The 230,686-nt window shown below is 58.6% G+C and carries 200 protein-coding genes, 1 tRNA gene and 11 pseudogenes (1 of these 212 cut by a window edge); 81 read left to right on the top strand and 131 right to left on the bottom strand.

Annotated elements, in window-relative coordinates:
* The 5 genes in view from FHT76_RS26390 to FHT76_RS26370 are tightly spaced (at most 11 nt apart) and all read left to right on the top strand, a layout consistent with a single transcriptional unit that may run on beyond the window.
* A protein-coding gene (locus FHT76_RS26390) for an amidase (RefSeq protein WP_259129512.1) crosses the window boundary here: on the top strand, window positions 1-576 show its 3' portion. It extends 849 nt beyond the left edge of the window; only the last 576 of its 1,425 coding nucleotides appear in the window; its start codon lies beyond the left edge, outside the window; it ends in the stop codon at window positions 574-576.
* Window positions 573-2,099, top strand: coding sequence for an ABC transporter ATP-binding protein (locus tag FHT76_RS26385; protein ID WP_259185991.1), 1,527 nt, complete (start codon window positions 573-575; stop codon window positions 2,097-2,099). The genes FHT76_RS26390 and FHT76_RS26385 overlap by 4 nt, the downstream gene beginning before the upstream one ends.
* Window positions 2,089-3,138, top strand: coding sequence for an ABC transporter permease (locus tag FHT76_RS26380; protein ID WP_259185990.1), 1,050 nt, complete (start codon window positions 2,089-2,091; stop codon window positions 3,136-3,138). The genes FHT76_RS26385 and FHT76_RS26380 overlap by 11 nt, the downstream gene beginning before the upstream one ends.
* Window positions 3,135-4,076 carry an ABC transporter permease gene (locus tag FHT76_RS26375; RefSeq protein WP_183864664.1) on the top strand — a complete coding sequence of 314 codons (942 nt, stop codon included), beginning with the start codon at window positions 3,135-3,137 and terminating at the stop codon, window positions 4,074-4,076. Before FHT76_RS26380 ends, FHT76_RS26375 begins: the two co-directional genes overlap by 4 nt.
* Window positions 4,077-4,087: 11 nt before the next feature.
* The gene (locus FHT76_RS26370; RefSeq protein WP_259129515.1) at window positions 4,088-5,383 is read left to right on the top strand and encodes an amidohydrolase family protein; all 1,296 of its coding nucleotides are present in this window, start codon (window positions 4,088-4,090) and stop codon (window positions 5,381-5,383) included.
* 830 nt (window positions 5,384-6,213) lie between these two features.
* Here FHT76_RS26370 and FHT76_RS26365 read toward each other — a convergent pair.
* The 5 genes and pseudogenes from FHT76_RS26365 to FHT76_RS26345 form a co-directional block, all read right to left on the bottom strand.
* Window positions 6,214-6,357: pseudogene (locus FHT76_RS26365) on the bottom strand (IS3 family transposase); the annotation flags it as partial.
* 501 nt (window positions 6,358-6,858) lie between these two features.
* Entirely contained in the window at window positions 6,859-8,139 is a 1,281-nt protein-coding gene (locus tag FHT76_RS26360) for an alpha/beta hydrolase (RefSeq protein ID WP_259129516.1), read from the bottom strand.
* Window position 8,140: 1 nt separating this feature from the next.
* Window positions 8,141-11,194, bottom strand: coding sequence for an efflux RND transporter permease subunit (locus tag FHT76_RS26355; RefSeq protein WP_259129517.1), 3,054 nt, complete (start codon window positions 11,192-11,194; stop codon window positions 8,141-8,143).
* Window positions 11,191-12,282: an efflux RND transporter periplasmic adaptor subunit gene (locus FHT76_RS26350; RefSeq protein WP_259185988.1), complete on the bottom strand. Its 1,092-nt coding sequence runs from the start codon at window positions 12,280-12,282 to the stop codon at window positions 11,191-11,193. The genes FHT76_RS26355 and FHT76_RS26350 overlap by 4 nt, the downstream gene beginning before the upstream one ends.
* Before the next feature lies 1 nt (window position 12,283).
* Window positions 12,284-13,348 carry an efflux RND transporter periplasmic adaptor subunit gene (locus FHT76_RS26345; protein WP_259129519.1) on the bottom strand — a complete coding sequence of 355 codons (1,065 nt, stop codon included), beginning with the start codon at window positions 13,346-13,348 and terminating at the stop codon, window positions 12,284-12,286.
* A gap of 434 nt (window positions 13,349-13,782) precedes the next feature.
* On the opposite strand from FHT76_RS26345, the gene FHT76_RS26340 reads away from it, so the two are divergent.
* The 4 genes from FHT76_RS26340 to FHT76_RS26325 all read left to right on the top strand — a co-directional run bounded on the left by FHT76_RS26340 (window position 13,783) and on the right by FHT76_RS26325 (window position 17,439).
* On the top strand, window positions 13,783-14,445 hold the full coding sequence (locus tag FHT76_RS26340; protein ID WP_259129520.1) for a DUF2092 domain-containing protein: 663 nt from the start codon (window positions 13,783-13,785) through the stop codon (window positions 14,443-14,445).
* On the top strand, window positions 14,445-15,641 hold the full coding sequence (locus FHT76_RS26335; protein WP_259129521.1) for a hypothetical protein: 1,197 nt from the start codon (window positions 14,445-14,447) through the stop codon (window positions 15,639-15,641). The genes FHT76_RS26340 and FHT76_RS26335 overlap by 1 nt, the downstream gene beginning before the upstream one ends.
* 118 nt (window positions 15,642-15,759) lie before the next feature.
* Window positions 15,760-16,422: a TetR/AcrR family transcriptional regulator gene (locus FHT76_RS26330; protein ID WP_259129523.1), complete on the top strand. Its 663-nt coding sequence runs from the start codon at window positions 15,760-15,762 to the stop codon at window positions 16,420-16,422.
* Between the two features lie 744 nt (window positions 16,423-17,166).
* Entirely contained in the window at window positions 17,167-17,439 is a 273-nt protein-coding gene (locus tag FHT76_RS26325) for a hypothetical protein (protein WP_259185985.1), read from the top strand.
* Between the two features lie 266 nt (window positions 17,440-17,705).
* Here the strand turns inward: FHT76_RS26325 and FHT76_RS26320 are convergent, their stop codons facing one another.
* The 5 genes from FHT76_RS26320 to FHT76_RS26300 form a co-directional block, all read right to left on the bottom strand.
* A complete protein-coding gene (locus tag FHT76_RS26320; RefSeq protein ID WP_259129528.1) occupies window positions 17,706-18,143 on the bottom strand; it encodes a potassium channel family protein in 438 nt (145 codons plus the stop codon).
* 187 nt (window positions 18,144-18,330) lie between these two features.
* On the bottom strand, window positions 18,331-18,777 hold the full coding sequence (locus FHT76_RS26315) for a hypothetical protein (RefSeq protein ID WP_259129625.1): 447 nt from the start codon (window positions 18,775-18,777) through the stop codon (window positions 18,331-18,333).
* A 170-nt stretch (window positions 18,778-18,947) separates the two neighbouring features.
* The gene (locus FHT76_RS26310; RefSeq protein WP_259129531.1) at window positions 18,948-19,730 is read right to left on the bottom strand and encodes a 3-hydroxybutyrate dehydrogenase; all 783 of its coding nucleotides are present in this window, start codon (window positions 19,728-19,730) and stop codon (window positions 18,948-18,950) included.
* 26 nt (window positions 19,731-19,756) lie between these two features.
* Window positions 19,757-20,515, bottom strand: coding sequence for an acetoacetate decarboxylase (locus tag FHT76_RS26305; RefSeq protein ID WP_259129533.1), 759 nt, complete (start codon window positions 20,513-20,515; stop codon window positions 19,757-19,759).
* 27 nt (window positions 20,516-20,542) lie between these two features.
* The gene (locus FHT76_RS26300; RefSeq protein ID WP_259129536.1) at window positions 20,543-21,721 is read right to left on the bottom strand and encodes a patatin-like phospholipase family protein; all 1,179 of its coding nucleotides are present in this window, start codon (window positions 21,719-21,721) and stop codon (window positions 20,543-20,545) included.
* Window positions 21,722-21,874: 153 nt separating this feature from the next.
* On the opposite strand from FHT76_RS26300, the gene FHT76_RS26295 reads away from it, so the two are divergent.
* Complete coding sequence (locus FHT76_RS26295; RefSeq protein ID WP_259129537.1) at window positions 21,875-22,561, top strand: TetR/AcrR family transcriptional regulator; 687 nt, start codon at window positions 21,875-21,877, stop codon at window positions 22,559-22,561.
* A 114-nt stretch (window positions 22,562-22,675) separates the two neighbouring features.
* Here the strand turns inward: FHT76_RS26295 and FHT76_RS26290 are convergent, their stop codons facing one another.
* A complete protein-coding gene (locus FHT76_RS26290) occupies window positions 22,676-22,834 on the bottom strand; it encodes a hypothetical protein (RefSeq protein WP_259129541.1) in 159 nt (52 codons plus the stop codon).
* Between the two features lie 195 nt (window positions 22,835-23,029).
* Here FHT76_RS26290 and FHT76_RS26285 point away from each other — a divergent pair.
* A pseudogene (locus FHT76_RS26285) lies at window positions 23,030-23,540 on the top strand (methyl-accepting chemotaxis protein); the annotation flags it as partial.
* Between the two features lie 392 nt (window positions 23,541-23,932).
* On the opposite strand, the gene FHT76_RS26280 reads toward FHT76_RS26285, so the two are convergent.
* The 5 genes and pseudogenes from FHT76_RS26280 to FHT76_RS26260 all read right to left on the bottom strand — a co-directional run bounded on the left by FHT76_RS26280 (window position 23,933) and on the right by FHT76_RS26260 (window position 25,653).
* Window positions 23,933-24,160, bottom strand: a complete 228-nt coding sequence (locus tag FHT76_RS26280; protein WP_310503133.1) for a helix-turn-helix transcriptional regulator — start codon at window positions 24,158-24,160, stop codon at window positions 23,933-23,935.
* Between the two features lie 74 nt (window positions 24,161-24,234).
* Window positions 24,235-24,526: pseudogene (locus FHT76_RS26275) on the bottom strand (SMC-Scp complex subunit ScpB); the annotation flags it as partial.
* Window positions 24,507-24,749: a hypothetical protein gene (locus FHT76_RS26270; RefSeq protein WP_183756176.1), complete on the bottom strand. Its 243-nt coding sequence runs from the start codon at window positions 24,747-24,749 to the stop codon at window positions 24,507-24,509. The pseudogene FHT76_RS26275 and the gene FHT76_RS26270, both read right to left, overlap by 20 nt.
* Before the next feature lie 251 nt (window positions 24,750-25,000).
* Window positions 25,001-25,462, bottom strand: coding sequence for a pyridoxamine 5'-phosphate oxidase family protein (locus FHT76_RS26265; protein ID WP_259129543.1), 462 nt, complete (start codon window positions 25,460-25,462; stop codon window positions 25,001-25,003).
* 11 nt (window positions 25,463-25,473) lie between these two features.
* Entirely contained in the window at window positions 25,474-25,653 is a 180-nt protein-coding gene (locus tag FHT76_RS26260) for a hypothetical protein (RefSeq protein WP_259129544.1), read from the bottom strand.
* A 337-nt stretch (window positions 25,654-25,990) separates the two neighbouring features.
* On the opposite strand from FHT76_RS26260, the gene FHT76_RS26255 reads away from it, so the two are divergent.
* Window positions 25,991-26,509 (top strand): Hsp20/alpha crystallin family protein, encoded by a 519-nt coding sequence (locus tag FHT76_RS26255; protein WP_259129626.1) that lies wholly within the window; start codon window positions 25,991-25,993, stop codon window positions 26,507-26,509.
* Between the two features lie 275 nt (window positions 26,510-26,784).
* Window positions 26,785-27,540 (top strand): DUF5335 domain-containing protein, encoded by a 756-nt coding sequence (locus FHT76_RS26250; RefSeq protein ID WP_259185983.1) that lies wholly within the window; start codon window positions 26,785-26,787, stop codon window positions 27,538-27,540.
* 759 nt (window positions 27,541-28,299) lie between these two features.
* Here the strand turns inward: FHT76_RS26250 and FHT76_RS26245 are convergent.
* From FHT76_RS26245 to FHT76_RS26235, 3 genes are all read right to left on the bottom strand, one after another.
* Window positions 28,300-28,653: a hypothetical protein gene (locus tag FHT76_RS26245; protein ID WP_259185982.1), complete on the bottom strand. Its 354-nt coding sequence runs from the start codon at window positions 28,651-28,653 to the stop codon at window positions 28,300-28,302.
* A gap of 69 nt (window positions 28,654-28,722) precedes the next feature.
* Window positions 28,723-29,154, bottom strand: a complete 432-nt coding sequence (locus FHT76_RS26240; protein ID WP_259129547.1) for a universal stress protein — start codon at window positions 29,152-29,154, stop codon at window positions 28,723-28,725.
* 535 nt (window positions 29,155-29,689) lie between these two features.
* Entirely contained in the window at window positions 29,690-29,902 is a 213-nt protein-coding gene (locus tag FHT76_RS26235; RefSeq protein WP_183864666.1) for a hypothetical protein, read from the bottom strand.
* Between the two features lie 518 nt (window positions 29,903-30,420).
* Between FHT76_RS26235 and FHT76_RS26230 the strand changes: the two genes are divergently transcribed.
* From FHT76_RS26230 to FHT76_RS26210, 4 genes are all read left to right on the top strand, one after another.
* The gene (locus tag FHT76_RS26230) at window positions 30,421-30,606 is read left to right on the top strand and encodes a hypothetical protein (protein ID WP_183756169.1); all 186 of its coding nucleotides are present in this window, start codon (window positions 30,421-30,423) and stop codon (window positions 30,604-30,606) included.
* A 1,997-nt stretch (window positions 30,607-32,603) separates the two neighbouring features.
* Entirely contained in the window at window positions 32,604-33,101 is a 498-nt protein-coding gene (locus tag FHT76_RS26220) for a DUF1269 domain-containing protein (RefSeq protein WP_183756167.1), read from the top strand.
* A gap of 131 nt (window positions 33,102-33,232) precedes the next feature.
* Complete coding sequence (locus FHT76_RS26215) at window positions 33,233-33,400, top strand: hypothetical protein (RefSeq protein WP_183756166.1); 168 nt, start codon at window positions 33,233-33,235, stop codon at window positions 33,398-33,400.
* 718 nt (window positions 33,401-34,118) lie between these two features.
* On the top strand, window positions 34,119-34,898 hold the full coding sequence (locus tag FHT76_RS26210) for a helix-turn-helix domain-containing protein (protein WP_259185981.1): 780 nt from the start codon (window positions 34,119-34,121) through the stop codon (window positions 34,896-34,898).
* Between the two features lie 830 nt (window positions 34,899-35,728).
* Here the strand turns inward: FHT76_RS26210 and FHT76_RS41445 are convergent.
* From FHT76_RS41445 to ligD, 5 genes and pseudogenes are all read right to left on the bottom strand, one after another.
* Window positions 35,729-35,871: pseudogene (locus FHT76_RS41445) on the bottom strand (IS630 family transposase); the annotation flags it as partial.
* A 95-nt stretch (window positions 35,872-35,966) separates the two neighbouring features.
* Complete coding sequence (locus FHT76_RS26205; RefSeq protein WP_259129549.1) at window positions 35,967-36,401, bottom strand: hypothetical protein; 435 nt, start codon at window positions 36,399-36,401, stop codon at window positions 35,967-35,969.
* Between the two features lie 225 nt (window positions 36,402-36,626).
* On the bottom strand, window positions 36,627-36,806 hold the full coding sequence (locus tag FHT76_RS26200) for a hypothetical protein (RefSeq protein ID WP_259129550.1): 180 nt from the start codon (window positions 36,804-36,806) through the stop codon (window positions 36,627-36,629).
* Between the two features lie 121 nt (window positions 36,807-36,927).
* Window positions 36,928-38,145 carry an MFS transporter gene (locus FHT76_RS26195; RefSeq protein WP_259129551.1) on the bottom strand — a complete coding sequence of 406 codons (1,218 nt, stop codon included), beginning with the start codon at window positions 38,143-38,145 and terminating at the stop codon, window positions 36,928-36,930.
* A 203-nt stretch (window positions 38,146-38,348) separates the two neighbouring features.
* Window positions 38,349-40,985 carry a DNA ligase D gene (gene ligD / locus FHT76_RS26190; protein ID WP_259129552.1) on the bottom strand — a complete coding sequence of 879 codons (2,637 nt, stop codon included), beginning with the start codon at window positions 40,983-40,985 and terminating at the stop codon, window positions 38,349-38,351.
* Window positions 40,986-41,339: 354 nt separating this feature from the next.
* On the opposite strand from ligD, the gene FHT76_RS26185 reads away from it, so the two are divergent.
* Complete coding sequence (locus FHT76_RS26185; protein WP_183756160.1) at window positions 41,340-41,717, top strand: GFA family protein; 378 nt, start codon at window positions 41,340-41,342, stop codon at window positions 41,715-41,717.
* 449 nt (window positions 41,718-42,166) lie between these two features.
* Here the strand turns inward: FHT76_RS26185 and FHT76_RS26180 are convergent, their stop codons facing one another.
* The 6 genes from FHT76_RS26180 to FHT76_RS26155 all read right to left on the bottom strand — a co-directional run bounded on the left by FHT76_RS26180 (window position 42,167) and on the right by FHT76_RS26155 (window position 49,630).
* Window positions 42,167-42,529, bottom strand: a complete 363-nt coding sequence (locus FHT76_RS26180; protein ID WP_183756159.1) for a hypothetical protein — start codon at window positions 42,527-42,529, stop codon at window positions 42,167-42,169.
* Window positions 42,530-42,656: 127 nt separating this feature from the next.
* A complete protein-coding gene (locus FHT76_RS26175; RefSeq protein ID WP_259185979.1) occupies window positions 42,657-45,923 on the bottom strand; it encodes a DEAD/DEAH box helicase in 3,267 nt (1,088 codons plus the stop codon).
* Between the two features lie 174 nt (window positions 45,924-46,097).
* On the bottom strand, window positions 46,098-46,379 hold the full coding sequence (locus tag FHT76_RS26170) for a hypothetical protein (protein ID WP_183756157.1): 282 nt from the start codon (window positions 46,377-46,379) through the stop codon (window positions 46,098-46,100).
* 9 nt (window positions 46,380-46,388) lie between these two features.
* Complete coding sequence (locus FHT76_RS26165) at window positions 46,389-47,477, bottom strand: DNA topoisomerase IB (RefSeq protein ID WP_183756156.1); 1,089 nt, start codon at window positions 47,475-47,477, stop codon at window positions 46,389-46,391.
* A 415-nt stretch (window positions 47,478-47,892) separates the two neighbouring features.
* Complete coding sequence (locus FHT76_RS26160; RefSeq protein WP_259129553.1) at window positions 47,893-48,240, bottom strand: hypothetical protein; 348 nt, start codon at window positions 48,238-48,240, stop codon at window positions 47,893-47,895.
* A gap of 1,207 nt (window positions 48,241-49,447) precedes the next feature.
* Window positions 49,448-49,630, bottom strand: coding sequence for a hypothetical protein (locus tag FHT76_RS26155; RefSeq protein WP_183756154.1), 183 nt, complete (start codon window positions 49,628-49,630; stop codon window positions 49,448-49,450).
* A gap of 104 nt (window positions 49,631-49,734) precedes the next feature.
* Here FHT76_RS26155 and FHT76_RS26150 point away from each other — a divergent pair, with 104 nt between their 5' ends.
* Window positions 49,735-50,127, top strand: coding sequence for a hypothetical protein (locus tag FHT76_RS26150; protein WP_183756153.1), 393 nt, complete (start codon window positions 49,735-49,737; stop codon window positions 50,125-50,127).
* A 497-nt stretch (window positions 50,128-50,624) separates the two neighbouring features.
* On the opposite strand, the gene FHT76_RS26145 is transcribed toward FHT76_RS26150, so the two are convergent.
* The 4 genes from FHT76_RS26145 to FHT76_RS26130 all read right to left on the bottom strand — a co-directional run bounded on the left by FHT76_RS26145 (window position 50,625) and on the right by FHT76_RS26130 (window position 56,110).
* Entirely contained in the window at window positions 50,625-52,679 is a 2,055-nt protein-coding gene (locus tag FHT76_RS26145) for a response regulator (RefSeq protein WP_259129555.1), read from the bottom strand.
* Window positions 52,672-54,168 carry an ATPase domain-containing protein gene (locus FHT76_RS26140; RefSeq protein ID WP_259129557.1) on the bottom strand — a complete coding sequence of 499 codons (1,497 nt, stop codon included), beginning with the start codon at window positions 54,166-54,168 and terminating at the stop codon, window positions 52,672-52,674. The genes FHT76_RS26145 and FHT76_RS26140 overlap by 8 nt, the downstream gene beginning before the upstream one ends.
* Before the next feature lie 143 nt (window positions 54,169-54,311).
* Complete coding sequence (locus FHT76_RS26135) at window positions 54,312-54,692, bottom strand: response regulator (protein WP_183756150.1); 381 nt, start codon at window positions 54,690-54,692, stop codon at window positions 54,312-54,314.
* Window positions 54,692-56,110 carry a sensor histidine kinase gene (locus FHT76_RS26130; RefSeq protein ID WP_259129561.1) on the bottom strand — a complete coding sequence of 473 codons (1,419 nt, stop codon included), beginning with the start codon at window positions 56,108-56,110 and terminating at the stop codon, window positions 54,692-54,694. The genes FHT76_RS26135 and FHT76_RS26130 overlap by 1 nt, the downstream gene beginning before the upstream one ends.
* Before the next feature lie 555 nt (window positions 56,111-56,665).
* On the opposite strand from FHT76_RS26130, the gene FHT76_RS26125 reads away from it, so the two are divergent.
* Window positions 56,666-56,911, top strand: coding sequence for a DUF982 domain-containing protein (locus tag FHT76_RS26125; RefSeq protein WP_259129563.1), 246 nt, complete (start codon window positions 56,666-56,668; stop codon window positions 56,909-56,911).
* Window positions 56,912-56,949: 38 nt separating this feature from the next.
* Here the strand turns inward: FHT76_RS26125 and FHT76_RS26120 are convergent, their stop codons facing one another.
* The 3 genes from FHT76_RS26120 to FHT76_RS26110 are packed head-to-tail and all read right to left on the bottom strand — an operon-like array spanning window position 56,950 to window position 60,696.
* A complete protein-coding gene (locus FHT76_RS26120) occupies window positions 56,950-57,993 on the bottom strand; it encodes a glutathione synthetase (protein WP_183756147.1) in 1,044 nt (347 codons plus the stop codon).
* A gap of 1 nt (window position 57,994) precedes the next feature.
* Complete coding sequence (locus FHT76_RS26115; protein WP_259129565.1) at window positions 57,995-59,878, bottom strand: flavohemoglobin expression-modulating QEGLA motif protein; 1,884 nt, start codon at window positions 59,876-59,878, stop codon at window positions 57,995-57,997.
* Window positions 59,875-60,696, bottom strand: coding sequence for an N-formylglutamate amidohydrolase (locus FHT76_RS26110; RefSeq protein ID WP_183756145.1), 822 nt, complete (start codon window positions 60,694-60,696; stop codon window positions 59,875-59,877). Before FHT76_RS26110 ends, FHT76_RS26115 begins: the two co-directional genes overlap by 4 nt.
* Before the next feature lie 613 nt (window positions 60,697-61,309).
* Between FHT76_RS26110 and FHT76_RS26105 the strand changes: the two are divergent.
* Window positions 61,310-62,015 (top strand): annotated as a pseudogene (locus FHT76_RS26105) (efflux RND transporter permease subunit); the annotation flags it as partial.
* Window positions 62,016-62,202: 187 nt separating this feature from the next.
* On the opposite strand, the gene FHT76_RS26100 reads toward FHT76_RS26105, so the two are convergent.
* Together FHT76_RS26100 and FHT76_RS26095 are read right to left on the bottom strand one after the other, a co-directional pair.
* Window positions 62,203-63,450 (bottom strand): ATP-binding protein, encoded by a 1,248-nt coding sequence (locus tag FHT76_RS26100; RefSeq protein ID WP_259129566.1) that lies wholly within the window; start codon window positions 63,448-63,450, stop codon window positions 62,203-62,205.
* A 630-nt stretch (window positions 63,451-64,080) separates the two neighbouring features.
* Entirely contained in the window at window positions 64,081-64,299 is a 219-nt protein-coding gene (locus FHT76_RS26095; RefSeq protein ID WP_259129567.1) for a DUF982 domain-containing protein, read from the bottom strand.
* Between the two features lie 123 nt (window positions 64,300-64,422).
* Here FHT76_RS26095 and FHT76_RS26090 point away from each other — a divergent pair, with 123 nt between their 5' ends.
* A complete protein-coding gene (locus tag FHT76_RS26090) occupies window positions 64,423-64,653 on the top strand; it encodes a hypothetical protein (protein WP_259129570.1) in 231 nt (76 codons plus the stop codon).
* A 32-nt stretch (window positions 64,654-64,685) separates the two neighbouring features.
* Window positions 64,686-65,174, top strand: a complete 489-nt coding sequence (locus tag FHT76_RS26085; RefSeq protein WP_183864001.1) for an Rrf2 family transcriptional regulator — start codon at window positions 64,686-64,688, stop codon at window positions 65,172-65,174.
* Here FHT76_RS26085 and FHT76_RS26080 read toward each other — a convergent pair.
* The 4 genes from FHT76_RS26080 to FHT76_RS26065 form a co-directional block, all read right to left on the bottom strand.
* Window positions 65,157-66,134: a mechanosensitive ion channel family protein gene (locus FHT76_RS26080; RefSeq protein WP_259129573.1), complete on the bottom strand. Its 978-nt coding sequence runs from the start codon at window positions 66,132-66,134 to the stop codon at window positions 65,157-65,159. The two genes, FHT76_RS26085 and FHT76_RS26080, sit on opposite strands and share 18 nt — an antisense overlap.
* Window positions 66,135-66,225: 91 nt before the next feature.
* On the bottom strand, window positions 66,226-66,648 hold the full coding sequence (locus FHT76_RS26075; RefSeq protein WP_259129575.1) for a cupin domain-containing protein: 423 nt from the start codon (window positions 66,646-66,648) through the stop codon (window positions 66,226-66,228).
* Window positions 66,649-66,703: 55 nt separating this feature from the next.
* Window positions 66,704-67,456 (bottom strand): SDR family oxidoreductase, encoded by a 753-nt coding sequence (locus FHT76_RS26070; RefSeq protein ID WP_183756139.1) that lies wholly within the window; start codon window positions 67,454-67,456, stop codon window positions 66,704-66,706.
* A gap of 58 nt (window positions 67,457-67,514) precedes the next feature.
* Window positions 67,515-67,994: a carboxymuconolactone decarboxylase family protein gene (locus FHT76_RS26065; protein WP_183756138.1), complete on the bottom strand. Its 480-nt coding sequence runs from the start codon at window positions 67,992-67,994 to the stop codon at window positions 67,515-67,517.
* 130 nt (window positions 67,995-68,124) lie between these two features.
* Between FHT76_RS26065 and FHT76_RS26060 the strand changes: the two genes are divergently transcribed.
* Window positions 68,125-69,024, top strand: a complete 900-nt coding sequence (locus FHT76_RS26060; protein ID WP_183863999.1) for a LysR family transcriptional regulator — start codon at window positions 68,125-68,127, stop codon at window positions 69,022-69,024.
* 199 nt (window positions 69,025-69,223) lie between these two features.
* Here FHT76_RS26060 and FHT76_RS26055 read toward each other — a convergent pair whose 3' ends face one another.
* The 3 genes from FHT76_RS26055 to FHT76_RS26045 form a co-directional block, all read right to left on the bottom strand.
* Window positions 69,224-69,418, bottom strand: a complete 195-nt coding sequence (locus FHT76_RS26055; protein ID WP_183756136.1) for a hypothetical protein — start codon at window positions 69,416-69,418, stop codon at window positions 69,224-69,226.
* Between the two features lie 146 nt (window positions 69,419-69,564).
* A complete protein-coding gene (locus FHT76_RS26050; RefSeq protein WP_183756135.1) occupies window positions 69,565-69,762 on the bottom strand; it encodes a hypothetical protein in 198 nt (65 codons plus the stop codon).
* A gap of 526 nt (window positions 69,763-70,288) precedes the next feature.
* Window positions 70,289-70,750: a YbhB/YbcL family Raf kinase inhibitor-like protein gene (locus FHT76_RS26045; RefSeq protein WP_259185977.1), complete on the bottom strand. Its 462-nt coding sequence runs from the start codon at window positions 70,748-70,750 to the stop codon at window positions 70,289-70,291.
* A gap of 231 nt (window positions 70,751-70,981) precedes the next feature.
* Between FHT76_RS26045 and FHT76_RS26040 the strand changes: the two genes are divergently transcribed.
* From FHT76_RS26040 to FHT76_RS26030, 3 genes and pseudogenes are all read left to right on the top strand, one after another.
* Window positions 70,982-71,398 (top strand): hypothetical protein, encoded by a 417-nt coding sequence (locus FHT76_RS26040; protein WP_259185976.1) that lies wholly within the window; start codon window positions 70,982-70,984, stop codon window positions 71,396-71,398.
* A gap of 620 nt (window positions 71,399-72,018) precedes the next feature.
* On the top strand, window positions 72,019-72,696 hold the full coding sequence (locus tag FHT76_RS26035; RefSeq protein ID WP_246712692.1) for a Crp/Fnr family transcriptional regulator: 678 nt from the start codon (window positions 72,019-72,021) through the stop codon (window positions 72,694-72,696).
* Between the two features lie 117 nt (window positions 72,697-72,813).
* Window positions 72,814-73,102: pseudogene (locus tag FHT76_RS26030) on the top strand (PRC-barrel domain-containing protein).
* A 217-nt stretch (window positions 73,103-73,319) separates the two neighbouring features.
* On the opposite strand, the gene FHT76_RS26025 reads toward FHT76_RS26030, so the two are convergent.
* From FHT76_RS26025 to FHT76_RS26015, 3 genes are read right to left on the bottom strand one after another with little or no spacing between them, the layout of a single operon-like run.
* Complete coding sequence (locus FHT76_RS26025) at window positions 73,320-76,583, bottom strand: error-prone DNA polymerase (RefSeq protein WP_183756130.1); 3,264 nt, start codon at window positions 76,581-76,583, stop codon at window positions 73,320-73,322.
* Window positions 76,580-78,091 (bottom strand): DNA polymerase Y family protein, encoded by a 1,512-nt coding sequence (locus tag FHT76_RS26020; RefSeq protein WP_183863995.1) that lies wholly within the window; start codon window positions 78,089-78,091, stop codon window positions 76,580-76,582. The genes FHT76_RS26025 and FHT76_RS26020 overlap by 4 nt, the downstream gene beginning before the upstream one ends.
* A complete protein-coding gene (locus FHT76_RS26015; RefSeq protein WP_183756128.1) occupies window positions 78,012-78,764 on the bottom strand; it encodes an ImuA family protein in 753 nt (250 codons plus the stop codon). Before FHT76_RS26015 ends, FHT76_RS26020 begins: the two co-directional genes overlap by 80 nt.
* A 1,069-nt stretch (window positions 78,765-79,833) precedes the next feature.
* Here FHT76_RS26015 and FHT76_RS26010 point away from each other — a divergent pair.
* Together FHT76_RS26010 and FHT76_RS26005 are read left to right on the top strand one after the other, a co-directional pair.
* The gene (locus FHT76_RS26010) at window positions 79,834-81,222 is read left to right on the top strand and encodes a sensor histidine kinase (protein ID WP_183756127.1); all 1,389 of its coding nucleotides are present in this window, start codon (window positions 79,834-79,836) and stop codon (window positions 81,220-81,222) included.
* 1 nt (window position 81,223) lies between these two features.
* Entirely contained in the window at window positions 81,224-81,850 is a 627-nt protein-coding gene (locus tag FHT76_RS26005; RefSeq protein WP_183756126.1) for a response regulator transcription factor, read from the top strand.
* Here FHT76_RS26005 and FHT76_RS26000 read toward each other — a convergent pair.
* On the bottom strand, window positions 81,842-82,339 hold the full coding sequence (locus tag FHT76_RS26000; RefSeq protein ID WP_183756125.1) for a hypothetical protein: 498 nt from the start codon (window positions 82,337-82,339) through the stop codon (window positions 81,842-81,844). The two genes, FHT76_RS26005 and FHT76_RS26000, sit on opposite strands and share 9 nt — an antisense overlap.
* 712 nt (window positions 82,340-83,051) lie before the next feature.
* On the opposite strand from FHT76_RS26000, the gene FHT76_RS25995 reads away from it, so the two are divergent.
* From FHT76_RS25995 to FHT76_RS25980, 4 genes are all read left to right on the top strand, one after another.
* A complete protein-coding gene (locus tag FHT76_RS25995; protein WP_183756124.1) occupies window positions 83,052-84,242 on the top strand; it encodes an MFS transporter in 1,191 nt (396 codons plus the stop codon).
* A gap of 99 nt (window positions 84,243-84,341) precedes the next feature.
* Window positions 84,342-86,420, top strand: a complete 2,079-nt coding sequence (gene glgX / locus FHT76_RS25990; RefSeq protein WP_259129586.1) for a glycogen debranching protein GlgX — start codon at window positions 84,342-84,344, stop codon at window positions 86,418-86,420.
* Between the two features lie 147 nt (window positions 86,421-86,567).
* Complete coding sequence (locus FHT76_RS25985; protein WP_405049292.1) at window positions 86,568-87,395, top strand: hypothetical protein; 828 nt, start codon at window positions 86,568-86,570, stop codon at window positions 87,393-87,395.
* Window positions 87,385-88,107 carry a metallophosphoesterase gene (locus FHT76_RS25980; protein WP_183756122.1) on the top strand — a complete coding sequence of 241 codons (723 nt, stop codon included), beginning with the start codon at window positions 87,385-87,387 and terminating at the stop codon, window positions 88,105-88,107. Before FHT76_RS25985 ends, FHT76_RS25980 begins: the two co-directional genes overlap by 11 nt.
* 48 nt (window positions 88,108-88,155) lie before the next feature.
* On the opposite strand, the gene FHT76_RS25975 is transcribed toward FHT76_RS25980, so the two are convergent.
* Window positions 88,156-89,484 carry a sorbosone dehydrogenase family protein gene (locus FHT76_RS25975; RefSeq protein ID WP_183756121.1) on the bottom strand — a complete coding sequence of 443 codons (1,329 nt, stop codon included), beginning with the start codon at window positions 89,482-89,484 and terminating at the stop codon, window positions 88,156-88,158.
* Window positions 89,481-89,933, bottom strand: coding sequence for a DUF2231 domain-containing protein (locus FHT76_RS25970; protein ID WP_259129590.1), 453 nt, complete (start codon window positions 89,931-89,933; stop codon window positions 89,481-89,483). Before FHT76_RS25970 ends, FHT76_RS25975 begins: the two co-directional genes overlap by 4 nt.
* A gap of 166 nt (window positions 89,934-90,099) precedes the next feature.
* Here FHT76_RS25970 and FHT76_RS25965 point away from each other — a divergent pair, with 166 nt between their 5' ends.
* Window positions 90,100-91,617: a phospholipase D-like domain-containing protein gene (locus FHT76_RS25965; protein WP_259129591.1), complete on the top strand. Its 1,518-nt coding sequence runs from the start codon at window positions 90,100-90,102 to the stop codon at window positions 91,615-91,617.
* On the opposite strand, the gene FHT76_RS25960 is transcribed toward FHT76_RS25965, so the two are convergent.
* A complete protein-coding gene (locus FHT76_RS25960) occupies window positions 91,567-92,538 on the bottom strand; it encodes a lysylphosphatidylglycerol synthase domain-containing protein (protein ID WP_259129593.1) in 972 nt (323 codons plus the stop codon). The two genes, FHT76_RS25965 and FHT76_RS25960, sit on opposite strands and share 51 nt — an antisense overlap.
* A gap of 63 nt (window positions 92,539-92,601) precedes the next feature.
* Here FHT76_RS25960 and FHT76_RS25955 point away from each other — a divergent pair, with 63 nt between their 5' ends.
* The 5 genes from FHT76_RS25955 (at window position 92,602) to FHT76_RS25935 (ending at window position 95,820) form a co-directional block, all read left to right on the top strand.
* Window positions 92,602-93,366 (top strand): endonuclease/exonuclease/phosphatase family protein, encoded by a 765-nt coding sequence (locus FHT76_RS25955; protein WP_259129595.1) that lies wholly within the window; start codon window positions 92,602-92,604, stop codon window positions 93,364-93,366.
* A 358-nt stretch (window positions 93,367-93,724) separates the two neighbouring features.
* Window positions 93,725-94,081 carry a response regulator gene (locus tag FHT76_RS25950; RefSeq protein WP_246712690.1) on the top strand — a complete coding sequence of 119 codons (357 nt, stop codon included), beginning with the start codon at window positions 93,725-93,727 and terminating at the stop codon, window positions 94,079-94,081.
* Window positions 94,082-94,187: 106 nt separating this feature from the next.
* Complete coding sequence (locus tag FHT76_RS25945) at window positions 94,188-94,673, top strand: sigma-70 family RNA polymerase sigma factor (protein ID WP_310503134.1); 486 nt, start codon at window positions 94,188-94,190, stop codon at window positions 94,671-94,673.
* Window positions 94,674-94,866: 193 nt separating this feature from the next.
* The gene (locus FHT76_RS25940) at window positions 94,867-95,190 is read left to right on the top strand and encodes a helix-turn-helix domain-containing protein (protein WP_183863986.1); all 324 of its coding nucleotides are present in this window, start codon (window positions 94,867-94,869) and stop codon (window positions 95,188-95,190) included.
* 159 nt (window positions 95,191-95,349) lie between these two features.
* A complete protein-coding gene (locus FHT76_RS25935) occupies window positions 95,350-95,820 on the top strand; it encodes a ProQ/FINO family protein (protein ID WP_183863985.1) in 471 nt (156 codons plus the stop codon).
* Window positions 95,821-96,121: 301 nt separating this feature from the next.
* Here FHT76_RS25935 and repC read toward each other — a convergent pair whose 3' ends face one another.
* The 5 genes from repC to FHT76_RS25910 all read right to left on the bottom strand — a co-directional run bounded on the left by repC (window position 96,122) and on the right by FHT76_RS25910 (window position 101,365).
* Window positions 96,122-97,354 (bottom strand): plasmid replication protein RepC, encoded by a 1,233-nt coding sequence (repC, locus tag FHT76_RS25930; RefSeq protein ID WP_259129597.1) that lies wholly within the window; start codon window positions 97,352-97,354, stop codon window positions 96,122-96,124.
* A gap of 155 nt (window positions 97,355-97,509) precedes the next feature.
* A complete protein-coding gene (repB, locus tag FHT76_RS25925; protein ID WP_259129599.1) occupies window positions 97,510-98,523 on the bottom strand; it encodes a plasmid partitioning protein RepB in 1,014 nt (337 codons plus the stop codon).
* A gap of 75 nt (window positions 98,524-98,598) precedes the next feature.
* The gene (gene repA / locus FHT76_RS25920; RefSeq protein WP_183863982.1) at window positions 98,599-99,804 is read right to left on the bottom strand and encodes a plasmid partitioning protein RepA; all 1,206 of its coding nucleotides are present in this window, start codon (window positions 99,802-99,804) and stop codon (window positions 98,599-98,601) included.
* A gap of 445 nt (window positions 99,805-100,249) precedes the next feature.
* Window positions 100,250-100,546 (bottom strand): hypothetical protein, encoded by a 297-nt coding sequence (locus FHT76_RS25915; RefSeq protein WP_183756097.1) that lies wholly within the window; start codon window positions 100,544-100,546, stop codon window positions 100,250-100,252.
* A 597-nt stretch (window positions 100,547-101,143) separates the two neighbouring features.
* The gene (locus FHT76_RS25910; protein WP_183756096.1) at window positions 101,144-101,365 is read right to left on the bottom strand and encodes a hypothetical protein; all 222 of its coding nucleotides are present in this window, start codon (window positions 101,363-101,365) and stop codon (window positions 101,144-101,146) included.
* A gap of 916 nt (window positions 101,366-102,281) precedes the next feature.
* Here FHT76_RS25910 and FHT76_RS25905 point away from each other — a divergent pair.
* Window positions 102,282-102,650, top strand: a complete 369-nt coding sequence (locus FHT76_RS25905) for a hypothetical protein (RefSeq protein ID WP_183863981.1) — start codon at window positions 102,282-102,284, stop codon at window positions 102,648-102,650.
* Between the two features lie 544 nt (window positions 102,651-103,194).
* Here FHT76_RS25905 and FHT76_RS25900 read toward each other — a convergent pair.
* Window positions 103,195-104,208 carry a methyltransferase gene (locus FHT76_RS25900; RefSeq protein WP_183863980.1) on the bottom strand — a complete coding sequence of 338 codons (1,014 nt, stop codon included), beginning with the start codon at window positions 104,206-104,208 and terminating at the stop codon, window positions 103,195-103,197.
* Window positions 104,209-105,216: 1,008 nt separating this feature from the next.
* Between FHT76_RS25900 and FHT76_RS25895 the strand changes: the two genes are divergently transcribed.
* Both FHT76_RS25895 and FHT76_RS25890 read left to right on the top strand, forming a co-directional pair.
* Window positions 105,217-106,197: a L,D-transpeptidase gene (locus FHT76_RS25895; protein WP_183756094.1), complete on the top strand. Its 981-nt coding sequence runs from the start codon at window positions 105,217-105,219 to the stop codon at window positions 106,195-106,197.
* Window positions 106,198-106,679: 482 nt separating this feature from the next.
* Entirely contained in the window at window positions 106,680-107,093 is a 414-nt protein-coding gene (locus tag FHT76_RS25890) for a response regulator (RefSeq protein WP_183756093.1), read from the top strand.
* A gap of 499 nt (window positions 107,094-107,592) precedes the next feature.
* On the opposite strand, the gene FHT76_RS25885 is transcribed toward FHT76_RS25890, so the two are convergent.
* Complete coding sequence (locus FHT76_RS25885; protein ID WP_183756092.1) at window positions 107,593-107,922, bottom strand: helix-turn-helix domain-containing protein; 330 nt, start codon at window positions 107,920-107,922, stop codon at window positions 107,593-107,595.
* 511 nt (window positions 107,923-108,433) lie between these two features.
* Between FHT76_RS25885 and FHT76_RS25880 the strand changes: the two are divergent.
* The 3 genes and pseudogenes from FHT76_RS25880 to FHT76_RS25870 all read left to right on the top strand — a co-directional run.
* Window positions 108,434-108,679 (top strand): annotated as a pseudogene (locus FHT76_RS25880) (amidohydrolase); the annotation flags it as partial.
* 236 nt (window positions 108,680-108,915) lie between these two features.
* Window positions 108,916-109,887: an alpha/beta fold hydrolase gene (locus FHT76_RS25875; protein WP_405049514.1), complete on the top strand. Its 972-nt coding sequence runs from the start codon at window positions 108,916-108,918 to the stop codon at window positions 109,885-109,887.
* Between the two features lie 76 nt (window positions 109,888-109,963).
* Window positions 109,964-110,641, top strand: a complete 678-nt coding sequence (locus FHT76_RS25870; RefSeq protein WP_183756090.1) for a YoaK family protein — start codon at window positions 109,964-109,966, stop codon at window positions 110,639-110,641.
* A gap of 87 nt (window positions 110,642-110,728) precedes the next feature.
* Here FHT76_RS25870 and FHT76_RS25865 read toward each other — a convergent pair whose 3' ends face one another.
* Both FHT76_RS25865 and FHT76_RS25860 read right to left on the bottom strand, forming a co-directional pair.
* Window positions 110,729-111,034 (bottom strand): BA14K family protein, encoded by a 306-nt coding sequence (locus FHT76_RS25865; RefSeq protein ID WP_183863978.1) that lies wholly within the window; start codon window positions 111,032-111,034, stop codon window positions 110,729-110,731.
* 1,360 nt (window positions 111,035-112,394) lie between these two features.
* Window positions 112,395-112,931, bottom strand: a complete 537-nt coding sequence (locus tag FHT76_RS25860; RefSeq protein WP_183863977.1) for a response regulator — start codon at window positions 112,929-112,931, stop codon at window positions 112,395-112,397.
* Window positions 112,932-113,197: 266 nt separating this feature from the next.
* Between FHT76_RS25860 and treZ the strand changes: the two genes are divergently transcribed.
* The 10 genes from treZ (at window position 113,198) to FHT76_RS25810 (ending at window position 124,596) form a co-directional block, all read left to right on the top strand.
* A complete protein-coding gene (gene treZ, locus FHT76_RS25855; RefSeq protein WP_183863976.1) occupies window positions 113,198-114,973 on the top strand; it encodes a malto-oligosyltrehalose trehalohydrolase in 1,776 nt (591 codons plus the stop codon).
* Window positions 114,970-117,420 (top strand): malto-oligosyltrehalose synthase, encoded by a 2,451-nt coding sequence (gene treY / locus FHT76_RS25850; RefSeq protein WP_183863975.1) that lies wholly within the window; start codon window positions 114,970-114,972, stop codon window positions 117,418-117,420. Before treZ ends, treY begins: the two co-directional genes overlap by 4 nt.
* Window positions 117,421-117,633: 213 nt before the next feature.
* Window positions 117,634-117,780: a DUF1127 domain-containing protein gene (locus FHT76_RS25845; RefSeq protein WP_183756085.1), complete on the top strand. Its 147-nt coding sequence runs from the start codon at window positions 117,634-117,636 to the stop codon at window positions 117,778-117,780.
* Between the two features lie 272 nt (window positions 117,781-118,052).
* Entirely contained in the window at window positions 118,053-119,051 is a 999-nt protein-coding gene (locus tag FHT76_RS25840; protein ID WP_183863974.1) for a PHB depolymerase family esterase, read from the top strand.
* A 165-nt stretch (window positions 119,052-119,216) separates the two neighbouring features.
* Complete coding sequence (gene msrB, locus FHT76_RS25835) at window positions 119,217-119,699, top strand: peptide-methionine (R)-S-oxide reductase MsrB (protein WP_183756083.1); 483 nt, start codon at window positions 119,217-119,219, stop codon at window positions 119,697-119,699.
* Window positions 119,700-119,924: 225 nt separating this feature from the next.
* Window positions 119,925-120,590, top strand: coding sequence for a peptide-methionine (S)-S-oxide reductase MsrA (gene msrA / locus FHT76_RS25830; protein ID WP_183864009.1), 666 nt, complete (start codon window positions 119,925-119,927; stop codon window positions 120,588-120,590).
* A 209-nt stretch (window positions 120,591-120,799) separates the two neighbouring features.
* Window positions 120,800-122,440 carry a phosphoethanolamine transferase gene (locus tag FHT76_RS25825; RefSeq protein WP_259129607.1) on the top strand — a complete coding sequence of 547 codons (1,641 nt, stop codon included), beginning with the start codon at window positions 120,800-120,802 and terminating at the stop codon, window positions 122,438-122,440.
* Between the two features lie 46 nt (window positions 122,441-122,486).
* On the top strand, window positions 122,487-122,840 hold the full coding sequence (locus FHT76_RS25820; RefSeq protein WP_183863972.1) for a response regulator: 354 nt from the start codon (window positions 122,487-122,489) through the stop codon (window positions 122,838-122,840).
* 232 nt (window positions 122,841-123,072) lie between these two features.
* Window positions 123,073-123,834 (top strand): carboxy-S-adenosyl-L-methionine synthase CmoA, encoded by a 762-nt coding sequence (cmoA, locus tag FHT76_RS25815; RefSeq protein ID WP_259185974.1) that lies wholly within the window; start codon window positions 123,073-123,075, stop codon window positions 123,832-123,834.
* Window positions 123,835-123,846: 12 nt separating this feature from the next.
* On the top strand, window positions 123,847-124,596 hold the full coding sequence (locus tag FHT76_RS25810; RefSeq protein ID WP_183756079.1) for an isoprenylcysteine carboxylmethyltransferase family protein: 750 nt from the start codon (window positions 123,847-123,849) through the stop codon (window positions 124,594-124,596).
* A gap of 70 nt (window positions 124,597-124,666) precedes the next feature.
* Here the strand turns inward: FHT76_RS25810 and FHT76_RS25805 are convergent, their stop codons facing one another.
* From FHT76_RS25805 to FHT76_RS25795, 3 genes are all read right to left on the bottom strand, one after another.
* The gene (locus FHT76_RS25805; protein WP_259185969.1) at window positions 124,667-125,233 is read right to left on the bottom strand and encodes a dual specificity protein phosphatase family protein; all 567 of its coding nucleotides are present in this window, start codon (window positions 125,231-125,233) and stop codon (window positions 124,667-124,669) included.
* 63 nt (window positions 125,234-125,296) lie between these two features.
* Entirely contained in the window at window positions 125,297-126,649 is a 1,353-nt protein-coding gene (locus FHT76_RS25800; RefSeq protein WP_259185968.1) for a HAMP domain-containing sensor histidine kinase, read from the bottom strand.
* Window positions 126,636-127,313, bottom strand: a complete 678-nt coding sequence (locus tag FHT76_RS25795; protein WP_259185966.1) for a winged helix-turn-helix domain-containing protein — start codon at window positions 127,311-127,313, stop codon at window positions 126,636-126,638. Before FHT76_RS25795 ends, FHT76_RS25800 begins: the two co-directional genes overlap by 14 nt.
* 209 nt (window positions 127,314-127,522) lie before the next feature.
* Between FHT76_RS25795 and FHT76_RS25790 the strand changes: the two genes are divergently transcribed.
* The 4 genes from FHT76_RS25790 to FHT76_RS41440 all read left to right on the top strand — a co-directional run bounded on the left by FHT76_RS25790 (window position 127,523) and on the right by FHT76_RS41440 (window position 130,408).
* On the top strand, window positions 127,523-127,786 hold the full coding sequence (locus FHT76_RS25790; RefSeq protein WP_259185964.1) for a hypothetical protein: 264 nt from the start codon (window positions 127,523-127,525) through the stop codon (window positions 127,784-127,786).
* An 11-nt stretch (window positions 127,787-127,797) separates the two neighbouring features.
* Entirely contained in the window at window positions 127,798-128,574 is a 777-nt protein-coding gene (locus FHT76_RS25785; protein WP_259185962.1) for a hypothetical protein, read from the top strand.
* Window positions 128,575-128,677: 103 nt separating this feature from the next.
* The gene (locus FHT76_RS25780; RefSeq protein WP_259185958.1) at window positions 128,678-129,430 is read left to right on the top strand and encodes a phosphatase PAP2 family protein; all 753 of its coding nucleotides are present in this window, start codon (window positions 128,678-128,680) and stop codon (window positions 129,428-129,430) included.
* 264 nt (window positions 129,431-129,694) lie between these two features.
* Entirely contained in the window at window positions 129,695-130,408 is a 714-nt protein-coding gene (locus FHT76_RS41440) for an ATP-binding protein (protein WP_405049513.1), read from the top strand.
* Between the two features lie 93 nt (window positions 130,409-130,501).
* On the opposite strand, the gene FHT76_RS41275 is transcribed toward FHT76_RS41440, so the two are convergent.
* From FHT76_RS41275 to FHT76_RS25765, 3 genes are all read right to left on the bottom strand, one after another.
* Window positions 130,502-130,597, bottom strand: a complete 96-nt coding sequence (locus FHT76_RS41275; RefSeq protein WP_310503290.1) for a hypothetical protein — start codon at window positions 130,595-130,597, stop codon at window positions 130,502-130,504.
* A 20-nt stretch (window positions 130,598-130,617) separates the two neighbouring features.
* Window positions 130,618-130,905 (bottom strand): hypothetical protein, encoded by a 288-nt coding sequence (locus FHT76_RS25770; protein WP_310503289.1) that lies wholly within the window; start codon window positions 130,903-130,905, stop codon window positions 130,618-130,620.
* Window positions 130,906-131,220: 315 nt separating this feature from the next.
* Window positions 131,221-131,547, bottom strand: a complete 327-nt coding sequence (locus tag FHT76_RS25765; protein WP_259185957.1) for a hypothetical protein — start codon at window positions 131,545-131,547, stop codon at window positions 131,221-131,223.
* Between the two features lie 340 nt (window positions 131,548-131,887).
* Between FHT76_RS25765 and FHT76_RS25760 the strand changes: the two genes are divergently transcribed.
* Window positions 131,888-132,685, top strand: coding sequence for a glycosyltransferase family 25 protein (locus FHT76_RS25760; RefSeq protein ID WP_259185955.1), 798 nt, complete (start codon window positions 131,888-131,890; stop codon window positions 132,683-132,685).
* Window positions 132,686-134,062: 1,377 nt separating this feature from the next.
* On the opposite strand, the gene FHT76_RS25750 is transcribed toward FHT76_RS25760, so the two are convergent.
* The gene (locus FHT76_RS25750; protein ID WP_259185954.1) at window positions 134,063-135,778 is read right to left on the bottom strand and encodes a PAS domain-containing methyl-accepting chemotaxis protein; all 1,716 of its coding nucleotides are present in this window, start codon (window positions 135,776-135,778) and stop codon (window positions 134,063-134,065) included.
* Between the two features lie 183 nt (window positions 135,779-135,961).
* Between FHT76_RS25750 and FHT76_RS25745 the strand changes: the two are divergent.
* Both FHT76_RS25745 and FHT76_RS25740 read left to right on the top strand, forming a co-directional pair.
* Window positions 135,962-136,220, top strand: a pseudogene (locus FHT76_RS25745) (L-idonate 5-dehydrogenase); the annotation flags it as partial.
* Window positions 136,221-136,304: 84 nt separating this feature from the next.
* Window positions 136,305-136,528: pseudogene (locus FHT76_RS25740) on the top strand (NAD(P)-binding domain-containing protein); the annotation flags it as partial.
* Between the two features lie 15 nt (window positions 136,529-136,543).
* Here the strand turns inward: FHT76_RS25740 and FHT76_RS25735 are convergent.
* From FHT76_RS25735 to ugpB, 7 genes are all read right to left on the bottom strand, one after another.
* Window positions 136,544-137,329, bottom strand: a complete 786-nt coding sequence (locus tag FHT76_RS25735; RefSeq protein ID WP_259185953.1) for an HAD-IIB family hydrolase — start codon at window positions 137,327-137,329, stop codon at window positions 136,544-136,546.
* Window positions 137,326-138,099 carry a DeoR/GlpR family DNA-binding transcription regulator gene (locus FHT76_RS25730; protein ID WP_183756076.1) on the bottom strand — a complete coding sequence of 258 codons (774 nt, stop codon included), beginning with the start codon at window positions 138,097-138,099 and terminating at the stop codon, window positions 137,326-137,328. Before FHT76_RS25730 ends, FHT76_RS25735 begins: the two co-directional genes overlap by 4 nt.
* A gap of 19 nt (window positions 138,100-138,118) precedes the next feature.
* Window positions 138,119-138,868, bottom strand: coding sequence for a glycerophosphodiester phosphodiesterase family protein (locus tag FHT76_RS25725; RefSeq protein WP_183863970.1), 750 nt, complete (start codon window positions 138,866-138,868; stop codon window positions 138,119-138,121).
* Window positions 138,869-138,900: 32 nt separating this feature from the next.
* Window positions 138,901-139,962: a sn-glycerol-3-phosphate ABC transporter ATP-binding protein UgpC gene (gene ugpC, locus FHT76_RS25720; RefSeq protein WP_259185952.1), complete on the bottom strand. Its 1,062-nt coding sequence runs from the start codon at window positions 139,960-139,962 to the stop codon at window positions 138,901-138,903.
* Window positions 139,963-139,964: 2 nt separating this feature from the next.
* Window positions 139,965-140,813: a sn-glycerol-3-phosphate ABC transporter permease UgpE gene (gene ugpE, locus FHT76_RS25715; RefSeq protein ID WP_183756073.1), complete on the bottom strand. Its 849-nt coding sequence runs from the start codon at window positions 140,811-140,813 to the stop codon at window positions 139,965-139,967.
* 13 nt (window positions 140,814-140,826) lie between these two features.
* On the bottom strand, window positions 140,827-141,711 hold the full coding sequence (ugpA, locus tag FHT76_RS25710; RefSeq protein WP_183756072.1) for a sn-glycerol-3-phosphate ABC transporter permease UgpA: 885 nt from the start codon (window positions 141,709-141,711) through the stop codon (window positions 140,827-140,829).
* A gap of 65 nt (window positions 141,712-141,776) precedes the next feature.
* Complete coding sequence (gene ugpB / locus FHT76_RS25705; protein ID WP_183756071.1) at window positions 141,777-143,105, bottom strand: sn-glycerol-3-phosphate ABC transporter substrate-binding protein UgpB; 1,329 nt, start codon at window positions 143,103-143,105, stop codon at window positions 141,777-141,779.
* Between the two features lie 305 nt (window positions 143,106-143,410).
* On the opposite strand from ugpB, the gene FHT76_RS25700 reads away from it, so the two are divergent.
* Entirely contained in the window at window positions 143,411-143,869 is a 459-nt protein-coding gene (locus tag FHT76_RS25700) for a hypothetical protein (protein ID WP_259185950.1), read from the top strand.
* 72 nt (window positions 143,870-143,941) lie between these two features.
* Here the strand turns inward: FHT76_RS25700 and FHT76_RS25695 are convergent, their stop codons facing one another.
* From FHT76_RS25695 to FHT76_RS25675, 5 genes are all read right to left on the bottom strand, one after another.
* A complete protein-coding gene (locus FHT76_RS25695) occupies window positions 143,942-145,576 on the bottom strand; it encodes an FGGY-family carbohydrate kinase (protein WP_183756069.1) in 1,635 nt (544 codons plus the stop codon).
* Window positions 145,577-145,635: 59 nt separating this feature from the next.
* Window positions 145,636-146,364 carry an SDR family oxidoreductase gene (locus FHT76_RS25690; RefSeq protein WP_183863966.1) on the bottom strand — a complete coding sequence of 243 codons (729 nt, stop codon included), beginning with the start codon at window positions 146,362-146,364 and terminating at the stop codon, window positions 145,636-145,638.
* Between the two features lie 18 nt (window positions 146,365-146,382).
* Window positions 146,383-147,645 (bottom strand): sugar ABC transporter permease, encoded by a 1,263-nt coding sequence (locus tag FHT76_RS25685; protein ID WP_183863965.1) that lies wholly within the window; start codon window positions 147,643-147,645, stop codon window positions 146,383-146,385.
* On the bottom strand, window positions 147,642-148,463 hold the full coding sequence (locus tag FHT76_RS25680) for an ATP-binding cassette domain-containing protein (RefSeq protein ID WP_210280939.1): 822 nt from the start codon (window positions 148,461-148,463) through the stop codon (window positions 147,642-147,644). The genes FHT76_RS25685 and FHT76_RS25680 overlap by 4 nt, the downstream gene beginning before the upstream one ends.
* A 69-nt stretch (window positions 148,464-148,532) precedes the next feature.
* Window positions 148,533-149,579: a sugar ABC transporter substrate-binding protein gene (locus FHT76_RS25675; RefSeq protein WP_183756066.1), complete on the bottom strand. Its 1,047-nt coding sequence runs from the start codon at window positions 149,577-149,579 to the stop codon at window positions 148,533-148,535.
* A 261-nt stretch (window positions 149,580-149,840) separates the two neighbouring features.
* Here FHT76_RS25675 and FHT76_RS25670 point away from each other — a divergent pair, with 261 nt between their 5' ends.
* Together FHT76_RS25670 and FHT76_RS25665 are read left to right on the top strand one after the other, a co-directional pair.
* On the top strand, window positions 149,841-150,920 hold the full coding sequence (locus FHT76_RS25670; RefSeq protein WP_183863964.1) for a LacI family DNA-binding transcriptional regulator: 1,080 nt from the start codon (window positions 149,841-149,843) through the stop codon (window positions 150,918-150,920).
* Between the two features lie 187 nt (window positions 150,921-151,107).
* Window positions 151,108-151,329, top strand: a pseudogene (locus FHT76_RS25665) (AIR synthase related protein); the annotation flags it as partial.
* A gap of 330 nt (window positions 151,330-151,659) precedes the next feature.
* On the opposite strand, the gene FHT76_RS25660 reads toward FHT76_RS25665, so the two are convergent.
* Together FHT76_RS25660 and FHT76_RS25655 are read right to left on the bottom strand one after the other, a co-directional pair.
* Window positions 151,660-153,573: a hypothetical protein gene (locus tag FHT76_RS25660; RefSeq protein WP_183864008.1), complete on the bottom strand. Its 1,914-nt coding sequence runs from the start codon at window positions 153,571-153,573 to the stop codon at window positions 151,660-151,662.
* A 125-nt stretch (window positions 153,574-153,698) separates the two neighbouring features.
* Window positions 153,699-153,793 (bottom strand) — tRNA-Sec (locus FHT76_RS25655).
* A gap of 238 nt (window positions 153,794-154,031) precedes the next feature.
* Here FHT76_RS25655 and FHT76_RS25650 point away from each other — a divergent pair.
* On the top strand, window positions 154,032-154,298 hold the full coding sequence (locus tag FHT76_RS25650) for a hypothetical protein (protein WP_183863963.1): 267 nt from the start codon (window positions 154,032-154,034) through the stop codon (window positions 154,296-154,298).
* Between the two features lie 709 nt (window positions 154,299-155,007).
* Here FHT76_RS25650 and FHT76_RS25645 read toward each other — a convergent pair.
* The 8 genes from FHT76_RS25645 to FHT76_RS25610 all read right to left on the bottom strand — a co-directional run bounded on the left by FHT76_RS25645 (window position 155,008) and on the right by FHT76_RS25610 (window position 167,014).
* The gene (locus tag FHT76_RS25645; protein ID WP_183863962.1) at window positions 155,008-157,113 is read right to left on the bottom strand and encodes a beta-galactosidase; all 2,106 of its coding nucleotides are present in this window, start codon (window positions 157,111-157,113) and stop codon (window positions 155,008-155,010) included.
* Window positions 157,114-157,213: 100 nt separating this feature from the next.
* Window positions 157,214-158,089, bottom strand: coding sequence for a 2-hydroxy-3-oxopropionate reductase (locus FHT76_RS25640; protein ID WP_259185949.1), 876 nt, complete (start codon window positions 158,087-158,089; stop codon window positions 157,214-157,216).
* Between the two features lie 7 nt (window positions 158,090-158,096).
* Window positions 158,097-158,876: a 2-oxo-tetronate isomerase gene (gene otnI, locus FHT76_RS25635; protein ID WP_183863960.1), complete on the bottom strand. Its 780-nt coding sequence runs from the start codon at window positions 158,874-158,876 to the stop codon at window positions 158,097-158,099.
* 28 nt (window positions 158,877-158,904) lie between these two features.
* A complete protein-coding gene (locus FHT76_RS25630) occupies window positions 158,905-160,614 on the bottom strand; it encodes an ABC transporter ATP-binding protein (RefSeq protein WP_183863959.1) in 1,710 nt (569 codons plus the stop codon).
* 10 nt (window positions 160,615-160,624) lie between these two features.
* Window positions 160,625-161,815: an ABC transporter permease gene (locus FHT76_RS25625; RefSeq protein ID WP_183863958.1), complete on the bottom strand. Its 1,191-nt coding sequence runs from the start codon at window positions 161,813-161,815 to the stop codon at window positions 160,625-160,627.
* Between the two features lie 10 nt (window positions 161,816-161,825).
* Window positions 161,826-162,812, bottom strand: a complete 987-nt coding sequence (locus tag FHT76_RS25620) for an ABC transporter permease (RefSeq protein ID WP_183756058.1) — start codon at window positions 162,810-162,812, stop codon at window positions 161,826-161,828.
* A 104-nt stretch (window positions 162,813-162,916) separates the two neighbouring features.
* Complete coding sequence (locus FHT76_RS25615; protein WP_183756057.1) at window positions 162,917-165,025, bottom strand: family 10 glycosylhydrolase; 2,109 nt, start codon at window positions 165,023-165,025, stop codon at window positions 162,917-162,919.
* A gap of 84 nt (window positions 165,026-165,109) precedes the next feature.
* Window positions 165,110-167,014, bottom strand: a complete 1,905-nt coding sequence (locus FHT76_RS25610; RefSeq protein WP_259185948.1) for an ABC transporter substrate-binding protein — start codon at window positions 167,012-167,014, stop codon at window positions 165,110-165,112.
* 144 nt (window positions 167,015-167,158) lie between these two features.
* Here FHT76_RS25610 and FHT76_RS25605 point away from each other — a divergent pair, with 144 nt between their 5' ends.
* On the top strand, window positions 167,159-168,163 hold the full coding sequence (locus tag FHT76_RS25605; RefSeq protein ID WP_183756055.1) for a LacI family DNA-binding transcriptional regulator: 1,005 nt from the start codon (window positions 167,159-167,161) through the stop codon (window positions 168,161-168,163).
* A gap of 970 nt (window positions 168,164-169,133) precedes the next feature.
* On the opposite strand, the gene FHT76_RS25600 is transcribed toward FHT76_RS25605, so the two are convergent.
* From FHT76_RS25600 to FHT76_RS25500, 21 genes are all read right to left on the bottom strand, one after another.
* Window positions 169,134-169,451: a hypothetical protein gene (locus FHT76_RS25600; protein WP_183756054.1), complete on the bottom strand. Its 318-nt coding sequence runs from the start codon at window positions 169,449-169,451 to the stop codon at window positions 169,134-169,136.
* A 10-nt stretch (window positions 169,452-169,461) separates the two neighbouring features.
* A complete protein-coding gene (locus tag FHT76_RS25595; RefSeq protein ID WP_183863956.1) occupies window positions 169,462-172,701 on the bottom strand; it encodes a DUF6519 domain-containing protein in 3,240 nt (1,079 codons plus the stop codon).
* 12 nt (window positions 172,702-172,713) lie between these two features.
* Complete coding sequence (locus FHT76_RS25590) at window positions 172,714-174,954, bottom strand: hypothetical protein (RefSeq protein WP_183863955.1); 2,241 nt, start codon at window positions 174,952-174,954, stop codon at window positions 172,714-172,716.
* Window positions 174,954-178,448, bottom strand: coding sequence for a baseplate J/gp47 family protein (locus tag FHT76_RS25585; RefSeq protein ID WP_183863954.1), 3,495 nt, complete (start codon window positions 178,446-178,448; stop codon window positions 174,954-174,956). Before FHT76_RS25585 ends, FHT76_RS25590 begins: the two co-directional genes overlap by 1 nt.
* Complete coding sequence (locus tag FHT76_RS25580) at window positions 178,445-180,868, bottom strand: hypothetical protein (RefSeq protein WP_183863953.1); 2,424 nt, start codon at window positions 180,866-180,868, stop codon at window positions 178,445-178,447. The genes FHT76_RS25585 and FHT76_RS25580 overlap by 4 nt, the downstream gene beginning before the upstream one ends.
* Window positions 180,869-180,878: 10 nt before the next feature.
* Window positions 180,879-181,253, bottom strand: coding sequence for a GPW/gp25 family protein (locus tag FHT76_RS25575; protein ID WP_183756049.1), 375 nt, complete (start codon window positions 181,251-181,253; stop codon window positions 180,879-180,881).
* Window positions 181,250-181,543: a hypothetical protein gene (locus tag FHT76_RS25570; RefSeq protein WP_183863952.1), complete on the bottom strand. Its 294-nt coding sequence runs from the start codon at window positions 181,541-181,543 to the stop codon at window positions 181,250-181,252. Before FHT76_RS25570 ends, FHT76_RS25575 begins: the two co-directional genes overlap by 4 nt.
* A gap of 9 nt (window positions 181,544-181,552) precedes the next feature.
* Window positions 181,553-182,266, bottom strand: coding sequence for a phage baseplate assembly protein V (locus tag FHT76_RS25565; protein WP_183863951.1), 714 nt, complete (start codon window positions 182,264-182,266; stop codon window positions 181,553-181,555).
* A 12-nt stretch (window positions 182,267-182,278) separates the two neighbouring features.
* Entirely contained in the window at window positions 182,279-183,412 is a 1,134-nt protein-coding gene (locus FHT76_RS25560; RefSeq protein ID WP_183863950.1) for a hypothetical protein, read from the bottom strand.
* Window positions 183,409-183,696: a hypothetical protein gene (locus tag FHT76_RS25555; RefSeq protein WP_183756045.1), complete on the bottom strand. Its 288-nt coding sequence runs from the start codon at window positions 183,694-183,696 to the stop codon at window positions 183,409-183,411. The genes FHT76_RS25560 and FHT76_RS25555 overlap by 4 nt, the downstream gene beginning before the upstream one ends.
* A gap of 9 nt (window positions 183,697-183,705) precedes the next feature.
* The gene (locus FHT76_RS25550; RefSeq protein WP_183756044.1) at window positions 183,706-184,353 is read right to left on the bottom strand and encodes a hypothetical protein; all 648 of its coding nucleotides are present in this window, start codon (window positions 184,351-184,353) and stop codon (window positions 183,706-183,708) included.
* 10 nt (window positions 184,354-184,363) lie between these two features.
* Entirely contained in the window at window positions 184,364-185,950 is a 1,587-nt protein-coding gene (locus FHT76_RS25545) for a DUF4157 domain-containing protein (RefSeq protein WP_183863949.1), read from the bottom strand.
* Between the two features lie 43 nt (window positions 185,951-185,993).
* On the bottom strand, window positions 185,994-187,823 hold the full coding sequence (locus FHT76_RS25540; protein WP_183863948.1) for a DUF4157 domain-containing protein: 1,830 nt from the start codon (window positions 187,821-187,823) through the stop codon (window positions 185,994-185,996).
* The gene (locus FHT76_RS25535; RefSeq protein WP_183756041.1) at window positions 187,820-188,068 is read right to left on the bottom strand and encodes a hypothetical protein; all 249 of its coding nucleotides are present in this window, start codon (window positions 188,066-188,068) and stop codon (window positions 187,820-187,822) included. The genes FHT76_RS25540 and FHT76_RS25535 overlap by 4 nt, the downstream gene beginning before the upstream one ends.
* Window positions 188,065-189,972, bottom strand: a complete 1,908-nt coding sequence (locus tag FHT76_RS25530; protein WP_183863947.1) for an ATP-binding protein — start codon at window positions 189,970-189,972, stop codon at window positions 188,065-188,067. Before FHT76_RS25530 ends, FHT76_RS25535 begins: the two co-directional genes overlap by 4 nt.
* 8 nt (window positions 189,973-189,980) lie before the next feature.
* Window positions 189,981-191,237: a DUF4255 domain-containing protein gene (locus FHT76_RS25525; RefSeq protein WP_183756039.1), complete on the bottom strand. Its 1,257-nt coding sequence runs from the start codon at window positions 191,235-191,237 to the stop codon at window positions 189,981-189,983.
* A gap of 2 nt (window positions 191,238-191,239) precedes the next feature.
* Entirely contained in the window at window positions 191,240-191,959 is a 720-nt protein-coding gene (locus FHT76_RS25520; protein ID WP_183863946.1) for a hypothetical protein, read from the bottom strand.
* The gene (locus tag FHT76_RS25515) at window positions 191,956-192,804 is read right to left on the bottom strand and encodes a hypothetical protein (RefSeq protein WP_183863945.1); all 849 of its coding nucleotides are present in this window, start codon (window positions 192,802-192,804) and stop codon (window positions 191,956-191,958) included. Before FHT76_RS25515 ends, FHT76_RS25520 begins: the two co-directional genes overlap by 4 nt.
* Before the next feature lie 28 nt (window positions 192,805-192,832).
* Window positions 192,833-193,360, bottom strand: coding sequence for a phage tail protein (locus tag FHT76_RS25510; protein ID WP_183756036.1), 528 nt, complete (start codon window positions 193,358-193,360; stop codon window positions 192,833-192,835).
* An 11-nt stretch (window positions 193,361-193,371) separates the two neighbouring features.
* Entirely contained in the window at window positions 193,372-195,423 is a 2,052-nt protein-coding gene (locus tag FHT76_RS25505; protein WP_183756035.1) for a phage tail sheath C-terminal domain-containing protein, read from the bottom strand.
* A gap of 397 nt (window positions 195,424-195,820) precedes the next feature.
* Window positions 195,821-196,015: a hypothetical protein gene (locus FHT76_RS25500; protein WP_183863944.1), complete on the bottom strand. Its 195-nt coding sequence runs from the start codon at window positions 196,013-196,015 to the stop codon at window positions 195,821-195,823.
* Window positions 196,016-196,635: 620 nt separating this feature from the next.
* Between FHT76_RS25500 and FHT76_RS25495 the strand changes: the two genes are divergently transcribed.
* Complete coding sequence (locus FHT76_RS25495) at window positions 196,636-197,928, top strand: NCS2 family permease (RefSeq protein ID WP_183863943.1); 1,293 nt, start codon at window positions 196,636-196,638, stop codon at window positions 197,926-197,928.
* Between the two features lie 466 nt (window positions 197,929-198,394).
* On the opposite strand, the gene FHT76_RS25490 is transcribed toward FHT76_RS25495, so the two are convergent.
* The 6 genes from FHT76_RS25490 to FHT76_RS25465 form a co-directional block, all read right to left on the bottom strand.
* On the bottom strand, window positions 198,395-198,727 hold the full coding sequence (locus FHT76_RS25490) for a hypothetical protein (RefSeq protein ID WP_183756033.1): 333 nt from the start codon (window positions 198,725-198,727) through the stop codon (window positions 198,395-198,397).
* 556 nt (window positions 198,728-199,283) lie between these two features.
* A complete protein-coding gene (locus FHT76_RS25485) occupies window positions 199,284-200,045 on the bottom strand; it encodes an SDR family NAD(P)-dependent oxidoreductase (protein WP_183863942.1) in 762 nt (253 codons plus the stop codon).
* A gap of 19 nt (window positions 200,046-200,064) precedes the next feature.
* The gene (locus FHT76_RS25480) at window positions 200,065-200,871 is read right to left on the bottom strand and encodes an ABC transporter permease (RefSeq protein ID WP_183756031.1); all 807 of its coding nucleotides are present in this window, start codon (window positions 200,869-200,871) and stop codon (window positions 200,065-200,067) included.
* Window positions 200,871-201,737: an ABC transporter permease gene (locus FHT76_RS25475; RefSeq protein WP_183756030.1), complete on the bottom strand. Its 867-nt coding sequence runs from the start codon at window positions 201,735-201,737 to the stop codon at window positions 200,871-200,873. The genes FHT76_RS25480 and FHT76_RS25475 overlap by 1 nt, the downstream gene beginning before the upstream one ends.
* Before the next feature lie 75 nt (window positions 201,738-201,812).
* Window positions 201,813-202,976: a spermidine/putrescine ABC transporter substrate-binding protein gene (locus tag FHT76_RS25470; RefSeq protein ID WP_183863941.1), complete on the bottom strand. Its 1,164-nt coding sequence runs from the start codon at window positions 202,974-202,976 to the stop codon at window positions 201,813-201,815.
* A gap of 22 nt (window positions 202,977-202,998) precedes the next feature.
* Window positions 202,999-204,090: an ABC transporter ATP-binding protein gene (locus tag FHT76_RS25465; protein ID WP_183756028.1), complete on the bottom strand. Its 1,092-nt coding sequence runs from the start codon at window positions 204,088-204,090 to the stop codon at window positions 202,999-203,001.
* A 191-nt stretch (window positions 204,091-204,281) separates the two neighbouring features.
* Here FHT76_RS25465 and FHT76_RS25460 point away from each other — a divergent pair, with 191 nt between their 5' ends.
* Complete coding sequence (locus FHT76_RS25460; RefSeq protein WP_183756027.1) at window positions 204,282-205,094, top strand: LuxR C-terminal-related transcriptional regulator; 813 nt, start codon at window positions 204,282-204,284, stop codon at window positions 205,092-205,094.
* 85 nt (window positions 205,095-205,179) lie between these two features.
* On the opposite strand, the gene FHT76_RS25455 is transcribed toward FHT76_RS25460, so the two are convergent.
* The gene (locus tag FHT76_RS25455; RefSeq protein WP_183863940.1) at window positions 205,180-205,665 is read right to left on the bottom strand and encodes an ureidoglycolate lyase; all 486 of its coding nucleotides are present in this window, start codon (window positions 205,663-205,665) and stop codon (window positions 205,180-205,182) included.
* 263 nt (window positions 205,666-205,928) lie between these two features.
* Here FHT76_RS25455 and uraH point away from each other — a divergent pair, with 263 nt between their 5' ends.
* Genes uraH through xdhC form a run of 4 tightly spaced genes read left to right on the top strand, consistent with a single transcriptional unit; the run spans window position 205,929 to window position 211,028 of the window.
* Complete coding sequence (gene uraH, locus FHT76_RS25450) at window positions 205,929-206,294, top strand: hydroxyisourate hydrolase (protein WP_183756025.1); 366 nt, start codon at window positions 205,929-205,931, stop codon at window positions 206,292-206,294.
* Window positions 206,295-206,297: 3 nt separating this feature from the next.
* Window positions 206,298-207,782 (top strand): xanthine dehydrogenase small subunit, encoded by a 1,485-nt coding sequence (gene xdhA, locus FHT76_RS25445; protein WP_183863939.1) that lies wholly within the window; start codon window positions 206,298-206,300, stop codon window positions 207,780-207,782.
* A gap of 4 nt (window positions 207,783-207,786) precedes the next feature.
* Window positions 207,787-210,141, top strand: a complete 2,355-nt coding sequence (gene xdhB / locus FHT76_RS25440) for a xanthine dehydrogenase molybdopterin binding subunit (protein ID WP_183863938.1) — start codon at window positions 207,787-207,789, stop codon at window positions 210,139-210,141.
* Window positions 210,142-210,146: 5 nt separating this feature from the next.
* Window positions 210,147-211,028, top strand: coding sequence for a xanthine dehydrogenase accessory protein XdhC (xdhC, locus tag FHT76_RS25435; protein ID WP_259129618.1), 882 nt, complete (start codon window positions 210,147-210,149; stop codon window positions 211,026-211,028).
* Here xdhC and FHT76_RS25430 read toward each other — a convergent pair.
* On the bottom strand, window positions 210,968-211,912 hold the full coding sequence (locus tag FHT76_RS25430) for a LysR family transcriptional regulator (protein ID WP_183756021.1): 945 nt from the start codon (window positions 211,910-211,912) through the stop codon (window positions 210,968-210,970). The genes xdhC and FHT76_RS25430 overlap by 61 nt on opposite strands.
* Window positions 211,913-212,049: 137 nt before the next feature.
* Between FHT76_RS25430 and FHT76_RS25425 the strand changes: the two genes are divergently transcribed.
* On the top strand, window positions 212,050-213,291 hold the full coding sequence (locus FHT76_RS25425) for a urate hydroxylase PuuD (protein ID WP_183863936.1): 1,242 nt from the start codon (window positions 212,050-212,052) through the stop codon (window positions 213,289-213,291).
* A complete protein-coding gene (gene guaD / locus FHT76_RS25420; RefSeq protein ID WP_183863935.1) occupies window positions 213,288-214,634 on the top strand; it encodes a guanine deaminase in 1,347 nt (448 codons plus the stop codon). Before FHT76_RS25425 ends, guaD begins: the two co-directional genes overlap by 4 nt.
* A gap of 15 nt (window positions 214,635-214,649) precedes the next feature.
* Here the strand turns inward: guaD and bhcR are convergent, their stop codons facing one another.
* The 3 genes and pseudogenes from bhcR to FHT76_RS41435 form a co-directional block, all read right to left on the bottom strand.
* The gene (gene bhcR / locus FHT76_RS25415) at window positions 214,650-215,504 is read right to left on the bottom strand and encodes an HTH-type transcriptional regulator BhcR (protein ID WP_183756018.1); all 855 of its coding nucleotides are present in this window, start codon (window positions 215,502-215,504) and stop codon (window positions 214,650-214,652) included.
* Between the two features lie 271 nt (window positions 215,505-215,775).
* Window positions 215,776-215,991 (bottom strand): hypothetical protein, encoded by a 216-nt coding sequence (locus FHT76_RS25410; protein WP_183756017.1) that lies wholly within the window; start codon window positions 215,989-215,991, stop codon window positions 215,776-215,778.
* A gap of 194 nt (window positions 215,992-216,185) precedes the next feature.
* A pseudogene (locus FHT76_RS41435) lies at window positions 216,186-217,225 on the bottom strand (DUF4105 domain-containing protein).
* Window positions 217,226-217,455: 230 nt separating this feature from the next.
* Here FHT76_RS41435 and FHT76_RS25390 point away from each other — a divergent pair.
* Entirely contained in the window at window positions 217,456-218,118 is a 663-nt protein-coding gene (locus tag FHT76_RS25390; RefSeq protein WP_183863934.1) for a hypothetical protein, read from the top strand.
* A 105-nt stretch (window positions 218,119-218,223) separates the two neighbouring features.
* On the opposite strand, the gene FHT76_RS25385 is transcribed toward FHT76_RS25390, so the two are convergent.
* From FHT76_RS25385 to FHT76_RS25365, 6 genes are all read right to left on the bottom strand, one after another.
* Window positions 218,224-219,981, bottom strand: coding sequence for an adenylate/guanylate cyclase domain-containing protein (locus FHT76_RS25385; protein WP_183863933.1), 1,758 nt, complete (start codon window positions 219,979-219,981; stop codon window positions 218,224-218,226).
* A 247-nt stretch (window positions 219,982-220,228) separates the two neighbouring features.
* The gene (locus FHT76_RS25380; RefSeq protein WP_183756014.1) at window positions 220,229-220,540 is read right to left on the bottom strand and encodes a hypothetical protein; all 312 of its coding nucleotides are present in this window, start codon (window positions 220,538-220,540) and stop codon (window positions 220,229-220,231) included.
* 170 nt (window positions 220,541-220,710) lie between these two features.
* Window positions 220,711-220,956, bottom strand: coding sequence for a hypothetical protein (locus FHT76_RS25375; RefSeq protein WP_183756202.1), 246 nt, complete (start codon window positions 220,954-220,956; stop codon window positions 220,711-220,713).
* A complete protein-coding gene (locus tag FHT76_RS41430) occupies window positions 220,881-221,066 on the bottom strand; it encodes a hypothetical protein (protein WP_405049512.1) in 186 nt (61 codons plus the stop codon). Before FHT76_RS41430 ends, FHT76_RS25375 begins: the two co-directional genes overlap by 76 nt.
* A gap of 300 nt (window positions 221,067-221,366) precedes the next feature.
* Entirely contained in the window at window positions 221,367-222,593 is a 1,227-nt protein-coding gene (locus FHT76_RS25370; protein WP_183863931.1) for an HlyD family secretion protein, read from the bottom strand.
* Window positions 222,586-223,059: a hypothetical protein gene (locus tag FHT76_RS25365; RefSeq protein ID WP_183863929.1), complete on the bottom strand. Its 474-nt coding sequence runs from the start codon at window positions 223,057-223,059 to the stop codon at window positions 222,586-222,588. Before FHT76_RS25365 ends, FHT76_RS25370 begins: the two co-directional genes overlap by 8 nt.
* A gap of 224 nt (window positions 223,060-223,283) precedes the next feature.
* Here FHT76_RS25365 and FHT76_RS25360 point away from each other — a divergent pair, with 224 nt between their 5' ends.
* Together FHT76_RS25360 and FHT76_RS25355 are read left to right on the top strand one after the other, a co-directional pair.
* Window positions 223,284-223,607 (top strand): hypothetical protein, encoded by a 324-nt coding sequence (locus FHT76_RS25360; RefSeq protein WP_183863928.1) that lies wholly within the window; start codon window positions 223,284-223,286, stop codon window positions 223,605-223,607.
* Between the two features lie 680 nt (window positions 223,608-224,287).
* Window positions 224,288-224,542 (top strand): hypothetical protein, encoded by a 255-nt coding sequence (locus FHT76_RS25355; protein ID WP_183756009.1) that lies wholly within the window; start codon window positions 224,288-224,290, stop codon window positions 224,540-224,542.
* Window positions 224,543-224,884: 342 nt separating this feature from the next.
* Here the strand turns inward: FHT76_RS25355 and FHT76_RS25350 are convergent, their stop codons facing one another.
* Window positions 224,885-225,265 (bottom strand): hypothetical protein, encoded by a 381-nt coding sequence (locus FHT76_RS25350; RefSeq protein ID WP_183863926.1) that lies wholly within the window; start codon window positions 225,263-225,265, stop codon window positions 224,885-224,887.
* Window positions 225,266-225,478: 213 nt separating this feature from the next.
* Between FHT76_RS25350 and FHT76_RS25345 the strand changes: the two genes are divergently transcribed.
* The 3 genes from FHT76_RS25345 to FHT76_RS25335 all read left to right on the top strand — a co-directional run bounded on the left by FHT76_RS25345 (window position 225,479) and on the right by FHT76_RS25335 (window position 228,956).
* Complete coding sequence (locus FHT76_RS25345; protein ID WP_183863925.1) at window positions 225,479-225,970, top strand: ferritin-like domain-containing protein; 492 nt, start codon at window positions 225,479-225,481, stop codon at window positions 225,968-225,970.
* A gap of 734 nt (window positions 225,971-226,704) precedes the next feature.
* Complete coding sequence (locus FHT76_RS25340; RefSeq protein WP_183756006.1) at window positions 226,705-227,181, top strand: Crp/Fnr family transcriptional regulator; 477 nt, start codon at window positions 226,705-226,707, stop codon at window positions 227,179-227,181.
* 587 nt (window positions 227,182-227,768) lie between these two features.
* A complete protein-coding gene (locus FHT76_RS25335; RefSeq protein ID WP_183756005.1) occupies window positions 227,769-228,956 on the top strand; it encodes an ATP-binding protein in 1,188 nt (395 codons plus the stop codon).
* Between the two features lie 617 nt (window positions 228,957-229,573).
* On the opposite strand, the gene FHT76_RS25330 is transcribed toward FHT76_RS25335, so the two are convergent.
* Window positions 229,574-230,686: multicopper oxidase domain-containing protein (locus FHT76_RS25330; protein WP_259129624.1), on the bottom strand; the 1,113-nt coding region annotated here is incomplete at its 5' end.

Below are 230,686 nucleotides of genomic sequence, written 5' to 3'. Positions count from 1 at the left end.
GCGCTCGAACGAGACGGCCACGAGATCGTCCGACTTGAGTGGAGCGATTTTGAAACCGCCGTAGGATATAGCGCGCGCGTTTTCGAGGACATTGTCGCCGTCAACCTGTTCAATCTGGCAGAGGACCTTGAGCTCGACCTGGCAATGGCCGAGCGCCTCACACAGGCAGTCGCCGAACAGGGCTGCGCGATGCCTGCCGCCGCCCTTTGGGCATCGCTGAACAAGGCTGTTCTCGTTAGCCATCATATGTGGGGTCTCTTCGACAGGGTTGATTGCGTTCTGTCCCCAATGCTGTCGTCGGCACCCCTTGCCGTCGGCTCGTTCCCATCCGATCATGCCGACACCGAGCTGCATTTCGATCGCATGGCTGCCTTCGCGCCGCTCGCGCCACTCGCCAATGTCTCGGGAGTTCCTGCCTTGACGTTTCCTTTCGGATCAGATGCTGCCGGCTTGCCGCTGCCGATCCAGCTGATGGCACCAATCGGCCGCGATCTGCAGCTCCTGTCGCTCGCCTTGCGACTGGAAGCCGAAGGCCGTTGGCAACATCCCTTCGAAATCGCGGGCGCGCCCGCATGACCACCGTGCTCGATATTTCCCGTGTCTCGAAGCGGTTCGGCGACAACCTTGCCAACGATGATATTTCGCTGTCACTCAAGGAAGGAGAGATTATCGCACTCCTTGGCGAAAACGGCGCCGGCAAGACAACGTTGATGAGCATCCTCTTCGGTCACTATGTGCCTGACTCCGGTCGCATAATGATCCATGGCCGCGAGCTGTCGCCGGGCAGGCCCCGCGAGGCAATCCGGGCTGGCGTTGGCATGGTGCACCAGCATTTCTCGCTCGCGCCAAATCTCACGGTCATCGAGAACATCATGACCGGGACGCAAAAACTCTGGGCGTTGCGCTCGAACACAAATGCCGCGCGCAGGAAGCTCCTTTCGATTTCGGATCGTTTCGGGCTCAAGGTCGACCCTGACGCACGTCTCGGTGATCTGTCGGTCGGGGAGCAACAACGCGTCGAGCTTCTCAAGGCGCTCTTCAACGACGCTCGAATCCTGATCCTCGACGAGCCAACCGCCGTTCTCACCAATATCGAGGCCGAACGGCTGTTCTCGACGTTGAAGGAGATGGCCCGCCAGGGATTGTCGGTGATCTTTATCTCCCACAAGCTGGATGAGGTCATGGCCGCCGCCAACAGGATTGTCGTGCTGCGCGGCGGCAGGATGGTCGCCGAGCGTCTTCAGTCGGAAACCAGCAAGGCCGAACTCGCTGAACTGATGGTCGGTCACCGGGTCAGCCGCCCCGTACGCGAACCGTCGACACCCGGCGCCGTTGTCCTGGAAGGCGTTGGGATCACCGCCAGGATTGGCGGGGTCGACAGGCTGAAGAGCATCAACTTCCACCTTAGTGAAGGCGAGGTGCTCGGTATCATCGGCGTTTCCGGAAACGGCCAGGCGCCCTTGGCAGCCTTGTTGTCCGGCATGCTGTCGCGCACGGCGGGTGATCTCGTCCTGTTCGGAAAAAATGTCGGCAATCTCGACGTGGCGGACGTCGTCGCAGCTGACATCGGTCGCATTCCCGAAGACCGAAACAAGGAAGGGGCGATCGGCGAAATGGCAATATGGGAAAACGTCGTGCTCGAGCGTCTTCCCGCCTTCTCCCGGGCCGGAATGGTCGACCGCAAGGCAGGCATGACGTTTGCCCGGGAGATCATTGATGCCTTCGACGTGAGAGGTGGTGCGCCGCGCAGCCGTACCCGCCTCCTGTCCGGTGGGAACATGCAAAAGCTTATCCTCGGCAGGAATCTGCAGCAGCGCCCCCGTATTCTGATCGCCGCGCAGCCGGCACGCGGTCTCGACGAGGGCGCAGTGGCCGCCGTCCACGCCCGGATCCTGGACGCCCGCAGGCAGGGCACGGCGGTTTTGTTGATCTCCGAGGATCTTGATGAAGTGATCGCGCTTGCGGACCGCATCCAGGCGATCGTCGGTGGCAGCCTGTCGCCGCCTGTCGACTCGGGAGACATCGATGCACGCCGGCTTGGCCTGATGATGGCGGGCGACTGGAGTGAGACCCCTACGGAGATCAGACATGCGCCTTGAACGCCGCGAGCATCGGCCGGTCTATCTCCTGGTCGGGTCGCCGATCGCTGCCGTCTTCTCAGCACTTCTGCTTGCCGGCATTCTGATCGCAATCGCCGGCGCGCCAGTCCTGGAAGCCTATCGCCGCATCCTGATTGGCGCCTTCGGCTCACGTCTCTCGGCGACCGAGACCTTGACCCGGGCGACGCCCCTTATCCTGACCGGTCTTGCAGCCGCGACGGCCTTTAGGGCAAGGCTCTGGAATATCGGCGCCGAAGGCCAGTTCTACGTCGGCGCTATCGCAGTCGCCGCCTGCGGCTCCAAACTGCTGGCTGGCCTGCCGGGCCCGATCCTCATTCCAGCCTTGCTATTGATCGGTGCTGTCGCGGGCATGGTGCTGATCCTCGTCCCGCTGTGGCTCAGATTGCGCTTCTCTGTTGACGAGGTGGTGACCAGTCTCCTGGTCAACTTCATCGCGCTGCTTTTTGTCTCCATGCTGATCAACGGTGTGCTGAAGGATCCAATGGCCTTTGGGTGGCCGCAGTCGCAGTCCGTGGTCGACGATGCCATGCTGCCGAAGGTGGTTGCCCGCTCGCGCCTCCATATCGGCCTCCTGATTGCGATCGTCCTTGCGGTCATCATTCATTTCCTGCAGACGAGGACGGTCTTTGGCATGCAGTCACGCGCTGCTGGCCTCAGTCCGCAGGGCGCGGCGTTTGCCGGCGTGCCTCTGACGCGGACCCTGGTCAAGGTTGCCTGTCTTTCCGGAGGACTTGCGGGACTTGCCGGCGCGATCGAAGTCCTCGGCGTCAAGGGCTATGTCACCACGGATCTGTCCCCTGGCTTCGGCTATTCCGGTATCGTCGTCGCGATGCTCGCCAACCTGAACCCGCTCGGTGTCGTGCTTGCGGCGCTGTTCACGGCAACCATGTTCGTCGGTGCCGACGGCATGAGCCGCAGCCTGGCCATACCGACCTACATCGCTGACGTAACCGTAGCGCTGTCGCTCCTGACGATGCTCGTTGCCCTGTTCTTCACCCAATACAGGATCCGGCGATGAACATTATTGTCGACATCATCTCATCGGCCGGCCTGTGGGCGGCAATCCTTCGCATTGCCACACCCCTGATCTTTGGCACCCTTGGCGCCCTTCTGTCAGAACGCGCCGGCGTTCTCAACCTCGGCATCGAGGGCATCATGACCTTCGGCGCGATGATCGGGTGGCTTGCGGTCTATCACGGCGCCGACCTTTGGACCGGTCTCTTCGTGGCCGCACTGGCAGGCATGGTGTTCGGTTTCCTGCACGCCGTGATGACTGTTACGCTCGGCCTGTCCCAGCATGTCTCCGGTCTTGGCGTGACGCTGTTTGCCTCAAGCTTCAGTTACTATATTTTCCGTCTGATCGTACCTGTGGCCGGCACACCGCCAACGATCGTCCCCTTCCAGCCAATCAGTATCCCTGGCCTTTCCACCATGCCATTTGTTGGACCGGCCTTTTTCACGCAAACAGCGCCGACCTATCTCGCCATCCTCACCGCGCTCCTTCTTGCCTACGTCGTCTTTCACACGCCGCTTGGTCTTGCGCTTCGCATGACCGGTGAAAACCCGCATGCGGCGGAAGCCCAGGGCGTCGATCCGATCCGGATACGCTATGGTGCGGTGATCGTCGGCAGCGCGTTAATGGGCATGGGCGGCGCGTTCCTGACGCTGTCAGCCTTCAACAGCTTCTTCCCGACCATGGTCCAGGGTCGTGGGTGGATCTGCATTGCGCTTGTCGTCTTCGCATCCTGGAGACCCGGGCGTGCACTTTTTGGAGCGCTTCTCTTCGCCTTCTTTGACGCCTTCCAGCTTCGCCTGCAGACCGTCGTCCAGGGCATTCCCTATCAGATTTTTCTGATGACCCCGTATATCCTGTCGATCCTGGCGCTTGCCGTCATGGCACGCCGTGCGCGCGTTCCTCAGGCCCTGATGCAATCTTATCGCCGTGGCGAACGGTAAAAGGAGACCCAATGTTCGAGCTGATCATCAGAAAAGCGAACCTTCCCGATGGCCGCAACGGGATCGACATTGCGGTAGAGAACGGAAAGATTGCTGCGATCGAGCAGCAGATCGAGGCTTCTGCCGGAACGGAAATCGATGCAACCGGGCGGCTCGTAACACCTCCCTTCGTTGATCCCCATTTCCACATGGATGCCACGCTGTCACTCGGCCTGCCGCGAATGAACATCTCGGGCACGCTTCTCGAAGGCATCTCGCTCTGGGGCGAGCTTCGTCCGTCATTGACACAGGAGGCGCTGGTCGATCGCGCCCTGCGCTACTGCGACCTTGCCGTAAGCCAAGGCCTTCTTTCCATCAGAAGCCACGTCGATACGTCCGATCCACGTCTCATAACCGCCGAGGCTCTGATCGAGGTTCGAAAACGGGTAAAGCCCTACATCGACTTGCAACTCGTTGCCTTTCCGCAGGATGGCTATTACCGGGCGGAAGGCGGTGTCGACTCGCTGAAGCGTGCCCTCGACATGGGGATCGACATTGTCGGCGGTATTCCGCATTTCGAGCGAACGATGGAAGACGGGCGCGCGTCTGTCGAGGCGCTGTGCAGGATCGCCGCTGATCGCGGACTTCCGGTCGACATGCATTGCGACGAGACGGACGATCCGATGTCGCGTCACATTGAAACGCTGGCGGCCCAGACAGTGCGTTTCGGGCTCCAGGGACGTGTTGCCGGTTCCCACCTCACCTCGATGCATTCGATGGACAACTACTATGTCTCGAAGCTCATCCCGCTGATGGCCGAAGCTGAAATCAATGTCATCCCCAACCCCCTGATCAACATCATGCTACAGGGCAGGCACGATACCTATCCCAAGCGCCGCGGCATGACACGCGTGCGTGAACTGATGGATGCCGGGCTTAACGTCTCCTTCGGGCACGACTGCGTTATGGATCCCTGGTATTCGATGGGCTCAGGCGACATGCTGGAAGTCGGACATATGGCGATCCATGTGGCGCAGATGGCCGGGATCGCTGACAAGAGAAAGATCTTCGACGCCCTTACAGTGAACTCTGCAAAGACGATGGGTCTTGAAGGTTATGGGATGATGAAAGGCTGCAACGCGGACTTTGTTGTCCTGCAGGCAGCCGACCCTATTGAGGCATTGCGGCTCAAGCCGACACGGCTTTGCGTCGTCCGCCGGGGCAAGATTATCGCTCAATCAAAGCCACGGATCGCCGAGTTGTCTCTCGATGGCCGGCCCACGACGATCGATAGCGGTCTAGATTACGTGCCGATGACGCCGTCGTGAGGGCCAAAATGCGCTCCTGCCCCGCGCCGCGCTTTGACTGATACGGTCATGGGTGTCTTTGGTGTGGAGCGCTGGAACCAGGATCCAAGTTTGCGATGGATTTCTGCGAGACACGAGGCGCGCATTTGACTGCCCTCGTCACCTTCCGGGATGGTGTGCCTGCGATCGCAGCATAGGAGGCGATCTCCATTGCCTGGCTGAACGAGCAACGGGCAGAGATCGAGCGGCTCGCCGAAGGGGCGAAGCAGGTGCAGGAAATTCTGGAAAATACTGCTGTTTTCCGATAAGCGGAGTGTTCACCACAAGCGCTTCATCGCCGTCATGGAAAACCTGCAAGATCACCTTGGAACCTTAAACGGTTACGGCCCGGACGTCCTGGAAAAGCACGGGCTGCGATCTCATCCCGATGCAGAGACCCTTCTCGTACATGAAGACAAGTCATGTCTGATCTATGAAGCACAGTCCGACCTCTACGACGGATCGATGCGAAGCGGTTCTGGCGCTGATGGCTGGCGAGCTGCCAACACAAAATAAGACCCCTGCCGCGGCCTCGAATTGCTCCTAGGCAGTGCGGCCGCTGATTGTCGGCGCCCAGGATCACGCACGTCTGCCACGGCTGTGATGGTCATCCTAATTAGTGAAGGAACCTTGGACCGGAGAGATTGTCCTGAGGCCGCCGTGCCAGGCGATCGTCCTGGCATCTTATCTTCATCGCGTTCTGACACGACGGCGGTGCCAGGTGTAGGCTTTGGCCGCTCTAGAGGTGTTGGACGGGTGCTTGATCTGCTGTTGTGCGATTCGTCGAGCTCTTGATCGAAGGAACGAGCTTCTTATCTCCTTCGGCCCTGCTTCTCGAACCCGACGGGCGACAGCATCCCGTTTCTGACGTGCTTGCGTTTCGGATTGTCGAACATCTCGATGTAAACGAACACGTCCTGGCGGCCCTCATCGCGTGGACGGTAGAGCCTGCGGCGATCCGGTCATAGGCGATGGAAACGTTCACCCCCAAATAAAAACGAAGGTCGCAAAGCTCTCCTTTTTTAAACTTCGCGCCGGATAATCCGCGTCACCAGCATGGGTTAAGTCGACGCTGACGGACGCGCAGTGCCTCCCTCTGGAGGCGCAGCGTGATCATCTGCTCTTCTCCCGGAAATTCAAATGGGAATTAGACCTTATCCCAGTGAACAGCGGCCCGCGTATGCAATCGGCAAGTTGCAATTCTCATTGCGGGCAAAGCGTTCGAAACTGCAGCGCCCGGATACGCGGGCGGTTAGACAACCGCGGCTGCCATCTCTCACTGACCTGCTCCTGAAGGCAGCAGAACTGCGCCGCCGATGCTGGTGCTCTAAGCCGTCTGTGAACGAAAGACCCTGCGGCACGAGGACCGGCTACAACTCGCAGTGACGATCCTTAATATCTCATCGCGCAGTCCCTGCGCCGGCACCCTAAGTCCGGCCACAACGAGTAGGTGCTATTCAGTAAGAAATCTGTCCGTTCCTGATTTCGGTCCCATTGGAGGAGAGTTCCTCCCTCAGGACCTCTCTGGCCTCTGGGCTAATGACCGCGACTGGGGCCGCTACGGCGAGACGCGCCGCCGAGCCCGCAAAATTTGCGGCCGTTACCCCGATCTGGTCCGCGACGCTTACCATTCCGCCATCCAGGCTCTGCCCCGCGAGTCGCCGCCCAAGCAGGCGCACGATCTCCGGACTGTCGGCGAAGGCATTGTGGCCGAGCGGATCGTTCGTGGCGATGGCGCTGGTGTCGATGACGGAAACGCCGAGGTCGTCGAGAAGAGGTGCGTAGGGTCTGAGATCGGACCCGCCGAGACGTTTGACCCCGCCCGAAAGCCAGCCCGAGACTTCCAGCGCCTTGTCGTGTTTCGATGTAAGGATCGCAAAGTGCGGCCGCTTCGGCCCCATCTCCGTGAACTGACGGCGAAACACGTCGATGTCGATGTCCGGCGATGCAAGAATGACGTTCTTCACCTTCGCCGGGATCGATTTCTCGCGCATGGCGACGCCGCGCAGGGCCTCCGCCGCCAGCCAGCCGCCCATCGAGTGGGCGAGGATTGTCACATCCGAGACGTCTGGACTTTTCACCGCCTGGAGGATCAGATCCTCGAGGGCGCGGCGCGAGTAGTTGGCGCTCTCCTTGTCATAGAGGTAGTCGAAGACCCGTCCCCTTGACGGCCAGGTGAAGAGGATCGGCGCGGCATCGGTTCCCGAGTCATGGACGATCTGCGCGAAGCGGAACACAGCGTCGGCATAGGTGTTGTTGAAGCCATGAACAAAAATAATGACTTGATGCTTCTTGTTGCGATTCCGCCGGTACCAGTCCAAGGCCTTACCTTCGGATTCCACCTTGTCGACCTGGGTGACCGCGAAGTCATTTTGCGGGTTGGGCGGCATGCGCGACGGCCACTGCACCGCTCCGATCTTGCGGTTCCGATCGGGCGGGATGGACACAGCGACGCTATTCAGCGAGATCGCCGTCCCGCGGTCCCCGGAATAGAGCTTGCCGGGATCCTCCGAACTCTTTCTCGTCGTGGCGACAAGCATGGTGACCCGAGTGGTTCCGACCGGGGCGACGGCGAGCGGCCGCAGAACGTCCTGAGCCCGGCTGGCGCAACCTGATGTGGCAACGGATAGGGCCACGAGGACCGGGACGGCTTTGCACGCGCAACGAACGGTCGCGATCGTCGCGGTGCGGCGGTATCCCTGGGCAACGCGCCCAGGGTGAGAGAGCGTTCCTGTCATGTCAGTTCTGCTCAACTTCGCGCGGGATACGGAACCAGGTGACGTAGAGGGCCGGCAGGAAAAGAAGCGTCAGCGCCGTGCCCACGACGATCCCGCCCATCATCGCGTAGGCCATTGGTCCCCAGAAGATTTCGTGCGAGATCGGAATCAGGGCGAGCGTCGCAGCCGCCGCGGTGAGCATGATCGGTCGCATGCGATGCTCGGTCGCCTCCACCACAGCCTTCCATGGCGACATTCCCTCCGCTCGCAACTCCTCGATCTGCACAATAAGAATGACGGAGTTGCGGATGAGGATTCCGACGAGCGCAAGGACTCCGAGCAGGGCGACGAATCCGAGTGGCGAGTTGCTGGCGAGCAGCGCCACGACGACGCCGATGAGGGCCAGCGGCGCCACCGAGAAGACCAGCAACAGCCTGTGGAAGCTCTGGAGTTGGATCATCAGCAGCGTCGCCATGATGACGAACATGGCAGGCGCCACCTTGGCGATCGGTCCCTGGGATTTGGCGCTTTCCTCGACTGCGCCGCCGACCTGGACCGAATACCCGGCCGGCAACGTCTTTTCGAAGGCCGCGACCTTTTCGGAGAGCGCCTTCACGACCGTCGCCGGCTGCGTCGCGTCGCCGATCCCGGCCTTGATGGTGATGGTCGGAACTCTATCGCGTCGCCAGATCGTCGGCTGTTCGAGCTCGTAGTGGAAGGTCGCCACCGAGGACAGCGGCACGGCCTGGCCGCTGCTGCTCTGCAGTTGCAGGTCAAGCAAGGTATCGATCGAGCCCCTCTCTTTTTCCGCGGCACGGCCGATGACGTCGACCAGGTAGATGTCGTCGCGGACCTGCGTCAGCGCGCTTCCCTGGACGACGGTGTTGAGCGCCGTCGCAATATCCTGGGACGAGACGCCAAGCTGTCGGGCCTTGTCCTGCAACACGTCTATCTTCACGACGCGGGCTGGTTCGTTCCAATTGAAGGCAAGGTTCCTAAGCGAGGGATGGGTACCGACGATCGTCCCCAGCTTCTGTGCCAGGTCGCGCACCGTCTGCAGGTTCTCGCCGGACACCCTATACTGGATCGGCTTGCCAACCGGAGGGCCGATGTCGAGAAGCTTCACGTAGGCGTCCGTTCCCGGAAATGTCTTCTGAAGATAAGTTTCCATCTGCTGCTTCAACTTGTCCCTGACGTCCAGCCCCTTGGTGACGATGATGGTCTGGCCGATGGACACGTCGGCCGGCTGCACGTCGAACGAAAGAAGGAACCGCGGCGCGCCCCGTCCCACGTATGTCGACCAGTGTTCAACATCAGGGTTACCGGCCAGCACCTCATGTTCGAACTGGGCCATCTGGCGGCTTGTCTCGGCGATCGAACTGTTCTGCGGCAGGCTCCAGTCGACGATCAGTTCCGGACGGTCGGAGCTTGGGAAGAACTGCTGCTGCACCATCGATAGACCGACGACCGAACCAGCGAAGAGCAATACGGTCGCGACGATGGTGATCCAGCGCCAGCGCAGGCAGAACTGCAGAAGGCTTGAAAACGCCTTCGCAAAGCGGCCCTTATGCTCGGCATGCTTCTTTATCGTCTTCGGCAGGATGGTCACGCCGATCAGAGGTGTGAACAAAACCGCGACCACCCATGAAACCACCAGCGAAACGGCGATGACGACGAAAAGCGTGAACGTGAACTCGCCCGCGCTGCTCTTGTTGAAAGCGACAGGAATGAAGCCCGCTACGGTGACCAGCGTGCCCGTCAGCATCGGAAACGCCGTGGACGTATAGACGTAGGTCGCAGCGCTTCTGAGGCTGTCGCCCGCCTCCAGCCGCGCGACCATCATCTCGACGGCGATCATGGCGTCGTCGACGAGAAGACCCAGCGCGATGATCAGCGCTCCGAGCGAGATGCGCTGCAGCGAGATGCCCGTGTAGAGCATCACCAGGAAGGTGATGGCGAGCACGAGCGGGATTGCGACCGCCACCACCATGCCCGCTCTCATCCCGAGGCTGATGAAGCTGATCGCCAGCACGATCGTGACGGCTTCGAACAGGGCCTTGGTGAAGCCGCCGACCGCCTCCTCGACCACCTTCGGCTGATCGGAGACCTTTTCGACGGAGACGCCGACCGGAAGCTCCTGGATGATGTTGCCCATCGTCTTTTCAAGGGTTTCGCCGAAGGCGAGCAGGTTGCCGCCCGTCTTCATGCCGATCGCGAGGCCGATTGCCGGCTTTCCGTTGAACCGGAAGAGCGACGTCGGCGGATCGACGTAGCCGCGGGTGATGGTGGCGACGTCGGTCAGCGGGAAGAAGCGGTCGTTGACCCGGAGATTAATCCCGCGCAGCGTTTCCTCGGAGATGAACCGCCCGCCGACCCGCAGGGCGACGCGCTCGGGCCCCGTTTCGACGAAGCCGGACTGGGTGACGGCGTTCTGCGCCTGCAGCGTGGCGATGATGGCGGAGCGGTCGATGCCGAGGGCGGCGATCTTGCGGGTGGAGAATTCAAGGTAGATCACCTCGTCCTGCGCACCGACGATGTCGACCTTGCCGACGTCGGGGATCTTGAGAATCTGCGTTCGGGCGCTCTCGGCGTAGTCGCGCAGTTCCCTCTGGGTAAGCCCGCTGTCGCCCATAAAGGCGAAGATATTGCCATACACGTCGCCGAACTGGTCGTCGAAGAAGGGTCCGACAACGCCCTGTGGAAACTCGTGCCTAATGTCATCGACCAGGTTGCGGACGCGCGACCAGGTGGGCTTCACGTCCCTCGCGTTGGTGTCCGCCAGCAGATCGACGAAGACGATCGTTTGACCGGCGGTGGTGATGCTGCGTGTATGTTCGAGGTTGTCGAGTTCCTGCAACTTCTTTTCGATGCGGTCTGTCACCTGCTGCGTCACCTCAGCGGCTGAAGCGCCGGGCCACTGTGCCTGGATCACCATCGTCTTGATGGTGAACGAGGGATCCTCCTCGCGACCGAGGGCGAGATAGGCAAAGGCGCCCGCCACCGCGAACATGATCATGAAGTACCAGACGAGAGAGCGATGCTCGAGCGCCCAGTCCGAAAGGTTGAATTTTTTCAAGGGCTTGGCTCCTGTGCGAGTTTCACTTTCTGTCCGTCGACAAGTTCATCGATCCCGGCGACGACGATTTCTTCCCCTTCCCGCAGGCCGGAAAGCACCTGGACGACGCGGCCACCAGCCCGCTTGTCGAGTTGGACCGGTCTGAGCTTGACCGCACCTGTCGACCGGTCTACGACCCAGACGTTTTCGGCGCCATCCTTGTCGCCTATGGCGGAGATCGGCAGGGTGACTGATCCCTTCTTTCCAGCAAGGGGCTTGACAGAAACCACCGTGCCGAGACGGAAGATCTCAGGTGCCTGATCTATAGCGAGCTTGACCCTGTAAGTGCGGGTACTGGGATCAGCCTGAGGCGCGATCTCGCGCACCTTGCCCACTGTCTCCTGCTTGGGGTCGAGTTGGAGCGCGACATCGACGTGGTCGCCCACGCGCCCAGATGAAAGTAGCGCCTCCGGAACGTCGACGACCACGTCGCGCTGCTCGAGGCGTGCCACCTTCAGGACCGGCTGGCCCGCCGACACGGTCTGGCCCATTTGTACGAAGGTGGCGGTGACGACGCCATCGAACTCGGCTCTCAGCTCTGAATAGCCAAGCTGCTCATTCGCCTTGGCAAGGCTCGCCTTTGCTCTCGCAACATTGGCGGTCGCCGACTTGAGCTGCTGTTCGGCAAGATCGTGTTCAGCAATGCTGGCTGCATTGTTCTGGACGAGCCTTCGCTTGCGCGTTTCGGTCGTCGCGGCGTTCTCCAACTGAGCCTGGGCGTTGCGCAGATCGGCTTCCGCGCTCTTGACCGCTAGCTGCAGACTGAGAGGATCGATCTCCGCAAGGACATCGCCCTTGTAGACCAGGTCGCCAACCTCGACCTTGCGAGAAACAATCCGCCCCAGGGTCCGGAACGCCAGATCGGTCTCGATGCGGGCTCGCACGACGCCAGGCAACCCTGCCGCTTGGTCCCGCTCGGCCGTGGCTATTACCGCTTTGACAGGACGAGGTCGCGCCTGCTCTTCTGCGGCGGAGTTTTGATCGCAACCGACAAGCAGGGGAATTGAGAGAAGAATTGAAAGAGAGCTGCATATGCGGACGAGTGTCATCTCACTTGCCTTCCCAGGCGACTGCCTGGCCTTCCTTGAGAAATTTACCGCCTTCGGTGACGATCACGTCTTGCGCCGCCACGCCGCTGGTGACGACGAAATCGTTCTGGCGGTACCGGCCCACCGATATCTTGCGGAGCGAAACCGAGTGGTGTTGGGGATTGACGAGCCACACGGCTGGTTCACCTCCGGCGGAGGCGATCGCGGTATAGGGCAACACAATGCCGTCTCGCTGCGAGGCCCGCAGCTTGCCCACCACCGGGGTCCCCAGCGGCCATCGCACTGCCTCCTGAAGGCCGACCTTGATCCGGATCGTTCCGCCCTTCCCGTCGATCACAGGAGAGACCTCGCGTATGCCAGCGTGCACGTCGTGCGCGGGATCGGACACTGGCGCGACCTCGACGTCGTTCAGCGGTCGGCCGTCGAGGAAGAACGCCTCGAAGACATCGAACACCGCATCTCTCGGACCGTCATGGGCGAGCGTGAAGGCGGACTGTGCGGCTGACACCACCTGCCCCGTCTCGATACCGCGCGCGGTGATGATGCCGTCCGCGGCTGCCCTCAACTCGGTGTAGGACAGAGCGTCCTCGGCGGCCGCAAGGGCGGCCTCGGCCGCCTCGAGAGAAGCCTGTGCGCTCAGCAGTTCTTTCTGGGCGTCGTCGAAGATCGCCCGCGGCACGGCCTGCGATTGTAGCAGGGACTTCGCCCGCTCGAACGCAAGCGTCTTCTGTGCGAGGACGGCCTGCGCGGACTCCAGCGCGGCGCGGGCGACGCTGACGTCGGCCTGCTGTTCGGTGTCGTTCAGCCGCGCAAGGACGTCGCCAGCGTGGACGTGTGACCCGACGTCGACCTTTCTCTCGACAACCCGGCCACTGACGCGAAACGAGAGCTCGGTCTGGACCCGCGCTCTCACCTCGCCGGTGATCTCGGCTCCCGGTTGGTAGCGCGTCTCCGCCGCCACAACGACGCGGACCTGCTGCGGCGGCGGGGCCACTGCCGCTTTCTCGTCGCAGGCAGCCAGAACTGCGCAGGCGACACCAATTCCCAGCAATCGGGAAGACTGCATTGTTTTGCTCCGGTATGGTTTTCGACCAGATTGGCGCCGGCGTTTCACCGCGGGTCCATTCCGATGATGCTGCGGGCCGTCGCCCATGTTGACAGCGCCCACTTAAGGCCTTGAGTGGGCAATGTCAACATCGACTGTTGAAAAAGTTGACAAGCGCAACATAATGCCTCCCGCCACCATTTTAACCCTTGAAGTGCACTGCACTGTGCAATACACAGCGACATGCACCGTGGAGTGCAACGCTGAAATTCAAAGGGTGTAATATGAAAATTTGGACTGCTTCAGGCGCCGTCTTCCTGCCGAGGGGGCCCGCGTTTACGAATGTCATAGGGGTCGTTGGGCTCGGGGCCGCTTTGGTGTGCGCCTCCATATCTGCGGCTTGGGCCGAGGAACCGGCAGGGCCCTTGAAGCCGGCGATCAGTGATGAGGCCGCCATGGCAGTCTCGCAGATGGGCAGGACGCTCATGGCAACAGACCTGGCGACGACGGCACGAACCATTAGGGTCTATCTGGACGAATCCGGACGACCTCTTCACATCTTCCACACGATGAAGATCGCCGCGCACCGTCCCGACCGGATAGCCGTCGAAATTTCTGGCGATGACGGCCAGCAGAGCCTCTACTACGACGGCAAGGCTGCCTCGGCCTTCTTTCCCGGCAGCAAGAAGTACGTGGTGATTCCCGCATCGGGTGACATACCGTCCGCGCTCGACGAGGTAGCGGACAAGCTGGCCGTCGATTTTCCGCTCGGCGCCCTTTTTGCAGCCTCTCCGGAAAAGGTCCTGCTCGACGATGCCATCTCCGCCCGGCAGGTCGGGACGGACAAGGTCGACGACATCGAGTGCAGGCATCTGTTTTTCGCGCAAAGGTCCGGGATCGACCTGGAATTGTGGGTCGAGAACAATAGCGCGGCCACCCCGCATCGACTGGTCGTCACCTATCGGACACTTCCGGGCGAACCCAGTTTCATTTCGGAGTTCACGAGCTGGAAGACCGACGAGCGCCCGTCCGACTCCGACTTTTCCTTTCATCCGCCGGCCGACGCGGAAAAGATCGAACTCAATTCGGCCGCTCCGACACCGGAAGGGGCGAAGTGATGACCCATGTGAAACGGACCTTCGCCGCTCTTCTCGCGATCACGGTCGCGACGTCGGGCGTTGCCTTTGGCCAGTTTGCTCCGCCGCCGGGCGGGCCGCCGCATTTGCCTGCCGGCGGGCCGCCCCGTCCGCCCGTAGGCGCAATGCCGCGCCCGCAGATCGGCGGCACGCCGCCGCGTCCACCGGTGGTCAACCACTCCCGTCCGCCGCTGAGCGCCCAGAGTCGTCCGCCGGCGGACCGCGCATTCCCGACCCGCGCGCCGAATGTCGGCGGCGTAAGGGCGCGCTTGGCGGAAGGCCCTGGCCGAGGAGGGAACAACCTGTCGGGCAACATCCGCAACACGCTGAACTCGGGCGGCAATATCACGGGCAACCGCGCCTTCATGAACTCCGGGGGCAATATTGCCGCAAAGGACTCAGGCAACGTCACCGTGAACAATTCCGGCGATGTCAAAGTCTCTGGTAACGGCAACGGATACTTCGGTCGTGGATACTATGGCCGTGGAGGCGATGGCGGCGGCGGAGATTACGGGAGCGGAGATTATGGGGGCGGAGACTACGGCAGGGGATACTATCGCCGCGCAGCCTACGCCCTCGGCGGATATGCGGTCGGAGTAACCACCGGTGCCGCGGCCGCGTCGTACGGATCCGAATCCGGATCCGGATCCGGAAGCGGAAGCGGAAACACATACAACTATTATCAGTCTGGATCTTCTAACGGTTCCTCTCACTCAACCTCCTCGGGCTCGTCCTCTTCCGGTTCCTCTGGCGGGTCGTCTTCACGTTCTTCCGGCGGAAGTTATTCGAGTTCTTCTGGCGGGACTCATTCGGGTTCTTCTGGCGGGACTTATGCGGGCTCCAGTTCCAACTCGCCCGCTGGCGGTGGGAATGACGGCGCCAATCAGGCAAGCAGCAGCGGCGGCCCCAATCCGCTGATGGTGGGCATGTTCAACAGCCTGCCACCGGATGGCACGGCATGGACCACGGAAGCCGCAGTCGCTTGGCTTCAGGCCACCGCCGCCAATTTGCGGATCGCTTACAATATCCCGGGAAACATCTCGGTCACCGGCGAATATCCGCCGTCTGATTACAACAGCGGCCAGGGCGGGGATTACGGTCAGGGCGGAAAATACAGCGGGCCTGGCGGGAATAACGGCGCACAGGGTGGGATTTACGGCGGACAGGGCGGAAATTAGAGTCCGTTCGAATTACAGAGCTTAGCATGAGGGCCGGTCGAGCGAGGCAACCGGCCCTTGCGATGCACTGGACAGTGCAGTACATTACAAGTGCACTCATTGGTGCAGGGGGATTGGTATGGATAGTCACAGGGGTTCAGACGAGGCCGGCGCAAAAGCCCGGCAGGGCGGGTCGAGGGAGGCCATCATCGACGCGGCCGGGCAGCTATTCCTGGAACGGGGGTTCGGTTCAGTTAGCATGGACGACCTGGCTAAGGCTTCCGGCGTAGCGCGGCGGACGCTCTACAACCAGTTCGCAACGAAGGAGGACATTTTCCGCGAGATGCTCCTCAGGGTTTCGGGAAAGCTCGAAGACGCGTTTCCGTCCGGCATCGAGCCCCACGGCGACGTCGAGCACGTGCTTCGTATCATTGCGCGCATGATTCTGGAGTTGCACAAGCAGCCGGAATACTGTGGGTTTCTTCGGATGGTGGTCGCAGACTCCCGCCAGTTTCCCTGGATTGCCGAGGAGTTCGCCGCGGTGATGGAGCCTCAGACGGAGAGGCTCGTGGAATATCTCGCCCATCAGACTGCGCAGGGCATCCTGGACTGCCGCAATCCGGTGCTTGGGGCGCACCAGTTCATGGGGATGCTGAATGAGCTTTCTCTATGGCCTTGGATGATCGGCCGTGAAAGTCTACCCTTTCCAAATGACGAGGTCGTCGAAGAAACGATCCAGATGTTTCTGCAACGATACCGGCGTCCGCTATCGAAGGCACGCGCCAGCCGTGGCGCTAGGTAGCGAGTTCGACTGCCGCGGTGCACGCCTGTTCGTTTCACGAGAGGGGCGTGGTGGTTCGCGGCTGCGTTGAATATGTGGGTATTGTCAGGTGTGGACGCCCTCCACAGCGGCTCCGGTGTTTGACGTCGACAAGATTCGACGCTGCAATTGGAAGTTCGACACTGGTCCGACCTTCGATTTTCATGACCGAGCGTCGCACCCACAAAGACGCTGCGTTCTGCGCGAACTCCGCCGTGTCCAGTCAGCCTATGCCGACGCCATCGACTGGCAGTGATCGGACCTTCGAACCGACGATCATTTTGAGATCCAGACCGGACTCGCGGCGTTTATCGCTTCCAGCGTGGCAAAGTGAAGGATTCAGGCGTCTGCGGCGCCCAAAGCATGCGGCTTATGACCAACTTACGTCGATGGTGTTCGCGTGGCCGCATCGGAGCGTCTTTGGCGAGCGTCGGCATGGAATGCAGCATCATCGTTCGTGATGTTCCCGGCCGATCTTACCGGCACTCCGTCCCAAAATCGAGCGACCTCCGACGTTGCCTGTAATGTAGTCCCACCTCAATTAGCCTTCAGAATGGCCGAATTTTCCTCTCTTAAGTGGCACTGCGCTTTGATCAGCCTTGTATTGCACTGCACCGTGCAGTATATAAATTCTGCACTGCGTAGTGCAACAAGAGAGAGATTCGCATGAGAGTTTGCAATGGTTCAGATAGGACCGTCCTTGACGACGGTCGCCAAGCGGTCGGCTTGGGTCTTGGGTTTTCTGGCGAATTCCTGCCGCGTTGGCCGACGCTGGCGAACGTGGTTCTCGGGCACACCGTTCAAGGAGGTTCGCTCGGTTTTTTTGTGGGATTTGCCGGGCTGCCGGCAGTGCGAGCAGAGGAGGCTGTTCCGCCGTCCAATACGAAGCTGAAGCGGCTGCTGGCGGAGACCATGCTCGACAATGCTGCTTTGAATGAACCTTCAACCACTTCCTCCGCCCAAGACAGGGATAAGTTATCAAGAAAGGTAGAGCAGTGATTGCGCTTAGATTGGCCTCCTCGCTCATCGCAATCGTCACAATTACAGGCTTTGCCCTTCTCGAGCGCATCGAAGCGAACCGCGGCGTCACAACTCTCCGCGTGTTTTGAACGGATGGGGCGCTTGCGGCCGCGCTGGTCTTGCCCTCCAGCCGATCGGGTTCGCGGCCTCACTTGCGCTGAGCCCGCCTACAAGAACTGCCCATCGGGATGCATGTAGCGCCGACCCGTTCCAAGCGCCATTGGCGGCCAGCCGCTACGCGGAGACTACTCGTCGTTCGCTTCCAATCGCTGTTGCATAGCGCGCGTCAGGACCTCGAACATAGCCGCAGTCGACCATCCGAAAAGCAGGACTCCGTTCATTGCAGTTATCGGGCCAAGCAGGCGCCAGCCCTCGACGGGCAGCACGTCGCCGTAGCCGAGCGTCGTGTAGTTGACGAACGCGAAGTAGAGGTCGTCGGCACCGGGCGGTGCGACGTCAAACAAGGCATACGTCGCCGCCCACAACGTCACCTCCGCGGCATGCGCGATCATGAGAACAGAGACCGTAGCGATCATGACGCCGGCGAGCCACACCTGGGGAAGCTGATGCCGCCATCTGAGCGCGCGATCCACGGTCGCCACCAAGGGCATCATGATGACTGCATGAATGGCGATGTTGCCAAGGCTGACAATGCCGGCCAAAAGGAACTGCGTCAGTACCATCTCATCTACCTCAACGAGTCCCGGACTTTTTTAGTGGAGGAGCTTCACTCGCTCGTCTCAATCTGGCCTGGAGGGCGCCCTGCCGTTACCGCACAGCGTCAGGACGCAGGTCCGGGAGACATTCGAAAACACACCTAGCCGCCGTTCCTACAATGGGGTGTGCCAGGTGACCTCCTCCGTCGTCCGATCATTGAACAGGCGGCCACTGCGCCGCCAATTCCATTCTGCAGACCTCGCCGAAGTCAGAAAGAAAGTTCATCGCGCCGGAACGCGCGAGATCGGCGATCTCGTGAAGCGATAGATTCGGTGCAAGGTAGGCTTCGATGATATGGTCCATCGTGCGTTCGGCTGCATCCACAATCGGCCGAGAGCAGATCAGGCGCATCTGGGCGACCAACGCATACAGGAGCACCAGGTCGGACACGTCGTCCTTCTGGTGGCTTAGCGCATCTCCGTAAAGCCTCGTCGCCTCGCCAATGAAATCTGAAAAGAGCTTCTCTCGCTTGGCGATCTCCACCTCGCGATACCTTTCCCTCACCTGCGACCGCTGCGTGATCCAGGTGGTGGCGAACGAGGCGAGACTGCCCATCGCCACGCCGGCGAGCCCCATCAGGGCGGAGATATACGCGTTCAAAACCCTCTCCTGCGAAAACGAGCTAGCGCACCGCACGTGGCGGCTATGACAAGTATCGAGCGCTTGGCGGGCACGGCCGAAACTGGCCGCCACCGCCAAGCCGTGCGACAGCGGCCAGCCTGCATTCGACGGCACCGACAATGGTGCCTTCGGTGGGCAGGCAATCGACCTTACTGCATGAACCAGCCATGGCTCACGACCAGCGATTGACCGGTCACGGCGTTCGACCTGGCCGCCGCAAAATAGAGAACGGCGTCCGCCACGTCGTCGGTGCTGGTGAACTCGCCGTCGACGGTGTCCTTGAGCATCACCGTCCTGACCACCTGCTCCTCGCTGAGGCCGAGTTCCCGAGCCTGCTCGGGGATCTGCTTGTCGACGAGCGGCGTGCGCACGAATCCTGGGCAGACTACGTTGGCCGTGACGTTGTGCTCGGCCCCCTCCTTCGCCAAGACCTTGGCCAGACCGATCAGTCCGTGCTTTGCGGTGACGTAGGGCGCCTTCAGCTTCGAGGCTTCCTTGGAATGCACGGAGCCCATGTAGATCACCCGCCCGTAATTGGCGGCATACATGTGTCTGAGGCAGGCGCGAGTGGTCAGGAAAGCGCCGTCGAGATGGATCGAAAGCAGCTTTCGCCAGTCGGCAAACGGAAAGTCGACCAGAGGCTTGACGATCTGGATGCCGGCGTTGCTGACCAGCACATCGATCCTGCCGAACGTGGCGACAACCTCGCCGACGGCCTTTTCCACCTGCGCCTCGTCGGCGACGTTCATCGTCACGGCGAAGGCGTCACCGCCCTTCTCCTTGATCTCGGCGGCCGCCGCATTCGCGGCGTCGAGATTGAGGTCGGCGATCACGGGAATGCCGCCTTCGGCCGCGAAGCGGAGCGCGATCTCCTTGCCGATGCCGCTCGCGGCGCCGGTGACAATCGCCACTCTTCCATCAAATCGAGACATGGGTAGTTCCTTTCAATTGCAGGAGATCAGTCGTTTTGCAGGTAGTCGAACACGACCTCGCCGAGACCGAGCGTCAGGTCGGCGATATAGTGGCTGGCCGAGGTGACCTCGCGCACCGGTAGCCGCGCGACGTCACACATCGCATGCTCGAACAGTTGCAGGGCGGCAGGACCGGCCCATGCGCCCTTCAGCGTCACGTCCTCGAGATGGTAACGCACGAGTTCGCAAATCCGGGGCGAACCGTCGACATTTGGGATGATCTTCAACATGAAGGCGGGCCTCGCCATCGCCTTGGCCAGCGGCTCGAGGGGGAGCTCGCGATGCTTGTACCCCATGGTCGCCGTTACGCACAAAACCGAGCCGTAGTGGAGCGTCCCGACCAGCGTCTCCTGTTCGTGCGTAAGCTTCGGCGTCGCCAGTTTCTTCGGAAAACCCCAGATCTCGCGGCCGCCGGCGATCGGCGAGTTGTCATCCAGATACATGGCATGCACGTAGCTGCCTTCCTGCACCCTGCCCGACGGCGTCGTGAAGCGCACCGGAATCACCTGACCGGTTTCGGTATAGTCGCCGAACCCCGTTGAATCCGGCATGCGGATGAACTCGTAGGCAACAGTGTCGCCGATCACGTCCAGCGGCTCCGGCACGACGGCGCGCAGGGCTTCCGGATCGGTGCGGTAGTTGATGACGACGAACTCCCGATTATAGAACTTATAGGGCGGCCGGGGATAGGCCGGATTGTTGAGCGGCATCGCGAAGGCGTTCTCGCGGACTGCGGCGATCTTCATGGTCGTGCTCTTCTCTCTGGTGAGTTGTCAGTCGAAGTCGAAAATGGCCACGCCGTCGGGCGTGGCGGGCCGCTGCAGCACCTCGGGGTGGCGCAGTGTACGGAGGGCGTCGTTGTAGCCGGAGGCCCAGTGCTCCTCCATGGTCAGGCGCGAGAACTCGTAGTCCTTGGAGCTGGCTTCGTAGTTCTTCGCGCGGTACACGAGTTGGACGATGTTGTAGACCTTCTCGTCCGCCTGCTCGAGGAGAAGCTTGATCTCGGGATCGGCTTGCATCAGAGCGTCCTGGGGAACGAGTTCCACGAGATGGCCGAGAGCGCGGCGCAGCCGCTGCTGCGACTTGAAATGATCGGTCGCAGCGCGCGTGCGGCTCGAGAAGCGGATATCCTTCTGCCGTAGTTCGATACCGAGGAGGTCGCGCGGGAACTCACCCCGCGCGCTCCATAGGTCGACCTGAAAGGCCAGCGTGTCCTCGCGCGGCGAGTTGTCGAGGACCCACTGCAGCGGCGTGTTGGATATGAGGCCGCCGTCCCAGTAATACTCGCCATCGATCCTTGTCGCCGGGAAGCCAGGCGGCAGGGAGCCGCTCGCCATGACGTGTTCGGGACGGATGGTGTGGGTCGTGGTGTCGAAATATTCGAAGTTGCCGGTGCGCACGTTGACCGCACCGGCGCTAAACCGCATGGCGCCCGAGTTGATCCGGTCGAAATCCACCAGCCGCTCCAGCGTCGCCTTGAGCGGTGCGACATCATAGAAGCTCTCTGCTTCGATGCTGCCGGCGGATGAAAAGAAAGGCGGCACCGGACGGGGCGTGAAGAAGCCCGCCGCGCCGTCCATCAAGGTTGCGAAGGCGTGTGCCTGATTGAGCAGACCGCGCTCGGCGTCACCCTTGAATCCCATCATGCCAAGCATTGCTGAAAACAGAGTGGGAAGCCCTGGAGCCGGGGCCGTTACCGTCTCCCAGAAGCTTCGGAGCGCCTCCACTCGCTTTTCGGGCGGATTGCCCGCGATCAGTGCGCTGTTGATGCCGCCGATCGAGATGCCGGCGACCCAGTCCGGATGGAGACCGGCTTCGGCCAGGGCTTGATAGACGCCGGCCTGGTACGAACCCAGCGCCCCTCCGCCTTGCAGCAACAGAGCGATGCGCTCGAACGGGGGGCGCTCCTTTGTGCGGTGCGTCTTATGTCCGGCGGAATGTTGGAAGTCCATGCAGTTTCACCTCTGTTGCGGGGTCCCGCCGCGAGCGGTCGAGCGGGGCGGCAGTCGATGTTGACGCCGCCCACTTAAAGTTAAGAGTGGACAATGTCAACATCTCTGATGCAAAATGTTGACATGAGCAACTTGACAGGCTAAGTGACGAGCATGACCGAGGTAATCTCCACCAAAGACAACCGGCCTTACCACCACGGCGACCTTCACAGGGCGATCGTGGAGGCTGCACTCGAAGTCCTTAGCGAGTCTCAAAGCACGGAGTTTTCGCTCCGTGAGCTCGCTCGCCGCGCGGGCGTCAGTCACAACGCCCCGTACAAACACTTCGCCGACAAGCGCGAACTGCTCGCGGCCGTATCGGCGGTGGGGTTCGAACTTCTGGCGATGCGCATGGCCGAAGCGACGAAGGAGCTCGACAGCCCGCGCATGAGGCTGGCGGCCATGGCCCGTGCGTACGTCTGCGGCGGCATCAACAATCCGGCCCTCTATAGATTGATGTTTGGCGGATACCTGGCCGGTCAGGATGCCGGACGTCCCGTGATCGAAAGGACTGCCGCTCACAACATGAAAGCCTTGATCGTCGATGCGATTACCGGGGGCGCCCTTGGGCGCCCTATTTCGAACACCGAATCCAATACCCGCACGATCGATGGGGCAATTCTGGTTTTTTGGTCTCAGATGCACGGTCTCACATTGCTGCTGGTAGACCGCCTCGTCGGCCCCAGCGACAAGCTGGAGGGGCTGACCGAGAACGTCCTGCAGGGAATGCTTGACGGACTGGTGAACAGCATCCCCGCAGTGCCGGAAGGCGTTTGGGTTGGGCCTCCGCTAGCGGGGTAGAGCTACGTGGCCGCGATCGTCCCGGCGCCCTAGGCCGCCGCGCCGATGAGGGCCGCCCGCGGGGTCTCTGCGTCGCCGGATGGAAGATACGACTTGCGATCGCCGCCTTCGCCCTCATTGCAGCGATTTCTTCGGCAAGCAGATCCACGGCAATTTGCTGGACCACGGCCTCAGTCGATCCTGCACCTCAAGACGGTCCAGCACGTACCAGGTTATCGCGTCCTTCAGCATCTCTTCGATGGCTAGATCGTTTTGGTTCGACGTACCGCCCATGTTGCACTCCTCTTCGGCCGTTGAAATCCATCGGCAGATTCGAGGCTATCTCCAGGGGTTGTCTCGGCCCATGATACTTCAAGGTGAGATTGATGTACCTTCGTCAAGTTCATCTACTCTTTGGTCTAGCCGTACCCATCGTGCCGCCCGACAATTTCACGCAATGACCGTCGGCCAGGCGCCGAAACCGACACCAAGGGCTTTGCGGTCGTTGCCCAGGAAGTGCGCGAGCTTGCGCAGCGCTCAGCAAATGCAGCGAAGGAAATCAAGACCCTGATCACGTCATCTGGGGAGCCAGTGAAAGCCGGCGTAACACTTGTTGGCAATACAGGCGCTGCACTCGCGGCTATTGTTGGTGAGGTCAAGGAAATCAACCAGCACATTCTCTCGCGAGCAGTCAACGGCGCTTCAGGAGATAAATACTGCCGTCAATACCATGGACCAGGGAACGCAACGGAATGCGGCCATGGTGGAAGAGACGACAGCGGCGAGCCATGCGCTTGTTTCCGAAGTGGGGCGGATCGCGAAAATGCTGGGCGAATTCAACAGCGGCGAGCCGAGCTCCAGGCCTCAGCCTGAACCGGCAAGATCATTGGCAGCGAAGACCCAGAACATGGCGGTTCGCGGAATGCAGGCCAAAGTCGCTAACAAGTTTGCATCGCTTGGAAGCGTCGCGGTTGCACGGGACCGTTGGGAGGAGTTCTGATCCGGCCCCCAATAGACTGCGCCTTCGGGGGAGCTCACCCTTTGGATGAATCCAGAGGCCCTGGTGGGTTGCGCTGCGGGTGCGATAGCATCGGAGGTTTTGCGCCTCGATTCGTCAAATGTGTCAGGAAATGCGATGCCCCCGCGCCGACAAGCACAAGACGGTAAGAAAAGGCTCGATGAGTACTCGGTCGAAAAAGGTTCTGCGGCTACAAGCAGATCCGGCCCCGGCGTATGGCAAAAGACACGATGCAGCAGCTCGTCCGTACGCATTCCGCAGATGACGGTGCAGCACCATACCGATGGCACGCTCACGGACAGGTGAAAACTTGTTCGTTGTCTTGCTCATATTGAGCGGCAAACCCGGTGCGGTTCATACCGCCCGTCACATTATCAACTGTAAACCTTCTGCGCACCAGCCTCGTGCGAAATAGCCAAATTCTGAGCGGCCAGAACGACTTCGAGCCTGCTTCGAGCATCCAGCTTCCCCATCAGAACGGTCATATAATGCTTCACCGTCTTTTCGCTGATGTCGAGCGAGATCGCAATCTCCCGATTGGTGCTGCCGCGCACCAGGTAGTCAACGATCTGTTCTTCGCGGGCGCTTAACCGGAGATGCACCTGCGTCTTTCGACGTAACGACTCGACGGTGGGCGAAGTAATACGCCGCCTCGCTAACCTTGACTCTTTGGCCGCGGCCGCATTCGATGTTGCCAGCCACAGGCCACCGACGCCAGCTCGTAAGGCCGGGAACTGAGTTCCTCCCGCAGATCATCGATCAGGTAGATCGATGCTGCACTCCTTGCCCATCACGCGCGCGAGCGTCTCCCGACTGACCGGTTCAGCTGAGGCAAAAGATCACCGCCTCGACCCGCAACAGCCACTCCCGCCAGCGCAGTTCCGCTGGCAGATCTTCCAGTCTCGATCATAGAGGCGCTCGCCTCCCGGACCTTCGTCGGCCGGAGGGCTAGTGGATCGTGATGGCAGTCGAGGACGTGACAAGCGTTGCCGCGAGGCCCGGGTATCGCTCGATCAGAATGGAAGCCAGCTCTTCCTGCGTTCGGTGGCCCTGGTTGAAAAGGTCAATCGCTGCACCACAGAGTGTCTCCGAGGCCCGCAAGTCGGGTGCCGCTTGAAAATGCTTGTACCAAGTCTGAACGGAACGTGAGAGCAATGCCATTTCTGCGTCAAGGATCGGTCTGAAAATCATGCCCGCCTCCCGGTTCTAAGAAACAGGGCGGATAGTAGTGACCCAACATCAAAGGTCAATGCGTATATTAGAAATCAATAAATGATATGATACGGTATCATACATTTGTCGTTTCAAAATGTCGAACTTCTGCAGTCTAGACAAGGAGTTCACGTCAATCGTCGAAATTTTGCGTGCGACCTAAAACCGCAAGGAGGCGACGTGTTGGATCGGCACGGCGCCATGCCTTCGCGCCGAAATCATTGAAAAAACTATAAGTCGATCTGCGTCGCTGCCCGGCCGGTGACGTCATTCATGTAAATGGCGTAAAAAAGATGCGGGGAAGCATGAGATGGCGGGACGGCATCTGGCTTCAGAGAACCTACCTCCCACCAATCCCTGTGCTTCTGGAGCAGCGACCAGGCGTGCAATCTCTCTTCGTGCCAGGTGTCGTTGTCCGGCAATTCCTGGAATTTGCCGTCGAGGATCACGCTTCTCCAGCTGCCCTTTAATTGCCGTTCCTCGACTTGCAGACAAACTCGCGGGTTTTCGCGCATCCACTCGACCTTGCGCCCCGGCATCGAAAAGCTGTAGGCGACCTTGGCATCGAAAACGAAGTACACTGGCACAATATAAGGCTGTCCCTCGTTGCAACATGCCAGGTGGCCATAGTGCCCGGCATTCAGCATCTCCACACATTCATGATGCGTCATAGTCCTGATTGCCATTGTCATTGTCTTCACCCCTATCTTCCAGGGCGATCCTCGGCGGATCGCTGCAGATGAAACTCCTGTCGGGTAAGATCGCCGCCCGGCCGGTCGAAAAGAACGCTGAAGATCGTTGCAATCATTACCGCGATGACCAGCAGCAAGGCCTGTTCGAACACCATCCAGCGGAACCATCTGTAGCGGTGCTCGGTACGCATCCTCTGCTCCTGGGCGGCGACAATTTGATCATTGCGGCGGGTTCTCAGCACGCGACAGATAGGATCCGACGGATTTGCCTTTGATGCATTGCGCTTGATCAAACATCGGAGACTTGGCACTCCATGCGAATGCTGAAAAGAGTGGTGAACGCGGCCCGAGAGGAGACGACGACGACAGAAAGCTGGATGACGGCATATCGGAATAACCGAAACAACAGTCTCCTAGTTTGATGGGGATCAAAGCAGCGCGCCGCTTGGCGTGCTTTGATAGCATTGCTCAATGTCGAGCAAGACAACGAGATCCAGTCGGGATCTGCTTGACAAACAGGAGATGGCCATGCCCGACACATTCCCCGTGAAGACCGAACAGAAAACCACGACGCCAGCTCAGAGCGGGATCTGGCCACCTTTCGAATCACTTCGTTCGGAAATCGACCGACTGTTCGAGGATTTCGGACCGTCTTGGCGCGCCGCACGGCGCCCGATGCTCCCCCGCGGCTTCGGGACCCAGAATGGCTTGGTCATGTCGCCTGCTGTCGATGTGGTGGAAAAGAACGATGCATTTGAAATTACCGCAGAGGTTCCGGGGCTCGATGAAAAGAACATCGAAGTGAAGCTCGCGAACGGCATATTGACCATACGGGGCGAGAAGAGCGAAGAGACAGAAGAAAAAGACAAGGCCTATCATGTTTCCGAGCGCCACTATGGCGCCTTTCAGCGCTCGTTTCAGCTTCCCGACTATGTCGATGTCGACGCCGTGAACGCGTCTTTTGCAAAAGGCGTCCTGAAAGTGGTCCTTCCAAAAACGTCCAACGCCAAAAAGAATGATCGGAAGATAGAGATTACAGCGGGATAGACGTCGGGGAACCTGACGGCCTAACCTAGTCTGAAAGACGCGCCGCAGCGTCGAACGACTGCGATCGCGTGGGTCACGTTCAGGACCTTACTCAGCCCCGCCCAGTTCGGGGCTTTTTTCGCGGAACACACGCTCCTCGAACGTGGTCTGTACGGCGGTCGCGATGCCGGAAACCTCCTTCTCTAAAATTGCCGCTCACTTTGATTGAACGCAATGTAGACCGGATCAGGAGTTCTATTCTGACCGTGCGGTTAATGCGCCGGTCGGAGGGCAAAATGGGCGGGATTGGTTGGCGGGATCCGATCATGGTGACACTCGGAACCGTGATATTCGCGAGCCCGTGGGTCTTGCCGTCAAGTTTCGGGGATCCGTTGGCTGGCGATGCAACAGCGTGGGCACTCGTCCTCACGGGCGCAGTGACGACGGGAACGGCAGTCGTCGGCATCGTGCTTCCGGAAAGATGGGAGGCCTTGATCGAATTCGCACTCGGCGGCTGGGTCATAATCTTGCCGTGGGTCATGCTCCCGCTTCACGAGTCGACCGCAGTCACCTGGGCGGCCGTCATCATCGGCAGTATCATCATCGTCATTTCCGCCTTCCCGGCATTCGCAGAGGCGGAACCCAAGCGGAGGAGTGAAATGGTCATGATCAATCATGGATCACGTACGACAGAAGCCCTGCTTTCAGCAGCGGGATGGCTATCAAAAGGAGATGACAGAGTGGGTGTTAGGGTGCTTCCGAAGTCAGACTGGTCGGCCTACTTTTCGGAACTTCATAAAGAGGTCGAAGGAAAAGAAATCAAGATTGAAGTAATCGGCGAAACGCTTGGCGATCAGGTGCTTATAAGATCTTCAACGCTAATCGGAGCAACGTACGAGCCAAAGGAGGATGCTCTCGAAATCTCGGTCAAAGGCATGACCCATGTTGTCGACCGTCCGCAGAAGATCTCCGTACTCGACGAAAATGGAACGGTATGCGCGATCGACGTGATTGATATCGGGGCCAGGCACCAGCTCATGACATTTGCGTAGTCGTGGGCGCGGTTTTTCACATCCTGCCGGGGATGCGTAAAACAGGCGGCCCAATCCGCACGATTGCCAGCGGCTCAATTCTCAAGGGCATCTCGAAGAGCGGGAGATGCGATCCGATAAGATTGACGCGATGCCGCGGAAGCTCTCGGGCTCCATCAAAGATGGGACGTGGCCACCAGGCGTTTTTGGTCCTGTTGCCCGTTCTTCTTTTTGCCGTGGGAATTCTGCCCCTCGAGGTTCAGCGCCGGATCGGCAATGGCCAACGCAGGGAACTGGCCTCAATACAATCCTGTACCTCGTACTGGCCTATCTGGCGCTCGCGCCCACCGAAGGCGGGATCAAGCTTGTCCTGAATGTTTATCGTCGCTGGATCGGTGAGGTGGCGATCCGTTGGCTTCGAATGGTGGTCATCGAGCAAGGGAGAACAACCCCGAGGATCCGGCGACCCTGGCCGAAGGCGTCGAAATGTCGATTGTGCTTGCCGAAGCCGAACCGGTCGGTGGATATGTGGGAACCGGCATTTCAGAACCTATCCTGAAGGCAGGCATTCTCCTTGCGGTTGGCGGATCGCGGGCCTCAACAAGGTTCCGATCCCTGGCGCGCTTTTGATTGGTATCGCGATGCGGGTCGCCCAGGTGAAATACAGATTGATCCCGATGCGAGCGCTCTTGGTCCAAAGCCAACTAAGCGCCGCTCAGGACTAAAGCCGGAGCAAACGCCGACAAAGGGCAACAGGAAAACGAGGACGCTTCACTCAGGCTAGACGATCGTTCGCGCGGCAATATCATCCAGCGTCGCATCAGTCTGATCGCGGATGCTTTGTGCAGCCTGCGACGTCATGGTCGAGGCGATCATGAGAATGTCGCTCGCTTCAGTCGCGAAATCGATTTTTGCTACCCGGACAAAATCGCCGATGACATCAAGGGCATCGTTGTACTCCGCGCTGTCAGCTAGGGCGCCAATCAATTTTGCCTGCTGCTGCGAACGTCGAAAGAAAAAATCGATGGCCGCCATCTGCGCCTGGAAGGTCGCATTCAGCACCTGATACTGAAAATCGACGCCCGCCCCCAGGATTTTCTCTGCGGCGGTAACGCCCGGAAGGTTCGGACGCATGGAGAAGCCAAGATCGTTGTTCGGAGTCATATCTTCTTCCTTCGCTGTTAGGCGTCTATTCAGTCAGTGTTAAACGAGTACGGGGATCTGTGGACGAGAGAGAACCTTGTTCGTAAGACTGCCGAGCAGAAGTCCGGCCACCCCTCCGCGGCCGTGCGATCCCATTGCGATCAGGTCACATCCGTTGACCAGGGCCGTTTTGACTATGGCTTCATGCACCTGATCGCTTCGCTCCTTGACCGTGTAGCTTGCTATCCCCTGATCCCGTGCCCGCCGTTCGGCCGCGGCCAGGAACGTGACCGCTTGATGATCTGACGATGGTTCATAGTCCTCTCGGTTCGCGGTCAGCTTGTCGGTGTCTAGCGTGAAAATCCGAAAAGGCTCGACCACGTGGACGAAAACGACTGACGCGTTTGCGTCTCTGGCAAAGGACACCGCGTTCTGGGCGGCCTGGTCCGCTAGCTTTGAACCGTCCGTCGGCACAAGAGTTTTTGTAAACATGAGGCACATCCTTCCGCCACCAAAGTAACGACACGGTGGCAACGATCCTTGATCCTCATCAATCTGGTAGAAGCTTGGCGTCGTTGGTCATCCTGGGTGATGCTTTCACGGCCACTCCACGCATGCGAGACGTCACTCCCTTGATCTCAGTCCATGCATGTGTCGCAGAAACGAGGAGTGTATCGACTGGCGTGCTTCCGCGCAAAAGTAGGGCGCAGAATTCCTTGCAGAGAGTTCGGGTCAGGAGAGGCAAAAGATGCTGGTCGAAACCGAAATGACGTCGTGCCGTGAAAGCGTCCTGCACGGGCTTGGAGGCTGCAAAGTCATGCTTGCCAATCGGATCATCCGAGCTCTCCAAGCAGGACTAATGTACGATATCGTACCCACTTAGTCCGGGCCTTTACGAAGTCCTTAAAACGCAGTCAAGTCAGGTGATCACTGGTATCTCGGTGGCGACCAGGCTGACTCGGAATATGGGCAGATTCACATGAACAGTGTCCAACACGGGTGGTTGCTTCTTCAAGTGAAGTGTCCCTCACTTCGATCGGTGCCCAAGGCGCGCAGCGACATCCGCGAACTCTGCGAGGACTACAGCCTCCTCATCCGCCACATTGACCTTCTTCGTCGTAACAATACTCAAGTTTCGCTGATAGCCGAGTATGAAGAGCTTGCTCGCTTCGTTGAGGACGATGTCGCCAAGCATCTCGGAATAGCCGACAAATGCGCGCCAAACAGTACCTGGCCGCAATTTCTCGTTCTTTCCCGAGTATCGGCCGCGGCTATGTGGGTGCGCAAGCTCCGATTTGCTTCGAAGGAACCCGCGACCTCCAACAAGATCCAAAAGGAGCGACGCAGGATTGACCGCTGACCTGGTTCCCAAGCCTTTCGGACAGCGGATGCGTGTGGTGGCGGTCGGCTCGGAGCAAGCCGCGCGCCAGGCGATTGTGTGGCTGCACTGAAATAGCAAACGCAGCGGGGAGCCCGTGTTGGCTCAACCCGCCGCGCGCACCACCGTCGCTGGAAGAGGGCAGCGCCGGGTGATACCGATGTTTGGTGAGTTGCCGGCCCAAACTCGCGCGGACTAGCGCAGACCTAGACGTGGTGATGCTGGCGGGCGATTTCCAGAGGCGCATCGAACCAACGTGGGCGGACAAGCACATAGCCGAAGGCAAAGTTCACGGTCGCCGACTAGAATTTTGGGTCGAATGATTTATTTGATTGCCAGCTAATATTCGCTTCGGTAGCGTCTTCGTCGGGAGGACCACCATGCAACACATTGATTCGACTGCTGCTGAGCCGATCGCAGCAATGAAAGTTTGGAGCGTCGCTGAGTTTTGCTTACTCCATCGCCTGGACGACAAGGAAGAAGCGAAGCTCCTGGCCCTGTTTGGCCAGTTCGCCTCTACCAGCGAACTCGTCCACAATGTGACGCGCCGCATGCGGTCAAGATAGGAATACGGCCCTGGCCTCTGGCAGTCAGTGGCTACTCAACATCAAGCTCGGAAACGACGAGTCGAACGCCGACATTATTGGGCCTCTGCGGTAGAGTGGCAGGACAGATGTGTGTTCGGTGCTCGCTTTCTTCGCCATTCGTCGCTGAAAGATCCGATGTGCAAGCGACCGCTGATTCCCGGCAGCAACCGACGGCGTTTGGCCAGCGAACGGTCGAAATCTTTGGCTCAGGGAGGAACGATTCGGTCAGTCGACCGAGCATCGCGCGAGCCTCCGCGTGCCGTTCAGGTTCCCATCTACTCACCAGCCGAGAACCGCTGCCGATAAAGCGTGACGATGCAATCATAGTGGTCCTTCCCGGAGGGACCCAGGGTCAATCTGTCAGGACCGATCCATTGCATCATCGACATTTCGACGAGCAAGGCCGCAGATGATCGGTCGAAGGCCATCACCGACCCCTCGCGTCGGGCCTCTAGGAGGAACCACAGGGCATTCGGCGGTAGATCCATTCCGGCGGTCAACGCAACGTTTTTCGATGGGCTTGCCGTCACGATAAAGAAATGACGCCACTATGCTCATATCGCCGCAACTCAAACTCCACGATCCAACTGGGCATAACCGCAAATTCGCGAAAACCCGTTCGCAGACCATTCGATGCTCGGCCCCGAACTCGACACCGATCATAAGGCGTAGCTTTCTCGGGGCTGTGAAAAGGAATAACGCCGTGCCGGTAATCGTGTTCAACGCAAATGCACTTTTTGCCGCCGAGTCCGCACCATCAGAGGCATTCGTTCGCCCAATGATTTGATTTGGACGGATCTGCACCTGCCTTATCCGTGTGCTCAGCAGGAATAATTGGGGCAATCCTATGCGGGCATCCAAACTGCGGAATTTCCGGAAGTGCGCTATTGGAGACAGGAACAAAGCTGTCACTGAATTGTTCGGAATTTTTCTAATTAAAGTCGGGATGAGTGCCGTGGCCACACTGACAAAGCCTGATAGGCTTGAGCTTTTTCCTTCAACGGATGCGGGTCTTTTTCACATCGTGGATGCGGGGCGCTTTGTTGGATCAATTGCTCGGGACGACCGCAATCGGACTTCCGGAAGGCCTTGGGCCTGGCGTCTTGTCGCATCCGATGGTACGACCCTCAATCTGACTGGCAGGTGCGTCGACCTCGATACTGCGCTCGCAGATGCAGAGCATGCCTACGTCACTCACCTCATCCAAATGACGAAGCACAAGAAAATTCAGAAGGTCGTCGACTCACGCTGATCGGTGCGCAGCCCTCCCCTGCCGACGTGCCGGCTTCGGCCGTCGATGTCAGGCTGTTGTTCATCGTGCTGCAGCATGGTCGCTCAATGCGGAGAGCAATCGGCGACCATGCCGTTTTCCTCATCTGTCGACAAAATTTGTTGAAACGACTCTTCTCTCCGTCCGCCGTCTCATCCTGATCGAGGAAAGCAAGCTTGCGTCGGTCGAATATCTCAGAGAAATCGCGCCATGAAATCTCCTCGGGACTTTCCTCGGGATCGCCGGTCCCGAGCAAACCTCCGTCTCTTCCTCCGTTGACGCGTGACGGTCGTCCGCTCCGTGTTTGCACCCAGTTGCGGATTTCATCGTGATTGGTGGTGGTCGTCGTTCACTCATTGGTAGGCTCGTGGCGGCTCCCTGGTTGAAACGTCGACCGAAAACCCGATCGAACATCAGCGCCCGCCGCGGAATAGCGTTTCGGCGGGCAGAGTTCCCGAACAGCACCGGCGAACCAGACGGAAGAACACCGCACGCACGAGAGCCGCCTTAAAATCCGGACTGTAAGCAGGATTATGGGATTCTATGCCGATCACATCGTTTCTTGAACCGCTCTATAGTTCCGACCACGGCGTCGGGTTGTGCTGAACCTCGTCCGACAAAGCGCTTAAGGAAGCGCCGTCGGTTAAGCTACGGCGCCAGCCAATCTCGATCTTCGTTTGGTACACCACTCTGGAGGAGCGCAGAGATGTCAACTTTGATTGCGATTGTTTATCCGACCGAAGCCAAGGCAGAGGAAGTTCGTCAGCGCTTGTTAGAAATGCAGAAGGAGTATCTCATCAAGATGGGAGACGCCGTCATCGCGACCAAGACCGACGGCGGCAAGGTCAAGCTGAGCCAGCTGGTCAATACCACGGCTGCGGGCGCCGCATCTGGTAGCTTCTGGGGCCTTCTGATCGGTGTGCTCTTCCTCAATCCACTCCTTGGAGTAGCGGTCGGTGCAGCATCCGGTGCTATTGGCGGGGCGTTGACAGATGTCGGAATCAATGACGATTTCATGAAACAGCTTTCCGCTAACCTTGACCCGGGCAACGCGGCGTTGTTCGTCCTCATCCAGGAGATGACGGAAGACAAGGTCCTAAAGCAGATATCGGCCTTCGGGGGTGTCGTTTTGAAGACCTCGCTTGATGAAACCAAGGAACATGTCTTGCGGGAGGCATTGCAGGGGGCGGCTACAGCCAGCTAGAGCCCGTCATGTTTTGACGGAGGCGTAGCCGGCGTTGAGAAGTAGTTGGCGCATTCTTCTGGCTTGTGGTGTCGGCAAGCAGCCCCAGATGTCGCCAAGTTTCCTCAATGTTTCGCACTTGGGCGCATCCAGTGCTTGATCTTGGCACACTCTCGTTGATGAAGACGAAGCCGCTTCGGATCGAAGCGCTCTGCCAGGCCTCCCAACGGGCTCTGCGCCGGGCAAATGTCGGCGCGGTCCTGCTCACTGGCGAATGGCGTTTTTTGATGGACGCCGCAGCCCGTGCGAAGGCAGCCTAGCCGTGATGCGAACTCGCCGGGACAGCACAACTGCAAAACTTGATCTGCGATGACCGACGGCGCGAGGAGTTGTGCCGCGCTCATGCATGGCGCCGCGATCAGCGGCAACAAGTCCGGCGCGGAAGGTAGGAAATGGGCCCAACTACCCTGCAGCGGCGAGAGTTGCCGATGTTGCATCTGACGGTTGAGAATCCCGGTCGGAAAGGCTAGATTGCTGGAGGGAGAACTCATTACCTTTCGGCTTGCGGTCTTTTAGACCGAGCATGCGGATCCTACGACCGCGTGACGTCTTTTATGCCCAGCAGATTACAAACCATTCGATTGCATCATTCCGACGTTACCCCGCCCATTCCATGGGCTAAGGAGGAAAGTACGAATGAAGTGCACTTTCCCGGAGCGCGACAGGCCTCGCGAGAACGTTCTGATGCTTGATCGCGAAGCGGAGAACGGAATATTGGTGGGCGGCCCAAGATCGTCCTTACCTTCCTATCATTTATCCACCGCCGGCCTTTGCCGGGGCGAGCAGTTTGATCTATGGCATGACAATTTCGCACCAATGCTGGATCTCGCTGATATCACTCCGGGAACGTCAACCTTCACCGGCCGGCAAAAGCTATGGGACCTCGGCAGCCTGGTGCTTGCCGAAATCAACACGGATAGCCACGCGTTCTCCAGCCTTCCGGGCCGTGTTCGACGTGATCCCGTCGATCACTGGACAATGACCGTCCTGTTGAAAGGGAAAATTCGCACTAAAACGAAGAGATACGCGTTCGGCGGCGGGCTCGGTGAGGTTCAGATCCATTCTCTCGGCCGCTCTTTTGAGGGCATGGTCGCCGAAGAGAGCAAAATGCTGATGCTCTTTGTGCCCAGGGACCTTTCTGTTGAGACTGCGGCGACGCTTAGTTCGGCGGAGTTTTCGACTCTCGCCACAGGAATGGGACGCCTGTTTTCGGATTATCTGGTGGATGTCGCTCGCCGCCTGCCCATGCTGGCGCAAGCCGATCTTCCAAGCCTCGCTGCTGCTACCCGAGCCATGATTCTTGCTTGCGTTTCGCCATCCACTGGTCATGTGGAGGCGGCTGAGGGCCCCATTGCGAACTTGCTCCTCGAACGAGCCCGCCGATTGATTAACAACCAGCTGCTCGACCCGAGACTCGGCAGCGAGATGGTGCGCAAGGAACTTGGCGTTTCGCGAACGCGCCTCTACAACCTGTTCGAGCCGTTTGGCGGCGTCATGCACTACATCCAGCATCGTCGACTGCTCAGCGCTTACGCAGCATTGACAGATCCAAGCGATCGGCGTCTCATTTTTCAGATTGGCGAAGAGCGCGGATTCGGCGACGGCGCCGAGTTCGGCCGGGCGTTCAAGCGGACCTTCGGCTGCAGTCCGAGCGAGGTGAGGAATCGAGATGGCGGTGGCATTCGCGTGCGCTCCGACCTCGCGGACTGCCCCTCCGTGGAACGGTTAGGGGTTCTCCTGCGACGCTTACAGGGTTAGCCCGCGCGTCTTCTTATCACGCAGTCATCGAGCCTGCGCGATGTCGATGGTAATGGTAGCACACTGCGATAGGCCCTTGCCGGGACCAGCACGGTGCTGTTCTCAGCTCGGCTTCAATTTGCTTGCCTTTGGCCGCAAGTCGCACTTGTTCTTTTACCACTTGCACGGCGAGCCTCCCACCATTTTCTAGCGCACCATCCAGGAAGGATTTCGTCCCAGCGGAATGATCGAACAATGTAAGACAACGCTTACAGAATATCTGCAACGCAGAACGCATTTCGTCTTCAAGCTCTTCGCAAGGTCGCTCATACTCCACAAGCAAAGACTGATCTTCGCTTCCGGCTCGAAGCCTGTCGCGGAGCCTGACAGCGTCGCCATAGTTTTCTATGGCCTCATTCCACACGTGCGCGGGTGCGGAAATCGCTTCCGTCTATAAGGCTTTGGCACGCTCACTTTTATCCATGAGACGTCGACAAACATCATCCGACAAACCGGTGCCAGGCTGCTGTTCCTACCGGCCTATTCGCCTGACGTGTCTCGCAACGACCAACCGGAGCGTTTTGTCAGCCTTGTTTCAATCCAAGTCTGGAATAACTCGACATTCATTGGTGCGTTAAATGCGACAAGCTTTAGAGCCAGCGAATCGCCTAAAAAAATAGTCGAGCATTGGGAACCTGCCATGCCCCCGGGAGTTGGGCCCGGAAAATGCGAGCCTCACTGATCGGCGCGTGTTTTCACCCAGTGTCCAAACTCAGCCTCAGCCCCGCCTATGCGGGGCCTTTTTTTGGTCCTCACACCGTTACGGCAGTCACGTGCCTTTCGGATCCTGGAAGTTTTTCGGCCTTTTGGCTCTTGTGGAAACGGACATTGTCGGCAATGACGATGTCGCCCTTGGGTAGAGTTGGGACGAGTTGCTAACGATCCATGGCGCGACCATGGAATGCGATCTGAGGCCAGCGATAAACGTCTGCGTCATGGCTGGCTTGCGCCTTTCGATCCATGGACTTCTCGCCCGAGCGATTTCCGGACGAAGCTGCTCGCTTCCCATGAGAGGCATTGCAGTCATGCTCACGTCCGGCCGGGCTGCCTCCAGAGGCGTTCACGAAGCTCCTCAAAGAGTTCCCTTATGTCATCCAGCGCGCGCTCATATCGGGATCTTTGGGGCACTACCCTGGCGCCACCAATTGCGAACGAAAGCGCGGCTGTTACGACAGCGACAGCGACGAGACTTGACACGGGGTATAGCCTTACGGTTGCTTCCGTCTGTCTGGCAGCCTGGCGTGCGCTTCCCTTTGCCGCCTGCAAGGCCTCAGTTACCTGCTCGCGAAGACCTTCCAACTGCTTGCGCAAGGCGCCGAGCTCTTCCTCGGCATCGAAGTCTGAACCGGGCGGAATTCCGACCGATGCCGTGTTGGTATCGATGATACCGGTTGGCACGGGTTCACCAATCTTGGCGCTTTCTTGCCCGAGCGGCGAAGTCTCAGTTCGTTTGCGAGGTGGCATCTGCTTCTCCGTTATGAACGTCATCACAAACAACTGGAGCAGTTCTGGATTGAAACAAGCCGCGACGGAAGCGTTCAGCCAAATCTGCAGGTGCAACCGCCCTCACTCTCGACGGATCACCAATCGAAGCCGCGGGCCGGTTTCACTTGACATTGACATCCCGGCGTCGATTTGCATTAGTTATGTCTAAATTGCGTGACTTGGCTTAAACGAGCCTCGCGGAGACTATGGCGAGGCCCCGAGCATCGAGGGACTCATGGGCGTATTTGACAATGTCATTTCCAGCTTGTCCGCGCTGGAGGCAAGCATTGCTGCAATCAATGCGAAGCCGCTTGAAGCAAGATCAGAACCAATATCGCGCACATCTACAAAATCCCCTGCGCTGACGAAATCCAAGAGCGTCATGCGCCGTCGAGCAAAGAAGACGAAACCCGGGTCCAAAACTCTTCGTACCAACTAAATTTCATCACCCTGCGACCACGGGCTCGAATGCCGCCGCCCAGATGGGCATGGTTCCCATCGTGTCCTATGGTCTGCTATTAGGCAGCTCGAGGCGCTGTTTTTGGTCGCTAGTCAGCAACATTGTCATCCCGGCGGCGACAGCAGCGATGAGTGCTACCGCGAGATATATTCCTTCAAAACTTTGGGTAGAAGTCTTTATTAGGCCGCCGAAGATGTTGCCCGAGGCGCCGCCGAGTCCCTGAAGCACGGTACATATACCCATGACTGTTACGGCGATACGCGGTCCGGCGCGATGCGAGACATACGCGGGGAGGAGACCGTAGATCGGATAAAAACCGAGCGAAAAAGACACGACAGAAATGACGGAGAGCTCCAACGGTGCTTGGATATGCATCAAAAGGCCGGCCAAAACAAAGCACAGATAACACACAAGCATCGCCAGTCGCGATCCAAATCGCGACGCTATACTGCCCAAGACAAACCCGGCCGCTATGCCAACGGTACCGATCGTCGCCCAGAGCAATGAGACAGTACCAACCGTATAACCTCGTTCCTCGCGCAGAAGCGGCGACAGATAGGTGAGATATGGGAACGGCATGACGCCGTTAATAAATCCCAGTACAAAGACGAGGAAAACCCACGGCACCATCGCACGCAGACTTGGCCGCCTCTCCGCGAAGCCATCGGCTTGCGGGCCTTGAGCGAGACTTGAAAGCCCCGCTCGCTTGAATAGGATAGATGTGGTGATGGTCAACAAAACGGAAATCGCTCCGGTTATGTACCAGACAATTTGCCAACGGTCACTGCCGGCGAAGGCCGCCACCAGGGCGCTGTTTCCGAGTACCCCATAGGACGGTGCACTGGAAATCAGGCTCATGGCCAAGCCACGGCGCCTGATGCTCACGACCCGGGAGGCGAGATCGATCATTGGCACGAAAGTTGACGCTCCAGTCGAGCCGGCAATCATCAACAGACCGGCGAGGACATAAACATTCTCCGCAAGCGGGACAGTCGACAGTGACAACCCACAAAGGCCGACGGATCCCACCACCGTTCGGGCGGCACCGATACGATGAACGAGCCAGGTGCTGATCAATGCTGAGGCGACTGACGCAAGTTGGATAAGTCCGGTAACCGTGCCGACAAATGCGTAGTCGAATGCAAGGCTTCTGCGCATGTCGGGGATTATCTGCGGAAACAGGCTCAATCCGAAGCCATAACACGTGCCAACGCAAGCGATCATAACAGCGACCAGAAGCCCTTGGAGGTGATCGCTTGTCATGACAGGACCTCCGTCCGAAACCAAAGCTCATACTATCTACGAAGACTGTTGATAGTCCAGAGAACGGGGACTGGTCGTCGCGGCAGAGACAATAGCCAAACGCAGGCGGCTACCACCACGCCGGCCCATCGTCCATCGGTTCGTTGCTCTGAGGCAGGAGCACCCGCTAAGCTCGTTATCGGCCAGCCGGAAAGCCTGCGTTGCTAAGATGGTCGCCTATTTTGTCGGTCCAGCCTTTTTATGGCAGCTTCAAGTGGCCGTTGGCTGTCGCAATAATCCTTCCACGCGGAGCTTTTTCTGATGAGGGCGGGCACCGTTCGCACCGTGAACCGCGTAGGATCCAAATCGGCCTTCACCTGTGCCCAGGTCAAAGGCATTGATACGGTTGCGCCGGGACGGGCACGCGGTGACAATGGCCCAACAGCCGTTGCCATACGGTCATTGCGAAGATAGTCGAGAAAAATACGTCCATTCCTCAAGCTTTTCGTCATTTTGGTCAGGTAGAGATCAGGATTGTCCCGCGCCATTTGATGACAGACGTCATGCGCGAAGGTTTTGGCCTCGGTCCATGAAAGCGGCTTGCGTTTATTGACTGCAAGCGGCGTCACCACATGCAGGCCTTTTCCGCCAGTGGTTTTGCAGAAGCTGATAAGCCCGAGTTCATCAAGGCGATCGCGCATCTCCCGGGCAGCGTCAACGACGGCCGGAAACGGCAGGTCCGGGCCGGGATCCAGATCAAATACGAGACGTCCTGGGACCTCCGGTTGGTAAGGTTCGCAATTCCATGGGTGCAGTTCGACACCGCCAATCTGCGCGATCGCCGCAAGCCCCTCAATTCGGTCGACCTGGAGGTAAGGCTTCTTGTCGCCAAATACTTTCACGAGCTCAAGCAGGTTCGATGTTCCCGGCATTGCGTGACGTTGAAAAAACTGCTCTCCGGCAATGCCATCCGGTGTGCGAATGATCGAACATGGACGACCCTTTATGTGATCGATCAGCCAACCACCGACGGATTCATGATATCGCGCCAAGTCTTCCTTCGTAACCGGCCGGCCATCCCCGCCATCGGGCCACAACGGCTTATCTGGATGAGAAATAAGAACACCCATGACTTCGGCTTTCGCGCCCCTTCGACCGGCGGTCCGCTGTTTCTTTCCTACCTGTGGATCAGGTGTTTCCGTCTGTTCAGGCGAGGCTGCCCTCTCCGCTTTGACCTCGTTCGCCGGTTTGTCTTCCCGCAGCCCTTTGAAGGAGGCTTGGCGAACAAGGCCGTCGGATGTCCAGCCAGCGAATTCGATCTCGGCCACAAGGTCCGGCTTTAGCCAGACGACACCAGTTTCCTTTTTGGGCGCTCCAATCCCCGTAAACGGTGATTTAGAGGTCGTATCGACCTCCCTCAACCTTGGCATAAGTACATCGACAGTCTTTGCCCCGTAGCCCGTGCCAACCCTTCCAACGTAAACAAAATGCTCGCCACGGTAGACACCGACCAGCAAGGATCGAAACCTGCCGCCGGTCGTGGCGTAACCCCCGATCACGACCTCATGTCCGGCTCGACATTTGGACTTCGCCCAAGCGTCGCTTCGACCAGACTGATAGGGCGCATCGGCCTTTTTTGAAACGATTCCTTCGAGGGACAATTTGCAGGCGGAACGAAGCACGGCGTCGCCGCCCGTTTCGAAATGCTCGACGAAACGGAGTCGGGGCTCATTTCCAATTACGCTCAGCAAAGTGCGCAGACGGTCCTTGCGTCCGACCAATGGCATCGAGCGCAGATCCTCCTCCCCATCAAACAGCAGGTCAAAAGCAAAGTAGACCAGATTGCCAGTATTTCCCTCTGACAAGGCAGCCTGGAGTGCGGCAAAGTCCGGTGCGCCGTTTTCGTCAAGCGCACAGATTTCGCCGTCGATGATGCAATCAGGAAGTCCAGACGCCGCCGAGGCAATCTCGGAATATCTGGCCGTCCAGTCGAGACCCTTTCGCGTCTTGAGCATGACAGTTCCCGCGGCCACTCGCATCTGAATCCGATAGCCATCGAACTTGATCTCATGGAGCCAATTCTTGCCTGCCGGTGGCCTTGCTAATGTTTTACAGAGCTGAGGCGCTACGAAGTCAGGCAGGTCAGCCGGCGCCTTTTCCGCGTCGCCGGTTTTCTTTCGGCGTGCATCCGCGGCAAGCCCATTCTTGCTGTCCCAGACCGCGTCGGATTTCAGGTCGGCATTCGCCATCATGAACGGTTTTGGTTTGCGGCCCTTTCCATCCGCAATCTGATCCATCGTCCGACCGGACGCAATGGACGTCACATTCTGCTCAAGAATGGCATCTCCATTCTCCTCGACCGAATAGTCGTCGTGATGTTTGATCAGGAGCCAGTTTGTCCGCTTCCCGCCGTCGCGGTCACCGCGCATTTGCACCAGAACAAAGCTGCCGTGAAGACGCTTTCCGTGGAGTGTGAACTTGAAATCGCCTTTCTTCAGAGCGTCCTGAGGGGAACCCTTTCCCTCCGGTTCCCAGAATCCACGGTCCCATAGCATCACCGTGCCTCCGCCATATTGGCCCTTTGGGATCGTCCCTTCAAAATCGCCGTAGTCGAGGGGATGGTCTTCGACTTCGACCGCCAGCCGCTTGTCATGCGGATCCAGAGACGGACCCTTCGTAACTGCCCACGATTTGAAGACTCCATCAAGCTCCAGTCGGAGATCATAGTGAAGGCGGGTTGCGTCGTGTTTCTGGATTACAAAACGGAGACGATTGGATGCCTTCACGGGAACTCTGCCGCTCGGCTCCTCGGTTTGGTGAAAATCCCGCTTGGCACGATAGGTTGAAAGAGTATCGCTCATTATGACCTCCCTTCTTTCGTCGACATTCGTTGCTCATCCCACAAAGCTGCCGGTCTCAGGGGCCGATCGGGCAAAATCACCTCCACCCAACAGGTACGAACGCTTACGTGAGGTGAAATGGTTGAGAGAAATTGCCACCCAGTCATTCGCCACGAACGGTCTCCTGATCATCATGTCAGTGAGAGAAACGCTGGCCGCGGCAAGGAGTTTCGTGGTGCCGGGGAGCGCCCAACACCTCACCTGGCCAGGCAGGAACTGTGAGGATCCTCAAAGGTTGTATGAGAGCTGGCTCCCGGCGAAAGAAATTCCATTCCTGGATCTGCAAGCCGGCGAGGATGAAGCAGGAGGACAAGAATGACACGGATCACAGGATCATGTCGATGCGGACGCGTAACTTATAGCCTCGAAGGGGAAGCCACTCGCATAGGAATTTGTCACTGTACGGACTGTCGGCAGGAAAGCGGTTCGGCTTTCACATTCTTTGGTGTCTGGCCCGCTTCTTCCTTTTCAACGTCTGGGCAAACGGAGGTTCACGAGGGCCGGAGATTCTGCCCGACGTGTGGAAGTAGGATGTTCTCATACAATGATAATGAAGCAGAGGTAAAACTTGGAACGCTACGAGACGCCCCCACGGCTTTGGCGCCGACATACGAGCTGTGGGTCAAAAGGCGAGAGCATTGGCTTTCGCCGATCAATGACGCCGTTCAGTACACCGAAGACAAGATCGCCTGATTGAAAGGATCAGCCGTGCCCCCACGTTCAACGGACGATGTGCTACGCAGCTTCCGCTGCCAATAGAGTTTGCGCCCGGCACGGGCGTGAATCCTGTCGCGAAGGAGGGCCCTTGAACCTGCTGCAACCTCTGGCCGACGCGTCTTCAACTACGATGAGGATCGCAGGGAAGGCGTCATTTGGAAATGGGTGCCAGCAATCTGAACCACTGCCACCAGTCTTGCTCTGCTCTTAGCGGCGAGCGAGATGCAAATTTTGCAAGAAAGCGCCCCCGGCGTGTGGGAGGTCCGAGCCGGAGGCGCTTTACGACGGGGATTGGAACCACCACGATGAGAGACGTGGCTGCCGTGTTTCACCAGCATCAACCCTTTAGCGTTCGTTCCTGCCCTTTGCCTGTTCCGGGCGTAAGGTAACGGACTTTCCTTGCTGATCTTATGTGATCGCAGGGATCAACGAACCTTTTCCGTTCCACTGGGCGAATTGATCATCGTCTTTCCTCCACCGCTTCCACTTGCAGTCGGATCGCGATCGGTGGCTTGTGGTGGCCTTGAACCTCCACCGGCGGGATTGTCGTCAAACGTGCCTTTTCCAGATGGCTGCGCGTTGATCGGGTCGATCGCTGTTGATACGGTCGGCTTATGATCGACGTCAAGACTTTCCCCCCACCATTCGACCGCTCCCCAGGCAACGAACGCGAGGAGCAGACCTGACACCAGAACGATGAGGACCGGTTTACCGAAGTTCCCCTGTCTCGCCTCCGTGGCGGTTTCGGTTACCGTCTTCTGATCGCTTCCGGCGCTATCGGTTCTCATCGAAAACTCCATGAATAATTGACGAACGGGTAACCTTCGAAGAAACCAGATGTTCCCTCGACCGCACTGTGGGCCAGGGCCGAAGAAATCTTGGAAAGGCTGCGTTCTCACCCGCTCCGACAAGACTTTACCGCCCGCCAACGTCCAGCAGCTGCTCCAAAAGGGCCAGCCGTTCTTCACCAGAGTTTGTTCGCTCCTCAAAGATCAGCCTCCCTTCACGTAAGGAACTGGGGCGAATTCGATCAAAATGCTTCTTGATGTGCCGGGTGTCCTTGTTGTTGAAGGTCAACGCGATCCCTTTAGGACCTCCTTCGACGCTTCTGATGCCAAGCAGCTGCGCAGCTACTCTAACGCTCGTCAGGCGCAGCAAAAGCGCCAGATCGACCGGGAGGTCGCCAAACCGGTCGTCAAACTCTTCCGCGAGCGCCTCTACCTGATCCAGTGAGTCCGCTCGCAACAATCTTGAATACAGTCCGAGTCTGACGCCGGCGTCGCTGACATAGTCACCAGGAATTGCCCCTGATATGCCGAGGTTAACGTCGGTTTTAGACTGGCCGCTTTCTTTTCTTCCGGAGATCGCGCGCTCCAACAGGTCCTGATAAAGAGCGGTACCGATAACCTTTAGATGCCCTGACTGCTTGTCACCTTCGATCTCGCCACCGCCCCTGAGCTCCAGGTCGTCCAAACTGATCGACAGGCCGTCGCCAAGGCGATCATTGTCCAGGATGGTCGACAGCCGCGATCGGGTGGCATCTGCGAGGTTCCTGTCGGGCGGCAGGATCAGGTAGCATATGCCCTGAACCTTGGACCTTCCAACGCGGCCACGTAGTTGATAAAGTTGCGCAAGCCCGAAGCGGTCGGCACGCCAAATGAACATCGTGTTGGCGCGCGGCACATCAAGCCCGCTTTCAACGATATTGGTTGCGAGCAAGACGTCGCCATGTCCATCTGCAAAATCGACCATGATTTCATCCATCTCGACCGCCCGCATTTTCCCGTGCGCTACGCGGATCGTGAGTTCTGGTACGACATTGGCAAGCATAGCACGCAGTTCTTCGATATCTTCGATCCGCGGCGTAACAATGAAGCTCTGGCCGCCTCTGCGATATTCGCGAAGGAGCGCCACGCGGAGAGAACCCTTGTCGAAGTCCGTCACCACCGTCCGCGCCGGTCTTCGCTCCGCCGGCGGGGCGGTCAGCAGGCTGGTGTCCTGAATTCCAATCAATGCGGTCTGCAGGGTTCGCGGTATTGGCGTAGCCGACATCATTATCGTATGGATGGCAGGCGCCAGCTCCTGCAGGGCTTGTTTATCCCGAACACCGAAACGATGTTCTTCGTCAATAATCAGCAACCACAAACGGGGCAGTGAAATGTCTTTGGCGAGTATCGCTTGTGTAGCAACGACGACACTGATGTCGCCGTTTTTCAAACCCGCCTTAACGCGCTTCGCCTCTTTCGGGGAGACGACCCGTGACAACATCGCCACTTCTATTCCCATGCCGGCAAATCGTCTGCTGAACGTCACGAAATGTTGCCTTGTCAGGACAGTGGTTGGCGATACAACGACGACTTGTCCCCCTGCAAGTGCGACAGCGGCGGCCGCTCGAAGCGCCACCTCAGTCTTTCCGAAACCCACATCACCGCAGACGAGCCTGTTCATCACCACGCCGGATGCAAGATCAGTCATGACGGCTTGGATAGCCGCAGCCTGATCCGGTGTTTCTCCATAGGGAAAACGGGAAGCGAATCTAGCATATCGGGCCCGAGGCGGCTTCACCGCTTGCGCCGGAGACGCTTGGCGGTTTTCGGCAGCTTTTTTCAAATGACGAACCGCCGCGCGGATGTCTTTATCTACCAATGCCCGTTTCTTCTTCCAACCATCGGTATGCAACCGGTCGAGAGGAACAGCAGTGGCGTTGGAGCCATATCGCCAGATCTTACCGAAGTCGTCCGTCGGCACAAGGATCGATGCTTCGCCATAATAGACGAGACGTGCCGCATCGCGAGTTTCGCCCTCAACCTCAACTGTTTCCAATCCGCACAGTCTGCCTATGCCGTAATCCTCATGAACGACCAAATCGCCAAGCTCGAGGTCTGGTTCGGTATTTATCCCGACCTGTGAGTACTGCGTTGGTATCGCCCGCCCCACAATGTCTGCCGTTCCAAGCATGGCGAGTCTTTGGTGGTGGTCAATAAAGCCATGATGCAGACTACGGGAAAGCCTCAGCAGACTTCCCGGCGGCGCGGTTTGATGGTCCAGCCATGTTCCGATCGGTTGAATGCTGAAGCCTGTCTGTTGCACCAATCGTTGGGTAGCGCGCTCGATATCGACCGACTCTCCTGCCAAGACGATGGTCCATCCTGAACGAATATGATCTTCGACGAAAGTCCGGAGTGCTTTGCCCGGACTGACAAATTCGCTAAATTGCGGAACTTCTTGAGCCGCGGTCGTGTCGATCGCAAAAGAAGGCAACTTGTTGATGAAAAACGTCCATTGGGCTTCATCGATATAGAGCGAGTGCTCGAAAGCTCGTCCGCCGAAAGCCACATGGGCGTGACGAGCATCATCAATCAATTCGAGGTAGAACGGCAATCGACGAAAGGTTTGGTCAGGCAGCGCTATCTTGACGTTTTCCAGAATGTCGAATGCGCTCGGGAGTTCGCCATATTGTCGAAAAAGCCGATTGTACATTGCGTCCGCCGTGTTGGCCGGGTCGTCCTTTTCTTCGTCGCGGCCAATTACCGCCTCCGACGCAGGTCCGAAAACCATCTCCTCCAGGGCCTTTGTCGTCCTTTGGCTGGTTGGATCGTAAAACCAAAGTTCCGAGATCAAAGTGTTGCGCAAGGTGACACGCACTGGGAAACGGCCGCCGGCTGGAAAGATGTCGATTAGACCGTCGCGAAATGCGAATTCTCCGGGCTCGTCGACATTTCCGTCTTCATAATATCCGGTCCGCTTCGCGAAGGCCAGAAACGTGGTTATGTCGAAGCTCTCGCCGATCGCCAGGCGATACCAAGTGTCTCGGATGACCCCTAGTGGTGGTACCTTCTGCACCATTGCTTCGAGGGAGGTTACAAGAAGCTTGGGTCCTGTTGGGCTTTCGAGCCAGACCCTGAGAGCGTCCATGCGCCGGCCCATGCTGTGTCTTGAGGGTGGAGCGCGATCGTAGGGCAGGCAGTCCCAAGCAGGAAGCATAACGACCGGAGCGATCGGGTTCATCTCCATAACAGCGCTCGCGATCTGGGTCGCCGCCAACTCGCTTGAAGCAACATAGACCAGATTATGCGTGCTTTCCTGCAGCTCTCTCAAAAGGCTTGCTGCCACGAAAGCTGGAGGTGGCAAGCTATCGGAAGCGGGGCCGTTGGCAATGTCAGTCGCGGCGTTGGCTTCCATCAATTATATATTTCCAATCAGATAGCAGCGTGTGTGATTTTGAGACCGGCGCTTTTCACCAGGAAATTCGCTCTCCATCCAACGAGCTGAAATCCGCTCGCGACAGTGCACGTTAACCCGCTGGCCGCTTTTGACGTCGACAGGGGTGAAGTTTGAAGGTACCAGGAAAATCAATCATGTCAGCTTTCCGACAAGCTCAGCATAATCAGAAAACGTGAAATTCCTGCCCCGCTGCGCGGCTTCGTTGGCGAGGACGAGAACGCGGATCGGAAACAAGGTTGCCGCGCGATTCGAATTCGAGAGTTCGTGATCATCATCTTCGGCCACGGCCCTTTCAGCGCGGCCGAGTGCCGCTGCGATGTCCTGGTGGGTAAATGCGCCCTTCGCTACAAGAGCGTTGGAAAGCGCTGCGACTGCCATGATCAGTCCCTCGAGCTGTAGATTGGCGGTGTTCACAGTTGGCTCCTATGGGTTGGTAGAATTTGGCGTGGCAACTCTCTTCTGCAACCAACGAAAGACTCTGATCTCTTCAACATCCATCCATTCCAAGAGCCGCTCGCTTCTTGTCTTCAATTGTAAAACATCCCGCAGTTTTCCTTCGCGAAAGTCGTCGAAAACCGCGGGATGAATATAGGAAGATCGGCAGACAGAGCGGGTGTTAACAAGCTTTGCCGCGACCTGGTCAATTGCTTCGTTCAATTGTGTGGCGATCCCCCTTTTGGAGGCGGCGGCTTCAACTGGCGCAAGTGCAGCGACAGCCATGCAAGTCCCGCCCCAGGTTCGAAACTGTCTTGAGCTGAAATCCTCTCCCGTGACGTCGCGGATGTAGCCATTCACGTCGTGGGAAGAGATCGGACGACAGCCTCCCTCATCGCAAACATATTGAAATAGATGTTGACCGGGCAACTCCTGGAGCTTTCTTACAACATTTGCGATGCGACGATCACGATGGGAAAGATTCCACTCTTTGCCCGACTTGCCTTTGAACTTGAACTTGACATTCCCTCCATCAACTTTCACGTGGCGGTTTCGGAGCGTGGTCAGCCCGTATGAACGGTTCTCCTCGGCATAGGCGACGTTACCGATACGGATATAGAGATTGTCCAGCATCCAAACGACTGTTGCGAGCGCTTTGTCCATGGTGAGCCCTCGGGATCTCAGATCGAGATCCACTCTCTCGCGAAGGTCCGGTAGCCGTGCAGCGAAATCAACGAGACGTTCAAACTTCGCCCGTCCCCGCTCCATGTGCCATTCCGCGTGATAGCGGTACTGCCTCCGCCCACGTGCATCGGTTCCGACCGCTTGGAGGTGGGACAGCGGGTTCGTGGAGATAACGACGTCGGTATAGGCGGGTGGGATGGCCAAGGCATTCAGACGTGTGATTTCGGCTGGATCAGTGACACGTCGACCGTCCGGCATATAATACAGAAAGCCTTTTTTGCCCGGCCGTCGCGTGAAGCCGCTTTCGAGAGAAGACAGATAAACGAGGCCGGATGCCAGCTTTGCGCCCGCAGCGGCAGTCCTTACAGCATCTTTGGAAAGCATCTGGTTCATGACATGCGTAACTCCGGTCCCGGCCTTCCGGTTCCGGGTGCTAGTGAAGCCAAGAACGTCGGGCAGGTTTGGCCACACCAGGCATCACGCGATAGTATCTGCTGCGGGCGTCATCGGCGCGCGATGTTTTGAGCTCTTCCTCAAGAGCCTGACGAAGAGCCTTCGTGCACGGCCGCGCCGTAACCGAGGACCCTGTGGTCCTCTTTCGGCTTGCGGGTTATAGAATAGCAATAGCGCCGGTAAGCTCGGCGAGAGCCATTCTTCGCTCAGGACCTCCGCGCGGAGCTTGCTTCCGAGCTCCGGGCTCATGTCGTCTCGCAGGGCGATTGATGGTCGTCACGGCATCTTGTCATCGCGGTTCCAAGCAGCTTGGTCGATCGAGAACCTTCAGCATTGCGTCTGGTCGATGTACATATCAGGGCGGCCCGAGGAGCCAGCTACCGATCGCAAGTCCAACGGCAACAAGGACAAGGCAGACGACAATGATGCCTAACGGCACGACGCGGCCCGTCTGCGATATTGTCCGTGCGGATCCTGGCTCACGCATGGCGACGTCGTAGTTCTGCTGGATGTCCGGCTTCAATCCTGATCGATCTTCAATGGCCATACCTGCCTGCTCCGGCGATATTGGCACTCCGCCGGCCTCTGCATCGGTTTCCATCGGTGCCGCAGCGGGATCAAAGCCTGATCGGCGATCGCCGCTCTGCCCGGATTGAATCTGTCCGCGCACCTGAGCACCGGTTCTTTCTTCTTGTTTTGTCATTGCTATTCTCCCACTTCAGTTTTGGGCTGCCGGATTTTAACTCAGGCCGACGACGACGAGCGATCCCACCGTGATCACCACGCCGATCATTAGTGTTGCAACTACGTAGATCATCAGCGGTCGATGTGAGGATCCCGGGTCCATTGTTGATTTCCTCTCTAAGTTGCCTGGCGTGCGAAGGCGACGACTGGGCCGGCGATGCGGTAAGCTGCTGCGTTGTCGATCTTTCGCCCACTCAAACCGTGCCAGAAGATCGAAGTTCCACCGAATCCTCGTTCGAGCGTTTTGCAGCTGGGCGGAACATCTTGGAGCGAGCGCAGGTCCAATTGGAGCAAATCATGAAAAACTCCCCATCGCACTCTTCTGGCTTGCCTGATTGCCCTCCCCGCTTTCACTTCGGGCGACGTCGACGGACAGCACGCCTCTGACTTCGCTGGGAAGGCGGCTATGTCAACATGTTCGAGATCGAGACAGCGAAAATCGATATTGCCCAAGGAAGGGCCGGAAGATGCCAGGTAGTTCGCGCAGGACATGCTCAAAGACCGTGGAAAGCAGCTGAGCGATGCAGCGAAAAAGGACGGTACCGACCGAGCTTGACAGTCAGCACCACAAAATTCTCGTAGCGCTGGAGAACAGTGACGCAGCGAACCTTGATCAGACTATCTGTCGACGAAATTACCCACCCACCACATCAGCGATGGCGAGAGGTTTCCGAAAACCTCTAACCCGATGCTCTGCGGCGACTGCCAACAGCCCGCGGCGTTCGGTAACCGCCGAATCTCAGGTTGTCGGACGCACGAATGAGTACAATGTTAGGCGAGCACGCGACCGTTTTGTCGAGGATCCCAAAGGTTCTGTTCTGCAGGATTGCGAAGCCGCGATTGCCGGAGCAAAGGCTGTCGCCCGCGAAGAGACGGAAAGGACACGCCCGCAGCCCATGGGGCGATGCGCGCCCTTGTCCGATTGGGTGGCTCTAACTCTCCTGCTTCTTCGCCAACAGCCGCGCTTTCCTCAAACGCTCGGTCTTTGCTTCGCGCTTCCGTCGCTCCTCATCTGCGACCTGCCTTGCGAAGCGGGAGGTTTCCTCAAATGCCTCCAAGCGCTGCTGCTTGCTACTTCTTGAAGGTTTGCGGGTGTCGCCTTCATACATTCGATCGTCCCGTTTATAGCTATACTCGACTGCCGGCTCTTATGGACGGCGATGGTTTCACTGCTTCTTCACCTTATCGCCACGGTCGCCTTGGCCTGGTTTGGCTGCATGTTGCGCTTTATGTCGGCGATCCGCCGACAGTGATTTGCTGACGTCAGTCGACTCCTTGAATCGGCCGCCTTCGTCGCGACGCACGTATCTTTTGTCTGAGGCGGTATCGACGAGTTCTCTTCTGGACATGAAACATCTCCTTTGTTTCCCCAGGGAAAACGCTTCGGCAAGGAAGAGTGTTCAGTACGCTAGCGTACCTGTCGTACGAACCAGAGAAGTAGCCGAGCGTGCGAATGATCGATGGTTCGAGCGTCAGGACACACAACCCAGACATGATCGGGTGCCGAACCAGCCTGTTTGGCATTGATGGCTACCTCATTCCGATGTCGCTCGATACCTGCCTCGGCCGACGTGCGAAGGCTGTTCGGGAACCTTCGTTCTCGCTGCTTGTTGAGACGCGGTTTAAGATATTAGACAGGAGATCGAGCGTGATCAAACCTGACACGGAGCGGAAAAATGAGCCATTCATTGCTCCATCTGCAGACAGCCCGAAGGAAAACCAGAGAAAGCGACGAGCAGCCAGCGGTTTGGTTGGAATCATCATTGTCGCAGTAGCGACCTTTTTCCTGCTTTACATCTGGATTGTAATTTATGGCCTCTCGGCAAGCTGGCTTAACTCCGGATGATTTGGTCGACTGCCCCTACCGAGTCAAATGTGCGTCACATCAATGTTCCCCGAGCGGGTGCGGCTGGGGCAATACGGCAGCTTCTCCTCGGCGACGCAATTCAGTCCTCGCGCTGAACCGAATGTCTGGATCTCGGTCCTGGCCGATGAGCCGCGAGGGCACAAATGCCACCGGTGGGTTTGAGTAGGCCAGATGCGACGCCTTCCAAAACGGCGCTGATGGCACATTGGCATCGATGAGGTGATGGACGGCCTGTCGGCCGAAATCCCTGGCCAGGATTGACCAAGAGCGCACCACGCGACCTTGACACGTGCTACAGGGCGTCTGCTTGAAGTTCGACGTCTTGCTACCCACCTCACAAACATCGAAGCGGCCAGTTCCGGCCGTCCCAAGATCGATGACCCGTACACGAGGGCTTGTGATTTCAGTCATCGATGACATGGCGACAACTCAAGATGTCCCTTAGAAGCGGCCCCTCCGCAGGGTTTGCCTCGCCATCAGTGACTCAACGCTTTGGCTATTTCCAACGCCAGTTGATCCTGGGAATATGGTTTGCTCAGCCTGTGAGCGTCAACGTGCATCCCATTTGGCAAATCCGCATAACCAGTCGCGAGCAGGACGGGAAGATCGGGACGAATTTCACGAGCCGCCTTGGCCAGATCGGCCCCATTCATTCCAGGCATGGAGAAATCCGTGATCATCAAATCGAAATCCTGACCATTTTGAAGGACCTGAATTGCCTCTGCGCCGGAGTGAACTTCAACGACTTCGTGGCCGAGATCGGTCACCATGTCCGCAGAGCTCATCGCGATCAGAATATCATCATCGACCAGCAGGATGCGCTTCGGGCCACTATCAGTCGGAGGCTCGATCTGTAGTTGCAACGGTTTTAGCAGCTGTTCTTCCCTGGCCTGTGCGACGGGCATCCATAATTCCGCCGTCGTTCCGGCGCCCGGCGAACTTTTCAGCCGAAAATGACCATTGAGTTGTAAAGCCAGCCCGTGGATCATCGAGAGACCGAGGCCCGTTCCCTTGCCGAGCTCCTTGGTCGAAAAGAACGGTTCGATGGCTTTGCTGAGCGTGTCCGGATCCATGCCGTAACCCGTATCGGTCACCGACAGGACCACGTATCGGCCAGGTCCGAGATCATCATCCAAATCGTCGACGGCCTCCTCCCTGAGGGCGACCGTCAACGTGCCTCCCTCGGGCATGGCATCGCGGGCGTTGACCGCCAGATTGAGCAGCGCCAATTCCACCTGATTGGCATCCGCCAAAACCCGTGGCAGGTCTTCCGGTATTTCTCGGAGGAGAGTGACCATCGGTCCGATTGATCTTTTCAATAGCTCTTCCATATCGGCCACCAACGACCTCATGTCGACGGACTTGACCTGCAGGTCCTGCCGCCGGGCGAATGCCAGCAGCCGTTGCGTCAACGAGGCGCCTCGCTTTGCACCCTGAACCGCGCCCTCGATCAAACGCTGCATGCGAGGATCGTCACCAACATTCTTGCGAATGAGGTCGAGATTACCGAGGACCGCCATCAGGAGATTATTAAAGTCGTGGGCGACACCCCCGGTGAGTTGACCGATCGCTTCCAGCTTCTGGGCCTGTCGGAGTTGCTCTTCCGCTTTTTCGCGCTGTGCGACCTCCGCCATGACAGCTGCGTGGGCCGCTTCCAGTTCCGCTGTTCGGGCTGCAACGCGCTCCTCGAGGACTTCGTTCAGCTTTTTCTGCTGCTCCTCGGCATTGCGCCGATCTGTGATGTCGGCCAATACGCCGACAAGTTTGACAGCCTCGCCACTACGATTTCGATAGAGCTGCGCCCTCATCTCCGCCCAGTGTACAGAACCGTCCGGCCAGATGGTACGGTATTCGATTGAGTAATCAGCACCCGTGTCGATGGTGGTAGCGACCGCAGCTTTCATTCGGTCGAGATCTTCGGGATGGATCGTGAAGAGAAGATCCTCGTAGGTGAATCGGTCCTCAGCCCCTCTGCCGAATATCGCGCGGCAAGTCTGAGATGTGGTGAGGACGTTGGTAGCGAGGTCGAGCTCCCACGCGCCGAGTCTGCCGGCCTTGAGTGCGGTCTGGAGCCGTCGCTCGCTTTCGTTCAGGGCCTCGATGCGCAGCCGAGCCTCAAATTGTCTGCGGCGGCCGCGCATCGCGGTATGTGCGATGCTGACAAATGTCGTGGCATGAAAAGGCCGCTCGAGGAAGCTGACATTGCCGAGAACCTCAGACAGGCGCGCGGCGGCGGGGTTGCGTTCGGGTCCACCCCCGCGATGGGTGAAGACGATAAACGGCATATCCGACCAGCTGGGCTGATTCCTGATCCATTCGGCAAGCGGTTTCAGATCTGCGGAACGGAGCGTCTCTTCCGTCAGAACGACAAATCCCGTGTTCTCGCCGATCCTCTGCAGCAGTTGCTGTAGGTCATTGACCGATTCCGAAGCCAATCCGGCTTCGGCAAGTAGTGCCTTTGCAATCTCGGCGTCACGGCCGGATGGAGCAAGCACAAGAATGGTCGTCGATAGGTCAGGAATCTTAATCATCCTCCGGCTGAGACAGCAGCTCTTCGCCTTTGCCCATGTAACTCGGAACCCCTCTTAGGACGCCCTGAAATTCGGAAAGCGGGGCTCCAAGGGTCAGGCCACATTCGCTGATCGTGAATTCCCGGATCGTGTCCTCGTGCTTTCCGGTGCGCTTCTTGATTACGGAAACAGCACGACGGATCTTTCCGAGCGCCTCGAAATAGCGCAGAAGCACAACCGTATCGGCAAGGTAGGTAACGTCGACCGGCGTCTTCATGTCGCCGACGAGACCGTGCTGAGCGACGGTCAGGAACGTCGTCGCGCCCTGCCTGTTCAAGTATTGAAGTAACTCATGCATATGCAGGATGAGCGCGTTCTCTTCCGGCATAGCGGCCTGATAGCCGTTGATGCTGTCCACCACGACAATCTTAGCGTCGAAATCGGACACGCGATCACGCACGCGCTGAGCGAACTCGCCGGGTGAGACCTCGGCCGCATCGAGCTGCTCTATATGGATCAGCCCCTGATCTCTCATCTTTTCGAGATCGATTCCTAAAGCCTTCGTTCGGTCAAACAGGAGGGAAAGTTCCTCATCGAACACGAAAACCACAGCTCGCCCTCCGCGCTTGACGAGAGCGTCCACGAACTGAAGCGCAAAAAACGTCTTGCCGGTTCCGGCCGGCCCGATCAGCAGCGTGCTGGATCCCTGTTCGATCCCTCCCCCAAGCAAACCGTCAAGCTCGGCAACGCCACTTCCAAGCGTGCTTCGGTGAAAGTCGGTTCTGTGCTCGATAGCGCGCAATCTCGGAAAAACCACGACGCCGCCGGTGTTGATGATGAAATCATGGTACCCACCCCGGAAAGCCTGCCCACGATACTTGACGATGCGTAATCGCCGCCGCTCTGAACCGTAGTCCGGCGCCAACTGTTCGAGGTGCACCACGCCGTGAACGACACTATGGACTGTCTTGTCCATCGTGTCCGATGTCATGTCATCGAGCAGCAACACGGTCGCACCGGACTTTGCAAAGAAATGCTTCAAGGCCAGGATCTGGCGGCGATAGCGGAGCGAACTTTGTGCCAAAAGCCTGATTTCAGACAGGCTGTCTATGACGACGCGTGCGGGCTTTAGCCGCTCGAACGCCTCGAAGATCATCTTGGTCGTCTCGCCAAGTTCCAGATCCGAGGAGTAAAGCAGGCTTTGTTGCTGGTCAGCGTCAAGCAGGCTCTCCGGCGGCACCAGCTCGAATATCTCGATGCTGTCGTTCAGTTCAAGCTCATGAGACGCTGCGCTGCTCCGCAGTTCTTCTTCTGTTTCCGACAAGGTGATGTAAAGACAGCGCTCGCCAAGTGCAGCCCCCTCGAGCAAGAACTGCAATGCAATGGTGGTCTTTCCCGTACCGGGCGCCCCTTCGAGAAGAAAGACATGACGGCGGGTCAATCCTCCCGACAGTATCTCGTCGAGACCAGCGACACCCGTTCTTGCCTTTTCCTCTCTGCCTTTCGTCATTATAGGTCCGCTCCCTCAGCCGCAGATGGTATCAATAGAATTTCAATCTGCTTGATTATGTAAAAGCGGCGAAGCGCCAGAAAAGGGTATGAATGTAAAAGAGTTGATGGGGCATATTATGGGCACCTCCAGCATATTCACGATCAATCGACCGTCGTCGCGAACAGGGCGCTCAGAGACGAAAGCAGCTCACGTTCGGAATAGGGCTTTCCGACGAAGCCGACAGGATGCCACTGTTGAGCAAGCTGCCGCGTCCTTTCGTCGAGGTTGCCGCTGACAAACAGGGATGGAATATTCCAGCGCTGCCGCAGGGCCGCCGCCGTCTCGATCCCATTCGACCCCCGCGCCAGGTTCACGTCCATGATGGCGACATCGATCCTGCCACCAAGCTGTTCAGCCAGCGACAATGCCTGGAGCATGTCGGATGCCTGGCCTGCGACGATATGGCCGGCTTTGAGGAGCATGTCCTCGAGATCGAGGGCAAGCAGCATTTCGTCTTCAACGATCATGACCTGAAGAGGCATCACGACAGTTCCCTTGGAAACGTTACAGTGGCCCGAAAACCTTGCGTCGGATCCTCCTCTTCGATGAAAACACCTCGTATCTGTGCGGTCATGGATGTGACAAGCTTGCTCCCGAGGTCGGACAGACCGTTATCGTCGCTTTGGCGAGGATCCGGATTGGTGACACTCAATGCCAGGACGCCGTCCTCTGGGAGTTCTCGCAGCTTGACGAGGAGACGGCTGCCATGGGCTGGAGCCGCCTTCAATGCCGCAGTGACGAGCTCGTTCACGATGATCGATAGCGGAATTGCACGTTCTGTTGGCAACTCGATCTGCTCTACTTCCACCGCGATCGGACGAGACGGTCGCTCATTCGTTATATCGAGGCAGAGTTTTGTCAGATGATCGGCCATGTCGACTGTAAGCGAATTGGCGGTCCGATACAGATGCTCATGAACCGATATGATGGCTCTGACCCGTGAGATTGCCTGATCGAAGGCCTCCTTCGTCTTGGAGTCCCGCAACCGGCGCGCTTGCAGCCTCAGCGTACTCACGACGAGCTGGAGGCTGTTCTTGACGCGATGATTGACCTCAGCGAGCAACGCATCCTTTTGCTCGAGGAGCTCGCCCTGGGTCTTTACGGACACAGTCAGCGCAGCCTCCCTTTGCCGCTCGGTGGTAACATCCATCAACACACCGATCATTCTAACCTTGCCGTCGGACGTCCTTAGAACCTCGCCGCGGGATTCCACGTGTCGCACGCCCCCCGTCGGCAGAACGATACGATAGTCAAAACGCGCGGCAGTCTGGTCCGGGCTTGACTGGATGCGGCGAAGGCCCTCTTGCACCGCCGCAAGATCCTCCGGGTGAATCCGCGCGAAAAAGGGCGCGGCCACTGGCCCGCCCTCCCCGGGCAGGAACCCGAACATCTCATCGACGGCGTTGCTGCGTCGCCAGATATCGGTTTCCGGCTCATATTCCCAGGTCGCAAGATCGGCGGCATGCAAGGCAATCCTCAGACGGATATCAGCCTCCCTCGCCTTCAGGACGCGATCTGTAACATCCATCGGATTTTGTATGATGTACTGGACATGGCCATCATCGCCGATGACCGGCGTGTGAACAGGTGTCCAGAACTTCTGCGAAAATCCGCCACCGGGTTGGGGGATGTCGTATTGAATGACCGCCATTTCGTGCGGTTTGCCAGTTGCAAGGGCGTGGCGGAGGGAAACTTCAAGCGGCCCTTGCTCCACGGTCCCGGCAGCCTCGGGATTTTCGGGAAACGCTTCGAGAATGTGACGACCGACAATGTCGTTTCGCGCGCGCGATGTGAGCGAGAGATATGCGTCGCTCGCGGCGACGATCGTCAGACCGGGATCAAGCACAAGATAGGGCTGTGGCATCCCCTGAAAGATAGCTGCGAAGTTTGTTGTCTGCATCTATTGAGGCACTCGACTGCGGCTTCGTGCTCTTCCCCAGGGAACGAATCTTCTTTCTGAGGAATGGATCATCAAAATAGGGCGGGCCGACACGGCGGCAATTCTTCCAGGTTTTGTTTCTCGGCAGATGAAAGCATCGTAACGCGCCGAAACGACCGGAGTTCCTATCTTCGGATCTCTTCGGAGCAAAAACCATCGAGTGTGTCGAGTTGGCGTCAGGCAGTCGTCCATCGAATCCGCTGCGCGCTGACAATGTCACCGGACGAGCCGAAGTCCTTCGGCGGGTACGTCTCAATCGATCGTTCGGCTATTCCGCAGCAAAAGCAACACGATTGCTGTTCAGTGCAACGAGCGTCCTTGCCCGCTCAAGCGATGCACTCTGATCGTTACGATAGCGGGAACCAATCTCCATCATCAGCACGGTGCCTGGCAGCGTTCAAACTCGCCGAAGATCCTCCCACTCGCTGTCGCCCCCGCCAAGCGGCATGTGGCGGGCCTCAATGATCTCGGAACCATTGCCACGCTCGCGCATTAGGTGGCGCGAACGAGGTAAGCATGATTGAAATCACTTTCTGGAACAGGCCGGTCGTCATCGTGATCGGATCCGCAATGCATATTGTCCGCAACACCCGAGAAGCCGCGTGGCTGCTTGCAGACAAATGGCCTGTTGTGAGCGGAAACTCCTTCACCAGGGCATTGCGAGCCTGTTCGGCGAGCCTCGATGGGAAAAAATCGGCGACCTATGCCCGACTTGCCCTGATCGCTGCAGCCCGCCACGCCAACCTCAGGGTCGAAGCGTAAAGGCTAGCGCCCTTTGGCCATGTCCCACGCTCACGACCTTACAAGGTCGCGAGCGTCGCGTTGGAGATCTGGGCACCATAGCTCTGGCGAATGCTGACCTTTTTCTCGAGTGCTTCGATCACGAGGGCGGAAAAATCCACGCCATAGAGATTTTCCAGATTCTGAAGTCCGCCCGGTGTGAAAACGTTGATCTCAAGGATTTTTGATCCCACGATATCAAGGCCTACAAGGAACATGCCATCAGCCACAAGCTTGGGCCGAACCATCTCGGCAACGGCCAGCATTTCCGGAGTGACCTTCACCTTGGCCGCCTTTCCGGAGGCACGGATATTCGATCGCACTTCACCCTTGGCCGGTACCCTCCTGAAGGCGGCATAGGCTCCATCCTTTTCGAGTGGCCTGCCATTCATCACGAACAATCGTACATCACCTTCAACTGCGTCCGGCAGGTATCCCTGGGCAATCAGGTACCCCTCCCCGCTGACCGCCTCGAAGATCTGATTAAGATTGGATTCCTTGTTGGATTTGATCTTGAAGACATGCTTGCCGCCTGATCCCTGAAGAGGTTTCAGGATCACGCCGCGCTTCTGGCTGTCGATAAACGATCTGATTTCATCCAGGCTCTTGGAAATGAGCGTGGTCGGACGGACGCTTTCGGGGAAATCCTGGAAATAGAGCTTGTTTTGAGCAGTGGCGAGCGCATTCGGATCATTCACCGTCAGCACCCCGCGCTCGACAGCCAATCGTCCAAACATTGCCCCGACATTGACAGCCCATGCTCGCTCATCTGCATCCTCAGAGGGATCGTTGCGCAGGAACAGGACATCGATATTGGAGACGTCGATTGTTTCCCTTGAAACCTCAGCCCGCAGTCCGGCAATGAAAGCGTCCTGATCCCTGGTTTTGGACGGAGGCGGGATTACCGCGCGGACCAGGAGGTGGTCGTCAGGCCGAAGCACAAAATCATCAGGTGTAAGGTAACAGACGTCGTGACCACGTGCCCGGGCGGACATCGCCAGCGATGTCGTGGTATAGTACGATGACTCGCTCTCAATGGAATTTACGAAAAAAGCTATCCTCATTCTACATTTCCTTCGATTGAAGAAGATCGATCGGCCTTAATCCCTGGCGTGCTTTCTCAAGCCTGTCGCGGCCATCCTTGGTGGCCAGAAACAGCGGATAAATCGCCGGCGGCTTCAACAAGCCACGTGACGCCAGTTCCTCCATCACACCAAAATGGCCGGATGAGATTTTTCCCATCCAGAATGGATCGAGCGCTGCCCCTCGTTTGAGATGGTCGAGAAGCTCAAGAAGCCCCCGCAGGTAGATCGCGTCCTTTGCCAGCCCACCACCCCGGTAGACACGCAGAGTCAGATTGAACGCGGCAGCTCGTGAAAAGCCGTAGTCCCGCACCAGCCGATGGAAGGTCTGATCGAATTTTGCACCGGACAGCATGTCGGCACATGCGACCACGCGCGCCGCGATCAACTTGAGACGTCCTGCCGTCATTCCGCCGGCTAGATACTCGGCAAAGACTGCAAGACCTTCCTGCATGCCCTCATATCCTGCAAGCCCTGAACGAAAGAGCCTCAGTCCCTGGCACCCGCCATTGAAAAACGTAAGAAGGTGGACCCCTATTTCGTGGGAGAGAAGCGGCGCCACCCGGCGGGGATCCATCAATGTCTTTCTCGAGATGAGAAGACGGTGGTTCGATACCATCAGTCCCGACGGCAAGTCGTCCCGGACCTCAACGTCGACCTGGAAGTCGGGGAACTTTTCCTGGTAGGCGGCGATCATCGACTGCGCCTGCCGTTCAAGGTACACACTGTCGGCCGCCTCAACGTCGTCGCTCCTTGACGCCGTGTCGGGCCCGTCTTCACTGAGGTAGTCCAGAATGCGTTCGGCTTCAGCCAGCAACAATGGTTCGACAGGTCCATAGAGCGCTCGTCCAAACTCGATGAAGGTCTGGCGATTGCGCGCAGCAACCAGGGACAACTGCAGATCCACTTCCTGCTGCTTTTGCCTGTACAGTTCGTAAAGCACCGGGTCCTCGATCCGGTCAAAGGCAATGGAAAAGAGGCGTTGCTTTGCATCCTCGACCTGCACGGTCAATGGCCGATACAGGAAGCCTGGATCACCTACGAACCCGTTGGCTTCGAAGCGATGGAAAGCTTGACCTGCATTGATCGGGGTCACTGCCAAAAGGACGTCAAATGCCGTGGCGATCTCATCGATGCCACGATCCACACGGTTGACCGCCTCGACCAACGCGCGGCGTCCGAGCGAACGATGGGACGCAGGCTTCATAATTCCACGCGCCTCTATGAAAGCCGCGCACGCTTGAAGCCCGGCATCGAACAGCGTCGCAATGAGCTGGTCGCGCACCTCCGGAAAGGTGTTACCGGACTGGGGAGCACGGTAGATCGGGGCGAACTCCGCAACCAGAAGGGCGCAGCCGGCAAGCCCGGCCAGATCCCCGTCAATCTTCGAGGATGCCATGCGCCGCTCCTCGACCTGGGGCGTGCGGAAGCGTGCTTCGCTGGCACTGACAGCCTTCGAGAAGGTTTCCCTGACTTCCGGCGCATTGCCTGACGACCAGACCGAAACCTCGAATGGTGGGAGGTACGGTGCATCATCTGTCAGGAACCTGTCGCGATCGAGCTCAGCAAACCGGACAATGACAAAGGCCCCGAACTGTTTGGCCGCCATCATTGACAGTGCCTTGACGATCGGCAGGACGGACCTCGGATCCGATGCGACAAGGTAGGAGGCGTTCGCCTGCACCACGGATCGGGCAACGTCCTCGTTGCGACCGCCATCGATGTGGAGGAACAGAAAGGGTAGCAATCGATCGACATGGAGGCGACTGCCGTCACCGAAATCCTTGCGGATGGCCTTGCCTTCATTCAGAGAGCTCACGACATCAACCAGCCAGTCGATCTGATCAAAGTGGACCGGGCCAGTCATGAGCCGTACCCCAGAATGCGTTCCAGCAGGGGTACTGCCGCGGCAAGACCACGACGCAATTCATCAAGGACGACGCGATTGGGCTCGCCCGTCCATTCGTCCATGAAGATTTTCTTGAATTCGATCGCGACGGCGCAGCCTGTCTCCGGAAATGCCTCATGGATAAAGCGTGTCTGTTCTCCCCTGCCTTGGAAGGCAACGTTTTCTCTCACATCCAAAGGCCTGCCGTTCACGACGATGGTCTGGAGGTGTTCGATCAGTTGGTCCACCACATAGGCCCACCGGTCCCTGTCCATCGAGAATGTGCCAATATTGATATCCGGCGCATCCTCTTGGCTGGTCTCGACGTCAGGCGCTGCCCGCCGATGATTGTAGCTATGGACGTCCAGAACAACGAATCTGCCAAAGTCGAGCTCAATCTGTTTGAGGAAGGTCCGAAGCATCGTGTAGTAGCTATCGTGAAGAGCGAGCGATCGGGCTTTTTCCTCCTGTGGCAGAGGCTCGCGCCAGACCTTCAGCCCCCACGCCTGTTCGGGGGTGAGGTAGAGGGCGCCGTCCCGGCTCCGGTTGAGGTCGAATTCAAAACGCGAGCGGTGGCCAACGACCTGGTTCGGCACGTCATTGATCAGGAATGCGGTAAACGGATCTTCCTCGCGTTGTCTTTGATGGGCTGACAGCGCAAATCGGTCCTGTAGACTTTCCCTGACACCGCTTCCGTCATGGATTGCTGTACCGATCACCGGTGAGTCCGCCCTGGTGAGCGTCCATAGCCTTTTGCACCCTGCTTCCGTCGGTCCTGCGTCGACCCTACTTTCCATCAATACCTCCCGCTCGGTTGAAGGCCGGGTTGAACCGGTCTAGCGACGATCGCAGGTCCATATATTCCTGCAAACTTCCTGGTGCGTGCTAGCAGTGCGAGGTGCACCCAGAAATGTCTGACATGGCTCCCCCGCAGGTCCTCCGTCTCCTATCAATTCCTTGAGACACAAACGCGATGCGAGGCAATTTGGTTCGATGCCTCCTCCTTGTGGGCGCGACGTATGAGACAGACGCTCGACCGTGCTCCATTGCGAATTGAGCAGCCGAACAACTGTCGGTAGATTGGCCGCCTGCGACATGGTAGGTTTTTGGCGTGCGTTCAGGAGAATGCGATGTTCCGATCGGGCAGGAAGTATCAGCATCTCGTTCATGACACTGGCTGGAAATGCGCCAGCCCCCTTCTCCAGCAGGCAGCTATGTGGCTGCGAGAATATCCGCGGAGAGATTTGCTCAAGATTTCGGATCGGCGGCGATCGCCAGGATGATAGCTGTTCGGCCCAGTGTACGGCCACATCGACGGACGTGATCGATGACTGCAGCTTCCGATCACCTAGATAGTCATGCACCTCGACCAGGTTCAACGTCCTAGCGGAGACGGGTCAATGAAGGCGCTTAAAGCCATCTGCAGTAATCAACGGACAGGCATCGGCGGGCACCAGTGCAGGCGAGGCGCTCGTCGCCATGGAGACGCTCGCCGCAGAGAAACCTCCGCCCGGCTTCGGGTTTGAATGGACTGTTCTGGCACTGCAGGAAAGCAGGCGGTGGACAGACCGCCGTGATCCTTCTGATGGGAATGGCTTCTACCTACCTCCTTCTCGTCGCCCGGTACGAGAGCTGGAGTGTCCTGTAGTGGTCATGATGTCCGTCTCCGTTGCCGTGCTTGGGGCACTCACCCGGGCTCGCGCTTTCCGGCGTTAACCTCAATATGTACGCCCAGATCGGATTGCAGCTCCTGATAGGCCTTGCGGCTAAGAATGCCATCCTCATCGTCGAATCCGCCAAGGAGCGGCGCGAGCAAGGCGCACGCATCATGAATGCAACAATCTAAGGCACCTCCCAGCGGTTCCGACCCGTGCTGATGACCGCAATGGCTTCGGTGCTGGGGGTGCTGCCGTTGGTTGTTGCAACAGGCGCAGGGGCCGGTAGCCGCCAGGCCATCAGGATAACGGTCCTGGGTGGGCTCCTGCTTGGAACCATCCTCGGCCTTCTTGTGATTCCGCTCTCGTATTTCTATGTGCAGACCATTCGGGAGGCTTTGAAAAGGAGGATTTTCAAAACCCAGGCGGTCGAAGCCATGACTAGTTCAAACCCGGAGTAGAACGCCTTCAGGTTTCGATAAGGTCAGATCGCCAACACGGGCCACTATGCCGCTATCAGAAGATGAGCGGAGCGATGTCGATCTTGGACTTTCGGTAATGCGTGCCTTGTTGGTATTGCCAAGAGCGTCGAGGGGAGGAATCGACGTCGCCTATCACGGGCTCGCCTGCCAGTCGCCAGCCGTGCGACTAAGCGCTCCACAGGCAAGAGAGAGGCACTGCTGCAAGACTGTCCCCGAACGGCAAAACCTTGTCGCCGTCATAGAGTACCCATCCCGCTGTGAAAGCCGCTCCCGTCGCTGCGGCGACCTTTCTGAGACCTTTAAAGTCGGCCGGTGTCACGGTGGCCGAGGCCTTGATCTCAAATGCTACAATGTTACCTATTTCGTCTTCGAGGACGATGTCGACTTCGTCCTGGTCCTTGTCGCGGTAATGATGGATCCGCGTTTGGACGTCGCTCCAGGTCGAGAGCCTTAGAACCTCGCTTGTAACAAAGGTTTCGAGCATCGGCCCGAATAAGGAACGGTCCTGTCTGATCCGATCTGCTGTGACCCCGATCAGGGATGCCAGAAGACCGCTATCAAGAAACAGGAGCTTCGGGGTCTTCACGAGACGTTTGAGGGGATTGCGAAACCAGGGTTCTATGCGCCGGACAAGGAATACCTGCTCAAACAGGCCAATATAGCGGCGGGCTGTTTTGTCATCGAGGCCAACCTGGCCGGCTAGTTGGGTGAAATTCAGCAGCTGTGCGGAATGATGCGCGAGTGCGCGCAGTAGTTGCGGCATCCGATCCAGGCGCTCGACATCGGCAATGTCGCGCACGTCCCGCTCGACAATGGCGCGGATATAGTCTCGGGCCCAGGCGGAGCGGCGCCGCGGATCTTGGCGGGCAAGCATTTCGGGATAGCCGCCCATCAGGCAGCGCTCGATTAATGTGTCTCCGGTAAACGGCTCGCGTGGAGCGGTTACCTCGCCAGCAAATGCCGTATCGAGAAAATTCGATGTGACGTTTCGGATTTCTGACTGGGCAAGCGGAAGCAAGGTAACGACTTCCATTCTCCCGGCGAGGCTTTCCGATACCGTCGGCAAAGCAAGGATATTCGCCGACCCTGTCAACAGAAAGCGGCCGGGTCGGCGATCATTGTCGACGGCCTGTTTGATCGCGCGCAGGATCTCAGGAAGCCGCTGAACCTCGTCGATGACGGCAGTGTCGATCTGCCGAATGAACCCGACAGGGTCGGTCCTGGCGGACGACAATGTTGTTTCGTCGTCAAAGGTAAAATAGGGTCGATCCGGCTCCAGCAGGGTTCGTGCCAACGTCGTTTTTCCGCATTGGCGTGGTCCATTGATCAAGACGACCGGAGTGTCCTTCAAGGCGGTGCGGATCCGCTCTGCTGCGCCCCTGGGATAGAGCATTTGTGCTTGTCTTCCAGTCATTGAATCCCCCAGACATGCGGCGCACAACGGCCTGCCCTATCCCGTCCAATTCGGAACCTTCTCTCGTCCAATTCGGATTCTAAGCTCGTCCAATTCGGATTTCAAGCTCGTCCAATTCGGATTTTATCCGCGGCTATCTCGGATCGGGATATAGCGGAATTCTCGGCAGCGCAAATGTACATGTCACGTCCGTCCTCCGGATCGGATCCGTTCCCATTGTTGTGATGCGGGCGCGCCGGCCTTCAAGGCTCGGCGGAAATGCCAGGCACAAGATGACAACCGATGTAGCGACAAGCTGCTCGGCAAGGTGAATGCCGAGTGCAGCAAGGTGGCGACAAAATGCTTCCGGCCAGTTCCCGTCATTTTCAGCTTCGAATTCTACAGCATGGAAATTCAGGCCTTTCGAAGCTGGCGGATCGACAGGCTCAAAACGGCCGGAAGGGCGAACATAAGTCCGGGATCAATGAGAACGCCCCCCAAGGAAAGTGCTGGCGCTTTCAAAGTCGTTTAGAGTGCGTCCAGTCGTCATCGGCGCCGACATGGAACGAGCGCGACACGAAACAGCGCGAGCTGCGAGAAGCTGTAAGTCAATCATCGAAGGATGGAGGACATATGGATATGACCAGTGCCTTAATGCGCAGCCGCGAGCTCGACGGCGGTCTTGGCGTCTTCAGCGTTCATCCGACCGTCAACCACCGCTTGGCACGCGTTCCATGCTCGTTGCCACTTGGCAGCGCTCTGGTGCGGCTCATGGATGAGCCACGTCAACGCCTCCTCTGGGGAGCCGACAACAATACGAATGCGGCTGTCTCCTAACACGAGAGGCTTTTCCCATCGGTGTACCAACATGGTCTCTCTCCAATTCGGGCATCCGCTCAACCTCCCCGATAGATGGGTAGCGGCCGCCTCAGTTCAATCGTCGACACGCTAAAGGAACATCCAGACCCCCGTCGATCCTTCAAGGAGAACCCGTTGGCGAAGGAGACGCGGGCCGAATTCCGGTTTTGCAAAGCCCGCCACGGCGAACGCAAGTCTAGCGAGTGGAAACCATCAATCGATCTTCAGGCGCCGCGCTTGAAGCTCATCGAGCGCAACCTTGTGAAGGCCCGCTTCGAGTCCTTCGGGCCTGCCTTAATTCTCGGTTTCATGGTAGTGATCTGGCAGTTTACACCTGCGACCAATAGGGATAGTCTATATCCTTAATAGATGCAAATCAGCATCTTTCGGATCTTTCAATGAATCTCAAGAGCCAAGTCGAATGGGCGCTCCACTGCTGTGCCATTCTCGCAGGCCTGCCAGAGGGCCGTTATCTATCCACCAAAGCTCTGGCGGAGTTCCATGGGCTTCCGAAGGAATACCTCTCGAAGGCCTTGCAAGGACTTTCGCAGGCAGGACTGGTGCATACGACCCTTGGCCCGACGGGCGGGTATCGGCTGGCCAGAACGCCCGCCGAACTGACCTTTCTCGATATCGTCGAAGCCGTGGAAGGCAAGGCCAGAACCTTCGTTTGCAACAACATCCGGGCAAACAACCCCTGCAGACCTCCAGGATACTGCGAAGACCAACCTTGCGCGGTCGCGCGGATAATGTGGGAGGCCGACGAAGCGTGGCGGGACAAGCTCCGCAGCGTGAGACTTTCCGACCTAGTGGAGACGCTTTCCAGGGATATTCCGCGCGATCTTTGGAAGAGCAGTTTTGAATGGGTGCTAGAGCGCGCCGGATGATGGTGTTCCGGGAATCCTGGCGGGAAAGGACTGGAGCGGCATCGCCAGGAAAAATCCCTTCTCCCTGCAATGGCGATGAACAGAAGCGATCACTTCGTTTCGGGCGGGCGTCCGGGCTGCCGGGCTCGTGACACGAAACTGAAGCTCCGTCTCGATCGCTACTGCGTCAATCGCTTTCAGTGCGACGACGGGCGGCGGATCCTTGACGATCGCATCACAGGCTTGAAGCGCGGTGAGCATGAGTTCTTCGACCTGCTCCGGATCGTGGCTTGCCGCAATTCTTATAAGAAGCGCGATCTGATGACTTTCGTCGGGCCGGCTGAGATTGGTGAGCCCAACCTTGGCGAGCACGCTGTTGGGCAAGACTACGACATTGTGAGCGCCGGTGATCAGGGAGATGGACCGCCAGTTGTTCTCAATAACCCTTCCCTCGGTACCGTCGCCGAGCACGATCCAGTCGCCAATTGCAAAGGGCCGTCCCAAGGTCAATGCAACCCCGGAAAAGACGTCACCGAGCGTATTCTGCAGCGCAAGGCCGAAGATGATCGCGACAACGCCCGAGGTTGCGATCAGAGTGCCGATGGGCGCCTGGAACACAAAGCCCAGTATGGACAGCGCTACGCCGAGATAGACGATCGCAACAATGAGGTCCTGCAACAGTCGCGCCTCGCGCGGACGTCGTTCAAGAACGATGTAAATGCGGACAAAACCGATGAGCGTCCAGGCGAGGTGAGTCCACCACAGGACGCGTGCAGTGGTAGCCATGCCGGCCCTGAAGCCCGTGAGCTGCAAGTCGTCGACCCGGTGCGGCATGATTCCGGCTACTGCCAGAACGACGGTCATGGCAGTGAAGAAGAAGATTTGCACGACAAGTCTGGCCGTCGGTCGGCCGCTGCCCTGAAGATGCCAGACAGCAATGCCGGCAATTCCCAGGAGATTGATCAACGTCAGCGGCAGCAACGGATGTTCCCTCTTTCATATTCTTTGGCACCCCAAAAGAAAGGTAAAAGAGGCACGATGCTCAACCGCACCGCGCCCCGCTTTCCCCTCACTATTTCTTCATGGGAAAGGTGAGTTCCTTTTCACTGGTATCGACCACGAAGACAGCAAGAAGCTTGGCAGGTTCTGTCTTGCTGCCGTTTTCGCTCACACCATGGCGATCCCCCGGCATTTCCGAGAAGCTTTCACCTGCCTTGTAGACCTTGACCGGTCCATCGTTGACCTGGCTGCGGATCGAACCCTCCAGCACTGTCGCATAGATGAAGGCCGTGCTCGGATGGGTGTGCCCCTCTGAAAATCCGCCGGGGCCGTACTCCACGAGCACGCCCTTGATGCTTTTACCGGGTACATTCGGAAGCTCATGTTCGTACACAAGGGTCACTTTCGACGCTTCGCCGGCAACTGCATCGTGAGTGCTGGCCGGTCCCGACAGTCCCGCAACGAGAAACGAAAAGGCGATGATTGATCTGATCATTGTCATTCTCCTGTTCTGGACGATTGCGCACCTGTTGGCGGCACAAGTCGGCCGATCAATTGCGCTGGGCCATTGCAAACCACTGTTCGAACGTGATCTGGCCAAGTCGGGGATTGTTGTCAGAGACGAGCGAACCGTCGTCGAGCCGGGCGCCGAAGTATCGAGCTTCCGGGTCCGGCTGCACTTTCCGCCCGTCGCCAGTTGCTTCGAGATAGCGCGCAACGAGTTCGTTGAGCCGGAAACGCTCGGGGCCGGCGATCTCCACCGTCCCGTTGATCGGGGCAGAGACGGCAACTTCGGCCATCGCGGCGGCGACGTCGTCAGATGCGATCGGCTGGATGTAGGCCGGTGACAACCGCACTGTATCGCCGACCGTTCCGGACTTGGCGATGCCGCCCACAAACTCCATGAATTGCGTGGAGTGTACGATGGTGTAGGGGATCGCCGATGCCTTGATCAGCTTTTCCTGCGCAAGCTTGCCCCGGAAATAGCCACTCTCCTGCAGGCGCTCGGTTCCGACAACCGACAGCGCGATGTGATGTTTGACGCCGGCATCCTTTTCGGCCCGAAGAAGATTGCGCCCGGAGGCCTCGAAGAACTCGAGGACGGCCTTATCTTCGAAGGATGGTGAGTTGGCGAGGTCGACGACAACATCGCAACCGACCAATGCCGCAGCCAGACCTTCCCCGGTCACGGTGTTGACGCCCGTGTTCGGAGAGGCAGCAAGGACATCATGCCCCTGCTTGCGCAGGCGTTCGACCGTCTTCGAACCGATCAGGCCGGTTCCGCCAATAATAACGATTTTCATGGGACTTCTCCCCGGTTTGCGGCCAGGCCGCGGTGGTTGGTGGCTAAAGGACAGGGGCTTAGTTCAAGCCTGCCTTGTCGAGGCCGTAAAGCTTGTCTGCGGAGCCCGGCACCGACTTGAACGCAATGCTGGCGCGGTTCCAGGCATTGATCACCATAACTACAAAGGTCAGATCAGAGATCTCTTTTTCTGAGAGCTGGCCTCGAACGCGTTCGTAAAGCTCGTCGGGAATTCCACCCTCCGGAAGCTTCGTCAGCGCTTCAGTCCAGGCGAGTGCGGCGCGTTCGCGCGGGGCAAACAGGTTCGATTCGCGCCAGATCGCGACGTGGTAAAGGCGTAGCTCTGTTTCGCCATGCAACTTGGCTTCCTTCACGTGCATATCGAGGCAAAAGCCGCACCCGTTGATTTGCGACGCCCTGATCTGCACCAGATCGTGGAGCTTCGGCTCGATGACGCTTTCCTTGAGGCTCATGCTGAGCTCGGAGAGCTTCTTGAAAAGTTCCGGGGATTGCTGTGCGTAGTTCAGGCGCTGGGTCATGTCCGTCTCCTTATTTAAGGATATTTGTCATCCTTATGGATATAAGATATCCGTAATTGCTGGACAGTAAAGCGTTTGCGGTCTAGTCTCGGAACATAAGGGTTATGTCGAACGGTACGGGTAAAGTGGGATGGACATCGTTTGCGCGCTGAGGACGTTCATGAGGGTCGCCGAGACAGGATCTTTTTCTGCAGCGGCAGCCGATCTCGGCCTGACGCAGCCAGCCGTTTCAAGGCAGGTTTCCGCGCTCGAGGAGCACCTCAGCATCCGCCTCTTCCATCGCACCACGAATGCGCTCGCCCTGACCCTCGAGGGTGAGCAGATCATTACGATGGCCTTGAAGGTGATCGACGCAGTGGACTCACTCAATGAGGCGTCGGGTGCCGAAGCAGCCAATGCCATGGGCCGTGTGCGCCTCGCCTTGCCCGCCCCACTTGGCCTTTATGTGAGCGACCGACTTGCGCAGCTTCTCGACCACCATCCTGGCCTGGTGGTCGAACTCCTTTTCCGGGAGGAGCCATCAGACCTCATCGGAGAAGCCATCGACCTTGAGGTACGGCTCGGTCTTGTCTCTGACAGCAGCCTCATGTGTCGCCGGATCGGGTGGACGACAGCCTTTCTCTGCGCAGCCCCCGCCTACCTCGAACGCCGGGGAGTTCCAAAGGCTCCGGCCGAGGTCAACACGCACGACTGTATCTGTTACAGCCGAGCCGGAGATGGCCGATCCTGGCTGTTTTCAGACGGCTCAAACGAAATTTCCGTTCGCATCTCGCCGCGTCTGGTCGCAAACAGCGCCCTTGCGGTGCACCGCGTGGTCTTGAGCGGAGGCGGCCTTGCCGTGCTTTCGCATATTCTGGCATATCCCGATATGGAGGCAGGCCGGCTGATCAATGCAATGCCGGACTATCCACCCGTGCGGCTGCCGATCAACCTTGTCTATCCGTCACGAAAGAACCTGCCCTTGCGGGTTCGCACCGTTCTCGACTTCCTCGTCGAAGCCGTCAGGGACGATCCGTTTATGGCCTCCTGATTTCGCGCCAATAAAGAGCAACGGTGTTAAGCGTCAAGCATCGTTGCGCGATGATCGCGCGTTCGAGCGTTGAGGACGATGATCATCCTTCGCAATCCGGCCGCAACGACAGACCTGGTTTCTTCACGCCGGCCATGCGTTGTTCACTTGGCAAAATTGCTGAAAGTGATCGAGCAGAAGAGGTGAGAATGCCGTGTTCTTATGCCGCAGCCTTCGCAGCGCGAGCGACGGCAAGATGCTGCCTGATCGCCCGATGGATATCCGTGATCGTGTCGAACACCAGATTATCCAGGTCGATCACGTGGAAACGAACGGCGATGAATCTCAGCCGGCTGTCGGCGGGGACAGCGATACCGACCTCTTGACCACCAAAAATGACTGCTTGCCTTTGCATAAACGCCCTGCACACTGAACCTCGGCGCATCTTTAGCAAGATCGAATGAAGGATTTACGACAGAGCAACCATCAGTAGTAGTGCGGCCACCGAAAATCCACGATAATACCCGCGCTGTCCCTTTGGAAGGTTCTTTATACCAAGGGTCAGTGTGAGGTGGCCGTGGTTTCAGCACGAGATGCTAGGTGGTCTCTTATTGCACGCCTGATTTCAGTCACCGTGTCGAACACCTCGTTGTCCAGGTCGATGACCTGGAAACGGACCGCGATGAATTTGAGGCGGTTATCCACTGGAACCGCAATACCGACTTCCTGACCGTTAAAGACGACAGCTTGTCTTTGCATAACCAATCCCTGGCCCGTCATGGGCGTCACATCTAGCAAGTGGAATGAACAAAGAGGACGCGTCAATACACGCTCGAGAGCCGGTATCGGATCGAACGCACATGGTGCACCGTCACAAAGAACTTTAGTCGGATGGACAAGACATCACTCCCTTTGGCAAGGCCAACGGCAGCCATAAAAATTTATGCCAGAACTATCCATTAAGCAACTGATTTCTGTAATTATTTAGCGTTAATTAATCATATGACAATTACCGCAGGTGCGAGAAAAAAGGTGGTTCACCGGACCAAGCAATTGCATTAGCTGACGGAACGGGATGAAAGCAGGGATGCGCGAAAGGCACCGAAGCCGGATGTCCTTTAACGCATCCCTGGCCGGTTCGAAACGGTTCGGCTGAGATTGCGTGGACCTGGCGGTCTTCTTCCGCGCTTTAACGGCATCGCCTTCCTACCCTTTCCCTTGCCCGGCCGCCGTCGGGAATTTGCTTGCGATCAAGGGATGGGTGCGATCGCCCGTTCCCTGCCGTTCACACCTGCTGGAATGTTCCCATCAAGGACGATTTTGCCAGCATTTGATTTTGCACCTCCTCCCACATCGCTTCGATAGCTGCTGATGCCGGCACAGTGAGATTCGGCACGTCGAGCGCTGCAACTGTAAAGTGGTAGTGATGGACGCCATGTCCTCGCGGCGGTTCTGGTCCATCGTAACGTCTATTGCCAAAATTGTTGTCTGAAAACCGCAACCCGCTGCCGTTAGCTGTATCGCTGCTTTCCTGCAGGCCGTTGCTTGTTGGCGCAATATTATAGACGCCCCAATGCCGGAAAGTTCCATAAGGAGCATCCGGGTCCTCGATGACAATGGCGAAGCTTTTGACATTGTCCGGCGCTCCGGACCAGGACAATGCCGGCGCTATTTTCTCACCCAGCCTGGTATGCTTTTTGGGAATTGGGCCTCCGTTCGCAAAGGCGGAACTGCTCAAAAACGGCATCTGGACCTCCAGGTGGGTTCGAGGGTCGCCTCGGCAATATATTCGCCGGCAGCACTGGCATCGGTCGCCCACTGCGATTTGAATGGATGGCCCAGCAACTTTGCGACACGAAAGTTCCAGACGTCTCGCCAGTCATCCTGGATTGTCATAGCGATGCGGCATGAGGCGCGCCAGGCAACACAAGCGGTCTCCAAATCGCGACTCCTTATCCGTGGGATCTGACGAAATCTAATGGCGCCCGGCTATAACCGCAGCACGCCTCACCATTATCTCTCCGGGTCCCACTGGTTTCAGAAGACATTGTACCCCTCTGAAGCGATCCAGGATCTCGATCGGGTCGTAGCCGGTAACGAAAAGGAACCGAATGTCTTGCTTCATAGGGCAATCAGCGAGTTGGAAGACGTGTCGATACAACAGATGAACATCGAGAACAGCGGCATCGATGCTCGCGAGATTGAGTGCGGCCAAGCCGCCATCGAGGTGGGGAAAGGGCCCGACGACATCACTTCCCTGTTCCTCCAGCGCCAGCGTCATATCGACGGCCTGAAGATAGTCGTCTTCCACGACGAGCACGCGCTGTCCTATGAGATCGCTGAACATGGTCGGGTCACTCGGCACAGGGAAACAGTAGCCACGCGTTGCCTTTAGGAGCCAATCGCTCCGGGCCCGCGCTCGGTTTTTATTCGACCAATTCCGGAAGCTGGGAATCGGGACTTCATTCTAAAGGGCCATACCTCAGGCACCTCAGCCTGAACGCGACCCGACACTCCTGCGCGGCGGGCCGCACGGTCAGCAGCATGGACGATCATCGATTGCAGCCGCTGACGCTGCTGGATGGCGAAGGTCGGGCGTCGGTCAGAGCCGCTGGTAGTCCGGGAAATTGAAATCAACAGGCTGGTAAGTTCTTCTGGGTCCGGTGACCATGAGCGAAAAGATCCATCGCTTCGATGCAAAGGATTCTCGACGCGTTTCCGTTATGAGCAGCCGGCAATGGCTTTTCAAGGCTCACTGAAGCATTGCCATTTCACTGTCTCGAATGCGCCTGTTGAACATCACCAACCTTTCGATCTGGTTTAGCAGGATAAATGGCAGCGACGGTATATTGGAGGTCAATGAAGAACGTGTGTACGTGATCGTACTTGAACCGAACAGTGCGAGACCTATTCTGGCATGTGGGGCGCTACCTGTTGCCTTGTCTCGGTTGGTAACGGGTGATCACGGGCAGGGGAGAGTCTGATATGCCGTCGCAAGGAGACGTTAGCAACCGAATGCTCAAGGCTTTGACAGCCGACGATTTCGATCTTCTCGCGAAGCATTTGGAAGCCGTCGATCTGCCCGCCAACTTCCGGATAGCGGAGCCGCGCAAGACACTCGACTTCTTGTACTTTCCGGAAAGCGGCATCGGATCGGTGATGGCGGTCGGCCCTACAGGACAGATGGCGGAAGCTGGCATGTTCGGCCGGGAAGGATTTGTTCCGACTGCCACGATCATAGGCGACGACATTGTTCCGTACCTGATTGAAATTCATGTGGCCGGAACCGGATACAGGGTGTCGGTCGAGGCGATGCGCCAGACAACCCTGAAAAGTTCGACCCTTCAGGTTCCGATGATCAAATTTATGCACGTTTTTGCCACCCAGGTGGCCTATACCTCGCTGGCGAACGCCAAATTCGATGTGGAACAACGGCTCGCGCGCTGGATCCTGATGTGTCACGATCGGCTTCACTCCGAGGAGATGGCCATTACCCACGAGTATATCGCCCTTATGCTTGGTGTGCGCAGACCAAGCGTGACCACGACCTTGCATGTCCTCGAAGGCAAGCGCCTCATTCGCTCTAGCCGTGGTTCTGTGATCGTGCGGGATCGAAGGGGTCTCGAAGCCCTCGCCGCAGGTTGCTATGGAACGCCGGAGCAGGAATTCGAACGACTTCTCGGTAAGACGTGAGCGCCCTCTGCACGAGACGGCGTGAGGGGCCGCCGAACGCCCTTGTCCACCCACTGTTGCAGGAACAATACCGCCGGATATGGGTTGGATAACTCCAACAAGGCGGAGGCTTCAGAAATGGACCATACCAATCACGTTCGGCTTAGCACTGCGGATCTCGTCCCTGATAATCTTGAAGGGGCGAGCGTATATGGCGGAAAAGGTCGGAAAGGTCGATCACGTTCACGGCGTCGGCGAAGCCAGCACTGTCATTATCGATGTCGGTGGGTTTCTCGGCCTCGGCGCCAAACCAGTGGCAGTGCCTGCAAGCCAGCTTGATTTCATGAGAGATGAAGACGGCGAAGTCCACGCCGTGACCACGTGGACGGAGGATCAGCTAAAGGCGATGCCCGAGCATCGCGACTGAAATACCAAGGCCCGTCGAAAACGTCGGGCCTTTTTAGCGCCTTTTCATCGAGTAATTTATTGAGTTCAAAAGATGTTTTCGTTTTTTGCTGTTGATGCACCTTTAATGGCATGCCGTGGAATTCGAACTGCTCACGCGTGATATCGCTCGAGCGTTGCCCTCAGCGCCGATAGGGCTTTGAACAGAGTTCTTGATTTGTCTCATGGCGAAAGTGACCTTAGTGAAAATTCCGGCTCTTCACCTTCAATGTGTCGATGTGCAGATCAGGAACGAAGATATCTCTGGGCCGGACGGTCGATGGTGATCTTTCGCGCGAATCCGGACTGCCTGGCGAGCCATGGGTGAACTCATCGCCGCGTCCGGTCGGGATCCGGACTGACATATCCAGGTCGGCAAGGCCTGACAGTTCGCCGCTGAGGTCGAAAAGCTGCTGTGCAACGAGGTGAACGACATCCCCTTCCCTCTGCACGCGGCCGTTGATCGCCATCATCGAAGAGCCGAGGACCACGCGGCGGCACTTCTCGAACAGGCTCGGCCAGACCACAATGTTGGCAGGACCGGTTTCATCTTCAATCGTGATGAACATGACGCCCTTCGCGGAGCCTGGCTTCTGCCGCACCAGCACGAGGCCCGCCGTCATAAGCCAGCGGCCATCACCCGCATTCATCGCGTCATTGCAGGTGACGATCCCGCGATCTATCAAATCCTTCCTCAGGAACGCTATAGGATGTTCGCGAAGCGTCAGGCCGACATGGCCGTAGTCTTCCACGACGTTGTGACCCCTGGTCATCTGTCGCAGTTTGACCTCGGGTTCGTGCTGTTCTGCGATCGCTTTCATCTCGCGTTCGGCTGCGGCCGCAAATAGGGGAAGGGGCTCATCTCTCAGGGCTCTGATCGCCCACATTGCATCGCGGCGTTCCAGCGTCAGCGAAGGAAGGAAGGCATCTGCCTTGGCGAGCTGGACAAGGGCTTCCGACGGAACACCCGACCGGCGCCAGACATCGTCGACACTCTCAAATTGCGAATTCATCCGCGCTGCGACGATGCGGGCGGCATCGACGACCGCCAGTCCCATGACCAGTCTCATGCCAAGCCGGACGGCGTGGCGTTCCGTATTGCCAATGCGCTCAAGCGTACAGTCCCATCGCGAGCGATTGATGCAGACCGGGCGTATTTCGACACCGTGATTTCGTGCGTCGCCGACAATCTGAGCCGGCGCATAAAACCCCATCGGCTGTGAATTCAGCAACGCAGCGCAGAAGACGTCCGGGTAATGACATTTCACGAAATTGGACGCATAGGCAATGAGCGCGAAGGATGCCGCGTGGCTTTCAGGAAAGCCGTACGAGCCAAAACCCTCGAGCTGAGAGAATGTCTTCTCCGCAAATTCCGCCGTATAGCCATTGTTGATCATGCCATTGACAAGCTTGTCCTTGAAGCGCGAGACGCCGCCCGTGAACTTGAAGGTCGCCATGCTCTTGCGCAGTTGGTCAGCCTCACCACCGGTAAAACCTGCGCACACCATCGCGACCTTCATGGCACTCTCTTGAAAAAGCGGGACGCCGAGGGTCTTGCCAAGCACGGCTTCGAGCTCGGGGGTCGGATACTCGACCTTTTCCTTGCCCTCGCGCCGACGCAGATATGGATGGACCATGTCGCCCTGGATGGGACCAGGCCGGACGATCGCGACCTGTACGACAAGGTCGTAAAATGTCCGTGGCTTCATCCGCGGGAGCATCGCCATCTGGGCGCGGGACTCAATCTGGAAAGTCCCGAGCGTGTCGGCCCTGCGGATCATCGCATATGTCGCGCTGTCCTCCTGCCGGATATTCGAGAGATCTAGATCGTCGTTCTTATGGGTCCGGATGAAGTCGAACGCCTTGTTCATGCAGGTGAGCATGCCAAGGGCAAGAACGTCGACCTTCATGAACTTCAGTGCCTCGACATCGTCCTTGTCCCATTCGATAATCTGCCGGTCGACCATCGACGCCGGTTCGATGGGAACGAGATCGTCCAGTCGGTCATGGGTAAGAACGAAGCCGCCGGGGTGCTGGCCAAGGTGCCGCGGGGCGCCCATGAGCTGCTGAGCCAGTTTCAATGTCAGCACCAGGCGCCGGTCCGCAGGGTTAAGGTTGAGATCCCTTATGTTGCGATCGCTCACTTCTTCTGACCAGGACCACATGCCCGACGAAAGCGCCTTGATCACGTCCTCTGGCAGGCCGAGGGCCTTTCCGACATCGCGGATGGCACCCTTGGCACGGTATCGGGTTACGGTCGAGCAGAGCGCGGCCTTGTCGCGACCATAAGTCCTATAAATCCACTGGATGACCTGCTCCCGACGCTCATGCTCAAAGTCCACGTCGATGTCGGGAGGCTCGTCGCGTTCCCTGGAGACGAAGCGCTCGAACAGGAGATCGTTGGTCTCCGGGTCAATGCTGGTGATGCCGAGGATATAGCAGATGGCGGAATTTGCTGCCGATCCCCTGCCCTGACAAAGTATCCCCTGGCTGCGGGCGAACCTGACGATGCTGAAAACCGTCAGGAAATAGGGAGCGTAACGCATCTCCTTGATGAGCTCGAGCTCATGTCTGATGACCCTGAGCACGTTCTGCGGCAAACCTTCAGGATAGCGGTCCGGAATACACGCGCGAACATAATGCTCCAGCGACTGCTGAGCATCCATGCCTGGCATGATGGCTTCCTCGGGGTACTGGTAAGTCAGCTCCTCAAGGGAAAACCTGCATCGCTCGACGATCTCCATCGTTCGCGCGAGTGCTTCGCTGTGGCGCGGAAACAGACGTTCCATCTCTTCAGGCGGCTTTAGATATCGGTCGGCATGGCGTTCCCTCTCGAAGCCGACATCATCGATGGTGGTGTGATTGCGGATGCAGGTCACAACGTCCTGGAGTTGCCGACGGTTGGGTTCGTGGAACAACACATCGTTCGTCACGACAGTGCGAACCCTGAACTTTGCCGCAAGAATGGACAACTCGTGGAGTCGCATCTGATCGTTCGGCCGTCGCCTCAGCGACAGCGACAGGTAGGTGCGGTTTTCGAAAACCTCAGCCAGCTTTCGAAGCTGGATCGCACAAGTTTCATCCGGGAGATCAGGAACGAGAACACAAATGAGGCCCCCGGCGTAACGGGCGACATCATCAAGCGTCAGGATGCAGTTGCCCTTTCCTCCTCGGCTCTTTCCGAGCGTGAGAAGGCGGGTCAGACGAGAGTAGGCCGATCGGTCGGTCGGGTAAACAAGAAGGGAGGGGCCGTCCTGAAGATCAAGCCTGCAGCCCACGACGAGCCGCACACCGCTCGCACGAGATGCCTCCAGGGCCCGCACGACACCCGCAAGACTGTTGCGATCGACCACGCCAAGAGCTTCAATTCCAAGCTCCTTCGCGGTCCAGAACAACTCGTCGGCCGATGATGCGCCCCGGAGGAAGCTGAAGTGGGTGGTGACCTGAAGCTCGGCATATCTCATGCGAAGATCCCATGCAGGAACCATTTATGGCTGCCGGTTTCGGGGTCGATGCCGTCCCCGCTACGGAAAATCCACAGTCGTTCGCCTGCGTCGTTTTCGATGATGAAGTAGTCGCGCACTGCTGTGAACTCGGCATCGCACGTCCACCATTCACCGAAGACCCGCTCCGGTCCATCGGCCCGTCTTACGCGATGTCGCTTGCCGCGCCACGTAATGGTTGCTGGCGGGTGGTCAGGGAGAAGGGCAATGGCGTCTATCCGGTCAGGGCGATCAAGCAATCGGACAGGACGCGGCCAATAATGAACCCAGGTTTCCTCGACTTCGGCTGCCGCAGCCGAAATGCGCCGCACACTCCGTTCGGGAACGTCGGACGCGACCGGAGCTACACGATAAACACGCTGTCCGCGGTTGCCAAAGATATCGATGAGGGGCGTGATGTCCTCGTTTTTCTCCTCCACGAGCGACGACGCGTGCTGCTCTTCGGCCAGCAGCTCGGTGATCACGGCGGCAAGTGTAAGCTTCTCGATACCGAAACCCGGCTCGATTTTTTCCGTGCGATCCCTGAAGAGCTTCGTCAACCATGCGATATCACGCGCGGGTTTCGCCGTGCCGGCGCGGATTGCTTGCCTACTGCCATCGACCTTCTCGACGATCAAGTCTGTCCTGCGAACGCCGAGCCCCTTGCGCTGCAGTTCGGCAACGAGCTGAACGATCAGGCGACCCACATATTTGTTGATTGTTTCGGCCGCGCCGATAGGTTCGGCGAAAGCGCGCGAGACTTCGATCCACTCCGGCGCACGGATCGGCTCAATAGGTTCCGACAGCCGGCCGAACATTTGATCAATGCGCCGGCCGATTTCAGGTCCGAACCGAAGCGCCAGCGGGGCACGGGGCGTTGCAGAAAGCTCTCCGATGGTCCTGAAACCCAGCATGCGAAGGTCTGACACGATCGGCTCCGGCAATCTCAGAAGAGAGATTGGAAGCCGCTCGGTTGCTCCGGCGGCTTCGCCGCGAGGGACAACAACTGTCTGCGTTCTCGCCGCACGCGCGCAGGCATGCGCCGCGCCCCAGGTGTCTGCCACGGCAATGCGTGCGGTCAGACCCCTGGCATGGAACTGATTGCCAAGACGCGTCAACATCGGCGCTTCTCCTCCCTGAAGATGGTCGGCGCCTTCCGTGTCAAGGACAATGCCATCTGGCGCATCGACCGCGACGATCGGCGAGTACACCGTCAGCGCCCATAAGGTTATCCGCCTGAGAGCCTCGGCATCGGCGGCGGCGTCTGCGTCAATCATCGCCAGTCCGGCAAAGAGCGCCTGTGCCTTGGCAGCCTGCATGCCGATGCGGACCCCCGCTTTCTGCGCCGCGGCGTCAGCAGCCGAGACCCATCGCTTCGGGCCTCTTCGTTCAATCACCGCAATCGGTTGATCAGCCGGAATGCCGGAATCGGCGCGACGAATCCGATCGGTTGCCAGATAGGGAAGATATATTGATACGACCCTTGTCATCGCAGGCTCCAATTTCAAACTCAGCACATTCGCCCGCCCGCGATCGCATCAATTCAAGCAACCACCTTGGACGTCCGACGCCCGGAACGGGCAATTCTGCGCTCGGCAGCACACTGACCCGCCAGCGTGTGACCGAGGCCGTCGGCTGGCCGAAGTCGTTCGCTTCGGTCTGACGGCGCCACCGCCGGACAACAATCCCCATCGTGCCGGTCCTTTCGGCTGCCAGCTGCAGACGTCGCGAAGCGACCATCGGTAGCCGAACAAGTTCTCCGATCACCGCACCGAGGCCACCATACCCAAGCGCCTCCTCCATGGATGAAAGGACATCCTCCTCCCGATCGCCTTCAACGAAGATGACCCGATCGGGATGAAGACCCGCCTGAGCCAGCGCCGGAAAGAAGAGGTCCGGACGTGTCAGACACCAGACAATCTTTCCTCGCGTACGCGCGGCGATTCCCGCGGCAAACAAGGCTGCCGCTGCTCCGTCGACCGTCCCGCATCCGCCGCCTGCAAATTCGTGTAGCGCGCCATAGGCGAGACCACCGCCAGGCAGGATCCGATCGATTTCGGGCACGCCGAACGACAGGCTGCCCGCCCGCCTGGACGCTCCCCCCTCCAAGGAGGAGATGCGCTCGCGCAAATCCGAGAGAATGTCCTGGCGAGCAGCCGACATCGTTGGCGAATCCTTCCGAAATCGCATTAAGAGGGACGACATTCATGTCGTTCATAACGGTGATGTTCTTCTTCTGTTCCTTTCCGCCGACGTCGTCAAGATGCTCAAAACAGGAAATTATTCCTCATTTTGGGGTGTGATGAGGATTCGTCAGATGAATCAAGTTCCTAGATAAGAGGATGCCGCCTTTGCGCCACGGAAGGTTTTGCGCCACTGAAGGAATTTTTGCATCAGCGCCCGTGCCTGTGGAATTCTCTTTGACGAGCTATGGCTGCCTGCGGAGGGTGTAACAAGCTTAGGCAAATCTGGAGACCGCGCGAGGAACCTTTTCCTGTTGCTACCCATTCCCTCCCCGAGCGCGGGCCGTGTCAACCGGACGCGACAGGGATGGCGAACGCAGCGGTTTTTCCGGTTTCTCGCTGCGGCCAACGAAATGGCAGTCGAGCGTCCAACCTGTCCGGCATCCGCCTCGCCTAACGGAGAAGAGAAAGCAAACGCGCAAGGAGCGGCATCGGGACGAAAATGCCCGTTGAGCGGATCCCATCATGATGAAGGACAGAACAACGCCTCTCCACACCCGGACGGTCGATATATCGTGATCCGTGGCCGCCAAACAGGACCACTCAGATCGTTGTGCTGGTCCGAAGAACGGCGTCCGCGATTGTTGCTCCGAGGCACCACCGCCGAACGATAACGGAGGTAAGACAGTCCGCGCAAACTTCCTTTCTGGATGCGCTCCTGAGGCTTTCATCAGACTTAAGTCCTAGCCCGGGAACCTAAGTCACGCTCCGTCGTTTGAGAGCAATTCGGCTAACAGGAGCCGGATTGGGGAAAGACGTCTTGCAGGATAAACAGCAAATTCGAATGGCCTGCGCGCGCCGAAAGGCACCTTTTTCGGCATGGATTGTACTCTCGGCCGGGCTGCTCTATGTGTGTCGTTAGACAATGCCCGGTGATGCAGGAAAGCTTGCGGGAGGCGTTGCAGGCGCCCGTTTCATCGATAGTACGCAGTAATATCCATGCCCTATCTATCCCATGTCCATCAGCTACCCTCCCCGTCAGGTCATCGATGAACTGGCTCGGCCGCTGGAAGAACCAAACGCTCGCTTCGCAGTTTTTTCTCGCTGGGGGCATCGTCTCCGCCATTGCCATGTTCCTGGTTGGGCTGCTGGTGACCCACTTCATCCAGGGGGCCGTCATCCATAATGCAGGTGCGACCACCGCACTTTATGTGGATAGTGTGGTCGCCCCCCTGTTGCCGGACATGCAGAAGGAAGGCCTTCTCGACGACGCCACGGCTCGCGCCCTGGATGAGACCCTTGGCCAGGGGGCGTTGGGCCGCAGACTCGTTTCCTTCAAGTTGTGGCGCCGGGATGGCACCATCCTCTATTCAAACGAAAAAGGGCTGGTCGGAAGGACGTTTCCGGTCACTGACAAGTTACGCGAGGCCTTCTCCGGCACTCTCGTTGCCCGATATGAAATTCCAACCGATCCAGAAAGCGCGCAAGAGCGGGTCTACGGCAGGCCGCTCATGGAAATCTACAATCCCGTCCTTCAACCCTGGTCGGGAGAGGCCGTTGCGGTACTGGAATTCTATGAGAGTGCAGAAGGGCTGGAGGAGAGCCTGACGCAGGCGCGATTGGGAAGCTGGCTTGCGGTCGCCGGCGTAATAGCGGTGTTCTTCCTCGCCCTTTCGGCATTGGTTTTTCGTGGTAGCCGCATTATCGAAGCACAACGGGTGGCACTCGGAGCACGCGTAGACGAGCTTTCCGTATTGCTCGGCGAAAACCGCGGTCTGCAGCGACGGCTGCAGAAATCATACCAGCGTGCCGCAGCCTTGAACGAAACCTACCTGCGAAGCATCGGCGCGGACCTTCACGACGGCCCCGCCCAGCACATTGCTTACGCATCGCTGAGGCTGGACAGCGAACTCCTCGTCAATCCGGCAACCGCGCCTGCCGCTCGGGATGAAGAGCTGTCATGGATCCGCTCTAGCCTTGCAGAGGCGATCTCGGAAATCCGCAGCATCTGCCGAGGGCTTGTCTTGCCGGAGATCGAAAACGCCTCGATCCGGGAAATCGTCAACCGTGTTGTCGAGGCTCATCAAAGCAAGACCGAGACAGTCGTCGAACTGACCATCGACGACGACGACCCGGATCTCGCGCCCGCTGTAAAGATCTGCATCTATCGCTTCATCCAGGAAGCGCTCAACAACGCCTATCGGCATGGTGGCGGCGTTCAGCAGGCAGTCAAGGCAATATCGCACAATGGATATGTGCGCATCGAAGTCAGCGACAGAGGCGAGGGCTTCGATCCGAAGGAAATCAGGCCATCGAGCCTGGGACTGGTCGGTCTTAGGGAACGTATCGACAGCCTCGGAGGTGTTTTCGAGGTGCAGTCGGGCCCTGATGGCACGACTTTGACCATGAGCTTTGAACCGATGGAGGCGGAAGACTAGAATGGCATCAACTCGTATCGGCGTTGTCGACGATCATCCGCTCTTTCGTGAGGGTGTCGTGCGAAGCCTGTCTGAAAACAAGGACTTTGTCGTCGTTGGCGAGGGCGCAAGTGGCGCGGACGCCTGTCGGATCGCCCGCGAATTGAACCCCGACATCCTGCTTCTTGACGTTTCCATGCCAGGAAACGGACTTTCTACCATCTCAGACGTTCTCGATACCAGTCCGTCGACCAAAGTGATCATGCTGACGGCATCTGAAGAGGTCGAAAGCCTGGTTACGGCCCTGCGTCTCGGAGCGCTCGGCTATGTCCTGAAGGGCGTGGGTGCGAGGGGATTGATCGACGCCATCACTTCTGTTCTTCGCGGGTCACGAGCCGTGAGTCCGGCGATGACGGCAAAGATCATGGAGAAGTCCCTGCAGCGTCATCGCTCGGCCGAAACCGTGCTGACCCCACGCGAAGTCGAGATTGTCGATCTCGTCTCAATGGGTCTGTCCAACAAGCGGATTGGTCTGAAGCTCGACCTGCAGGAAAAGACAGTAAAGCATCACATGACCCAGATCCTGACCAAGCTTGGGGTCTCGAACAGGACTGAAGCCGCTATGCGGTGGCGAGACAGACTAGCGTAGAATGCCGATAAGCCGCCGCGCATCGTCGGCGGTTGCACCCCGACTGATGATTGTCCGTCCCTTCGAATCCCGCATGATGTAGCGACCCTTGCGAAGGGTTTCCGTGATCCCGTTGGCGTGGCGGACATTGATCGAGCCATCGCTGCCCTCACTCGATTGCGTCACCGTCGATCCGCTGGACGTAGAACTCGAGCTACCGTTCCCTGTGCTGGCACTGCCACCACCGTTGCCGTTGTTGCTGTTGTTGCCGCCGCCGGACTTCCCGTTCCCGTTTCCTCCGCCGTTGCCATTCCCGCCACCGTTTCCGTTTCCGCCGCCGTTACCGCCTCCGTTGCCGCTGCCGTTCCCATTTCCGCCGCCGTTTCCGTTACCGCCGCCGTTGCCATTGCCGTTTCCATTGTCTTTCGCTGATGCAGAGAACGGAAGAGCGACCGCAATTCCAGCGGTGCCTGCAAAAAGCTTCAGCAAAGAGCGTTTGGAAAGAATCATGGCATGCCTCATTTCGGTATCAGCTACGCAAGTCAATACGCGTTAGATCATTGTATTGTTTCCAAACTAGGAGGGCATCAGACCTATGGGAGTGGGGGCGCAAGACTTTGGTCCCATATTGCCGACTTTTCATAAAACGTGGGTCCGATTTTACACGCGACGTTCAGGAACACCTAGGGTGAGTATGATACGGCGACGCCGTCTTCTCCTTAACTGCACATTGTCGTCACCGGTCTGCCTCATTCCAGGATCGTCAACTGTACTGCGAGAAGGAGCTTTGCTTGGACGAAAAGGAACAGCGGCGGCGCATGCGCTGCGATCATATATGGGAGGATGCGGGCCCCAAAGGCCGACATCGTGATCACTGGGCACGGGCGGAATAAAACCACGGGGCGACGGAAGAGGCAGCCGAAGGAACCAAGGCAATCGGAACGCCAAAAGACAGTTTAACGATGAAAGGACCACCAAGGATTCGGCCGTGGACATCCGACCTGCGCTGATGATCAGTGCAGACTGATCGCGCACTGCTCGAGGCCAGACCGGCAACACCCTGGCACCTCAGGGATGGCCAGACGCGGTCACGAGCCATAGGATGCTCCGATCGCACGCAATGAGAGATTGATCGGCCAATAACCGATCCGAACATCTATCTTCGATTGCAGACCCTGGTCGCATTCGGGTAGAAATCGCTAGGGATTCTCCGGAGCGAGCCATGCACATTCAGCCGCAACAGCGGATTTATATCTGCTTTTTCCTGTTTGCGGTGTCGATGGGAGCGACATTGTCGCGCCTGCCCGATCTTCAGGATGCCCTGCGGATCGACAAGTCGGAATTGGGCCTGACACTGATCGGCGCCGCAATCGGCGCTCTGCTGTCACTGACATTCTCCTCCCCGCTCGTTGCCCGCCTTGGTGCACGCACGACGGCATTCGCAACAGTTCTTGGAACCTCCGCTCTGCTTGCGCTCGTGCCATGGATGACCGCTGCCCCGCTCGTATTCGGTCTCCTCTTCCTGGAGGGACTGTTGGCCGGTGCACTCGAGATAAATTTAAACGTCGAAATTGATCGCATAGAGGCCCAGCTGGGCCGCGGGGTCATGAACAGGGCCCATGGGTTTTGGAGCCTTGGCTTCTTCGTCACCGCGCTCATATCGGCTGCTCTCCGTCAGGCGGGAATGTCAATGCAACTCCATCTCGCGCTGACATTCACCTTCGTCCTTGTCGCTGGTGGGGTCGTCATTGGTGGAATGCGCAATGCCCCGGCCAAACCGAACACCGAACATGTCGATGCCGGGCATATCGCTCTTCCGACGGCAGGCCTGTTGCCCCTCTGCCTGATCGGAATTGCTGCATTTCTTGTCGAGGGAGCAGGCATCGACTGGTCGGCCATCTATATGCGCGACGTATTCCAGTCGGAACCATTCGTCGGGGGGCTTGGCCTTACCCTCTTCACCTTCTTCATGGCCCTGGCAAGGTTATTTGCAGACCCGTTTGTCGATCGCTTTGGCTCACGTTCCGTGGCCGTCGTCCTTCTCATTACATCTGCCGCGGGTCTTTGCGCGGTTTCACTGTCGCCCCACCAGAGTATCGCACTGGTCGGATTCGCGTTGATGGGTGCCGGATGCAGTGCCGTCTATCCTCTTGCTGTCTCGGCAGCCGCTCAACGAGTCGACAGGGCAGCCCATGTCAACGTCGCAGCCCTGGGTCAGATGTCGTTCGTCGTGTTTTTCCTGGCCCCGCCTCTCCTCGGCTTCGTCGCCGAACAGGCTGGCATTCGCACCGCGTTTTTCATTTGCCTTCCGGTCATCCTGACTGCGCTTTTGTGCGTCCGATCTCTCTCCTATCAACGGAAAGTCATGATCGCCCAGAACGCAAGCCGTCCCGGCATTACTCTGGGGTCATGAACCAAGCCGAACCTGATCGATTGCTCATGTCGGGGCACCGGTGGAACAAACGGACGGAAATTGTGTTCCTGTCCCGCTGACCACATTTGGGGGACTTTTATGCCGCAAAAATCTGGGTTCGACGTCGAGGCAGGTGACCATTTGGCTCTCGGCGCGACACCTGACGCTGATGGTGTCAACTTTGCTCTCTTCTCGGCGCATGCCGAACGGGTCGAGCTTTGTCTTTTTGATGCAGAGGGCGGCAACGAACACCGTATCGAGCTTCCGGAATACACCAACGAGATCTGGCACGGTCGCATCCCTGGCCTGAAACCGGGAGCGCTTTATGGCTACAGGGTCTACGGGCCTTACGATCCGGAAAACGGCCATCGCTTCAATCCCAACAAGCTTCTCATTGATCCATACGCGCGGGAGCTCGTCGGAGACATCCATTGGGGTCAATCTTGCTTCGGCTACGATCTCGAAAGCGAGGAAAAGGACCTTTCCTTCAATGGAGCCGACAGCGCACCCGACATGCCCAAATGCCGTGTGATCGACCCGAACGACTTCACTTCACTCGACGATCTCAAACCCGGCATACCCTGGTCACGTACGATCTTTTACGAGGCACACGTGAAGGGGATGACGCAATTGCATCCTGCCGTCCCCGAACAGCTGCGGGGCACGTTTGAGGGCTTGGCGACCCGGGACGTCGTCGAGTACGTGAAAAGCTTGGGAATCACCTCCATTGAGCTTCTCCCCGTCCATTATTTTCCCGATGATGCCCACCTACTCGACAAGGGGCTGAGGAATTACTGGGGGTATAACACGATCGGCTTCTTCGCTCCGGCTTCGCGCTACTACGGGCCCCATGGCCTTTCAGGATTCCGAAATATGGTCCGCGCTTTCCATGATGCGGGGATAGAAGTCATCCTTGATGTCGTCTACAACCATACTGCGGAGGGAAACGAGCTCGGACCAACCCTTTCGTTCAAGGGTATCGACAACTTCTCCTACTACCGGACGATGCCCGACGAAGCACGCTACTACATCAATGACACCGGCACCGGAAATACCGTCAACACCTCGCATCCCCGTGTCCTGCAAATGATCACGGACTCCTTGCGCTACTGGGCGCAGGTCATGAATGTCGACGGATTCCGCTTCGACCTCGGCACCATCCTCGGGCGGGAACCAGAGGGTTTCGACCAGCGAGGAGGCTTCTTCGATGCGGTTGGGCAGGATCCGGTCCTTTCCCGTCTCAAGCTGATTGGCGAGCCTTGGGACATTGGACCGGGCGGTTATCAGGTCGGTGGTTTTCCCCCCGGCTGGTCCGAGTGGAATGACAAATACCGCGATACAATGCGCGACTACTGGAAGGATGAAGACGGAACCGCGCGCGACTTTGCCGCACGCGTGCTCGGATCAGGTGACATTTACGACTTCCGCGGGCGCAGACCTTGGGCAAGTGTTAACTTCGTGACAGCACATGACGGGTTCACGCTGAACGATCTGGTCTCCTATAACGAAAAACATAATGAAGCGAATGGTGAAGCCAATCGTGATGGCCACGACCACAACCGAAGCTTCAATTACGGCGCCGAAGGCCCCACCGACGATGATGGGATCAATTCTGTCCGCGATCGCCAGAAGAGAAATTTCCTCGCCACCCTCCTCCTGTCCCATGGCGTTCCCATGCTTTTGGCTGGCGACGAATTCGGCCGCAGCCAGATGGGCAACAACAATGGCTACTGCCAGGACAGCGATATAAGCTGGCTGCATTGGCAAGGGCTGCCGGACAGCGCACAGGCTCTGCGCGTCTTTACAGCTCGGCTGATTGCGCTCCGCCAGGAACAACCACTACTGCGGCGTGAAAGCTGGCGCAACGACCTTACGATTAGCTGGCTCAACCCTGTCGGCGGTGAACAGACCGAAGACCATTGGGACGATGAGGGAAGCACGACACTTGGGCTGCGCCTGACCACCAAGCTCGATGGCAATGAAAATGCCTGGAAGGAGGCGCTGGTGCTGTTCAACCCTCACGACGGTCAGGTGCCGTTCAATCTTCCATCACTGGAAGACGGCCAATGGATTTTGGAGCTTACGACCGCCGACCCTGACGTGGAGAGGGTCGATCTCAACGACACCGATCACTATGACCTGGAACCCAGAAGCCTTGTCATCTTGAGGCGAGCTTGAGCGGTAGACGGAAGCTCCGTGCTTGTGTTTCGCGCCGTACCCCTGTTGTCGAAAACCGCAAGCGCCCGCCCGGCCGGTTAAGAATCCATTCCGGAACATCAGTCGCTTTCGCGGGTTGATGGAAGCGACCGCTTCAGAGGAATTTGGATGAGCGTACCCCCGATGACATCCGAGACTTCAGACAGTCCGATGATGAAGGCACGGGCCATCCCGCAGCTGATCGATCCTGACGCCGAGCCATTCGTCGCCAAGGCGATCGAGGAACTTGCTTCCTCCGAAATACCGTTTCTGGTCGCAGGGACTTACGCCGTCAGTGCCTATACGGGCATCTCCCGTCTCACCAAGGATCTGGACATATTCTGCAAGGCCGGAGACTGCGGGCGCATCCTTGGCTACTTCAGGGAGCGTGATTACGAGATCGCGGTCGAGGACGAGCGCTGGATCGGGAAAGTGCTGAAAGGAAAGCACTTTTTTGATGTCATCTTCGCCTCATCCAATGGCACGATGCCGGTCGGCGACGCGTGGTTCGATGACGCCCGGATGATTGAATTATGCGGGTTTCCCGTCCGCATCGTCAGTCCGACTGAACTGATCTGGTCGAAATGCTTCATTCAACTGAGACACCGCTATGATGGTGCTGACATCGCCCACGTCATCTTGCGGGCCAGCGAAGAAATCGATTGGGCAAGACTGCTCGGATACCTCGAGGTGCAGTGGGAAGTGCTTCTGATCCATCTCCTCAACTTTCGATGGATTTATCCTACCGAGCGAGACAGGGTTCCCCAGTGGCTCCTGGATGAACTGATTGATCGCCTGAAGACCCAATGCGACATGCCCCTGCCGCAAATGCGCATCTGCCGCGGGCGGATGTACTCCCGTGTCGACTACGAAATCGACGTGAAGGAGTGGGGCTTTGCGGATGTCGGTGGCGAAGGCGAGATGCGAGGCAATTGGGAGATCGATGATGACCAGTAGTGCCGGCAAGCTCAAGGTGGCGGCAGTCGCCGACCTGCATGTGAAGGAGGATGGAAAAACCTCCTACAAGGACATGTTCACAGAAATATCAGGCGTCGCGGACGTTTTGGTCATAGCCGGCGATTTGACAGATCTCGGCAAACCAAAGGAGGCCGAGTTGCTGGCGGCGGATCTCAGAAGCTGCACGATCCCGGTTGTCGCGGTTCTCGGCAACCATGATTATGAAAGCGGGATGGTTGAGGAAGTATCCACGGTACTGACCGATGCGGGAGTGGTACTCCTTGACGGAAACCCGACCGAGATAGACGGTGCGGCGTTCGTCGGTGTCAAGGGTTTTGCCGGTGGCTTTGGCCGCCATATGCTTGGGTCTTTTGGAGAAAGCGCCATCAAGGCCATGGTCGCCGAAAGCATCGACGAATCCATGCGGCTGGAAAACGCAATGCGCAGGATCAGTTCGGACCGGGCAATGGTGGTGCTTCACTATGCTCCGATTGCGGAGACCGTGGAAGGTGAGCCCCCGGAAATCTATCCGTTTCTCGGATCCTCGAGACTTGCGGAAACCATCGATCGTTTCAATGTAGCCGCAGTCGTTCACGGTCATGCACACCACGGTACCTATGAGGGCAAAACCCCGCGGGGGGCTCCGGTCTACAATGTCGCCGCCCACGTCGAAAAACCGAACGGGAAGCCGTACGCGATCCTTGATCTGTAAGCTCTACTGACGAAACGACAGCTCGTTTTCGAAGCAAAACTCAAACTATCAGCCAGACGTGACGCGCCAGACAGTATTGCCCGCATCATCAGCGATCAGCAGTGCACCTCCCTTGTCCAGTGCCAGACCGACCGGTCTGCCTCTGGCTTCATTCCTGTCGCTCAGGAAGCCGGTGACGATGTCGACCGGTTTTCCGTTCGGCTTACCTGCTTCGAACGGCACGAAGACGACCTTATATCCGTTGAAGGAATGCCTGTTCCAACTGCCATGCTCGCCGATAAAGGCGCCACCAGAATAGGCGGCTGTAAGGCTCTGTCCCTGGTTGAACACCAGACCGAGCGGGGCAACGTGAGAGCCGAGGGCATAATCCGGTGCGATCGCCTTTTCGACAAGGTCGGGCCTTTGCGGCATTACGCGTGGATCAACGTTCTTTCCGTAATAACTGTATGGCCACCCATAGAAGCCGCCTTCCTTCACCGAGGTCATATAGTCGGGAACGAGGTTGGGGCCGAGTTCGTCACGTTCATTGACCACCGTCCAGAGTGCCTTTGTCGTCGGTTCGAATGTGAGGCCGTTTGGATTGCGAAGCCCATCGGCGAATACCCGTGCCCGTCCCGATGCGCGATCAACCTCCCAGATGGCGGCCCGCCCCTTTTCGGCCTCGATCCCGTTTTCGGTAATGTTGCTGTTAGAACCGACACCAACATAGAGGCGCAAACCGTCCTCGCTCGCCACAAGGCTCTTCGTCCAGTGATGATCAATCGGCCCACCCGGCAGTTCGGTAAGGCGGGTGCCCGGATCGGAGATCTTCGTATCACCGTCCTTGTAGGGATATCGCATGATCGCGTCCGTGTTCGCAACGTACAGCTCTTTCCCGACGAGCGCGACACCGAACGGTGAATTCAAATGTTCGAGGAACGTCTGCTTGATATCGGCCTTGCCGTCACCGTCCGTGTCACGCAGAAGCGTAATTCGATTGGCGGGCTTGCCACCCCCGCTATTGGTGGCGAAGGCTTCAACGAAGCCCATGATGATATCCTTGGGCCGCTTGGCTGGTGCCTCGGCAGGAGCCTCTGACTCGACCACGAGGATGTCGCCATTCGGCAGCGTGTAGAGTGATCTTGGATGCTGTAGTCCTTGCGCGAGAGCCTGGATCTTCAGCCCAGACGCGACCGACGGCGTTTCGTTGCTTTTCCAGCCGACGACCTTGGCAAGATGCATCGGAGGAAAGAGATATTGCGACTGCTCGGGAAGATCGGGCGTCGGGCCTATGCCGCCGGATGGATCCGGATCGTTGTCACTGCATGCAGCCAAAATCGTCGAAGCCAGCAGTATCGAACAGGCTCGGACCTTCAGATTGGGCGAAAGGTTGTTCATCCCATTACCTCCTCTGCCGGATGGCGCTGAATGCCCGCGCCAAGCAACGCGGCAATGACGATTGCCACGAAGGTTGCGATCGAGGTTGCCAGGCCCGTCGGCACGACAGACGTCCAGGCATCCCTGCTGTGAATGAGTGTGTTTAGAAAACCGAGGAGAAACGCTGCCAGAAGACATCCGAAGTACATGACAAGGCGCAATGGAGCCGTCGTCAGAACCCCACGGCTCCAATCCGCAACAACCCCTATCGCTCCGACGACGCCCAATACCAAGCCTGCCATCAGAAGCCAGGCCGAGAAATCGGCCCAGGTCATTTCAGCGGTCTTCCAATAGGCGATGTCGGTCAGCAGGGCACCGATAAAACAGGTTGCCGAGAAATGGAGGGGAATAGAGCGGAAGGCGGTCCTGGGGGCCACAGGTTGAAGGGGAAGCAGGGCGTGAGATGACATGGCATTGATCCGGCTGAAGTTTCGGCCCAAACGACGTGACGGCCGGAATGTTCCAGCGGCAAAATGTTACACACCTCTGTCTGGGTGCACCTCGATAGGAGGCTGGAACCCACACGCAGGCTTGCGCGTTACGCGAGACTTCCATGGCAACAGAAAACGGGACCAAATGCTGGAGTTTCATACCACGGGCGCGCCAAAAGCTGGCAATCCAATCAAGGTTGTTGGCTCAGCTTTGCGACGAGCGAAACCGGTCTTACCTGGCCAACCGGTCATTCGCCCGGGATGGAACGCCTGGCGCAGCGAATGTGCGGATAAAGCAGCCTTCCTCGTCGATGGCGCAGCCTATTTTTCCGCCCTCGATCATGCTCTGAGACAGGCACGCCGCGAGATCTGGATCGTCGGCTGGGACTTCAACCCCGACATCCGGCTGAAGCCAAAGACGAGCACCCAAACACTTGGCGAACTGCTTCTGTCCATCGTCGATAGCCATCCGCAGCTACAGGTCCGGATTTTGGTCTGGGGCATGGGCCCGATCTATTCAGGCAAGTCGCTCCAGCTCTTCCATCGCAACCCCGTCTCCCATCCGCAGATTTCCTTGCGTTTTGATTTCCGGCACCCGCTTCGCGCATGCCACCATCAAAAGCTTGTATCGATTGACGGAAACCTGGCCTTCCTCGGCGGGATCGACCTTACCGCCAGACGATGGGACGAGCCTGATCATCGCGTGTCAAATCCGCTGCGTCGTTCTCCCGACGGCACGCCTTACGAGCCGGTTCACGACATCCAGTCAGTCATCTCAGGCAAGGCGGCAGAGTTGGTCGGCGATGTCGCGCGCCGGCGCTGGAAGAAAGCAACGGGCGAAAAGATCGAGCCCTTAAAGCGGCCATCGGATATCTGGCCAGTCGTTGCTGCCGAGATGGAGAACATTCCTGCCGCCATTGCTTTGACCGAACCTGGTCTCATCGGAAAGAGGGGGCGTTATGAGGCAAGGCGGCTGACGCGGGATGCCATCGCTTCCGCACAGCGTCTTATCTATGTCGAAACGCAGTACCTCGCATCATCCAGTGTCGCTCGGGCCCTTGCGAAGCGATTGAAGGATCCAGATGGCCCGGAGATCGCGGTGGTCGTTACGAAAAGCTCGCACGGCTTCATCGAAAAGCTCGCAATGGGGAACAATCGTGACAGGTTGATCCGCCGACTGAAGCGCGTCGATCGTCATGGTCGACTGAAAGTCATGTATGCCGTTGTTCCGGACGAGCAAGATAAAGATCAAGAACTCACTGTTCATTCGAAGCTGATCATTGTGGATGACCGCTTCATGCGCATTGGCTCGTCCAATCTCAACAACCGATCAGAGGGCCTGGACACCGAGTGCGATCTTGCCCTCGAGGCAAATTCAAAGAAGCATCAAGACGCGATCTCATTCCTGCGGCATCGCCTGATGGCAGAGCATCTGGACGCAAGTCCTGCAGACGTCACCGAGTTGGAACGATCTTGCAGATCAATGCTGACAACAATCGATGAGCTGAATATCGGACGACGAAAACTGAGAGAATTTCCGGTCGATATCCAGGGAAAAACAGAGTTGTTACCCGGTACATCGTTTGTCGATCCACGCAAACCCTATTGGCCGCTACAACGATTGCGCCTGCGCCTCGGTCGTATCCTGAGCGGGCTTGGTTGAGGATGTGGCCTTTCGCTTGCGGAAGGTCAGCTCGCTGATCCCGAAGACAGCCAGGCCGATCATGAGGGGAAGAAGAAAATATACGACGCGAAAAGCGACGAGCGCCCCAATCGAGGCAGAGCCTGGCAAGACATGGTTGACAGTCGCCTCCAGCACGCCAAGACCGCCTGGAACATGTGTGACAAGGATTGCCACATTAGCCAGGACGAAGGCCGTAGCCGTCTGGACAAAATTGACGTCGCCGCTCGCTGCCAGAAGCTGGTGCAGGCAGGCCGCCACGAAAATGAAATTCAAGGTACCGATAATGACCTGCCCCACTGCCAATTTAGTGTTAGGCATTTCGAAGCTCCATCTCCAGAGCTTCAGTTCCGATCGCACTGTCCCGGCCAAAATGACGTAAGCCACGGGAACAAGGAGGCAAAGGATTCCCATCCAAAGCAGCCCAGCCGAGCCGATGCGGAGCAGATTGCTCGCATCGCCGGGATTGACGAGCAGGGCAATGCCAGCCAGCGTTGACAAGCCGATGCCAACAGTGACGCCGCAAAACAGTATGACCTTGGCCACTTGCTGAGCATCGAGACCCCACCGCGAGTAGAATCGGTATCGTACGGCTCCGCTGCTAAGGGCTGCAACGCCGAGATTGTGCCCGATCGAAAGTCCGGTGAAGGATGCAACGGCAGCCCGCCGATAGCTCAACGGCCTGCCTGCGTAGCGGAGTGCCATCCAATCAAAGCCGGTCAGGCACAAATACGAAAGCGCTGAGCACCCAAGGCTCGCCATGAGTCGCGTTTTGGGAATTGCAACAACAGACGCCATGATTTCGTCAAGCGAGTACCGCTTGAAGACCTTGTAAAGAAGGTAAGCTGCAAGAAGAAGGCCCAACATAAGAGTCAGATTGATGAAAATGCGCTTGGCTGTCATGAAGATCCCGATTGCATTGAGCTTTCAATGGGAACGAAATAAACCAACGCGGGTTCCCGCCGAATGAGTATCACGTCAGCGTCATTGCCGGCCCCTCTGCGCGGACTGAGGATCCTTACATACAATGTTCACAGTTGCATCGGGACGGATCGACGCCTCGACCCGAACCGCATAGCAGAGGTCATCGCGCAATCGAAAGCCGACATCATCGCCCTCCAGGAGCTTGATGTGGGAAGAAAGCGAACCGGCCGTATCGATCAGGCCCAGACGATTGCAAGCCTTCTTAAGATGGAATCCCACTTCCATCCTGCGCTGCACGTGCGCGAAGAGCGTTACGGCGATGCGATCCTAACAGCGCTTCCCACAAAACTGGTAAGGGCCGGGTCCCTGCCCTCGGTCGGCGAGACGCGTGGCGCGATCTGGGCGGAAGTGACTGCCCAGGGTCACCGTCTCAACGTGATCAATACCCATCTCGGCTTGCGAGCAGGAGATCGAAGGCGACAGGTTTCAACACTCCTCGGTGAGAACTGGATGGGTAGCGCCGCATTTCGCGCACTGCCTGCCATCATTTGTGGCGATCTCAATGCCGTGGGCTCGTCCGCCGCCTATCGGCACCTGGCGCAGCACTTTCAGGACGCACAATTGATGGCGCCTCGCAAGCCCCGGCCGACTTTCCCATCGAGGTTCCCACTATTGCGTCTTGACCATATTTTCGTTTCCGAGGGGTTTGGTGTCACTGCTTCCGAGATCCAGACCAACCTTCTCGCCCGCCAGGCATCGGACCATCTGCCGCTGATGGTTGAATTGGATTTGCAACGGTCTGGCTGAGCGAGCATAAGGTTCCTGTTCGAACCACTACTCATCTCACCTGACACGGGAATTGATATAGCTTGTGGCCAGCTGAGCTCCGCGTTGGGAAAACCAAAGGTGCAAAAGACTGCCCATCAATTCAGTCGTTTGATCGGGAACTAAACGACGCCGCCGCGGTTCGTAGTTTTCTCGGTGCGTAAGCTGATGGGGCACCAGAGCCGTATTCAAACAGGTGGGTAACGCGGTGTCGAACGCCTTGGCGACACGAACAGCTTGCCCGCAAAAGACAAGACCGGACTTTGTCCGTATCATCCCACCGGCAGTCTACGCCGGAAGCAAACCAAGGATTTGTCGACTGAAACAGATAGCGCCCCTGTTGTTCAAAGGACGAACCGTCCTCATTGTTGAGGAGGGACACCTTCTCGACGATGACACGCGCCTGCTTCTCGAAACAGGCGGTGCCATCGTGATCGCTGCAGCATCGGTGCCGTCAGGCCTGACATTGTTGACGAATGAGAACATTGACGCTGCCATCCTCGATCTACAATTCGATGGTGACGCAGTGTTTCCATTAGCCGAAAGGCTGCTATTCCTCGAAATTCCCTTCATCTTCGCCACAGCCTATGTCAGCCCGGAACTTTCGGGCATCTATGGTGGCTTCCATCTTTGCGCAAGGACGACAGAACTCCAGCAGATTGCCGAGGCTCTTTTTGGAACTGTCGCCTCGATCTGAGACTGCTATCTTCAATTCGTGCGGTTTCGTACTTAACGCATGAGGCCGGAACGAAGTACCCGGTCAGTCCTTCTCCTTCATGTATCTCCAAGGGAAGGCCATACTCGTGTACAGTTCAACCGAAACCGTTCGCCGGGAAATCGTGAGTCTGATGCCGGCGTTGCGCGCGTTTGCGAGAACCTTTTATCGGAACGCCGCCGATGCCGATGATCTGGTTCAAGAAACGCTGGTCCGCGCACTTATTCACCTGGACCGTTATGAAGAGGGGACCCGGCTCAAATCCTGGCTCTTCACAATCATGCGCAACACCTTCTGCTCGTGCTATCGAGTGACAAGAAGGGAAGCGGTCGGGACGTTGGAATGCGTGTCCTCGCGGGAAAGCGTTCAGCCGGACCAGGAATGGCGCATTCGAGGTCATGAACTGGAAGCGGCCTGTGTGCGCCTGCCTGAGAAATATCGGGGCGCCTTCGAGTTCGTCTTCATTGACGGACGCAGCTACGAGGAAGCTGCGGATCATTTTCAGTGCCCTATCGGCACCATTAAAAGCCGCGTCAACCGTGCACGCCAGCACTTGATGCATGCGCTGTCCTAGCGAGTATCCAAACGACTGCTATACTGTCTGATGCCAAAGAATTGCCCGCTAACCATTACGGCCTTCGATCGCAGGACCGACAGTAATTCTTATGAAATGCGGAACGGGAAAGAGATTTGCACGTTCGAGCCATATGTCCGGGACACAATATCCCTGCTTGTCTAACACATGACCGAAGCCGTGGGAGAACACCATGATACTGGGCAGTCAGATCAAAGCGGCCAGGGCCCTGTTGGGTTGGCAGGTGAGCGACCTTGCCAGGGCCGCGGGAGTAACGGCAAGCACTATCGATCTTGTGGAAAACCAGATGGGGATAATTGCTGACGATACCGAGGGCTTAAGGGATATCATCGCCTCGGTGGAGAGGAGCGGTGTTGTCTTCTTAACAGAATATTCGAATGAGGGTGGACCAGGCGTGCGCCTCAAACCAGCAGAAAGGGTCTATACCGATGAAGCGGACACGGTTCAATACAAGGAATATCTCGTAAACGATGCGCCACCCGGTGCCGGTGGCTAGCTCTGTCCCCCTTCCTTCCGGTCGCAAACCCAGGACCATGCTTACGATAATTTTAATCGCTCTCAGCCGCTAGAGGCCGAATGCGTCCATTCGATCGCCTATATGCCGTCGAAATCACTTCACGGAGTCCACTAGGACGGGACGCAGAGGTAATCTTTCATGACGAAGCCTTGGACCTATAGCCGCGGACCGATCTGTTCAACGGAACCGGATATCATAAAAGCAACCACGATCAATGATCTCCTCCGTGAACCGGTTGGCATATTGCCGGTAAGGGTCGGCGATCCTATCAAGCCATTCGAATGCGGCCTCTGGAACCATTTGAGACTGCGCTTGCGGCCCGGTGTTTCCGTTACATCGTTGCGGAAGGCCACGGGCGCGTACCTCCATTCAAAACGATATTTCTTTGCAATGGCGCAACCCGACTCCCTGCGCTTCGACATCGACGGCGCGCCGGCGGCCCCGGTCTCGAATGAGGATCGCCTTGCGGCCCAAGAGCGGTATGAAATGTTGCGACGAACTGATGCTCCTGCGTTGGAACCTGCTGCGCCTTTGTTGGCGAAAGCAGATCGGATCCGCGCCGGTCTTCTACCTCGCGCGCAGGTGGGTGTGGCCAGTCGCATTCGCTAGCCACTGCTCCGTGGGCACCGATGGTGGCCGAGTTGCGCAATCCGTAACCGCTTCGCTCCGTTGAAGCCGGAAGCGATAACGGAAGTAAACCGGCCGTTCCCTTCCGCTCGTTCGTATAGGCGCTTCTATCGCCTGCAGAACCGTTTGTGAAGATGGTGTTGAGAAGGGCCGCCACCTGGCTTCGGAATGCTCGAATCGGGTCAGCAGCTTCCGGCGTTCGACGTGACATTGTTATACGCATTGTGGTCAAAAACGTCCATGGAATTTCGCCGGGATCGCTGAAACAGTGGGTTTAGAGACGCTATTCCTCATCAGGTGACGGAGAGATTATCCGTGTTCCGGTCATGCTTTTTCGAACCAGGGCCATGAGCATCGGTCCTGGTGAAAACTGCTTTCGCTGGGCACGGCGTGTCAGATCCCGCAGGTATCCGCCAGCCGAGTTGATACACCGACCTCGCTCCAGGATGCAGGCCACGGCAATAGCCGCGTTCTCCGGGCCCATTGCGTGGCAGGCGTCTTCAAACGTCGCTGAACTCACGCCGAGCATCGATCTGACGACAACAGCCGCATTCATCAGGTCCCTCCAGCTGTTAATCACACCGCGCGGGCCATAGGCGGCGATATCAGGGCATGCTTTCAAAACAAGACTAAGCGGCAGTGCCTGGCTGGACGTGGATGGTGGAGGCTCCTCCCCGATCGAGCTGACGCGAACTGGCCGTTCCGCGGATGCTTCAGATTCAAGATAAGATTCGGTATTAGAACTCTGTGTGTGGTGCTCATTGTGAGCGTCATTGGAGCTCGAATTATCCAAATCTTGGTGGAATTTCAGGATATTGATGATCCTTGCCTGCAAACGGCGCATACCGTCGAGAATGACATGGATATCATCGAGCGATTGTGAGCGGGAAATCCTATCCACGAGATCCTGATAGGCCACCTCGATCATCTGCCAGTCGCCTTCAATGCCTTCTTCCTTGGCGACGCCGAAGAGCTTTCGCACATCGCGCCGGCAGATGGTCAAACTCTCCCTTGCCCTGCGCGTGGCTGTGCGCTCCGCAACGACCTGCTTGGCAATGCCCGCGAACTCCTCAGCGCGCGACAGCAGGGGCGACAGATCGAAACCATAGGCGCTTTCGATCTCCCCTCCCCTGCCCCTATGGGCGTATCGCTTGCCATTGGCACTGTCCCGACGCAGGATCACGCCCGCCTCAACGAGAAACGCGAGATGCCTGCGAAGTGTGGCGCCCGCTATGCCGTGGGCACGGAGCGAAAGCTGCGCATTTGACGGGAAGACGACGAGTTGGGCGTCTTGGCGAAGCTCATTCTCGGGATAGAAGCTCAACAGCGCGTCAAGCACAGCCAGACTGCGGTCTTTCAGGCCGAGCGACTGCATAGCTTCAGAGACGTCACGAAAGACGCTCCATTTGTTTACCGATTTGCCCTGGCTGATTTCGGATACGGCGGTGTGCCGTTTCACCAGCGCAAGCGTCATCGGCCGCCGCCCAAAGGGCGTCGTCACATGTTCACCTTGCATTTTCCTTCACCTTTCAGAAGGCAAAAGAAATCTGCTCACCAAAACGGTGCCAAAGACTCTTGACTGTGATTCGAGGAAGTGCGATTCTCTGGTTGTCTAGATCAGAGGAAGGCTTCCACGGCGGCAACGTTGAGGGGGCCTTTTTCTTTTGCTGTTCAATCTCCCGTTTGCTGTTTCTCTTCAGAATGCGAATACTGCTCGAATAGGCTTTCTAGGTTGCTGGAGAGCCATTGCCCGAAGGATTTGCCCTTCGGATTTCCAAATTCCATAACGAGGCCGTTGCCCTTTGGCGTTGCCAGGACACTCACGGACTGGTCCGACGGTGTCCACGCGGTACCTGCCCGTGTCTGCTTGCTACGGCGATTCGATTTTCCGGCTGATTTCAATGCGGAAAGAAGAACGAGAAACTTCGCTTCATCTGTTTCACATGCGAGGAATGCTTGGTCCTGCACAGCCTCGCGCGCGCGCGCGTTAATCGAAGGGTTCAGTACCAGCTTTTTCAGCTCTTCCCAGCGGTCTCGTCCAACACCCTTGGCTGCCCCGAGGGCGTCAAGAACTGTGTCCGGAACGATCTCGGCGACAGAAAGCATTCGCGACAACAGGCTGTCATCGACCGTGAGGGCCGTCTTCAAAACCTCCCTCGACATGCCACTTCTCTGGAGCCGGCTCGCAAAAATCGCCTTCTCAATGAAGGTCAGATCTGCGCGAGCCGTGTTCTCCTGGCCCTGGGCGATCACATGTTCGATATCGGCGAGCGGTTTGACGACTGCCCTCACCTTCAACCCGAGCTCCCGGGCTGCACGGGCTCGGCGGTGGCCAAATACGATCATGTATCGGCCGTCATCGCTCGGATGCGGCCGCACCAGGATAGGGGTCGATTGCCCGGACTGACGGATGGCCTCCTTCAGGTTCTCAAAGGCCTCATCGTCGTCACCAATTCGATCGGCAACGAAAGACCCATCGAGATCGCCGGGATCGAGCGAAATGACTGCCTCGCCATCAAGGACGCGCATGGACGTCTCGGCGAGCTCATCCAGCGACTGGATCATCGACCTGGAGGCCCCGCGCCGTGTATAGGACGCCCGGGCCTCGGACGCAGACGGGGCGCCGCGGTCGACATCGTCGCCCAACGTCGCCGTCACGCTCGCAAGAAGGTTTTTTCTAGCCATTTCCGTCTCCGTTGTGAGTGCCCATCCCTCTGAAAGAAAACAATTTTTCCGCGGTTTGCACGGCTGTCAAAAACCTCACTTCCGTCCCCACGCATTATGGATCAAGGAAACAATCTCGCCATTGACCGCATTCAGGCTTTCGACGGCACGTTCATAGGTTGACCGGGTGAACTGAGACTTCTCGATCTCGTACAAGGTCTGCTTGGTGATCCCGGCATCTGAAATTGCCGTCGATTTCAGCATCTGGTTCTTCAGCATGCGCTTGTTGAAAAGGGCTTGAAGGAACCCGACCATCTGCGCCTGCGGCTGATCGGTAGGCTCGTAGCGTGTCACGAGGTAGCGGAACCATTTCAGCTTCACCGAAGCGCCGGCGCTCTTGATCGATTCAAGGATGCCACCAAGCATCAGGAGGAACTGGCTCATCGACATGACGTCAAGCATTTGGGGATGGACGGTGATCAGAACGGCAGTCGACGCAGTGAGTGCCGTCAGGGTGAGGTAGCCAAGCTGCGGGGGGCAGTCGATCACCACAACGTCATAGCGATCGTCGACTTCCTTCAAGGCATTCGAGATCCGCGTGAAAAAGAGCTTGCCTTCCTGAAGGTTCTTGCTGGATGCCGCAAGCGGTGTCTCATACTCGTATTCCTGAAGCTCCAGATTGGCGGGAACAATATCAAGCCCCGGGAAGTTGGTAGGACGAATGAGTTCCGTGATCGACTTGCGATCGCTGTCGTAACGCAGTGCTTCGTAAAGGGAGGGATTTCGATCGAGTTCCGGCTGAATCCCATGGAGGGCTGTCATCGATGCCTGCGGGTCAAGATCGATGGCGAGGACACGGTGACCAGTCAGAGCCAGATACTGGGCAAGATGCGCTGCCGAAGTCGTCTTTCCGGAGCCGCCCTTGAAGTTCACGACGGAAATGACCTGCAAGCCTTCACCATTGCGGCGGTGAGGAACATACTTTTTGAAATCCGAACGGCCATGCTTGTCGAGATAGCGGCGCAACTCCATCATCTGTTCGGCAGTGTAAGACCGACGTCCCGAGCCAGAGACCTGAGGAGCAGGGCCCTTGCCTTCGAGGTGAAGCTTCTTGATGTGGTTTTGCGTGACGCCGAGATACTCGGCGACCTCGGCCAACGAAAACTGCCGAAGCCCTTTCATCGCGTTAGGGGGGTACTGCTCTAGCCGAAGCATGTTCAGCTTGTCAGAAATCAGCTCGCCCTGCTCAAGGATTTCCTTGTCAAAATCAAGGTCTTCGATGAAGACTGGTGCCATGTTCATATCTTGCCATCTTCCGGAATAACGCTTTTCTCAAGCGATCTGCATCATAAGCGTGATTTAGATGCGATTCTCTAGCCGGCGCAAGAAGTTTTTAGTTAACAAAGGCTTAATATGCCGATTCTTTATCACAGGCCGGCTTCGGACGCTGGCAGGTGTGCCGCGATCCGGCAAATGCGAATCAACTCAATGATTTTCAACGATAATTTTGATGTTTGCACGGCTGTCAAAAATATTAGCCTGTGAATTGCGTCGCCTGGAGCGAAAAAGGCTTCGAAGAGCTTTGCAAAGCGAACCGCAGGTGCGGTGAAGTTGTTGGAAGAACTCCTGAGACATTCAGCATTCAGTCGCCGAGACGCATAGGTTGTCGCTTGCCCCTGTGAATGAAGAGGAGGGGCAGATGACGGCCCATGGTTCGAGCCGTCACCCGGCGCGAAACAACGAGCTGTCAGTTGTTGTTATCGGCGCACGTATTCTCAACATTCTCGGTGTTGCTGTTGCCGCCCTGCGTCTGCAGCGAGTTCTTGCCCTTCAGCGACTTGCAGTTCTCCTTGTTGACATTCTGAGTCGTGCTGTGGGTCTTCATCGGGTCGACCTTTTTCATCTTCATGGGTTTGGTCGTTTGAGTGGCGGCCCCATGATTCTTGTCCATGGTGGATCCAGCAGGAGCGGGGTTCGACTGCCCGAATGCTGAGCCTGAAAGGCCGATGATCAGAAGTGACGTCGTAACAAGCTTGATGGACATTTCGTCCTCCTTGGTAGCGTTGCGTGATTGCAACCAAATTGGAAACGATGCCGTGGTGCTCTTGTTCCCGGAGCGGTCTGGTGCGGGTCACTGTGTTTGCGCGGCTGGAGGCGGCCGCTGCCTTCTTCGGGCGGGGAGGGCTCCTCGGCCACCAGACCGTTGGGTAGCCGGGGTTCGGACCGCCGAACCCTGGCGGGGTGGCAAACCGCCCGCGCGATTGCATCCGGCATTGGTCTCGTGTGGGCGGACCCGAGTGTGTGCTTCTGCCGGAACTAGGACTTTATATCCCGGAGAACCGAAGAACCGGCGCAGCTTCCCTCAACATTGCCTATGCGGGTCATATGCTGCGACCTGGTAGTGAATGACCGGACGAACATGTTTGGCAATTCTTGCATTCAAGAATCTGGGGAGCAAAAAGCAGACCTGAACGGTTCGGCAGCTGAAAGGCGATGTGCTCGATCTCGCCGCTTACTCCGATAATCAGCGTTGCCAAGCCAGATTGCTTAGCGTGATGAAAGGAAGTCTTCCTAGCCGGCCGTCCGGTTCTTCCCAGCCAAGTTTGGGGCTACCCGTCAGGGCAGGCGGCATTTGCATTGGCTAGTCTTCGTCCGCAGGAGTCAATCCGTCATAGACCTCCAGCAAGGCTTGCGTGATCGCGGCACCGAGTGCATTGCCAGTTTCCGCAATTGCCTTTTCGTCCATGTCACGCGCCGCTATCGCCAGATCGCCGCCTTGTTCAGCGACGATTGCCCGAGCCTTTTCGATCGCCCAGAGGGCAAAGTCATTGCGGCTTTCAATTGTTACGGTGTCCGGTTCCATTCGCAGGTCCTTTAAAGAGCGGCTAGTGCGGGGGGTATATGGGGGCTTACGCGCTAGCTCATTCCAGACTCCTGATCAACTCCAATGCCAAAAAGTACCGCCATATATCTGCCTCCAGGTGGCTTGGGTCGACTGAGCAACGTGGAAGCGCAGCGCCGCTTGCACAGTCTGTCACCTGTCTGTCCTCCATCTTTCGTGATGATGTGGAACGCGGTTTGTGGCGACCTTCATCATCAATCTGATGGCGAGGTTCGAGCAATGGCGTATTGATCGGGCTGCTCTATGGGCGCTGCCAGCCTTCAAGGCGCGGGTCTGCGCTACGCGAAAGACCCCAGGCACAAGATGACGACTGACGTCGTCAGACGCTGCGACGTGACCTATCTCGAAAACCTCAAGATCGGGAGCATGACCGTGTCGGCACGGGGGACCGTGGAGGGGCCAGTTCCGGCGTCGCGACGAAGGTGGGACTGAACCGATCCTCGACGTCTCGCCAGGCAAGGCCCGCATCTAGATCGATACAAGACGCGCCGCTCCGGCGGTAGCCGCACGAATGCCGTGTGATCAAGACCAGAAGCCGGTTCGTCAGGTCCCGACGAGGTGATATGCTGGCGCGTAGTAACTTGATCTCGCAAAGGGCTTCATTTCTCTCCGCGGCATTCATCCAGACCCATAAAGGGCGAGATTGGGGGGTTATCCACTAACGGAAGAAAATGCTCTAGTGGCTTCCGTTGAGCAGTTTGAGTTCGTTCTTTCAGTAGGTTACAGATTGATGCCCTGCCGGTTTTGTTGAACACTTCGGGTCAAGCGGGGTAAATTCGGAGGCACCGCCGAACGACAGGGCAAATCGGAGACTGGGGTCCGTCCTGTCACCACTCCCTGGCAGGATAGCCTCGTCGACAAAAGCGAGGGGCTGACAATGCGGCTGATCGAAATTGATAGCCTGGACGAGGCGGCGCTCGTCGAACTCAACGCCCGTATCGTCGAGAGGCTGCAGTTGCTGCATCATCAGCGGACTGCAGCTGCGCTGCAGGACATCCGTGTTGGAAGCGGCGTGACCTTCGAAGGGCCAGGCGGGGTGACGATCCGGGGCGTTGTCATTCGCCGCAACAAGAAGACAGTGACGGTGCATGCCGATGATGAGCGGCAATGGAATGTGTCGCCGACTTTGCTGACGCTCACCGGCTCCCATGTGCTCGATACGCTGGATGATGTCGTGACGGGCAAGCCAGACAGGACTGGTGCGTCGGACAGGATCGTTGCGTTCCCCAATCCTGATCGCCGTTGATGTGCCGAGGTTCTGGCAGCGACTATCGTGGCCAGCAGAGGAGCGGCCCGCCCGGGTGTGCCTATGCCTAGCCGACCGCCAAGATAGTGCCAGAACGACAGGCCCAACTTCTGGCAGGTATCGTCTTGAAGCTTTTGGTTTTCGGTCTCGAGTTTTTCGATCCGGATGTCTGCCCGGTCGGCCCGTTCTACCAGACCAGTCACAAGCTCCCGCAGCGCCTTCAGCGGCAGCGTATCGCCATGCTCGGTCATGGGCAGGCGGCGCTTCGTCATGAAAGGAGTGAATGGTGGCTTCCAGAAAACAGGAATGCCCGATGCCACCGGATTTGCTCCAGTTACACTTCGGGGCAACTTCGCCGAGTGCGGCCGAGCCAAGCGGCTGCGGGGTTCATTGCTGCGCGCTGGCAGCCTGCTTGGTATCTCATCGTCGAGAAGCTTGTTCAGTTCAAGAGCGACGCGAGGCCATCGACCACGTCAGCGCCAGGCGATCGACATCGCATCCTTGGTCGAGATTGCGGAACACCGGCCGCGGTCGCGGTTTCCGCTCAGTCGGGCTTGAAGCCTATCACCATCGAGTCAGGCCCCAGCAACGGCTCGACGTGCGTGGCCACGAAACCGGCGTCGCGCATCCAGGCCTGGCAGTCGCAGCCGGTGTAGTCGAACCCGCCACGGGTCTCGATCAGCATGTTGAGGCTCATCAGCAGGCCGAAAGCGTTCAAGCGGCGCTCGTCATCGATGACGGCATCGTAGACGATCACGGCCCCGCCGTTCGGCAGTGCGGCAAAGGCCTTTTCCAAGAGCATCCTCTTCTCGGCAAGATCCCAGTCGTGCAGGATGTGCCCCATCAAGATCACATCCGCATTCGGCATCGGGCCGTCAAAGAAGTTTCCGCTTTGGAAGCGGATACGGTCAGCGAGACCATGCCGGGCGACGAACTCGTCGAATATAGGCTGCACGGCGGGCAGGTCGAAGCCGATGGCCTGAAGATGCGGATGCGCTTGCGCGATCACCACCGGCACCATGCCCTGCGCCGCGCCCACATCGACGAAGGTCTTGTACTTCGACCAGTCGAACCGGGCGGCGATCGCCTGGGCCGCACCGGCGCTGATTCCACTCATCGCCTCCAGGAACCCGCGCAGCCGCGACGGCTCGGCATAGATCGCGGCGAAGAAGTCTTCGCTTTGCTTGGCTTCATTCTGCGGCTCGCCGGTGCGCAGGGCTTCGGTCAACGAGCCCCAGAAACCGTAGAGCCGGGCATTAGCCATTTCGAGGATGCCGCCGATATAGGAGGACTTGCCCTTGTCGAGGAAGAGGTCTGTATCAGGGGCATTGCGATAGCGGCCATCCTCGCGTTCGAGCAGCTTCAGGGCCACTAGGGTGTCGAAGAAGTCGCGGGCCGAGCGGGGATGCAGTTGCAGCCTGGCCTGCAGGTCGGGCAGGTTGGCCGGGCCGGCTGCGAGCGCTGTGAAGACGCCAAGCTCGACCGCGGTGAGCATGGCTTTGGAGGCCCAGAACCCCATCCCGAGCTGCATGATGTTGTCCGGCGTCGTTTCGCCCATCGTACGTCTCCTCCTGGATCGTATCGTCGAACGGCATCTGGGATTGGTGCGGAAACCGAGACGGTCCGGCCTGGCAAGCCCGCTCCCGTCTCGTCGAGGCGCCCTGCAAGGGAAAATAGAGCGTTTTGCCATGTCCTGCAATTAATCAAGAAGCACTATGTGAGCAGACGAATGCTCGTGCATCCGACGAGCCAAGCCTCGACCACTTGCCGCCGTGTCTGTCACGTAGCCGCGGTTGCTAACATGTTTTTCTCCGCCGGTACGATTAGTTCGGATGTAGTGCATCCCAACAATCACACCGTCTTCAACGACAAACGTGCTGCCACCGATTTTGCCCCGCTTACACGGCTTGGGTAAACGGGGCAGTTCTTGTGCCTTTGACCTGTCGATTTCAATTTAAGCTGTCAGCTGAAACCCCGACGCGAAGTTTTCACCTTACGAGGGGTGTAGCGGCAGGCGAGGGCCCTTCAAAGGGGACCGACACAGATACTTGCCGGTCGAGCTGCTTCGGTACATAGCGCTCGTCGATCTAGGGCCGACGAGGCGATCTCGGCGCGGAACGAATGGCGGGTGCTGGCCACGCTCGACGCTCCGACATAGCCGCGCCGGATTGCAGTTGCTGGAGATGCGTCGCCGACATGAACGATCCCGTCGGCGCATTAGAGCAGCGGGCGCGACGCTGGCAGGATTGGCATTGATCGCCCCGGCGTCGCCAGGCGAAAAATCGGGCACTGCATTTCCGACCCTTTCGCAGAATGGCTCATGCCGGCATGTCCCGCGGACCAGCGCCTAGCGCTGACCCCAGAGCGTTGCTCTAGTTGGAAGGTAGTACACGTAAAACTGTCTTGCATGTTTCGCTTGGCTCCAAGCACTAGCTTGTGCGCGACACGCTCTGAGAGCGTACCCTCGCCAGGCCGTCCGACGGGCATCGTCGACGCGCGCTATCAGGTTGAAAGCGAAATCGCGCGAAGGCTTGGAACAAGTTGGTGCGATGTCAATTTTACTTCTATGATGAAGACTATCGCTCTCGCAACATCCATTGTTCTCATACTGTTTGGGACTGCGGCTGCGGATGAGCTTACGGCGGAGGCGATCAACTCCGCCTCGCTGCAGGCAATACCGCCTGAGCGCCCCGCGCAGAATGCCCCCTCTCAGCCGGACCCCGCCATTGTCCGCCTTCAGGTTCTCCTTGACCGCGCGGGATCGTCGCCCGGGGTCATTGACGGCCATTACGGTGAAAACGTTACAAAGGCGGTCGCCGGGTTCGAAACCTTGCAGAATCTTTCATCGGACGGAAAGCTCGATCCGGACGTCGTTCAACGGCTTTCAGACAAGGCGGCTGTCATCCAACCCTATCGGATTACCGAGGACGATGCCGCTGACTTGCTAGACAAAATTCCCAAGGACTACGCCAAGCAGGCAAAGATGAAACATCTTGGCTACACAAGCATCGCGGAAAAACTGTCCGAACGTTTCCATATGGACATAGACCTGCTGAAGGCACTGAATTCCGGTGTGGACTTTAAAGTCGGAGCGACAGTGCTCGTTGCGATGCCCGGTGGTCCCAAGGCTGGCTCCGTCAAAAAAATAGAAGTTCACAGAAAATCCGGACGGGTACTAGCCTTTGCGGCAGACGGTGCACTAATTGCTGCCTATCCGGCGACCATCGGAAGCGAAGAGACGCCATCACCTACCGGGACGCACAAGGTCAAGGGCGTCGCGCGGATGCCGCCGTATATCTACAATCCGAAAATCAACTTCCAGCAGGGCAAGAACAAGAAGATCCTGAAACTACCCGGCGGTCCCAATGGTCCCGTGGGATCAGTCTGGATTGATTTGACAGAGCCGACCTACGGAATTCACGGAACCCCCGAACCGTCACTCATCGACAAGGTCGGCTCACACGGTTGCGTGCGGCTTACCAACTGGGATGCGCAGGAACTGGCCGGCATGGTCAAGCCCGGCATTGTGGTCGAATTCACCGACTGAACGTGCGCCATTGGATTCTGTCTCGTAAATCGGCCAGGCATTGCCGAGCCACGTCACATCAAGGTTTGATTAGTTGACCTCGGTCTTCTCGTCACCGATAGACCTCGCCACATGATCGGCGACGTCTGAATCCTATATCACACCGAAAATCCCGATCCGACAACAATGACGCTATAGGATGCCTGGCTTCTGGTCGGAGGTCACTGTCTTGTCCTACATGCGAGAGCGTCGGGCGGCTGCGGTGTCGTCCTTGTCTTCCGGCGACGGTCGTGGGGATTCCGCCGGTCGGACACCCATTGCAAATTTTCCATGCCATTGTTCACAATTAAACTGATCGCAAGAAGCGGAAAGCCAAAGACATGCCGATTGCTCACTCCGTCATTCGTTTTTTGTTAAGCATGAATCAAAATACTGATGGGGCTACGTGTACCAATTTGATCCACCTTGCGTTTAGCCATCGTCTGACAATGGAGACACCGAGAATGGCAAGAATCCTGATTGTGGAAGACGAACCCTTGATCCGCTTCGCACTCGCCGACGAACTGGCCGATGACGGCCATGTCGTCATCGAATGCCGTAATGTGCTCGAAGCGGTTGCAGCCCTGGGAACGAACGGATGCATCGAGGCTGTGGTCACTGATGTTGACATGCCCGGTGGGTTAAGCGGTCTGGACCTTGCCCGGATGCTGACCGTCACCCGACCGTCCCTTCCGGTCTGGATAACCTCCGGACGCGATGTGGACATTTCAGAATTCGGTGAAAGCGTTGTCTACCTGCCAAAGCCTTACGACCTTGCCGCACTTCGGGACAGGATCTCTGCGCGGTTCAAAGCGAACGAGAAACAGAAAAGCCAAACGCTTGCTCTCGTCCGTTCCCGCTCCACTTCGTTCTCATGAACGCAATATATTGACAAGGCTCGCTGGTTTTGGGGGCCATCTGCAGCAAGGGGCCAATGGAGAATCCTTTTAATCACCACACGAGAGACTGGGAGATGGACCTTCCCAAGGGATGGCTCATCCCGGGCCTGAAATCGCACAAGGTGGCCGAACAGGAGGGTTGGGAAGAAGCGGGCGTCAAGGGAGGGCGCGAAAGCGAGTCTTCGGCAAATTCACATACCTGAAAACCCTTGCCGCGGGAGTGAAGTACGCGCGACGGTCGACGTCCATCTTGTGGATGTGCGGCAGACCAGGTCACTCTTTCCAGAGCGCGGCCAGCGAAAGCTTGAATGGTTCCGTCCGCTGGACGCAGCATCGTTTGTCAAGGAGACTGAACTCAAGAGCCTCCTGTCGAAGGTCTCAAAGCTTTTTCGTGATACCATTCCAGGGCATGCGACGAACCTCGACGGCACCGACGCGCTGTTCGACGGGCAGGCTTGTATCTGGTGGTTTGTGTGGCTCAGGTGACGATCGACTTGATCTGCCCCAGCCTATCCTCGGCATCCTTCAAGCGCCTCATGAGCAGATCCATCGTGGCGAGACCGTCAACGCCATCGAAATAACCGCCGACGAATTCGAGCGGATGGATGTCCAGTGTCCTGCAGATGATGATCAGGGCCGAAACCGACAACCTGCTTATGCCGCGTTCATACTTCTGTATTTGCTGGAAAGTGACGCCTACTGCGGAGCCAAGCTCTGTCTGGCTGAGTGCCTTCATTTCCCTTAGGAACCTGAGGCGTTCGCCAATCTCCCTATCGATCTGCCCTGCGCGCCTTGCTGCGTGATTCATCAGCCACCCCCGTGGTCCTGACTCCGAGACTGAGCCAAAGCCCGACAGGAAGGCAAGGCCACCATTCGGCGTAGCGATGTCTGTCCTTTGGTACAGTCTATTACCCTCGCAGCAGCCAAATCCCGCCATCAACCTGGCCAAGCGGAAGCATAGGTGCCAAAGGCTTTCAGCCGTCCGGCATGATCGCTACCTGTTTATGGCGGAGCATGGAGAATTTCAAAAAGATGTCGGATCCGTGCCGTCAACGTTGACTGTGTGTCGACTCCGGGGACATGCCTTCGTTGAAAAGATGCTTATCGGTTTCGATGCGCCGCGACAGCAGGAGGCCAAGTTCATCGGCCAGGGGACGCGCTCCTGCATCACGCTCGCAAGCTGGCGCGACCCGAAGAGGATTACCAGTTATAAACTTGCCAGGACCGGCAAATGTCAGGCGCGAATGGTCGAGTTCTCGTGTGCCCCGTCGCGCCCGCATCCCTTGCGAACGCTGCGTCGGGCGTCGAATGACTTCCTTGACGAGATCCCGCCAGCCATGCCTGATTTGTTGCCCGTTCGCGGGTTCGGAGGCTACGCGGCCTGGGGAGAGCCAGATGGTGCAGGGAGGAAATCACTCAGAGAGACTACAATTGCTTCCTGTGGCTGCGCCAGCAATTGCGGCGTCCATGGCCATGACCATGCCGGCGCATGGACCGCAAAACTTCCGATAGCTGATCTGAAGGGTTTCTTTGGCGCCCTCGGCTGCTCTTGCTGGGCTGTCTAGCTCGAGGCGATACGCGGATAAAGGGCTGCTTGCGGTCTTTGTTCGGGACACGGCGCCGGCCGGGCGCCTTGCCGCCTTGCTGTTGCACATTCGGAACCTCACGCGGCAGGGACCGGGCTTATTGCAAAAATGGCAATGAAATATGAATTATTCTTGCAATTGTATGATCAACCTTTTCCGGCCATTCTTCCTCCACCAAAACGACGAGAGCCGCCTGTCATGCCGCTCGGGAAAGCATAGTAGGAGAAGGAGAAGCGACCGCAGCAATTTCGATACCGGCCCTCTCGCAACGGGGGACCGACCATTTCCAGCCCCTCCAGATTTCAACCTCTACTTCACCGAAGTCCACTTTAAACGAAGGAAACAAGACAATGGGCTTTATCACCACGAAAGACGGCACCGAGATTTTCTACAGGGACTGGGGCGCAAAGGATGCGCAGCCGATCATGTTCCATCACGGCTGGCCGTTGTCATCAGACGACTGGGACGCGCAGATGTTGTTCTTCCTGTCAAATGGCTACCGTGTCATCGCTCACGACCGTCGCGGTCACGGCCGGTCTGGCCAGGTCGCCGATGGCCATGACATGGATCATTACGCCTCGGACGCATTCGCAGTTGTTGAAGCGCTCGATCTTAAAAATGTCGTTCACATCGGTCATTCGACAGGCGGCGGCGAGGTCGCTCGCTACGTGGCCAAATACGGAGAACCCGCTGGCCGCGTTGCCAAGGCGGTCCTGGTTTCGGCGGTACCGCCGTTGATGCTGAAGACTGAAGCCAATCCGGAGGGATTGCCGATCGAGGTCTTCGACGGCTTCCGTGCCGCTCTTGCCTCAAACCGCGCCCAGTTCTTCCGTGATGTACCGGCCGGACCGTTTTATGGTTTCAATCGCGACGGTGCCAAGGTGCAGGAAGGCATCATCCAGAACTGGTGGCGTCAGGGAATGATGGGTGGCGCCAAGGCGCACTATGACGGGATCAAGGCCTTCTCGGAAACCGACCAGACCGCTGACCTCACGGCAATTTCGGTCCCAACCCTTGTCCTGCATGGCGAGGACGATCAGATCGTTCCGATTGCAGACTCCGCTTTGAAAGCCGCGAAGCTTTTGAAAAATGCCACGCTCAAGACCTATCCTGGCCTTTCTCACGGCATGCTGACTGTCAACGCCGATGTGCTGAACGCCGACCTTCTTGCCTTCGTAAAGGCCTGACCAAGGCTCCCTGATCTGCCGACGACGCGTTGGCAGACCAGTCTCCCGAACAGACTTAAACGGATTGGATAGACAGATGAAGTTCCCGGCTCTTCCGCTGCTCCTGAGTTTCAATGGCGGTTATGTCGACACACTCGGCTTTCTCGCGCTTTCGGGCCTGTTCACCGCACATGTTACCGGCAACTTCGTAACCTTTGGCGCGACCCTTGCCCTCGGCACGGCTGGTGCACTTCCAAAGCTGCTGGCATTGCCGGTCTTTTGTGTCGTGGTATTCTTGACGCGCTGGGCAGGCCTTTGCCTCGAACGTCGGAATTTGCCGGTGCTCAGACCGCTTCTGTTCATAAAGTTGCTCTTGCTGTCGGCGGTTGCTGCTTACGCACTTTGGCATGGTCCTTTCGCAGTAGCCGAGAGTGATGTGATGCTCGGGGTTGGCATGACGCTTGTTGCCGCAATGGCAATCCAGAACGCTGTCCACAGAGTTCATCTTCCCAAGGCACCGCCTTCGACGCTCATGACTGGAACGACGACGCAGATCATGCTCGATCTGGCCGATATCATGGCAGGAGAGAAAGGCGAGCAGAGCGCGGCAGCGTCCGCTCGAATCAAGCGCATGGTTGTCGCAGTGATTGCGTTTGCAGCCGGCTGTGGACTTGGCGCACTTGCTTTCGTTGTTGCACCAGCAGCCGCATTTGTCCTGCCCGCAATCATCGCCGCACTCGGACTGTTCTCGAACGCCGCCGCAACCGAGGCGTAGAAAAAAGGCGGGGAGGGGAGGGCATAATCTGCCGGGTGCCGACCACGCGATCAGCAATTCGGTCAACGGCATGGATGGTTTAAGCCGTCAATACGGAGAGCGACATTCGGCTCTGGCCCCCTCGGGCATTTCGTAGGTGTTATCGGTTGCATGGTAGGACGGATAACGTCTGGCGCACCACCTGACGTGGGCGATTTCCTTGCTTGAAAGCAGAAAGCTGTCGCGAGGTTCTCTCTGACCGCTGGAGGCAAAAGCCGACAAAGTGTCTTGGTCATCGGATTTGACCTGCGTTGCTGGAGCAATGACGCTAAGAGCCTGCGCCGGTAGCAGCGATGATACATAAAGCCCGCAAGTAACGCCGAGCACCGGCGCAAGTTTAATCGCCTTGAACATCGAGAAACCCCGTTTGATCGAGATCACGGCAACGAGTTCTCGATCGGTTTTGTTCCAGACACTTGCTTGAACGCTATGAAATCACGTCCGTTGTGACGTGCTTGGGCCTGGATTTATCGAATTCATCTGGCCGGCAATGCCCGGCTAAAGACTCAACCTTCGCGCAAGTCGGCATTGCAAGTCGATGATACCAACACGGCAGGATAATTATCAAGGATTGCGCCCTTTGGGTGTCGTGCACGTTGAGATTTATTGCCAAGGCTTTTTGAAACGGGCGAACGTGCTCGCATCCGTCTCTGTCGACCATAACCCCTCGACCTTTGTTGGCCAGGCTCGGGCCGACAAAAAGGGCCGTGTGGCTTTGAACTGGCACGGGCCGGCCCCGCTCATACTTCACTTTCACCTCGACCTTGCCTGGGAGGGAGAGGGCAACGACTTCTCGCCGTACCAGCTTGACCGACTGCGACTCACGCACTATTCCGCTCCCGCCGTGCTCTGACGTGATGAGGCGGTGCGGGAGGGTCCGGTCACCTGTGAAGACCGGGCCCTTGCCTGTCAGCTTACAGACAAACACGCATCCTGGTTCGATCTCAATTGGCACGACGAGCGCGTCAGGCCGGAGCCTGTCATTTTAATCAGCTGCCAGTAGGCGGTTATACGTCTATTGAGGTAAGTGCACGCATTGGCTGGTTGTGCTTATATGAGCTCGGCCCAGAACTGGCCTCTTCTGTCAACAGTGCTAAGGGTCCGCTCTAACACCCCTTGCGGACCCGCACTTTCTCCCCGCCCAATCTAAGTGATAAGCCACTCATCCAAACGACTGGATAACGTTTCCGCCGCAAACGGTTATGCTGTGGTGCGTCCTGAAATCCTCTGCGAGCAGGGCCGCACCGGACCCGACATGCCCCAGTCGGGGCCTTTGCAACTCTGTTTACAGCCAGGCCGCTGCACATGCCGCGGCCTCGGCTTTTTCAACCCCCACCACGGCTTGGTTCGTCGGGGTATCGGGAAACGCCCGCGATCCGGAAAGTCACCGTCTGTTCAAGTCCAAGAAAAAGGGACCCGTGAGGTCCACGCCTTTCAGTGCCGCCGCTGGAGCCTGGTCCAGAAAACGGGTTGGTAGACGGGTGTTAAGCCTTTTCCAGGGTCAGCCGCCCACGACGATCCACCACCCGTGGTGAGGCGCTGGCATTAAGTTTGCAAGCCTCCGCTGCCCCTCGCTTTGTGGGACGCAGGATCACACGCAAGGCGGAGTTCAATGCAGTCACTGCGTGTCGCCGGTCACGGCATCCTCTGTGCTATCGATAACGCTGTGACCAAGCAGACAGTCGCCAACCTCTTTGGGTTCGCCTTTCTGCGCTCATACGATCAGCTTCAGCAACTCCCGGCTCGGTGCAGGTTTGGCGATAAAGTGAACGCCGCTCTCCAGGTCCCGATGTGAGAGTTTTATGAGGCCTGACGTGACGATCAATTTCGTGGACGGCCATTTCGACCGGACGGTCTTGACAAGGCCGAGCCCATCCATCGTGCCAGGCATGTCGATATCGGTGAAGAGCGTGTTGACGCAGTTTGTCTTGAGAAGAACCAGGGCCTCGTCGGCGTTGGCGGCCTCCAGGACCCGGTATCCGGCCTGCTCGAGAACATCCACAGTCTCGAAGCGAAGAAAATGCTCGTCCTCGACCACAAGAATGCTCGAAGCGTCCGTGCCTCGCGAACGAGCTGACCGAACACGGCTCATCACCTCCTGTCCATCGGCTGACGCGCGCGTCTGCTCCAGGAGATCGCGCTCAAGAACCGCCTGCTGCCAGTGAGCCTGATCTTGCCACAAGGGTTTTTCTGCCTGCTCCCACAACGCGTAAGCCCGCGCCGCGATCCACTCTTCCCTGTTATCGTTCATGAGCGCGCCTCCAATCTTTACCGCGGATCCCGATCTAAAGCCGGGGCTGATCAACGCAGCTGTTTGACCGCGCTTCGAAACGACAAATCGGCGTCACAGTTCCTGGCCGAGGCAAATATTTTGTGCGTGCCATCCCGCAGAAATGGCCGGCGCTCGGAACCAATCCGCGGCAAGGACATTAGGTTGGCTCTGCCTGCGATGAGCTGAAGGGACATGTTGTCAATTGCGTGAATGATGGAGCGTCGCGGGGTCTCCAGGAGGCGGGATTGAGGGATTTCGATTTTGGTCCGTCCGTCCGGGGCGTCGGTTTGGTTGCCTTTCGGCTGTGGGCGCCACTGCAGGACGTTGTCCGGTTGAATGTGAAAGGAATGGATCGCTTCGAGATGGCGCGAAGGGCGGATGGTTGGCACGAATGCGAGGTTGCCAATGTTACGCCCGGATCGCTCTACTCGTTCATCCTGTCGGACGGACTTGCCGTCCCCGATCCGGCATCCCGGTTTCAGCCAGAAGACGTTCATGAGGCCAGTGAGGTGGTCGACCTCGCATCCTACGAGTGGATCACGAAGGGCTGGCACGGCCGACCTTGGGAAGAAATCGTACTTTATGAGCTTCACGTGGGAACGTTCACCGAAGAAGGAACTTTCCTTGCCGCGATCGATCGGCTCGACCATCTGAGAGAGCTCGGCGTCACCGCGATCCAGATCATGCCGGTTGGTGACTTCCCCGGCCGATGGGGATGGGGCTACGATGGGGTGCTGCCCTACGCTCCTGACAGCAACTATGGTCGGCCCGAGGAACTCCAGAAGCTCGTCGATGAAGCACATCGACGCGGGCTCGCAGTCTTTCTTGATGTCGTCTACAACCATTTTGGCCCCGACGGGAACTACCAGGGTGCCTATGCGCCACTGTTCACGGACCATCACCAAACCCCTTGGGGCAATGGCATCAATTATGATGGAGAACAATCGCGGCTGATCAGGGAGTTCGTAATTCAGAATGCAATCTACTGGATCACCTGCTTCAAGCTCGATGGTCTTCGCCTAGACGCCGTCCATGCGATTAAGGACCATTCCGAAGAACACATTCTTGCGGAGTTGGCGCGGCGGGTCCGATTGGCCGCCGGCGAGCGACATATCCACCTGATTGGGGAGAACGAGAGCAATGACAGCGATCTTCTGACACGCGATACTGACGGGCGGGCGTTAATCTTCACCGCGCAATGGAACGACGACATTCATCACGTTCTGCATTCTGCAGCGACCGGTGAAGTGTCCGGCTATTATGCGGATTTCGCCGACGATCTGGAAAAGCTCGGCAGGGCGATCGCAGAAGGCTTTGTCTATCAGGGCGAGTACATGTCCTATCACAGGGCAGCGAGAGGCAAATCCGCGTTGGGGTTACCCCCCACCGCCTTCGTCTCGTTCATTCAAAATCACGATCAGATTGGCAACCGGGCCTTGGGTGACAGACGGATCGCCTCGCTTCCTGCCGATGCGCTCAAGGCCATCGCCGCAATCTATCTCGTTGCTCCGCAAATACCGATGCTTTTCATGGGCGAGGAATGGCGCGCGGTGGAGCCATTCCCCTACTTTTGCGACTTCAATGACGACTTGAATGAGAAAGTCAGGGTTGGGCGCAGACACGAGCTTTCCAGGCTTCCCGGATTTGATGTCGACGACCTTCCGGATCCGACAGCGGAAGCCTCCTTCAGGTCAGCAAAGCTCGATTGGTTGACGGCTTGCATGCCGGCATCCATCGGGTGGCTTGAGTTCTACAAGGGAGCACTCAAGGCAAGGCGCGAGCATGTCATCCCGCGTCTGACGATGATTTCGAAAAACGGGACCTTCCTGAGATTGCCTGGCGATGCACTGTGCGTCGAATGGCGCGTGTCGGACGGGGAAATATTAAAGCTCCTCTGCAATCTGACCGATGAAAGGGTGTCGCTGGGCGATGTCGGACGGGACCCACCCTTCTTTTCAACCGGATCGATGACACGCGGCGCACTCGCGCCCTGGTCCGTACTCTGGAGCATCAGTCAATGATTGTTCCGACGTCGACCTACCGCATACAGTTTCGCAACGGGATGACGTTTGACCGGGTGGTCGAGGCGTTGCCTTATCTACGCGATCTTGGCGTAAGCCATCTCTACGCATCGCCGATCTTCACCGCGACGAAAGGATCGTCCCACGGCTACGACGTGACGAACTGCAACGAGCTCGATCCCGATCTTGGCGGGAGGCAGGGCTTCGAACGGCTATCGGAGGCCCTGAAACACCATGGTATTGGTCTCATCCTTGATATCGTTCCCAACCATATGGCCGCGTCGGTGGAAAACCCATGGTGGGCGCATGTCCTCAAATTCGGAGAGAGTAGCCGTTTTAGCGATTATTTCGATATCGACTGGAGCGAGCCGCTCACCCTTCCAATTCTCGGCAAAACGTTCGACGACACACTCGCTGACGGAGAGCTTGAGCTGCAGCGGGATCAATCGACCGGCGACTGGAACCTCGCCTATTTTGATACTCGCCTGCCGCTCAATCCGGCAAGCGTCGTCTCCGTTCCCAACCCTGCTGACCCTGCCGAGATCGCAGCCGTTCACAACGCCCAGGCCTGGCGGTTGATCCATTGGAAGGAGGCAGCCTCGCACCTCAGCTACCGCCGGTTCTTCGAGGTGACAGGTCTCGTCGGGCTGCGCGTGGAGGCCGACCATGTGTTCGACGCCAGCCACGCCCTTATCCTCGACCTCGTCCGTTCTGGTAAGGTTCAGGGTCTGCGGCTTGATCATATCGACGGACTGACCGATCCGACCTCATACCTTCACCGGCTTCGAAAGAAGATAGGGGCCGATGTCTTCGTCGTGGTGGAAAAAATCCTCGAAAAGGGGGAGAGCCTGCCCCGGAACTGGCCAGTCCAGGGAACGACTGGCTACGAATTCATCGCGGCTCTTTCAAACCTCTTCATCGATCCGGAGGGGGTGCGTTCGGTTGGTGAGACCTACGCCACCATTGCCTCCGCGCCTTCGAACTACCAGCAGGATCTGCGCGAGGCCAAACGCCTGATGGTCGAGCACAATTTCAAAGGCGAAATGCAGAGATTGATAGGGCTCGCAAGCGGCGCGCGCACCGACCTGTCGGAAGCGGCGATTGGGGAGGCCATCAAGGAAATCCTGGTGGCATTTCGGGTCTATCGCACATACGGGCAAGAGGGCGCTCTCGATGAAGAGGATGCGATCGTCCTCCGAAAAGTCCTTGTCGAAGCAGCGCCACATCAAGAACAAAGAGATGCCCTGGATTGGGTCGGATCCGTGCTCCGCGACGGAAGCCAACCGGAGTTCCGTGCCCGTTTGCAGCAGTTAAGCGGCCCGATCATGGCCAAGGCTGTCGAAGACACCCTCTTCTACAGGTTCACCCTGCTTCTCGCGGCCAACGAGGTCGGGGGTGATCCGAGTTCCGTTCCAGGGGGGATCGAGGCGTTCCACGACCTGATGATGGAGAGGCAAAAGAGGCAACCAAAAGGATTGTCGGCGACCTCCACCCACGACACCAAAAGAGGCGAGGATGCACGCGCTCTGTTGTATACGCTGAGCGAAGCGCCCGTTGACTGGACAATCGCCTTCGCGCGCTGGCGCAGCTTGAACGCCAGGTATCTGACCGATCTTTCCGGCAAGACCGTGCCAGAGCCTGATGTCGAATGGATGCTCTATCAGGCTCTGGCCGGAATCTGGCCAGACTCTGACCGTGCTGACGACATCACGCGGCGATTCACCGCGTACGCCGAGAAGGCCGTCCGGGAGGCAAAGCTCACCACAAGTTGGACCGATGTGGACGAAGCCTACGAAGATGCCGTCAAGACTTACGCCGAGGCCCTGACATCGGCCGAAAATTCGGCTTTCCGGCAGGATCTTGTGGCGACGATCGGTCCGTTCGTCGCGGCAGGCGCCGTGAATTCCTTGTCCCAGACCCTTATAAAGCTTACCGCGCCGGGTATTCCCGACATCTACCAGGGAAGCGAGGCGTCCGACTTCAGCCTTGTCGATCCTGATAACAGGCGCCCGGCCGACTTTAAACGGCTGGCCGGGGCGGTCTACCAGGACGGTCGCAAAGATTGCGGCAACGAATTTCAACGTCGAAAGCAGCACATGATCAGAACGGTCCTGCAGTTGCGACGAGCTCATCCGCGCCTTTTCGAACGAGGCAACTACCTGCCAATCAGCGCAAAAGGTTGTCGTGCCAGGAATATTGTCACCTATGCCCGGTCTCTTGGAAATCTTACGCTCATCGTCGTCGCACCCCGTCTGATGCTGGGGCATGTCACGACGAGGGCCTTCAGCGCTGGTCCCGACTTCTGGGACGATACGGTTCTCGAGCTGTCATCGATCAACGGCAAACTGACCGAGCTCCTGACTGGACGAGATTTTTCTCGAGAATGCCTCTACCTCAGGGAATTGCTTGAAAGCGAGCCGGTAGCCCTTCTGATGACAGGGCATTGACCACGTTTGGCCCAAAGGTGGACACAACGTCATGTGCGGAAAGGGAGGCGCGTGCCGAACGAGTAGCCAGGCGCTATGCACCTAAGGCAGGGCTGGGATCACCCCTTAGCGCTGCACATTCAGATCCAAGATCACTACATAAACTTCAACAAAGCGAACGAAGCGCCACGGACTGGCAGCTGAGCTTTGAAAGCCCAGGAAAGGGGAGTCATTATGAACGTAGCACGCTCTTTCAACAATTGGCGCAAGTACCAGCAGACGGTCTCAGAGCTCGGCCGCATGAGCAATCGCGAACTGCACGATCTCGGTATCGATCGCGCCGAAATTCGTAGCGTTGCCAAGGCAGCCTCGGGCCGTTAATCGGCGCCATCCAGACTTGGAATTTGAAAGCGCTCGTCACATCGTGACGGGCGTTTTTTTCATCTTTGTCTCCCGGGAGAAGCCATCAACCGTGCGCCTGGTCCCCTCCCCATTCCCCCTGCCTCAGTGTTGAGCAGGTATCGGCAGCCTGCGAGGTTTTTTCTCCTGCCGCTTGGATAGCGGTCATCGTCGCCTAGTTAAACTGGCGCATTGTCTATCGATGGCGGCGTGCCGCGGGAGAAGCGTCGAGGACGTCAAAACGGGGCCCGCCAATGACGTTGAAACTCTCCAGGTCACTCTCACGACTCCTGAAAAATCGCAAGAAGGTCCGGCGCCTCTTCGAGACGTCGTTCTTTCGCATACCCAAACAGCCGACCACACGTCGGCGCCGACCGGCAAGTCCAAAGCCCGTGCTCACTGAAGTAACGGATTTCGGCTCAAACCCCGGCCGCCTGAAAATGAAGCTGTTCGTGCCCAGAAGGCATCCCCCAAAGCCGGCGCTCGTCTTGTTCCTTCACGGCTGCCGACAGACACCGGAGAGCCTCGACCTTGCGAGCGGCTTTTCAAAGCTTGCAGCCCAGCGCGGTTTTATCCTTCTCTATCCCGAGCAGAGAGAAGCGAACAACCCGCAGCGTTGCTTCAACTGGTTTCGGCCGAGCGCCATCGCCCGTGACCGGGGCGAACTGATGTCGATCAGGCAAATGATCAATCATGCTGTCAGGCAATACCAAGTCGATCGCGCCCGCGTTTATGTGGCGGGACTTTCGGCCGGTGGTGCGATGACATCGGCTCTCCTTGTCACCTACCCTGATCTGTTCGCTGGCGGGGCGATCTTTGCCGGCATGCCCTATGGGGCGGCACGCGATGCAATTTCGGCGCTTCGAACGATGAAATCCGGTCATTCGCGCTCGCCTCGCGAATGGGGCGATCTGGCACGCACGATCTCCCCGGAGCGGAAGACGTGGCCGCCCATATCGATCTGGCAGGGGAGCGGCGATCGTACGGTCCATCCGGACAACGCTGTCGCAGCCGCCTCACAGTGGCTGGATATCGTTGGCATCGAAGTGGCAACGGCAAAGCAATTGCACAAGCCCTGGGGGCACGTGGTGCGATGGGATGGGTTCCACAAGGGGCAGGTGTCGTTCTATTCGCTCAGAGGCTTCGGACACGGGCTACCGGTCAAAAGCCCTCTGAAATCGGACCCGTTCGTCATCGAAGCTGGTATTTCGGGACCGCTCGAGCTTTTGAAACTTTGGAATCTGCGAAGATAGGCCTGTTGTCGTGGATGCCGGTGTTGCTCGTCCTGAACAGATCGGGAAAAAGGCGGTTTCACTTTTCAGTGTTGCCACTTCCATGTGTGCAACAAAAGGCAGATCTTCCGATACCGCAGCCCGAACACGTCGGACGCGGGTCAGGGAACCGAGGAGGAGAACAAGATGGTGGGCAGGCGTCAAGTTCTGATCGGCGCTGCACTGGGCGCGTTTGGGCTTTGCTTCGGAAGGCAGTCTGCGGTCGCCCGCGAGACCTTCGCCATATCGCATAGTGATGCCGAGTGGAGGAAGCTACTCACCCCGGATCAGTACACCGTCCTCAGGAGGGAAGGCACGGAGCGTCCTTTCTCGAGTGCATTGTTGAAGGAGCATAGAAAAGGCAATTTCGCTTGCGCGGGTTGCGACCAGAATGCCTTTTCGTCCACCACGAAATTTGACAGTGGGACAGGATGGCCGAGCTTCTGGGCGCCGCTCAAGGACGCGGTTGGGACCTCCACGGATGCGACACTTGGAATGGTGCGTACGGAAGTCCATTGCAGTCGTTGCGGCGGCCATCTCGGACATGTCTTCGATGATGGTCCAAAGCCTACCGGCCATCGGTATTGCATGAACGGCGTCGCCATGAAATTCCATCCACTCGCGGGCTGACAGGTCAGGGGTATTCGCATGATTCCGTTTCCGCTCGGCGACATCCTGACCCGGTCGGGCCCGACCGGCCCTCACGCGAAGGCGGCACCGATCAGCGACCATGCACTCGACATCACGTTCCCGAACCTTGGCGTCAGGCCTACCTGTTCCCATCAGACTAAGGAGATCGAAATGACGCGTCATGGGGGTCTTTTGAGACAAGTGGCTCTCGTGCCAACCCTGGCCATGGCGGTTGCAGCCGGGTCTGCGTTTCAAATCGCCGTCCTCGCCGCGGAAGAGGCTCATGCCATTCCAGCACCGCTTCAGGATATGGCGTCCCAACAAAAGCTTGAGACCGCCGTCCTTGCCGGTGGCTGCTTCTGGGGAGTGCAGGGGGTCTTCCAGCATGTTGACGGTGTCGTCAGTGCAACGTCGGGCTACGCTGGTGGTGGCAGGTCGACGGCTCAATACGAAGCGGTCGGCACCGGAACGACAGGCCATGCCGAGTCAGTTCGCATAGTCTTTGATCCGAAGAAGGTGAGCTACGGCCATCTGCTCCAGATCTATTTTTCAGTCGCACACGATCCGACGGAGCTCAATCGGCAAGGTCCTGACACGGGGACCCAATACCGCTCGGCAATCTTTCCCACGAACGACATGCAGGCAAAAGTTGCGAGGGCCTATATCGGCCAACTCAATCAGGCGAAGGTTTACAATGAGGCGATCGTCACGACAATTGAACCTGGGAAGGCGTTCTACCCGGCAGAAGACTACCATCAGAACTTTCTGACGAACAATCCGACGTATCCGTATATCGTCGTCAACGACCTGCCGAAGATCGAAAGCCTGAAACGGCTTTTCCCAAACGACTACCGGCCGGAAGCGGTGCGGGTATCGGTCGTTGGCCGGTGAGCGGTTCGATTGAATGGCGATCGCCTGGGAAGGGAGGACGATGACCCGTTGGTGTTGGTCCGCACGGCAGATTCGGGCGTGGTTCGACGCAATGTCTTGACAGAATCGACGTCCGGCCGGCGATGAATCTGGACGCCCTTCATTCTCGTCGCTTCAGGTTGGTGTCAGCAATCCTCTTCAAAAGGCCCGTTTGCGTTGGAGAAGTGAAAGTGAAGAACGAGCCCGCAAACGTGAGCGTGCCACGGCCCGTTATCGGCAGCATTCCGCTTTGCATTTTTGTATCTATCTATATTCTTGTCTTCTGCAACAACACGTTTTGGCAGAAGGCCAACGACTATCTCGGAAGTGGGACTGGTCCCCTGTGGGCGCTATATCTTGCAATGGTGGCTCTCTGCGTTGCCGCGATCACTCCCTTCTCGATGAAATACCTCATAAAGCCGTTCCTGATTTTTCTTGTCATCGTCGCTGCCGTGGCAAGCCATTTCATAGACAGATTTGGCGTGGTCGTGGACACCGACATGATCCGCAATGCGATGGAGACAACGCCTGCGGAGGCACAGCACCTGATCACCCGCGACCTCGCCTTTCATCTTGCGATTTTCGGTGTCCTACCGTCCTTGATCATTGCGTGGACGAAGGTCGATCACCGACCGTTCGTCAGCAAGGTCGTATGGAACCTGGCAGCGATCGTGATTTCGCTCGGAATTGTCGCGGTTTGCGGCATCACCTACTCGAAAGAGTATAGTGCCGCTGTCAGAGAACGACGCGACATCACCAAAAGCCTCAATCCCGTTACACCGATCGTAAGCACGGCGCGCTATTTCCTCAGCGCCCGAAAGGAAGCATTGATTGTCGTCCAGCCTGTCGGGACCGACGCTGTTGTGAAACCGCCTCTGGCGCGCATCAACAAGCCGAGAGTGACGATTATTGTTGCTGGGGAGACTGCCCGTGCCGAAAACTTCTCACTCGGGGGTTATGGCCGAGAAACGAACCCGCAGCTCAAGGCACGCAAGGTCGTCTATTTCCCTGATACCGAGAGCTGCGGTACGGCTACCGCAACATCAATTCCCTGCATGTTCTCGCGGTTCACGCGGGCGGAATTCACGCACGCAAAGGCACGCGCCAACGAAAACCTACTCGACGTGCTCTCCCATGCCGGGGTCAACGTTGCCTGGTTCGATAACAACACGGGTAGCAAGGGCGTTGCGGACCGGGTCCTGTACGTTGACCTGGCGAGCTCAAAGGATCGGCGCTTCTGCAAGCAAGGTGAATGTCTGGATGCCATCTTGCTGGAGAAGCTCGACGACTGGCTGGATCACGTCCAAGGCGACAGCGTCCTGGTGCTCCACCAGTTGGGCAGTCACGGTCCTGCTTACTACCTTCGATACCCTGAACACATGGGCGGATTTATTCCGGACTGTCGAACGGCAGAACTCGGGCGGTGCTCGGAAGGCGAAATCACCAACGCCTATGACAATTCCATCCTCTATACCGACTATTTCCTCTCCGCCGTTATCGATCGCCTCAAGGCCCGGTCCAGCCAGATGGCGGCTGGCGTGATCTATATGTCAGACCATGGAGAATCCCTGGGTGAAAAGGGGCTCTATCTGCACGGTGCGCCGTACACTTTCGCTCCATCGCAGCAAACGCACGTGCCTTTCCTGACGTGGCTTGACGACGACTTCACGAAATCAATGGAGCTGGACACCGCCTGCCTTCGCAAGGAGGCAACTCGTCCAACCTCCCACGACAACCTCTTTCACAGCGTGCTTGGAATGATGAATGTGCAGACCTCGGTCTACCAGCGCGAGCTGGACGTGTTTTCACCGTGTAGGGGCGGGAATTCCTGATGGGCGAGACCGCCGACGATGAGAAGTGGATCAGGGGCCCCGGCCGGTGAATGTTCTTGTCGTCGAAGACAACGTAGAGATCGGGGATGCTGTTTCAGCTCATATGGTTGGCGAGGGACACACTGTCGATTGGTGCAGGAACCTGAAGGTAGCCTCCCGTAGGCTCGTATCAGCGAACTACGACCTGGTACTGCTTGATCTGCGTCTGCCGGATGGGAACGGACTTTCACTCCTCAGCGACATTCGGGCGGCAAACAATACGGTTCGCGTCATCATTATGACCGCACAAGACCAGTACAGTGATCGTCTGGCAGGAATAAAGGGAGGAGCGGACGACTTTCTCGTCAAACCCTTCGATCTCCGTGAACTTTCAGCTCGAATGAAGCTCATCCGCCACTAAGATGCTCTCGCGTGCTGAACGCGACTAGAATTCCGCACAGGTTGCTGACCGAGGAAGTCTCCTTTTTGGCCCATATTTGGCTGGATGAAGGACACCTTCGCCGCTTGTGAAGGCCCCCGGGGGCAGCCCGGTGTTCAGGTTCTCGTCAGGAACATATGGCCAAATCGCTATGCGCCGGGTGTGCCTTGGGGAACGAAGCCGCCCATTTACATTGCTGTGTATTGGAGCGGATATGACCGATCAGTCTAACCGACTTGTCCTGCATACGAATTTGCGTGACGAGGTTTTCGCCGACGAACGTGATGCGGTCGCAGACTTTTCATTCAACTCCACTGTCGCGAATGTTTTCGACGACATGGTCAGCCGCTCTGTACCGTTCTATGACGAGATGCAGCGAATGGTCTGCGAACTGGCAAAGGATTTCGCACAGCCTCAGTCCAATCTCTATGACATTGGCTGTTCGACAGCCACAACACTGCTTGCGCTGGATCATTTCGTTGACAATCAGGTGGATTTTGTCGGCATCGACAATGCCCCGGAGATGCTGAAGAAGGCCGCCGAGAAAATTGAAGCGTCGGGAACGAACCGTTCGATCGATTTGGTCACCGGCGATCTCCATCGCGGTTTCTCCCTGGAGAATGCCAGCGTCGTGACCATGCTGTTGACATTGCAGTTCGTGCGACCGCTGTTTCGCGAACGTGTGATGAAGACCATCTACGAAGGTATGAACGAACATGGTTGTCTGCTGCTCATCGAAAAGCTGACCAGCGAGGACACGACGTTCAACCGGCTCTTCATCGACCACTACTACGACTTCAAGCGGCGCAACGGATATTCGTCGATCGAGATCTCAAAGAAACGAGAAGCGCTGGAGAACGTGCTCATTCCCTATCGATTGGAGGAAAATATCCAGTTGCTCCGGGAGGTGGGCTTCAAGAGCACGGAGGTGTTCTTCCGTTGGTATAATTTCTGCGGCATCGTCGCGATCAAGTGAGAACCCATTGCCATGAAGTCCCTTATGCTGAAGATCGGAACGTTCTTCTTCAAATACCGAAACCAGGCATTTCCGCTGATTATTGTTGCCCTGTTCATCTCCACGCCGCCGACAACGACGGTGTTCGGAAGTGAAGCGCTCGAGGCGTGGAAGAATATCCTGGCGATTCTCGTCGTGCTTGCCGGATTGCTGTTGCGTGCAACAGTTATCGGATACGCATATATCAAGCGGGGCGGCTTGAACAAGCGGGTCTACGCCAAGGATCTGGTCACAGAAGGCATGTTCGGGGTTTGCCGCAATCCATTGTATGTCGGGAATATGCTCGTCTATTCCGGGCTTTTCCTGTTTCACGGAAACCCAGTGGTCGTGGTTGTTGGATGCTTGCTTTTCGCCTTCATTTATCAGTGCATCATCCATGCCGAAGAGGAGTTCCTCGCCAACAAGTTCGGTGATGCCTATAGCGCCTATTGCCGTGATGTACCCCGATGGGCACTCAAGCTCAGTGCATTCTCGACATCGACGGATGGTATGAGCTTCAATATCAGGCGGGTCATCGCCAAAGACTATTCCACCATGTCCTCGACACTTATCGCGCTTCTGGCAACAGAGTTCTACCGGATCGCGGCGGACTCTATTTCAGACCAGGAACTGTCGTACGCGATTGCTCTCGTCGCCCTGTTCGTGGGGGTCATCGCTCTTACGGGGCTCGTCAGTTCCCTCAAGAAGCGTGGGGCTTTTGACAAGATGACCACCGCTCATTGAAGCGCTTTTGATTGAAATCTGGCCCGCGACAGAACCATGTCGCGGGACTGTCGTCGGTCCCTCCGCCCGATTAGCTGGAAGTTCGGGAGCTGTCTTCAAGATCCTCCCAGCTCTCATCCATTGCATATGCTGCGGAGAGGCGCGGGATGCCAACATGTCCGAAGTAGAAGGACAGCTGACGTTCAGCAGCTTCTTCATCCCGGCCTGCAATACGGGTGCTGTAAATCGCAGAGGCGAGACCCGTTCGATCCGCTCCTGCCTGGCAATGGACGAGGATTGGCTTCGGTAGCGAAGCCATCAGTTTCATAAGTTCATCAGCGCGATCCAGCGTCAGCACTTTCGATGCGGACATCGGGAAGTCCACATGTGTTACGCCCAGCCTCTCTGTGGTCCCCACCTCAGCTGCATACCAGCTGCCCTTATCACCCCGTGCCCTCAGATTGATGACCGTCTTGATTCCATAGTCCCGCACATAGGCTTCAAGCTGTTGCGGACTTGGCTGGGCTGATCGATAGAATTCGCCCTCGACAACCGTATGAAAGTTTCCTGACAGTTGCAGATAGGCAGGATACGCACCAGTCGCTATTCCGGTCAAAGCGAGGCATGCAGCTAAAATTGTGACGCGTTTCGAAAACATCTGCTCCCCGTGGCTCGACCTGAATACAGCGATGCCATCGGATGCTGACTGTGACCTGAAGCGCTAAAGTGCCTGAAGGCGGACCGAAATCTTCAGGCCGGGATGATTGTCTTCGACGCGGATGTGCGCCGCATGCAGATCAGCGATGGCCTTGACGAGGCTCAAACCAAGGCCGCTTCCCGGTGTGGTGCGGCTCTTGTCCAGCCGGTAGAGCCGTCTGAACACCATTTCCCTTTCGGCTGTCGGAATTCCCGGGCCCGTATCTGCGACAGTCAAGACCGCATGGTCCTGGTCCTGTCGCAGCGACACGTTGATCGAGGTAAGTGGAGGGCAATGCGTAATGGCATTTTCGACGATATTGACGAGCATCTGGACGAGGAGCTCCTTGTCACCGTTGACAAGAATAGGAGAGCAGTCTTCCACCGTCAGACGCTGGCCACTGTCCTCTGCGACCTCGGTGTAGACGTCATCGACAAGCAGGAGAATGTCTCGAAGGTCTACTGCATGGAAGCGTAGACGACGCGCTCCGGCCTCAATTTGCGAGATCCGCAGCAGCGCCTCAAACGTCGCGTTTATCTGATCGCTCTCTTCGTGGGCCTCTTCCAGGAGCAGGGCAACCTCGTCCTGCTCCTTATGGACCCGGCGAACCTCCTCGAGTGTCAGTCTGAGGCGATTGAGAGGCGTCTTTAGCTCATGAGCAATGTCGGCGCTGACCTGACGCATTCCTTCTACCAAGCCGGCTAGCCGCGCGAGGGCATCATTTATTTGCGCGAACACATGGTCCAGGTCATCGTTCGTGTTGCTAAGGGGAATTCGGCTATCGAGCCGTCCGTTTGAAACCTCCAGCATCGTGCGTGTGACGCCGTCCAGGCGCCGTTGAGCGCGGCTGGCAAGATAGACGCCACCCCCGACGGCCCCGATGACGGCCAACCCCGCTGCCCAGACGAGACTGATCAATACCGTTCTCAGCAGCGAATTCATCTCGGAATAGCTCTGCCCTACGACGAGCGTGTCCGCGCCAAGCTTACCGACCTGGATCCTGAACATTGATTTGCCCTTGAGGCCAATATCCGACGCCGGAACGGTGTAAACACCTTCCGGGAGGGCCGGCGGCTTGAAGTTTCCAGCCAGCTTTCGGCCGTCGCTACCGACCAGGGAGTAAATTCCATCGTCTGGCCCTTCGAGGTTTGCGTAGTTGTTGAGTGTTGTGATCAGATCTTCGATGTCGTTCGGCGCGTAGGTTGAGGAAACGACATGAAAGGTATCGGCGAGCGTCGTATCGAGCTCGGCGTTCAAGCCGTCTCGAAGCACATGATACATGACGCCGCCGCTCGCAACGACCGTCAGGATGAAGAGGAGCGTAAAGGAAACGGCCAATCGGAATGGCGTGCTGCGACGAAGGCTAGCCAGGCGCATGCAAGCTGTACCCCGTGTGTCGGATGGTATGCAGCAGTTGTACCTCGAAGGGCTTGTCTATCTTGGCACGGAGGCGGCTGATATGCGTCTCGACCACGCTCGTCTTGGGATCAAAATGGAAGTCCCATACCTGTTCGAGGAGCATGGTCTTTGTCAGGACTCGCCCTTCGCCACGCATGAGAACTTCAAGCAGGGTGAACTCCTTGGGCTGCAGCTCGATCAACTGCCCGCCGCGCCGTGCCTGCCGACGCATGAGATCAAGCTCCAGATCAGCGACGCGAAGAAGTGTTTTTCGCTCCTGTACGGGCGGACGGCGCGCAAGGGCATTGACCCTTGCCAACAACTCGGAAAACGCAAAGGGTTTCACGAGATAATCGTCACCCCCGGCCTCCAGCCCCTCGACACGGTCATCGACGCCTCCGAGCGATGTAAGGAACAGCGACGGTGTGTTCACCTTGGCGGCGCGCAGTGATCGCACGATAGAAAGACCATCGAGACCGGGGAGCATCCGATCGACGACTACGACGTCATAATCCTCGCGCTGGGCTTGAAACAGTCCGTCCCGCCCGTCGCTGAGAACGTCGCACAGGTGTCCCGCCTCGGAGAGGCCCTTGGCCACAAAGTCGGCTGTCTTTCGATCGTCTTCGATAAGTAGAATACGCATCGCTTACGGTGCCCTTGTCTATTCGCACGTTAACTGACCGAGCATCCTTACGGCAAGTTTTCGGCGATTATACCGATCCGTAAGGAACGCCGTCAGGCGTCCTTTTCGGCACCTTACGAAACCGTATGCTGCCGGCAAGACGATCGTATGCAGGAACCTCTAGTGTCCGATCGCTGTCACTTCGGGCAGCAAAATGAAGAGGACATCCCATGAAAACACTTGTTGCCGCCTCCTTCGTCACCGCCGTTGCGACTGCCGGATTGGTTGCCGTTTCCGCTCCCGTGTATTCGGCCGCCCCCTGTGAGGACATGCTCAAGGAAATGCGGGCAGCCAAGGCGGACGCAAAGCTCAGCGACACGGACATGCAAAAAGTTGACGAGCTTGAAGCCAAGGCGGTCGAACGGTGCAACGCCGACGACGACACGCGCTCGGACAAGTTCATTGCCGAGGCGATGAAAGCAATGGGCAAGTGAGGAGCATTCACATGAACGCGCAGGCGCAGACTGAACTGCCGAGCCGGGTGCCAAAGGTAACCGTCGATTTCTGGCTCATCAAACTCATGGCCGTCACCATGGGAGAAACGGCTGCCGATTATCTCGCGATCAATCTGGGTGTTGGGCTGACTGCCACCTCCATCATCATGTCGGCCATACTTCTTGCTGCCATTGGCCTCCAGTTTGCCCAGCGACGATATGTTCCCGCAGTCTATTGGGCAGCCGTCGTCTTTATCAGCATTGTCGGAACCCTCGTCACAGACAACCTTGTTGATAATTTTGGCGTGCCACTCGAGGTCACGACGGTCGCGTTCACGCTACTGCTCTTGCTCACCTTTGCCGCCTGGTACGCGATCGAGCGTACCCTCTCGATACACACGATCTATACGGCGAGACGGGAAGCCTTCTACTGGCTCGCCATCCTCTTCACCTTCGCCCTGGGCACAGCCGCTGGCGATCTGATCGCAGAGACATTCAGTTTCGGCTACCTGACGACCTCTGTCATCTTCCTGGCGGTAATCGTTGCGATTGCTGCTGCCTACTATCTGCTGAACGTAAATGCGGTCGCCGCTTTCTGGCTCGCTTACATCTTCACTCGCCCCATGGGGGCTTCACTTGGGGATCTCATGTCACAACCGGTGGATTACGGTGGGCTCGGTTTCGGCACGATCTACACAAGCCTGTTCTTTCTTGGCCTGATCATCGCGATTGTCATCCACATGACGCTCTCGCAAACTACGAGAGACGCAGGAGAAGCAATACGATAGCCGTCCCGGAAAATCGAGACGTCAGCCCAATCCGTTTCAGGTAGGTGTCAGGCCGGGGTCAGATAAAAGGACAGCCTTCGGATTAGTAGCATTGAGACTGACGATGGCGAACGTGCGCCACCCTTCGTACCCCGCCGCACCCCTGGTGACGGTGTTCATGATCTTGGTTGTGGCTTGGTTCGCGCTGCTCGCGACATTCTACAGTCATCCGACGATCGACATTGACATCTCGTCTGCATTTTTCAGCGGGCCGGTTTGTGCCAAGACCGTCGCGGACGGGGCGTGCGGATATTTTCCGCTTCGTCGTATTCAGCTTTTTGAAGAGGTCCGCCGGGCGCTCTACATCCTGCCTTACTTCGCCGCCGCACTGATCCTGATCACCGGCCTTGTCGGTGTCATCTCCAGGGAAGTGCGTCAGTACGTCCCGATGGGTCGACTTTTAGTGGCGTTGATCAGCCTGGGAGTTGGACCTGGCCTCGTTGTCAACCTGCTGCTGAAAGCGCATTCCGGCAGACCGCGACCGGTTCAAACCAACCTTTTCGGAGGTCCCCTCGATTTCGCCGCTGCCGGGACGTTTGCCGGGGAGTGTGCACGAAACTGCTCGTTTGTGTCAGGAGAGGCTTCCGGGGCCGGATGGTTGATCTGCCTCTTGTTCATAGTTCCCGCCAATGCACGCAGCTGGGTCGCGCCACCCCTCGTCATTGCCTCTGCGACGATGGCCGCCTTGCGCGTTGCAGTTGGCTCGCACTACGTTTCCGATGCACTCCTCGGCTGGTTGCTGGCCGTGATCGTGTTTATGGGAATGCTCATTGTCGAGAACCGGATCTCGGCGGGGTGGTCAAGCCGGTTGGCGTGATTTGTTGAATTTTGGGCCTTTTATTCGCGCACCAACGGCACCAATTCCCGTCGCTTTCAACGGACACAGATATCCAGGCTCGCAAGCCAGCTCTTGACCCTGTCGCGCGTGGAGCCGGGTAGCAGGCGGCTGCGCTGCGACGTCATTGAACTCGCAAAAGCGGCCGAAGACGTTCTCGGAGCCCAAGCCGAGGAAGCGCTTCGCCGCGGCATTGATATTGGATTGGAGGAAGCCGGTCCGATTAGGGTCGCAGGTGACGACACGATGTTGCGAGAGATGCTTGTAAACCTCGTCGACAACGCAATCCGCTATACTCCCGTGGGCGGCAAGGTCACGGTATCGGTGACCCGCCTCGACGGTAGGGCATTGCTTACCGTCGAGGACGTGGTCCCGGAATCCATCCGATGGACCGCGAGCACGTTTTCAAGCGATTTTACCGGGGCATGGGAACGGAGGAAGAGGCAGCGGTCTGGGTCTCGCCATCGTGCGAGAAGTCACAGAGGGAGCGGGAGGTACCGTGTATCTCAGCGATGCAGCCGGCGGTGGGCCTGTTGGTCACCCTGCGATTGCCGATCCTTTAGACACTGTAAGGGCAAGAGACGAATAGGGTGTCTCCCAGAAACCAGCCTTTGCGCCACGCGGCTGGCATGTAGCGAGCCTCCTCGGCAATGCAACCGTACGATAACGTACAAAATAATTGCGCAGGCAGAACGTCGGACCAAAGTCCAGTTGTCGTTGGACTTCCTCGACCTAATCTTGTCATCGTTCTTCCGTCCGGGGGAAGGACATGGAGGCCACAAGGTGTCGCGGAAACCCCCTTGTGGCCTCCCATTACCGCTTGAGGAACAGAGCGCCCAAATTCTTGCGGGCGCCCTACGGAAAGGTGTGCTTTCGATTTTAGCGGCGCAGCGCAGGCTGGGCAACGAAACCGATTATAGTCTGGCGCGGGAGCTAACCCGCCCTCTCAAAAATCTCTGACCCCGTTGGCATTGAATTACGCGCCAGAAGGTGGTGGTGCTCGAACTGCGTTCAGTTCCCCCGGGCAGGGCGGGAGATGCCGTCAAACCGAGATCATATCGCCTCTGCTTCTACCGCCTTCACCGTGAGGCGATGAACTTGCCCATCGCGAGCCAGCCAGTCGATCGATTGTCCTTTTGAAAGTCCGATGAGCGCCGTTCCAATCGGGGTCAGTATCGAAACCGCGCCCTTTGCGATGTCCGCCCCTCCAGGAAGACGAGCGTGACCGCACGGTCTTCGCCGAGGTCGCTCACCAATCGCAGCGTGGAGCCCATGTGGACGACATCCGTGGCGATAGCCTCGTCGGACACGATGCAAGCGCGTTCGAGTTCGGAAAGTAATTCCCCGGCAATATCAGTACTTTTCGAGCTATGGGTCTCCGCGAGTTGTGACAATCGCGTGTGGTCGGTCTGTGTGAGGGTCATCGAGGATTGTCGAAGCGTCGTCTGGGACGCCATTTCCTACGTCCTAAAAGACCGTGCTGGCAGTAAGGAGCTTATGTCGCGTCAGTGGCAGCGCCAGATCCGTCACGCGGTGCGTTGCCGTCGCCCCGCGGCACGGCACGACGCACCAAGCCGGGGGGCTAGGATTCTTCGATCGGAAATGCTCGTTCAAGAACGAGATGGTGGCGCGGGATAGGCATGGTCGAAGCATGCTGATCGCGGAGGGATTTCAAGTCTTGCGGGCGAGTGTCAGGCAATTGAAACCCGCCAGAGTTCGCGCTGACGGGCTAAAAAGTCTCTTTGTCCCACGTCTGTCCCGTAGGACTGTGACTAGAAATTAAAGTACAGGCTCACGCCCGGCCTACGCTGGTAAGAGTAGTAGTCGCGATAGCCGTACCGGGGATATCCATACCGTGGATAGCCGGAATACCGATGACGGTAGCATGAGCCGTAATACCGGCAGTCGCGGTAGGCGTAACTCCGGTTCTTGTAGTGGCCATAAGCATAGCCATTCCCGTGGCCCTTGTGCCTGACAAGCTCGACATCGGTGGTGTGTAATGGCGCTGCTTTCGGCACCGCGATCGGCGCAGCGCTCAGCGGCAGGGCGAACAATGCAGCCAGGACCATGGCTGCGAGAGGTGAAAAAAGCGTCTTCATCGGGGCATCCTTTCAGGCAGTGAGTCTCGGTTACCAAGCATTAACCTGCGATGAACGGCTACGCGCATGCCGCGGCAATGATTGCAGATATAGCGATTGAATTAAAAAGCCTGCGTGATGAACGCATCAAAGTCTCCTCCGGTATGAGTTACGCATCGCCTTTCATCACGATACAGGTGCTTCCTCCACGATGCAGCTCGTTCGTAGCTGCTCGAAGCTTTCAACTAGCTTTCAGCCTTCCTGACAGATAGCGACCTTACAAAAACGTAAGCAAGCGGACAGAGCAGGGAGATATTCGGTGGGCAAGGTCTGGCTGATGTGATCATCCCCCGGGCCTTCAATGAACTACCTTCCCGAGCACGACAATCTAATCGCCCTCCAGGCGCTGCCGCAGCTGCGGACCTTTCTCATCAACCTCGATCGGGCGCCCGATCGCGGAAGGCGCATGACGTTTCTGATCAAAACCTTCGGGTTGAATTTCGAAAGGATTTCGGCCGTGGATGGAGCTGACCTTCGACTGCCGATTTCGGACTTCGATGAGCGCGGCTACCTCTTTCGGCACGGGCGAAGACCAAATCCATACGAAATCGGCTGTTACCTCAGTCATGTCGACTGCGCCCGGCGTCTCATTGCATCACCTGATGAACATGCCCTGATCCTCGAGGACGATCTCAATTTCGACCCGAATTTCATGGCCGTCCTGAAGGAGGTGCTGGCTAATCGAGACCAATGGGACATCGTCAGGCTTTCGACGGTCAACAAGGGAAGGAAGTTCCGGTTTCGCCGGCTGACCTCTCAACATTCGATGGCGATTTCACTGACACGGGAAAAGGGCGCTGGGGCGTACCTGGTAAATCGCCGCGCCGCGGCTTGGATCGTCGATCGCCTGATGCCGATGCGATTGCCATACGATCTGGCATTTGACATGGAACATCTGGTTGGTCTGAGGGCGTTTTTTGTTGATCCCCCGCCAGCCAGGCAGGACGCCGAGCCCAAATCTCAAATCCAGGAGAGACTATCACGCTACAAGCTGGGCTGGCGCAAGCCACCCACAGTGATGCCGTATCGGGCAGGGGTCGAGATTGCGCGGTTTGTCATCAGGGCGCTTCGACTGTTCAGGTGCAAGGTGATCGCCTAAAATGAAGCCTGGTCATCCCGAATTTATCGCCTATCTCTCCCCGCAGACCACGAAGGGGCGGTCCGGTATTGAATACCACGTAGCCCGGGACGAATGACATGCGGGAACCAGCGCAGTTTAATGGCGATCGGGAGCGCACAGCCTATCAAGGCCGTCGAACACCTATCTCAGCCAGGAACAAGGGCATCTCCGTCTGGTCCACTGTCGGCCTTGGTCTGCTCCTCGCCCTCGTCGTCCTGCTCGTTGCCAATTCATGGCGAGGAACTCCCACGGTCGCTCCGCTGAGATCGACGTTGTCCTCCAACTTGCCTGCTGCTCCAATTGCGGCTCTTGTGGGCGCGTAGGCAGCGTTCAAATCGAAACGCGGCCGAGTGCCTGTAGCCCTAATTCAAAACCGGCAGATGCCGATCCGTTTCACTTTCAAAGCGCGATGCGAGGTGGGGAGCATAGCGAAGAACATCTGACCGAAGTCGAAGGAGTTCAAGGTCTTTGGCTTTCCCTTCCAGCATGAGGTCGAAATCAAGATGATCGATCGTGCGCACGAACGTGGAAAAAGGGAATGGGTTGCATGTGCCCGCTTGCCCGGTCATCAAGGGAGCACCAGCGACGCCTTAGAATGGTTATTAGAGGAGGCGTAAAATGTATATTAGGCGTGGCAAAAGACGTACACTAGGCCAAGGCAACGCTCAAATTTCCAACTTTCTAGCCTCGTCTTCGACCGCCTGCTGGGATATCTCCATAGGTACCGCCGACATGAATGACCAGCACTGCTCACGACCGAGATCGCTGGTCAAGCATCTCTGTCTGACAGAAGTTGTCCACCTCGTCGTGACGATTTGCAAAACTAGTGCCCCGCGGTGTTACAGTATTGGCTGCGTCGCGTCCAACACCTTTGATCGTGTGTGCGCATGAGGCAAGGCTGAGCATTAGTAGGCAAGTAGCGGCAAGCGCTGAAATGATCTTCATTTTTGAACGTCGAAGCAGGGTTAACGCGCCGCCTTTGCTCGTAATGAACTCGGAACTCGTTTGTTCCCGCTGATTCCAAACCTCGCGCTCGAACAAAATCCGTCTGCCGAAAAAGGCCCGGTGCTGGGAGCACCGAGCCCTTTGCGCGCTGGTTTCTCTGAGGGACGGATACCAGCTGACAATGCCGCTGTGAAAGCATTGCGAGCTTCAAACCGTTCAGCTTAGGAAAGGTTCCCAGTCGATTCTACTTTCATGGCAAAGATTTGAATCGAAAGCCCGGCGGATCAGATGACCAGCGCCGGGCCTTGAGCGGACCTGCATAGGGCGATGCTGATCCCGCAGCGTGTTTCAAAAATCGCTGCGTCCTGCAAACAAACGAGGTCAGGGAAAGTTCCCGACCGATTCATTCATTTATGCGACGCGCTGGCGATATTCTGGTCCTTTCCCAAAGGCTGCCGAACCAGGCTCCCGAATGGACCGGCGACGGTCGAGTTTGAAGCGCCCGACGAGGCTTGCCAAAAGGGCAGCACCGGCAGCGAGGGCTTCACTGGTCGAACTCATGGTCTTCACCATGGCCGCATTGTGCTGCGTCATCTGATCGAGGGCGGCCACGGCGGAACTGATGTCAGACAGGTTAGCAGACTGCTCCACGGATGCTCCGGCAATGGCCTCGACATTATGGTCGATGGCCTCGACAAAACCCTCGATCTTGTTGAGGGCGCTTCCGGTGGCGCCCACAAGTCGCACTCCCTCCTTCACCTCGTTGCTTGAGTTCTGTATCAGTACGGAGATCTCCTTGGCGGCCATAGCAGAGCGCTGTGCGAGCTCGCGAACCTCCTGTGCGACGACAGCAAATCCTTTTCCGCTCTCGCCGGCCCGAGCTGCTTCCACACCCGCATTAAGCGCCAGAAGGTTGGTCTGGAAGGCGATGTCGTCGATGACGTTGATGATGGTCGAGATCTCCTGCGACGCTTTCTGTATCCTTTCGATCGCCATGACGGCGGAATTAACAATCTCGACGGATTCGCTGGCTGCGCTACGGGCAACCCGAACCAGCTCCCGCGTGTCGGCGGTCCGCTCCGTTGATCCCTTGACCGCCGAGGCGATCTTTGTCAGCGCCTCGGCGGTTTCTTCCAGCGCCTTTGCCTGCTGCTCTGACCGCTCCGCAAGATTCGTCGAACCGTCCTGCATTTCTGAGCTCTTCGCAGTCAGAGAACGCGTCTCGGCCAGGACCTGTTCGAGCGTTTCCTGAAATTTTCCAATTGAGGTGTTGAAGTCCTTCCGGAGATGTTCGAACTCCGGCGTGAATCGTTGGTCAATCGTCATGCGGATGTTGCAGTCAGCCAAACGCTCGAGGCCATTTCCAACCTCCTTAAGAGCATAGACGCGTCCCGTTATATCAGTTGCAAACTTCACGACCTTGGCCACCTTGCCATCATCATCGAAGATAGGGTTGTAGGTCGCCTGGATGTAGATTTCCCGGCCGCCCTTTGCGATGCGCTTGAATTCGTCGCTAAAGAAGTCTCCCCGACCAAGACGTGCCCAGAAGTCCTGATAAGCCGACGACTTCACGTAGTCTCCTTCGCAAAACATCCTGTGATGCTGTCCCACAATGTCGGAAAGTGAATACCCGAGCGCCTGAAGGAAGTTTTCATTCGCCGTCAATATCTCGCCCCTTGGGGTGAACTCGATGATTGCCTGCGCGCGCGATAATGCACCGAGTTTGCCGATGCTGTCGGATTCCCGCAACTTTGCCCTGGTTATGTCGGTCGCGATCTTCACAACCTTGTAAGGTTTTCCGCGCCTGAAGACCGGATTGTACGAAGCCTCGATCCAAACAGGCCTGCCGTCCTTGGTAAACCGCTTGTACTGGCGCTGGTCGAACTTTCCAGACGCCAGCCCCTGCCAGAAAGCCTGATAGTCCGGCGAGTTTGCTTCGCGTGGGTCGACGAATATGCGGTGGTGCTTGCCCGTAAGCTCGCCGGCTGCGTAACCAAGGACTTTGCAAAAATTCTCGTTGGCCGAGATGATCGTTCCGTCAAGTTTGAACTCAATCAATGCCTGGGACCGGTCCAATGCTTCAATAATGGCGCGGGAATTCAAGGCTTTACTTATAGAAATAGACATATATATCTCCAATATAGTTAAGCATACCTTGGATAAAATCGACTAAATATTGATTAAAACGGTAAGCAAATCCTAGATCAAAAAGGTGTATTCTAGTAATAGGTGTAAGAAGGGCCAACCGGTGCGGGAAACTGGCCCTCGGCGTTCCCGAGTATCGACACCATCATTCATAACGATGCGATGCGTGCCCGCTCGGTTCTTGTACAACTTGGCCTCGGGGGTGAGGTCCCGATTCAGCAGAACATGGTCGTCGCCAAGGATCGAGATGAAGGGCACGTTTCGGTTCCATGAGGAGTTCGGCGCTGCGGTCGATCTCATCAATAGCCGGCGGGTCGATCTTAAGCCCCTGTTGAGCGGCATTTATCCGCTGACGGAAGCGGTTCAGGCTTTCGAAGCTGCCGGGGATCGGAGCAAATCGATGAAGGTACAGCTGGCCTTCTAGCCGGGCGATAGCGGACAGCTTTGGGGCGCCGCGTACTTGGCGGTGCATCCCGTCATTGCGAGAAACCAAAAAAGCGGATGTATCGTGGAGAAGGCAGAAATCGGGCTGATCGGCTTGCCGTCATGGGTTCCAACCTGGCGCTCAACATTGCGGAAAAAGGCAACAAGATTGCTGTCTTCAACCGCACGCCTGAGAAGACCGACGAATTCTACGAAAGCGCCGGTGATTTGAAGAAGCAGATCATTCCCTGCAAGACGATCGAAGAGTTCGTCGAGGCGATCCGCCCCCCGTGCCCGATCATCATCATTTCGCGAGGCCACATTCTATGCTTTCGCGCGCAAAAGTGTGGTCGCAATATCTCTGAACCCGAGGCCAGCCGGTTCCGACGAAACCCATCGTGGCTTATGCGGAAGTTTGTCCATTATGGGCAAAATGTTGCGCACGCCAAAAGAATTGCGGATGTAGCCGAACATGGGAGCGTCGTTGCGTGAATCACCAACGAAAGCCGTGACTGAAGGCGTCGTCAGGGGATCCACCGCGAAAGCTTCATTGAGCAATCGCTCGCTCATGGCTTTCTTGTCATAGTTTCCGATCCACGTATTGATATGAATGGAGCTGATGGCGACGGTCGCCGCCATCTGCCGAATTTGATCAGCCAGGATATCGACCTCCTCGTAGGGTACACCACCGATGTCGATGGCAACATCTGCCAGCCGGAATGCCTGATCATGGGCAATCCGAAATGGCGAGGGCGTGGATCTGATAATCTTCCCGATCGCTTCGAGATGTTCACGCTGGCGTCGCGCCTGCAGGGCGCCGTCTTCCCAATAGTCGAAGACGACCTCGCCATCTCGCCGGAAAACAGCAAAGGCTCCGCTCTCGCCGATGACCGCGGCCACCGGCCAGGCTCGAACGATGTGTTCGCACCAGCCAGCCGATCCTCCGGTTACGGGAATGATTGAAATCCCGGCGCGGTAGAGATCCCAGAGGGCTTGGTAAGTCTGTGGTAACAGCTGACCTTCTGTCGTCAGGGTATCGTCGATATCGGTGAACAGGTAACGCACGTTGCGCAGGTCCGCCGGCGATGGGGCAGCGCCTATGAATGTCATGAATACTCCTCGCCGCACAACACGATGTCCATGCTGCTTGCCGCGCAAGCGGCGACAACACCTTGGTCGTCAGGCAGCCGGTCGGTGTAGAACCGGGTCAGTTTGTTGAAGGGGGCGACGCGCACCGAAGCGTTGCGCATCCACTTGCTGGCATCAGCTGCCAGGAAACAGCTCTTGGAATTTTCGATAATGGCGTTGGTGATCTGCGCTTCACTGTAACTGAAGTCCATCAGCCCATGAACGTGACTGAGGGCGCCGGCTCCAACGACGGCGTGCGTGGCATAGAACTTTTCGAAAAACCGGATGACGTCGGCGCCGACCACATCCCGGTCGTCATGGCGCAACAGCCCGCCAGTCAGGTGCACCTCGATGTTTGAGGCGTCGCAAAGGATAAGCGCGACATGGATATTGTTGGTAACGACCGTAAGGCCCTGGTGATCCCGCAACGCCTCGGCAACAAATTGGACGCTGCTGCCGATCCCAAGGAAGACTGTGGAATTCGGACCGATGTCGCTTGCAACGCGTCTCGCGATGCGCCTTTTGGCAGCGCTGTTGAGCTGAGCGCGTGCATTGACGGAGATGTTCCTTCCCTCGACGGGCACATCGACGCCACCATGAAAACGCCTGGCATAACCAAGGTCGCAAAGCGCGTTTATATCGCGCCGGATCGTTTGCGTCGTCAGGCCGAACCGACGCGCCAAATCCTCGATGAACTGCATCCCCTCGTTCTCGATGAGCGCGAGCATGTCGCGCTGTCTGCTCGATATCATTACCGCCCCCTGCACGCTTTCAAGTCAGGAAGAGACTTGGGTCGTCAGTAATGACACCTGTCAAGCCAGCACCCCAGAAAGGACGGAGAAGGTGTGGTGCGTTGCACGTCCATGCCCTGACCTTTATCTCGCGCCGACTTGCCTCCTCGAGGAACCCGAAGCTCAACGACTTGTAGTTTAGATGGATCGTGTTTGCCGGGATAGAGGCCAGAACATCGGCCCAGTCACGCGGCAGTTCGCTCCACAGCATGGCGAGCTCGTAGTCTGGATCGAGCCGATGCATCGCTTTTAGCGCTTCGGCATCAAAGCTTGAAATGACGATTTCAGTATGGGGTGCGCGTTTTCTGAGGTGAGAATGGACGGTTTCCGTCAACTGCGCGAGCGATGTGTGGTGCGCGTGCTGCTTGATCTCGACGTTGAGATTGAGCCCGAGGTCGCCGAGACGTTCGATCGCGAGCGCCAGTGTTGGCAGCGCCTCTCCGCGGTAAGCTTCTGAAAACCACGAGCCGGCATCGATGCTTTCAATATCTGCGGCCACCATGTCACCGAGATTGCCGCGCGAGGAAGAGCATCGATCGACAGAAACGTCGTGAATGACGACAGCCGTTCCATCCTGCAGGAGTGCAACATCGAGCTCGACCCATTTGCAGCCCTGCTCAGCAGCGGCCCGGAAGGCTGCAATCGTATTCTCGGGAGCAACGGCCGAAGCGCCCCGATGTGCATGGACCTCGTTACGCGCCGGACCGATGCGCTGCTGGGAAATCGTCATGTTCTGGCTTTCTGTTGGCTGCTACATTCCGGTTATGATGCCGGTGCGACATCTGTTCGTTTGCCGGTTTCGCGGTTAAACGGATGCATGGCGCTGACACGGGCATAGACTGGAAATTTTGCCGCTTCAGCGACTTCTGGACGTCCGGGGACGCTGAGGATGGCGGTATGGCCGCGATCGCCGAGGCGCACGTGAAGATGGCTTTCTCCACCGATCGGCTCCAGAAGCTCGGCCGTCGCGTTGAGACGGATTGACGGTTCGGCTGGCTCGACCAGCGACAGCTGATCGGGGCGCACGCCGACGATATCGGTCCCAGTGGGAAACTCAAAGCTATGTTGGCCGTTGGAGTCGGCGATGACCTCAATCGGCATCAGATTCATTGGTGGGGATCCGATGAAGCCAGCGACGAACAGGCTTGCAGGGCGGTCGTAGACTTCGACAGGCGAGCCTATTTGCTCGACGAGCCCGCCATTCATCACCACCAGCCGATCGGCGAGCGTCATTGCTTCAAGCTGATCGTGGGTGACGTAGATGCTCGTCGTCTTCAGCCGACGCTGGAGCCGGCGGATTTCGACACGCATCTGGACACGTAGCTTGGCGTCAAGGTTTGAGAGCGGCTCGTCGAACAGGAACGCTGCTGGCTCGCGCACGATCGCTCTGCCCATCGCGACGCGCTGCCTTTGACCTCCCGACAGCTCGCGTGGTCTTCGTTCAAGCATCGGCCCGATCTCGAGAATCTCGGCCGCCTCATGCACGCGTCGGTCAATTTCGGCCCGGGGCGTTCTCCTGTTTTTCAGCCCGTATTCCAGATTGCCGCGCACCGTCATATGCGGATAGAGCGCATAGTTCTGGAAGACCATTGCAATATCGCGCTCTGCAGGCTCGGCATTGTTGACGTTGCGACCGGCAATTTCGATTTTCCCGTCGCTGACCGTTTCCAAGCCCGCAATCATCCGAAGCAATGTAGACTTGCCGCAGCCAGATGGTCCGACGAGGACGATCAGTTCGCCATCGGCAACAGAAAGGGTGACGCCTTTGACGGCAGGTACGGAGCCGTAATTCTTCTTGAGGTCGACGATTTCGATCGTGGCCATTCTTACTTCTCCGTTTCAACCAGGCCTTTGACGAAAAGGCGTTGCATGGCGAGGATGACGAGGACGGGTGGCAGGGCAGCGAGGATGACCGCAGCCATGACGAGGTTCCAGCGGGGCTCTGCATCAGCAACCGCCGCCATGCGCTGGATGCCCATGACCACCGTGTAAAGGCTTGGATCGGTGGTGATCAAAAGTGGCCAGAGGTATTGGTTCCAACCAAGCACGAACAGAATGATGAAGAGCGCTGCGATGTTGGTCACCGAGAGGGGCAGAAGAATATCGCGAAAGAACTTCATCGGTCCGGCGCCATCGACGCGTGCGGCCTCCATCAGTTCTTCCGGCACGGTCAGAAAGAACTGGCGGAACAGGAACGTTGCTGTTGCCGAAGCAATCAACGGAATGATCAGTCCACCATAATTGTTGAGGAGCCCTAGGTCGGCAACAACCTTGAAGGTCGGCACAATGCGCACCTCGACCGGGAGCATCAAGGTGATGAAGATCATCCAGAAGGCAAGGGTTCGGAATGGGAAACGGAAATAGACGATCGCAAATGCCGACAGGATGGAGATGACGATCTTCCCGACTGCGACACCAACGGCCATGACGAGTGAGTTGAGCATCATCGGCCCGATTGGCGGCGCGCCCGAACTCGTCATCCCGGCCGACAGCATCGTTGCATAGTTCTCGATAAGGTGGGGACCTGGAACAAGGGGAACGACGTCGGAAAGGAAGTCGGTGCCGCCATGGGTTGAGGCGATGAAAGCGACGTAGACAGGAAAAACGACGATGGCAACACCGACAATCAGAACAAGGTGGGCCAGGAGGTTCAGGAATGGACGGTTCTCAACCATGGGCGGAGCGCTTTCAATATTGGACACGCCGCTCGATGAAGCGGAACTGGATTGCGGTAAGGCCACAGACAATCAGCATCAGGATGACGGACTGGGCGGCCGAGGAGCCAAGGTTGAGGCCAATGAAGCCGTCGAAATAGACCTTGTAGACAAGGATCTCAGTTGCGCGTGCCGGACCGCCCTGTGTCGTTGCGTGGATGATCCCGAACGTGTCGAACATTGCGTAGACGATGTTGATGACCATCAGATAGAAGGTCGTCGGAGAAATGAGCGGGAAGACGATTGTCCAGAAGCGCTTGACGGGACCGGCTCCGTCGATTGCACCAGCCTCCTGCAGGGATCGCGGGACGGACTGCAAGCCCGCAAGGAAAAACAGGAAGTTATAGGAGATCTGCTTCCACGTGGCCGCAATGACAATGAGCACCATTGCATCGGTTGCGTTGACCAGATGGTTCCAGTTGATCCCAATTGCGCGCAGCATGTAGGCCACGATGCCGATCGATGGATTGAACATGAACCACCAAAGAATGCCAGCAATCGCGGGTGCGACGGCATAGGGCCAGACCAGCAGCGTCGAGTAGGTCCGCGATCCCCGCAGAACGCGCATTGCGGCAACCGCCAGCAGCAGCGAGATCGACAGCGAAAGAAAGGTGACGAGCACGGCAAACACAATGGTATTGCCAAAGGCGCTTATGTAGATCGGGTCGGCAAACAGCTTTCGGTAGTTCGAGAACCACACGAAAGTGGTCTTGAAGCCAAATGCGTCATTACGCAGAAACGACTGCCAGAATGCAGTTCCGGCCGGCCAGAGAAAGAAAACAATGGTTACTAGCATCTGCGGCGCAATCAACAGATAGGGCAGCACCTTGTTCGGAAAGACGGTTCGCTTGGTCTGCATGGTCCCCTCACGCAAGAACAGATGGCAAGGAGAGAGCCGGCTTGACCGGCTCTCGGCCTCGGGGACTATTCGTTGGCCGATTGGAAATCGCGCAGTTGCTCGTTGCCACGGCTAACTACCGAGTCCAGCGCTTCCTTGGCTGATTTCTTGCCGCCAAGAAGAGCTGCGAACTCGTCATCGATGATGCCGCGTACCTGCACGTAGTTACCGAAGCGGATACCCTTGGAATTTTCCGTCGGGGCGACCCGTGTCAGTTGCTTGATGCCAACGTCCGAACCAGGGTTCTTTTCATAATAGCCCTGGTCCTGGCCGAGCTTGTAGGCTGCTTCGGTAATGGGAAGGTAGCCGGAGAACTGGTGCCAGTCAGCCTGGACTTCGGGCTTCTGGAGATAGGTGTAGAACTTTGCCACTCCCTTGTACTCGTCTGCCGGTCTGCCTTGCAGGGTCCAGAGTGTTGCACCGCCGATGATGGAATTCATCGGTTCCTTGATCACGTCGTTGTAGTAGGGCAGGGGCGCGAAGCCGACCTTGAAGCTCTTGGCGTTGTTGACGACGCCCGCGCGCCCTGCCGAGGAGTTCATGTACATGGCGCATTCCTGCGAGTAGAACATCGGGGGAGCATTGTCACCGCCACCTGGTCCACCGTATTTGAAAAGGCCCTCGTCCTGCCACTTCTTGAGGTTGTCCCAGTGGTGCACCGTGAGGTCGTTGTTGAAGGTGAATTCGGCGTCCACTCCGCCGAACCCGTTGGCCTTCGTTGAATAAGGCTTGTCGTGCAGGGCGTTCAGATTTTCTGTCTGGATCCAAGAGATCCACGCGCTGGTGAACCCGCATTTGGCGGCGCCTGACGTGACTATCTTCCGCGAGAAGGATTCGACGTCCGCCCACGTCTTTGGCGGGGTTTCCGGATCGAGGCCGGCCTTCTGAAAGACGTCCTTGTTGTAATACATGATTGGCGTCGAGGAATTGAAAGGCAAGGACAGCACGTTCCCGTCCGTATCGGAGTAGTAGCCGACTACCGGAGTAAGAAACTTGCTCTGATCCCAGGCTTCGCCCTGGTCCTTCATCAACTGGTAGATCGGGTAGATGGCGCCCTTTGCTGCCATCATCGTGCCCGTCCCGACTTCATAGACCTGTACGATTGCGGGTTGCTGGTTGGCTCTGAACGCCGCGATAGCGCCGGTCAGTGTTTCATCATAGGTGCCCTTGAATACAGGCACGATTTCATAGTCGCTCTGCGAAGCATTGAAATTCTTGGCGATCTCTTCGAGCTTGGCGCCGTTTTCGCCTCCCATGGCATGCCACCACTGGATCTTGGTCGCCGCGGACGCAGCCTGCGACGCCAGAAGAACTGCCGCTACACCTGCGGACAGGAACAAAGCCGTCTTTTTCATGCTCACTCCCTTTTTGGTTCAGAGCCTCCCGCTCCAAACTTGTCCGGGACCGTATCAGGCAAAGTTCATTTTGCAAGAACAAATGTTCATATGAACATTTGTTCTGACCTTTCAGGGAAGGGATGCAGCGTGCCCGTTCGAGCGAGAGCGATAGGCCGAAGGTTTCGCCCGCCCCGACGTCAATTCGACTGTAAATTAGGTAAAGCTAATTAACTTTAAAACAAACAGAGAACGGCAGTGGAACATTAAAAGTTGCATTTGCTTTGATAGTATTGCAACTTCCTCTTCATCGAAGGTGGAACGCGATGAGGTACCTGTTCCATAGCCATGTCAGAACCTCTCTCCTTGCCGTGGTCCTCTACGGCGTGATTGGTATTGCTCTTGTCCAGCCCGACCTGTCGACTGATGCGAAAGCCCTTATTGCGCTTGCAGTGCTTGGAGCATTGTTGGCCCTTGCGATGCTCACGATGGAGCCCGGTGTCGTCGGGTCCCCTGAGCCCTCCGAAACCGTGTCGCCTGCGACACTCACCGCAAATGAGATTGCCACGCTTCTATGGCTGATGCGGCGAGGCAAACAGCGTTTCTCGGAAACATCCGAGAGCATATGGTCGATGCATCAGATGGGCGTTGTCGTCCGCCCATGGCAGGGATGCAACGCATGGATGGTCAGCAACGAGATATGGAACGAACGGGAAGACTTCATGTCCGCGAGGCTGCTGCTCTACACACCGGATAGGTTCCCCCAAGACGGCGCGTTCATATAAGCGACGACCTCGCCGGTCCTGCCAGGTTAAAAACGCCTTTCCGTCTTTTCCCATCTCGGGTGACGAGATTGATCAGACGTCCCGCAGACCCTGTGCCAATCGCTGCAACTCCTTGAATGCACCATAGCGTCTTGCGTGAATATCAGCGACGCCTCCCGGGGAAGGAATGTACGTCTTGTCAACCGTCGTCAGCCTGTTCATGGCTTCGCGGACGTTGGCAAAACAGCCGCCTGCTACGGCTCCTAGGATCGCAGCCCCCAACAGGACCGGCTCTTCAGCCTTCGTCGCCACGACGGGCTTGCCGCTTGCGTCTGCGAGGAGCTGACGGACGAAGGCATGCTGGCCGGCGCCGCCGCTGATGACGACGTTTTCGAACTCAACACCAGCATCTGCCTGTGCATCGATGATCTGTCGCAGCCCGTATCCAATGCCGTAGAGGCCTGCGACATAGAACTGGACAAGATTATCGATGTCACGCTCCATTCCAAGTCCTGCTATGATCGCTCGGGCGTGCGGGTCGGCGAGTGGCGCGCGGTTTCCGAGAAACTCGGGCACGACATGCATGCCGGTTACAAGTGAGACCGCATCCGAGGGCGTTGCGGCCTTTTCGGCGGCAAGTTCGGCGAGCATGACGGGAAGCGCCATGCTCTTTGCCTTGGCAAGATCGGTTGCCTCGGCGGCGGCAGGATGGAAGGAAAGGAGCTGATCGATCGCTGCTCCGGCGGCACTTTGACCACCTTCGTTCAGCCACAGACCGGGTACCATCGCCGAGTAGTAGGGTCCCCACACTCCCTGCACGAAGGCCCGTTCGTTCGTCGATGTCATGGTACAGGATGAGGTGCCAAAGACGTAGGCGAGGTTCGAGGTCGGTCCGCCACCAAACCCGACCGTTCCGATCCCTCCGGCATGGGCGTCGATAAGACCGGCAGCGACTGCCGTACCCGGAACTAGCCCCAGTTCCTCGGCTGCAAGTGCAGTCAGTCCCTGGCCCAGAGCTGAGCCAGGCTCGACAATTGCCTGGCCGATGCGAGAAAATCCCTCGTCTGCAAGCGACCCCAGGCCGATGTCCTGGAAATAGCTGGCATCCCAACGGCTTTCGTGGGCGAGATATGTCCACTTGCAGGTGACCGTGCAGGTGGATCGGGAGAGATCGCCGGTCGCGCGCCAGGTCAGGAAATCCGCGAGGTCGAAGAATTGCCATGCCGCGTCGAACACCTGTGGCTTGTTCTCCTTAAGCCAGAGCAGCTTCGGCGTTTCCATTTCCGGCGAGATGCGGCCGCCAACGTAACGCAAGACCTGGTGACCGAGTTCGTTGATGCGTTCGGCCTGCGGCACTGCCCGGTGATCCATCCAGACGATGATGTTTCGATCGGGATCCTCGGACGGCCCGACGGGCAGGGGCGCACCCCCGTCTCCCAGCACCACGAGCGAGCAGGTCGCATCAAATCCCATGCCGACAACATTGGCTGGATCAATAGCTGCGATGCGAACGGCTTCGCGGACGGAATTGCAGACCGCCTGCCATATTTCGCTGGTTGACTGCTCCACGATTGAGCCCGCTTCACGGTAGAGGGTGATGTCCCTTTTGGCCGAGGATAGCATCTGTCCTGAAAGGTCGAACACCCCTGCGCGAGCGCTTCCGGTGCCAACGTCAACTCCGATGACGTAGCTGGCGTCGGTTGGCGGGATTTGGGTTAAGTCGCTCATGGTCTCTGGTGTCTCCGGGCATGAATGGCTCGTCTCCGCGTGGTCGCGGAGATCGCCCCTTAAAGGTCGACGCTGTTCGGAAGTATCACCAGATCGCGCACAGTCACGTTGCGCGGTCTGGAAAGCATGAACAGCACGCAGTCGGCGACTTCCTTCGGCTGCATAAGGCTTCCATTCGCGAGCGCCTCGTCCATCTTCGCCTTCGGCCAGTCATCGAGAAGGGCGGTGACCACCGGACCCGGGAGTACAGCGCCAACCCTTACGCCGTGTTGGGCAACCTGACGACGTGTCGAGTGCACGAAGGCCTGGACCGCGAACTTTGACGCCGTATAGATCGGTTCCCATACAACCGGCACCATGCCGGCGATCGAGCTGGTGAACAGGATGTCTCCGGATTTCTGGGCAATCAGGTGCGGCAGGACTGCGTGAACCGAGCGGAAGGCCGCGTTGATGTTCAGATTGAGCATCCGGTCCCAGGCATCTGGGTCGCCTTCGGCTACTTGCCCGCCGATGTAAGCACCGGCATTGGCATGGAAAATGTCGAGTCTGCCCGCTATGTCCAGGATGCGGGGCAATATTCCCGACAGCTGCTTGCCGTCGAGAAGGTCGACGACCAGCGGGAAGGCTCGTTCGCCCAACTCCTCACAGATCGCCTCAAGCCTGTCCTTGGCGCGGTCGATAAGGACGACGGTGGCACCCTCGGCGTGAAGCGTGCGGGCACATTCCAAGCCTATGCCGGACGCCGAACCGGTGATGGCAGCAACTTTGCCTTTCATGAGGTCGGTCATGCTGAAACTCCAATGATATTAGGCGCGTCCATGGCTGACGCGGGAACGACGGGCAAGCGAGTCAACGATCACGGCGGTCGCAAGAACGCCTCCGGTAATCATGTAACGCAGCGAGGAACTGAGGTTGAGCAGGGTAAGGCCGTTGGAGATCGCCTGGATGACGATGATCCCGAGCAGGGCCGAATAGGCGCTGCCACGGCCACCGAAGAGGCTGGTTCCGCCGATCACGGCTGCCGCGATGGCATTCAGGTTCACATCGCCGGTACCAGCCTGCTGACTGGACGATGCCAGGCGCGAGGCGGACAGGATCCCGCCGATGGTCGCAAGTGTCGAGCAGAGCACGAAGGCGCTCAGGTAGATACGGCGGACGTTGATGCCGGCGCGCCTTGCGGCTTCGCGATTGCCGCCAACCGCAAACATCGAGCGTCCCCACTTTGTACGGGTCAGTGCGTAGTTGAGTACAACGGCAATCGCCACGAACAGACCGAACATCCACGGGATGCCTCTGCCGAGATTGAGGTAGTATGTCGCAAATTCGAGCGCGGCCGTGAGAACGATGGCCTTGATGGCCGTTGCTGCGAACGGTTGCGACGACAGGTTGACCGCGGCGCGATGCTGACGCGTTCTGATGCCTTTCGCGATGATGGCGGCACCAGGGATCAGGGCGAGCATATAGGACAGCCAGTCCGGCATCACGAGAATCTGGCCGAAGCGGACGAGGGACGATGCGTAAGGCAGGTTGATGCTGCCGGTCGGGCCAAGGATATAGAGCTGCATTCCAAGGAGCGCCAACAGACCAGCCAGGGTGGCGACGAAACTCGGCATACCAAGCCGGTTGAACAGGACGGCATAGATGGTTCCGACCAGCGCACCGGCGACAATCGCGGCAACGATCGCGACGGCAAATGGCAAGCCGTTGTTCACCCAGAGAACACCGAGAATGGCTGACGACAATCCACTCATGGAACCGACCGACAGGTCGATCTCGCCAAGCATCAGGACGCAGACAATGCCGAGCGAGATGACGCCGACAGTCGCACAGTCAAACAGAAGGTTCACGAGGTTGTTGGGTGCCAGGAATACCGGGTTCAGAATCGAAAAGACCAGCGAGATGACGATCAATCCGACAGCGACAGGCAGCATGCCGAGGTCACCGGATTTCACGCGGTCGATGAAGGCACCGACCATCGCCATGACGCTGTCGTCATGCCGGACACGCTCATCGCTTCGGTCGAGTGCTGCGGCCGGCGCATTGATGGGGGTGGTTGGTTTCTGGCTCATGCCGGTCTCCCGCTGGTTTCCTGGGGCCCACCGGCTTTCCGCTCGATGCGGCGGGAGACGGAGTTTTCGGTCGCACCGGTGATGGCCGCCACGAGTTCATGATTGGACGCGTCGGGTGTAAAGACGCCATTGTTCCTGCCGAGCCGCAGCACGACGATCCGGTCAGCGACCGCGCGGACATCTTCCATGTTGTGGCTGATGATGATGACGCCGAGGCCACGGTCGCGGACGCGCTCGATGAGATTGAGCACCTCTGCGGTCTGCGCGACGCCGAGTGCGGCGGTCGGCTCGTCAAGCATGATGATCTTTGGATTGAGGAGGAGCGAGCGGGCGATAGCCACTGTCTGGCGCTGTCCACCCGAAAGGGATGCAATCGGTTCCCTCACCGAAGGAATGCGTGCCGCAAGCTCCCTGAGCAGCGTCCAGGCGCGGACTTCCATCGCAACCTCATCGAGGCCCCAGGGTGAAAGCTCATGGCCAAGGAAGAGGTTTGCCACGACATCGAGGTTTTCGCACAGGGCGAGATCCTGAAACACGGTCGCGATGCCGAGTTCAAGCGCCGTGCCAGGGCTGTCGAGCGTAACACTCTGTCCGCAGAACTCGATCGACCCGGCGGAGGGCTGATGAACCCCGGCAAGGACCTTGACCAGCGTCGACTTGCCCGCACCGTTGTCGCCAACAAGGGCGACGACCTCACCGGCCTTCACTTCCAGTTCGATGTCGGTCAGCGCCGAGACGGCACCAAAGTGTTTCGACACGTTCTTGAGTCGGAGGATGGGTTGTCCTCGCTCCGGCATATTGCTTGCTGTGGTGCTCATGGCTGAAGCCCTTTGTGCTTCCAGAAAAGTCCGGCCGCACATCGTGCGACCGGAATGACAAGGCGGTTCTTACTTAAGGATGCCGAGCTTCTTGCAGCCTTCCGCATATTCACCGGTGCAGATCTGCTCTGGTGTCTGGATCTTCTTGTCGAAGATCTCGGCCTTGATGTTCTCGGCAGTGACGACCGCTGGAATGAAGAGCTGCGACGGCGTGTTATAAAGCGTGGTCTTGGCTTCCGGCTTTTCACCCTTGAGCATCTGGACTGCGACGTTGGCTGCTGCCGCGGCAACCACTTCGGAAGGCTTGGAGATCGTATTATACTGGTCACCGGAGATGACGAGCTGCAGTGCTGCGATCGTCGCGTCGTTGCCTGTCACCGGCGGTACAGGATTGACACCAGCTGCCTTGAATGCGGCAATGGCGCCGCCGGCGGTGCCGTCATTTGCTGCCACGACACCCTTGATGTCGCCACCGAAGCGGGTGATCTGGCCTGCGGCCCATTCCTGAGCCTTCGGCGGAGCCCATTCCGGAGTGTCGTATTCAGCCAGCGTCTTGTAGGTAGATTCCTTCAGGCCACGGTGAATGCCGTCGCGGATCAGACCCGCTGCCGCATCAGTCGGCGATCCGTTGATTTCAAGGACCCCCGCGCCATCTGCCACGCCAGTTGCCTTAAGATGTTCGACGAGAGACTTGGCGATTGCATAACCGATACCTTCGTTGTCGAAGGAGACGTAGAAGTCGGCAGGCTTGTCAGGAACCGGGCGGTCGTAGGCGATTACCTTGACACCCTGGGACTGGGCGAGTTCGACGAGGCCGGCCGCAGCGGCTGAATCGACCGGGTCAAGAACGACGACCTTGGCTCCCTGGGCGATTACCGAGTTGAACTGCTGCTGCTGGAGCGACGCGTCGGCATTGGCATTCTGGTAGACGACCGTGCACTTGGGGCAAAGCTTCTCCATCTCCGCCTTGAACCCCGGGAAATCGTGCTGCTCGTAGCGCGTCGACGCCTGGTCCGGCATCAGAAACGCCACAGTTGACGCTTCCTGCGCTGATGCTGCAGCGGCAGTGCCAAGGGCAATGGCGGCCGAGGCCAAAAGCAAATTAAAAGACTTCATTCTCTCCTCCTACGTTTAAATGACGACAAAAACAGGCTGAGGCATTGTCGACGGTCGCCGCGAATTCACCATGGGGCGCACGGCAGGCCATGGACGCCAGATCACGAGATTCGATGTTGCGGCTTCTTTAGAGCATCACCCTCCCGCGCCGGACTCCCGCCGGCTTGCTTCATCGATTGCACCTCTTTGCTCAATCGATGAAGCAACAATTGCCACCTCTTCATAAAGGTGTCAAGGTGGCGGCGAAATGGAGATTGAAATTTGACTCGCCCAAAGCAGGCCAAGCGCACCACCATCTACGATCTTGCGAGCCTCGCAGGAACGTCGGCGAGCGCTGTCAGTGCGGTTCTTAACGGGAACTGGAAGAAGCGGCGTATCAGCAGTCAACTCGCCGAGAAAATTACACGCCTGGCCGAGGAGCAGGGTTATGCGACCAACATGCAGGCAAGCCTTCTTCGGCGTGACAAGTCGCACATCATTGGAATGATCGTTCCGAAATACGACAATCGGTACTTCGGTTCGATCGTCGAAAGTTTTGAGGACATGGCGCGTGCTCGCGGGCTGTTTCCGATTATTACCTGCACGCGGCGCGATCCGCAGCTCGAGGTCGAGGCAGCGCGCACCATGCTTTCCTATCAGGTGGACTGCCTGATCTCGACGGGTGCGACGGATCCAGACCGGATCACCGAAATGTGTTCGGCGGCGGGTGTTCGCAGCATCAACCTCGATCTGCCCGGCACTCTGGCGCCATCCGTGATCTCGGACAATTTTGAAGGCGCACGGGAACTGACCCGAAAAATCCTGCTGAACTGCGAGCGCCAGCTAAACGAGAAGAACCCGCTCCTGTTCATCGGCGGCCGTGGCAGCGATCACAATACGGCCGAACGTATTCGAGGCTTCCGACAGGCCCATTCCGAAATGGGCGTTTCCGTCAGCGAGGAGAATATCCTGCCTTGCGGATATGCGCCCGAGAAGGCGGAAAAGGCGCTTGATGAGCTAGTCGCCCGCGGCGTTTTGCCGGCTAAAGGCATGTTCGTCAATTCTACGATCTCGCTCGAAGGCGTGATGCGGTGGCTGCGACGGGCCGGGGCGATCGACCGCCAGGATGTCGTCATCGGCTGCTTCGACTGGGATCCGTTTGCAGCCCTTCTCGGGCATCACATCGAAATGGTGCGGCAAAACGTGCCGGCCATGCTCGAAAAAATGTTCGAAATGATCGAGGCGGGGCAAACGAAGCCGGTTGTGGTGCAAGTGCCGCCGATCATGCCGGACGAAGAGGGGCCGCTGGTTTCGCGGGAAGAGGCGTTGAAGGCGCAGACGGCCTATAGGAACGCTGGCTAACGCCACGCAGCTCCGGATTTGGTTCTCGCCTCCTTTGATTAATCCCTTTGAAAACGGCATTCCGACCGATTCTGGCCCGAAGAGGCAGATCGCCTGAAGGTCGGGCGCGCAAAAAAGACGGACTGGGCTTTTTCGTCCGTTTTCGGCGCTACGTCCTTTTGTAACGCAGCCATTCGCCCAGTTCCCGGTCGGCGATGGAATGGCGGATGATGCTGCCGTATGGCAGGTCGACGAGGACACCTGCATCGTCACGACGACCGATTTCTTCATGCCGGTTGTCGATGATCCTTGTTGATTTCGGACGCATGCAGCGACGACCGCAATTTCCGACGTTTATGCCATGGGCGGCAAGCCCATCCTCGCACTGGCAATCCTCGCTATGCCGATCAGCAAAGTCTTGCCTCGAGATTGCATGGGCGGTCCGAAATTTACAGCCCTCCAGCGTCATGACCTTCGTTGGGCGCCGTCCTGATCCATCTCGATGCGCCCGTCGAGGAACGTAACGCTGCGGCGATGCCATGGCCTCGAATATCGGCAACCGTGAACAGGACCTCTCTTGAAGAGAGACTTGGCCGTGAAGCGAATACGGTAGCAGTTTTCAAATGCGGCGTGATCAAGAGACCACCAGAACTTTGGTCCGTCAGGGAGGAAGACGTCACTGCTTCCAATCCTCAGCGACGTTAAAGCGGCTAAACAAGCACCTCCTGTCGCGCAAACTGCCATTCTGAAGGTTTTGCTATTAGAATCCCGCCTTCTTCAGGCCCTCACGATAGAGATCCTTGTGCCATTGCTCCTTGCTCGGGACCGCAGAAAGCCATCGGTCGACATCAAAGTCTGGATTGGCTTCGCGAAATCTCCGCACGTGGAGCCGCGCCTTTTCCTGATTGTCCAACATCGCCCAGCTTGCGGCAGAAAGCCTGTCAGCCAGGGTGGGGTCGGCCATTTGACCGATGTAATCCAGTGCCCGGTTGAAATCGGCGAGGGCATAACTCGCCCCTGCAGCCGTCCAGAGGTAAGTGTCGGGGCTGAGGGGGTTGAGCTCGATTGCTCGCTCGATCTTCTGCAACGCCATCGCAGGTAGGGAGCAATGGACGAGCGTGTCAGCGTAGTCGGCGATGACGTCGGCATAGTGCGGCCCACAGGTTTCCGCCAATTCCATTGCTTCGGCGCTTTCGTCGAACTGCCCCTTTAGCAATCTGGCGACGCCCAACTCGCGGTAAGCGTCAGCGAAGTCGGAACGCGTCCGGCCTGCTTGCTTCGCTAATGTTTCGGCCGTGTTCAGCAGTTCGATATCACCTCGCGCTGTCAACAGCCATTCCTTCGAATAGGTCCGCGCCATTGAACTTAGCGCTGGCGCGAAGTTCGGGCTCACGTTCAGCGCCGCTTTCATCTCTGCACGCGCACGCCGCAAGTTCGGAAGCGTCAAGCGCACCAGGTGGCGCCTGCCAACCAGATATCGATGATAGGCTACTGGACTGAGATTGTCTCGCAGGCTTTCATATCGTTCTATTTCTCTGCAAACAGACAGCGCAACCTGTCGGGTAACCGCCCTTCTGTCCTTGGCAAGAGCCATGTGGTGGAGGCTGAAACGCTCCGCCCATATGACCTGGTGCTGGTCAAAGTAGATGAGCTGGACGAACAGTGTGGCGTCGTCCGTGTCGCCGCTGGTGCTGGTGTCAAGGACGTAGTTAACGCGATGTCGCGCACAAAAATCTGACTGTGTCCTTGCATCCTTGCCCACTTGAGCTGCTGAGTAAGGCGCAATCACCTGAACGCTGTCGAAGGCGCAGAAACCAATCGTGATGTCCTCGATGAGTGATCCAGCAAGTTGCCACGCAGTTGACTGCACGGATTGACTCCGGGGTGGCAGCAACATCAGGCGGGGGACCGCGGCTACCACGTCTTCGCTCGCAGATGTAACGTCGTCTGAAGGTCCGGCCGGTTGAGTTGACGATGTCAACACGTCGCCGTCAGATCTCAGGCGGCTACTCTTCAATGAAAGGGAAATCTGACGACGTTCGACATCCTTTCTAAGGGATGCCACGTATTCTTCAGCGTTGAGGATCTGTAAAATAAAGCGCTTTGTTTCTGGATTGTGTGGATCCAGCCAGGAGAGTGTCGTCGCCGCTCGTCGCAAGATATCGGGCGCTTCTTTTCCTTTTGGCAGCTTTGAGGCGTCTCTCAACGTCTCCTTGAGAAGGCATGCATGATAATTCTCCCGCTCGGCGAACCACCTTCTAAATTCCTGGCTCGCACTTTGAGAGGTCCCCAAAAATGGCTGGCTGAGAATTTTCAAAAGGTCCTGGAGGAACGCGACTGGCTCGCGCTCCGCTCCACCGGCTTCGAGGAGGAGGTCCGAGCACAAAGCCTGTCGGTTAATCGAGAGCAGTCCGTTTTCAGAGGACAGTATTACGGTGCCCAGTTCATTCTGACGCGCCATAATTCTGGAGACCGCCTTTCTCAGCGTAGTACGCGCGACGTCGTCATCTGCGTCGCCCCATAGAAAGCGTGCTATTGCCGGACGATCTGCCTGGCCCTGATCGGACGTGAGCAAGTATACGAAGAGCAGCAGTCCTTTTTCGGGAAACACGACGGTATCGCCATTTCGGTCGAGTAGCTGCAGCCGGCCAAAAGTCCTCAAAAAAAACGTCATGCCGACCTTCATATTGGATTCATTTGCTTTGCAACAGACTGTCCGAATGTTCTGTGCGGATCAACACGCATCTCTACTTGCCGGAAGAGCCTGTTGTCGCCCGCAAGGTGTCCCCGCATCTGCGATGGCGGAAGAGGATGGAGTCGAACCCACCCGAGACAGCCTCGCTGCCCCACCCGGATTTGAAGTCCGGACGCCCCACCGAGGACGGTTCTCGTCCTTAACTGCTGACTGACCGAGCTTCGCCATGGAGGTCGAGCCTGTGCGGGGCGGCCCTCTCATGGAAGACGCCATCATGGAAAGCTGCGACTTCCTGACCGCATAGGCGGTTCCCTCACACGGGATCTAATTCCAGAAATCTCCGGTGGACGAGCGAATGATCACGGTGGAATATATGACGCGTGATCGAACGAGCTTTTAGCGAACGAATGCCGGTGTCCGCATGAAAGGAGCGAATCATGAAACTGATCATCCGTACCACCATATTATCCTTGTTGGCATGGGCCGCTCACGGTGCGGAGCCATACACCTTGACTTCGGCAGAAAGCAAGATCGCCGAACTCGGCGCGACAAACTTTGCCCAAGCATCGAACTCCTCTTTCATTTCATGTTCCAATCTCTGCACAAGCGATGACCATCACGTCGCCTGTACCATAGCCGACAAAGCCGGTGCACGGTCCGAAGTGCAATGCTCATACAAGTCAGAGGGCTGCAAGAAGCAGTGAAAAACCACGGGCCATTTGCGGGCATTTACGGCTACTCGTTCGCTGCCATTACGTCTTTGGACATGCGCCATAACTAACGCCGTCCGGCAAGGCGGCGTTGGGCGCGACTGATCGTGACGGACGAACGCACTGCCGCTGGTCTCCTAAAGCAGGGCGATCATTCCCGCAAACACCGTTCCTGCGCCGATCCACGCACCAAATGCGGGTCTCTCTCATGTGACTGCCCATATCATCGGAAGCACGGGGACTGGCGTCGTCGCCGGTGTGCCCAACAGATCGACCGGGCGTCGCTGCTCCAGCCTGTCGACGATCTTTCCAGCCATCGTTCGGCTTCGCCAAGTGATCCGAAAACTCAATTGCCCTTGCAAGAATCTTGGCAAACCTCCATGCCCGCCCGCGTTTCTCCCGGCTTAGCAGCTGCGGAGGGGCGTTCCTTCGGGGGTGCTTTACAGCCCGTCAAGGAGAAGATCGTGTGCGTTGAGGGCGTTGCGAAACTTTCGCGGCAGAATCCTCGCTGCCACAAAGAAGCCTCACGACTTTCTGCAGGGCCCCGTAATCGTTATCTCGAGCGATCCTTGCCATGAATGATCGACCTCCGCGTCATCGTCGGCATGTGTCGTCTGCCCTTTTTCAAGAAATCGAGCCGGCAACAGGCGAAGAGAACGGGGCGAGCCGCTGGTTACCGGTTCGCCCCGCATCCGTTCGATGACTAGCCGATCTGCAGGATGACGACGTCCCGGGCCGGGACTTCGACCTTGCTGCCCTGGTAGTGGTGGCCGGGCGGCCAGGATGCAGCCTTTCCGGCTTGAATGCACCCATGGGCCTCGGCAAGCCTGACCTCCGTCATTTGTGTTTCCCGCGTCGGGTTGACGAGCCACACGAAGCTGCCGTTTTCGCCCTTGTGTACCCGGGCGAAAAGGCCGGTATTGGACAATGCGGCGTGACGCTCGATGCTCGTCCAGTCGATCAGCGCCCCGAAGAACGCCCGGTTGGCCTTTCCGTTGGTCGTGAAGTAACCAACCGACGGATTTGTGCCGATCAGGAGTGTGCGCCCTTCGCCATAGCCGTTCTCGACAACCGCCAGGCGGCCGTCGTCGAACGTCCCGCGTGCTTTTCCCCTGGTTACTTCATAGGACTGGAGCATGCCCCCGCCCTGGACGTCGCGGCCGCCAAAATTGAAGCGGATCCGGTCACCGATGTCGGGCATGTATTCGACATCGACCTGACGGGCCCCGAACATCACATCGAGCCCGAGGTTCGGCTGTTGCTGACCGACATGGCCGCGGTCGCCGAAATATCCGGGGCATGCCTCGCAGATCAACGTTCCGCCATTTTCGACCCAGGTCTTCAACCGGTCCGCCTGTTCCGACGTAAACATGATCGGGTAGGGGAAGTAGAGCACACGATAGCTGTCGATGTCGTCGATATGCACCCAGTCAGGCTGAACGCCCTGGTCAAGGAACGCCCTGTAGGCACCCCACATGGCATCCTTGTAGGGTTTCTCCTTTCGGTCGTGGTTGAGAAGATAGTCCCATTCCTGCGTCTCGCGCACGACGATGATCCCGATTTCTCCGCGAACGGGCTTTGCCGCCCAGAGGTTTGCCTGGGCAGGATCATTGGCCCACTTGCCGAGCGACGCCTGCATCTCCGATCGCGGCGTACGCGAGCCGTCCATGCCGTACGCACCAAAGGCCCCAAACAGAGGTCCGTCGAGCAATGGCCTGTAGCGCAGGTTCATCATCCCGCGTGCGCCCCCGGCAAGTGACGTCAGGCTCCAGATCCGGATGTCTTCCGGCTCGGCGACACGTCCGTCCTCCTTGTCACGCCCGATCACCTGGGGCTGCAGCCAAAGAGGGCCCGCCTGACGTTCTGCATGCCAGAATGGTTTTCCGCGTGCCGCAGCACGATTGATGTCGACGCCGTACCAGGTTTTCCACGGCTCCGTGCCTTTCCGTGCCTGGATCCATGTATAGCCGTAGAGCTCAACCTTCGACGCTGCCAGCCAATCGTCGCAGCCATGCGAGGCCATGTCGGGTATGGCACCCGAGACGCCGTGCGCGGCAATCAGGCACTTGCTGTCGACTGACCGGATCGTGTCGATGCGCCACTGCATCTGCTCATAAAAGTTCTCACGCTTGAACTGCAGCCAGTCGATGCACTCAGGATAGGCTGCCATCTGGACGGGGGGCTCGATATCGTCCCATTCCGCATAGCTGTAGCGATACCATGCCTTGGCCAATGTCTTGAGGTTCCCGTACTTCGCCTTGAGCCACGTCCTGAAGGCAGCCTTCGTATAGCTGCTATAGTCGACGTCCTCTGCGTAGTTGCATTCGTTCCAGATATCATAGCCGTAGAGCGCCGGATGATCCTTGTAGCGCTTGGCCATTGCCGTCAGAAACCGGCCGGCCGCCTCGCGCACCTCCGGGCAGTTCAGGGTCAGAACGCCACCACCATTCTTGCCAAAACCGCCTGTCGCTGACGACACGCCCATGTTTGAACTGAGCTTCCTGCCATCTGACGTGATCTGGATCGCATGGGCATATTTGCGGACCGCCCAGTCAGGAACGGTCTGTGTCATCTCGGCAATGATGGTCCTTATTCCGTTTTTTGCGGCAAGATCGAGCTGCCGGTCATATTCTTCCCAGTCGTAGACGCCGGGTGCCGTCTCGATCGCGCCCCACATGAACCAGTGGCGGAAAACGTTCAGGCCGTCTTCGGCCGCGACGCCATAGTCGCGGTCCCAATGCTCCTGCGGGGGATTTGATTTTCGGAAGTAAACGGCCCCGTAGGGAAACTGGATGTCATCACGTACCATTCTATGGTCCTCCAAGATTTGGGAAATACCAGACATGGCTTCGCCGTCCGACGTGTCGGCGCCGGTTGTTGAGGCATCAGCCGAGCGTCAGGGGATAAGGTTAGCGGGCGCCTCCGGAGAGCCGTTCGAGTGTCTTGATCAGCGCGGAATGGTCACGCTCGCCGTCTCCCGAGGCAACCGCGGCATTCATGAGCTGCTGCGTCGCCGCAGTGTTTGGCAGAGCGAGATCCAGCGCACGCGCAGCGTCCACCGCCAGCGTCATGTCCTTTCGGTGCAAGCGGATCCGAAAGCCTGGATCGAACGCCTCCTTGACCATGCGCTCGCCGTGCACTTCGAGGATCCGGGAAGAGGCAAATCCGCCCATCAGCGCCTCGCGCACCTTGGCGGGATCTGCGCCTGCTCGTTTCGAAAACAGGAGCGCTTCCGATACGGCCTCGATTGTCAGCCCGACAATGATCTGGTTGGCGACCTTTGCGGTTTGACCGTCACCGACACCGCCGACAAGGGTGATGTTCTTGCCCATCTTGTCGAGAAGTGGTCTTGCCCGTCCGAAGGCCTGTTCCTTGCCGCCGACCATGATCGTCAACGAGGCCGCCCGGGCGCCAACTTCGCCTCCCGATACCGGCGCGTCCAGATAGTCACAGTCGAGCGCTTCAACGCGCGCGGCAAAATCCTTCGTGGCGACCGGCGAAATGGAACTCATGTCGATGACCAGCTTGCCCGCCGAAAGACCCGAGGCGACGCCATTCTCGCCAAAAAGGACGGCTTCGACATCCGGGGTATCCGGCAGCATCAGAATGACGATGTCTGAGGTCTCGGCCACTGCCTTGGCGCTGTCGATCGCTTTGCCGCCCTTCTTGACGAGATACTCCGAGGCCTCCTTTACACGGCTGAGGTTGAGCTGATGGCCCGCGTCGATCAGGTGTTCTGCCATCGGACGTCCCATGACGCCCAGTCCGATAAAACCAACGTTCATGTCACGCTCACCTCCGATAGGGGTTCATCCAGCCGAGGCCTTCGCTGGTGCTGGATTTCGGTTTGTATTCGCAGCCGACCCAGCCGTCGTAGCCAAGCCGGTCAAGCTCGGAGAAGATGAAGGGGTAGTTGATCTCGCCGGTGCCGGGCTCGTTTCGTCCCGGATTGTCTGCGATCTGCACATGGGCAATCCTGTCCTCCAGTCGCGCGAAGGTCTCGATCAGGTCGCCCTGCATGATCTGCATGTGGTAGAAGTCGTACTGGATGTAGAGGTTGTCCGAACCGACCTTGTCGAGGATCTGTTCGGCGTGATCCGTCGTCGACAGGAAGAAGCCCGGGATGTCACGCAGATTGATCGGCTCGATCAGCAACCGGATCCCTGCATCCGCTGATCGAGCCGACGCGTATTTGAGATTTTCGACGAGAACCTCCTCCAGGCTGCCGAGGTCGGCACCTGGTGGGACAAGGCCGGAAATGACGTTCAGCTGTTGGCAGGAAAGCGCCGTCGCATAGTCGATCGCCTGGGCGACACCGGCCCGAAATTCCTCGACGCGATCGGGCAGGCAGGCAATCCCGCGTTCGCCGCCCGCCCAATCGCCGGAAGGGACATTGAAGAGCGCCTGTTTCAGTCCGCTTGATGTCAGCGCCTCGGCCACCTTCTCCTTGGGTTCAGCGTAGGGGCCGAGATATTCGAGTGCACCGAACCCGTCCTTGGCGGCTGCCTCGAACCGATCGAGGAAAGGCAGCTCCTGGTATAGAAATGAAAGATTGGCAGAGAATTTTGGCACGTGTTTTCCTTCCTGTGCATTGGCCGGCCTATGCATTGGCCGGCGCAACGAAACGCTGACGGTGCATGAGACGCTTGTCGCGCGGATCGGGGTTGGGAACGGCTGAGATCAGGCTTCTCGTGTAGGCCTCGCGCGGGGCCGTGCAGATCTGGGCGGCGTCACCCAGTTCGACGATCTTGCCGCGATGCATGACTGCGACCCGGTCGCAGAAATATCGGACCACCGAGATGTCGTGCGAGATGAAAAGGAAACTCAAGCCAAGGCGCTGGCGGATGTCGAGCAGGAGATCGAGGATCTGGCTGCGGATCGATACGTCGAGCGCAGCGGTCGCCTCGTCGGCAATGATGATCTTCGGATCAAGAGCCAGCGCCCGGGCAATGCAGATCCTCTGGCGCTGCCCGCCCGAAAACGCATGCGGATAGCGCTCCATCGCCAGTGGATCGAGGCCGACGAGGCGCATCAGTTCGGCAACGCGCTCCTCCAGGGCCTTGCCCTTTGCAAGGCCATTGACGACGAGCGGGTCGCCGATCACCTCTTTTACGGTCATGCGCGGATTGAGCGAGGCGAACGGGTCCTGAAAGACCAGCCGCACCTCGCGATGGAAGGCACGGAGATCCCTTTTCCCGAGCGTTGTGACATCGGTTTCCTGGCCGTCCTTTCCCCGGAAGATCACGGAGCCGGTCGTCGGCTCCACTGTCCTCAGGATCAGCCGTCCGAGTGTTGTCTTGCCGGAGCCACTTTCACCAACAATGCCGAGGTTTTCCCCGGGATAGAGGTCAAAGCTCGCATCGTCGACCGCCTTGAGAGTATTGGTCGTACCGTGCCAGCCGAAGACCTTGCTCAGATTGCGCACGGAAAGGACGGGGGCGGGCGATGCGTTGGCTGCGGCCGTGGCAGGCACGACGCCTTCGACGTGATGTGTGAGCTTTACCGTCGAGGCAAGAAGCTGGCGGGTATAGGAATGCTGCGGATCATGAAAGATCGCATCGACGGTGCCAGCCTCAACGACCCGCCCGAAGCGCATCACGGCCACCTCATCGGCCACCTCCGCCACAACGCCCATGTCGTGTGTGATGAGAAGCATCGCCATTCCGCGTTCGATCTGAAGGCGCTTGATGAGGTCGAGGATCTCTGCCTGGGTGGTCACGTCGAGCGCTGTCGTCGGCTCATCGGCAATCAGGATGTCCGGGTTTGCCGCCAGCGCCATTGCGATCATCGCCCGCTGTCGCATGCCGCCTGAGAATTCGAAGGTGTAGCGATCGCCCATGGTCTCGGGACTTGGAATCTCGACCTGGCGCAAAAGGTCGATCATGCGCGCTCGCGCTGCCTTCCTGTCGAGATCGCTGTGCAGTCTTATCGCCTCCACGATCTGCGAGCCGATGGTGTGGACGGGTGACAGGGAACTCATAGGCTCCTGGAAGATCAGGCCGATGCGCTTGCCGCGAATGGCACGCATTGCCCGGCTGGTCGGTGAAAGTGCGGCGATATCGGTCTCGCCAGATGCTTGCTTGAGGACGATGCGCCCCGCGACAATGCGACCGGGCCGGTCGACGATCTGGAGAAGCGACCGCGCTGTCACGCTCTTGCCCGATCCGCTTTCTCCCACAAGGCACAGTGTCTTGCCACGGCGCAGCTGAAAGCTGACCCTTTCGACGGCATGCAGGATATGGGTGCGAAGGCTGAAGTCGATCGACAGGTTTTCGACACTGAGGACGACGTCGTCGGTTTTGTCGGTCATGGCTTCCTCCTCAATTGTCGTAGGGATCGGCCGCATCACGCAGTCCGTCGCCGAAGAAGTTGAACGAAAGAACGGCGACCACCACCGCCAGCGAGGGCCAGATCAGCAGCCACGGAGCAGTCGCTACCGTGCGGATGTTCTGTGCATCCTGGAGCAGGACACCCCAACTGACGACCGGTGCCTTCAAACCGATACCAAGGAACGACAGGGATGTCTCGGCAACGATCATCGTTGGCACCGCCAGCGTGACGACCGCAAGAATGTGACTCGTCAGCGAGGGAAGGATATGCCGAAAGATCAGCCGCATCTCGCTGGAGCCATCGAGTTTGGCCGCCGTTACGAAATCCTCGCTTCGAAGCGCCAGAAAACGGCCACGCACCTCGCGGGCAAGTGACGTCCAACCGAGCAGGGAGACGATGACGGTGATGACGAAATAGACGCTGACAGGTGACCATGTCAGAGGGATGGCAGCGGCCAGCCCCAGCCACAGCGGGATCGTCGGCATTGCGCTGATGACTTCGATGACCCGCTGGATCGCCGTGTCCACCCATCCGCCGTAAAAGCCGGATATCGAACCGATAACAACCCCGAGGACGAGGGACATTGCCACGCCGACAAGACCGATCGACATCGAGATGCGCGTGCCATAGACGAGCCTGGAGAAGACATCGCGGCCGAGACGGTCCGCTCCCAGCAGATACATCGGGTCGTTCGGATTGATCGGTCCGATGAAATGCGTGGTGGACGGAATGAGGTTCCAGAGCCTGTAGGCCGGACCTTGCACGAAGAACCCGATCGGGACAACCTTGGTGTCATCGGTCACAAAGGTACGACGCAGTGCCACCTTGTCGATTTCGATCTTGTAGCCCTTCACGTGGAGATTGAAATCGGAACTGCCGTCGGGATTGGTGACGAAGAACCGGATCGCCTGCGGTGGAGCATAGGTGTACTGGGGCTTTGCGGTCGCCGGCAACGCCGGCGCCAGGAACTCTGCGAAGACGGCGACCAGATAAAGCAGCGCAATGATCGCGCCCGCGACCATGGCAACCTTCTGACGGACCAGTTTGCCGAAGACCAGCCGCCACGGGCCGACCGTCGCGGTCGACACGGCACGCCCCTGTTTGAGCGGGCTGATCGAGGGACCCTCCAGAGCGGCCTGCGGGTGAACCTCGTTCACGGAAATATTCTTGTTCGCGGTCATGGCAGCCTCCTCAGTTGAACCGGATGCGTGGATCGAGGAGAGCAAGCAGCAAATCGGAGAGCAGGACGCCCACCAATGTCAGCGCCGACAAAAGCAATATGAAGCTACCTGCGAGGTACATGTCCTGCGAGACGAGGGCGCGGAACAGGAGCGGGCCTGCCGTCGGCAAGTTGAGCACGATGGCAATGATCGTGACGCCGGAGACAAGATGCGGCAGGACCCATCCGATCGCCGAGACGAACGGGTTCAACGCGATGCGGACGGGATATTTCAAAATGACCTTGTATTCGGGAAGACCCTTGGCGCGCGCCGTCACGACGTAGGGTTTGTGCAACTCGTCGGTCAGGTTTGCGCGCAGGATACGGATCAGGGCGGCGGTACCGGAGGCGCCGATGATGATGATGGGAATCCACAGGTGATTGAGGAAGTCGATGGCCTTTGCAAATGACCATGGCGCCTCGGCAAATTCAGGGGAATTCAGTCCTCCGACGCTCTGGCCGAGGAAACGGTAAGCGACATACATCAATGCCAAGGCAAGGATGAAGTTGGGGATCGCCAGGCCGATGAAGCCGAGAAAGGTGAAGACGTGGTCGCCGACGGAGTGACGACGGACCGCCGAATATATCCCGATTGGCAGGGCAACGATCCACACGAAGATGAGGCTGAGCAGCGAAATCACCAGCGTGGAGCCCATCCGCGCCCAGATCAGTCCTGAAACGGGCTGGTTCCATTCGAAGGACCATCCGAAGTCACCGCGGCTCACGATCCCCCACATCCACTTGAGGTATTGGATGTAGAACGGGTCATCAAAGCCGTAGATTTCCTTCAACCTGGCGATCTGGCCCGGATCGACGGCCTGGCCGCTTTCGCTCATGGTGGCGATCATCGAGGTCAGGTAGTCGCCCGGCGGCAGCTGGATGATCATGAAGGAGATCAGGGACATGCCGATCAAGGTCGGGATCATGTAAAGGATGCGCTTCAAAATGTAGGCAAGCATGAGATTGTCTCTCCTCCCTCGAGACAGGCGTCTGCAGGCGCCTGTTGCCAGGTCTTCTCTTCGCTCCGGCTTCCTCCAAGCCGGGGCGAAGAATCGTACTGCCATTATTTCCAGGTGACGTGCAGCACTTCTAGCCGGTCGATCGCCGCAACATCGATTTCTGCGCGACCTTCCTTGATGTTGAAGGGTGCAGCGCGATCGGCCAGGACGAGCCACGCCTTCGCAACAGACTTTCCATCCGGGATCTCCAACGAAACCGTCTGCGCGGGGAGCGGGTAGTTCTCACGAACCGGCCCCTTCATCATCATCGGATTTGTCAGGTTGAGCATGGACAGCGCCACGCCGTCAGCGTTCTCTCTCAGTGCAAGATCAAGGATCCCTGGACCTTTCACGGTGACGCGCGGGGCCTTGCCGAGCGCCCAGCGGACGGCATTTGCGATCAGCCGTCCGTGGTCGGCAGCCATGACCTCCCAGAAGATCTCGCCAATGTTCCATGGGACGAAAACCGCGCGGCCGCCCGTGCCGGTCTCGCGTGCGATGACGCCGGCACCCTTTGGCTCGTGCCTCGGATAGACTTCCTCCATCGGAAGATCCGGGAAGTCAGGCACATAGAGGAAGGGCGTAGTGGCATCGCCCTTGACATCGACATCGATGAGGCGCGTTCCCCCCATGATCCGTTCGGCGCCATCATAGCCTTCATTGAGCGGATGACTTGCCGACAGTGCGACATAGGTGTTCTTGACGATGCCGCGAGGTCCGGCAACGAATGTCGCTCCAAACACGTCAGAAAGTCCGAAGTTCTTTCGCAGCTTGCCGTTCTCGTCCCTGAGCGAGGTCTCAAAGGCGCCAACGACGCTGCCACCGCGACCGACATATTGCCGGATAGCCTCGATCTGCGCGTCGGACAGGCATGCCGCGTTGGCAAGCACAATGACCTTGAAGCGATCAAGGTTCTCTTTTGTCAGGACCTGGTCGGACAGGAGCTCGAAGGGCAGGCGCGCCTCGACGAGCGCGTGGTAGAAGCCGAGATCGTGTTTCTCGCCGTTGTTTCGCTCTTCGGGAGCCCAGTGGCGAAGCGTCGTCGACGGATCGATCACCGCGATCTCGGCGGTCGGCGTCGTCGCCTCGAAAACCGGTTCGACGGCAGCCTGAAGGTGGAAGGAGTCTGCGATCGGCTCCACCCAGCGCTTGTCCGGCACGACGCCGTTGAACTTGGTGAACCAGGCATAGAGCCCATGCGCCGTGCCGTCGTTCACCCAGAGCTGCATTTCCTCCGGGGCTGTCACGGCATCCTTCCAGCGATATTCCTCCTCCGGTCCGATCGAGGTAATGAGCACGACGGGGCGGTCGGGGAAGGTGGCGCGGATCCGCTTGCCATTGCGGCCGGCCGACCAGCCAAGTTCGACGCCGCGGCGCCCCTGATGGTCGACGACGAGGAACGGGCAATGCTTCTTGATGACCTCGAGATCGAATTCCATCAGTGACGATCCCGCCATGTTCGGAATGAAGCTCGCATGGGGCTTGATCGCCTTCACGGCATCATCCCACTGGGCGATGATATCCGTCAGAACGCGTCTGCGCCATTGCAGCCATGCCTGCCAGGCCGGATCCTGGGCGTCTGCCTTGACGGGCAGGGCGTGGCCGAACATGTTCTTGAAGCTGCGGGCGCTGTCCTGGCTGTAATCGACCCCATGCCCCTGCCAGCGATTGGCGAAGATCGCGTCGATATCATATTTGCGGACAATCTCCTTGACGACCTCGGGCATGAAGACGGTGTTGTATTCGCCGTAGGCGTTGGTGACCCAGATGCCGGGATAGGCCCAGTGCTCGCGGGGCGTCCCATCGGCGTTGACCATCACCCATTCCGGATGCGCCTTGGCCGCGTCAGCGTGGATTGCGTGCGGGTCGACGCGGGCCATGACATGCATGTCGAGCTTGCGTGCGGCATCGACAAGGGCACCGAAAATGTCGCTGTCTCCGAGGTGCTGCGAGACATAATGGTAGGGGATTTCGCTCGGATAAAAGGCGATGTAGCCGCCAGCGCTAAGGCAGACTGCATTGGACTTGGTACGCTTGAACACGTCTATCCAGAACGCCGGGTCGTAGCGGACGGGGTCGTCTTCAACGAAGGTCAACTGCGTCCAGCGTGTCGCGGTCTTGTACCACTCCGGCGTTCTCAGAGTGTCTATGTTCTGTCGTCTTGCTTCAAGCATATCCGAGATCCGAATTGTTGACAAAGAGGTAGCGCTCGGCGCCTGCCTTGCAGGCGCCTCGGCAGATCTGATTGGTGTGGCCTGTCAGGCCTTGTAGAACTGTTCCGGCATGGTCGGAGCCGGGGTCGGCCAGCCGAACGAGCTCGGCATGGTCTTCGTGGTGTTCTTCATCACGTTCTTGACGATCCCGTAGCTGTCCGGAGGCTGCGAAACCCCGAAGACGTAGAAGTTCTCGGCCGCACCTTGAAGCAATTGCTTCATGATCTCCTGCTGCCCCGCCTTGTCGGGCTTCGCCTTGAGCTGGTTGTAGAGCTCCAGCTGCTTCTTGGTCTCTGCGGGCGGCTCTTCTGCATTGGCATTCGTCGGGTCGACATACCAGAGGGCCCAGGCCGGCGCATAAAACGCGTTGCTGTCGGTCGGTGCATAATAGCGCGGGTCGAGCATGGCCGCGACGCCGCCGTTTGCACCGAACTGGTGGGCTGTTGCGTCGAAGCTGCGTCCCTGCCTGACCCGTGTCTCCCACAGGGACCTGTCCATCGTGCGCATTTGCGCGTCGATACCGACGGCCTGGAACATGGGAATAACAAGCTGGAACAGATCGAGGAAGATCGCGCGCGCCTGGTCGATTTCGAAGATGATCGTAAGGCGGCGGCCCTTGTCGTCCAGTCGGAAATTCTGATCATCCCGTTTCGGAATGATCTCGTCGAGCATGGCGTTTGCCTTTTCGACATCATAGGCGGTGAACTGCGTGGCAAGCTGCTCGTTGTAGAGAGGGTCGCCCTGCTTGATGGATGGCTGCGCCGGCGCTCCTTGCCCGACGAGTACTGCGTCGATCAATGTCTGGCGATCGAGTGCAGTCGACATTGCCGCACGGAAAGTCTTGTTGCGAAAGAGCGCCCGCTTTGTCTCGTCCTCGTGATTGAGATTGAAGATGAACGTCATCACGTTCGCCTCTGTCGAGGTCAGCGTATAGAAGTCGTATCCGCCCTGCTGGCGTGCATCATATAGGACCGCCTTGTTGTTAGGCGTGGCGATGTAGAGGTCCATCATGTCGATTTCGCCCTGCATCGTCTTCAGCAACAAGACCTGCGGATCGGCGACCATCTGGTAGACGATGCGGTCCATGTACGGGAGCTGGTTCCCTTCCGTGTCGACCTTGAAGTAGTAGGGATTGCGCTCGGCGACCGCCCTTTCGGTGTTTTCTCCAGGCGCAACCGTGAACTTCCAGGCGAACAGACAGGGTTTTGCCGACGAGTTCAGGAAGAAGGAATTGTCGTCCTGGAAACCCGCCATCGACTGGAACGCAGCTATCCAGCTCTGGAAACCGCGCTGCTTGGCCACCTCATCGGCCTTCGGATTGAAGTCGATGTGAAACTGCTCCAGATAGTGCTTGGGACAGCGTGTCGTGTGGTCATTGTTCGCCCAGGCCATCTGAAGGGGGAACAGGCCATTTGGCCTCGGGAACGTCACCTTGAATGTCTGTTCGTCGACAATGTCGAGTTTGGCCGGCTTGCCGTCGGTTTTCCAGTGGCCTTGCCCGGTAATGGCAACGCGCTTGTCGGTCAGAACCGTGTCGTACCAGAATTTGACGTCGGCCGTCGTATAGGGCTGGCCGTCCGACCACTTCATGCCCTTGCGAAGGCGGATGGTATAGACTGTGGCATCCTCGTTGCCGTCGAATGCCTCGGCAACGTTGAGAGTAATACCGGACCAATCAGGAGTGTATCGCACCAGCGGCTCATATGCCTGGTAGCGGAAAAGGTGTGACAGCGAGCCGCCGCCGACGAGGGCGAGCTTCCAGTCGCCGCCATACTTGCCGACGCTCTCAACCGGCTTGATGACGAGCGGGTTCTCAGGCAGCGTGCCCTTGGCTGACTGTTCCTTGAGGCTGACAGCCTCATTGTAGCCGCCAGCGAAGCTTGGCAGGGCTGGAAGAATGAAAACGGCCGAAGTCCCGGCCAGAAACGCGCGGCGTTTCAGCTTAAGCATGGGTTTCTTCTCCTAAAAGCGTCCATAGTTTTTGTTATTGTTTGGACGTAAGTGAGGTTTACATAGGAGTTTTGTTAGGTAAAGCGTTATGTTAGATTAATTTCTGCGGGCGCCATATGGGCTGCGGCGAGAAAAGAGGCGGATATGAAGACCAGGACAAAAGTGACAATCCAGGCCATCGCCGACGAGGTCGGACTTTCCAAATATGCCGTTTCGCGATCGCTCGCCGGCAAGTCTGGTGTCAGTGAAGAGACGCGAAAGCGCATTTCCGGGGTCGCGGAAAGACTGGGCTATACAAAGCCCGTCATTCGCACCAAGGCGTCGGACAGCGAGGAGATCGCTGTCGTCTTCCATGACATCGACCCCGTCAACAGCGAGCTCAACTTTCAGATCCAGACGGGGGTACAGGAGGAGGCTGAGCGGCTTGGCGTTGGCATCCGAATTCGCTGGACACATAGCGAACTTGCACTGGAGGAATTGAGTGCCAATTTCGCGGGTCTCATCCTTGTCGGCCCTCATACACCGGAAGGCATAGCGCGTGCCGCCGCGGCTGGCGGCGCCACGATTGTACGTCTCGGCTGGACCGATCCCCTCCAGCAGATCGACAGCGTCAGCGGGTCGGACCATGAGGCCGGGCAGGCGGTGGCGCGGTACCTGACGAGCCTTGGCCATAGGTCGATTGCATATGTTTATGGCTTGCCGATCTACCGGGGTCGCCACGAGCGCTACTACGGCATGCGCGAGATCCTGGAACAGAACAGTGATTATCAACTGCATGTCATGCAGTTCGAGGAGCAATCGGGGTTTGCGACGGCGCTCGGTGAACTGCGAGGAAAGGGCGTGCATCCGACGGCTTTCTTCTGCGCCCACGATGGACTTGCCGTGACTGTCGTTTCCGAACTGCTTGGACAGGGCTTTCGTATTCCAGACGACGTTTCCGTCGTAGGCTTCGGGGACTTTTCCGCGGCAATGCAGATTTCGCCAGGACTGACAACGGTCAGGCAAGAGGGAAGAGAGACAGGTGCTGCGGCACTGCAGCTGCTCCTGGAACGCATCAGACGGCCACGCTTGCCGGAACAGCCGCCACGCAGCATCCGTGTGGTGTCCCGAATTGTAGAGCGACGCTCTGCCGGACCCGTGAAAAATTGAGGCTGGTTCAAGAAACTGCCGCGCTAGCCAGCTGGCATAGCAGGCGACGACCGCGATGCGACCTGAAGAAACCATCGCCTTTCGGGTGCCCAGACGCGCCGTCCGCATGAGGCAGATGCAGGCCGTGATATTCCAGGACGTCACGAAGCAGAAACGCTCGCGGGCAGGGTGGAGGAAAGCGAGGCGCGGTTGCGCGCGTTTGTCACGACCGCCGCGTCAGCCGTTATGATGTCCATGGCAAAAATTTTAACTTCGAGATGATCCGTAAGGCAGTCCTTACATGCGCTTCCTGACTCGAGGGCCGGAAAATGTTCAAACTAGCCGGCGCAAAGTACCCACAAGGGCTTTTTCGAAACCATCTGGAGCAGGCAGGGCCAGTTTTCGGCAGTGATGGCCTGCATCCTATAATTTGAACGGATTTTGGAATGGAAATTGGAAGAGTTTTGATGCGCTCGGCAAGCAGCCTTGGCTGCTATCCCGAGCGCATAGGCGGATGAGGCCATCGCTGCTGGCGAGCTGGAGCCGGTCGAATACGTCCGCTTCCAACGCCGGCCCGAACGCCAGTGCCACACCGGCAACGGCACCTTGGCGACAATGACAATAACGACGCCTTGAAGGCCGGCCTGGCGGTGGTGCTAAGGCGTCGCTTCAACACCTCGACCCGGACAGGGAGACGACGTCACGACGGGCTTCTTCCGCCTCCAGCGCATTCTAATCGAGAACAGCGTCCTCGTTTCCAATTCTGCTTGGCAGCGCGACGCAACATAGCCTCTGGTTACTCGACCGCCGACCAGTTGCTAGGGGCGGCGTCAGGTTCCCCGGCCTGCCGCACCTCGGGTGTGACTTCGCCCCCCTCAGCCCTGTCGCGACGGTTGGTGCTGCCGGCAGCATGAGCGGTTTGACTTGTCTCGCGCCCGCCGGCGGGAGCGAACGCTTCAACAATACCTTCACCGACGGTCTGACGAATGACCTATTTCTTGCGCGACCTTGTCGTCGACGCGGTTGGTTTTCTTGACGTCGTCGGGGGAGCACTTCTCGGACGAGTTGATTGGATGTCGGAGATGGTCTTGCGAGCGGCGTCGATGGCTGTATCGAAGGCCTTCACCGTGGCTTCCCGACGCGTCTCCAGACTTCTGATCCGGATTTCCAAATCGCGGATCGTGCGATCCTGTTCGAGGCCAGCTTCGTCAGGCGTGGTGCCGGCGCCGCGTCGCGTGATTTCCATCGCCATCTCGACAGACCGGTCGACCCAGGTCGATTGCTGTTTGAGCAGTTCCTCGATGTCCATGGCCTTCTCCTCAAAGGTCTATGTTGGTTGCAAGCATTGCGGCCGGGATCGGCGCAGGGCTAATGGGAGCCCGAACGAAATAATTGGCAACAAAGATCGGCCGCGTCATCTGCTGAAAGTCGACGCAGGCGGGCTGCCCAGGGAAGGCCCGAAAGGCATTGGCCGAGACAAGCGCGAGACGTCCCTTCAAAAGCAGCGTAACGGCTGCCTCAGCCTCGCGAGGCACGCGATGCATGCAGTCGTTATCTGAAAAGCTTATGCGCTCGAACCGCAGGAGCGGATCGTTGCGGTCACGCTCCAGGAACTGTACGAGGGCGGAAAAGCCAATGCCTTCGAAGCGGTTGCCCTGCACAAGGGCGGGATAGCCAGTGGTGCCATCGGTCTGCAGGATGCCCGGCAGGCTCATCCCTTGCATCAGAAGGGCTCGGTCTTCGACGTTGAGGCCACGTTTCTCGAGAATGCCGTCCCAGCCGCCGCTGTAGTTGACGATATTATCCCTGATCGCCGCCTCGAGGCAAAGGATGGCAGCAATGCCGATGGCAACGCCCGGAGAGGGGTTGAGATCCACATCGATGCCCGTGTCAATCACCTCGTTTCGCTCGACACTCGCCTGTCCTGATACCCCGAGCAGAAAGACGCCGATCTTGGGAAGCTCATCGGTTCTGGTTCCCGTTCTGGCAATACTGTTGCCGTGAACAACCATGCGCCCACGGCTGTCGAAGCAGAAGATGCCGAAGCGTTCCTGAGCATCAATATCATTCGAAGACAGGGACGCATTGATCTCGCGAACCATCCCGATCCCGACAATGCCGCCCGCGACGGTGTTGCGCTCGATAGTGTTGTTCTCGCCTGAGACTGCAACAATACCGAAACTCGTGCCTTCGATCCTGTTGCCGTCAAACCGGTTGCCATGGGCATTGAAGATCAGCAGGCCGGCTGCCAGCGCTGCGCGTTCCCGGGCACGATAGCTGATTACATTGCCCGACAGCGCACTGGATTGCGTCGCCTCCGCAAAAAGCCCGACCTCTGCATCCCTGATCTGATTGCCCGCGACCAGTCCGTCGATCGTGATGACATTTCCCTGTTGGCCGTTCCAGCCGAAATGCATACCGATGCTCGGCGGGCCGTTGCCTCGGGGCGACGCGATGCTGACCTCGTTATCCTCGACCCTCAGACCGAGGCCGCCGAGAGCGATTGCGGTAACCGGCGCAAATTCTGGCGATCGCTCCATGGTCACCGAGTTGCAGGAAACAGTAGTACTCTCGGCTATCACGCCGATACCCATGTTGCGTGTCGAAAGGACCGGTCGGGACGCGACGCATTCGATCCTGTTGCCGGTAACGGTAAGCCCCTCGAGCGGAACGTCCATCTGCCTCTCCAGGCAGACGATTCCGTTTGCGGTTCCACCGATGACACAGTCTTCGATCCGACTGAAGTCTCCGCCATCCTGCAGGAGTATTCCCGCAGTAGCGGGTAACCCTCCATCCTCGGCACCATCGCGCCTGATGCCCGCAAGGAAGCAATCGGCAATCGTCAGCAGGCGCGTGCGGCTGCCTGTGATCTGCACATTCACATCCGTACCCGAGATCGTGCAGCGCCTGATATCAACCCGTTGGGCACTGGCAATCGCAATGCCGATGCCACCGTCTTCCCCGCCACCCCCTGAAATGAGGCAATCGTCGACAATGCAGTCCTCGACGCGCACCAAGCTTATCATGGCCGGACCGCCGCGCCGTCGTCTGAACTGCAGCTCGTGGATCCGGTGGCGACGGCCGGAAACCGTCAGGAGTGGCCCTTCGCCGGTCTCGACGATTGCTCCTGTGCTTTCGCCATGGAGACTGACATCATTGCGGCTGATGAAGAGTGGTGCACGAAGCCTGTGGATGCCGGTCTTGAGGCAGACACATCCCCCCGAAGCGGGCAGCTGGTCGATCGCAAGCTGGATGTCGTCGCCGGGGTTCAGGACGAACGTGCAGCATCCCTGGCTGGTTTCGGGTTGCGGCCGGCAATCGCTGACATCGGGTCCGTTCACCGCGGCAAGCTGTACGTAGGAATGGATGATGCCGCGCGGCGGTGCCGCGGTAAATTCCTCCACCGAAGCATCTGCGGTGCGCGCTGAAAAGAGCCAGTAGTCTCCGACATGGAAACCTTCACTACCCACCGTCGAAAAGCTGACCTCGATGCCCTCCTCGATGGCGACCGGTCCTGTGGCCGTCGGGATCGTGCCGTCTGCGCCGACGAGGGGATCGGATGAGGACTGATCCCATTTTCGGACGCGGGTGTGGCGTGCTAGCAGGTCCGCGGGCGCGGTTGCGAATGGCCGTCCTGTCGCGCCAATCGTCCGGTCAAGTCTGAAGATGGCGTTCGCCTCGTCTATATCTTCGATCTGCGCCATCTCGCCGGCTTCACCATGAAGGTCCCGGTGATCATCGGTGACGCATACCCAGTCGCCGATCGCAAAGCGCGTCACACGATCCCGGCCGATCCGGTGAACGGTAAGCGAAGACCTACCAGACGCGGTCGCTATCTCGGCGACGGTCGTGACCAGGGAAGCATTGTCCCTGGACCAGGTGAATGATGCAGTGCCAAGTGGGCCGGCGGTCTGGATCTCGATCCGGTAAAGCCGGTTCTCGAGGCCGCGATAGCCGGTCAGTGGCGGAACAATGCATGGGTCCTCCGGCGCAGGAGGCGCAACAGCCGCCACGGACATGCGTCCACCTGAAGGCGGAGTTCCGGTAAACGCGCCACATGCAGCAGGTGTCTGTGCGGCGGCCGGTTCAGTCTTCACCTGCCATACCTGCTGGACGCGCGTTGCCGTGTCCACGCCGCCAAGCGCCTTGTCGAGGAGGTCGTTGTCCTCGATATAGGTGACTTCCCGCTCCCAGAGATCCAGGTAGACATTGTAGTTGACGCCGCCAATCGCCGGTGGGTCAGGAAGGAATGGCTGCGCCTGGTAGCTGACGTTCTCGCCTTGCAAGATCTCGGCGAGGTGACCATCCACGTAAAGGCGCCCCTTGCCAAGTTTGAAATCGTCGGCAACCGGTGCCGTCACCTTGAATGCATCAGGGGTCGTGGCATGTGGCACACCGACAGGACCGAAGGTGTCGAGTGCCTGAACCCTCAACCTTTCCCGGGCAATGTCGGCCGCCTCGTTCCAGTCGGCATCGAGCTGCACGCGACCCTGCTGGATGAGCACACTTGAAAAGCGCTTTCTGACATCGTGCGTAAACCGTGAATAGTCGCCGGACATTAGTCACTCTCCTCAGGTCACGTAGATGAAGCCGTAGTCGAGGCCGAAGGGCAGGTATTCTTCGAGACGCGTGCGCAGATTGCGCTCGCGCTGCGGCTGCTTGAGATGGCAGTAGGCACCCATCTCGGATCCGTCTTCGGCACCTGTTGCAATTTCCGGCGGCCCATCGAGCGCCAGCTGCAGGTAAGCGGGTTGGCCGTAGGGTTCGGCGGTGTATTCGGGCTTCAGCCGCAATCGCACACGATCTCGGATCTGCTGACGATCAGCCGCAGTGAGCGCGGTCGCTTGCCCGGCAACCTCGATCTCCAGGGCTTCGGCAAGATCGGGTTGGCAGCGATAGCGACGAGGCACCCGCGACAGAGGATGGACATAGGAAAACCGGACACAGCCCTCCTGAACCCGCTCGCAGGTGACCTGGTTCTCGAAGATGGAGGTTGAAGCGTATTCGATACCGCGCAGGTTTGCCGTGCCGCGCACGGTGCTCCGCTCGGCATAAAGCATCGGACCGGTGGCATCGGGTGCTGCATAATCGGGCGCTGGCATAAGCGCTCCGTCGACAATGCTGTCGAGCAGGATCAGATGCCGCGAAAGGCGGGGCATTGCGATCGATCCGCTGATCGAAAAGACGAGCTCGACCGAAAGCCCTACGTTGAGAGGGGTCGCCGGCGATCCCGCCAGCGCCACGATGCTGGGGTCGCCAGACGGCGACGATCCGTCGACGATGCCAAGACCCGGCACCAGCGTAGTGTGGATAAGACGAAGCCGCGAAATTGTGTCTTCAACACGGACCTGCCCCTCGATCAGTAGCCCGCCGAGCGTCAGGACAAAGTCAGGATGATTGCCTGTGACCGTCATTGCTCCATCCAGCTGGAGATGCGGGCGCATTCCGTCTGCCGCTTCAATCGCCAGGAATTCACCTCGCTGCGACACGTCAAGATCAATGGCAATGGCTTCCACATAGCTTCGGTTGTCGCCGATGCGGATCAGCGCACGCGGGCGCGCGTCGTCCCTCCATTGCTGCAGGGCAGCACCGATCGTGGAGAAGGTGCCGGGCAGTCCGCTGGTATCCACCAGATAGGTTGCGGCAAGCTCCGCCCGGACAGGATCCGTCAGCCATGCCTGACGTTGGTATGGTCCGCCCCCAAGGTCCGTCGGGAACCCGTAGTGGTAGCTGATCTCAACCACGGGATCGGTCGCAAACAGGGCGCCGAGGGCAAAGCGGCCACGCGTCACGTCAATGAGGACCGTGGCGTCTGCAGGCTGCCTGAAGGTCGACAGGTCGGCGCAACGGATAGAGGTGGCCGGCACCTCGATGCCATCGACCACCATGAATATGCTCTGATCCGGAGCAGCGGTATGACCTGGTGTCCTGTCGAAAGGGCCGTAGAACTCGGTGTGACTGGGTGGCGAGGGCATTGCTGCACTATCGGCGAGGTCCTTGTGGAAGCGTGCCGGATCGATTGGCTGCGGCACGTCGAGTTCAGTCGCAAGCTCGGTCTCGACGGCTTCGCGTCGCCTTGCTGAAAACAAGGGTGCCTGGTTGCCGAGCGGACTGAAGTGATAGCGAAAGTCGCCGAGGCGTCTCGGCGTGGCCCTGCTCAGCGGATAGGCGCCAAGACGCCAGAGGAAAAAGCCGACATTGCGGACGTTGTGCCAGCCTTCGCTGCGGGATGGGGGGCGCACATCGACGGTGTGGCTCATGCCGTCGAACGCGGTATTCAGGCGTCTGCAGCTTTCGACCTTGCGCACGTCAGGCGTGAGCGCTTCCGGACGAAGCCGGTTGCGGACAGCTTGCGTCCAGACGAGCCTCTCGAAGAATTCGACGGCGTGGGCAGGCCAGCCGGTAATGTCGCGAGCGAGCTCCTCGAGCATCGGCAACGTGCCCTTGCGCCGGCGATAGTAGATCGTCTTGGCGACATCCGCCCTTGTTCGAAGCGCTGGAAGGGGCTCGAGCCGCGGTCCGCGCAAATCCGGAAAAATCTCACGCGCCGCGCTCGAAACAGGCTCGGCTTCGGTCGAGGAAAGCCTGATATTGCCGACAAGCTCGCCGATATAGGGAACGACCCAGGGCTCGCAGGTCTCGATGAAGGCATTGGCATGGAGCTGGCGAATGTCGTCCTCGATGTCGTTTGCAGCCGTTTCGACCACAGCAAGAAGCGCCTTCAGCGCGCCGCCGTTTCGGGCATCCTCATCGCGCAGATAGGCAGGAAGCAGGTTGAAGAGTTTGTCGGTGGCGGCATTCGAGTATGCCATCAGAGCGCCTCCACAGCAGTCAGCGTCACGTCGCGCGGGTCTTCGATGAAGGCCTGTTCTGCCGCAAGCACCGGCGGCACGACGCCATTGTCGAAGCCGCGCCTTGCGAACCGATCGATGAGCAACGGGTTCGTCGGCAGCGGACGGGCGAGAAACAGGCGGATGTGTTTTTGCAGCGGCCCGGAACTGACGGCGCGGATCTTCTGCTCCGCGGGCGTCATTGCCTCGTGTCCCTTGAGATGAAAGAGGTCCACGTCGGCGGCGACGACGCCTTCGGCCTGTTGCAGGGCCGCGTAGACGTGGCTGAGATGAACTGGCATTCCGGGGGTGATCCTGTCATGCCGGAAGGCTGCCATCAGCGCGGCATGGGCATTCTCCATGACGGCGTCGCGCTCGAAACGGGGATCGGAAACAATCCGCGCCGAAACGGTAAGAGGCACCTGGGTCAGACTGGCAAGATAGAGCGGCCAGTTTGGATCGCGGGCATTCGACAGGGCAGAAGCCAGTTGCGCGAGCTGATCGGCGGGCACGCGTATACCTCCTTCGCCGAGCACGCTGACATGAACCGCCTTTCCAAGCCGGAGCCAGACCCATGAGGCGGTTGCGCGAATGACGAGGCGCGTCGACAGTGCCAGCCATTCGAAATCCTGAATGGAAACGACCCTTCCGAACGTCCTGACGCCGTTCGGGGCGTTCCTGCGCGCATCGTCGCGGTCTTCGGGATCGGCGCCGCCAATCGAGGCCATCGGGTTGGCAACGGCGCGAAGGCCGACTGGCCTTTCCAGCGGCAAGGCGAGTTGGCCGGGACGCACGCGACCCGCAAGGCCAAGACCCTTTCGGTACCGCGCAGTAACGGCAAGGACCCCAGTCGGCAGCCTGCGACCCGTACGCCCGTCACCGAAGCCGACGGTTGAGATGCCGTCATCGCCTGTCTTCACCGTATAAACTTCTTCGGAAGGCTTGCGGCCAAAGAGGTCGGGGACCGGCGACCAGAGCACGCCGTTGACCCTGACCTCAAGGTTCGCGCGACCAAAAAGATTGCCCGGCTCCGGCAGATATGTCAGCGGCATGCGCTGCAGCTTGAATTCCGCAAAGCTCCTGGACGCATCTCCGTGGCCAAGCTGTTCCTCGGGCTGGGTTTCGCCGTGGCTGGCATTGGCGATATTGGCCTTGACGGTTACTGCCGTCAGCGGTCGTGGAAGAGAAGGTGTAAACGATACGAGCACATGGTCGGGTGCCTCTCCCGCGATCGCCGAAACCGGCGATGCCGAGGTGACGGTCGCGGCATGTTGCACCTCGCCAGACTCGATCAGGATCCGTCTGCCTTTGCCGAGTTCGACGGTCCCAAGCGTCGCGCGAAGGACGAGCTGGTTGCCGGCGAGCTCTTTCGGATAGTCAAAGCTTCGCGGTTCGATCGCCTGTGCGCCGACCTGGACAATGCGGCTTTTTCGACGGTCAAGCGCAATGTTGACCGGAGCCTCGCGTTTCGACCAGCCAGCCCATCCGCCTGACTGGCGTGCATTCTCGACGATGACGTCATCGTCGTTTCGGGCGACGATCGTAAGCATCCCCAAGGCGGGTGTGACCACCGGGTCCGACGCAAGTTGGGCGTCGATTACCTGCCATTCGGACCATGCGTTTGCGCGCCGGCCAATGACACCGAGCGTGTTGTCGAGACGCCGAACCGCAATGGCGACCTCGTCTCCCGGAAGTGCAGCAATTGCGGGTTGACCGGCGAGATTGCCACCGAGATTGAACCAGTCCGTCCAGGTCGTTCCTGTCCATCGTCGATGCAGAAGTCCTCCATCGTCGGCGCGGGCAACCACATCGATGCGGCCGGGGAGAGTGGAGACGGCAGCCGGCGCCGATGCAAGGCTTCCGGCAAGGCTGGTCCAGGAAGACCATGTCGCCTCCCTTGATCGCGTCCACAAGGCCCGGTCGGCGCCACGCACGAAGACATCGACCCGTCCTCCACCCCAGCTCGTCGCGCAGGGCGCCGACGTCAGGAAGCCGCCAAGTGATGTCCATGCGGATGTTGGCGCCCCAACACCGATGACCCAGAGGCGCTGGTCGGTTCCGCGCCCGAAGACAAGGAGTTCGCCGTTGGCGAGCGAGAGGGCTGCCGGATCACTGGTCAGGATGCCTCCATAGTCGACCAGTGCCTCAAAGCGCACGCCGGCGCGCGTCAGTCCGATCAGCGCCCGTTCGGCGTTCCGGACGAAAAGCCTGCTGGAGGAGGAGCTCGCCACGAGGACGGGGTTGCCGGTGACTGCCACGGCATCGATCGACTGTGTCGCTGCGGCAAAGCCCGCCATCGGCAGGAAGGCGGTGAGCCTGTTTGCGCCGTCGCGACTGACGATCTCGGTCTGTGATCCAGAGGCCGTAACGGCCGGCCGGCCGGCAAATGTCCGCGTAAAGCGGGCATGCGTCACCGTCTGGGCCAGCTGCGAAACATCGAGGCCATCGGTGGTGGAAACGGTAGCGCTCCCCTCACGCGTCGTGTCGACAGCTGCAGTGAGCCGGCGCGGGGTGGCGTCCCCTGTGTCGATGAGGACACGCGTGCCCGACGACAGGCCCTGTATACTGGTTTCGAGCGCATAGAACCCATCGCCCGAGGGCGTCAGTACATCGCTGATGGTATGCGTTGACCAGCGCTTGTCGGGCTCGATCGACGGACTGGTGGAATAGAGCTGTACGGTCGCAGGGGCATTGCATCCGAACAACGCCAGGCGTCGCTCGAACTTGCGCAGCTGGGTGCGCTCAGTGGCAAATCCATTGACCTGGATCGGCGGAGTGAAGCGCAGCGCAAGACCGCCCCATTCGTCTTCGATCGCCTGGACGCGTTTTTCCTCGAACAGTTCGCCGTCTGACATGACGAGAATATCACCGATCCTCAGATCGGTCGGCCGCGCGGCAAGTGCAAATCCTACGCGGCCGACAGCAAATGCAGCAAGCGCCACAGGCGCGGCGAAGGCGCGCGCCGCATTGAGATCACCATGCGCAACCAGTTCCTCGATTGTCTCGTATGTCTGCGGGACCTCGTCCTGTCCCGGGATCGACATCACAGGCAGGCCCTTGCGGATGCGCACACGCGCGCCGTCCTCAAGGTCGAATGCAAGCATTGCGGTGGCGGCAAGCCCTGGAGACAGCTCATGCCCGATCAGCCGCACGAGTTGCTCGACCGAGGCTCTTTCCCGGGCCGTACCAAGGAAATATTCGTTGGCGATCCGTTCGCTGTAGAAGGTCATGACGTCGGCCATCGCCGAGAACATCTCGATCAGCGAAACCGCGTAGTCGTCCGGCTCGCGGGATGTCAGCTGCGACAAAGCAGGGTCCTTCGCAAGGCCCTCGAGCATCTTCAGGCGAAAGCTCGCAAAGGTTCCTATGCGATAGGAGAGTGCACTGAGACCCGGGCGGTTGAAGACGTCGAGCGGCACAAGCGCAGCGTCGCTGCCGCAGCCACAGAAGGGATCGGAACAGGCGTTGCCCATCATCGTGCTCCCGCCGTTTCGAGGACGAGCACGCCGAATTCGGGAGCGCTCAGATTGTTGTCGAGCCGCGCTATCTCAAAGGCGCCGATATCGATGACACCGCGATCGAGCCAGTCGCGCTGCGGCTCCCAGTAGCGTTTGAAGCGCGTCACGTTGGCCGATTCTAGTCCCTCGATCAGTTCGATCGCGGCGTAGATCTTTGACAGATAGACCGGCTTTCCGAAGCGGGCGCCGAGCTGGTCAAAGAAGCCTTCCAGGGTTTTCTTGACGGCAGCCGCAACGTCGCCGGGAAAATATCCACGGGCGACGCATAGTGTCACGGCAATTTCGATCGGAACGTAGACCGCGCTTGTTATGGCAAGGTCATAGCCCGCGAGCTTGAACCGGCGGAGGTGACCGTCAATCCGTCCGGCAAACCGGCTTTCCAGAGCAAAGCCACCACCAGCCGTTGGCAGGAGATTGCGTTCGTCGCGCGGATGAATGGCGACGAAGATGGTGTGCCAGCTGCCCGTCCAGCGGAAGACGGCGCGCGCATCCAGAACCTCGATCTGCCTGAGCGCGGCGTTGCGCCAGTCGTCCTCGGTGACGGCACGAAACTGCTCAGCGCGGAATGCCGCCGGAGCCAGTCGTTTCACCTCGGCCGTCGATCGTGGTGCCGTTCCGCCAGTTGCCGAAACTGGCTGATATACGGCATCGACCACGCCGGTCGCGGCGGCAATATGGAAAAGCGAGCCGCTACCAATGTTGCCGTCACTGCCGTTGCCAATGCGCATGGTCAACCGCGCTCGCTCAGCTCCGCGTGGCATGCGTCCATAGATGTCGTCACCGAAGCGTAGCGTTGGTGCGCCATCATCGCCCACCTCGGCGACGAAGTTGCGGTCGTAGGGGGTGCAGTCGAAAAGATCAGGGACTGCTGACCAGATCTGGTCTTCCTGCCCGGCAAGCGAGAGAACGAGTTCGATGGCAGGCCCATATTTCGTCTGCGTCAGCGGCGTTGCGGGCACGGCCAACGTTGCGAGAGGGTAGCGGCTGCCTGATTCCACAGGCAGGTCCAGTTCACCGCGGGCCGAATCCAGAAAGATCGTGAGACCGTGATCGGCGGCGACGACATTGCCCCGCGCGACCGTCACGGGATCGATTGGAAGAAGATCGGCCCCGACAGCTGATATCTGCACGGCTTCGGGGAGCGCCTCTGCTGTGCTCCATCGGACCCGTAGCAGTGGCAGGGCGGGGTCCGCGACACTGAGGCGTGGTGCAAGCTGATCCGTCAGTGCCTCGTCCGTCGTCTCTGATGCCTCGACGAGCTGCACGACCCATCGGTGCGACGGGTTTCGATCAACGGCCTCTCCGGTCCTGGCGCTTCTGACCTCTTCCAGAAGGAGAAGATCGCCAGGACCCAGCGACGGTCGTGTCGCGTGGCCATCGCCCGACAGGTGGTAGAGATGAACTTCTGTGCAGCCGGCGCCAAGGCAGCAATCGCTGTTGCCTGATGTGTGGATGCGCAGCTCGTTGTGCTCGGGCCGTACCTCAAGCACTGTTTCCGTCTCGAAGATGACGACCTCTGACAAGGCCGGGTCTTTCGCAAAACCGGTATCAATCGGGATCACGGTTCCGGGCAGGTCGGTCGCGCCGGCCAGGGGACGTGCGATCCGTGTGCACACCCTTGTCCCGGCATCGACAGTGCCTGCCGAGACGGCGTTGAAATGCACAGGGGTTCGCGCATTGGCGCCGTCATGCACCGGGTAGTCGATGAGGCGTGTGTGCCGCTTGACCGAGACACGGTGCAAGGCGGTATCAAGATAAGCTTCCGTTGCAGCCGCATCCTGGAAATAGCTCAGATAGTCGCCGGCATAGGCGAAGAGTTCGACGAGCGAAACGCCGAGGTCGGGGGGCAGGCGCTCCGTCCAGTCGCGATTGCGGGCGCTCATAAGGTCGAGAAGCATCCGCCTGAAGCTCTGATAGTCACGCGCAAGATAGTCGAGGGCGGGTTCCTCCAGGGCGCCTTCACCACAGTCGCAATCGCTTCGGCAATCGAAGGGCGAGGGGCAGGATGCCTTGAAGCCGAAGCTCACCTCGCTGAGCTCCATGTCGACTTGCGGATGCTGCACGCGAACGACATAGGTCGAGAAATCGCCCTCGGCGCTCAGCATCAGGATCACCGACTTCTGTGACGCCGCGGGCAGCACGATCGACTCCACATCGATTCCGGTGATGCGTAGGCCACCCGCAATGCTAAAATGGCTTTTGTCGAGAGCCGGTGAAGCGGGCCTCGCCTTTACGAAAGTCACCGTGAGTTGATGCGTGCTCGGCGTGCGCGTGTATTCGACGAAGTCAATGCCATTCAGCGGATGGGCAGCGCTCGCAAGCATTCCGCGGCGCTTGTCTTCACCGCAATCGATCAAACCCTGGCGCAAGCGTGTCATTGCCACCTCCTCAGCCGATCTGCCGCACGAACAGGTCGAGATGGCGCGCGCCGGTGTCGATCCTGGCATAGGTGATTTCGATATCGAGCGTGGACTCGTCTGCACGAACCGCGACGGATTCGATCGTGATGACCGAATCGAGCCAGCGGATCAGCGAGCCGTGAACGAGAGCCTCGACGGCCGCAACCAGGGCATCGGAAGAAGGAGCAAACACGAGCTGCTTCAGCCCGCAGCCAAAATCCGGCCTGTTGACGCGCTCGCCAGGCTCGGTGAAGAGGACAAGCTTGATCATGTCCCTGACATGATCATCGTCGCCGGTCGTTCGCGTCCGCCCCTGTGCGTCGATGCCGAATGGAACGTCGAGATGGCGGGAAATTGCGTTCATTGTGATACCACCTCTATGGCGTCGACACGGATCGTGGCCCCGCCGATGGCGGGAACTAGCCTGAATGCTTCCGGATGGTCAGAAAGATGCAGCGCAACCCCACGGGCAATCGCGACGAACATGCGCCGCCGCGCGCGTACGTCGCGGTCGGTGTTCGACGTTGAAAGGGGCTCAAGGCCATCGAGCACCAGGAGCTTGTTCAGCTCCTTCTCCATCGCTTCGGCCATCGAATTGACGAAGCTCATGGCATCGTCTGGATCGGATGAGAAATTGCCTGGTTTGATCGCCATCGTAAGCCCCTAATCCAGTGTGACCTTGGTCGAGAGAAGAGACGGTGGTGGCGGCATCATCTGAACCACAGAGGGCGCCGGCGTCACCGGGAGGATCCCTGCCGCCATCTGCCCCACATGCAGGTGTGTGTTGAAGATCGTCACCAGCGTGTTGAGATAGGTCATCAGCTGGTCGCCATGGACCGCCGGATGAAATGCGACCGCGCTTCCCTCGAAGATCTTGCTGCTTTCGAAGACAACCTTGGCGAGCCCGCGCAGGGTCACAGTCGACTGCCTGACGTCGAGCACGATCTGGTTGGCGCCGGCCGGATCGGAGAGCGTGATCGTCTGTTGCTTGTCGTCAAGCGCGATCGTCAGCCCAAGGTCGCTGCGCCAGACCTTGGTCATGGGATCGGGTGGAGAGGCTGGCGGCGCCATCGGGGCCTCGGCCAGGCCCCAATAACAGCCGGCAAAGATCGGTCGCGAAATGTCCCCGCCTTCAAACTCGATCCACACGCCCGCACCGACCGGCGGCAGCGAGAAGAAGCCTGATGTCGTTCCGGCGTAGGGCGCACAGGGTGTCGCCCATCCCGTCTCGAAATCCTCGAGCAGCGAGGGAATGCGCGCCTTGATGCGGCCAAGCCTGCTTGGGTCATTCACATCGGTCGCAATCCCGCGATACTTGCCATAGAAGCGTTCATAGTGCGCCTGGCTATGGTCGGCTGCGGCTAGGAGATCGTTCACGTCCTGCTCCTTTCATGCAATCGCGGCAAAGGGGTCGATGAAGATTTCGGCGCCGGTCAGCCCGACAGCATTGCGCCAACCGGAAAAACTCTGGGCGTAATCGTCGCGTGATATCCGGTGGGTGACGGAATCGACGTAGTAGAGGCCGCTGTTTTCCCGACCTGCGCCGCGTACCAGCACGGTTTGCCCGCATCGCAACGCCCTGGCGAACTTGATCCCGTCGACTTCGCCGCGGCAGCTGACCGAACGGCTCGAGGCGGTCGCCCTGGCAAGGGCCGACGACTGTGCCTCCTGCGGGCTTGCCGCATCCGTCGCAGATATCCGGTCGACAGGCGGAGGCAGGATGCGCAGGAGATTGGGTTCCATGCCCATCGGCAGTTCGCTCGCAGCCGGTGCAATGTAGGGCAGCGGCAGGCGTGTCTTCGGCTCCGAGGTGAAGCCAAGCATCGAGACCGGTCGCTGCATGTCGTTGAAGGCATTGAAGGAGCGCAGGTTGGTCTGGCGTCCGAAGTCGATCGACAGCACACCCTGCGGCACCGGCAGGCTCAGTGGCGGTCGGAAGTGTCCGATGTCGAGGCCGCTGAACGGTTCGGGGGCAACATACAGATCGAAGCCGTTTCGATAGGCGAGCTGGCTGAGGTAGACGGAATCCGAACTGCGCTGGGTGGTTGTCGTATCGAGCGTCGTGCGCTGCGGCGGGGTCGGCAACACGTCGGGAATGATGCCATAGCTGCCGAAGATCGCCGTGGCGACGACGCTGTCCGGGCAGTTGGGCCATGTCTTGGGTGCGCGACGCTGCCCCATCAGTGTCCCAAGCGCGTCGGCGCCGACAACCTCGAGAATGGAGCGGCCGGGATCATTGCCGGCAAGAAGCCGTGTCTCCGTGACATAGGCGTTGACAAGCGCGAAGGGAACGGGAACGCCAAGCGCCAGCCGAATGGTCAGGGGCGTGTTTGGCCGGAAGATCGGAAGTGCTGCCGCGTCATAGTCGCCCATGAAGTTGCGGCTGAGGTCGAAACTCAGCCGTACCATCGACGCACGGCCGACTGCCGTTTCCACCTCGATCGAGCTTAGTGCTTCGATCAGCAAGCGCGGCAGCGGCGCCTTGGCGATCTGGACCAGGAAGAATGACGGCAGGATCGTCATGCGAGATCTCCCGGTGAGGGGACCGATATGATCGTGCCGGGCTGATCGGTCAGATCGACCGGGCGCATCACCCGGTTGATGTCGCAGAGTTGCCAGAAGCGTTCAGGATCCCCGAGCGTCGAGGCGCTTGCCAGATCCGGCCTGTCGCCGCTGCCGACGACGTAGCTGCGGCTTCCCGAGGTTGCTGGAATGAACCGCATGCGCTTGTAGCGGATGACCCGCCCGTCGGCACCTTTGTACTGCGCCTCGGGAATGGATTCGTAACGGCTGCCTCGGAAGAACATCCTATCCTCCTATGGAACAAGGGCCTGAAGGCCGGAGCGGGCGCCGAAGGTCTCCTGTGCGGCCATCGCCTGCTTCTGCGTCAGTGCCGCGAGATAGACGAAGTAGCCAGGGTCGACGATGCTGAGATCGCGATAGGTGAGCACCTTCAGCGTCAAATCTGCGCGGGCCCTGATCGGGTTGAGCGACTGGTCAAAGGCCTCCTCGCGCACCGACAGGCTTTCGAGGCGCACAGGCAGGACGCGGTGTGCCCCCCAGACGAGGAAGGCCATGGGAGCGTTTTCCGCCAGGATGAAAGCACCGCCCGCAAGCGCGATGACCTCGTTGGCCAGCACCATGGAATAGGCGGGGTAGACCAGCTTTTCGAGCGCGGCGAGCGCCGGATGGAGACCATTTGCGACGGTGACGCCGTTCTGCCCCGGCTTCTCGAGCTGGTCGGCAGCATCGATCTCGACCGAAAACGTCAGCGTTTCGTCGGGCGGGCCGTTGAGGCGGCGGGCGTCGCCGCGTCCACCGCCCGAGGCCGAACGCCCGGCGATCTGGCGCGTCACCTCGTCAGGATTGTACTGGAATGCAACGACAATTGGCAGCGGATCAGGCGGCTGAAACGCGACGATTCCGCCTTTCTGCACCTTTGGCCATCGTGGCGATGCGGTCATGATCCTGCTCCTATGGTGCGGCGGGTTGTTTCTTTAAGCCGAGCGATGCGATCAGCATCCGAGCAAGGTTAGGCACCTGCTTCGGCCAATAAACATTCTCGAAGTGGGCGATGGCTTGGGTGGCCACCCCGGCCGATGCGGTTGGTGCCTGTTCGGCCGGCTTGACCGGCAATGACTTGTCCCAATGCATCTCGGCATATGCGAGGTAGATCCCGTTCGCGGCAAGCCGTCCGGCCTCAGCCTTGAACGCGGGGTTCGACGTGTCGACCGCAAATCCCTGTCGGGCAATTTCTGCAGCCAGCACCGTAACTGCCGCCGCAATGACCGGCTCGACTGCCAGAAAGGATGCAACGAAGCCTCTTCCTGGCGATCCCTTGCCGGTGGCGCCGGTGAAGAATCGGAGCGACCAGTTTTCTGTCGGGTGGCCGGCACCCGTATGGCCCCATACGCTGACATTGCCGACACCGGCGTCGACCAGGGTGTCGCGGACAACGGCGGCAAGCGAATCCTTGCCACCGGGCTCGAACGAGCCCCTGCGGTAGACATCTTCCTTGTTCGACCCGAGATTTTCCGTGACACCCTTTGCGGAGCTGCAGGTGTAGAGGATGATCCGGGCCGTATTCGACAGGAATGGTGCAATCGTCTTGAAGATGCCGGGCGCGTTTGACGACGTTACATTGAGGCTGCACCAGCTGGGCGTGCCATGCGCGAAAATCGCAAGTGACTTGATCCTGCCGGGCGTCGCACTTGTCGCTGCGCCTGCCGCAGGGACCTTCGCCAACGCTCTCCCGACCACGCCCGCAAGACGCGGAACGACGTCCTGGATGCGGCTGGTGCCGTCGGTCTTCGTGCCGCGAATGGCCTTGCCGAAGACCAGCGACGTCGCATCAAACCGTTCGTCCTTGATGCCTATTCCCTGTTCGCGCGCCGCAAATGCATCGGCAAGTGCCTGCGACATTGGCTGCGCCTTCTTGATGAGGTCGAAGTCAGGATCGAAGAAGGCGAGGCTGTAGCCGTCATTGAATTCTTCCGATCTCAGCTTCTTGCCGAGTTCGATGTCCGGGTCGCCAGTGACACTGTCGCGGCGCACCACGCCATCGGCCTGCTGCACGGTATGCGCCAGTTCATGCGCCATCAGCCGGCGACCCTCGAGACTTGTCGGACGATATTGACCGGACGCAAATCCGATGTGGTGTCCGACGGTATAGGCCCTGGCCCCTATATGGTCGGCTGCACGGGCAGCAGCCCCTTCAGCATGCAGGCGCACCGCTGACAGGTCGCGGCCGAACTGAGGCTCGAAATAGGACCGCTCTGATGGGCTGAGCGGCATGCCTGGCCGGGAGGTGACTGCACGCTCGGCCGCCTCCGCACCCGCACTTGCGGCGTCACTCGAGGCCGATCGCCGGACTGTAGAACCGGCCGATGACGGAGTAATGCTGGCACAGCGACCGGAAATCACCCGCTCGGCGGCGGCGTCGGCCTCGTGCTCCATCGCGTCGTTGACCGCACCGAGTTTTGCCTTGCGCTGAACGACCGGGTGCCGTGCAGGGGCAGTGTGGCAACGACTGGCGCAAAGTGGGGCGTGCGTCGCCGTCATTTTTCCCTCCCTTTGCCTGTCTCCGATCTCATCCTCATGATCGCTACCTGCTGTAGACAAAGTTCAGCCCGATCCGGGCGAAGTGCAGCTTGTCCGTGTCGTCGCTGAAGGCCTTGCCGAGTGCCGCCTCGACTTCGACTCCGATCCGGCGGCCCTTTTTCATGTCGTCGAAAATCCCGATCCTGGCGCCGACCTCGCCGTAGGGCGTCTTGTCGGGCCAGACGATGCCCCCGACGCCGCCAAAGACGCCCACCTTGGCGCCCCAGGTCGCTGGGTGGGTCTGCGCTGAAAGCCCTAGTCGCGCTCCGAAGAGCAGCGCGTCACGATGTTTCTCCGGGGCATTCAGATAAAGGGCGTGCAGTCCAGCCTCGAGGTTGAAACGTCGGCTCGTATCGAGCGGCAATGCGGCGTCGACGCCCCCCTCCACCGCGTAACCCTCGCCGAGATTGCCAGAAAATCCGCCGCCACCCAGCGTGAATCGTGCCTCGACCGGAAGAGCCCGGGCCCGTGCAAGGTCGACCTTGCAGCTCGCACCAAGTGCCGCCTGCACAAAGACTTGCGCAAACTGGAAATGCCGCTCATGGAAGGCTGCAAGCCTGCCGTAGGTGTGTTGAGACCCCATGCGGGTGAAGTCTGTCCGGACCCGCTCATCGCGTGCCCAGGCCGGCGTGCGGGTTCGGTAGGCCTGATTGGTCTCGCGATATTCGTCGCCGACGCCGAGCCGCTGGTGGCCGCCTTCGTGCACCGTCGTCCCGGGGTTGAAGTCCGGCGCGCAGATCGTTGCCGCATCGGCGCGTCCGCCGCGATTGACGACATTGATGGTCACATCGGGACTGGTGGCCGTCTGGCTGACCTCCACCCGGATCGGAATGTCTCGGCCAGCACACGGGTTCTTGCAGCCTGAGACCCTCAGTTTGAACCAGCCGTTCAGGCCATCCTGCGCCGTTTGAACGACTTCGTTGGCGATCTCCGCAAGCCGGGCCGGGCTGACGGGAGGCGCGGGGCCGGCACCCCCGCTCGTGCAAATGCCGGCGGTTCCAGATGTCGGTGCCGCGACAAAATTCATGCGAAACGGCAGGCGCACGACGCAGTTCTTGGGATCGTAGATGACGTTGACGGTTTCATCGCTGATGGTCATCTGAGCCTGGGTCGCCGTGGCCGGTGAAATCTCCTGCCGCCTGACGCTTCCGGTAAAGGTTCCGTCAGCCTGCAGGGTCGGTCCGCCGGTAACGGTATTCAGGAACGCCGTGCCTCCGCCGCCGCTGGTATCGATCGGCGCGAGACCAGCCGGTTGCCGCCTGATCGTCCCGCCGGATTGCTGCACGACATGGGCAAGCTCATGAGCAAGCAGGGCATTGCCGCCCTCGGCGCTGGCAAATGCAATCGAGGAGCCAAGCGTGTAGGCTCTCGCGCCAATGCCCTCGGCGGCGCGCTCGGCTGCGGCACTGCGGTGGAGGCGCACCTCGGAGAAATTATGGCCGAAACGCGGTTCGAAATAGGCGCGCTGTTGCGCAGTGAGCGCCGTGCCGCCGCTACTGATGGCTGACGCTGCGCGGTCGACGGCTGACTGTTCGGCTGCCGCGCCGCCCTTGCGGCGAAGCATCGCGTCGTTGGCCTCGCAATGGGCGCACTTCCGGCGAATGGCGTGCCGTTCCTCGTCCTCGCAGGCGCTGCACTTGCGCTGGGCAAGCGAAGTCGAACGCGAGAGGTTGGAAACACGGGCACCCGAGAGGATCTCAGCTGCGGCGCGATCGGCTTCGTGCTCGAGCGGATCGTTCTCTGAACCGAGCTTGACCTTTCGCTGAACCATCGGTTTTGCGCCCGGCTGGGGCGTCTTGCCTGCAGTCTGCGGGACAGGATATGCCTGCATCATGACGTCACCCTCCGCAGCGCACGGGCAATCTCTCGCCTGACCGCATCGGTCAATTGCGGCATGCCCGTGTCGCTGGTGATGCGGATGGTGAGTGCGTCGATGCGGATCCGGCCCCCGTCGGCAGCCCCAGCTCCAGCAGTGTCCCCCGCTTGCGAAATACCGTCGACCACGGCGCGGGTGATGCCGTGTGCGTTGGCACCATTACCGTTGACCGCTCCGACATGACGCTGCAGTGTCCTTGTCATGCCCACCCCCCAAAGTCACGGTCGAGCTTGCGGAATTCTGCCCGGGCCGCCCGTTCAATGTGTCTCATGCCGACCGCGCAATCTTCTGCTGCGGACAGATAGGCCGCATTGACGGCAACAACGCTGATGTTGCCGCCGGTGAAGTCGAGCCTGGAGAGCTTCTGATAGTCGAGGTCGTCCGTGAGCGTGCCTGCCGGGAAGGCGCGCCGCCACATGGTTTCGCGCTCGGCGGCATCGGGAAACGGAATGTCGACCACATAGCGAAGCCTGCGAAGAAAGGCGGGGTCGAGATTGTTCTTCAGGTTGGTGGCAAGGATTGCGAGGCCGGAGAAGGCCTCCATCCGCTGCAGGAGGTAGCTGATCTCGAGGTTGGCATAGCGGTCATGGCTGTCCTTGACCTCCGTCCGCTTTCCGAACAGTGCATCCGCCTCGTCGAAGAAGAGGACGCAGCCACCGGCTTCGGCGGCGTCGAAGACCTGCCGCAGATTACGTTCGGTCTCGCCGATATATTTCGAGACCACGGAGGACAGGTCGATCCGGAAAAGATCAAGCTTCAGGGAATGGGCAAGGACCTCTGCGGCCATGGTCTTGCCGACACCGCTCGGACCGGCAAAGAGTGCTGTCGTGCCGTGGCCGCGGGCGAGCCGCTCCGCAAAACCGCCAGTGCCAAGGACGCGGCTCTTGAAGCGAACCTGCGCCTCGATGGCGTGCAACAAGGCAAGAACCCTCGGTGGAAGGACGATATCCGCAAAGCCGAACCGGGGCACGATCCGCTCGCTGAGCCCGAGCAGATCCCGGCTGGCGACTGAGCGGCAGGCGTCCCAAAGCGCGGAAGCAGCATCGACAGCTTCGCGGGCGAGCCGGGCAATCTCCCGCGGTCCCAGCGCAAAATGCTCGGCAATTTCAAGGAGATCATTCTCAGGGACGGTTGCCTTCCCATCAAGGGCGGTTTTCCAGAGGAAAAGACGGTCAGGCGCCGCAAGCGGGCGGCAGTCACCGGTCGGCACATGACGCGCCGTCTCGAGAGGCCGTTTGCCGACGACGATGATGAAGCCGGAAAAGCCGCGCAGCATGTCCTCGCCGGCAAGCCTGCCGTCGGCCTCGTCAATGTCGACAAGCAACGCGAAGCGGCCGATGGCGGCTTCGCGTTCAAGCAGCGCAATGAAGTCGCGTCGTTCGCCAGGATCGGAAGGAAGGAAGCGCGGAAGCAGGGTACGAATGCCAAGCCCGAAGCGGCGGGCAAGGGCTGCGGCCGTGGCGCGACGCGCGCTTCTTGCCGCGCCGACCAGCGCTGCCGCCGGGCGCGCGATGTCCACGCTCGCGCAAAGGTAGTCGACGATCTTTAGATTTTGCTCTGGAAGAGGACCGTAGTCGTCCGCCTCTAGCGCCTGGTCGATCGCGGCGACGCGCTGGTCCTCTCCGAGCAACAGCCGCAAGACGCGCTCATCCACGGCAAACCGCGATTGCAGCAGGACAGTGCTGTCTGATATCTCGATCAGCCGAAAGCGTCTGAGTGGCGCGTCCGGGCTGAACCGGGCGAGGGCAAGGAAGCGGGCCTCTGGCGGCTCGATCGTTTCGCACACCGCAAAGGCCATCTGAAGGTCCGCCCTGCCAATGCCTTGCACCAGCTGCGCTGCACAGCCAAGCAACAGAACGTCGAGATCGAAAGGTGCCAGCGAGAAGAGATCGCCAAGCCGGTCGATGCTGGCGGGCTCACCTGCGTTGATCTGCCGTCTCCGTGCTGCATCATAGGCATCACGGATCGCCCCGGTGTCATCGGCCGCGGCAAGGCGCGCCGAGATCCAGGAGAGACCGAGCGCCATCGTTGCGGCATTGGCGCTAAACCAGTCCGCTGGTCGGTCTTCCCAGATGCTCTCCTGCGCATTGATGACCGTATTCAGCATGATCCTCCTCACGGTTGGTGGTAGACGAGTTCTGGTCCAATGCTGCGCACACCGTCCACCAGCACTGCCACCGGGTAGTCGCCTGCGGATGGCAGCTCGAAGCTTTCAACCGGCACCTCGATGCGTGTCGGCGTCGGCGGATCACCCGGTGCGGCATCCGCTGCCTTGACGATCCGGCGTGAACGGTCGCCGATCACGACCTCGACGATCTTCGCGCCGCGGTGCCAGAGCCGTTTGCCCTCGAGCCTAAGGACCCGATCGCCAGCAGGGGAAAGGACGGTCAGGCCTTCGAGAGACGGCACGAGCTGAAGAAGAACGGTGTTTGATCGAAGCCTCCGTGTCGTGTTGCCGGTCGTGCCCCGGTCCAACCCGCCGGTGACCGTGTCCGTTGCGATGTCGGTGAGAATGTGAAACTCGAGTGGGCCCGGCTGGAGCTTGATGTCATCAGGCACGATCATCTCGAAGCGCCCGTTCGGGGAGGCGGGAAGCGAAGCGGGAAGAAGCGTTCCGAGGACAGCAGATACCGGGACGCCAATCGTGCCTTCCGTCTCGATGACAACAGTCCCCCCGATCGGGACGCGGATGTCGCCGATCGGTTCGTTCGGTGGTTTTAGGACAAAAGCCGAAAGGATCACCGGTGCCCGACGCACGGTCGCGGATATCGATCGTATTTCCACGGGTGCCGGCCGCAGGCGCGGAGACACGGTCTCGATCTGCACGACCGTCACTTCGTAGACTACCGATCGGCGGAAATTCGCCTGCGGCATCGCCGACCAGATGCGACTGAGATCGTCGATCGACATCGGATTCAGCACCACTTTCAGGCGCTCGAATTCGTCTGCAAGCACCGGATCGATCACCGGATCGCCAATCCGTTTGCTGCCGACATTCCGGGTCATGACAAGCTCGTCGATGTGGACGCCGAACTCATGCAGGACGGCCATTGCGTCGCCGAGCAGGATTTGCGCGTTGAGGTCGGAATCAGCGGCGTCTTCAGTTGCGCTGTAGCTCGACAGCAGGAAGCGAAGGTCCAAGGACAGCGGCGGGCGACCCGGGCTGCCAGGATGTGCCCGACCTGGAATGTCCTGGTTCTTGAGAACCCCATTTTCGATCACCTGGTAGAGGTAGAGGTTCACACGTCGATCTGCGACCTGCGGCGTCACGTCGGGCGGCGACAATGTCACCTCGGCTGCCGTTGCCATGCGATCGAGAAGCAGATGGCGTAGGGTCCGGCTGACAGCAGCGATCGCTTCGTGTGTTGCCATGGCTATCGCCTCGGTCCAAGGCGCCGCTGCTCATGCGTGGCAAAGCCGCTGGCGCGATCAGGCCCCCGGTCGACCGCGGCTGCCGGTGACGGCGTGACGACGATGTCGATGCGCCCGATCTCGATCGTCGTGCCGCTGTCGGACCGCGTTGCGATGGCTGCCGGCGCACGCGCTCTGGCCAGCTGTTCCGGACGGATGGCCCGTTCCGGCAGGGAAGGATCCATCGCTTGAGGATCCCGTTCCCGTGACATGCCCGCCGGATCGATTGCGGACTGGGGCGTCCCCCTTGGTTCCCTGAGATTTGGGTCGAGCTCCACGACAGGTATGGTCGTCAGCACCTCCTCGCCGGCGGGCTGTGCCGCAACAGGCTGGCCGGCAGGGGCAGGCTGGTGCCGGCTCGGCTCGACAGACGCAGCAGCGTCGGGCACGCGCGCACGCGTCCGCTCATGGCCATCCCTCGCAGCCGCAGCCGGCGTCGTTTGGGCAGGTGTCGCAAGTCGAAGGGGCTGCTGTTGCGGCTGCAATGTGCCGGGGCGTCGGACGGTCATTTGCGGTGGCTGTCCACGGTCCGATTTAGGTGCTTCAGCCATGCCCGGGTCGGGATATGCAGCGACCTGGCGTGGGGAAAAATGCGATCGGGCAGGAACGGTCGCAAACTGTGCCTTTCCGGCAGCGGAAGGTCCGATACCTCTGATGAGGACCGATCGAAGAAAGCCTGTCATGCCTCCAGCTCCTCCTCGATCATTGCCAGGTAGTCGGCGCGGCGGTCACGGGTAAGGGCGAGGATATCAGGCTCCGTCCAGTGGTAGACAGAGGCCAACCGATGCACGTCGCGAAGGACATGTCGACCGTCCATCAATGTGCCCCGGAGGAGCGTCGTTGCATCGACAACGACCTCCACCGTCTTTCCGCAGCCCGGGCAGACGAATTCGACCTCGCTCTCTGCCGCCGGGTCGGCGTGGCGCATGGCGTCTTCGACGGCTGCAAGGATCTCGGCGTCTGGATCGACGATCGATACCGGCCACCCGTTCCGGGTCGCCTCGACCACACAATCGCGCAGGAGGCGCACGTCCGCATCCCCACCTGCCTCCGGGACGGCCAGGGCAAGCCTTGCCTGGTCGCCGCCTGTCGGGAGCCGAAACGAGATCTGCCACAGAGCGCTATCGCATTCGCACTCAACTTTATAGATCGCCGTTTGTCTGGCGGGAGGCGGTTCTGCGACGCGGGCAGGGATATCGAGTTCGACGATTTCCTCGCAATCAGGGCATCGCGCGACGACGTCGACATTGGCTCCGAAGGTCAGTCGATAAAGCGCAAACAGCAGCCGCTCCCGGTCTCCGACCGTCAGTTCGGCGGCATCGGCAGGGAGAAGGCCGGACAGTGTCCCGATTCTAACGACCGACGATGCGAGAAGCCTTGAAACAAGATCCGCGTTGGGCCAGCCGGCCCTGACGCCATCGCGCAGGTCAAATTCCGCCCGGCCCGTCAACGGCACCAGCGTTGCCGACCGATGGACGGCGCCGTCGCGAAACAGGCCCTGTGCGAGTTCGATCGCGATGGTGTCCATCGGAACTCTCCTGGAACTCAGCTGGTTGTTAGCCCGGCGGGAACGTGAACGACGGCTCGGTTGGCTCGGTCACGGCGGTATCGCGTTCCCAGCCTTCGTTTTCGAGTTTGAGTGTCTGGATCGCGACCGCATTGGCGTTGGCATCGAGATCTGGAAGTGCCTGGTATTCCGAAACCCAGCAACGGAATACGTTGTAGGAAATGACCTTTTGCCCGGCCTCGTTGAACAGGTCGATGATGATGTCCTTGCGAAAGTCTGCGAGTGACAGCTCCGCCCCGGGCCCGGCCCCGAAATTCCAGAGCTTGTTTGCCCATTGCTCGAATTCGAGGTCGTGGGTGACGCCCCGTTCCAGCGTGACCGCTTCATATTTCGTTCGGCCTGGCGACTTCCGGCTGGTGGAGGGGTCTCCCCCCTCCCGATGCTCCACAACTTCCGTCGAACGCTTCAGCGCGCCGACCTTGCTGACCCCGGCCACATAGCGACCGTCCCATTTCACCCGGAACTTGAAGTTCTTATAGGGGTCGAACCGGCGGGGATTGACTGTGAACTGTGCCATCTCGGTTATCCTCAGGCTTCAGGTCGCCGCACGATCTGGTGTATCTTGATGATGACGAATTCCGCAGGCTTCAGGGGCGCAAAGCCCACCTCGATGTTGACGATGCCGTTGTCGATGTCCGATTGCGTCGTCGTCTCCCTGTCGCATTTGACAAAGAAGGCATCCCGCGCCGTCGACCCCTGAAACGCGCCCTGCCGGAACAGGTCGTACATGAAGGAACCGACATTCATCCGGATCTGTGCCCACAGAGGCTCGTCGTTCGGTTCGAACACCACCCATTTGGTGCCGCGGTAGAGACTTTCCTCGATAAAGAGAGTGATGCGGCGGACCGGGATGTACTTGAAGTCCGACGCAATGAGGTCCGCCCCATCGAGAGTGCGTGCTCCCCAGCAAATGTTCGAGTAGATCGGGAAGGAGCGAAGCGCATTGACGCCGAGCGGGTTCAGGGTGCCGTTCTCGAGATCCGTCATCTGGTAGGCGAGGCTGTCGACGTTGCGAAGCCGCGCGTCGGTGCCGGCCGGCGCCTTCCAGACGCCACGCGCTGCATCGGTGCGGGCCCACAGTCCGGCGATCGTTCCGGATGAGGCGACCGAACGGGCGCGACCCTGGTTCAATGGATCAGCAAGGATCGTCCGTGGATAATAGACCGCACCGTTAGGATGACGCAGCGGCTCGTTGTCCGAGAGCCAGGCATGCATCTGATCGACCAGCCTGACATTTTCGGGGATGTCGACGATGATCATCGCGCGCCGATCACCGACATAGGCCTCTGCCGCAGCATAGAGCGACCGGGCATTGGCGGCGGTAAGACGTGGAGCATCGGGTAGGCAAAGGATGTTGAAGAGATCGACATCCTCGAGTGCCCATAGGCCGGTGCGATCGGCAGCGTTTCCCTGGTAGACCGCAAGCGGAACCGCATAGGTCTCCCCGTCCAGAACGGTGCCGTCATCACCGCCGTCGAGTGCAAAGGCAGCACCTGGCGTCGGAAGGTGCTCGGTGGCGTTGGCAGCACCTGTTGCCGGCTGCAATGCGTAATTGGCGACATCGGCACCGGAAAACACAAACAGCGCGTCGGCTGCAAATGTTCGCGGCCCAAACCCCGGCGTGACGACAAACCGGCGCGGCCGCCCCGTCGCCCCGTCGCCAATGATGGCGACGGTCGCTGACGAGAAGTAGGTCTGCAGTTCCGGAGCAAAGCGAGGCGCGACGGCGCGGATTGCGGCCTGCAGGCGCTGCGCCCAGCTGTTGAAGCTCGCCTGTGTCTGTCTTATGGCCGAGGACGGGTTTGCGGGGACGTCGGCCGCGATCGTGAGCGGCTGCGCGGCCGCACCCGAGCCGGCAAGCGTGATCGAGATGGTGTCGATGTCGGCAAAGACCGGCCGCGTTCCGGCAAGTTCGCCGCTCACCATCCCGGTCGCGCGCGGGCGCGGGAAGGGTGCTGAAAGGGTCACGCCCGTCGCAAGCGCAAGCTGGATCAGCCTCGAGCCCTGATTGACGACGTCGATGACGTTGTTTGCGGTATTGGGTTCGGTCGTCAGGTTGTTGAAGGCTTCGGAGGAGGCGATGCTTGCCGTTACCCCGCTGGTTCTGAGCTCGCTGACCACCAGATTGAAGGTCGCATCGTCACCGGTTCCATTGTTGGTGATGGCGATGCGCAGGTTGTCGCCCCATCCACCGGGATTGACCGCCGACTGACCGCGAATGCGCCGCCCAGCAGTCGCAACCAGTAGGTTCGAACCGTCTAGCGCAGGCAAGGTTACCGTAGAGGCTGCGATCGCTGTTGCACTGTCGCTGCCGTCGTGGCCGACCCTGACGACATAGGCTTCGGTTCCGCCATTGAGGAAGAACTGCTGGACGGCGTAGGAGGTCTCGCTGTTGCGTTCGAGACCACCATATTCGCGCTCGAAGTCGGACTGGCTGAGCAACTGCACCGCCTCGTCGAGAAGGCCACGGCTGAACGTGCCGATGAATGCGGTCGTCGAGGTGGCGACGCCCGTGACAGGGCGAAGGCCACTCGGAATTTCTTCAACATACACGCCTGGGTAAGTGGGACGTACGGGCATCGTCAGACTCCGAATCGTTCGTTGAACACGCGATACGTGTCATTGCGACGGAACATTCCGGCATTCGGGAGTATAAACGGGGAGCTGCTGATTACCGGTACAATATGAGAGCAAATCAACCGATGGTCAATACTGTAGTGGGCCCGTGAAATCCGTCGACGGGAAAGTAAAAATGATTCAACGGGATGCGCGTGAGTCGCGACCCAATATCGCCGGAGAACGTTTCCTGTAAGGGAAGTGCCTCGGGTCGTAACGCCGGGCACTGGGCGTCGAGACATCGAACAGAGAGTAACAATTCGACAATCATGACGGGCGATTTTGATGCGCGGTTCACACCCGGAATAATCACCGAAAAGTTGTGAAATCCGAGGAGGAAGGATCTGGCCTTTGAGCTGTGTCAACGCGTTTCGATGGAGAGACGGTTCGCGGTCGTCAGCACGACAGGAAAGTTCTCTCCGAGGCTATAGAAATGGCGGCGGGCCACGGCGGCCGTCATACGGGTTATGACAACCCCTGCGACCGCACGAATCTTGGCGAAAACTGGACCAGATGCCCGCATGCGGCGATGCGCCGCCCATGGCGTAATTCCCATTCCGGAAGATCGCGACGCGCATCACACAGATGTCTGGTGATGGATTGACCTGCGGCGGACAACCCAAAACCCTGGGTTTGGATCATCAAGCTCGCTGTTACTTCCGGCTGAAATTTTAGGGTTCGCAACGGTCGTATCGCGACTCCCAAGGCTTTTTCGTGATGCGATCCCCTTCGATGAAAAAGCTCACCCCGTGACACGAACGAAGGCAATGGTGCACGCCGAACAGGACGATTGGACGTCGCTGGCATTGCCGGCGAAATCCGGTTTTTGCGTGAGAGAGACCGGGACGGAGCGGGGGATCAATGCGCCAAGGATTGGCTGGCGATGAAGGTTGCCACTCGCATTTCGAACGCGACTGGGCTACCCTCCAGGAGTGCTTCGACCTCACGCGATGAGGGATGGCGGGAAAGCTGAGCCCCGGAACCACGGGCAAAATCTGAAAGTCTTTCGCGTTTTTACAGGGGAATCCACCCCTAGCGCCTCGCGCCTCGACAACGCACAATCCCAATCTGCAAGGAAGTTGCTCGACGGCCGCGTTCCTTGTGCCTGGATCTGGAGGAGATTCTGGCTGACCCACGACAACAGGCGGAGCCGGAATGCTTGCCTTGGGAGGAACCATGTTTCAACGGCTTTTCAAATTGAGTGAACACGGCACCAGCGTGCGCACCGAACTCATCGCAGGCGTGACGACGTTCCTGACGATGTCCTACATCATCTTCGTGAACCCGGATATCCTGTCGACCACAGGCATGGATCGTGACGCTGTGTTCGTCGCAACTTGTCTTGCCGCGGCTTTGGGATCAATCATCATGGCATTGGTTGCCAACTGGCCGATCGGCATGGCGCCAGGCATGGGGCTGAACGCATTCTTTGCCTTCACCGTGGTTGCGGCCCTCGGCTTTACCTGGCAGCAGGCGCTTGGCGCGGTTTTCATCTCGGGCATGATCTTTGTCCTGCTGACGGTAACAGGCGTGCGCCGGTGGCTGATCGACGGCATCCCGCATTCATTGAGAAGCGCGATCGCGACCGGTATCGGCCTCTTCCTCGCCATCATCGCACTGAAGAACGCCGGCATCGTCGTCGACAACCCAGCAACACTCGTCGGCCTAGGAAACCTCAAGGAGACCGGACCGCTTCTTGCGATCTTCGGCTTCTTCGTCATTGCCGTGCTCGATGCGCTGAAGGTAAGAGGTTCGATCCTCATGGGCATTCTCGCTGTGACCGTCCTATCCTGGATCTTTGGCGTCAGCGAGTTCAAGGGCATCGTCTCCATGCCGCCGTCGATCATGCCGACCTTCATGCAGCTCGATATTTTCGGTGCTCTCCACGGCGGTCTGATCCAGGTAATCCTCGTCTTCGTTCTTGTCGAAGTCTTCGATGCGACCGGTACGTTGATCGGCGTTGCCAAGCGCGCGAAGCTTGTCGAGGAGGGACGTCCTAACAACCTGAGCCGGGCACTGCTTGCAGACAGTGCGGCTATCGTCGCCGGCTCTCTGATGGGGACCAGCAGCACGACGGCCTATGTCGAAAGTGCCTCTGGCGTGCAGGCAGGCGGCCGGACCGGTCTGACAGCGCTTGCGATCGCTGTCCTCTTCCTGGCAGCTCTTTTCATCTCTCCTCTCGCTGCCTCGGTTCCCACCTATGCGACCGCTCCGGCTCTTCTCTACGTTGCAGGCCTGATGATGCGCGAGATGACCGAGATCGATTGGGACGATTTGACGGAAGCGGCGCCGGCAGCGCTCACCGCACTCGCCATGCCCTTCACCTATTCCATCGCCAACGGTCTTGCCTTTGGTTTCGTAAGCTATGTCGTCATGAAGATCTTCACCGGCCGGTGGTCGATCCTGCATCCGGCGACGCAGATCGTGGCCGCGCTGTTTGTTGTGCGCTTCGCCTTCTTTGCCCCGTAAGGCACGTCGCGAAAAAGGCCGGCTTGGCCGACCAGCCACTCACCTGAATCTGGAGCCGCGGAATTTTTCGCGGCTCCAGATTTTCTGAGCCATGCCACTGATGGGCCGAGAACAATCTACAGTGGGTGGGAGGTGAAGCCTCTCAGCCAAGCCCGCCGACAAGCCCGGGTCCCGTCTGTCTCGTAGTCGTCCGGGTGAATTGCCAGAGTGCTCCATCGCAAAATTGCAATTATGTATATAATACAAACGCCTGTGCGAGGTAAGAAACCAATGAAATCGGATTGTCAAGGCTGGCGCATACAAGCCTTAAGATGTCGTCCGGTTTCCATCCGGGTGGCTTACCGTCAACTTGTCTGACACTTTCTCATCCACCGCCAGGGCGCCCTCGATGACCGCTGCGCGCGCAAGGGGCGGGACTCGGCGCCAATCTCCCAGTAGCAACGAGTGGTATTTCTCCTTTACGAGACTAGTAGCCCGCCTTTCGCCAGCCAGCGGCACGAGCTTCTTGCTCGGAACAGAACCAGCGTTCTCCATACTGCGGCGATATTTTCGTAGCCTCGTAATAGTGCTGGCCTGGTACGTGATAAATTCGTTCGCCGGAATCGATGCTGACATTACCCTTGATGTTGCAGGCTGTGCCTCGTTGGACGATCACTCCGTTGTCGATGATCATCGGTTGCGACTGTGCGGTAAACGAAGACTTGATCGGAGCGGACATGAATTCCGGCAATAAAGTATAGCCACCGGCTCCCAGGAATGCTGCTGCCGAACTCAACACTACCATCGTTGGAAACTTCATGTCTTTCCCCTGAAAAACCTCTCAGGGTTGTAACACGGCGAGGTTTATCGGAGCGTATATCACATTGCTAAAATGCCGAATGTTGGCGACGTCGCGCATATCTGGGCGCCCCGGGCTGACTTTCAGGCCTTCCCCGCCGGACGCGGCTTCGCAATGATCGCTCTCGGAGCCTTACAGCGGACCGACCTGCCGCTCAGCCAATAAATCTGCCGAAGGCTCATGGTCATGGCCGGCGATCACGCCTGTCGACACCAAGGTCTCAAAGAACGCGACCTTGAGATCAAAGGACTTCAGCAGTTTTTGCGGCTCGGCTTCACCACAGCATCGTCGAACTCACCCGGCCGCTCCGCCATTTCCACGAAGGTGGTCGTCTTGAGGTGATATGATAGGCGTCGAGGACTTCCGCTGACCCGGCAGCGGTCCGCCATGAACGGATGATCATTTCCCAATTCTCCAACTGTGTGTTTTCAACCTGCCAGTCGCATTGGGTGTTGTCCATGAAGACTGCTCTGCCGGTTCCGAATGAGTCCTTGCCAGCGATTAGCTGGCGAGGATTTCAGACAACAGTTTCGCCACCGTCGACGATCAGGATTTGGCCAGTCATATAAGAAGACCGATCGGATACCAGAAAGAGTATCGGCTCGGCAATTTCGGACACGTCAGCCCAACGTCCGAGTGGCACTTGCGCGCTGATATAGGATTCGATGGCATTTCGCCCGCCCATCTGAGCGATAAACGGTTCGTTGAAGGGTGTGTCGACCCAGCCTGGGCAGAGCGCGTTGACGCGGATTCCAAACTTTGCGTAATCGCCCGCCATCTGCCGCGTCATGGCGATGACGGCATGCTTCGTCGTCGTATAGGCGATCATTTCGCGGTCGTAGAGCACGCCGGATGACGACGAGGTGTTGAGAATAACGCCTTTGCCGGCCTTCTTCATAAGCGGCATCACGAAGCGTGAGGCCATGAAATGCGCCCGCACATTCAGGCTCCACGACCTGTCGAAACCGTCGACGGCAACTTGCTCCAGGTCGCCAGCCACCTGCGCACCTGCGTGATTATGAAGGATGTCGATGCGGCCGTGGCGTGAGGCAACCGCCGCAATTCCAGCCTCCAGTGCCTTATCGTCGGTCACATCGACCACGAGGCTTTCGGCACTGCCGCCTGCCGCCGTGATCTGGCTGACGGACTCCGCGGCGTTCTTGAGATCAAGATCGGCGATGATCACATGGGCGCCTTCTCGTGCCATGATGAGCGCCCCGGCGCGCCCGATGCCCGAGCCTGCTCCGGTGACGATTGCAATGCGGTCCTTGAGTATCATGCATTTCCCCCGGACGGTTTTAGGTTGTCTTTTTGCGCATGAGGAAGCGCGCGATGAGAATGAGGGCCAGCGAGGCAACGAGCACCATCGTCGCAATCGCATTGATCTCAGGCGTCACGCCCCGGCGGATCGAAGCGAAGACATAGATTGGCAGCGTCGTATTCGATCCGGCGACGAAGAAGGCGATGATGAAATCATCGAATGAGAAGGTAAAGGCGAGCAGAAAACCCGCCAGGATCGACGGCATGATCTGCGGAAGCACGATCTGCCGGAATGTTGTCAGCGGCGTCGCGTAGAGATCGCTAGAAGCTTCAACGATGTCGCGCCCCAAACCGGCGATCCGTGCCTTCACGATCATTGTCACCAGCGCCATGGTGAAGAGGCCGTGCGCGGCAATGATCGAACCGTATCCGAGCGCGAGCTTCGGCGGCTGATTACCCGGCCAGACGACTGCGATCAACGGATTGATGAAGCCGAACACCTCGACCAGCGCCACCAGCGTCGCGATGCCGATAACGACGCCGGGAACAACGATCGCCGCAGCAAAGAGGCCGTCGAAAACAGCGCGCATGCGCGTCCCCAGCCGCTCCATGCCGATGGCCGCCATCGTCCCGAAGATCGCGGCAAGCACGGCACTTGTTAAAGCGACGATCAGGCTGTTGCGCAGCGCTTCCATCAGGAAGACGTTGGAAAGCGCTTTCCCATACCACTGCGTCGAGAAGCCGACGAACTCACTCGCATTGCGTCCAGAATTGAAGGAGAACAAGACGACCAGCGCGATCGGCGTGTAGAGAAACAGATAGACGGAGCTGACGAGGACGCGCATCAAACGAGATCCACCTGACGGGTACCCGCAACACGCCAGGCGATGCGCATGGCGACGAGAAGCACCACGACGACGACCGCGACCAGAGTAACCGCAATCGCCGATCCGAACGGCCAGTTGCGTGACTGCAGGAAAAGATCGACCAATGCATTGCCAATGAAGAATACCTTGCCGCCGCCGAGCAACTGCGGGATCAGATACTCGCCGAGCAGGAGGATTGTCACCAGCGCCACGCCCGTCATGACACCCGGCAGCGATAATGGCAACGTGATGCCGAGGAACGTCGAGACGGGTTTTGCGCCGAGGTCGGCGGATGCCTCCAAGAGGCGGTGATCGAGCTTTTCGAGGCTGACATAGATCGGCATGATCATCAAAGGCAGGTAGCCATAGATGATCCCGAGCAGAACCGCGCCCGGCGTGTTGATGAGCCGGACATTCTCGATACCGAAGAGCTCCAGAAGATGCGGAATTCCGCGTGCACCCAGCAAATACATCCAGGCGTAGGTGCGGACGAGAAGACTGGTCCAGAACGGCACGACGACCAGCGACACGAGGAGCAGCCGGCGCTGCGGGCTCGCCTTGACAGCGAGATAATAGGCAACCGGGTAGGCGACCAGCAGACAGGCCGCCGCCCCGATCGGCGCCAGGATCAGCGTATTGACGAAAGCCGTCGCCCGAGAGCCGAGATTGGCAAACTGTGCGAAGGTGAATGCCGCCTGATATCCGCCTTCTGGCGCGCGCTCCCCGAACGCAAAGACAATGATGGCGATAAAAGGCAGCACCAGGAAGACGAACAGCCAGATGCTCGCTGGCCCAACGAGGGCAGCAGTCACAAGGCGCCGCTTGGTGGCAAGTGTCAGAGGCATTGCGTCTTCTTGTCCGCGGATTGAGGGAGGCAAACCGGTCCCCATCGGTGCGGGAACCGGAATTGCCTGGTTGGATCAGGCTGACTTGAAGCGCGCCATGAGCTCGGCACGGCTTGGATCGGTCAGCGTGACGGCGGCACCAAACTCCAGTGGGGTAAGCGCAGCTTCGTCCGGATAGACGATCTTGTTTGACGTGACGTCCATCGGCAGGAGCGATATGACGCGACTGTCGGTCGTCGGCGCGCCGTTTGCGATGTGCTCCTTCACCGCGTTCTGCGGGTCCATCAGATAGTTGAGCAGGGCGTAGCCTGCGGCCTTGTTGGGCGCATCCTTGGGGATCGCGTAGTAGTCCGTCCAGATCTCGCCTCCGTCCGTTCCGAGCACATAGGCCAGTTCAGGCATGTCGCGGTTAAGCTGCGCGCCGTCGTTCGTCCAGCACATCGTCAGCCACGCATCTGTCGACCGCATCGACGGCTGATAGTCCGAGTTGATTGCGAACAGATGTGGCTTGACCTTGATCAGCAGCTCCTCGGCCTTCGCAAGCTCTTCCGGCTTGATCGAATTGAAATCGTAGCCGAGCGAAACCAGCGCGCTGCCAATCGTCGTCAGCTGATAATCATGCACCATGGCCCGGCCATCGGCCTCTGTCTGGGCGATTTCGAAGAAGTCTTTCCAGCTCGAGAGCTTCGTCTTGAGCTTCGAGGTGTTAACCGAGAAGCCGGTTGTGCCCCAGTTCTTCGGCAAGGCGTAGGTCTTGCCGTCGATTTGGCCTTCCTTGGTAAAGCGCGGGCTCTCGTCCTTCTGGCTGAAATTCGAAACCTTCGAAAGATCGAGTTCGTCGATCAGGCCGAGCTTATGGTAGGTCGAGATCGTATAGTTGGTCGGCACGAATAGCGACCAGCCAGAAGCACCGGCCTGCAGCTTCGCGAGCATCTCCTCGTTCGAGCCAAAGACGTTCACCTCGACCGCAACGCCCGTTGCAGCCTTGAAGTTCTCGAAGGTCGCGGGATCATGATAGTTAGGCCATGTCGCGATCGACATCTGCGTGCCGAGGTCTTCTGCGGCATAGGCGGGCGTCGAAAGTGCGCCGGGCAAGCGCGACAGAACGGCAGTCGCAAGACCGAGGCCGGTGACGCCGAGAAAATGGCGGCGGCTGATCGAGCCACGCTTCAGCCGCATGAACTCGTCCATGAAGGCCTCGGCGGAAATGGGAAGATTGTCCTTGTAATCCTTGCTCATGATGCTGCTCCCGTGTTTTGGTCTATGCATTCGATGCTGGAAAAACATGTACGGCAGTGGGGTCGAAGCCGAGGAAAACCTCTTCGCCCGGCTCCACGAGATCGCTCTCGTTCATGCTGCGCCGGTCCGCAGTGATCAGAAAGTCGCCAAGCTGAGGCACGCTCACCGCATATTCGACCGATGAGCCGAGAAAGATGCGGTGCGTCACCATGCCCTTGAGCGAAGTCGCGGTTGCCGCCTTGCCGCGTGTCAGATGGATTGCCTCCGGACGGAGGGCCGCTATCGCCTTGCCCGGCGCAAGGCGCGTGCCAGGCATGATTGCCGAGCCATCCGCCAGCCGGAGTGTCTTGCCGTCGGCTTCCATCGTCGCGGACATACGGTTCGTCTTGCCGACGAAATCGGCAACGAAGAGATCGGCCGGGCGATCGTAGACTTCCTGGGGCGTCCCGAGCTGGCGAATCTGTCCCGCGCTCATCACACATACGACGTCGGCCATCGATAGAGCCTCCTCCTGGTCATGCGTGACGAGTACGAACGTGATGCCAAGCTCGCGCTGCAGCGTCTGCAGCTCGATCTGCATGGCAGAGCGCAGCTTCTTGTCGAGTGCTGCAAGCGGCTCGTCGAGCAGCAGAACCGACGGGCGGTTGACGATGGCGCGGGCTAGCGCCACACGCTGTTGTTGGCCGCCCGACATCTCGTGGATGCGCCGCTTGGCAAAGCCTCCCAGTCGCACCATCTCCAATGCCTCGGCAACGCGGCGATCGATTTCGGCGGCTGCGATCTTCGGGCGCATCTGCTTCAGCCCGTAAGCGACATTCTGTTCGACATTGAAATGCGGAAACAGCGCATAGTGCTGGAACACCATGTTGACTGGACGGCGATAGGCTGGAATGCCATTCATTTCGCGCCCGTCGATCAGGACCGCGCCATCGCTCGGCTGTTCGAAGCCGCCGATCATGCGCAAGCATGTCGTCTTGCCGCAGCCGGAAGGGCCGAGGAGCGCGAGAAACGCTCCCTTGGGCACATTGAGGTTGATGTCCGTCACGGCGGTCACAGCGCCATAGTTCTTTGTGACCGAACGGAATTCGATATCGTTCGTCGAAGCGGATGCCACGTCTGTTCCCTGCGGTTGGTTTGAATCTGGCAGTCTGCGCTGCCTTAATGCCACCGTCGTTAAGGAAAGAGTAAGCCTGAGCGCCTCGCAAGGTATATACCCCGAAAGGGGTATTTAAGCACGCATGGCTTCGTGGAAGGTGTATATGAGATAATGCGCAGTTCCGCGTGGGCGGCAAAGGGAATCCGTCAATGAGCACCGACCTTGAGGCACTGTTCGGCGCCTTCAACGCAACGATCGGAAAGCCGGCTATGGCGGATGTCGAGTTCGGCGACACGCTCCGCCAGATGATGGGCTCACTTGTACGCTTCGACTATGTGGTTGTCTTCGCCTACCGCGGGAAAGAACGGCCGATCGATCTCTATAACACGTTCGACACACAGGAGCATGTCGTCTTCGTAACCCTCTATCAGGCGGGTCCCTACCTGCTCGACCCGTTTTACCACACCGCGCGCGAACGCCGCGAAGGCGTGCTGAGGATGCGCGAGCTGGCGCCCGACCGCTTTTACTCGAGCGAGTACTATCGCACCTACTACGTCCAGACCGGACTTGCCGAGGAAATTGGCTTCTTCGTCAACGCCGACGACGACATCACGATCGTCTTGTCGCTGATGCGCCGCGAGGAGACCGGTGTCTTCCCGCCACGAGAATTCGAGACGCTGAAAAAAGCCAGGCCACTCGTTGCGAGCATGGTCAGACACTATTGGGCGGGGCTTGCACCACGCTTCGATGCTCAATTGGCCAAGCGCGGCAAACGCCGACGCAAGCGGGGCCAAAGCGAGCATATCTCGCCCGCCGATGCCGTATGGGGGGACCTCAACCTGACAAGTCGCGAGGCATCGATCGTCGAGCTCGTCTTGCAGGGCCATTCCTCGGAATCGATCGGCCTGAAGCTGAATATCTCGACTGGCACCGTGAAAGTTCACCGACGCAATGTCTATCGCAAGCTTGGCATTTCCTCACAGACTCAACTGCTGTCCTTATATCTCAGCAATTTTGGATAAGCTGCAGGAACAAGTCAGCCCATCAGCATAGAGGAGACGGGCGACAGTGGCACGGCAGGCCAACGATGAAACATCGCGGCCGTGATCAGCGTACAAGGAAGGGCTCAGTGTAAACATGTTCTTCCAAATTGTTGCCGTCGCCGCCCCGGTCCACCACCGCGAAATCCGAGCGGGCATCAAGCGGCGTGAGGACGCCGTGCCAGACGTTGCGGGCGATATTGATCCCCTGTCCGGGTCCTGTTCGAAACGCCAGCGGTTCACCGGGCCCATTTCCCGTTTCCTCGGCGACGATGACCAGAAACGACCTATCAGTCAAAGGGATGAAGGCCTGGCTTCCGAGAGGATGGCGCTCCACCAGCTCAAGGACCAGTGGTAGTTGGCAGGGTTCGGCGCGGAAAAGACTGATCATCGGACGCGCGTTCTCGCCCGTAGTCTCGATCCTGGCGAGGTCGTGGTACCGGATGCACCGTCCCGCATTGATCGGGAAATTGTCGGCGCCTTCCATCTCGATCACCTCCCCGAAAGGGGAAAATGCCGCCCGGCTCAGCGGCCTTATCTCAATCTCTTTCATTCCTCTTCTCTCTCGTTCGTCCTGCCGCCCTTACTGCTCGGCCGGCGCAACGCGCCGCCCGGTGGATCTCGGCGAACAGGCTCACGGCGCGATCTGCTCCGCTTCGCCGCATCGTCAGTCCTCTGGTCCATGCTGGTTTGTAAACTCAAATCATGCATGCCATTCCCCCTGGAAAATTTGAAAGTCTTCAAGGATCTCGCTGCTTTTCAGGGAAATCGTCCTGTCGGATAGTGGAAGAGGAGTGTTCTGTTCTGGGAGAAAACATGCAGTCAGATTCGCAAGGTGCCGGGCGCCTCACGACCCACGTGCTGGACACGGCCAATGGCAAGCCCGCCGATCGGCTGCGGATCGACCTCTACAGAGTCGAGGACGATGCGCTGCATCATCTCAAGACCACTGAGACGAATGACGACGGCCGTTGTGACGAGCCGCTCCTGTCGGGCGAGGCGCTGAAGACTGGCACCTATGAGATGCGGTTTCATGCCGGGGACTATTTCCGAAGCATCGCCGCCGCATCCGGCTTTCTCGATCTCATCCCCCTCCGCTTTGGCGTGACCGACGAGGACGCGCACTATCACGTTCCCTTGCTCGTCTCGCCCTACAGCTATTCCACCTACCGCGGGAGCTAAACAATGACGGGACCTGCAATCCGCCACGAGCTGCGCTTCATTCTGAACGGACAGGACATTGCACTGACGGGGGTCGCGCCGGACCAGACGCTGCTTGACTGGCTGCGCCTCTCTTGTCAGCTCAAAGGCACCAAGGAAGGCTGTGCCGAGGGCGACTGTGGAGCCTGCACTGTGCTCGTTGGCCGCCTGACCACCGGGGGCAGCCTTGTCTACGAGGGCGTTAATGCCTGCATCCGCTTTGTCGGGTCCCTGGACGGCTGCCACGTCGTCACCGTCGAGCACCTGTCCGGCAGCGAGGGCAACCTGCATCCCGTGCAACAGGCGATGGTCGATTATCACGGTTCACAATGCGGCTTCTGCACTCCCGGTTTCATCATGTCGCTCTACGGGCTGTGGATGCAAACCCCATCCCCGAGCGACCAGCAGATCGAGACGGCATTGCAGGGCAATCTTTGTCGTTGCACCGGCTACGAGCCGATCCTGCGTGCGGCGAGGGCGATTTCCGCCTATGGCGGGACGGATAATGATCCGCTCCTCCTCGAACGCGAAACGATGATCGCGCGGCTGAAGGGTTTGCGCGACGGTGCGCGCGTCGAGATTGGCGAAGGGAAGGATCGCCTGGTTGTCCCGGCAAATCTCGACGACTTCGCGTCCATTCTCGAGGCCTCACCCAATGCCACGATCGTCGCCGGATCCACCGATGTCGGCTTGTGGGTGACAAAGCAGATGCGGGACATCACGCCGGTCGTCTTCATCGCCGGGCTCGATGAGATGAAGTCCATGACCATGAAGGATGGCCTGATCTCCATCGGTGCTGGTGTGACCTACAGCGAAGCGGTGGCGGTCTTGTCGCAGCAAATTTCGCCGCTCGCTGAGCTCATTGCCAGGATAGGTGGCCAGCAGGTGCGCAACATGGGCACGATCGGGGGCAATATTGCCAACGGCTCGCCGATCGGCGACATGCCGCCGGCGCTCATTGCTCTTGGTGCCACGCTGACCTTGCGCAGGGGCGCAACACGACGCACCATTGCCCTTCAGGACTTTTTCATCGCCTACGGAAAGCAGGATCGTCAGCCCGGCGAGTTCGTCGAGGCGGTGCATGTGCCAGTCCCGCAGGCAGACGAAAAATTTGCCATCCACAAGGTAACCAAGCGCCGCGACGAGGACATCACCGCGACGCTGGCCGCGTTCCGTCTGGCGCTTGCCGACGATGGTACTGTTACATCTGTCTGCATCGCCTATGGGGGCATGGCTGCCACGCCAAAGCGCGCCCATGCCGTCGAGGCGGCGCTCATCGGTCAACCCTGGACCGAGGCGACGGTGGAGGCTGCGATGGAGAAATACGCAGAAGACTACACGCCGCTATCAGACATGCGCGCCACAGCAGAGTATCGCGCGCTCGTTGCAAAAAACCTCCTGCTCCGTTTCTACATGGAAACAACCTTGAGCCCGACACCCGTCAAGGTGCACAGATACGAGGCCGCGTAAGCCGATGAACAAGCACACTACCGAACTCAAGCTCGAAACGATCACGGGCGGCGTCCATTCCAGCCCAAGGCACGATTCCGCTCGCAAGCATGTCTCGGGAACCGCTGTCTACATCGATGACATCGCCGAACCCTTTGGTACCCTGCATGCCGGCCTCGGTCTTTCGAGCGTGGCGCACGGCATCCTGAAGTCGGTGGATCTTTCCGCCGTGCGTGCTGCCGCGGGCGTGGTCGCTGTCCTGACCCATGCGGATGTACCCGGGGTCAACGACATCTCCCCCTCCTACATGAATGACGATCCGGTGCTTGCATCAGGCAAGGTCGAGTTTTATGGCCAGCCGATCTTCTGCGTGATTGCCGAAACACGCGAACAGGCGCGTCGCGCCGCCCGTCTGGCAAAAATCGAGTATGAGGAACTGCCGGCCGAAATCGATATCTGGGATCTGGACGTGTCGAGCCATCGCCAGGTCGTCACGCCGCTGACCCTTGAACGCGGTGATGCAACGACTGTCCTCACTGGCGCCCCACGACGAGTGACCGGTCGCATGCGCCTCGGCGGTCAGGACCATTTCTACCTCGAGGGCCAGGTATCGCTGGCCGTTCCCGGTGAAGACGACGACGTCATCGTCTATTGCTCAACCCAGGGGCCGAGCGAGACGCAGCATATGATCGCTCATGCACTTGGCGTGCCGAGCAACGCAGTGACCGTCGAGGTACGACGCATGGGTGGTGGCTTCGGGGGTAAGGAAACCCAGGCCAACCAATGCGCCGCGATCGCCGCCATTGCTGCCAAGAAGCTGAAGCGCGCCGTCAAGATCCGCCTCGATCGCGATGAAGACATGGTTGCCACCGGCAAGCGGCATGATTTCGCGATCGACTACGATATCGGCTTTGATGACGAGGGTCGCATCCTTGCCGTTGATTACACCTTTGCGCTCCGGGCGGGTTTTTCCGCGGATCTTTCCGGGCCGGTCGGGGACCGTGCCCTGTTCCATTGCGACAATGCCTACTTCCTGCCGCACGTTCGCGCGAAGTCGGCCCCGCTCTACACCAACACCGTCTCCAACACTGCTTTCCGTGGCTTCGGCGGCCCGCAGGGCATGGTGGGCGCAGAGCGGGTCATCGATGAGATCGCATTTGCGGTTGGCAAGGACCCGCTTGAGATCCGCAAGCTGAATTTTTACGACCCGATGGGCGCTAAGGGCGAACGCAACCTCACCCCCTACCACCAGAAGGTGGAGGATTGCATCATCCAGCGCATCGTCGCGGAACTGGAGGAGAGTGCTGACTATGCCGGACGCCGGCAGGCAATCCAGGAGTTCAATGCCAGGAGCCGGCTTGTCAAACGCGGCATTGCTCTCACTCCGGTGAAATTCGGGATCTCCTTTACCAAGACGGAGTCGAACCAGGCAGGAGCTCTGGTCCACGTGTATACCGATGGCTCGGTGCACATGAACCACGGCGGCACGGAAATGGGGCAGGGCCTCCATCTGAAAGTGGCGCAGGTCGTGGCGGAGGAATTCCAGATCGACCTCGACCGGGTGAAGATCACGGCAACGACGACCGCCAAGGTACCGAACACCTCTCCAACCGCCGCTTCGTCAGGCGCGGACCTCAACGGTATGGCGGCGCAGGACGCCGCACGCCAGATCAAGGAGCGGCTGATCGCGTTTGCGGCGGAGACTTACAAGGTTTCGCGCGACGAGGTGCTGTTCCTTCCCAACCGCGTGCGCATCGGCGCTGAGGAAATTCCCTTCCCGGTGCTCGTCAAGAAAGCCTATATGGCGCGCGTCCAGCTCTCTGCAGCCGGTTTCTACAAGACGCCCAAGATAAATTGGGACCGCTCCAAGGGTCGTGGTCACGCGTTCTACTATTATGCCTACGGCGCTTCCTGCTCCGAGGTCTCCGTCGACACGCTGACCGGTGAATATATCGTCGAGCGCACCGACATCCTTCACGATACCGGGCGCTCGCTGAACCCGGTCATCGATATCGGCCAGATCGAGGGCGGCTTCATCCAGGGCATGGGGTGGCTCACGACGGAGGAACTCTGGTGGGACGGAAAGGGGCGCCTGAGAACCCATGCGCCATCGACCTACAAGATTCCACTTGCATCCGATCGGCCCAAGGTCTTCAACGTAGAACTGACAGACTGGTCACAGGCCTACGAGCCGACCATCCATCGTTCGAAGGCGGTCGGTGAGCCGCCGCTGCCGCTTGGGCTTTCCGTGCTTCATGCGCTTTCGGACGCGGTGGCAAGCGTTGCCGACCACCGGATCTGCCCGCGCCTCGATGCGCCTGCAACGCCTGAGCGGGTGCTGATGGCGATCGAGCGCGTCAAGGCAGGGAAAAAGGGATAGGACCGATGCTTGGAGCGCGCGAAAATATCCGGGATTTTATCCGACGCGAACCGGCATCTATCCTCATCGAGGTGGCAGGCGCTGCAGGCTCCACGCCGCGCGACACCGATGCCTGGATGCTCGTTTCGGAACGGGCAACCTTTGCGACCATCGGCGGTGGCCAGCTCGAACATATGGCCATCGATCAGGCACGCCGGGCATTGCGCCTCGGGATCCCGGCTGCGGCGATGAATGTGCCGCTTGGGCCGGAGATCGGCCAGTGCTGCGGTGGTCGCGTCAACCTTGTCTTCACAGCGCTCAACCCTGATATCGCCAGGGACCTCATCGCACGCAACGACCGTGACATCGCAACACGCCCTCATGTGTATGTGTTCGGCGCCGGCCATGTCGGCGATGCACTCGCCTATGCGCTGTCGCTGGCACCGCTTCGCGTCGTTCTCGTGGATACGCGGGAAGACGAGCTCAGTGCCTCGACCGCCCCTCACATCGAAACCTGCCTGACGGCCGTGCCAGAAGCGGTGGTGCGTGATGCACCGGCCGGCAGCAGTTTCGTGATCCTCACACATGATCACGCCCTGGATTTCCTGATTGCTGCCGAAGCGCTCCAGCGCCCGGACGCCGCCTATGTCGGCATGATTGGCTCGAAGACGAAGAAGGCAACATTTCGCAACTGGCTGTCACGCGAGGTCGGTGCCCCAGAACTGCTTGCCAACCTCGTCTGCCCGATTGGCGGAACGGCAGTTAAGGACAAACGTCCGGCCGTTATTGCGACCCTTGCCGCAGCAGAAATCACGACTGCGGCGCTCAGCTGGTCGGCGTCGCGCAATCAGCCGGCAACTGCCTCGACAGCCGGTTCCTCTTCGAGCAGCTTTCCGATCAAGCGCTGACAACGATCAGCCATGAAATCGATCATCAGCCGGACCTTCGGGTCCTGAAAGCGTTTGTGCGGATAGATTGCCGCGAGTTGGACAGAGGCTGGCGGGCTATCCTTGAGGATCTCCACCAGGCGGCCTGCATTGAGATCGGCCTTTACCTCGAAGAGCGGCTTGTTGATGATGCCGCGACCCTCCAGTGCCCATTGCGTCAGCACATCGCCGTCGTCACTGTCATAGGGGCCAGCCACATCGAACTTGCGCGGGCCGTCGGCGGTCACCAGCATCCAGAAATATTCCTTCGAACCCGGATAGCGCAGCAAGAGACAGTCGTGCTTGTCGGCGATCAGCGCATCGGCGTTTTCGGGCAGGCCGCGCCGCGCGATATAGGCCGGAGAGGCACACAAGACGCGCTGGCAGTTGAGGATGCCGCGCATGTGCAGGTTCGAATCCTCGAGCACGCCAAGCTTGAAGGCAACATCAACACCTTCGGCAAGGATGTCGACATTATGGTCCGAAAGGCGCACCCGCACTTCGATATCCGGGTACTTGTCATGGAATTCCGGGATGCCGGATGCGATCAGCCTGCGGCCAATGCCGAGCGGCGCGGTAATTCTGAGCGAGCCTTTGGGATTGCGCGACAGATCCGCGATTGCTGCCTCTGCCTCATTCACCGCTTCGATGATCTTGACCGCCCCTTCGTAGAATACGCGGCCATGCTCGGTCGGCGACAGCTTACGGGTCGTACGGTTGAACAGCCTGACGCCGAGGTGGATCTCCAGTTCCTTGATGCGATTGCTGGCGACCGCAGGGGTCACGCGCTGGTCGCGTCCCGCGGCTGAAAGTGTACCGAGTTCGATCACCCGGACGAAGACACGCACATTGTCGAGATAGGACATGAGAGTTTTTACCACACCGTTGCGCGAGGGGCACCGGCGCGATCTTATAGATTTTTTTGAAAGTGTTCGAGGATTAACCGGGATTTTCGGGGAAGTCGCGCGATGGCAGAACCGTACTCAAGAACTGGGAGGTCCCTATGTACGAATATGCTATCGCGTGGGATTGGCTGACGTTCGCCGTCCGCTGGCTGCATGTGATCACGGCGATCGCCTGGATCGGATCGTCTTTCTATTTCGTCGCGCTCGATCTTGGCCTGAAAAAGCGGCCCGATCTTCCACTGGGCGCGTTCGGGGAGGAATGGCAGGTTCACGGCGGAGGCTTCTACCAGATCCAGAAGTATCTCGTTGCGCCCGCCAACATGCCGGACCACCTGGTCTGGTTCAAATGGGAAAGCTATGTCACCTGGCTTTCCGGCTTCGGCATGCTCTGTCTCGTCTATTATGCCGGCGCCGACCTCTACATGATCGACCCCAACGTCCTTGATGTATCAAAGCCTGCCGCGATCGCGATATCGCTCGGTTCGATTGTGCTTGGCTGGATCACCTACAATGTTATCTGCAAGTCGCCCTTCGGCAATGACAATACACGACTGATGGTGGCGCTGTACTTCATCCTGGTCGGCGTTGCCTGGGGTTACACCCATCTCTTCACGGGTCGCGCTGCGTTCCTGCATCTCGGGGCCTTCACCGCGACGATCATGTCCGCGAACGTCTTCTTCATCATCATTCCGAACCAGAAGATCGTCGTCGCCGACCTCATCGCCGGCCGCAAGGCCGACCCTAAGTACGGGAAGATCGCCAAGCAGCGCTCGACGCACAACAATTACCTGACCCTGCCTGTGCTGTTCCTGATGCTGTCCAACCACTATCCGTTGGCATTCGGCACCCAGTTCAACTGGATCATTGCTTCTCTCGTCTTCCTGATGGGCGTTACGATCCGCCATTATTTCAATACCCGCCACGCCAATGCAGGCAATCCGACATGGACATGGCTTGTCACAGCGCTCCTGTTCATTGCCATCATGTGGCTCTCGACGGTCCCGAAGGTGCTGACGGGTCAGTCGGAAGATGCCAGGATCTCGGCCAACCAGCAGCCATTCATCGCCGCTCAAGCCTTTCCCAAGGTCCGCGACACCGTGATGGGACGCTGCTCGATGTGCCACGCGAAGGAGCCGGGTTGGGAGGGCATCATCGCGCCGCCAAAGGGCGTCGTGCTTGATACGGATAGGGACATTGCCGCCCATGCTCGCGAGATCTACCTGCAGGCTGGCCGCTCGCATGCCATGCCCCCGGCCAATGTCACGCAGATCTCCGACGAGGAGCGTCGCCTCCTTGTCTCTTGGTACGAAAGCGCCATCAGCGCGGAGAAAGTTCAATGAACGACATTCTTATCCGCGGCCGCGTGCTGACATTCGTCGCCGAACCCAAGGGCATCGATGACACATCGTCCTACCGCTATATCGAGGATGGCGCAGTTCTTGTGCGAGGCGGCAAGGTGGCAGCGCTCGGCTCCTACATCGACATCAGCAGAGAGGCAGGCGCCAATCTTTCGGTTGTGGATCACCGGCCGAACCTCATTCTGCCAGGCTTTATCGATACGCATCTGCACTTTCCGCAGACCCAGGCAATAGCCTCCTATGGTGCGCAGCTGCTCGAATGGCTGAACACCTATATTTTCGTCGAGGAGCAAAAGTTCGCGCGTGCCGCTCACGCAGCAGAGGTGGCCGACCGTTTCATGGACGAACTGCTTTCAAACGGCACCACCACTGCTGTCGCCTACTGCTCGGTTCATCCGGAAAGCGTCGACGCATATTTTGCAGCAGCTGAAGCGCGTGGCATGTGCGTGATCGGCGGCAAGGTGATGATGGATCGCAACGCGCCGGACGAACTCCGCGATACACCGCAGCGCGGATATGACGAGACGAAGCAGCTCATCGGGAAATGGCATGGCCGCGGCCGCGCACGCTACGCCATCAGTCCGCGGTTTGCCATCACCTCCACACCTGAGCAGATGGACATGAGCAGGGCGCTGGTTGCCGAGCACCCTGATTGCTACGTCCAGACGCATCTCTCCGAAAATCGTGATGAAATCACCTTTGCCACGTCCCTTTATCCCGAAGCGAAGGATTATACGGATATTTACGCGCGGTACGGCCTGCTGAATGATCGCATGCTGCTAGGCCATTGCATCCACATGAGTGATCGGGAGGTCGGCGCTCTTTGCGAAACAGGTGCGGTCGCCGTCTTTTGCCCGACATCGAACCTCTTTCTTGGATCAGGGCTGTTTGACGCTGCGCGTTTCGACAAGCTTGGTGGGCGATGGTCCGTCGCAACCGATGTCGGGGCGGGCACAAGCTTCTCTATGCTGGAGACAATGGATGAGGCCTACAAGGTGCTGCACCTGCAGGGTCAGCGGCTCACTCCGCTGAATTCCTTCTACCGCATGACGCGGGGCAACGCTCTCGCACTCGGGCTTGAACGATCAATCGGCTCGCTCGAGGCTGGCGCCGATGCCGATATCGTCATCCTTGATTCCAGGGCGAAGTCAGCGATGGAATATCGCATGCATACCGTGACATCGCTTGCCGAAGAACTCTTCATTCTCCAGACAATGGGTGACGACCGCTGCATCGCCGAAGTCTACGTCGGCGGCAGGCCGATGAAGGCAAAGGTCCGAAAGGAAAATGCGTCGAAAGCACCCCGGACGCTGGAAACGGCCTGATAGTCCGGTTTTGGCTCAGCCCTGGCTGGCGACATCTATCGACAACAGGGGCCGCGATCGGCCCCCCATTGCTTTGGTCAAGCCCTTGGCCGCCGCAAGAACGAGTGGGCCGACCGCCTCGAGCTTGTTGTCAGGCATACGGACGGCCGGCCCCGAAACGGAAATGCCTGCGACGGCTTCGCCGTATTCGTCGAAAATCGGCGCCGCTACACAGCGCATGCCAAGTGTGTGCTCTTCGTCATCGATCGACCAGCCACGCAATCGAATCCCGGAAATATCCTGCAGCAGCAAGGCCAAGCTGTCGCGGGTCTTGTCAGTGAACCGTTCAAGCGAGCGGCCGGAAAGCAGGGCTTCGATCTGCTTGTCCGGCCACGTCGATAGGATGGCCTTGCCAATCCCGGATGCGTGGATTGGCCCGCGTCGGCCGGGGCGAAAAAAGGCGCGCATTGGTGCGTGGCTTTCCACCTGCGAGATGAAGACGACGTCGCCATCCTCTTCGATGGCGATATTTGCCGTCTCGCCGCACGCGCCCATCAATTGCTTCAGAAACGGCCGGCTGATCGTGCCGAGCTTGCGAAAGCGCATGTAGGCCGTCCCGATCTCGAAGGCTTTTACGCCGACCGTCCACGCACCGGTCTCACCGTCATGGGCGACCATGCCATGCTGGGCGAGGGAATTGAGAAGTCGGTGCACAGTGGAGGTTGCCATCCCGGACTGCTCGGCGAGTTCGCTCAGAACAGCCCCATCACCCTCAGCCACGAGTTCCAGAAGTCTAAGGCTGCGGTCGAGCACCTGGACGGATGATGAGGCCGCGTCTTTCAAAGGCTTCCGGCCAGGCCTTCCTCTCGTCTTTTCTCTGTCGCCAACCATAACGCAATCCTCCTGCAGCCGCCGATGTCGGACGTTCAATAAATCATTCTCGATCTTTTGGAATAGGTGAGGACACCGACCTTCAACGAAGGCATTTAAGGGGAATGGTGAAGTTTTCCAAGGCATGGATCATCTAGCCTCGGTGGCGCGTACGGCTCCAGATGAGTGATTGAACCACCATGCAATAGCTCATGACCCGCGCAATCTTGAGTTATAGAGATGGTGGCCACACACTTTTGGCACATGCTCGGTGACTTTGAGGCTCGGAGCATCACCAGTTGCCCGGGTCTGCAGTATGATCGAGACGGGCGAAATCATCTGCCGTTTGCCGATCAAGCACCAGATCGGTGGTGATGCTTGTCTCATCAGTGACCGAATAGCGCAAAGGCAAGGGCCCATTGGCCAGCCCTTGATACATGAGCAGGGCTGCTTCCTCAGCGGTGTCAGCCTCGATTTGATCCATGACGATAACAGTGAACTTGTGCATGTCCTACCTCTTGGTTTGTGCAGGTTACGACAATCAACCGGCGGCTTTTCACTCTTCAGCAAAGAGCTTGCGCTCGTACTTGTGCGATATGGTGGCAACGTCGGTGAGGTAAAGCACGAGATTGTGACGTCGTATCCGCTATCGGCTTAGATCGGCGTTTTCCACGTGCGATGAAAACAAGGGATTTTTGCCATTCATCGCTGACCCTCCGGCGCTGGCGAAGGTACGCCGCCGCGGATCGACTTTGAGAAGTTCGGCGACAATCCGTCGGCCCGAGCCCGCTCGCCGATATGAGCGACGGTCCTGAGTTCAGCAGGCGACACTGAGGTATCCACCGGGCCGCGATCATAGGCGAAGTCGGGAAGATAGCCGTTGACGATGAGACGCCAGTCGAAGGGAACCTTGTCTCCAACCAGGCGCATCATCTTGACGACCGTCGTCGTGCAGTTGCTCGTGTCGAGTTATAGAACGCCGGCGTCGCTGCGAGGGCATTGGCGTCTGCAACATAATCCCGCAGGAGTGCCCGCGCCTGTTGCGGAGATGCTTTCAGGCGGTAAATTTGGACATCTTCACCACGGAAGTTCGACCGGACGCCCACAACATCCCGCTCGTCTGCGGCGCTGATCACCTGAGGATGCTCTTAATAGATCAGCAAGCGGCGAGAACGCGCCTCCAGCCCGGCGGCGGACTTCGATCGACCACGGAAGCTGCTCACCTCCTTCAAAACCGAAGCTGAAGATCACGTGCGCAATCTCTGGCCCCGCCCAATAAGACATGAACAGGTCGACCGTGCGGAGCTTGCTCATGTCATAGGTACGCGTCGTCCATCGCTCAGTGAAGTCGGTGCTGCTACGCCACTCGAACTCGCGGACATTGGTGAGCGCCAGCAGATCGCCGTTGCCTGTAACCTGTCGCCCGACGTCGGCTGCCTGCGTCCGCGACGGGCTTGATCGTATTCCACCGGTGCCAACAAAGCTGCAAATGTCAGGATTGCCTTGTGCCGCCAGGAGCCCAACAGCGCGACGATCGTGAAAACTCCGAAAAGAGCGAACAGCACGGCGGCAAAACCTCTGGCGACGTCTGATGCCGGAAAGCGATACCATAATGCGAGCGAGGCCCATGCGGTGGCCAAGGCTACGAGGATTGCTACTAAAACAGCCAGAACAGCCCAAGCCAAGCGGCGGAATTCTCCATCTGTCGATCTCTGTTCGATTGAGCAGGAAGGATCTTGCATCACGCTGGCCGCTGACATCAAGCCGCGCCACAAGAGCTTATCCCAACAGCAGCTTCAGACAGAGACCTTTCTGAATGAAAGGGGGGCGTCGTCGCGTAGACTTTCCAAATTCACGATTGGCGACATATCATTCGAAGGCGCATCGGGCGCGATGGTGAGATTCGCTGAAGCCTTAGCGAGAAAACAGGAGCGGGCTATGACGAGCATACGAGTTTCGCAGGACGTCTGATATGGCCGCGACTTTACGCCCGAGAACAACCGGTGTGCGGCAGTTCCTTGATCCTGAGCAGCAGCGCGATTGGATAGCGGGCAAGATCGAGCTGCCGGACGTGGGCGAGCGCCCAGAGTCCCTTGAACAGCGCTTCAAATATGTCGCTCGATTTGAGAAGCTCCTCAACCGCCCGCAAGCGGGGCAACTGCTGGAGATTGTCGGGCTATACGGCCCAAACTGCATTCCGATGATCCGCAAGACCGAGCGCTACTACTGGTCGGTTTCCTGTCTGCCATCCACCTTGGACAAGCCGCTTGTCCGCGTCAATGCGAGCTGGATGGAGCTCTTTACGCTCTATGCCCACGGTGACGATATCCGCGCCAGGTTCATCGTGCATCTTTCGGATTTCACGATAGATGGTTCAGCAACGCCGAGCCAGGTGGATGAACACTTTCTCGAGCAAAGTGTGGCGATGCCAGAGCATGTCAGTTATTTCTTCCCGCGTGGTGCAAACATTTTCGGCATCAATGTGCAAAGCTCTTTGTCGATCCGCACATTCCTCACGAGCCGCCGTGTCCTGGCCGCTATTCGCACGTTCAACCTGACGCACATGAACAGGGGGCGCAACGCCTATCAGGCTAGCCACTGCTACAGCGTGGCGGATTACATGCAGGCAGAGTGAGGGCTTTCTTGGCGCCATCCTGGCGAACGACGCCTCTGCCCCCAGCCGGTGGGCGCCGGCTTGTCGATCTTCCCATTCCCCAAAAGCGGAAATTACTCCAACCTGTCAATTCAGGCCGGCACGGGCAAGTCCCTCGATCAGGCGCGCCCGATCCTCGGCGCGGACGAACGAGGATGTTGCTCCGATCGCGTCCCGTGAGATGTCAGGGACCAACCACTTGAGTTGTCCGAGCAGGTCCGTGGCAGCCTCCTGATTGTCCAGAAGTCCGGCACAGGCAGTACCGATGACCAGCGGAACCGCGTGGCCGGACCGCAAGCGATGAGCCTCCCGTGCGTACTTCAATCCAAGCTCGTAATTCGCTCCCTGGAAGTAAGCCATGGCGTAGTAAAACTGAAAGTCGCCGAGAAACGCCTCCCGCGGGCTCAGTCTGAGGGCATAGTCGATGCAAGGAATGGCATCCGCCGCACGGCCCCCATTGGCATGCGCAAGTCCCAACTGGCCATGTGCGAACGCGGAGTTGGGGTTGATCGCCACAGCCTGGCTGATCGCTGCCGTTGCCAGGTCATTGTCGCGCGTCGCAAAGGCTATCATCGCCTGCGCAAGGTAAACCCACGGTTCCTTATCGTCCGCGGCAATGGCTTGTTGGACGATATCCCTGGCAAGGGCCAGGGCGCATCCCATGTCCTCCCACCCTTGGAACGCACGCCATATCGTAATCCAACCTTTCATGGCGAGCGCCTGGGCATAAGCGGGAGCCAGTCCGATTGCCCGATCGAGCAGGGGGAGCATCTTCCGGCTGCTCTCGTCAGACAACTGGGAACACAGGAACACTGCCCGCACGACACATTCCCAGGCATCCAGGCCATGATTGGGCTTGGGGCTTTCGCGGGCATGCTCTGCGGCTAAGAGTTCGGGTCCGATGCGGCCGACGACGCTTGCGGTGATTTCGTCCTGAATGACGAAGATGTCGCCGAGGTCGCCGTCGTACCTCTCGGCCCACAGATGGGCTTCGGAGGCCGCATCGATAAGCTGCGCGGTCACCCTAACGCGGTTGCCGGACTTGCGGACACTCCCTTCGAGAACATAGCGGATCCCGAGCTCGCGTCCGATGGCGCGCACATCCACGGGCTTTCCCTTGTAGGTGAACATCGTGTTGCGGGCGATCACGAAGAAGCCCTTGAGCCTGGATAGCGCGGTGGTGATGTCCTCGGTGAGCCCATCGCTGAAGAAGTTCTGCTCCGGTTCGGCGCTCATGGCGTTAAAGGGCAGCACGGCAATGGATGGTCGGTCCGGAAGTGCGGGGCTGGGTGATGCCGTTCGTGCGGTCGTCCCTTCCAGAAGGGGACGGTACAGTCGCACCGGCCGCTCCATGTTCTTGAGCGCGCGTTCGCCGAGGTACTCGTATTCGCAGTCAAGCTTGCCCTGGAGGTGATCGTACGCCGTGCCGGAAATGCAAATGCCGCCTGGATCCGCCAAGGTCTGGAGACGGGCGGCGATGTTGACGCCATCGCCGTAGAGATCCCCATCAACCTCGTGGATCACATCACCGAGATTGACGCCGATCCGGAAGATGATGCGTCGCTCCGTGGGGATATTGGCCTGGTTCTCGGCAACGTCCTTCTGGATGGCAACCGCGCACCCGACTGCATCGACGACTGAGCCGAACTCCACGAGCGCACCGTCGCCCATCAGCTTGACAATACGGCCGTGATGCTCGGCCAGCAGCGGATCGATCACCTCCCGGCGCAGAACCTTGAGGGCCGACAAAGTGCTGGCCTCGTCATGTTCGACGAGGCGGGAATAGCCGACGACGTCAGCGGCCACGATCGCGGCCAGCCGCCGCTCTGCTCTTGCAGTTGCCATGGCTGTCTCCCCTCAGGAGATCGGCCGGATGAAGCCCAGGCGATTGAAGACATGCACCATCCGGCTGCCCGACACCGCGACCGTGCTGGCTCATGATACCACTGAGACGGTCATGTGGCGACGATTCACGAGAGGGTCGTCTTCAACAGGAACAGGATCCGCGAAGCGAAATATCTGCTGCGGACCAATGGAAGGATGTTTTTCTTCCGCCGTTGGCGGCCGATGACCGTTGATTGGCTGATCTCACTCAAGGCCGCAGTCGTGCCACCTGCTCGCCAGTCTGGGCATCAAAAAGGGCGAGATCGACCACGAAGTCACCCGACCTGGCAGCGAGATCGAGGATGGTCGCTGCAAGTCGCACAGCACAGAGAGGGTTGACCGACAGATCGATCGTCTCGCTGCTGGAGAGGGCAAGGCGGGTGACCAGATCGCCCTTTTCCGTTGGGGCGAACATTCGGAAGCTATCAACTTCCAAAAATGCGTCTGCGTCACCTTCACTCGATGGAAGTTTTTCGTCAAAGAGGCGGGCAAACTCTTCCTTCAGCTTAACCGACAACATTTGCTTTCTCCAATGAATGAACAAAAGGGCAAACACCTCTGCCCGACGAGAAAGGCGGCGACGCCTCGGCTGGCGTTGCTAAGCCAGCAATAACATTGCTGCTAACCGCATTGGATTGAAACTAGTCCGCTTCTCACAAAGCGGACATCATCTAAGGTGCCGGGAAGCGCTCAAGTCTCTGGTTTGTCGTGGTCCTCTCCCAGCGCCACAAGCGACGCCTTGATCCAACCAGCAAAAGCGCGCACCGCAACCGAGGACAGTGTTGTCTTCGGCAGAAGCAGGTGAAACGCGTGGCGGACGATGGGCCGCAATTCACCCAGTCGCGGTGCCAGCCAGTAGGTCATGAAGCCCTGCGCCGTTCCAACATTGACGATATCGCTTTCCGACCGCTTGCTGATTTTGGTGGTAGCACGCAAGGCCCGCCCGAGATTGCAAGATGGTGGTGCTCGCCAACTCGCGTCATCTTCACCGACCGCTGCAGGCGCTCAAACAGGATCGTGCCCAGGAACTTCTCAAGCGCCTGCATATGCTGGCCGACGGCGACGCGCGAGACGTTGATGTCGGTTGCTGCCTGGTAACGCTGAGGTGGTGCACAAATCATCCGATTCGAGAACCTGAATCAAAAAACGGGCGACGCGCTTTAGTTTAGTTCGGCGCGACGGGTAGGATTTGCGTGTCGTCCCGACCTCCATGTTCGCTTCCGGCGGCCCATCGCCAGCATCCCTGCGCGGGGGCCGACCCCGCTGCGATTGCAATTTCACCAGCAGGCCAGCCGTGCCGCTAAGGACGTAGCTGTCGCCGCCATTGTCAAACCCCCGGCGCGCGATCAATGCCCCGAAAACACCAGGGTCTGTACAGGGAGGAGCAAGGCTTGGATGCGCAGGATCATCGCGTGCACGAGACCGACGGTGTCCACCACATGCAGGAAGATCCATTGCATGGTGCCGATATTCTTGTCGGCGAGTGCGTCGTGGTTATTCGTATAGGCGTTGGCAATGCAGCTGCTGCCGGGTGGAATGTCATCCAGCCCGCCTTCGAACAGCGGCTGCAGGAAGACGGTAAGCGTTCCCGGCTGCGCCAGTTGCTGAACATCGAGAAGCTGATCCGTAATTCGCAACTGCCCTGCCGCGATGACATCCTGCACCTCGGTCACAACGAGCGGAATGATAGTGAACGGCTTTCCGATGCAGGTGGCCTCGGCGATCATCCCTTGTTTCATGACCTGTGCTTCGATCTGTCCAAAGCCTGCGATCAGCGTGCCTTTGCCCGCTGTTGCCGGCACGAGAATGCCAGCGGGTCTGATCATGGTGTTGACGACATCACCCGGCCGCAGAGTGAATTGTTGAACCGTGCCAGCGACCCCTGCACGCACCAGTGTCTTGTCCAACTCCACCTGTGCCTGCGCAAGCGCCGCTTCCGCGCTCGCTTTCTGTGACGGCAGAAGGTCTGCGATCTTGGCCTGGAGGGTATCCTTTTTGGCGATTGCAGAACTGAGCGCACCCTTGCGGCTTTCGACCGTGTTGGCGAGGCGATCGACCTCGCGACGGGCAACAGCATCCCTGGTCAGGAGCTGGGCCTTCAGTTCATATTCGTCGATCGCAACCTGAAGCGCACCTTGGGCTTCCTGGATCTGACCGTCTGCTGTCACCAAGTCCGTTTGCGCAACCTTGGCTTCGGCATCCAGTTCCGCGATTTTCCGCCGCGCCGTCTCAAGCGCTGCCCTTTGCTGTGAATCATCCAGCCGGAAAAGCGGCGCGCCAGCTTCAACTTTCTGATTGAGGCCGACAAAGACCTCATCGACGCGTCCGACCGTTTCCGGCAGGATCGTCACCGTGCGGAAAACCGCCGTTACGTTTTTCGTCGAGGGATGGAAATAGAAGATCAGCGTGATCAGCGATATGGTGAGCATGAGGCATGCTGAAATGCCCCAGCGCAACTCGTACCACATGGTATAGAGGTTGATCTCATAGCCAATTCGCTTTCCTTGGACATAGCGCCGGTAGAGGTAGTCCGGGAAGATTGTGAGAAGCGAGCAAAGCATCAATTCAAACATGTGCCGATACCTTCGCCTCGCCTTGGGGCTCGCTCTTGGCAGGCTCTTCAGGCTTCGCATGCGCTTCTTCGGATTTTGGCGGCTGGTCACGAACCAGGGCGGGGTCGTCGGTCGTTTCAACCGTGCGGCCGGAAAGCTTGCCGAGCGATTGAGCGATCGAGTAGAGTGGCGTCGAAAAGTCGGGGATGTGTATGAAGGCGAGCAGCAAACCCGCGATCCAGAACAGGTGGTTGTGCGTGAAGAGCGAAATCAGCGCCAGGACCGCGACCACTTCCATCTGTACCTTGCTGGTGCGATGCGCCATGCGCTCGGGAACAGCGTGAAGCTGGAAGTAGAGATTACCGACGATCAGGATCATCAGGATCAGGAAGACAACGACGCCGACGAACAGGTAGTCGGTCTGACCGGGGGGCGTGATGAAGATTGGCAAGTGCTCGGTAGCTGCCGGATGGAGATCTTGCGCCATCGGGACTTCCTTTATGGCGGTTAGAACAGGCTGAAACACTCAGATCGCGCTACTCACACCTTACAGTGAACCCATGCGTCTTTCTCGTAGTATCGCGTAAACTACGGAGTGCGACGGCCGGCCAGAATGGCGATTTGCGTGGAAATCCTTCATTTCGTCCGAAGCCGCGCTGCAAGTATGGTTGCGTTGGGTCGCTCTTTCACTTGACTGCAAAGGGTATATTTTTGAAGTCTGCGGACTGGTTGAGGAGGTCCACGCAAGAGGAAATCGCGCCGGTCGTCGTAGCCGGTTTTCAGGGGATCTTCAGTAATGTTTATACGTCTCGCCTCACCTGCGCGGCTTGGGCTTTGCTGCGCATTTTTCCCTTTTCCATTGCCGCCATTACCTTTGGCAGGTCTGCAGCCGAGGACAGCGGGGATAACACACGGATATCGGACCTGGAGCGGCGGGTCGATGGCATGCAAAAGCGCCGCCTGATTCGTATCCTGGTATCCTTCAGCAAGACAATCTGCTTCATCGACCGCGGCGAACAATCGGGCAGCGCATAACCGAACAATTGCTCAACGGCTGGATTGGCGCTCTGGATGATACGTCGCTCGTTGATGGTAATGATGCCATATACTACGGTTTAACAGCTTGAGCGCGTGACCGGCTCTCATCCGTTCGGCTTCCGCTTCCTTTCGGCGCAGATGTCACGCATGATACCCGCAAAAACGGAGCGTCCCTTGTCCTTCATACCGCTGGTCTTTATCACGGGATATGACCGGGACGTGATCCCTGATGAGTTTGCGAATATTATTCGTCTACAAAAACCGATTGCGCTGCGTGAGGTCGTGGAGGCGGTATGTGGGCTCTAACGTCGGAGGCCGGGTGACCGCTGTTGGCGCTTCTCTGCATGACGGTAATCGGCCCTATTGCGAACATTGCTAAACACCGTTGCTTCTCCGATTGCTGTCCAATTTAAGGGCGGCTAATGGGCCGGCCGGAAGCGGCCCTCCAGTGCCAATGATATCCGCAATCTTGACACCCTGTTGTAAGAGACGACGGAAAGAGACCTTAAAGGTAGGACCTTGGTCTGAGGTTGCACCCGACCAAGGCCCGTACGGGGAACGAATAACCAACCTCCGAATTAATATGTCGGCGACCACGGCGGTCGCGGTGCAATGGTTTTCGTTGAAAATTCAATTCGCTTTACGATTTTGCGCAGATACTACGGAGGAATTCCCACATGGCTGATCGTGGACCAACAGTTATCAATACAGGCGGAAGTGGCAATGGTGGATGGGCAGTTGCCATCATTGTTATTGCCGTGGTTGTCATTGGCGGCTTGCTGATGTTTACCGGCGTTATCGATATCGGCGGCGGCAAAGGTGGTGGCGCTGACGTCAATGTCAACGTTCCGGCAGTCGAAACCCCATCTGCAGACAAGCCCGCAACATCGGCAGACAAGCCTGCAACCGCGCCTGCAACGACGCCCCAGTAAGGGGCTGCGCCTAAAGATCCGGCGGATCGCACCGCCGGATCCTGACTGAAATTGCCTGGCTTACATGTATGGGCCAAACGGGGCTATTGCCTGTTTCCGTCCCGTGGACACTCCCCAATTCACGTCGAAGCTACGATAGAGAGGCGAGGGACCGTCCCGTCCGTCATGACGGAATAGTGTTCCCTCAGAGGCGAGGCATAGGTTTGCCAATCTAATATGGGCGGCCGCTATAGGTGTCACAACATCATAGATCGAAATGCGGGTTCCCCTGACCAGAGTACCGCGTGAGATGCGTCCGGCCATGGTCCCGCTACGAGAACAATTGCAAATTGGCCCAAGGAATCAGGTGAGATCAGCGGTCTTGTGGTCTTTGGTCGAAAGCTTTGTTTTCGTCTCCTGTTGAAGGATGAAAACCGCTTCACCATAGATCTCTCGCCGTCTCTGCTCCCGGTCACTTGAGAGGCGCTTTCTGTCTGTCGCCGTCAGGCGGGCAACGCTTTGTTGTCTCGGATCTTCATTCTCCACCAGATCGATCAGCAGGTTTCGCATAACACCGTTGAATTCCCTTAGATCTCTCAGTTCCACCATAAGCGGTGATTTGAGCAGGCTGCGAGCGACGGCATCGTCAATTTTCTTTTCAACAAGGCGAGTTCTGGCCGCAAAATAGCGTCCAATGAAGACAGCGCATGCAATGACGCAACAAGCCAGGGTGACGTAGAACATTGGGCCTCCAATCTCACTGTAGATTGGGCACAGGCGCCAAACATTCAATATGCCGTCAGAGAACTGTGGCGGGTGTGGCCAGCGGTAACGGCGGCCCGTCTGTGGTCGCCGTGCGGTTGTTGTCCCGCAAGTCCGCGTGTCAGGCATGGCGCTGGAACGAATAGGCTGCTGGAGGCTTTCTCCCCTACGTTTCATATGGCACGGAGAGCATTGATGAAATCACTCGCTGAAATTTTCGAGCACACGCTGCAGGATCTCTATTTCGCTGAGAGCGCCATCACAAAGGCGCTTCCAAAGGTCGCCAAAGCAGCGAAAAGCGCTGAATTGAAAAAGGCGGCCGAGGAACACCTGTCGGAGACGAAAGATCAGATAAAAAAGCTGGAGCAGGTCTTCAAGTCTATTGGCAAGACGGCATCTGGCGAAAAATGCGACGCGATTGAAGGCCTTATCAAAGAGGCGGACGGTTTGATGAAGGCTGAAGGTACCGCTTTGGACGCCGGTCTTCTGGCCGCCTGCCAAGCCGTCGAGCACTACGAGATCGCACGCTACGGCTCGCTGCGCGAATGGGCCAAGGACCTCGGTTACGATGAGGCACACAAACTTCTGAGCGAGATCCTCGACCAGGAGAAGGCGACGAACAACAAGCTTACCAACTTGGCGGTAACGTCGATCAACAAAACCTCGACGCATTCAAAGGCGGCCTGACAAGATAAGCGCTGCCCTTAGGACTGCAACACCCCTTGTAACGTTGGTTATCGGGGGTATTGCCGAGGAGGCGATCTCTTCGGAAGACCTAAGCTGGTTCGATTGCCACTCTCCTTCCCAGGAGCCGCCCGGCTGCCGCCATCAGCGCATAAAAGGAAGTCCCAACCTGGCCGGTCTGGCATATCTTGAACAGGGGCTTTCATGAAAGCGGGTCTTTTCCCAATCTCGGCCAGTATATCCAAAGGGCCTGTCCAACGTTCTGCTGCAATCGAGATAACGCAAGACCTCGCGGCGGCCGCACGGCCGCATCCGTCAAGTTATCGGCAACGGGATGCCGGTGGAGTTTCCGAGCGTCTTGGACGCGGTTGTGTTCGGCTGAGATCCAGCGGGCGATGGTGTTGAAGGATGCGAGCTGCCGAGATCTGAGGTCGACTTTAGCTGGAAGTCGTATCTAGCCAGATCGTTACAGGCGTTGGACAGTTCCACCCGCATGTCTGCGCCGCAGATGCCACTAGCAACCGAAACGATCGCGTCAGCTTGATCGATATTCTCGTCGATCTCGGCCGGAAATCCAGTCGCCGTGTCGATAACGGAACAAGATCCGTGGTCGCCTGTGCGAACGTGATATGGAAGCCGGTGCTCGCCCATGGGACTGAAGTCCGATGCGGGGCACCCAACTTGCATTGGCTCCCGATATTCCTATGCTGAAGAGCAGGAGGACTAGAGGAGGCCCCATGTTTTTGCGTGATGAAGTAGAAATGTTACGACGGGTACCGATCTTCTCGACGATCGATCCCGCAAAGCTGAAGCTTCTAGCTTTCACATCAGATCGTAAGCAGTTTCCATCTGGAACAGCGCTTTGCCGTCAAGGCGATCAGGGCGACGCAGCTTTCGTAATACTCACCGGAAAGGCGGAAGTCTTTGTGCATTCTCCAGCGGGTGACGTAAGGGTTGCCGACGTGGAACCGAACTCGATTGTCGGCGAAATTTCGATCCTATGCGACACCCCAAGAACGGCCACCGTCAAGGCCTCAAGCGATGTCGAGGCGCTCCGCATCAGCAAGGAAAACTTTCTGAAGCTGCTCAGCGACTTCCCACATCTGGGCGTTGGCGTGATGCGCGTTCTCGCCGATAGGCTTGTTCAGACGACCAGTGAGTTGACTGCAACACGCTCCAAGCAACAAGACGAGACGGAACTGGAAATCGGGTAGGCCACCCCGTTCTTCTGGACAAGGCTGGCCGGACGTTGGTCTCGCAGTTACACGCGTTCAGGCCACCATCTGGCAAGCGCTTACGCATTTTCGCTTCCCCGCGTGGTTATGGCTTTCATGGAAGCCCCTAAACCGGATGAAACGCCGCCAACGCCCGATTGCCTTCGACAGGCATTGGCAGCGTTTCCGCCCATTTGGGCATGCGCAGGCTATGAGAGAATGTTAAAAAAGGAATACGTCAGGTACCGCTTTCCTTCCGTAACGAAAGCTGTTCGTGGGCCGGTGTGGCACTAATGCGACGATCTTCCCCGCACGGGCGACGATCCTGTAATAGATGCGAGGTAGAGTACCTGAAGTGGCTCGGGCCTCTGTTCTCCGTTGTCCGAGGACCCAGAGAACGCGAATTCGGCGCCACAGCTGACTTATGGCGAGACCCTGTGATCGTTCGTGGATAAAGCCCGCGCCGTTTGGGGGCGATCTGTCGAGCAAAATATGAGCTCCCATCGCGACAGGAACCGCAGACTTGCATTATAGCGATCTTACGTTAATTTATGTAAATTCGATAAACCAGGCTAAGATGACTCAATATGGATCCCAGGCTCAATCCCTATGCACCTGGTGCAGGTACGCCCCCGCCAGAATTGGCGGGGCGAGATGACCTGATCGAAAGAGCGGCGATAGCGCTTGACCGCATCCGCGCAGGTCGTTCCGCCCGCAGCGTGATTCTCTATGGTCTACGAGGTGTGGGCAAAACAGTACTGCTGAACCGCATTCGGCTCGACGCGGAAGCACGTGGAATCGCTAGCGTGAAGATTGAAGCACCGGAGGAGCGGTCTCTTCCGGGCTTACTCGCGCCCGCTTTACGAGCGACCTTGCTTCGTTTGAACCGAGGAGAAGCCGCGAGGGCGAGCGCCCAGAGAGCTTTACGTGCACTGGCGGGATTCGCAAAGGCTCTCAAAGTAAAATATCAGGACATCGAGTTGGGACTTGAGCTCGATCCTGAAGAGGGAGTTGCCGACAGCGGTGATCTGGACAACGATCTAGTGGAATTGCTCTCCGCGGTTGGCGCGGCGGCTGCCGACAGAGATACAGCGGTGGTGTTATTTATTGATGAACTACAATATGTGCCGGAGGACCAACTGGCTTCCCTGATCACAGCTTTGCATAATGCTAACCAAGATCAATTGCCCGTCACGATGGTAGCTGCCGGGCTGCCGCAACTTCTTGGCCACACAGGGCGCGCCAAATCATATGCAGAGCGGCTCTTTGAGTTCTCGCCCGTGGACAGACTAGACGATGCCGCTGCCCGCGCTGCACTTATCGTTCCAGCCGCAAAGGAAGGAGTGGAGTATGAGCCGACGGCTGTTGACGAGATTCTCGACCAAACGCGCGGCTATCCTTATTTCCTCCAGGAGTGGGGGAAGCATAGCTGGAACGTCGCTGATATGTCGCCAATCGAGAGGTCAGATACGCAGCGAGCTACCGTCGACGCCTTGGCGGAGCTTGATGCTAGCTTCTTCCGAGTGCGGTTCGATCGACTGACGCCCGCAGAAAAACGCTATATGCGAGCGATGGCAGAACTCGGCGCGGGACCGCACCGATCCGGCGATATTGCCGACGTCCTCGGACGACGAGTCACAACTGTCGCCCCAGTCCGCAACGCGTTAATTGCCAAAGGCATGATTTTCAGTCCTGCCCACGGTGATACCGCGTTCACTGTGCCGTTGTTCGATGGCTTCATGAAAAGGATCATGCCAGACATTGATCATCTGTGAACACAGCATCGCCACTTACTCTTTCTTCGTTCTTTGATCAGACTTGGATACTGCGATTCCATCGCCAACAAGCGCAGCTCGCTCCATGAGGGTTGGGACGGCTCTTTCTGACTATGCGGTATCGCAACTCGGTTTGGCGCCAGCGACAAGCCGCTGACCTCGAACATGCCGACGCCCAGAAGCTGAAGCGGGTCACGCCTTGTTCAGGCGCGATGTACGGAGGACTGGTTGGCCGAAGCCGGCGAGATCCGGCGCATCGCGCGACAACCTTTTCGGTCGGACGGAATTCTAAGTGGAGGCAAGTGGTCAGGGAAGCGTGACGGAATGCGATGCTAAATTCATGGTGTATATGCGCCATACGAAGCGGCGCTCCCCTGAACTGCAACAGCGGCGGGGGCAATACCAGAACCGTAGGCACTCTACCCCCGCAAGGCAAGTTTGGTTGTTCGAAAGGCTTTCAACCGAGACGTACGGCTAACCCCTTGAAAGGAAAGGAAGCCTGACCATCCATCACGCGATGGCATCGTTGATATCGCGACGTCGATGGCAATGGCGAGAGCAGTCTCCCGCAAGCGCAGAGCCAACGATCTAGCTGGTCGCGCGATCGCTCCGCCCCATCACGGTTTGGGTGCCGTCTCCAGCTGGGCTTCAACCTGTGTCTGGGTATTCTTCCATCCTCTTGGTGCGCCTTCTGGCAGGATTTCCGGCGTGGTGAAGAAGACGCCATCGGGGGTCGGATTTGGCGTCGGCGTCACTGCAGACTGCGGGGATCCCGGAACCCCAGTCAGCAACTGAATGCGTGCCAGCATGGCGAAATCTTCGTGCACCGTGTTGTGGCAATGGTTCACGTAGGACCCACCAAACTCGCCGAACTGGATCTGAAACGTCACGCTGCCGCTTTCTCCAAGCCGCCAGACGTCCTTCCGCTGCAGGTTCTCGGTCGGTGGCGGCGTTTGACCGTTACGGAGCATCGTCACACCCTCTTCGAAATGCAGGTGGATGGGGTGATCCCAGCCGCCGCCACCATTCTTGTAGGTCCAGTGCTCTACCTCCCCAGCCTTCGGCACGAGCAGCGAAATCCGGTTGGCGTTCATGGAGTGGGACGACTCGCCATTGATGCGGATCGTCCAGGGAAAACTCACATACTCTCCACAATCCGGCGTGCAGCCATTCGGCCCACGCGAGTCTCCGGTCCCCGATTTGCCGAATTCGACCATGCGCGTGCGCACCGGCGTCACGATCGGAATTTGTTCCGTGAGCGTTGCTGGAACCTGGCTCTTGTCGGGATCGGTGGCGCGAAGAATGACGCCCGGGACATCGACGCTTTCAACAGCCCCGACGATGCGGAACTCAAGCATCGGCCCAACCACCGGATCCTCCGACGTGCCCTTTAGAGCCTTCGACAGACTGAGCTCTTCCTTGAGCCGTCGTCCGTCCTCGTGGCGAACATGATTGACGACCCTGATGCGATCGCCGATCTTGAAGCCAGAGAAATCGACAACGAAGTCAAAGCGCTCGCCCATGCCTTGCACTGGCAGACCCGGCATCCTTATTGGATTGACAACAAGGTTGCCATCATTGGCGATGAAGGTGATGGGAACCGGATTACCCCTGGCATCGGCCAGTCCGAGCTTTAGGAAGCGTGACATGCACGCGTTCAGGACGCGGAATCTGTACTTGCGTGGCAGCACCTCGAAGAAGGGTGCGAACCCGAAGTTGACGAGCGGGAC

The sequence above is a fragment of the Rhizobium sp. BK176 genome, assembly GCF_024808055.1.
Note: the sequence above shows the minus strand (reverse complement) of the source record. Positions and strands in the feature narration are given on the sequence as shown.

Bases quoted from the DNA above. Each gene is read 5' to 3' on its own strand.
- FHT76_RS26250 (WP_259185983.1), top strand. From the start codon at position 26,785: ATGGGCGGGATTGGTTGGCGGGATCCGATCATGGTGACACTCGGAACC.
- FHT76_RS26375 (WP_183864664.1), top strand. From the start codon at position 3,135: ATGAACATTATTGTCGACATCATCTCATCGGCCGGCCTGTGGGCGGCA.
- FHT76_RS25895 (WP_183756094.1), top strand. From the start codon at position 105,217: ATGATGAAGACTATCGCTCTCGCAACATCCATTGTTCTCATACTGTTT.
- FHT76_RS41430 (WP_405049512.1), bottom strand. From the start codon at position 221,066: ATGCAGGCGCTTGAGAAGTTCCTGGGCACGATCCTGTTTGAGCGCCTG.
- FHT76_RS26040 (WP_259185976.1), top strand. From the start codon at position 70,982: ATGGCGCCCGGCTATAACCGCAGCACGCCTCACCATTATCTCTCCGGG.
- FHT76_RS26070 (WP_183756139.1), bottom strand. From the start codon at position 67,456: ATGAAAATCGTTATTATTGGCGGAACCGGCCTGATCGGTTCGAAGACG.
- FHT76_RS25905 (WP_183863981.1), top strand. From the start codon at position 102,282: ATGCGGCTGATCGAAATTGATAGCCTGGACGAGGCGGCGCTCGTCGAA.
- FHT76_RS25700 (WP_259185950.1), top strand. From the start codon at position 143,411: ATGAGGTACCTGTTCCATAGCCATGTCAGAACCTCTCTCCTTGCCGTG.
- FHT76_RS25730 (WP_183756076.1), bottom strand. From the start codon at position 138,099: ATGATATCGAGCAGACAGCGCGACATGCTCGCGCTCATCGAGAACGAG.
- glgX (WP_259129586.1), top strand. From the start codon at position 84,342: ATGCCGCAAAAATCTGGGTTCGACGTCGAGGCAGGTGACCATTTGGCT.
- FHT76_RS26345 (WP_259129519.1), bottom strand. From the start codon at position 13,348: ATGCAGTCTTCCCGATTGCTGGGAATTGGTGTCGCCTGCGCAGTTCTG.
- FHT76_RS25345 (WP_183863925.1), top strand. From the start codon at position 225,479: ATGAAATCACTCGCTGAAATTTTCGAGCACACGCTGCAGGATCTCTAT.
- xdhB (WP_183863938.1), top strand. From the start codon at position 207,787: ATGAACAAGCACACTACCGAACTCAAGCTCGAAACGATCACGGGCGGC.
- FHT76_RS25695 (WP_183756069.1), bottom strand. From the start codon at position 145,576: ATGAGCGACTTAACCCAAATCCCGCCAACCGACGCCAGCTACGTCATC.
- FHT76_RS25340 (WP_183756006.1), top strand. From the start codon at position 226,705: ATGTTTTTGCGTGATGAAGTAGAAATGTTACGACGGGTACCGATCTTC.
- FHT76_RS26295 (WP_259129537.1), top strand. From the start codon at position 21,875: ATGACCGAGGTAATCTCCACCAAAGACAACCGGCCTTACCACCACGGC.
- FHT76_RS25470 (WP_183863941.1), bottom strand. From the start codon at position 202,976: ATGAGCAAGGATTACAAGGACAATCTTCCCATTTCCGCCGAGGCCTTC.
- FHT76_RS26385 (WP_259185991.1), top strand. From the start codon at position 573: ATGACCACCGTGCTCGATATTTCCCGTGTCTCGAAGCGGTTCGGCGAC.
- cmoA (WP_259185974.1), top strand. From the start codon at position 123,073: ATGACCGATCAGTCTAACCGACTTGTCCTGCATACGAATTTGCGTGAC.
- FHT76_RS25595 (WP_183863956.1), bottom strand. From the start codon at position 172,701: ATGTCCGGCGACTATTCACGGTTTACGCACGATGTCAGAAAGCGCTTT.
- xdhA (WP_183863939.1), top strand. From the start codon at position 206,298: ATGACGGGACCTGCAATCCGCCACGAGCTGCGCTTCATTCTGAACGGA.
- FHT76_RS26020 (WP_183863995.1), bottom strand. From the start codon at position 78,091: ATGACAAGGGTCGTATCAATATATCTTCCCTATCTGGCAACCGATCGG.
- FHT76_RS26095 (WP_259129567.1), bottom strand. From the start codon at position 64,299: ATGTTGGTACACCGATGGGAAAAGCCTCTCGTGTTAGGAGACAGCCGC.
- FHT76_RS26075 (WP_259129575.1), bottom strand. From the start codon at position 66,648: ATGATCAGATCAATCATCGCCTTTTCGTTTCTCGTTGCGGGACTGTCG.
- FHT76_RS25355 (WP_183756009.1), top strand. From the start codon at position 224,288: ATGGCTGATCGTGGACCAACAGTTATCAATACAGGCGGAAGTGGCAAT.
- FHT76_RS26180 (WP_183756159.1), bottom strand. From the start codon at position 42,529: ATGAGAACCGATAGCGCCGGAAGCGATCAGAAGACGGTAACCGAAACC.
- FHT76_RS25640 (WP_259185949.1), bottom strand. From the start codon at position 158,089: ATGAACGTTGGTTTTATCGGACTGGGCGTCATGGGACGTCCGATGGCA.
- FHT76_RS26350 (WP_259185988.1), bottom strand. From the start codon at position 12,282: ATGACACTCGTCCGCATATGCAGCTCTCTTTCAATTCTTCTCTCAATT.
- msrB (WP_183756083.1), top strand. From the start codon at position 119,217: ATGGTGGGCAGGCGTCAAGTTCTGATCGGCGCTGCACTGGGCGCGTTT.
- FHT76_RS26335 (WP_259129521.1), top strand. From the start codon at position 14,445: ATGACCCATGTGAAACGGACCTTCGCCGCTCTTCTCGCGATCACGGTC.
- FHT76_RS26340 (WP_259129520.1), top strand. From the start codon at position 13,783: ATGGCAGTCTCGCAGATGGGCAGGACGCTCATGGCAACAGACCTGGCG.
- ligD (WP_259129552.1), bottom strand. From the start codon at position 40,985: ATGAGCGATACTCTTTCAACCTATCGTGCCAAGCGGGATTTTCACCAA.
- FHT76_RS25795 (WP_259185966.1), bottom strand. From the start codon at position 127,313: ATGCGTATTCTACTTATCGAAGACGATCGAAAGACAGCCGACTTTGTG.
- FHT76_RS25960 (WP_259129593.1), bottom strand. From the start codon at position 92,538: ATGACAGCCAAGCGCATTTTCATCAATCTGACTCTTATGTTGGGCCTT.
- FHT76_RS26115 (WP_259129565.1), bottom strand. From the start codon at position 59,878: ATGACTGGCCCGGTCCACTTTGATCAGATCGACTGGCTGGTTGATGTC.
- FHT76_RS25610 (WP_259185948.1), bottom strand. From the start codon at position 167,014: ATGCTTAAGCTGAAACGCCGCGCGTTTCTGGCCGGGACTTCGGCCGTT.
- FHT76_RS25630 (WP_183863959.1), bottom strand. From the start codon at position 160,614: ATGACCGACAAAACCGACGACGTCGTCCTCAGTGTCGAAAACCTGTCG.
- FHT76_RS25495 (WP_183863943.1), top strand. From the start codon at position 196,636: ATGTTTCAACGGCTTTTCAAATTGAGTGAACACGGCACCAGCGTGCGC.
- FHT76_RS25940 (WP_183863986.1), top strand. From the start codon at position 94,867: ATGATACTGGGCAGTCAGATCAAAGCGGCCAGGGCCCTGTTGGGTTGG.
- FHT76_RS25845 (WP_183756085.1), top strand. From the start codon at position 117,634: ATGAACGTAGCACGCTCTTTCAACAATTGGCGCAAGTACCAGCAGACG.
- FHT76_RS26035 (WP_246712692.1), top strand. From the start codon at position 72,019: ATGCTCAAGGCTTTGACAGCCGACGATTTCGATCTTCTCGCGAAGCAT.
- FHT76_RS25910 (WP_183756096.1), bottom strand. From the start codon at position 101,365: ATGGAACCGGACACCGTAACAATTGAAAGCCGCAATGACTTTGCCCTC.
- FHT76_RS25680 (WP_210280939.1), bottom strand. From the start codon at position 148,463: ATGAGCACCACAGCAAGCAATATGCCGGAGCGAGGACAACCCATCCTC.
- FHT76_RS26050 (WP_183756135.1), bottom strand. From the start codon at position 69,762: ATGCAAAGACAAGCTGTCGTCTTTAACGGTCAGGAAGTCGGTATTGCG.
- treY (WP_183863975.1), top strand. From the start codon at position 114,970: ATGATTGTTCCGACGTCGACCTACCGCATACAGTTTCGCAACGGGATG.
- FHT76_RS26010 (WP_183756127.1), top strand. From the start codon at position 79,834: ATGAACTGGCTCGGCCGCTGGAAGAACCAAACGCTCGCTTCGCAGTTT.
- ugpC (WP_259185952.1), bottom strand. From the start codon at position 139,962: ATGGCCACGATCGAAATCGTCGACCTCAAGAAGAATTACGGCTCCGTA.
- FHT76_RS25985 (WP_405049292.1), top strand. From the start codon at position 86,568: ATGAGCGTACCCCCGATGACATCCGAGACTTCAGACAGTCCGATGATG.
- bhcR (WP_183756018.1), bottom strand. From the start codon at position 215,504: ATGGTTGGCGACAGAGAAAAGACGAGAGGAAGGCCTGGCCGGAAGCCT.
- FHT76_RS25505 (WP_183756035.1), bottom strand. From the start codon at position 195,423: ATGCCCGTACGTCCCACTTACCCAGGCGTGTATGTTGAAGAAATTCCG.
- FHT76_RS25890 (WP_183756093.1), top strand. From the start codon at position 106,680: ATGGCAAGAATCCTGATTGTGGAAGACGAACCCTTGATCCGCTTCGCA.
- FHT76_RS25790 (WP_259185964.1), top strand. From the start codon at position 127,523: ATGAAAACACTTGTTGCCGCCTCCTTCGTCACCGCCGTTGCGACTGCC.
- FHT76_RS26290 (WP_259129541.1), bottom strand. From the start codon at position 22,834: ATGGGCGGTACGTCGAACCAAAACGATCTAGCCATCGAAGAGATGCTG.
- ugpA (WP_183756072.1), bottom strand. From the start codon at position 141,711: ATGCAGACCAAGCGAACCGTCTTTCCGAACAAGGTGCTGCCCTATCTG.
- FHT76_RS25490 (WP_183756033.1), bottom strand. From the start codon at position 198,727: ATGAAGTTTCCAACGATGGTAGTGTTGAGTTCGGCAGCAGCATTCCTG.
- FHT76_RS25750 (WP_259185954.1), bottom strand. From the start codon at position 135,778: ATGTCTATTTCTATAAGTAAAGCCTTGAATTCCCGCGCCATTATTGAA.
- FHT76_RS25370 (WP_183863931.1), bottom strand. From the start codon at position 222,593: ATGTTTGAATTGATGCTTTGCTCGCTTCTCACAATCTTCCCGGACTAC.
- FHT76_RS25535 (WP_183756041.1), bottom strand. From the start codon at position 188,068: ATGACAAGGACACTGCAGCGTCATGTCGGAGCGGTCAACGGTAATGGT.
- FHT76_RS25675 (WP_183756066.1), bottom strand. From the start codon at position 149,579: ATGAAGTCTTTTAATTTGCTTTTGGCCTCGGCCGCCATTGCCCTTGGC.
- FHT76_RS25685 (WP_183863965.1), bottom strand. From the start codon at position 147,645: ATGAGCCAGAAACCAACCACCCCCATCAATGCGCCGGCCGCAGCACTC.
- FHT76_RS26140 (WP_259129557.1), bottom strand. From the start codon at position 54,168: ATGACGAAAGGCAGAGAGGAAAAGGCAAGAACGGGTGTCGCTGGTCTC.
- FHT76_RS25620 (WP_183756058.1), bottom strand. From the start codon at position 162,812: ATGCTTGCCTACATTTTGAAGCGCATCCTTTACATGATCCCGACCTTG.
- FHT76_RS25935 (WP_183863985.1), top strand. From the start codon at position 95,350: ATGACGAAGCCTTGGACCTATAGCCGCGGACCGATCTGTTCAACGGAA.
- FHT76_RS25510 (WP_183756036.1), bottom strand. From the start codon at position 193,360: ATGGCACAGTTCACAGTCAATCCCCGCCGGTTCGACCCCTATAAGAAC.
- FHT76_RS25485 (WP_183863942.1), bottom strand. From the start codon at position 200,045: ATGATACTCAAGGACCGCATTGCAATCGTCACCGGAGCAGGCTCGGGC.
- FHT76_RS25800 (WP_259185968.1), bottom strand. From the start codon at position 126,649: ATGCGCCTGGCTAGCCTTCGTCGCAGCACGCCATTCCGATTGGCCGTT.
- FHT76_RS26165 (WP_183756156.1), bottom strand. From the start codon at position 47,477: ATGAACCAGATGCTTTCCAAAGATGCTGTAAGGACTGCCGCTGCGGGC.
- FHT76_RS26255 (WP_259129626.1), top strand. From the start codon at position 25,991: ATGCCCGACACATTCCCCGTGAAGACCGAACAGAAAACCACGACGCCA.
- FHT76_RS26320 (WP_259129528.1), bottom strand. From the start codon at position 18,143: ATGGTACTGACGCAGTTCCTTTTGGCCGGCATTGTCAGCCTTGGCAAC.
- FHT76_RS25555 (WP_183756045.1), bottom strand. From the start codon at position 183,696: ATGTTCTTCCGAGGCAGCCGTTACGAATCCATTCCCGAGGCGCAGTAC.
- FHT76_RS25735 (WP_259185953.1), bottom strand. From the start codon at position 137,329: ATGACATTCATAGGCGCTGCCCCATCGCCGGCGGACCTGCGCAACGTG.
- FHT76_RS25350 (WP_183863926.1), bottom strand. From the start codon at position 225,265: ATGTTCTACGTCACCCTGGCTTGTTGCGTCATTGCATGCGCTGTCTTC.
- FHT76_RS25460 (WP_183756027.1), top strand. From the start codon at position 204,282: ATGAGCACCGACCTTGAGGCACTGTTCGGCGCCTTCAACGCAACGATC.
- FHT76_RS25570 (WP_183863952.1), bottom strand. From the start codon at position 181,543: ATGGCGATCAAACCAGGCAATTTCTCATCCGATCCAGACGATGCCATG.
- FHT76_RS25385 (WP_183863933.1), bottom strand. From the start codon at position 219,981: ATGGCAACTGCAAGAGCAGAGCGGCGGCTGGCCGCGATCGTGGCCGCT.
- FHT76_RS25900 (WP_183863980.1), bottom strand. From the start codon at position 104,208: ATGGGCGAAACGACGCCGGACAACATCATGCAGCTCGGGATGGGGTTC.
- FHT76_RS25725 (WP_183863970.1), bottom strand. From the start codon at position 138,868: ATGACGATTTCCCAGCAGCGCATCGGTCCGGCGCGTAACGAGGTCCAT.
- FHT76_RS26330 (WP_259129523.1), top strand. From the start codon at position 15,760: ATGGATAGTCACAGGGGTTCAGACGAGGCCGGCGCAAAAGCCCGGCAG.
- FHT76_RS25885 (WP_183756092.1), bottom strand. From the start codon at position 107,922: ATGAATCACGCAGCAAGGCGCGCAGGGCAGATCGATAGGGAGATTGGC.
- FHT76_RS26025 (WP_183756130.1), bottom strand. From the start codon at position 76,583: ATGAGATATGCCGAGCTTCAGGTCACCACCCACTTCAGCTTCCTCCGG.
- guaD (WP_183863935.1), top strand. From the start codon at position 213,288: ATGAACGACATTCTTATCCGCGGCCGCGTGCTGACATTCGTCGCCGAA.
- FHT76_RS25520 (WP_183863946.1), bottom strand. From the start codon at position 191,959: ATGACAGGCTTTCTTCGATCGGTCCTCATCAGAGGTATCGGACCTTCC.
- FHT76_RS25560 (WP_183863950.1), bottom strand. From the start codon at position 183,412: ATGACGATCCTGCCGTCATTCTTCCTGGTCCAGATCGCCAAGGCGCCG.
- FHT76_RS25410 (WP_183756017.1), bottom strand. From the start codon at position 215,991: ATGCACAAGTTCACTGTTATCGTCATGGATCAAATCGAGGCTGACACC.
- FHT76_RS25390 (WP_183863934.1), top strand. From the start codon at position 217,456: ATGGCCGCGACTTTACGCCCGAGAACAACCGGTGTGCGGCAGTTCCTT.
- FHT76_RS25780 (WP_259185958.1), top strand. From the start codon at position 128,678: ATGGCGAACGTGCGCCACCCTTCGTACCCCGCCGCACCCCTGGTGACG.
- FHT76_RS26370 (WP_259129515.1), top strand. From the start codon at position 4,088: ATGTTCGAGCTGATCATCAGAAAAGCGAACCTTCCCGATGGCCGCAAC.
- FHT76_RS25955 (WP_259129595.1), top strand. From the start codon at position 92,602: ATGAGTATCACGTCAGCGTCATTGCCGGCCCCTCTGCGCGGACTGAGG.
- FHT76_RS26060 (WP_183863999.1), top strand. From the start codon at position 68,125: ATGGACATCGTTTGCGCGCTGAGGACGTTCATGAGGGTCGCCGAGACA.
- FHT76_RS26100 (WP_259129566.1), bottom strand. From the start codon at position 63,450: ATGACTGGAAGACAAGCACAAATGCTCTATCCCAGGGGCGCAGCAGAG.
- FHT76_RS41440 (WP_405049513.1), top strand. From the start codon at position 129,695: ATGTTGCGAGAGATGCTTGTAAACCTCGTCGACAACGCAATCCGCTAT.
- FHT76_RS26265 (WP_259129543.1), bottom strand. From the start codon at position 25,462: ATGACAATGGCAATCAGGACTATGACGCATCATGAATGTGTGGAGATG.
- FHT76_RS26260 (WP_259129544.1), bottom strand. From the start codon at position 25,653: ATGCGTACCGAGCACCGCTACAGATGGTTCCGCTGGATGGTGTTCGAA.
- FHT76_RS25550 (WP_183756044.1), bottom strand. From the start codon at position 184,353: ATGACCGCATCGCCACGATGGCCAAAGGTGCAGAAAGGCGGAATCGTC.
- FHT76_RS26155 (WP_183756154.1), bottom strand. From the start codon at position 49,630: ATGTCCAGAAGAGAACTCGTCGATACCGCCTCAGACAAAAGATACGTG.
- FHT76_RS25860 (WP_183863977.1), bottom strand. From the start codon at position 112,931: ATGAACGATAACAGGGAAGAGTGGATCGCGGCGCGGGCTTACGCGTTG.
- repB (WP_259129599.1), bottom strand. From the start codon at position 98,523: ATGGCTAGAAAAAACCTTCTTGCGAGCGTGACGGCGACGTTGGGCGAC.
- FHT76_RS25540 (WP_183863948.1), bottom strand. From the start codon at position 187,823: ATGATGCAGGCATATCCTGTCCCGCAGACTGCAGGCAAGACGCCCCAG.
- repC (WP_259129597.1), bottom strand. From the start codon at position 97,354: ATGCAAGGTGAACATGTGACGACGCCCTTTGGGCGGCGGCCGATGACG.
- repA (WP_183863982.1), bottom strand. From the start codon at position 99,804: ATGAACATGGCACCAGTCTTCATCGAAGACCTTGATTTTGACAAGGAA.
- FHT76_RS25475 (WP_183756030.1), bottom strand. From the start codon at position 201,737: ATGCCTCTGACACTTGCCACCAAGCGGCGCCTTGTGACTGCTGCCCTC.
- FHT76_RS25865 (WP_183863978.1), bottom strand. From the start codon at position 111,034: ATGTTCAAGGCGATTAAACTTGCGCCGGTGCTCGGCGTTACTTGCGGG.
- FHT76_RS26200 (WP_259129550.1), bottom strand. From the start codon at position 36,806: ATGACGCTCTTGGATTTCGTCAGCGCAGGGGATTTTGTAGATGTGCGC.
- FHT76_RS26000 (WP_183756125.1), bottom strand. From the start codon at position 82,339: ATGATTCTTTCCAAACGCTCTTTGCTGAAGCTTTTTGCAGGCACCGCT.
- FHT76_RS26150 (WP_183756153.1), top strand. From the start codon at position 49,735: ATGATCGATGGTTCGAGCGTCAGGACACACAACCCAGACATGATCGGG.
- FHT76_RS25590 (WP_183863955.1), bottom strand. From the start codon at position 174,954: ATGGCATACTCGAATGCCGCCACCGACAAACTCTTCAACCTGCTTCCT.
- FHT76_RS26305 (WP_259129533.1), bottom strand. From the start codon at position 20,515: ATGAAGATCGCCGCAGTCCGCGAGAACGCCTTCGCGATGCCGCTCAAC.
- FHT76_RS26145 (WP_259129555.1), bottom strand. From the start codon at position 52,679: ATGATTAAGATTCCTGACCTATCGACGACCATTCTTGTGCTTGCTCCA.
- FHT76_RS25575 (WP_183756049.1), bottom strand. From the start codon at position 181,253: ATGAACGCAATTTCCCGCCATCTCGACGTTCCATTCGGCATCGACGCA.
- FHT76_RS25380 (WP_183756014.1), bottom strand. From the start codon at position 220,540: ATGTTGTCGGTTAAGCTGAAGGAAGAGTTTGCCCGCCTCTTTGACGAA.
- FHT76_RS25975 (WP_183756121.1), bottom strand. From the start codon at position 89,484: ATGAACAACCTTTCGCCCAATCTGAAGGTCCGAGCCTGTTCGATACTG.
- FHT76_RS25810 (WP_183756079.1), top strand. From the start codon at position 123,847: ATGAAGTCCCTTATGCTGAAGATCGGAACGTTCTTCTTCAAATACCGA.
- FHT76_RS25425 (WP_183863936.1), top strand. From the start codon at position 212,050: ATGTACGAATATGCTATCGCGTGGGATTGGCTGACGTTCGCCGTCCGC.
- FHT76_RS26220 (WP_183756167.1), top strand. From the start codon at position 32,604: ATGTCAACTTTGATTGCGATTGTTTATCCGACCGAAGCCAAGGCAGAG.
- uraH (WP_183756025.1), top strand. From the start codon at position 205,929: ATGCAGTCAGATTCGCAAGGTGCCGGGCGCCTCACGACCCACGTGCTG.
- FHT76_RS26270 (WP_183756176.1), bottom strand. From the start codon at position 24,749: ATGATTTTCAGACCGATCCTTGACGCAGAAATGGCATTGCTCTCACGT.
- FHT76_RS25660 (WP_183864008.1), bottom strand. From the start codon at position 153,573: ATGACGTTTTTTTTGAGGACTTTTGGCCGGCTGCAGCTACTCGACCGA.
- FHT76_RS25600 (WP_183756054.1), bottom strand. From the start codon at position 169,451: ATGGACATCGAGGAACTGCTCAAACAGCAATCGACCTGGGTCGACCGG.
- FHT76_RS25455 (WP_183863940.1), bottom strand. From the start codon at position 205,665: ATGAAAGAGATTGAGATAAGGCCGCTGAGCCGGGCGGCATTTTCCCCT.
- FHT76_RS26085 (WP_183864001.1), top strand. From the start codon at position 64,686: ATGAATCTCAAGAGCCAAGTCGAATGGGCGCTCCACTGCTGTGCCATT.
- ugpB (WP_183756071.1), bottom strand. From the start codon at position 143,105: ATGAAAAAGACGGCTTTGTTCCTGTCCGCAGGTGTAGCGGCAGTTCTT.
- FHT76_RS25480 (WP_183756031.1), bottom strand. From the start codon at position 200,871: ATGCGCGTCCTCGTCAGCTCCGTCTATCTGTTTCTCTACACGCCGATC.
- FHT76_RS26175 (WP_259185979.1), bottom strand. From the start codon at position 45,923: ATGGAAGCCAACGCCGCGACTGACATTGCCAACGGCCCCGCTTCCGAT.
- FHT76_RS25870 (WP_183756090.1), top strand. From the start codon at position 109,964: ATGAAGTTCCCGGCTCTTCCGCTGCTCCTGAGTTTCAATGGCGGTTAT.
- FHT76_RS25770 (WP_310503289.1), bottom strand. From the start codon at position 130,905: ATGGCGTCCCAGACGACGCTTCGACAATCCTCGATGACCCTCACACAG.
- FHT76_RS26185 (WP_183756160.1), top strand. From the start codon at position 41,340: ATGACACGGATCACAGGATCATGTCGATGCGGACGCGTAACTTATAGC.
- FHT76_RS25995 (WP_183756124.1), top strand. From the start codon at position 83,052: ATGCACATTCAGCCGCAACAGCGGATTTATATCTGCTTTTTCCTGTTT.
- FHT76_RS25650 (WP_183863963.1), top strand. From the start codon at position 154,032: ATGAAACTGATCATCCGTACCACCATATTATCCTTGTTGGCATGGGCC.
- FHT76_RS25840 (WP_183863974.1), top strand. From the start codon at position 118,053: ATGACGTTGAAACTCTCCAGGTCACTCTCACGACTCCTGAAAAATCGC.
- FHT76_RS25430 (WP_183756021.1), bottom strand. From the start codon at position 211,912: ATGTCCTATCTCGACAATGTGCGTGTCTTCGTCCGGGTGATCGAACTC.
- FHT76_RS25525 (WP_183756039.1), bottom strand. From the start codon at position 191,237: ATGGCAACACACGAAGCGATCGCTGCTGTCAGCCGGACCCTACGCCAT.
- FHT76_RS25530 (WP_183863947.1), bottom strand. From the start codon at position 189,972: ATGCTGAATACGGTCATCAATGCGCAGGAGAGCATCTGGGAAGACCGA.
- FHT76_RS26245 (WP_259185982.1), bottom strand. From the start codon at position 28,653: ATGCGTCCGAACCTTCCGGGCGTTACCGCCGCAGAGAAAATCCTGGGG.
- FHT76_RS25645 (WP_183863962.1), bottom strand. From the start codon at position 157,113: ATGGTACGTGATGACATCCAGTTTCCCTACGGGGCCGTTTACTTCCGA.
- FHT76_RS26230 (WP_183756169.1), top strand. From the start codon at position 30,421: ATGCAACACATTGATTCGACTGCTGCTGAGCCGATCGCAGCAATGAAA.
- FHT76_RS25335 (WP_183756005.1), top strand. From the start codon at position 227,769: ATGGATCCCAGGCTCAATCCCTATGCACCTGGTGCAGGTACGCCCCCG.
- xdhC (WP_259129618.1), top strand. From the start codon at position 210,147: ATGCTTGGAGCGCGCGAAAATATCCGGGATTTTATCCGACGCGAACCG.
- FHT76_RS26160 (WP_259129553.1), bottom strand. From the start codon at position 48,240: ATGACAAAACAAGAAGAAAGAACCGGTGCTCAGGTGCGCGGACAGATT.
- FHT76_RS25545 (WP_183863949.1), bottom strand. From the start codon at position 185,950: ATGACGGCGACGCACGCCCCACTTTGCGCCAGTCGTTGCCACACTGCC.
- FHT76_RS25785 (WP_259185962.1), top strand. From the start codon at position 127,798: ATGAACGCGCAGGCGCAGACTGAACTGCCGAGCCGGGTGCCAAAGGTA.
- FHT76_RS25965 (WP_259129591.1), top strand. From the start codon at position 90,100: ATGCTGGAGTTTCATACCACGGGCGCGCCAAAAGCTGGCAATCCAATC.
- FHT76_RS26205 (WP_259129549.1), bottom strand. From the start codon at position 36,401: ATGCCACCTCGCAAACGAACTGAGACTTCGCCGCTCGGGCAAGAAAGC.
- ugpE (WP_183756073.1), bottom strand. From the start codon at position 140,813: ATGGTTGAGAACCGTCCATTCCTGAACCTCCTGGCCCACCTTGTTCTG.
- FHT76_RS26380 (WP_259185990.1), top strand. From the start codon at position 2,089: ATGCGCCTTGAACGCCGCGAGCATCGGCCGGTCTATCTCCTGGTCGGG.
- FHT76_RS26125 (WP_259129563.1), top strand. From the start codon at position 56,666: ATGATTGAAATCACTTTCTGGAACAGGCCGGTCGTCATCGTGATCGGA.
- FHT76_RS26130 (WP_259129561.1), bottom strand. From the start codon at position 56,110: ATGCAGACAACAAACTTCGCAGCTATCTTTCAGGGGATGCCACAGCCC.
- FHT76_RS25970 (WP_259129590.1), bottom strand. From the start codon at position 89,933: ATGTCATCTCACGCCCTGCTTCCCCTTCAACCTGTGGCCCCCAGGACC.
- FHT76_RS26240 (WP_259129547.1), bottom strand. From the start codon at position 29,154: ATGTTTACAAAAACTCTTGTGCCGACGGACGGTTCAAAGCTAGCGGAC.
- FHT76_RS25515 (WP_183863945.1), bottom strand. From the start codon at position 192,804: ATGGACACCATCGCGATCGAACTCGCACAGGGCCTGTTTCGCGACGGC.
- FHT76_RS26065 (WP_183756138.1), bottom strand. From the start codon at position 67,994: ATGACCCAGCGCCTGAACTACGCACAGCAATCCCCGGAACTTTTCAAG.
- FHT76_RS26360 (WP_259129516.1), bottom strand. From the start codon at position 8,139: ATGACAGGAACGCTCTCTCACCCTGGGCGCGTTGCCCAGGGATACCGC.
- FHT76_RS25980 (WP_183756122.1), top strand. From the start codon at position 87,385: ATGACCAGTAGTGCCGGCAAGCTCAAGGTGGCGGCAGTCGCCGACCTG.
- FHT76_RS25915 (WP_183756097.1), bottom strand. From the start codon at position 100,546: ATGTCCATCAAGCTTGTTACGACGTCACTTCTGATCATCGGCCTTTCA.
- FHT76_RS26210 (WP_259185981.1), top strand. From the start codon at position 34,119: ATGACCGTCCTGTTGAAAGGGAAAATTCGCACTAAAACGAAGAGATAC.
- FHT76_RS26195 (WP_259129551.1), bottom strand. From the start codon at position 38,145: ATGACAAGCGATCACCTCCAAGGGCTTCTGGTCGCTGTTATGATCGCT.
- FHT76_RS25500 (WP_183863944.1), bottom strand. From the start codon at position 196,015: ATGGGAATTACGCCATGGGCGGCGCATCGCCGCATGCGGGCATCTGGT.
- FHT76_RS26015 (WP_183756128.1), bottom strand. From the start codon at position 78,764: ATGTCGGCTGCTCGCCAGGACATTCTCTCGGATTTGCGCGAGCGCATC.
- FHT76_RS25760 (WP_259185955.1), top strand. From the start codon at position 131,888: ATGAACTACCTTCCCGAGCACGACAATCTAATCGCCCTCCAGGCGCTG.
- FHT76_RS25690 (WP_183863966.1), bottom strand. From the start codon at position 146,364: ATGACCGACCTCATGAAAGGCAAAGTTGCTGCCATCACCGGTTCGGCG.
- FHT76_RS25580 (WP_183863953.1), bottom strand. From the start codon at position 180,868: ATGACACGCTTGCGCCAGGGTTTGATCGATTGCGGTGAAGACAAGCGC.
- FHT76_RS25365 (WP_183863929.1), bottom strand. From the start codon at position 223,059: ATGGCGCAAGATCTCCATCCGGCAGCTACCGAGCACTTGCCAATCTTC.
- FHT76_RS26045 (WP_259185977.1), bottom strand. From the start codon at position 70,750: ATGCCGTTTTTGAGCAGTTCCGCCTTTGCGAACGGAGGCCCAATTCCC.
- FHT76_RS26120 (WP_183756147.1), bottom strand. From the start codon at position 57,993: ATGAGGATAGCTTTTTTCGTAAATTCCATTGAGAGCGAGTCATCGTAC.
- FHT76_RS25585 (WP_183863954.1), bottom strand. From the start codon at position 178,448: ATGATGGGCAACGCCTGTTCCGATCCCTTCTGTGGCTGCGGCAGCGAC.
- FHT76_RS26005 (WP_183756126.1), top strand. From the start codon at position 81,224: ATGGCATCAACTCGTATCGGCGTTGTCGACGATCATCCGCTCTTTCGT.
- FHT76_RS25615 (WP_183756057.1), bottom strand. From the start codon at position 165,025: ATGCTTGAAGCAAGACGACAGAACATAGACACTCTGAGAACGCCGGAG.
- FHT76_RS26110 (WP_183756145.1), bottom strand. From the start codon at position 60,696: ATGGAAAGTAGGGTCGACGCAGGACCGACGGAAGCAGGGTGCAAAAGG.
- FHT76_RS26135 (WP_183756150.1), bottom strand. From the start codon at position 54,692: ATGCCTCTTCAGGTCATGATCGTTGAAGACGAAATGCTGCTTGCCCTC.
- FHT76_RS25625 (WP_183863958.1), bottom strand. From the start codon at position 161,815: ATGACCGCGAACAAGAATATTTCCGTGAACGAGGTTCACCCGCAGGCC.
- FHT76_RS25765 (WP_259185957.1), bottom strand. From the start codon at position 131,547: ATGAAGACGCTTTTTTCACCTCTCGCAGCCATGGTCCTGGCTGCATTG.
- FHT76_RS26055 (WP_183756136.1), bottom strand. From the start codon at position 69,418: ATGCAAAGGCAAGCAGTCATTTTTGGTGGTCAAGAGGTCGGTATCGCT.
- FHT76_RS25805 (WP_259185969.1), bottom strand. From the start codon at position 125,233: ATGTTTTCGAAACGCGTCACAATTTTAGCTGCATGCCTCGCTTTGACC.
- msrA (WP_183864009.1), top strand. From the start codon at position 119,925: ATGGCGGTTGCAGCCGGGTCTGCGTTTCAAATCGCCGTCCTCGCCGCG.
- FHT76_RS26300 (WP_259129536.1), bottom strand. From the start codon at position 21,721: ATGGACTTCCAACATTCCGCCGGACATAAGACGCACCGCACAAAGGAG.
- FHT76_RS25605 (WP_183756055.1), top strand. From the start codon at position 167,159: ATGAAGACCAGGACAAAAGTGACAATCCAGGCCATCGCCGACGAGGTC.
- FHT76_RS26310 (WP_259129531.1), bottom strand. From the start codon at position 19,730: ATGTCTCGATTTGATGGAAGAGTGGCGATTGTCACCGGCGCCGCGAGC.